The sequence below is a fragment of the Pelomonas parva genome (assembly GCF_043555835.1).
In the GTDB taxonomy this organism is placed as follows: Bacteria; Pseudomonadota; Gammaproteobacteria; order Burkholderiales; family Burkholderiaceae_C; genus Pelomonas; species Pelomonas parva.
Genome location: NZ_JBIGHV010000012.1, coordinates 57,357 through 247,179, shown reverse-complemented (window position 1 = coordinate 247,179; position 189,823 = coordinate 57,357). Strand labels below are relative to the sequence as shown.

Below are 189,823 nucleotides of genomic sequence, written 5' to 3'. Positions count from 1 at the left end.
GCATGTGGCGCCAGTCGATGCGCTTGGGGTGACGGTCGGCCGTGCTGGCATGCAGCCGCTCGCACTCGAAGACCTTCACACCGCCCAGCCAGGCGTCCAGATGGGTGCTGTGCAGCCTCACCTTCAGCCGCTGGCCGGCCAGGCGCGAGGGCACGCTGTAGAGCACGCTCTTGGCACTGAACACGCCGAACTTGCTGACGCGCGCGTCCACCTCCTCGAAGTCGGCTGTGCGCCGCGCTGGCAGCACTTGGAGGCTGGTGCGCTCGGCTTCCCAGGCCCGCGTGCAGCGGGCGTTGAGCCGGCGCACGGTCTCGGCAACGAACTGCTCGTAGGCCGGCAGGTCATTGAACTCGCGGCTGCCGCGCAGCAGCAGGGCCTGGTCCAGCCCACGCTTGAGGCTGCCTTGGCGCGCTTCAATGGCGCCGTTCTCGTGGCTCACGCCGATGTTGTTGCGCGTGGGTCGCATGCCGTAGTGCTGGCACAGGGTCTGGTAACGCTTGGTCAGCTCTTCGCGTTCGGCCAGGTTGTTGAAGGCCGCCGACAGGCTGTCGGTGCGGTGCTCCAGCGGCACGCCGCCGGCCATCCACAGTGCGTCTTGCAGCCCTGCAGCCAGGCTCTGGAAGCTCTCGCCGCCCAGCACGACCCGAGCATGCCGCCAGCCGCTGTGGGCCAGCGCGAACTGGTAGAGCCGGTGCGGGAAGGCCAACCCGCCCAGACTGATGTCCAGTTCGTCGGCCACGGTGAAGTCCGATAGGCCCAGTCGGCCCGGCGGGTGCTCCTGCGCGAAGAACAACTCGCGCTCGTCGCCGTGCTCGGCACGCCACTGGCTCACGCGCCGCTGCAGCGTGCGCAGCACCGCATCGGCGAACCGCTCGGGGTGGCGGCGTTGCAGTTCTTCCAGCACCGTGACGGCCATCAGCGACGGCGCGCCTTCCAGCATGGGCACCACCTCGCTGGCCCAAACCTCCGCCAGCGGATCGGCGCGGGTGCGCCAGTGCCGTGGCGGCCGCTGCGAGGGCAGCGTTACCGCCGATTCCAGCCGCCGCGCGCTGGCCACGCTGATGCCAGTCTTGGCCGCTGCGGCCTCCTGGCCGTACTTCCCTCTGAGTTCCTTGTACTTGCTCACTTGCAGGTCCGATATGCGTTTGCCGGGCACCGTGGCTGCCTCCCTCTGGAAGCCAACCACTGTAGAAACCCACCCGCAAAACGCTCCCGGCGGCCTGCGTCAACCGCTCACGATAGTTGTCGCTGAGCGCTCAAGATAATTGTCGGCGGCCAGCGGCCGCAGCAATCGACATTCTCAACGCGAAACCATTCAGGCGAGGACGGCTATGGACTACACGACAGTGCACCCCTTGTGCGCGAGCCAGGCTCATCACATCGACATTCACCTGTGGCGGGGCCCTCCAGAAAACCAGGACGAGACGCGCCCAATCCAGATCCTGGTGAACCAGGGCTATGTCGTCGGCTTCTGTCCGTCTCGGCTGCAGCCAGCTTGGTCGGCCTATCGCGTAGCCCAGGCTGAGCAGGACGTCGACTACGAGCGCCCAATCCATTACCTGGACGACCTGCGTCTTCCTTCGGAAACGCGCGTGGGACGCACGACGTTCGGCAAGCTTGGCAATGTCGCCCTGAACGTCGGACACATGACACCCAACGAGGTCATCAATCGGCAGTTCGGCCGTCTTGCCCAAATGGAGACGTTCCTGATGTCGAACATGAGCCCCCAGTACGGCTCGCTGAACAGCGGCGTCTGGCTGAAGCTCGAAACGGCTATCCGCGAGATCAAGGACGAACCAAAGAAGGACCACGTGTGGGTGATCGTTGGACCGGTCTTCGAAGAGGAGCCCACATCCATCGGACGCGGAACCGGCAAGAACATGCCAGTGCCATCTGCCTACTTCGCCGTGATCGTGGATCCACAAAGGTATCCATATGACCGACTGTCGAATGTCCAACTCGACTGTTTCATCATTCCACAGGAGGCACCGCCTTCGTCCAGCCCTCAGGACTATCCGGCAACGCTTGCCGAGATCGAGAAGGCCACGGGTTTGAAGTTTTTCACCGCATGGGGGCGGGACGTACCCGTCGCAGCGCAGCTGTCTGTCGAGTCCGCGCCTGAGCGCAGCAGGTTGATGCGGGTCCTCGACGCTCGCGCTTCGAGTCTGCAGACCGATCTGGGCGAGGTCCAATCAGCGCAGCCTGATGCTTCCACGATCGACGGGATGATTGAAGCCCTGCGAACTGAGGCGCAAGCCTTCCAGTCACTGCAGCGGCAGCTCTCGGCCGCCGAGGAGCGCCGGCTGTACGCAATCCAGCACACGATGTCGTGGCTCCTGGCAGCCCGCAATCTCGATGCGCAGCCCGGCACCGGCAACCAACACGGCGCCAACCTGATCACCTACAAGATCGTCCAGGACTTGGACGACCGTCTGAAGGATGCAGCGCGTACGGCGTGCAATTTCTGGAATCGCTACATCGAACCGGCGTTTTCGGTCGTGGTCAGACTCGGAACATTCACCCAGCAGGGCACAACCATAGCGCGCGCCTACAAGCCCTACTCTCAAGGTGGGGTGCGATACGGCGTCATCGAGTTCAATACCAAATACCTTGCGACCTTTTCGGCCGTTGAGATCGCCGGGACCATCGCCCACGAGATTGGCCACACGCTCGGCATCGGATGGGAGCAATGGACCGACCTGTTCGATCAGAGCACAGGTCGTTTTCATTTGGTAGCCACTGATCGCGTTGGCCGGCTGGCCGAGATGCTTGTGGAGCTAAACGGGGGTGGAGGCACCGCGTTATCCCACTGGGACGAGCGGACCTTTGATCGCGAACTCATGACTGGCTACAAGGACTCTGGCGAACACGTTCTGCCAGTCACGATCGATGTCATGGGGCTGTTCGGCCATTCGGTCCTTGAACGGCTGGAGGAGAAGAAGGACCTGGAAGCGCTGCTTCATGAAGCCTCGAACGTCGTCTTCGCCCGCCAGGACGAAGTCCGACAACTGGATCTCGACCACTTTCAGCTCACGGAGATATTTGAGACTATTCCTCATGGCCCGGACTTCGAGCCTTGAAGGGCTCGTTCATCTCGGTCGGCGGCCCTCTCGATCCATTTCGCCCGACCACCGAGACTCCAGCGTCACCAACACCCTGGGCTTCGCCCCAGGGTCTACGCGTGACGCAACCCACTGCCACCGTGGCTTCTCCAGCCCAGCATTGAGTTCGCCAAGCACTCGCGAGGCCTGTGCCAGATCGCCCGCCTCCACCTCGACCCGCACTTGTCCCGTCTCGGCTTGCACGTTCAGCGATAGAAAGCGAACCTCTGGCAGACGAACACGTTCGAGGCTGCGCAGAACTGCGTCGAGGGGCATGCCAGCTATCCCCGCTACCCGACGCGCATCTTCAGCGTAGGGCTCGGTCGCAACCGGTGCGCGGGCCTGACTCCGTTCTTCCTCGGCGACGATGCGTTGCCGCACCTCCGCCACCTTCGCCAGCGTCTGTAGTGCCTGCGTTCTGGCCCGAACCGCAGCCATGGCGATAGCCGCCGCAACGAGCAACAGACCCACCACGAGGAGCAAGCCGGCCCACTGCCGACCTTTGTCGGCTGGCGCGAAATCGGGCCGAAGCGGTCTCATCGCTGCTCCACCCAGGCGCGCAATGCGATGAAGGGTACCTCTGTGGCGTTTGCCGCCCCGGAATCAACAGACAACAGCGTCACGGTGCGAACCGTCGCGGCATCCAGCCCCAACCCAAACAAAGCGCGCTGCCGCAGGCTTTGAGCTTCTGGACCACCGTTGACGGGAGCGGCCGAGACCGCAACATTCAATGCGTCGCGCTCGCCGCCGAAGATGGTCAGCGATTCCAGGTCGTCAATCACCAGCGCCGAGCAGTCGGGCTCCTGGGTATGGACGGCGGCCAGGGCCTCTGACCACCATGGATGTACACCACGCAACTTCATTCGCGGTCGTTGCCGGTCGTGCCAGCTGTAGATTGACTTCAGCACGCCTGCCTCAATGGCGGCCGCCGTTCGCTGCTGAGTGCCTCGGCGAGGTTCGAGCCATACGACACAGTGCGCGGCAAGGCCGGTGCGCCGTGGCGCCTCTGCTTCGACGATGCGCTGAAGGTCGCGTGCCCGGGTGCCCGGCACATGCTCTTGCACAAAGACACGGCACAGCGCCCCGCTGAGCCACAGGCGCACGGACGAGCGCCTGGGTGGGATAGTGAACCACCGCTCCAACGCCTCGAGCCCGGCCTCCACGCCGTCAGTCGACTCTTCATGCAGCAGCTCGTCTCGCCGCGCGACGATGACTCGTCGTGTTCCGAGGAACACGTCCAGCGGCTCAGATCCAACCCACCACACGCTTGATTTCCTCCGGACTGGTGCGCCCCTGTTGAACGGCCTGAGCCCCCTGGCTGGCCAGAAACGACGTGTCCTGCGTATGCAGATGCTCGCGCAATTCGGTCAGCGGCGCGCCACCGGTCACCAGGTCACGCAACCGGTCGGAGACGGCGTGAACCTCCGCCAGCACGAAACGTCCACGGTAGCCGGTGGAGCGGCACTGCGGGCAGCCGACCGCCCGCCGGCAGCGACCAGGCAGACCGTCGGCTTGCACGCCCTCACCAGTGACCGACAGCAGCCAACGCAGCTCCGGCGCCGTCATCGGCGATTCGCTCTTGCAGGCCTCGCACAGCCGGCGCACGAGCCGTTGCACGATGACGCCATTGAGCGCCGACATGAAGCCGAACATGTCCAGCCCGAAGTGCCTGAAGCGCCCGGTGACATCGAAGATGCTGTTGGCATGCACGGTGGTGAACACCTGATGGCCGGTGAGGGCCGACTGGATCGCGATCTCCGCGGTTTCCGCGTCACGGATCTCGCCAACCAGAATCCGGTCGGGGTCGTGACGCAGGATCGAACGCAATCCTTTCGCGAAGGTCAGCCCCTTGCGCTCATTGACCGGGATCTGCAGCACCCCTTGCAGTTCGTACTCCACGGGGTCTTCGATCGTGATGATCTTTTCCAGGCCGGTGTTGACCTCGGAGAGGACCGCGTAGACGGTCGTGGTCTTGCCGCTGCCGGTAGGGCCGGTCACCAGCAGCATGCCGTGCGGCAGACCCGCTAGGTCGCGGATGCGTTGGGCACTGGCTTCGTCGAATCCCAGGCTGTCCAGCGACACATGGTCGCGGTCGGCGCGCAGCTGTGCCTTGTCCAGCAGCCGCAGCACAGCGTCTTCGCCAAACACGCTGGGCATGATCGACACGCGCAGGTCCACCGCCGTACCGTCGAAGGTGAACCGGAAGCGCCCGTCCTGCGGCGTGCGCCGCTCGGTGATGTCCAACTGCGCCAGCACCTTGATGCGAGAGACGACCTCTTCCGCGCGCCGCACATCATCCAGCCTCGAATGGCGGGACATGACGCCGTCCAACCGCAGCTTGACCGTCACGCCGCTGCGGTCACATTCGAAGTGGACGTCGCTGGCGCCGGCAGCGTAGGCGGCACGCAAGGCCGAGTCGACGAACTGCACAACCGGGCCGTCGCCTAGGGGGCCGCTGCTGACTGCCTGGCGCGCTGTCACCGGCGCTCGGACGTCGCCGCCCAGCCACTGATCGAGGACGGCGGCACTCGCAGCCATCGGCTCAGGCATGCCACCCAGGCGTGCGGCTAGCGTGCGCAACGTCTCGTCGTTCCAGGGGTCGGCCAGTGCCACCGGCGAAGAAGCTCCAGGCTCCACTGACAGCGGGACTGCCCTCAGCCGACGAGCCTCTTCCAGTGGCAGCTTGCTGAAATCCACACGATGCGTCCCACCCGCGTCGACCACCCGAATTCCCGCCGCTTCGTGGAGCAGACGCTTCCAGTCCGCCTCAGGCATCGCGCCGCTACGCAAAAGCACATCCCACACGGTGCCCGCCCCCGACCTGTGAGCTTGCCGCGCCGACTGAATGGCAGCACGCAACTGCTGAGGTGTCATTGCGGCATCCGGAGAACGGGGAACGGTATCGGCCATGGATCAGTGCAGGCTGCTGGCAAGGTCGAAGATCGGCATGTACATCATCACCACGATGCCCCCCACGACGAGGGCCACGGTCAGCAACAACAGCGGCTCGACGACTCGCGTCGCACGGTCGATGAAGTTGGCGAAGCGTTCGGAATGTCGCTCGGCGATGGTGGACAGCACGCGGTCGAAGTCGCCGCTGCGCTCCCCGACGGCCATGAGCCGTTGCGACACCACGTCGGTGAGCCCGGCGTGCGTGAACGCGGCAGACACCCGCTCCCCTCTCTCCAGCGTGCTCCTGCACGTGGCGACGGCGCCAGTCAGCCGGGCCCCAAGCCCCAGTTCGGCGCACTGCCGCAGCGCCTCATCCAGCGCGTAGCCGCCGCGGAACAGCAGCGCCAGCGACTGGTAGAGCTTGGCAAGCCTGAAGTCGTCCAGGCGTGACTGCAAAGGACCGATGCGAGCCGCCAGGGCCGAGGCGCCACGGTGCACCAGCCCGGCCCGCCAGGTCGCCACTACGGCGACGATCAGCACCAGCACGGCGAATGCCACCCACTGGCCGTGGTCGCGCATCACGGTGCTCAGGCCGATGAGCACCTCGGTCGCAGGGCTGACCGCGCCGCGCAACCCCGTGTACATGCGCGAGAAGCGCGGGATGACGAAGGTCAACAGGAAGACGCAGATCAGAAAGCCAAGGCCGACCACCACAGCGGGATAGATCGCCGCGCTCACCACCTTCTTGCGCATCTCGTCGAGCATGCCGTGGAAACGAAGGTAGTCGTCGAGAGCTTCAACCAGCGTGCTCGTGCGCTCGCTGGCGCGCACACCGGCCACGAGGATGCCCGGAAAGGCGCCAGTCGCCACCATCGCCTGAGACAGCGGCTGGCCCTGATGCAGACTCGCAACCAACCCGGCGTGAACCTCGCTGCGGGCGGCGTCGCTCGTCTGCGCGTTGAGCGTCTCAATGGCCTCAACCACCGTCATGCCGGCCTGCAGCAGCGTCTTGAGTTCCCGACACCACCACGCCACATCGATGCCTGCGCCCCGACGGACCCGTGCAGGCACGTCGCGCACCTGCCGAATCGCCAGCACGACCGAGCCACCCGCGCTCAACCGCGCCTCCAGCTCTTCGCGTGAGGTGGCGTCCAGCGTCTCTTCGGCCACGGCCTGCTGCTGCGGCTGGTAGTGGCGAACCTGAAAGCGCATTGCTGCTCAGCCTCAGTTGGTGATGTCAGCGTCGTCGCCGGTCCCGCCCGGGGTGCGATCACGGCCCAGGCTGACAAGACCGAAATCCTTGCCCCGTACACCAGGTATCACGTAGCGGTACGGCGTGCCCCAGGGATCCGGTGGAATGGAATCCTTGAGATACGGCCCGCGCCAGCGGGGATCCCCGGCCGGGGCCATCAGCAGAGCCTGCAAACCTTCGCCGGTGCTCGGGTAGCGTCCCATGTCGATCCGGAAGGCTTGCAGCGCCTTGTCGAAGGCATCGATCTGGGCACGCGTCGCCGTTGTCTCGGAGCGGCCGATCTGGCTGATGAAGCGCGGCGCGACGATGCCGGCGAGCAGACCGATGATCAGGATGACCACCAGCAGTTCAAGCAGGGTGAAGCCCCGAACGGGCTGGCGGCCATGAAGGCTCATGCGTGCAGGTTTCATCGCGAGGTGTTGACGAGGGTGAATTTCCAGTCGGCATAGCGCTGGGCCGGAGGCAACTGCAGTGCCCCGATGCGTTGCGGACCTTGCGCCAACGGCGCGTCCTGGCTCTGGCTGTAGACGCCCATGACGCGCCCGTCGGTGTCGAGCACTAGGCCCCACGGGCGCGCCGGGTCGAGGGGGTCGGGGTACAGCTTGCGCAGGTGGCGCATTGTGCTGATGAAGCGTGGGTCGCTGACCAGTTCGTCCAGCGACAAGGGCAACTGCTTGTGGTTTCCCGGCGAGCTGTCGCGGTACTCGGTGATGGCAGCGGCATACAGCGCGCCGATCCGCAGCAGTTCCTGCTCCCGGTCACGTTGCACCGCGTCCGCCCACAACGGACCGGCGGCTGCCATGCCGAGCGCGCAAAGGGTCAGCATGATCAATACCGCAACGAAGGTATAGCCCACCTGGCACCGCCGCGCCGCACCGTTACCACGACGCATAAGCCGTCCCGTCTCGCGCCATGCCCGGGGCGCCGCTGCGAATATCAGCAATGACCGCTGTATCGCCGTTCTTCGGCGCCACCGGCAGCCAGGTGTCGGTGCGCTGCGTCACCGGGTCTTCCGGTATCGCACGCAAGTAGCGCCGCTCCACCAGTTCCTCCAGCGTCTTCGGATAACGGCCCTGGTCCGCGTGAAACTTGTCCAGCGCTTCCCGCATCTGAAACAGGTCCTGCTTGAGCGCCACGATGCGGGCGTTGTCGAGGTAGTCGACATACCGGGGCGCCGCGATGGACAGCAACAGCGCCATCGCCGCCAGGACCACCAGTAGCTCTATGACCGTGAAGCCGCAGCTCCTCATCGCTCGGCACCGCATCACCAATCCCTCAACGGCACGCCGTTCAAGCCCACGCGGTCCGACAGCGAGTACACGTCGTACACGTCGACACCCGGCTGCGGCCGGCCCGCTTCCGACTGGTAGCTGCGCAGCCCCCAGGTGCGCTCGGCCGGCAGGTCTGCCGGCGCGAAGGGATCTCGCGGTACCCGCCGCAAGAACCTGATCGGCTGGCCCAGGCGGTCGGCACGCGCGTCATCGCGCAGTTCGGTCAGCGCAGCAAGTGTCGGGGGATAGTGAGACGGCGACGACTCCACCACCGCGCCGGTGTCGCGCGCCTTCTTGTAGGCATCGATCGCATCGCGTATCTCCCACACCGCGCGCCTGAGCTCGCGTTCGCGCTCGCGCTGCACAGTCATCTCCGCCATCGGCATCGCCAGCGTCGCCAGCAACCCAAGGATGCCCAGCACCACCAACAACTCGATCAGGCTGTAGCCACGCGACACGTTCAGCATCTCCCAGCCGCGGTCAGCGCACCTGCACCTGCAGCGGCGCCGGCAGGGGAGTCGCCGGGAGCGGTCCGTCCAGGCCGATCGGGTTGGTGCTGCCGAGCCGGACCTCCGTCGGGCCGGCAGCGATGGCCTTGAACTTGAGCGTCGCCACCACCCCTTCGCCGCTGGCACCCGTGGCCTCCCGGCGCAGGATGCCGACGGAGATCCGGCCGTCCTTGCTCTCGCCAGTCTTGGCCACGCCGGTCACGCTGCCGTCGCGGCGGAAGTACTCGCCCTCGGCGACGTCGAGCAGCTGCAAGTGGCCGGGCGGGAACAGCACTTCGAACGGCAGGCCGCGCAGCGTGGCCGTCGCCTTCAGGTTCAGCTTGACGTCGAACACATCCCCCACCGCGACCGCGTTCGGGCCGCTCAGGGACAGCGTCACCGGCGGCCCCGCCTGCTCGCCCTTCGACGCGGCGGGATCCGTCGCCGCCGTCGCCGAGGTGGCCGCACCGTCACCCTTGTCGCCCGGCACTGCCGTGAAGCGGCCGCCGCCGACGGGCTTCAGCCGCTGGAACGCCTCGGTGCCGACCCACAGTTCGGTCTCGCTCGCGTCGGCACGCCGGGCGTTGCGCAGCACGCGCGGCGTGATGGCCAGAACCAGCTCGGTGCGTTTGTGGTTGTCCTGCTGGCTGGAGAACAGCCGCCCCAGCACCGGCAGGTCGCCCAGGCCGGGAACGCGGCTGGAACTCGTGCGCTCCTCCCGGCTGATCAAGCCGGCAAGCAGCTGGGTTTCACCGTCTCGCAGGCGCAGCACGGTGTTGGCGTTGCGGGTGCCGATGTTGTAGGCGAGCGTTCCCGAGGCTGTCTTGACGGCGCTGCCCACCGAGCTGACCTCCAGAGCCACCTTGATGGCCACGTCGTCGTTGGCGTAGACGGTGGGCTCGACCTCGAGCTTGATGCCGACGTCCAGGTAGCTGACGCTCTCGGAGACGAAGCCGGTGTTGCTCGATGTGCTGGTGATGATGGGAATCTTGTCGCCAACCAGCACCTTGGCCTTCTCCTTGTTGCGAGCCCGGATCTTCGGGTTGGCCAGCGTCGTGAAATCGCCCACCTCGCGCTTGAGGTTGATGATGAGCCCCGAGATGCCGACACCGACGCGGTTCCAGCCGAGATGGTTGAGGTTGGAAACAGTCAAGCCGCCGCCTGAAGACAAAGGCGCCAGGGGCGTCAGCGACAAGCTGTCGGGGTAGCTGATGCCCAGGTCGGTCAGCCGGCTGGCGCCAACTTCCATGACCTCGACTTCGAGCAGCACTTCCGGCTCGTCGGTGTCGTACAAAGCCACCAGCCGCTCGGCCAGCTCGACGTTCTCCGGCGACTCGCGCAGCGCCAGCATGTTGCTGCGCTCGTCGATGAAGGGCTCGCGCACCTTGAGCATGGCCTTGAGGAAGGCTGCGGCGCCCTTGGCTTCGCTGTTGGCCAGGTAGAACACCCGTACCACCTGCTCCTGGTACTCGCGCTGCTTCTCGGGTGTGTTCGGGTAGACGACGATGGTCTTGGCGTCGAGCACCTTCTTGGCGAGCTGGTTGGTGCCGACGATCAGGTCCAGCGCATCCTCGACACGCGCCTGCTTCATGTAGACGGTGATGCGGGTGTCGGGGCGGATGTCCTTGTCGAGCACGAAGTTCACGCCGCTGTTGCGCGAGACCACGTCCAGCACGGTCCTCAGGCTGGCCTCGCGAAAGTCCAGCGAGATCGGCCGAGTCTCGACGAGCACGGCGGTGGACGCGCGCAACTGCCGCTGCCGCAGGTCGGCCTCCACGCTGCGCTGCAGCGCCACCAAGCCCTCGTGCCGAGGGTTGTCCTTGAGTGCCTGCGCGATGACGCGCAGCGCAGCTTCCGGGCGTTGTGCGTCGATCAGCTTCTGCGCCTCCTGCTGCGCCGCGTCCTGGCGGCGCTCGGCGCGCAGGTCGGCCACCAGCGCGACGAGCCGGTCGTTGCGCGGATCCATGCGTTTGGCGCGCTCCAACGTTGCCTGCGCCTCATCCAGCTGCCCGGCCGCGCGTTCGCGCGCCGCCTGCGACACCAGCCGCGTGAGCACCTCGGCGCGGGACTGGATCAGCTCCTTGCGCAATGCGATGTTGTCGGGGTAGGCGCGCACGCCGCCTTCCAGCGACTGCATCGCCTGTTCGTACTCGCCGGAGCCCAATGCGCGCTGCGAGTCGTTGCGGATGCGCTGCTCGGCGCAGCCGGCGAGCGTCGTCACGGCCGCCACCAGCACGACGACGCGCCGGAAGGCCGCCAAGGCCGGATTGGCTCGCCCGTCCGTCATTGCTCGGCCGCCACTGCGGGGATCTCGATGATCGCGTCGGTCCGGCTGGCCTCGTGGCGAAGCCGGACCGCCCCCGGTTCGACGGCGGTCACGGCGTAGCCGTCGTCCAGCACCGAGCCGACCTTGGCGGCCATTTCCTGCTGGTCCTTGCCGAGGTAGATCCAGCGTTGGCCGGCGGGGTCGGTCATCTGCCCGAGGTATCGATAGCGCATGGGAGGGGCGGCAGGGAGCACGGGAGCGGGCGATGGGGCGATGGCGGCCACCGGGAGAGCAGGAGCCGGGAGCATGACTGCGGTGAAGGGGTCGGCCTCGGCCGGTTCGAGAAGGACGGCGGGCAGTGTGGCGGGAAGCCGGGCTGCAGCGGGGGCGCCGACGGGGCCGGGTGCGGCGGTGGTTTGAGAAGCGGTGGTCAGCGCGGCAGTGGCGTGACCCGCAGCGTCACCCGCGGTGCCGGCCACGACCGCCGGCTTGGGCAGCCAGGAGGAAGCGACCGTCAGCACTACGGTGCCGCCGAGGACCCAGACGAGCGACGGGCGCATCGTCTTCATGGCGCAGTGGAGGGGCGGGTGGCGGCCAGGGGCTTGGACAGGGCCAGCAGTTCGATCTGGCCGTCCAGTTCGCTACCCGTCGCAGGGGCGCGCAGCGAGAGGTTCAGCACCGTCAGGGACGGCAGGCGCCCGAGGAGATCGGCCAGGCACGCCTTGATCGCGGCATAGGGGCCCTTGACGGCGAGCACGATGCGTTGCTTGCCCAGGGTCGAGGCGGTGGCGGACTCGGTCGACACGGAGGAGGCGGTCAGCGTGACGCCGGCTGCGGAGAAAGAACGCTGGATTTGATGGAGCAGGGGCGCACCGTTGTCTTGGGACGCCGGCAGCCGGTCGACGAAGGGAGGCTCGGTCGCAGCGGCAGATGAAGAATTCGCAAGAGTTGCGCTCAACTGCCGCTGGGCGTCCGCCAGATCAGCCACGGCGCTTTGCTGGAGATTCTGAAAGTGCCATTGGATGCCTTGCGAAGCACCGATGAGCACAAAAGCCGAAAGGCTGAGTCCGATGCTCAGCCTGCGTGGCGACAACCGGCTCATACCCCATGACAGGGGGGCAGCAATTGCCAGCTTCATCGGGTCCTTTGCCCAGGGCGCGGGAAGGCCCCATTCATCCGTGGCGCCAGGGCCATCAGCGTGATCAGGGCCGCTTGGCCAATTTGCCCCATTTTTTAACCATCACTTCGGTGTGGGCGCGCAGTGCAGCCGCCAGGTTGGGGTTGCCGTTTTGAAGCGGTTGCGTCAGGACGACGGTGACCATAGGGCCGCCGGAACCTGCCATGCACATGACCATCGACTTGTCCCCCGCTTTTTGTTCATTGCAGGAAACGGGCATCTCGATGGGAATGGCCCCGGTGGTGCTGGTGATAGTTAGCGAACGATCCTGCGCTTTGGAAACCCATGCGCAGGTGAGGACGTGGAGCTGCCCGCCGCCCGGCAGGTCCTGGGCTTGGACGCTGTGCACAGGTTCAATGCCGCTCAATTGCAGCGAGCCTCGCATGCCGTCTTCCAACAGGCTGCACATGGACTCGGAGGGGCCGGCCAGCGTCGCTGTGGAGGTCAGCAGGAGCAGGGTGCCGAGGGCCAGTGGGAGTGATAGAGCTTTGGTGAGTGAGGTGGAGTGCATGCGGGTTTAATACAAAGTTGAATTAGAAAACCGCTCAACGGCAATTTATTGATTCCTGCATTTGAGCAGGCATAGAGTTGTTGGGGTTCGCTCGCTCACCCCAACCTACCGGGCTGCTGGCAGCCGTCACGGGTAGCGGTGGTGATTGCGACTTGGTCCCATCGTGTATGCCTGCTGAAAACTGGTTAAGGCCCAATTTGTACTCCAAGTACCCACGCAATCTCACTATCAGCCAAATCAAAAAAGCAACGAAGCTCCGCCTGGGCGCTGGCAACGTCCCGCGCCGAATCAACGTAAAAAGCTGTAAGGCCTTGTGGGTTGCCGTCGTGCCTCATAACCAGAATTGGCCCTATTGAAATATCGCACCAGACCGCGCCCGTGAATGAATCCAAGTCGTCTCGATCCCTAAAGACGGCTGAGTGCCGTCTCATCGATAGCTCCTCTACCAGAAGACGAGTCGCCATTACCGGCTTGCAGTCTCCGCTGGGCCAATCAACCCTATTCGCGTCCACGTGGTTCGTCACTTCAACATCCAACCTTTACGACAGAGCACTTAATAACAGCTTGCTCATTTCTCTCAATGACTCCTGGACGTGTGGGCATCCAAGTTGGTTGACCAGGCACGTGACCAATGTCAGGGGCGACATTTGTAAAGAACTCAAATCCATTCTTTCCATCCGGCAGAGGGCCGTCATAAGCCTTCACCTTAGGAAATGGCGATGTCATGTAATTTCGGGACGGATTGCCCACAAGCTCGCCGGATGCCTGAATCGATCTGATTGCCTCTGGTGAATCACCAACTCGGTGATAGGGGCCATGAATCATGCCCTTTGGGGCATCAGAAGCCAATTCTGCCACCTTCCCAAGCTTACCAACCTTGCCGAGTGGACCGAGCATCATTAGAGCGACGTCGCCTTTCGACTCCGGGACAACCAGTTGATTCACACCGGTAGCGAGTGCTCCCAGAACCATCGCGACTTCGTGGTACTTCGCAAAGCCGACAAAGGTATCAATCTTCGTTTGAACCCAAGTCTGCGCGCCACCTTGTCCCTCGGGTTTCGGATCAGAGATAGTCACCGAGCCAGTTTGTCTTATCTCTCTGAATCTCATGGTGAACATGTACTGATTCGAGAAGTTGCTCATCTCCATCGCCAACTGCGCCCGCCGAATTTCCATATCCCTTTCGAAGGATTGGGCTTGGCCACGCGCCATACCCTGCGCCCAACCCGCATATGCCGCCAATCGACTTGAGCATTCGTCCGGCGACATGGCCGAGCAATTCGCCAACGTCCAGTTGATGGCGTCGCCCGGATTATTGAAATTGGGAGCCTGGTTGCTGCTCCCTTGCGCCAGTGTCTTGGCTCCCGCGCCGCTCACATCGGCCGCCGTGGCCGCCGCAAACTTCTGTGTAGACGGCAGTACCACCATCATGGAGGCCATCCCCCCACCGCCAGCCGAGGCGCCCCCAGGCCGCACGTACGTCATCCCGGTCGGGTCGGTGCACGTCAGCGGGTTGTTCAGGCAATAGCCATAGCGGTTGAAGTTCTGCAGGTCCCCCGGGTTCTGCACATGCTGGTCAGCCTGCATGAACACGCCCGCCGTCGGGTCGAACAGCCGGCCGTTCATGTGGACGATGCCCACGTCGTCCAGGTGCTCGTGGCCCGTGAAGCCGCGGTCGGTGCCGGCGTTCGTCGGGCTCCAGTCGGCCTGCACGTTGCCGGCGGCGTCGTAGTTGCCATTCGTGTAGCGGCGCTTGCCGAACGGGTCGTAGGCATAGCGGGCGGTCACCGCGCCGCTCTGGTCCGAGATCGCGACCAAACTGCCGAGATGGTCCTTGTGCCAGTACTGCAGTTTGTGCGAGCTAAGGTAGGCCGCATTCAAGTACTGAAGGCCATTCGGCGGCGGCCCCTGTGCCACCAGTACGCCCACGGTCTGGCCGCCCGCATTGAGATAGTGGCGCAGGAAAATACCCGCGTTGCTCATCTCGGACTCAAAACCCAGACCGCCGGCATTGTCCGGATGCAGGTAATAGGTCGAACGACCGCCGGTGCCGACCATTCGGGTTTCAGAAACCCGCGCATGGTTTTCGTCATATTTCCAGGTGTACTTTGGGCTGCCTGCGGGTCCTTGCAGACCGGCGCCCGAATCAGGTAGGTTGAAGCTGGTGTAGCTGACGCTGCGGTACTTGCCGGCCGTGGCGGTGCTGAGGTTGCCGTTGGCGTCGTACTGGAAGCTGTTGGCCGCCGCGCCGGCTATTGCCTGCACGGCGTGGGGCTTGGAGCCGGCACCACCGCCTTGTGGGTTGTAGCTGTAGTTGCCGACGTCGCTCTTGTAGAGCAGCAGGCCCAGCGCGTTGTATTGCAGACTCACCGAGCGGTTCATGCCGGGGATGGCGGGGGCGCTGACGCTGTAGTTGGTCAGGCGGTTGAGCCCGTCGGCGTATGAGAACGTCTCGCTGACAGCCCCGCTGCCGTTGTCGCCCACATGGTCGACGCGAGTGCTCAGGTTGCTCAGGCTGTCCCAGGCGAACTGCTGCGACATGACCCGGCTGCCCGGTGCAGGCATGGCACCGCCCACCAGCACGCCGGCGGTCAGGTCTGTCACACGGCCGGTGCTGGCCTCGAAGGTGGCGCGGCTGGTGACGCCGTTGCCGTAGGCTTGCTGCTCTGCATTGCCCCAGGCCCCGACGCTCTGGCCCTGCCAGAGGACCGAGCCGGCGGGCAGACTGGCACCTGCGGCAGTGAGCAGTTGCAGCTTCTCTTGCCAACCCCGGCCGGTGTAGGTGTAGCCCACCTGCAGCCCGCTCGGATAGGTCTGCGTGGCCACTCGGCCGGTGCTGGCTTCGTAAGTCACCTGGGTGAAGAAAGCCGTCGTGGAGGCCATCCTGCTCAGGGTCGTGCTTGGCCGGCCCATCGCGTCGTAGGTGTACTGTCGGCTCAGGCCGTTGCTGGTGCCGCTCTGGCACAGCTTGCCCTTGCCCAGGCTTGGGTTGCCGTTCATGCAAGAGCTGCCGTCGGCGTTGTTGTCAAAGCGCCAGGTGCTGATGTACTCCGGCTCGCTGCGGCTGGTCATGCGACCCAGCACGTCGTAGGCCATGGTGGTCTGGGTGCCCGCAACGCTCTGGTTGGGGCTTTGCTGCCAGACGAGCTTGCCCAGCGCGTCGTAGTCGTAGTTCCAGGTGCCCGAGTCAGGATCCTGCAACTGCTTCTTGCGGCCGCGCAGGTCGACCACGATGGTGGTCGTGTTGCCCAGCGCGTCGCGGGTCTTGATGAGGTTGCCGAAGGCGTCGCGCTGGTGAGTGAGCGTGGCGCCCGTCGTGTCGGTCACCCGCACAAGTTCGCCGAGAGCGTTCTTCTCCTCGGTGCGCGTCTGGCCCTTGTCGTTGGTTGTGATGACCTTGGGGCCGGCGTAGCTGAAGCTGGTCGCAGACGCCCGGCGAGTGCCGTAGATGCCCATGCTCTGTGTGCCGGCATTGCCATTGGGGTCGGCCACGTACACGACGGTGGGGCGGCCCAGCGTGTCCACCACCGTGCGGCTGACGCCGACGTCGCTTGCACCGGCCAAGGTGGAACTGGCCGAGCTGGCGAAGTAGGGCTGCGTCTGCAACTCCTTGACGCCGTAGCTGTTGTAGACCGTGTCGACGTAGACGGGCACGCCGGCTCGCCCTGCGGGCTGCGCACTGCCATCGAAACTGAGCGTGACGCTGCGAATGTCGCGGCCCAGGCGGTCCTTGTAGACGCGCACGTACGAGGTCATCTCCGCGCTGGCGGTGTTTAGCGACACCATGTGGATGAACATCACCGCATCCGCCGGCGCTTCGCCGCCGGGGGGCGTGGGGCAGCTCAGCGGGTCGCCGTTGGCGGTGCTGCTGTTGGAGCTAAGGTCGTTGCCCGAGATGCTGAGCAGGCAATACGCGGCGACGGTGCTGGTGCCATCGGCCATCAGCGTCTTCGTGGCGCGGCCGAAGTCGTCGTAGCGCCAGTTGGTGGGCAACTGGTTGGGACCGGTCTGCGTGAGCACGGAACCGAAGCGCGGGTCGTGGCTGCGGCTCTCGCTGAAGCCGGCAGCGTTGGAGAGGCTGCTGGGGAAGATGCCGGCGGCCACAGCGACCGTCGCCGTGCCGGTACCGACAGTGATGCTCTGCGAGGCGGCCGCATAGGTGCTGCTGCCACTGCCACTGCCGACGGGAAATACGGCCCGGCCGCTGGCGCCGCCGCAGTTGGCGGTGCTGGTGCTGGTGGTGTTGCCGTAGGCGTCGTAGTCGTAGCTCGTGACGCTGCACAGCTGTGGGTTGTCCGGCTCGACGGTGACGGTCTTGAGACGGCCCTGCTTGGCGCCATCGGCGGCGCCATAAAAGGTGCTGGTGGCGACGCGGCTGTAGTTGTAGGGGTCGGCAGGGACCTGTGCCTGCGCCACGACGGCCGTCAGGGCACCGGCCGCAGCCATGCTTCTTGCCAGCCATGTTGCGGCTCGCGCCGTCTTCTTGCTCATCACCACGTCTCCCTGGGCTCGTACAACTTGCTGCTGTTGTTCTGCGTCGTTCGATAGCCGGCTCCCGGGCCGGTGTGCAAGCGCGCTCATGGGCCCGTGCCTTGGGTCGACGATGCGTTGGCGCTGTTGCCGGCCGAGCGCGGGATGGCATCCAGGCTGTTGGGCACGCTGCGGGTGATGGTGGAACGGTTGAGCCGGCCCGTCACCCAGCCGCACGTGGCAATCGCGCTGCAGTTGGTGTCCACCGCGTCGTACACGTTCACGGTGGTCTGCACAAAGCTCTGGCTCACCCCAGCCACCGATCCGGTGGTGGTCACGTCTTCCCGCGTGAGGTCCCCGGTGTCGTTGAACTGCTTGGCGGCGGTGGTCACCGACAGTGGCGTGCTAGCCAGGTCGTAGGCGACAACGGTGCTTTTGTACTGATATGGCCTGGCCACCTTGGCTGCAACCGTACAGTCGTCATAGCCTGACCCTGGGCCGGCAGTATTCGTGCGATCACAGTAGCCGTTGGCGACAAGGGTTTGCGGCGCCATGTTGGGGGCAGCACCAAGTGTGGTGCTGAAAATCGTCACACCCTTGACCATTCCGGTATACGGGTGGTTCTGCAGGTACGACGTGGTCGTGGTGAGCGCGTCGCCATTGGGCGACACGGTCTCTACCAAAACTTTGCGAAAGCCCAATCCTCCACGACCGGTGAGGCTGGCCTTGAACCCCACATAGCTGTACTCTGTCTTCACCGTTGAATTGCCGACACCGGCGTCCGCCACGCTGGTGACGACGACGTACAACGGCGGCGTGGCATCGATGGCGCCGCTGACCACGGCATCGGGGTTGCCACGCTCGTGGATATATCGACCGCCGACTGCACTGGGACTACTGGGTACCGCATTGCCCAACGGCACGTAGTACAGCGTCGTAGTCGAACCGGTACTCGTACGCATCGTCTGCATCAGATCCGGCGGCATGGCATCGCTTTTGACCAGCAGCAGGTTGCTCGTCGCGTCGCCGCTGGCTGGGGCGCTGGCGGTGCGCAGGAACTCCACCGAGCCGCGGCCGCTGAAGTCGCCAACGAGGTAACCGTAGGTTCGGTCGGACTTGTTCAACTGGACGGGCATGCCTACGCCCAGGTTGAACGTCGTCGAGACGCGAAACGTGCCGTCGCCGTTACTCAGGTGCAGCGTGTTGCCGCTTGGCGTGTCGCTGGTGACGAGCATGTCATCCAGGCCATCCCCGTTGAGGTCCAACACTGTACCCATGGGTACAGTTGGTACCGACATCCACTGGTAGTTTTGAGCATCGCCCCCCAACTGCAGGGTGCCAACAATAGCGAGCTCAGGTTTGCCGTCTCCGTTGACGTCAATCGGCGTCTTGTACGGAGCGCACATGGGACCGCCGCATAGGAACTGAATGCCGCCATCGAATGAGCCATCTCCCCGCGATAACCAGATCTGCGTCTGAACTGACGAACCTTTGTACCGCCAGGCAATCAAGTCAGACAGGCCGTCGCCGTTCAGGTCCGTGAGGATTGGCGACGTGGTCCCGTCATAGTTATAGAGATTGACGTTGTTGACGTTGCTCGTCACTGGCGCGAAGTTGCCCGCTCCATTGCCCAAATAGACATTCGTGCAACCCGTGCAGGCGTCAGAAGACAACGCGGGAGTGGCAGCCGTAATGATGTCTACCTTGCCATCGCCATTCACATCCATCAGGAAGAAGGTGCTGGTACTGACGGTCATGGGACCGTTTGTTTGAGGTGGACCGAGGAAGAGCGTTGGGCCTGTCAATGTGCTCTGCGTGAAGCTGCCATTGCCGTTGTTCATGAACACCAGGTGGTTGGTGTCGGATGACGGGCAAGCGGCCCCAGACCTGTTGGTCGGCGAGCGGTATCTGACAATGTCAGGCAGCCCATCTCCGTTGACGTCGGCGATGTAAGCCCGATAACAACCGTCGCTTCGCATCAGGTTGACGCCAATGTTGAAGGTGGTCGTAGCGCTATTGAAGGTCCCGTCGCCGTTGCTGAACCAGACACCGTTGTTGGCCGGGCTGTCACCCCAGCGCAGCAGGTCGGTTTTGCCGTCGCCGTTAATGTCGAAGGCGATGGTCCCGATCGTGTCGCTGCTGTTGCGCAGAACCGTGAGCGCCAGGGCATCGTTGCGGAAGGCAGGGTTCACGGTATAGGCGTCACCACCACCGGCGGAGTAGGTGAAGGTCTCGGCCGGCAGGCAGCGAGTACTCCCAGGCGCTCCTGCGCATTCACGCAGTGAAATGACCCGGCTTCGACGGCTGACTGGCCCGGTGTCGTACTGCAGCGCCACGGTCTTCACGGCGACGGCATTGGACGCCGGGCCAAGGGCGCCGGTGTTGGCGCTGTTGACGTAGGTTGTGATGGACTCCAAGCGCCGCACGCTGACGATCTTGGTGCTCTGTTGATAAGCTTCGGCGCGGTCGGTTCGGGTGTCGTTGTCGTAGTTGAAGACGACCTTGTTGCCGCTGTACTGGATCTCGCGGATCGCCCATTCGCGGCCCAGGGTCGGCGAACCCGACGTCGGCCCGGTGCCCCATGCGGGGGTGCGTTGCTCGTACTTGAAATCGATGCGGTTGCCTGCGGTGTCGCTGATGCGCGCCAAGGCCCAGACCATCGCGCCATTGGCGGCGCCAGTTCGGGTGATCAGCGCGTTGGCGTTGGGGTCGGCCGTGGGACTGGCGCCGTACTCAAAGATCTGGCCGGACTTCATCCAGATCTTGAGGTACGCGGGGCCGGAAGCGCCAGAGGTGTCCCCGTTGGCGTAGCCGTAGGCACGCACCCTGGCGTACATGTCTTTTTCGGTACGGAACTCGCGGTAGGACGAAGCCGACAAGCCCTGCGCATCATTGGCTTGGCTTGAGACTGGAACGCCGACTGCGTTCATGGTCACTGCCGGATCACCGGACTCGTTGGTCTGGATCAGACGCATGCCGTCAAGGCACAGCTTGTCGGTCGCGCTGTAGGTCACCCCCGCACGCTTGGCGTCGATCGCCTGGATGGGGCCGCAGCGCGTGATCGCCGAGAGGCCTTGCAGGTTCCACCCGTACCCAAGCGGCCCATTGCCTGAGCCGCCCGCGTATGACAGACCGACACTGGGTGCCAGGCCGCCAGCGCCCGGTGGCACCTCGATCCCGCGGCTGTATGTCGCGGTGCCGCCGCCGGAGACGCTGAGCGATCCGGCCATGGAGGCCGTGGACGCGAAGCCCAGAATCGCAATTGCCACGACCGACGCCATGAATGCAAATTCCTTCATTGCCGAAGCGACGGGGCGCCCAAACTGGGCGGAGCTCTGTCTTGGACTGCCGGAGGGGCAACGCAGCGTGGGGGGCGTTTCGGCGTTCAGGTTCGTTTGCACGTTCGATGACTTAAGAATCTGGTGACAACGCGGGGACGGCTGCGAATGCAGCGGCGGCGCGCAACGCGCCAGCCGGCGCAAGGCGCCGGTTGATGATTCGCTCAGGTGCTTCGCGACGCGACGGAAATGGCCCGCCCCACTGGGCAGCCCGGAATGTCCGTCATCGTGCGCCATGCAGAGTCGTCCCATGGCTTCCTCCCTCTCTCTGTTCTTGTGCCGCCAACGCGCCCTGCGCTTCGCATCGACTCTTGTCGCGCGGTCGAAGTCAACGTTGGTCAAACCACTTTATCAAAAAGAGGTTGATTTGGCGTCGAATCATGACGGTTTGTGAATTGTTCACACATTTGGTCAAGCCGCATGCCGCTTGGGGCGAGCCAGTTCGGACCCCCATGGATCAACGGTGAGTTGGGGTACCGCCCAGAAGCGCACCGCTCCGTCCCGCCGCGACTTCCGCGCATTCGTTCTTGATCTGCAGGTCTTGGCGTGATGCCCATGCTGAACAGGTCGCGGATCACGTGGCCGCCGGCTTACTCGCCCATGACCTAAGGCTTCTGTGTCTTGGCATGCACGCGAAGACTGGCGACACGAGCAGCAGCATGCGCCACCCAACGTTCGTACCCGGCCCATGGCAATCAAGTCGGCAATCCGACTACGGGCCAAATGTCGAGAGTTGGCTGTTCGGTTTTTCGTACATTTTTCGTACGCGCATAAAAAAAGCACTTAGCGTCGCCGCTAAGTGCTTGATTTTCCTACCGTATTTGGTAGGCGCGATTGGATTCGAACCAACGACCCCCACCATGTCAAGGTGGCGCACCGCGCCACTGAGCGTCCAGGCAGTTGAGGACCGAACGGCATGGGAATCTCCGCTACAGCATTTTTGCAGTAGCAAACGCAGTAACCGAAGTGACATGCGGTGCAGGCCCCCTTCACCATGCGGCCCTCGGGAGCGTTTTCGATCCTCCTCTGCGTATTCCACTGATCGCGGACACCCATTCCAGGCTGATCGCGGACAGTGTTCCGGGCGATCGCGGACACCCTGAGTGGGGTGCCTGAGTGACGGCCTGGATGGTAGGTCAACTGTCCGCCATCAGTTTGGAACGGTGTCCGCGATCAGCGTGGAACGGCCCATGGGTCAGACCTGGGATGAGCCCCGGCGCAGAGACTCGCCCTTGAGCGCAATGCTGTGCGAGGCGTGCATGAGTCGGTCCATGATGGCGTCGGCGATGGTGGGTTCGCCCAGCCATTGATGCCAGGCGCTGCTGGGCATCTGGCTCGTGATGAGTGTGCTGCGGCTGCCCACCCGGTCGTCCAGCAGCTCGAGCAGATCCTGGCGCTCCTGGGCAGCGATGGGCGCAATGGCCAGGTCGTCCAGGACAAGTAAATCCAGTCGCGCCAGCTGTGCCAGGCGACGACCGAAGCTGCCGTCGCCGTGCGCCACCTGCAGCTCCTGCAGCAGCCGGGTCGAGCGGGTGTAGAGCACGGTGAAGCCCTGACGTGCGGCCTGCTGGGCCAGCGCGCAACCGAGCCACGTCTTGCCGCAACCGGTGGCGCCCGTGATCAGTACATTGCGGCCATGTCGAATCCAGTCGCCCTCGGCCAGCGCAGTGACCAGATGCCGGTCCAGGCCGCGGCCAGCCCGCCAGTCAATGTCCTCGACGCAGGCGCCGCTGACCTTGAGCTTGGCCGCCTTGAGCAGCCGCGCCACGCGCTTGCCATCGCGCCAGTCCAGCTCGCGCTGCACCAGCAGCGCCAGGCGCTGTTCGAAGGGCAGCCCCTCGGCGCTGGCCTGCAGGGCGGTGTCGTTGAGCGCGGCAATCATGCCGTCCAGGCGCAGGCCGCGCAGTTGGTCCAGGGTGTGTTGTTGAAGCATGGTGTATTCGTGATGTTTGAGAGTTAGGCCAAGGGGCTGGTGGTGCGCCAGCCTCAGTGGTGTCCGTAGTAGCTGGGTCCACGCACGTTGTCGTGAGCGGGCATGGATGCCGTGTCGCCGCCCAGCAAGCTGCTGCCTTGCCGGTCCAGGCCGCTGGCCAGGATCGACTTGACGCTGCGGTAGTGCGGCGCACGGATGGACTGCGCTCGGGCGCACGCCGCCTCCAGCCGCTCGTCGCCGTACTCGCGCGCCAAGCGCATCAGGCCCAGGCAAGCGCGGTAGCCCTGCTCGGGGTGCGTGCGGTGTTCCATCTGCCAGCGCACCACGCCAGCCGTGGCGGCACCGATGCGCTCGCCCCAACCGATGAGCTTGGCCGGCGTCCATTGCCGGTGCGCGCGGTGCGACGCCGGCATGTGCTCGGCCACCGTGGTGAAGCCGCCCACGTGGTGGTTGAGCGCGTGCGCCGCGATACGCTGGCGCCGCAGCAGCACCTCCAGCGTGCCGGCCGTGATGCGCAGCTCCACGGCGGTGCCGACGTGCTGGTGCGGCACGGAGTAGTAGTGGCCCTCGAAGGCCACGTGATAGTCGATGTTGACCCTCGCTGGCTTGAACTGCGCGAGCACCATCGGCGTTGCTGGCAACGGCTTCAAGGCCGGTGCGTCCAGTGCTGCGAAGGCCACCGCCCTGCAGCCGGGTAGCTTCTTGAACGGACGCTGGTTGAGGTCAGCCAACAGCTGGGCGATGGCGCGGTTGAGCTCCACCAAGCTGAAGAAGCGCCGATGGCGCATCCGCGCCAGTATCCAGCGCTCGACCACTTGTACCCCCACCTCGACCTTGGCCTTGTCCTGGGGCCGGCCTGGGCGTGCCGGCAGCACCGCCACGCCGTAGTGCTCGCCCAGCTCCTGCATCAGCCGCGCGGTGACGGGCTCGTAGGCATCGGGGTTGGCGATGAGTGCGCGTGGCTGATCGGGCACCAGCAACTTGGGCACGCCGCCGATGAACGTCAGCGTCGCGATGATGGCGCCCACCCAGTCGGCGGCCGTCTGCTGCCAGGTCGCGCAGGCGTAGGTGTAGTTCGATGCCCCAAGCACCGCCACGAACACCTGGGCGCTGCGGATCTCGCCAGTGCCTGCGTCCACGACTGGCACCGTCTGGCCGGCGTAGTCGACGAACAGCCGCTCGCCGCCCGGGTGGATCTGGCGCATCGAGCGCTTGAGGCTCTTGGCCCAGGCGCGGTACTTCTCGCAGAACGCGCTGTAGCGGTAGGCGGCAGCCCCGGCGCCCGCGCGGTATTCCTCCCACAGTAGCTGCAGTGTGACGCCCGGGCGCTTGAGCTCTTGATGCAGCGTCGCGTAGTCGGGCTCGAGCCGGGTGCTGCTGCGTGGCCGCGGTGGCGGGTACAGCCGCGCCTGCAGCTCTTCGTCGCTGAGCGTGGCCGACTGCGGCCACCCGACGCCAGCGTCGCGCGCATACATCGCGATCTCGCTGACGGTGGTCTTGCTGATGCCCAAAGCGGCGGCCACCTGCCGGGTGCTGAGGCTGGCGTCGGCCAGCAGTTGAAGTGCTTGTCTGATCTTGCTCATGAGGACCCTTGGTGTGGGCATCGCCTCTCCCGGCCAAAAAGCCGGGCAGCCTATGCCTCGTTGGGTCACTCAGAACACCCTCCCGGTGTCCGCGATCAGTTTGGAATGCCGTCCGCCATCAGCGTGGAACGGTGTCCGCCATCACGGCGGAATGCTGTCCGCCATCAGAGCGGAACGGTGTCCGCGATCGCGTGGAATACGCACTCCTCCTCGCGATTGATGTGCCGGACGCGCGCAACAAGGTGTACGGCAAGGCCAAGATCGGCGACGGCAAGAAGGTTCGCGTCGGTGTGATCGACATCGGTGTCGGCAAACATGCTGCGCGGACCGTTCTCGGTGGGATGAACACCACGGGCGAAAAAACGACCCGCTACACCGATGAGGAAGGTCACGGAACGCATGTGGCGGGCGTCGAGGCGAGGCGCCAAAGGTCGAGCTGCTCTCCTACCGGATCTTCAAATCCGGCGCTGAATACGCCTCGACTTTCGACATCTCCACAGCGATCAAGCAGGCGGCGGCCGACGGATGTGACCTGATCAACCTCAGCATTGGCGGCGCCGAGGACGGCGCAGTCAAGGATGCCATCGACCTTGCCGGGGAAGCGGGCTGCGTCTGCATCGCGGCCACCGGGAACGACGGGCACGACACCGTCGACTATCCGGCTGGCTACAAACGATGCATGGCCGTGTCGGTCATCGGACTTGAGGCGAGCTGGCCGGCCGGCACCTACGTCGATTGGACCTTGAGCAAGGTGACGGGCAAGCAGATCGCAGGGTCGCAGACATTCTTCGCGAGCTTCTCGAACCGCGGATTCAAGGTGGCAATGACCGCTCCCGGGGTTGCCATCGTGTCAACGATACTTGGAAATCGCTGGGGCGTCATGACCGGCACCTCCATGGCAACCCCGATCGCCACCGGTGTTGTGGCGCGCCGCCTGGCCGGTAGCCCGGTGTTCGATCTCCCGCGGGACGCCGCTCGCTCCCAGGCCATCGTGGATCTCGCTCTAGCGAACACCGAAGACCTCGGATTCACGGCCAGTAGGCAAGGAAAGGGCTTGGCGCGACAATCGAGGCCATGAGCAGGTACGTTTTCTCGTTCCCCGCGCTGCAGCCCGACCCTGCTGTCGTGGCGGAGGCGCAGACGACCGTCAAGGCGTTGGGTGCCACGGTGGTGCGCTGCATCGCTGGCTCGATGCTGCTCGACGCTGCCCCCGCCGTCGCGTCCAAGGTTGCTGCGGCCATGCCTGATTGGCGGCTGAGCGAAGAGAACTGCAGCTACCGAGCCCCGGAACGCACCCCGTTGCAACGCGCGCGACTGGCGGTCAACGGTAGGCGGTAATCCTGGATGGGGTGCAAGGGGTTGCGAGTTCGAATCCCGCCGTCCCGACCAAAAATAAGAAGAGAAATCAAGGACTTAGAAGCGAAAGCCTCTAGGTCCTTTTCCTTACTGACTCCGATTTTTGCGCCAGGGGGATACCGGCGCCGGGCTGTAGCGGCAAGTCTTGATACACAACGGGACAAATGGGGGCTTCGCGTGAGCATGCAGCGCGTCGGCAGCAAGCCTGCGGGGAGGGTGATGCCGATGCACCGCTACGCAGAGCGGAAGCCGCAGAGTCAGAACTTGATCGCCCGCGCCGTCATCGCATCGTTTTTTGAGCGTGAGGATCGGCGTTCCGAAAAGTGCCGGTCTTCTTGCCTAGTCGCGACGCGGCCAACTATCCGACAACGTTGCTCTTGCTCGCTCAGGTAGCGCGCGTCTGATGCAGCGGGGCAGAGATCCGACTGAACAGCGAGTCCGGCCATCAATGCCCGCGCTCATGCGCCAACAGGCGCGGGGATCGTCTAGGCAGCCTTCAAGATGGTTGGCCTGGACGCTCACCCTGCGTCAAACCTGGTCCAGCCTACTAAGACCGCCATGACCCTTGGCCGCCCTCAGGCTCAAGCCAACGCAGCTGACCGGAGGTCGGCTTGAGGCTGGCTCCTGTCCTTCGCTTCGCCGGCGGCGCCGAGGGTCAGCCATGTGCCCTTATGTGTAGATGTACATAAGGGCACGAAGCTGCCAGGTGACTCAAAAACGCGATACGCATCGCCGACACGAGCAGTCGCATCGCAGCGTCGGCCGGCCGGCCTGATGCCCGATTTCAGTGGCGGTAGTCCTCTTCGCGCTGGTGTCGAACAGCACCCACGACCACGTCGTTGCCGACAATTTCGAACAGCACAACGTAGCCCGCGCCGCCAAACGGCACGACCAATTCACGCGAGCGGCCGTTCCCCAGTTCCGCCTTGCGGCAAGTGAAAGGCGACCAGGACAGTAGACGCATCCCCTCGCTGATCGCGTCGAGCGCGCGTTGAGGCGTCGTCCAATCCGGCGTTTCACTTGCGAGCTCACGTTCGATGGCGAAGTCCTCCAGGCGTTGAAGGTCCGCGACTGCCTCTTCGAGCAGCGTGACGCTGTAGACGGGCTTCACCGGCCAGTGCGTTCAACTGCTCGACGTTTCGCATCGTCAAGGCGCCCCTGCAAGCCGGCCATGACCTCGTCGACCGAACGTCCGCCGCCTTCTTGCTTCCAACGCTCGATCGCCGCCTCACCGCGGCTGACGAACTCCGCCTGCACGCGACGCCAAGCTGCGGCCGCAACGACCGCCTGCTCGATGAACTGGGTCAGCGACTCTCCGTCCCGCAAGACGGCTTCGACTTCGGCCCGAACCTCGGGCTCTACGCGGATGGGGGGAAAGGTGGCGGAGCGCATCGCATAAATGTATAGCAAACGTGCTACACCGACAATCCGCATGCAAGCTGCCGACGCGCCACCCCTATCGACCCGGGCGGCCCCGGCGCAAGCTTGCTGGCCCTCAACTCGATGGGAGACCATCATGGAAGCAGCAGCCAACACCCTGTCGCGCGAGCCCTGGAACAAAGGCAAGGGCAACGCTGATTAAGTCCACCCCTTCCGGGTGCGGTCACGACCCGCTGAAAACTACGCCGGCATGCCCTGAGCCCGCAAGGGGTGAGACGCTCGGCCATACGGCGGCTCGACGCGCAGTGCAACAGCCCGGCCCCGCGCAGCGGGGACACGCCAGGACGCTCCACGAACAGACGACACGAACGCCACAACAGTCGCCGGCGTGAATTTGGAGAAGATTTGGCTCGCCTTTGGGACTTCCGGGAGTCGGCTGGGGACACTCAGCGGCAGAACTCAAGATCGATACCAAACCTATGCATTGCCATGTCCTGTCATTAGCCAGCCTGCGGACTCCGCGTGCGGGCGTCAGCCGATGGATGCCCGGTGCGTAGGGCTGCCGGTCGGCCAGCAGCGTCCCGTTCTACTGGGACAGCGCCGCAAGCAGACATGACACCACGATCGAAGACTCTCGCCGAGAGAATGCACTTGGCTGCTGGCATAACGATCAGTCCAGGTGGCACGTGGCGACCGGCACCGAGGCTGCCGGCCTGAACCGTCATTGCGGTACGCGCTGCGAGCTGGTGGAAAACCGACCGCCTCGTCTTACGTGGCTGGGACCGGCGCGCTGTGTCGCCGATGCCTGGGTACGAACTTCGAGCCGAGCAGGGTTTGTCGATGAGGCGGTACTGCCTGCTGCCATGGCGAACCAACAGGATGGGCTGAGTCCCAGGGGAATGACATGTCGAACAAGAAATCCACAGGCCCCAAGTCCAAGACTGTTCGCCAGGTGAGAAAACTCAGTGCGCTCGCCAGCGCCGTGCTGCAGCGCTTGCACGGCGGCAGGCGTGACGTTGCGCCCGTGCCGACTCTGGCCACCGATGCAACGCGAGTACCCGAAGCCGCACCGGCACGCCGACGCCAGCCGGCGCCGCAAGTCTCCAGCTATCAACTCGAAACCCTTGAGCCGCGCCTGCTGCTCTCGGCCGACCCAGTGCTGGCGCTCAGCGACGCAGGGGTCCTGCAAGCCACGCTGACGCAAGAAGCGGAACACGTGGTGGTGCAACGCATGGCCAGTGCCGCCGATGGTGCAGCCATCCTCGACCTCACCATCAACGGCCGAACGCAGCGCTTCGGAGATGCCGCACAAGGGGTACGCGAACTGCAAATCGACGCCGGTGATGGCGACGACCGCATCGACATCGACGCGCCTGGCCTGCTGGCGACAGTCAACGGCGGTCTCGGCGATGACGTGCTGCACGGGCCTCGGGCAGACAGCACCTGGGCCATCGACGGCGTCAATGCCGGGCATGTGGCGAGCGTGCGCTTCGTGGGTGTCGAACACCTGGCCGGTGCGGTCGACAACGAGGACACCTTCGTGCTGCAGGATGGCGGCTCGCTGTCCGGGGGCGTCGACGGTGGCGCGGGGGGCTACGACATCCTGCGGGTGGACACCACCGGCAGTCCCGACCTGGCCTACGAGGCGACCGGGCCGCAGTCCGGCGTGCTGCGGGTGGCCGAGCGCAGCGTGGCGTTTGACGGCCTGGAGCCCGTCAGCGTGCTGGCGGGTGCCAGCGGCGACGTGACCATCTCACTGACTCCCGGTGTCAACGACGCCACGCTCAGCTACGACATCCTCACCGACCAGCTCGTCGTCACCTCGAACATCCTGTCAGGCATCGGCAGCTTCGAGACCTTCCTGTTCCGCGCCCCGACCGATCGCACGCTGACCATCAACTTCGGCTTCGGTGACGACCGCCTGCGCGTGGCCGACCTGACGGGCATCGGCGCGTTCACGCTGTCCATCAACGATGCCGACAACATCAGCCTGGCCACCAGCGTCGTGCTGGACGGCTCGCTGAAAGTCAATGCCGGCGGCGGCATCACGGTGGCTGACAACATCGACATCCGCACCGGCGGCGACGTCACGCTGTTGTCCACCGCCGACTACAGCCTCACGCCAACGGCTTTTTCATCGCTGAACCGGCAGGTCGACGCGACTTCAGCCGTCCACATCGGCGCCGGCACGCGCATCGAAGCGGCCAACATCAGCATCACCGGCATCGCCAGCAACCGGCGGCTCCTGGACTACACGATCAACGACGTCGGCGCGGCCGCGCTGAACCCGCAGCAGACCGGTCTGTTTGTGCCGGCCATGCCGCAGGATGCCATCGTCGGCTTCAACGACAACGGCAGCGCCGACACCATCGTCCGTGCCGACACCAACGGCAATTGGGCGGCCGACGGCTTCACCGCCGGCGCTTGGGTCGAGGTCCGCGGCAGCGTCAGCAACGACGGCTACTACCAGGTGGCCTCGGTGTCACCGACCACGCTGACACTGGCACCGAACCAGGCTCTGACCCACGAGGCCACCGCCAGCGGTGTGGACATCCGCAGCGTCAACCTGATGGCGCCGGGCACCGCGCTGACCTTCACCCACAACAACCAGATCTCGTCGGACACCGTCACCCGCGCCAGCGGCAGCTGGGTGGCCGAAGGTTTCAAGAAGTTCCAGTTGGTGCGCTTTGGCGGCACGGCCGACGGCAACGGTGACGGCAAGGGCGACAACGACGGTGAATTCCTGATCGCCGGAGTCACCGACTCGACGCTCACGCTCTTTTATCCGTCCAGCATCGTCTCGCAGTCCGTCACCGGCGCCACTGCGGCGTCGGACGCTGGCGACCCGGGCGCCGTGCCGGTCGCGCTGGTCGACCCTGACGTGCTGCTTGACGGCCATGCGCCGCTAGTCTTCTCGGGCAGCGGTGCGAAGAACACCGTCACGCGTTCGGATGCGGGAGGCAACTGGATCGCCGAAGGATTTGCGGTGGGCCAGCAGCTCATCGTCGTCAACAGCGCCCGCAACAACGGCGCCTGGCTCATCACCGGCGTCACGGCCAACACGCTCACGCTCGACAACCCGCAGGGCTTCGTGCAGGAAACTGCCATGCGCGCGGACCTGAGCGCCACCGGCGCGGTCAGTGGCGGTACGCCGGCCGGCGGGGGCACGCCGCGCGACGGCTTCGAGGCAACGGCCGGCGCAAGCTTCAACGCCTCGACGATCACACTGGCCTCGGGCAGCTGGGCTGCCGGCTATGCAGCCGGACAGGAGCTGTCGGTCAGCGGCAGCGTCAGCAACGACGGCGCCTACCGCATCGTCTCGGTCTCGGGAGCGGTGCTCACCGTCGAGGGCACGCTCGTCACCGAGGCTTCGTCCGCGGCGCTGAGCTTCTCTCATGCCGACGCGCTGACCTTGACGCTGGGCAACCGCACGATCACGCGCTCTGGCGGCAGCTGGGCGGCCGACGGCTTCGCGGTCGGCCAACAGGTCGAACTCACCAGCGCCCTGGACGCGAACAACGGCGTCTACGTGGTCACCGCCGTCAACGGCGCCACGCTCACACTCGGCGCCCCCGGGTTCACTGGCTTCACCGCTGAAAGCTCGCAGGACATCGAAGTCACCTTCTCGGCCGCCCACGGCAACCCGCTGCTCACCTTCGACGCTGCCGCCAGCACGGTCACGCGCGCCGAAGGTTCGGGCACCTGGCAGGACGACGGCTTCCAGGTCGGCCGCAACCTGCAGGTCGGCGGCACCGAGGGCAACAACGGCACCTACACCGTCGCGGCCATCTCGCCCGACGGCCGCACGCTCACGCTGACCGTGCCCACGGGCTACGCCATGGCCAACGAGGTCGTGCGCTTCGGCACCGTCAAAGGCATCCTGGCAGACGGCACGCAAGACCCACAGCAACCAAACAACCCGCTCACCGCCGGCCTGGTCTTCGAGAGCCTGTACGGCTCGATCCCCAACAGCGTGCTCTTCAGTGCGTTGCAACTACCCGAGGCCTACATCGCGTCGACGTACCGCGGCACCGCCACAAGCTCGGTGTCGATCGGCGCCGACGCCTTCCTGCATGCCCGAGGCGATATCCATATTGCCGCCAAGGCCGACTCGAACGTCTCGTTCACGACCGTGGCGCTGCCGTTCGGTGCGAGCTACACCAGCTCCAAGGGCCAGGCCACCGTCGACATCGCCATGGGCGCCACGCTGGACGCCGACCGCAACGCGGTGCTGTACACCGAGGTCAACAACGGCATGACGAACTACGTCGTGGCCGATGCCAAGAAGGTCCCGACCCTGCCGCGCCTGGGCGTGGCCTTCGGCGTGGGCGAATCGGATTCCCTCGTCAAGGTGGGCAACAACGCCAGCATCACCGGCGACGCGGTGCAGATCCGCGCGGCCAATGTGCAGAACGAATTCGAGGTCGCCGTCGAGGGCAAGGGCAAGCGCACCCAGAGCGCGATCGTCGGCATGGCCGGCCTGGCCGCGAGCGAAAACCGCACCAACGCCACGGTGCAGATCGACGGCCTGGTGCGCAGCCGCGAAGCCGGTCGCTATGCCGATGAAGATGGCGGCGACCACGCCGGCCTCGACATCTCGGCCTTCTCCGAGCTGAAGGAGAACGACACCTTCGTGCTGTCGCTGGTCAAGCGGCCCGGCGGCTTCGGCGCCGGCGCAGCGGTGCATGCCCTCAGTGACAACAGCGCCACCGTCAACGTCGGCGGCACGGGCCGGCTGTGGAGCTCGGGCGACCTGGCGCTCTCGGCCCACGCGGTGGACAACCACCAGGCCTACGGCATCGCCACGCTGAGCGGTGCCGGCGTCGGCGTCGTCGGCACGCTGCTGCACACCGACTACGCCAACACGGCCACCGTGCGGGTGAACGACGGTGCCACGCTCGATGCGGCCGGCGCGCTGAACATCGAAGCCGACGCCGAGATTCCGACGCCCGTGCGCATCGGCTACTACCTCGGCAACCTGCAGTCGGCGCTGGACATCGACAAGCCCACGCTGACCGACCCCGACAACCCGTCCAGCGCCACCGACTCGACGAACCCGACGGCAGGCCTGCAGATCGCCGTCGACAACGGCGCCGTGGCGCTCGACAACGTCGCGGCGTGGGCGGCGGGCGCAGTGCCCGGCGTGGTGCAGGCGGTCATCGACCTGGTGCCCAAGCCCAAGCCCAATTACGTCGTGGCGCAGTTCCTGACGACCACCTACGCCGAAGCGCAGGGGCCGAAGGGCGCGTCCGGCTTGACCGGCACGGTGACCGACACGCAGGTCAGCAACACATCACGGGCGTCGATCGGCCAGAACGTGCGCATCAACCAGGACCCGGCGCTGCTCGCCGCCGCGAGCCAGGCGCTGCTGATCGCCGCGCGCACCAGCGTCGAGGCGATTCACGTCGCTGGCGGCCAAAAGGGCGTAGCGGGCGTGGGCGGGTCGCTGCTCGACCTCGGCTACAACGGCACGGCCGAGGCCTGGATCGAGGACGGCGCGCAGGTCAAGGCCGCCGGCGACATCGCCGTCACCGCGACCCAGTTCGACCAGTCGCTCACCGTGGCGCAGTCCTCCGGCAAGGGCACGACGCTGTCGGCGGCCGACATCACCGCCAGCCTCGACGGTGCACACACCACCCGAGCCTGGATCGAGGACAGCGCCCGCGTGGCCACCGGCGGCGATCTGGCCGTGAGCGCCGACCTGACGCAGCTCACGGTGCAGATCACCGGCGCGGTCCAGCGCGGCAAGACCGCCGGCGTCGGCGCCGCGACGGCCCTGACCGACAGCCACAACACCACCGAAGCCTTCATCGGCGATGCACTGACGCCGGCCGCCCTGCCGGCGCAACCGGGCCGCATCGACGTGGCGGGGGATGCCACCATCTCCGCGCTGGCCGAGCGGCAGGTCATCGGGCTTGCGGTGGCCGGCAGCGCCGGCAAAACCGTCTCCGCCGCCGGCGCCGTGGTCAGGAACACGGCGCAGGACGCGATGCGGGCGTCGGTCTCCGGCACCACCGTCGTCGTCGGCAACCCGGCGTCACCCGAGGGTGACCTCGTCATCGTCGCCTCGGGCAACAGCCAGGACTTCGCGCTGTCCGGCACCTTCGCCATGGGTGCCAAAGCCGTGGCCGGCATCAGCGGCGCCGTCGCGGTGAACAGCAGCCGCACGGTCGTCGACGCCTTCGTCGGCGGCACCGTGCGCGCCGGCACGGTTGGCGTCACGGCCGACTGGCAGGTTGAGCGCTATGCCGTCAGCGCCGGTGCGGGCGGTGGTGGCACCCTGAGCCTGACCGGCTCGGCCACCGGCAACGACGCCCAGACCCGCGTGTCGGCCAGCGTCGCCGACGGCGCCGACATCGTGACCGCCGGCGACCTCGTCGTCACCGCGCAAGGCCACAGCCGCACCGTGTCGGTGGCGGGCGCGGCGGGCTTTGGCATCAAGGCAGCAGCCGGCATCGGCGCGGCGACCGACGTCGAGACCCTCACCAGCGATGTGCAAGCCTGGATCGGTGACGCCACCGTCAACGTGGGCGGCAACCTGACGCTGAGCGCCGAGGCGCTGAACGACCTGACGAGCGTCAGCGCCAGCGCTGCGGTCTCGCGCGTGGCGGGCCTGTCGGGCGCGGTGGCCACGGTTGAGCTCGACACCACGGTCCTGGCCAATGTGCGCACGGGTGCCGACGTGCGCGTGGCCGGCAGCGCGCTGATCGAAGCCGCCGACCAAGCGCCGGCGCTGGTCGTCGCCGGCGGTGCCGCCTTTGGCCGGCAACTCGGCTTCGGTGCCTCGTCGGCGCGCCTGGACGCACGGCGCTCGGTGCTCGCCGGCATCGACGACGACGCCGAGCTGGATGCGTTAGCCCAGGGCACGGCGCCGCTGGACCGGGACGGCAAGCGCAGCCCCGGCGTGGCGGTGCTGGCACGCGCCAGCGACACGCGGGTGGTGGTCGCAGCGGCCGGCGCCCAGTCGCAAATGGCGGCCGTCGCGGCGTCGGCCGCGCTCGGCGGCATGGACAGCCGCGTGGACGCCCGCATCGGCGACGGCGCGAAGGTGAACCAGCGCGCGCAAGCCAGTGCAGCGGCGTCGCAGGGCGTGCTCGTCGATGCGCGGCACGACCTGGACACCACGGGCGCCGGCGGCGGCTTGGCGCTGGGCGGGCGCGTGGGCATCGGCGCGGCGCTGAATGCTGAGAGTTTCACGCTGCACACCGGCGCGGCTGTTGGCAGCGGCGCCGTGGTGACAGCGCGGGACGACATCACCGTCAGCGCCGCGCAGACGCTGGACATGACCAGCCTGAGCATCGCCGGCGCCGTGGCCTACAGCGGCTCGGGCACGGCGGTGGACGGCAGCGTGGGCCTGGTCTCGCTCACCCGCGACACCACTGCCAGCGTGGCCGCCGGCGCGGTACTGGCTGCTGGCGACGACGTGGTCATCGACGCCCGAGCCAAGCTCAACCTGATGCTGCTCGACGTCGGCGTGGCCGGCGGCAGCGGCACGGGCATCGGCGGCTCGGTGGGCGTGTTCAACCAAACCGCCAGCGTGCGCGCCACGGTGGGCGACGGTGCCAGCATCACTGCCGCCGGCGACGTGCTGGTGGCCGCCGACAACCAGCAGCGCCTGCTGGCACTGGCCGGCAGCCTGGCCATCGGCCTGCAGCAGGCCGGCATCGGCCTGTCGGCGATGACCCTGACGCAGGACCAGACTGTCGAAGCGCTGGTGGCGGCCGACGCCCTGATCGTGGCCGGTGGCGCCGGTGCCGCTGCCAGCGTGACTTCGGGCGCGGGCGATGCGCGCGTGACAGATGCGGCCTTCCACGGCTTCAGCCTCACCGCGACGCAGGCGCAGGACATCCTGGCCATCGCGGCCGGCGGCGCGCTCGGTGGCAAGGCCGGCGTGGCCGGTTCCGGCGCCACGCTGGTGCTGAACGAGACGGTCCGCGCCCAGGTCGGCGACGGCACGCGCATCAACCCGGCGGCCGACGGCGCCGCGGGCCAGGGCATCAATGTGTTCGCCGGCCACAGCAGCAAGCTGCTGGCCCTGGGCGGCGCCGTGGGCGTGGGGGGCAAGGCAGGGATCGGTGCGGGTGTCGGCATCGTGCAACTCACCAAGCGCACCGAGGCCACGCTGGGCGGTGACGCGCATGCGCAGGGCCATGTCCGCGTGCAGGCGCTTTCCAGCGAAGACGTGGCCGCTGCGGGCGGTGGCGCCGGAGCTGGCCAGACTGTGGGCATCGCCGGCGGTGCGGCCGTGACGCTGCTGGACCTGGGCACCGCGGCGCGCATCGCGGCCGGCGCCAGCGTGGACGCGGACGGCAGCGTCGTCGTCGCGGCCGACGACCGCAGCACGCTGGACGTGATCGGCGGCAGCCTGTCCGGCAGCGGCAGCGTCAGCATCGGCGGCGGCGCGGCCGTCAGCACGCTGACCAAGACGGTCAGCGCCGACATCGGCGCTGGCGCCAGCGTCGACGCCCGTGGCCAGAGTGCGCTCGACGTGCTGGCCGGCGTGTTCGGCCCCGCCACGGTCACACCCACCACGGCCAGCAATGTGCAGGTGGCGGCACCGGCCGGCACGGCAGGCCACAGCGGGGCCGACGACGCCTCGCTGAACGGCGCGCGAGGTGTCTCCAACCAGTTCACCAGCGGCTTCCGCGGCCTGTCGGTCACGGCGACCAACCGGGACGACATCGGCTCCTTCGGCGTCAGCGTCGGCGGCGCCGGCTCGGTGGCGGTGCAGCTGTCGGCCGCGGTGGCCATCGCGCAGGTCGATACCTCGGCCAGCATTGGCGCTAACGCCACTATCAACCGGCGTGGCAATGCCGCCGCCCATGCGGCGCAGGACGTGAACGTCGCGGCGGCGGCCGATTTCCACCAGCTCGGTGTTTCCGGTGCCGGTGGCATTGCGCGCACCGTGGCGGTGACGCCGTCGGCCGACGTCGTGACGCTAGCCGCCACCACCAGCGCCAGCATCGGCAGCGGTGCCGAGGTGGACGCGTTGCGCCACATCACGCTGCGTTCGAGCGCTGCTGAAGACGTGCTGGCCGTCTCGGTCGCGTTGGCCGGCAGCGGCGGCTTCGCGGGCGTGGCCGCGTCCGTCTCCGTGCTCGATATCCAGACCGCCACGCAGGCCAGGGTCGGCAACCAGGCCCGGCTGCATGCCGGCGGCAATGTGGTGGTGGACGCGCGCGACGACGCCGACCTCGACGTGATCAGCGGCTCGGCGGGCATTGGCGCCCAGGGCGGCGGCATCGGCGGCGGCGTGGGCGTGATGCTGGTGGACAAGCGCACGGAAGCCACCGTTGGCGCCAACGCCAGCGTCGATGCGCTGGCGCAGGCAAGCAGCGTGGCGGGCGTGCTGAACGGCGCGCAGAACGCCGCGACCGGCGAGTTCGGCAGCGACGCCCAGCGTGGGGTCGTGGTGCAGGCGCGGTCGACCGACAACCTGTTCGGCGTGTCCGCCAGCGCAGGCATCGGACAGTACGTGGGACTGGCCGGCGCCGTCACGGTGTCGGTGGTCGACAGCGACACCACGGCAGCGATCGCCGGCGGCGCCCGCATCAATACCGGCAGCAGCGACGAGAACGCCGCCCAGGCGGTGACCGTGGCGGCTGGCAACACGCTGCGGATGCGCACGGCCGACGGCGCGGTGGCCGGCTCCCCGCGCGGCAGCCTGGCCGGCGGCGCCGACGTCGTCATCGTGCGCAACGACACGCATGCCTTCATCGGCGACAGCAGCGCTGCCGCGCGCGGCGACGTGCAGGCACAGGGCGACGTGTCCGTGCATGCCATCGCCTTCAAGGACCTGCAAAGCCTGGTGGTCTCGGCCGGCATCGGCCAGGTCGGCCTGGGCGGGGCGGCCGCCGTCTACACGCTGGGCGGCAACTACAGCGACCGCTACAGCTTCGACGACAACGGCACGACACGCAGCGACAACGCGATGACCGGCAGCGACGGCTCGACGGCCAGCTCCGTCGATGCACAGACGCAACCGACACAACTGGTCGACGCACTCGGCCAGTACGGCGGGGTGGGCAGCTTCGCGGGCGGCAGCGTGGCCGGCGGCGCGATCACGCTGGCCGCCGACCCCGGCCTGCACACCGGCGACGCCGTCGTCTACCGCAAGGGCGCAGCGGGCAACACCGCCCTGCCCGGCCTGCAGGACGGCCGCAGCTACTACGCGATCGTGGATGCAGCCGACCCCACGCGCATCCAGCTCGCAGCCACGCGCGACGACGCGCTGGCAGGCCGGGCGCTGGCCCTTGCCGCAGGCAGCGGCAATGACCACAGCATCGCCACGGCCGCCGCCGACGCCACGCGCCGCGCCACGCTGGCTGCCGCGTCCCGCGTCAGCAGTGGCACCACCGACAGCCGCGTGGCCAGCGCCACCGGCGCGACCAGCCACACCAGTGCCGGGACGCAGGCCTTCATCGGCACCAACAACACGGTCACGGCCGGCGACACGATCACCGTCGAAGCCCGTGAAAGGCTGCAGCTGGAATTGGTCGTCGGTGCCGTCGGCATCGGCTCGGGGGCCTTCAGCGGCGGCATCGGTGCGTCCATCGCCATCGTGCAGAACCAGGCCGACGTGCGCGCCGAAGTGCGCGACGGCTCGCTGCTGTCGGCCGGCGGCGATGTGCTCGTGCGCAGCGACTACGCCAGCACCGTCGAAGGCCTGGTCACTGCGGGCGCCATCGGTGGCAATTTGGGCATCGGTGCGTCGGTGCTGGTCGTCAACGACAGCGCCACGTCGCAGGCCACATTCGCCGATGACACCGGCTTCGGCGGCGTGCGCGTGTCGCACGCCGACACAGTGACCCTCGATGCTCGCTATGACGCCGAAGTGCGCGCATCCACCGGCGCCCTGGCCGCGTCCTATGCCCTGTACAGCGGAGCCCTTGGTGCCTCGGTGACCGTGGTCGGGCTGGAGGGCGGCGCCGCGGCGCGGCTGGGCTCCGGCGCCCAGGTCGGCAGTGGCACAGGCGACGCAGTGAGCGGCCTGCAGGTGCTGGCGACGAGCGACAGCACCGTGGCCGGATATCCCGGCGTCGCCCCCATGGGCATCGCCATCGCTGTCGGCTCCCTGGGCGGCGTGGCGGCCGGCGTGGTGCTGGTCAACAACCACGTGGACACCCTGGCCAGCATCGGCGGCGATGCCGACATCGCGCTGAGCGGCGACCTGAGCGCACGCGCCGATTCGCGCGCCGGCATGGACGTGCAGGCCGATGGCGGCGCGCTGAGCTTGGGCATCGGCTTGGGCGCGGTGATCGCACGGGCGGAGCTCACCGGCGCCACAAGGGCCGAGATCCAGTCGCGCAGCAACGCCAGCAATGCCCGCATCCGCGCGCGCCACGTGACCCTCACGGCTGACGCGCACGACACCGACGCGAGTGTGAGCGCGGTCGGCGCCAGCGGCGGTGTGGCGGTCGCCGGCACCGGCGTCCATACCGCCTTGACGGTGGCGCCGGACGTGGCAGCCACCGTGGGCGAGCTGGTCGTTGTGACGGCGAGCGGCGATGTGGCGCTCAGCGCCGCGCACCGGGCGACGACCATCGAGTCCGAAGCACTGGGTGTCGGCGTCGCCGGTGGCGTGTCGGTGGCGGTGGCGCTGTCCGAAGCCTCGCTGGCATCGACGGTGGGCGCTGGCATCGGCGCTGCGGCGCAGGTCTCGGCGCAAGGTTCCGTTCGGGTGGACGCGGCAGGCAGCAGCGTCGCCCCGGTGCGCGCCGAGGCGCTGCCGTTCGCCGGCGCCGTGCTGGCCGCCGGCAGCGGCGCCAAAGCCACTGCCACGGCCGCGGGCCGTGTCGATGCCGGCATCGGCGCTGGCGCCAGCGTGCGCGGCGAGCAGGGCATCACCATCGAGGCCGATGGCGAGAACAAGGCGCATGCCGAAGGCTTCAGCGTGGCCGTCGGCCTGCTGGCCGGGGTGGGCGTTGTACTGACCGATGCGGTCGTCGACGGCAAGACGCTGGCCCACGTGGACGATGGCGCCGTGCTCGAAGGCGGCAACCTGCGCGTGCATGCGGTGGCGCAGGACAACGCCTTCTCGCTGAGCCGCGCGGCCAGCGGCGGCATCTTTGCCGGCCGGGGCGCCGACGCGACCGCGCAAGCCACCACGCGCATCGCTGCCACGCTGGGCGACGGCGTGCAGGTGAACGCCGGCAACGTCACCGTGCTGGCCGAGTACCTGCCCGAAGCCGACGCCAGCGCCAAGGGTTTTGGCGGTGGCGTGATCTCGGCAGGCGTTTCGGTGGCCGACAGCACCGTGTTCGCCCAGGTCGACGCGCGCATCGGCAAGGGCAGCGTCGTCAACGCCAACGGCGACGTGCGCGTGCAGGCCCTGCGCCAGACGACGGCCGCACAGCCGCCGGACCGGATCATCGCGACGGATGGCGTCGCCGACACGCTCACCTACGGCGACTTCGGCCTCGACGCCGGCGACGTGGTGCAGTACCAAGGCAGCCCGGCCATCGGCGGCCTGCAGAGCGGCCGCGACTACTACGTGCTGCGCGGCACGCCGGGCACCGCCGGTCGCCAGGTGCTGACGCTGGGCCTGTCCATCGACGGCCAGACGCGCACCACCACCTCGGGCAACCAGACCATCACGCACGGCCTGGACGCCGATGCCGATGTGCTGCGCTTCGCCGGCCCGCACCTGCTGCAGACCGGCGACGCGCTTGTCTACGACGGCAGCGACGGCACGGCCCTCTCGTTGCGCAATGCTGACGGCAGCGCCGCAGCCATCGCCACCGGCCAGACGCTGTATGTGCGGGTCATCGACGCGCGCAGCGTCAAGCTCTTCACGAGCCAGGCCGCAGCGGCCACCACGGCCGCCGCCAATGTGGACGGCAAGACCGCCGTCAACGCCGGCACCGACCGCATCACGCTGGCCGGGCATGGTTTCGTCAACGGCCAGGCCGTGACCTACCGCAACGGCGGCACGCAAGGCTTCAGCTCGGGCTTCATCGACCTGGCGCTCGACAGCGGCTTCATGCCAGTCACCCAGCCGGACGGCACGCTCGCGGCCGCCGACACCAACAGCATCTGGTTCGAGCAGGCGCACGGCTATGAGACAGGCCAGGCGGTGCGCTACCACAGTGACGGCGCGCCGCTGGCACTGACCGGCGGCGGCAGCCTGGTCGAAGGCGGCCTGTACTACGTGATCCGCCTGAGCGACCAGGCCCTGAAACTCGCCGCAACGCTGGCCGACGCCACCGCCGGCACGGCCCTGGCCATCGTGCCGGGCGCCGACAAGAACCTGGGCCATAGCCTGGCCGACCCCGGCATCGCCGGCCTTCAGAGCGGCCGCACCTACTACGTCACCGGCGTCGCCGGCAGCAGCTTCCAGCTGGCCGCCACTCCCGGCGGCACGGCCGTCGACATCGGCTGGTCGGCGGACCCGGCCGCCATCGCGCAAAAGCAATTCATCGGCACCGAAGGCCTGGACCTCAACACCTCGCAGGGCCAGCAGCGCCTGCGCATCGACATCGCCAGCGCCACCCTGACCGGCACGCAGCGCCTGCTGGGCGCCGGTGGCGTGCCTTTGGGTGACGTGTCGCCCCCGGCCGGCGACGGCCGCTCCTCCGCAGCCGCCAGCGCTTCGTCCGGCGGCCTGGTCACCGTGGACGTGGGCAGTGCCACCACCGTGGTGTCGCAGATCGTCCACGCCGACGTGGCGGGCACCATCACCGCCGGCGGCGACATGCTGGTGGAGTCCGACGGCGACAGCAACGCCAGCAGCACCATCACCAACAGCAGCGGCGGCGTCGTGGCCGTTAAGGTGTCCAGCGCATCGGTGATCGTCAGCAGTGAATCGAAGGCACTGCTGACCGGCAGCATCAACGCCGGCGGCAACGTCGCCGTGCTCGCCGACAACCACAGCACCCAAAGCAGCAGTGCACGGGCGCAGGGCGGCGGCTTCGTCGACGTGGCAGCGGCGGGTGCGCTGTCCGACTTCGCGCCCACCACGCTGGCCGGGCTGGGCAATGGCACCGTGCTGCGCGCCCAGGGCGGGCTGACGATGCTGGCCACCGTCGGCGCCGCACAGAAGGCGCAATCGGTCGTGATCTCGGGCGGCTTCGTCGCCAGTGCCGACGGCGACAGCCAGGCCACGCTGAACAGCTTTGGCACGCGGGTGCAGATCGGCAACGGCGCCGATGTCGAGGCGGGCACGGTCTCGCTGACGGCGCAGGGCAAGCCCGTGGCGTTGACGGCCACCACCACCACCACGGCCGGTGGCCTGGGCGTGAACAACCATGCCGATGCCACCGCGCAACTGGTGGACACCGCCACCGTGGACATCGCTGCGGGCGCTCGCCTTAGCGGGCTGCGCGGGGTGGACTTGCGTGCGGGCTATGACGCGGCCGACATCCGGGCCGTGGCCGACGCGAGCACCTATGCCTTGGGCGCAGGCACCTACGCCATCGCCAACGCCACGGCAGACAACGACGCCACGGTGAGCGCACACGAAGCCGCCCGCGTGACCGCGTCGCCCCGTGTTCCCGGCTCCGGGCTGCAGACCCCGGGCGGCTACGACGCACTGGCGCTGAACGTCGAGACCTTCGGCACCACCCAGCAACCCAAGGCCGAAGAGCATCGGACCGGCGCGCTGTTCGACGGTGGCACCAGCCAGGCGAACGCCTCCGAAAAAGCCAGCGGGCGCGTCGTTTGGGATGCCGACGTGGCGCTCTACATGGGCATCAGCCCCGACATCGTCATCGATGCCAGCGGCGCGGTAGCCAACCAGCCGGGCGGCCCGACCATAACCACCAGCGGCAACACGGTCAGCATCGGCGACATCGCCAACACGGGCGGCCTGCAAGCGCGCATGGCCGCCGATGAAATCGTCGACTCGCATGCCGGCTCAGTCGTCGGCACGGGGCCGACCTTCAGCGTGCGCGAGAACTTCGAATCGGTGCGCATCACCAACCTATCCGACAAGTCGCTGGCCATCGGCAACATCTCGACGCTCGGCTCGCAGACGCCGCGCATCGACCTGCTCGCCGCCACGGTGACGCTGGACTTCGACATTGCGCGCGAAGCCAATGGCAGCGACATCGTCATCGAGAACCTGGCGACCGCGGGTGCGCCCGACATCATCCTGACCGGCACCATCACCAACCCGCTGGGCAACACCACGCTGCGCAGCGTGGCCGGCGACATCGTGGCCCGCACCGACCGCGGCCAGGTGTTGAACGGCCGCGCGGCGCTGATCCAGACCCGTGGCCTGGTGCTGGAGGCACAGGCTGGCAGCATCGGTTTCGACAAGGACGCCACCGACCACGACCAGGACGGCGCCGCCGGCCGCAACCGCATCAGCGTGCACCTGGTGCGCTCGGACGCCACCCCGACCCGCCTCTCGGCACTGGCCGGTGGGGATGTGCAGCTCGACATCGGTGGACTTCTGCGCGACCCCACCGCCACCACAGCCGCATTCGACATCGACAGCGTGCAGGCCGGCCTGGCTGGCAGCGGCGGCGTCGACATCCTGCTGCAGTCGGCCCTGCGTGAGACGCCCGGCAATGGCCAGGCGGCCGGTCAGGTGATGGTGCGCACACCGCTGGACGCTGCCAACCCTGGCGACGCGGCGGGTGACCTTTATGCCGGCCACTTCCGCCCCGACGTGCCGCTCGGCACGTCGGCCGGCAACCCCTACTACGGCAGCGCCCCGGTCAACATCGCCGGCGCCTACGTGTTCGCAGGCGGCACCGTCGTGGCAGCTCCGCTGGCCATGCGCGGCGCTTTCGCCACGATGGCGGCTGCGGCCGCTGCCGAAGAGATCGGCATCGTGGCAGCGGGCACCGGCTCGGTCCGCATGACGTCAGCCAACGCGGCAAGCACCGACCCGGCACAGCAAGTCAGTGTGGCGGCCACGCTGGACATCACCGGCACGGGCTCGCTGTGGGCCGACGTGAGCGGTGCGCTCGACGTCACCGAGACCACTGGCGACCTTCTCATCGACCGCGTGCGCGTCCGCCATGGCGACGCCCGCCTGGCCAGCCGCGAGGGCTCGATCCGCGACATCCACGACGCCGCGGCCGACCCCGGCAACACGGCCTGGGTCATCGCCAACAACGTGAGGCTCCAAGCGCTGGCCGGCAGCATCGGCAGCGCCGACGACGCCCTCGAGATCGACTCCGCAGCGCAAGGGCCAGGGGCCCTGTGGGCTGCCGCAGACGGCAGCGTCTTCCTGCGCGAAACAGCGGGCGACCTGTCGCTGGACGGCGTGGTCTCACGCAGCGGCGACGTGGCGCTGGTCACGCTGTCGGGCGCCGTCCTCGACGCCTTCGGCGACCTGTCGGCCGACATCCAGGCCGCCCGCATCGACATCAACACCACCGGCGGCGGCGTCGGCGACGCCGACCACACCGTGGACATCGACGGAGCCGGCACCGGCCAGCAGCAAAACCCGCTGCAGCTGGACGACGCGGTCCCGGCCACCGGCCACCTGGTGGTGAACGCCACCGGCAGCATCTACCTGCAAGGCATCGACGGCACGCTGAACCTGCTGCGCGCGGTGGCACAGAGCGGCGAGATCCACATCTCCACCCACGACAGTGCGCGCACGGGCGAGAGCATCGCCTTGCTTGCGGGCGGCCCGACCGTCTACGGCGCCTTGTTGAGCCAGGCCCTGGTACAGGCCCCGGGCACGGTCGAGCTGCGCGCCGGCGACGACATCGACGTGATCGCGGGCAGCCTGCTGGCCAGCGGCACGGCGGTGCAACTGCGCGTGGACCAGGTCGACGGCGCTGACGCCGTGGGCGGCACCATCGATCTGCGTGGCACGGTGAGCGCCCCGGCATTGCTGCTCGAAGGCGGCGCGCAGGTCGACTTCCTGCAGTTGAACGACCCGAACGGCAGCAATGCCGGCGGCACGACCACGGTGCGCGGCAATGGCGGCGACGACCGCGTGTTCGCGCGCGCCGTCGGCGGCACGACCGTGCTCGAAGGCAACGACGGCGCGGACCGCTTCTTCCTGTCCAGCAACGCCAGCAAGTCCTTGTTCATGGGCCAGGGCTTCTATGACGATGGCGCGGGCGATGCGCCGCTGGCGCTGCTGACCGGCACGCTGGACAAGCTGGGCGGCATCACCGTGCGCACCGGGGCCGGCGGCACGGGCGGCACGGTCGACGGCATCTACCTGAGCGCCGATGCGGCCACCGCAGCCCTGAACGGGCAGATCGCGACGGGCGCGATCACCGGCCTGGGCATCGCCGCCGGCAAGAGCATCGGCTTCAATGCGGACATCGGCGCGGCCGTGTATGTCGAGCTTGGCGGTTTCAACGACACGCTGAGGTTGAAGGAGCTCTCGTCCACGCTGTTCGCCAGCGTGCTGGGCGGCGCCGGGGATGACACGCTGAACGTCTATGACGACAGCAACTCCGTCGGCGGCATTGCCGGCATCGTGGCCTTCCAGGGCCAGGCCGGCAGCGACACGCTGAACGTGCGCGGCGACGCCTCCACAGTGGCCGGTCAGCTCAGCGCGATTGCCATCACCGGCATGGGCATGGGCAGCAACCAGCAAGTGGCCGTGCACAACACCAACTTCGGCGCCGGCTACGACCTCACGAACGCCAACTGGCCGGGAGCGATCTACTACGGCAAGCGCACGCTGGATGCGCAGGCGAACTCCACCGTCACCAGCGACGTGGAAGCCGTGAACGTGCAGCTCGGCAACGGCAACGACCGCTTCAACGTGGACAGCAGCTACGCCTACGGCGTGACGACCATCCGGGGTGGCAATGGCGTGGACACGATCACCCTGGGCAGCACCACGACCGGCCTGTTCCCGGCCGCGCTGCACCGCGTGGACTACCTGGCGGGCACCGTGCATGTGGACGGCCAGGCCGGTGCGGACCTGATCGTGTTCGACGACTCCGGCGACGACAACGCGAATGCCGGCGCCTGGACCGGCAACACCGTCAGCGGCCTGGACATGCTCGGCCAGGTGGTGATCGACACCCAGGACGATGTGCAGGTGCGGCTGGGCCAGGGCGCGGACAGCTTCTCGGTGCAGTCGCTCGCCGCAGGCCTGCAGCTCGCGCTCGACACCGGCGGCGGCAAGGACCGCGTGGACGTGGGCAGTGCCGCCGGTCAGGGCGGCGCGGGCAACCTGGCCGGCATCCAGGGCCGGCTGTCGATCGACGGCAGCGGCCCCGAGGCGCAGGACGAGCTCTGGTTCAACGACCAGGCCACCACGACGGGCCAGCAATGGACCGTCAGCAACCAGCTCGACGCGGCCTTGACCGACCTGGGCGGCATCCCCTGGCGCTTCGACACCACCACGGTCCAGCGCAGCGGCGCCGGCACCGTCACCTACCGGCGCATGGAAAACGTCGTGCTCAACGCTGGCAGCGGCGACGACACCATCGACCTGCACGGCACGCAGCGCGAGCAGTCGCCGCTGGGCAGCAATTCGACCTTCGTCGTCAATGCCGGCGGCGGTGACGACCGCGTGAACATCGGCGCACCGGCAGCCGGCGGCGGCTTCTCGCTGTCGGGCTTCCTGATCGACACGAACAGTGCGCACACGGCAGACGGCCCGCGCGGCATCCCGGTCACGGTCAACGGCCAGGCGGGCATCGACCGGGTGCAGTACTTCGACACGGCAACCACCGCCGCCACCAACCTCGCCATCAGCGCCAGCGGCCAGGTCGTGCTGAGCCGCGGTGGCGTAATCGATCCGCTGAACGTGAACACCAGCGCCATCGAGAACGTGGCCGTCTCGCTCGGCAGTGGCGACGATGTCGTGCAACTCTTCAGCGAGGCCTATGGCTTCGACGTCACGGTCTACGGTGGCGCGGGCAAGGAAACCTTCAACATCGCCCATGGCTTCGACAACCGCGGCCATACCGCCACGCTGAACGGCGAGGACGGCGACGACCTGTTCTTTGCGGACTTCGAAAAAGGCGTGCCCAGCGGCACTGCCCACCTCGTGTTCAACGGTGGCAGCCACGGCGCCCAGGGCGACACCTTGCGCGTGGCTGGCGATGGCCTGGCCGCAGGCAGCTACACACCCAGCAGCACCGAGGCCCGTGCCGGCACCGTGCTGGTGGGCGGCAACCGGATCGCGTTCTCGGGCGTCGAGCCGTTGGTGGCGCACGGCCTGTCCAGCTTCAACGTCCTCACGCCGACCGATGCGGCCGCCGATCTGGTGGTCGACAGCCTCAACGTGGCCGACCTCAACCTCAGCAACCTCGTCCTGCACACGCTGACGGTGGACGGTGTGGTCAGCTGGGCGCGCCAGACCGTCATGGGGCAGTACACCGCCGCCGACACCCGCCATGCCGGCAAGGTGGTGGCCCTCAGCAGCGACGGCAACACGATGGCCATCGCCGCCGAGCTGAAAGACGATGTCACGGCTGGCGTGGTCTATGTCTACGGCTGGAACGGCAGCGGATGGGTCGAACAGGCCAAGCTGTACGCACCGGACCTGCGCGACGGCGGCGGCCAGGGCTTCGGCTCGGCGCTGGCCATCGACGACAACACGCTGGTCGTGGGTGCCGCAGCCGACGACAGCGGCGGCAGCGACGCGGGCGCAGCGTATGTGTTCGTACGCAACGGCACGGCCTGGAGCTTGCAGGCCCGCCTGCTGGCCAGCGACGGCACGGCCGGCGCCACCTTTGGCCAGAGCGTGGACGTGAGCGGCGGCAGCATCGTCGTCGGCGCGGCCGGCGGCGCGGCAGCGCGTGACGCAGCCTACGTCTTCACGCGCAGCACCGCCCCCACCGGTGCCGTCGTGTGGACGCAGCAGCAGCGCATCGCCGTCGGCGGCACCGTCAACGCCAACTTCGGCGCGGCCGTGAGCCTGTCCGGCAACGTCCTGGCCATCGGCTCGCCGCAGACCAGCAGCGGCGGCAGCGTCAGCCTCTACACCCGCAGCGGCAGCACCTGGAGCGCCACCGGCACGCTCGCGCCATCGAACGCCAACGCCGGCGAAGCCTATGGCGCGGTGATCGACATGGACGCCACGCGTGTGGTTGTCGGCGCGCCGCTGTGGGACAACCCCGCGACCAGTGGCGTGCGCGTCGATCAGGGCCGTGCCTTCGTCTACCAGCTGACGAACAGCGCCTGGACACTCGCCGCCCGCCTGACCGCCGACGGCGGTCTGAGCGAGGCAGAAGCCGCCGCCAACGGCCGGGCCGGCGACCGGTTCGGCGCCAGCGTGGCCCTGTCGGGCAACTACGTCGCGGTGGGCACGCCCGGCTACGACAGCGGCACGGTGCTGGACGCCGGCGCGGCCTACGTCTTCATGCAACTGCCCGACCAGGGCAGCGGCAACGGCGCGAGCTGGGTTCGCACCACCAGCGACGCCACCGGCGGCCGCCTGGGCGCGGCCACACCGGCCGGCGCCTCGGCCAACATCGCCGCGCCCTACAACCAGGCCGACAGCTTCGGCGGCAGCGTGGCCCTGGCCGGCAGCCGGCTGGTGGTCGGCATGCCGGGCCACAACGACGTCAGCGGCACGACGCTGCTGCGGCCCGACGTGGGCGGTGTTCGCACGTTCTCGACCAATGGCGTCATCCCTGCGGCAACGAACGCGTCGATGTGGGCAGACGGCCTGTCCGCCTCCAGCGCCTCCGCAGCCGCCTCGACTTACGGTGCTGCCACCCACTACGACGCCGCCTCGCGCAGCCTCTTTGTCAGCGACGCCAACGCCCGCACCGTCTACGTCTACATCAACGAGGGCCTGTCCTGGCGCCTGGCGCAGACGATCACCCGCACGACGGCGGACGGGCTGGGTTTTGGCGCCGACATCGACGTCGACGGCGGCTGGATGATCATCGGCGCGCCGCAGAGCGACCGCGTTTTCATGTACCGGCGCGACGCCAACGGCGAGACCTGGACCTTCCATGAAGCCCTCGCACCCAACCAGGGCGGCATCCGCTGGGGCGAATCCGTCGCCATCTCGGGCAACCGCGTGGTGGTCGGCATGCCGGGCGCCAGCGCCAGCTACCAGTCGGCCGGCCAGGCGGATGCGTCCTACTCGCTGCAGCTCGGCGCGGCCGGTGGCGCGTTCACCTACCTGTTCAACGGCAGCACCTGGGCTGCGGACAAGCTGCTGATGCCCAACGATGCGGCACTGCCGGATGACACCTCCTACGAACGTGCCGTGGTCAAGGCCGGCACCGTGACCACCTCGGGCGGCCCCTTCACCACGCACAACAGCAGCGTGACGACCTACACCGGCGCCACCGTCAGAACGTCTGACATCCCCTTCGGCGTCAGCGGGACCATTGGCGCCCGTGTCGTCATGGCCTTCGCAGACGTGTCCGTGCCCGGCGATGGCGACACCGACGGCGGCAAGTACATCGGCAGCGGCCTGGTCTACAACAACGGCGCTGGCGACCTGACGATCAACTACACCCTGAGCACCCGCGGCCAGGACACCACCAGGAACAACGGCACGACGCTCACCACCGCCACGGGCACCCTGAACTACCGGTTGCCCAACCAGTTTCTCAACAACGTCGACAAGGTCTTCGTGGGCACCGACGTGGGGCCTTTCTGGGTCGAGATCATCGACAACGGCAACACGCAGCGATACACGAACCAGATGCAGATCGCGTTCAACACGGACACGGTCGACAAGAACATCACCGCGCTGCGCATCGCTCCGCGCACGGTCGTCATGATCTCTGACACCGAGGACATCGAATGGGTCAACGCGTTCGTCTACACCAATGACACCGACCAGGTCCGGTACGTCACGGTGCCGGGTGACGAGGACGGCAACACCGATTTCGATCGCGTCTACGTGGCCAGCACGCGCCCGATCCCGGGCACCGAGATCGTCCGGCCCACCTATGCGGGCCTGAACAATGCGCAGTGGGGCTCCGCGGTCGACATCGTCGGCGACAAGGCGGTGCTGGGTGCTTCCGGCATCTCCCGCACCGTGGCCTATGACCTGAGCGCGACCGACTACACGCACTGGACCGCCACCGTCGGCGGCATCACCGACAACCCGCTGCGCCCGGTGCAGACCTTCGACGCCAGCGCTGGCCAGGGCACCGAGCTGATCAGCAGTGCCACCCAGATGTTCACCATCGGCGGTGCGGGCAGCACGCTGCTGCCGTACACCCGCGCCAGCACCGGCAGCGCCTGGGCGGCTGGCGCGGCGGTCACGAATCCAGCGGGCGGCACCGCCTTCAACGGCGGCAACGAGGTGCTGGACCTGGCCGGCAACCGCCTGCTCGTCGGTCAGCCCAGTGGGTCGGGATCGATGGCGCTGTACAGCAGCGCGGGTGCCTACCTCGGCCTGAACCTGACCGCCTCCACCTTTGACACGGTCAGCAACACCATGCGGGCCGACACGAACCCGACGCTGAAGTTCGGCGCCGGCGCGCAGATCATCAGCGAAGGCTTCTATGTGGCGGGCACCGCCAACACCGACGGCGCGGTCAACAAGCTGTATGGCTTCCGCCAGCGCGGCACGGGTTGGGCGGCTGTCGGCGCCGAGCTGACGCCGGCCGCCGTGGCCCAGGCCAAGGCGGGCGTCGCGGTGGCCATCGATGGCGATACCGCCGTCGTCGGCGCACGCGACTTTGACAACCGCGGCGCGGTGTTCGTCTACCAGGCCAACGCCAGCGGCCAGTGGTCACCCAGCGCGCTGATCCAGGCCGGCGATGGCGTGACGGGCGACCGTTTCGGCGGGGCGCTGGCCATCTCGGGCGACAGCCTGGTCGTCGGCGCAGCCGACAAAGCCGGCGGCGCGGGCGCGGTGTATTTCTATCAGCGCCTGGGCAGTGGCTGGACGCTGAAGACGCAGGCCACCGGCGCTGCCGGCGCACGCCTGGGCACCGCGGTGGATGTGTTCGGCCCAACGGCCGTGGCGGGTGCTGCGGGCAGCAACCAGGCCGTCGTCTACAACTTCAACGGCCTGACCTGGACGGCGGGCCAGACGCTCACGGGCAGCGGCACGCTGGCTGGCGGCTTCGGCAGTGCCGTCGCCATCGACCAGACCACCCTGCTCGTGGGCGCACCCACGGCCAACGCCAGCCGGGGCGCCGTCGGCGCCTATGCGCTCAGCGGCACCACCTGGGCATTGCAGCAGACGCTGACAGCCGGTGCGGTCGGTGCCGCCGGCGACCGCTTTGGCGCCGCCGTGGACGCCAGCGCTGGCGTGCTGGTGGTGGGCACGCCCGGCGCCAGCGGCGGCCGCGGCGCGATCTACAGCTGGGAGCGCGCATCCAGCGGGGTGTGGCAGAACCAGCGAGCCATCACGCTGCCCAGCGCGGCGGCCGGCGACCAGTTAGGTGCCGCCGTCGCACTGGATGACGGCCTGCTGCTGGCGGGTGCATGGGGCCGCGACATCGGCGGCGTCGTCGACCGCGGCGCCGCCTACAGCTACCGCCTCGCCAGCATCGGCTGGGTGCTCGAGACGCCCGTCGATGCCATCTACCCGACCGACAGCGCCCAGGGCGACATGGTGGGCTATTCGGTGGCGCTGTCCGGCCAGCAGGCGTTCATCGGCGCGCCGCAATTGCAGGGCCGCCCGGGCACGGCCACCGACACCGACGGCGCGGGCTATGCCTTCGAGCGCTCGATGTCGGCGCCGACCACGGTCACCATCATCGAGAACCAGACCGCCCGCATCGCCGGCGCCAAGGCCAACACGCTCAGTGGCAGCGTGGGCGGCCGGGCGCTTGCTGACCTGCGCTTCTTCGACATCGGCAGCGTCGCCATCACCACTGGCGCGCTCGACGACAAGATCACCGTGACGGCCCCCGGCATCACCGCCTACGGCCTGCGCAACCTCAGCTTGTCCACCGGCGCAGGCAACGACAGCGTCACGCTCCTCACCGACCAGCTCACGCCGACGGCGGTCGGCAGCTTCGTGCCCGGGCCGGGCACCCCGACCACCTACACGCAGGTGCAGGGCCGCTTCCTGATCGACGGTGGGGCCGGCACCAACACCCTGGCTGCCAGCTTCGACACCGACTGGACACTGGACAGCGCACTGCTGCTGGCCGGCAACGGTGAACAGGCCGTGCTGTCCGGCTTCACGCAGGCCCAGATCACTGGCGGCGCGGGCGTGAACCAGATCGCCGTGCGGCGCTGGACGGGCCAGGCCGTGCTGAACGGCGGCGCCGGCTCCGACAGCTTCGAGATCGACGCCGCGGCCTTCGACGCCGTGCGCCTGGCCGACGCCGGTGGCACGCTCGACCGGCTCACCGTGAACGGCACCGCCGGTGCCGACGTGTTCACGGTCAACAACGCGGTGCTGCAGATGGGCACCGCCGTTTTGAACTACGCCGGCATGGAGGTGTTGTCGATTGCCGGCCTGGCCGGCACCGACCAGATGACCGTCTACGACAGCAGCGCCCAGCGCGTGCTGCTGGACGGCGGCGCCAACAGCGACATCTACCGCGTGCTGGCTGGCACCGGCGCTGCCCGCGTGGTGCTTCAGGACAGCGGCGCCCTGCCGTTCTACGAGAACAGCATGCGCCAGAACGTCGACACGCTGGAGGTGCCGCCGGGCACGCCAGGCGGCACGCTGTTCTTCACCGTGGGCAGCAAGCGCGTCGACTTCGACGCCAGCATCGAAGTGTTCGCTGCGCCGACAGTGGCCAACCCGGTCGGCGTCTGGAACCTCGGTACGGGCAATGACACCGTGACCATCAACGGCAGCACCTTGAGCATCCGCGTGAACGGCGGCGCAACGCAGAGCACCGACCTGCGCGGCTACACCCAGCTCACGTTCAATGGCGGCGCCGGCAACGACAGCTTCAACCTGGTCGACGTGCCCGACTGGATCACCGCGCTCACGATCCGCGGCGAAGGCGGCACCGACACGCTCAGCGGCGGCGCCCTGTGGCGCTTCACCGGCGCTGGCAGCGGCAGCGTCAGCGCGGCCGACGGCACGACCGACCTGGCCAGCTTCGACGGCATCGAGAACGCCACCGCCAGCGGCGCGAACCAGCAGTTCAGGTTCACGACCGCCACGGCATCGCTGGCCGGCACGGCAACCGGCAGCGCGAACGCCGGTGGGGCGGCAGCGCTGGACTTCAGCGCCCGCAGCGCGGCGGTTGCGGTCACGCTGACCGGCGCCAACGCGGGCACCGTGGCCGGTGTGGTCGGCGCCTTTGCCGGCATCGGCAGCCTGACCGGCTCTGCGGCTGGCGACACGCTCACCGCCGCCAACAGCGCCCATGTGTGGACGATCAACGGCACCAACGCTGGCCAGCTCGACGCCAGCCTGGCCTTCGCAGGCATAGAGACCCTGGTCGGCAACGCCCAGGCCGACACCTTCGCCTTCACAGGCGCGGGCCGCATCACGGGCGCCGTGCAAGGTGGCGCGGGCAGCAACCTGCTGACCTGGACGCTGGGCGACGCGAACGACACGGTGACCTTGACGGCCACCGGCATGGCCAGCGGCAGCTTCACGCCGGTCGCCACCTTCAGCGGCATCGGCGAGTTGCGCGTCGACACCGGCGGCGGCGGCGACACGGTCACCCTGTCCGACGGCGGCGCTGCAGCCCCGGTGCTGGTGCTGAACACGGGCACGGGCGACGACACCGTCCGGGTGCTGAACTTCGGTGCACGCACGCTCGACCTGAGGGCCGCCGCAGGCGGCGAGGCGGACACACTGGTCGTCACGGCCGGCAACTCGGGCAGCCTGCTGGGCGGGGCATCGAACGCCACGGTGCGCACGCAAGACGGCCTGGCCCAGGTGCGCTACGCCGGCGTCGACACGCTGGACCTGCGCGGCGGCGTGCGCGATGAGCTGATCACGATCGACCTGCCGACGCTGGGTGTCAGCCACCTGCGCGCCGATGGCGGCGGCGGCAGCAACACGTTGAACGTCGACCTGAACGACGCCGACAACCAGCTTGCGCTGACCGGCAGCCTGTTGACGGCCGACGGCACGGGCCTCGCCTACGCCGCCTTCGCGCAACTGAACCTGCGCACCCTCGGCGGCGCCGACACCGTGACCGTGCAGGGCACGCACATCGGCGCCACGAGCATCGACACCGGCGCGGCCGACGACAAGGTCCAGGTGCAAGGCAGCAGCGGCACGTTGAACGTGTCCACCGGCGCCGACAACGACAGGCTGCAGGTCAGCGCCATCGGTGCGGCACTGAACCTGCTCGGCGGCGCCGGAGACGATCAGTTCACGTTGGGGAACGTCGACACCGGGCTGTCCGGCCTGTCAGCGGCCGTGACGCTGGGCGGCGATGCCGGTGTCGACACCCTCGACCTGCTGGCCGGCGACATCATCGCCACGGCCCGCACGGGGGCGTTGAGCGCCACGGGCCTGACCGGCCTGGGCCTGGGCGCAACGCTTGGGTTCGCCACGCTGGAACAACTCCATCTGCACCTGGGCGACGGCAGCGACACGCTGGACGTGACCGCGACCCATGCCGGCACCACCCGCATCTGGGCCGGCGCTGGGGCCGACACCGTGCGCGTGCTGGGCAGCGACGGTGCACTGGATGTGCAAGGCGGTGCGGGTGCAGACCGCATTGCGCTGCAGGCCAACAGCGGCGCCGTGGTCATCGCCGGTGGTGAAGGCAACGACCTCATCACGCTGGGCCGGCCGGGCAGCGGCGGTGCCACGCTGGCCGGGCTCGCTGGGCAGATCCGCGTGCAGGGCGACGCCGACGAGGACACGCTGGTGCTGGACAACAGCGCCAGCCTGGGGACCACCGACGGCGTCGTCGGTGCGGGCGCGATCAGCGGTTTCGGCATGGCGCAGGGCGTGGTGGCCTATGGCACCACGGAATCGCTTCAGTTGAAGCTGGGCAGTGGTGCAGACAGCGTCGACATCACGGGCACCCGCGCCGACCAGACGGTCATCGACACCGGCGGCGGCGACGACATCGTCACGCTGCAGGCTGCCAATGCCGCAGCGCTGACGATCGCCGGTGGCGCCGGAAACGACGCCATCCGCGTGCGCGCCTCGCAGGCCGACCTGGTGGTCGACGGCGGGCTCGGCAACGACCTCGTCCAGCTCGGCAGCCTGGCGCCGGCCCTGTCTGGCAGCCTGGCCAGCGGCATCGCCGGCCTGGTCACGGTGCACGGCGGCGCCGAGCGCGACACGCTGCGCGTGGACGACACCGGCAGCGCCGAGCCCCGGCCCGCCACCGTCACCGCCAACACCATCACCGGCCTGGGCATGGCGCGCGGTGTGGTCTACGACGGCGTTGAGCTGGTGATCGCCGCCCCGATCGCACAGAGCCCGAATCGCAGCTGGGAGCTTTCTGCGGGGGACGACACCGTCACGCTGACAGGCAGCTCACTGAGCATCCAGTACGGCGCCACCGGGCTGACAGAGACCGTCGATCTGACCGGCTACACGCAGCTGACCTTCCATGGCGGCGACGGCAACGACCGCTTCACGCTGAACGACCTGCCGGACTGGATCACCGGCATCGAGATCCATGGCGATGCTGGCAACGACAGCATCGTCGGCGGCTCACACTGGGAGTTCGAGGGCATCGGCCTTGGGCAGGTCAGCGATGGCGGTGGTGACGAAGAGGACGGCGCCACCGTTGCCTTCGACGGCATCGAAAACGCCACCGCCACGGGCGCCGATCAGCAGTTCCGCTTCGTCAACGATGCGGCCGCGCTGACCGGCATGGCCAGCGGGGGCGGCCAGGCGACGCTGGACTTCGGAGCGCGCCAGGCTTTTGTGACCATGACGCTGGAGGCCGCCGACGCTGGGACGGTCGCCGGCGTGGTGGGCAGCTTTGCCGGCATCGGCCGGGTCGTCGGCACGGCGGCGGTCGACACGTTGACGGCGTCCAACGCCGACCATGTGTGGACGCTGGCCGGCACCGATGCAGGCGATATCGACGGCCGGCTGCAGTTCAGTGGCTTTGAGCGGCTGGCAGGCGGCAGCCGCAATGACAGCTTCCTGTTCGACGGCAGCGACCGCGTCACCGGGTGGGTGATCGGTGGAGCCGGCGACGACGTGCTGTCGTGGACGCTCGGCGACACGGCGGACGACGTGACACTGGACGCTGCGGCGATGCGCAACGGCGGCTTCGTGCCGGTCGCCTCATTCGGCGGCATCGACACGCTGCGAGTGAACACCGGTGCCGGCAACGACACGGTGACCGTGCGCGGCACGCTGACCGGTCAGACCGAGATCGACACCGGCGCTGGCGCCGACCAGGTGACCGTGACGGGCACGGGCGGTTCCGTGCGCCTGGCCACCGGCAGCGAAGCCGACACCGTCAACGTGAGCGCCACCAGCGGCGCATTGGTGATCCATGCCGGAACCGGAGACGACGTCATCAACCTCGGCACGCCGGCACAGGGCACGTCGGGTCGGCTGAATGCCATCGCCGGCAAGGTGACGGTGGAAGGTGGCTCGGGCAGCGACCTCCTCTACCTCAACGACACCGGGAACACAGCGGCTTCGGCCGGCACGATCAGCAGCGGCAGCGTGACCGGCTTCGGCATGGCCCAGGGCGTCGCCTATGCCGGGCTGGACACCGTCAGCGTGAAGCTCGGCAGAGGCAACGACCTCGCCACGGTCACGGGCACCCACGCCGGTCTGACCTTGCTGGACAGCGGCGATGGCGACGACCGCCTGTCCGTCACCGCCGCGAATGCTGGCGAACTGCGCATCAGCGCCGGCGCAGGCAACGACTGGGTGACCGTGCGTGCCTCCCATGCGCCACTCACGATCAGCGGCGGGCTTGGCAACGACATCATCAGCTTGGGCAGTGCGGCGCCCGGCCTCGGCGGCCGCGCCAGCACGCTGGCGGGGCCCATCACCGTGACCGGCGACGGCGGTATCGACCTGCTGCACGTGGACGATTCGGGCAGCCCGACGCGCACACCGTTCCGTATCGGCAGCAACACGATTACCGGGCTCGGCATGGCACGCGGCATCAGCTTCGGCAGCGTCGAATTGGTGGTCGTGACAACACCGCTGCCAGGCTTCCCGTGGCCCTTCGGCAACTGGGGCTCCGCGCCAGTCGGTGGTCACGACGCCCAGGACGGGCACACCGACAAGATCGGTGGGTCCAGCGCCGGGACCAAAGCCTCAGGTGACTGGCTCGAGAATTTCCTGAACCCGCTCCTGACGTCGTCCAGCACGCAAGCCGGCGGCCAGAAGCCGACCCCCACCGTCCCCACCCGCGTGCCGGCCCAGGCCGACACTACCTGCACTTGAGCCAACGCGAGAAGCCTCATGCCGACCCAGCAACTGATCTATGAAACCGCCGTTCCCGTCTCGGCGGCACGGCACGGCACCTGCGCGGTGCAGGTGGGTGACAGCTATGGCTTTTGTCGCAAGCTCAATTCCGTGCCGTTGGTCGCTGCCGAGTTCTCACCCGCCAGCGTCGACTACGTGGTGGTCTTTGCTGCCACCGGCACGCCTGATGAGCTGGCGCCCGTGGTGCTGCTGGGCGCACGCGCGGCCGAGAACGTCTACCTCGATGGGACCGGCGCGTGGGGAGCGCCCTATGTGCCCGCTTTCGTCAGGCGCTATCCCTTCATCTTCTCGACTGCGGACGACGGCAAGAACTTCACGCTGTGCGTGGACGAGGCCTTCCCAGGCCTGAACTGGCAGGGTCGGGGCGAGGCGCTGTTCGACGCGCAAGGCAAGCCCTCGCCGTATGTCGACGGCGTGCTGCGCTTCCTGCAGGACTATCGACTGGAGTTCACGCGCACCGGCGAGTTCGCGCGACGGCTGCAGGCGCTGGACCTGTTCGAGCCCATGCAGGCCGAGTTCACCTTGGCATCGGGCGAGAAGCTGGCACTCACCGGTTTCCAGGCGGTCAGCCTGACGCGACTGCACGCGCTGGACGACGCCGCGCTGGCCACGCTGGCACGACAAGGTGATCTCGAACTGGTGCACCTGCACCTGCACTCGTTGCGCAACTTCCAGTCGCTCAGCCAGCGGATCAGCCGCGCCAGTGCAGGCACAGCCCCGGCCGACCAGGCCGAGACTGCCTGACAACCGATGGGGGGCGACTTCGAGGTCCATTCGCAGGACGGCGCGGCATCGGCCCGGGGCGCTGAGCGGGCTCACGCGGGTGATTGGGCACGTTTCGCTGCCGCGCGGGACGAGGCCGAGTTTGACAAGACATGGCTGGCGCTGCTGTGCGCGCAGATTGCGCACGTCGAGTCGGCGCTGCTGGTGCGCGGCAGCGCTGGCCAGGGGGGCTTCGCGGCGGCGGCGAGCTGGCCCGGCGACACGCCAGGTGCAACGCCGCTGATGCCGGTCGCCGAGCGGGCGCTCGCCAGCGGGCGCGGCGACATCCGCGGCGCGGTTTCGGGCGCCCTGCCGCCGCGCCCGGGAGAGCCCGTGCAGTTGGCCTACCCCATCACCGTCGACGGCCACCTGCGTGGTGCCGTGGCCCTGCAGCTTCATCCCGCCCCGACGCTCGACCTGCAACGTGCACCCCGGCAACTGCACTGGGCCAGCGCCTGGCTCGTCGAGCGCATCCGCGCCGCGGCCATGCAGCCGCTGCAGGCCGAACTGGCACGCATGCAACTGGCCGGCGAGCTGTTGGCCACGGCCACGCAGCACCGGCGCCTGGGCACGTCCACGCTGGCCCTGGCCAACGAGGTGGCCGCCAGGCTGCGCTGCCACCGCGTCAGCGTGGGCTTTGAGCAAGGCGGCAGCATCGACGTGCAGACGCTGTCACACACAGCCAGCTTCGATGCGCAGAGCAACGAGGTGCGGCTGATCAATCAGGCCATGGAAGAAGCGCTGGACGCCGGCATGGTGTTGCACCATCCGACCCGGGTCGGCACGGCTGACGACGAAGACAGCCCACCCCCGCTGGCGCAACAGGAGCTGGCCGAAGCCAACGGCATGGCCGGGGTGGTCTCGGCCCCGCTGATGGCGCACGGCCGCACCGTCGGCGTGTTGACACTCGAACGTGCCGATGCACCGTTCGACGCCGCCGAGGTGGCCACGCTGCGGGCCCTCGGGTTGATGCTCGGGCCGGTGCTGGCACTCAAGCGCGAGAACGAACGCGGCCTGCCCCGGCGCGCCTTCGACGCGAGCCGCGCCGGCGTCCATGCCCTGACGGGCCCGGGCCACCCAGGGGCCAAGCTGGGCGCGGTGCTGGCGACCGCCCTGCTGTGCGTGCCCATGCTGCTGACCTCACCGTACCGCGTGTCGGCGCGCAGCGTCGTCGAAGGCGAGACCCAGCGATCCAGCGTGGTGCCGTTCCAGGGCGTGCTGGCCGAGAGCCATGTGCGCGCCGGTGACACGGTTCGCGCCGGCCAGTTGCTGGCGCGCATGCAAGACCGTGAGCTGGTGCTGGAGCACGCCCGCTGGGCTGCCGAGGAAGACCTCGCCGACCGCCGCTACCGGCAGGCCGCCGCCGAGCGCAACCGCAGCGAAATGGCGCAGGCGCAGGCCCGCATCGCGCAGGCTGCTGCGCAACGCCAGCTGACGCAGGAGCAACTCGCCCGCGCGCAGGTGCTGGCGCCGTTCGACGGCGTGGTGGTCAGTGGCGACGGGCGCGGGCTGGTCGGCACGCCGCTCGAAGCCGGCAAGCTGCTGTTCGAGATCGCACCCCTGGACCGATACCGGGTGATGCTGGAGGTCGACGAGCGCGACATCGCCGCCGTGCGCAAAGGCCAGCGCGGTGAACTGGCCCTGACGGGCCTCACCGGTGAGCGCGTCGCCTTCGAGGTCGCCCAGGTGACCCCGGTGTCCACCGCGCGCGATGGCCGCAACTTCTACCGGGTCGAAGCCCAGACAGTCGGCGATTCACAAGCCAGCCGTTCGGCACAGGCCGGCGTGCTGCGCCCGGGCATGGAAGGTGTCGGCAAGATCAGCGTGGGCGATGCGCGCCTGTGGTGGATCTGGACCCACGGCCTGACCGACTGGTTGCGCCTGGCGTTCTGGAAGTGGATGCCGTGACGAACCTGATCTGTGGCCGCGCGGGCCATCGCCATGGCCCGTCCAACTACGCACCCGCATGAGCCAGCGCTCCACCCTGTCCGACGACTGGTACCGCGTGGCCTCGCTGCGGCCTGCCGTGCGCGCGCATGCCCGTTTGCACCGCCATGTCTACAGGGGCCAGGTCTGGTATCTGCTGCGCGACACCGTCTCCAACCGCACCCACCGTTTTGCGCGGCCCGCGCACCAGTTCATCGTGGCCATGGACGGCCAGCGCACCGTGCAGCAACTGTGGGAACGCGTCAGCCGTCAGCTCGGCGATGCGGCGCCGACGCAGGGAGAAGTGGTGGGCCTGCTGGGCCAGTTGCACGCTGCTGACCTGCTGCTGTCCGACGTGCCGCCCGACACGCTGGAAGTCTTCGAGCGCGGCGAGAAAGAGGCGCGGGCCAAGCGGCGCAGGTCCTGGACCAACCCGCTGGCCATCCGCATCCCGTTGTGGGACCCGGACGCCTGGCTGGAGCGCCTGGCGCCATTGATCCGCGTGGTCTGGAGCCCGTGGGGCGCGCTGGCCTGGCTGGTGCTGGTCGTGCCCGCCTTGCTGCTGGTCCCGCCGCACTGGGCGGATCTGTCGAACAACTTCTCCGACCGTGTGCTGGGCACCGACAACCTGCTGCTGCTGTGGCTGGTGTTCCCGTTGATCAAGGCATTGCACGAGCTGGGCCACGCCTTCGCCATCAAGCGCGGCGGCGGGCAAGTGCACGACATGGGCGTGCTGCTGCTGGTGCTTGTTCCCGTCCCCTACGTGGAGGCCAGTTCGGCCATCGTGTTCAAGTCGCGCACCGAGCGCGCGCTGGTCGGCGCTGCCGGCATGCTGGTCGAGCTGGCGCTGGCAGCGGCGGCGTTCCTGGCCTGGCTGGTGGTCGAGCCGGGCCTGGTGCGCGCGCTGTTGTTCAACGTGATGCTGGTGGCGGGCGTTTCCACGCTGGTGTTCAACGGCAACCCGCTGCTGCGCTACGACGCGTACTACATCCTCATCGACCTGGTCGGCATCCCGAACCTGGCGCAACGCGCCACGCGCTGGTGGGGCTGGCTGCTGCGGCGCCATGCCTTCGGCATGCGGGATGCCGAGGCACCGCGCGCGAGCCGCAGCGAGCAGGCGTGGTTTGCGTTCTACGGGCTGGCCTCCAGCCTCTACCGGGTGCTGGTGGCGGTGGGCATCGCGTTGTTCGTGGCCGGCCAGTTCTTCTTCATCGGCCTGTTGTTGGCCGCGTGGTCGCTGTTGTCGATGGTGTTGCTGCCGCTGGGCAAGTCGATGGCCTACCTGGCCAGCCCGGCCCTGGCCGGTCACCGCCGGCGCGCCTGGGGCGTCACGGCAGGCGCAGTGGCGGCCGTGTGGCTGCTGCTGTTCGTCGTGCCAGCGCCATCACGCAGCGTCGCCGAGGGCGTGGTCTGGCTGCCCGACGAATCCCGCGTACGTGCAGCCAAGGATGGCCTCGTGGCCCGCGTCGTCGCCGAGCCAGGCAGCATGGTGAGCGCAGGCGACCTGCTGATCGAGATGCGCGACCCCACCTTGCAAGCCCAGCTGCTGCAAACACAGGCGCGTGTCGACGAGTTGCGTGCGGCCTGGGCCGCGCGCTGGCGCGAGCCGGCGGCAGCGTTGGCGCTGCGCGAGCAGCTCGACAGGGAACAGGGCGCCCTCGACCTGCTGGCGCAGCGCGATGCCGAACTGCGCGTGCGTGCCAACGTCGATGGCCGCTTCGTGCTGGCGAATGCGGCCGACTGGCCCGGCCGCTGGGCTCGCACAGGCGAGCAGTTCGGCTATGTGCTGGGCACCCGTGAGCCGGCGGTGCGGGTCGTGCGCGTCGTGGTGCCGCAGGCCTCGGTCGACCAGGTCCGGCGCGCCACCGAGTCGGTGCAGCTGCGGCTGGCCCATCGGCCCGCCGAAGTTGTCGGCAGCCGCATCCTGCGGGAAGTGCCGCAGGCGCAAGCCTACCTGCCCAGCGCCGCGCTCGCCATCGAAGGTGGAGGCCGCCTCGCGACCGATCCGCGCGACCCCCAGGGCAACCGCACGCTGGAGCGCACCTTCCAGTTCGACGTCGCCTTGCCACCCGCTTCGGCATGGTTCGGCGAGCGGGTGCACGTGCGGTTTTCGCATCCCATGGAGCCGCTGGGTTGGCAATGGGCCCGCAGCGCCCGGCGCTTGCTGCTGTCGCAGTTTCAGTGGTGAGCCGCAGCATGCCAACCGGACGTTGCGACTGAATGCGAGCCCTGACCCTGGACCCCAGCGCGCACCTCGCGGAAGACCGCCCGTATCCGGAACGGGCCGAGCCCCAGCCCCACCGGCTGGACCGCGTCGCGCGCTGGCTTCATGACCACAGTGTCGCGTGGCTCGCCCGGCAGCTGCAGTGGCACCGCCGACAGCTGGCGGGCTTCGTGCCACTCGTGGCCGCGCACGACGCCGACCTGCGCACACTCGATGCCGGCGCCCTGCAGGACCGTATTCGCGCTGCCCAGACGGCGCTGCGCGGTGCCGGCGTGCACGATCTGCGTCGCGTGGCGACATGTTTCGCCCTCGTACGCGAGGCCTCGGCCCGCACGCTGGGCATGCGCCACCACCCCTGCCAGCTGATGGCCGGGCTCGGGCTGGTCCAGGGTCGCCTGATCGAGATGGCCACCGGCGAAGGCAAGACCTTTGCAGCCACATTGGCGGCGGCCACCATGGCGCTTGCCGGCCACCCGGTGCACGTGATCACCGTCAACGACTATCTGGCGGAGCGCGACGGGCGGGAGATGGAGCCGCTCTACCGCTTTCTCGGGCTGTCGATGGGCGTGATCACGCATGGCATGGACCGGCCGGCACGACGCGCGAGCTACGCCTGCGACATCGTCTACTGCAGCAACAAGGAACTGGCGTTTGACTACCTGCGCGACCGGGTGGCCCCACGCGGCAGGTCTGGCGCCCTGCACCTGGCCTGGGATCAACTGCGCAAGGGCAGCGATGCCAAACTCGCTGATCGGGCCAGCCCGGCCAATCCAGCCGACACGGTTGTGCTGCGTGGCCTCGTCTTCGCGATCATCGACGAGGCCGACAGTGTGTTCATCGACGAGGCGCGCACGCCGCTCATCCTGTCCACCACGGTCGACGCACCGGACGAGAGCTTGCAGGTGCAGGAGATGCTGGCACTGGCCCGCAGCCTGGCGGCAGGCCTTCACCACGTGGTCGACAAGTTTGCCCGCACGGTCAGGCTGACGGATGCCGGCCGCGACGCCATCGACCTGCACGCGCCAGGCCGCAGCGGTTGGTGGAGTTCGGTGCGGGCGCGAGAGGAAAAGATGGAACAGGCCCTGAGTGCGATCACGCTGTTCGAGCGCGACCGGCACTACATGGTCACCGAGGGCGCGATCGTGATCGTCGACGAAGCGACCGGCCGCGCGATGCCGGACCGCTCTTGGGAACGCGGGCTGCACCAGTTCATCGAGGCCAAGGAAGGCCTGGCGTTGACCCCGCGCCGGGAGACGCTGGCGCGCATCACCTACCAGCGGCTGCTGCGCCGCTACCTGCGGCTGTCGGGCATGAGCGGCACCGCGGCCGAGGTGGCGCCTGAGATACGGCGCGTCTACGGGCTCGACGTGGTGCGCGTGCCGCTGCACCGGCCCTCGCGCCGCGTGCTGCTGGCCCCGACCTGTGTCGCCACGCGTGCGCAAAAGTGGCAGGCCGTGGTGGCGATCGTGCGCCGTGTCGCTGTGGAGCAAGGGCGGCCCGTGCTGATCGGCACGCGCTCGGTCGGCGCGTCGGAAGAGCTCAGCCAGGCGCTGGCTGAACACGGCATCGAGCACGCGCTGCTGAACGCGCGGCAGGACCAGGCCGAGGCTGACCTGATCGCGCAGGCCGGCCACGCGGGCCGCGTGACGGTGGCCACCAACATGGCCGGGCGGGGCACGGACATCCGGCTGGGTCCAGGGGTCGCCGAGCTGGGCGGGCTGCATGTGGTGCTGACCGAGTTTCATGGCTCCGCGCGCATCGACCGCCAGCTGATCGGTCGGTGCGCGCGCCAGCACGATCCGGGCAGCGCGCAGGCCGTCGTGGCGCTGGACGACGAGCTGTTCAGCACCTGCACCCCGCGCCTGGCAGCCTGGCTCGCCCGCGCTGAAGCGGCACCGGGCTGGCTGTATGGCGCGCTGCGCGCATGGGCACAACACACGTCTGAGGCACGCGATGCGCAGGCACGCGCACGCACCTTGGCACAAGACCGCCAGCTGCACCGCACGCTGGCCTTTTCTGGGAGTGGTGAATGAAGAGACGTTCTGCGGCGATGGGCACCGGCATGGTGTGGGCGGCAATGGGGTTCGGGTCGATGCTCACGGCGGCGAACGCGCAGAACCCGGGGCAGCAGGTGCAGCCTGTGCGGAGTAATGCCGAGAGCTTCGAGTGCGTGCTCGATGTCGACCAGACCGTCGAGCTGCGCGGCCCCAGCGAAACCAGGATCGCCAGCGTGCTTGTGCGCCGCGGCGACAAGGTGCGCGCCGGGCAGGCCCTGGTCCAGCTCGATGCCAGCGTCGAACAGTCGGCGCTGGATGCAGCTGCCTTCCGCGCCACCATGCAGGGCCGCATCGAGACCGCCCGCAACCGAGTCGACTATGCCGAGAAGAAGCTGACACGCACCACAGAGTTGCACCGGCAGAACTACGCCCCCCTGAAGGAACAGGAGGAAGCGCAGGCCGAAAGCAAGCTGGCGACGTCGGAACTCCGCGAAGCCGTGGAAGCTCAGGAACTGGCCAAGCGCGAGATGGCGCAAGCGCGCGACATCCTGGCGCGGCGCACCTTGCGCAGCCCGTTCGACGGTGTTGTCGTCGAGCGCCGCGGCCACCCCGGTGAACTGGCCGATGGCGGCCCGGCACGACAGCCCATCCTGAAGCTGGCGCGCATCGACCCCTTGCGCGTGGAAGCGGTGTTGCCGCTGGCGATGTGGGGCCGGCTCAAAGTCGCTGACACCGCCACCGTGTTGCCGGAAGGACTCGGCGGCCGGCATCCCGCGCGCATCACCCAGATCGATGGCCTGTTCGATGCGGCGAGCGGCACCTTCGGCGTGCAGCTCGCCATGATCAACCCCCAGGCGCGCTTGCCCGCAGGGATCCGCTGCAAGCTGGAGTTCGACGCGCGCCCTGCGGCAGGAACACGTCAATGAGCCCCCGTCGGATGCGGCTGGCAACCGGCCTCCTCGCGCACGCCCTGCTGCTTGCCGCCGCGCATGGGCAGGCGCAGGAACACGGGCAACAGCCAGTGCCCCCGCAAGAGCAAGAGTTGGCCCCGGCGCCACTGCAGACGCCGACCGCAGAGGTGGTGGCGGACCCGTGGCGCGTCATGCCTGCGGCCGCTGGGCCCGCCTGCGCCGACCACAACGCCAGCGCCAGCCCCATCCCCGCCGAGCCGCTGACACTGCAGCGCGCGGTGTCGATGGCCCTGTGCGCCAATCCCCGGACGCGATCCGCATGGGCCGCCGTGGCCGGGCAGGCGGCAGTGCAGGGGCAGGCCCGCGCAAGCCTGTTTCCCGTCGTCAACCTGACCGTCTCCCGCACCCGCGATGAGCAGCAGACCGGCCTCGGCGGCAACAACACCGTGCAGGCCAATGGCGGCAACCTCACGCTGAACTGGCTGCTGTTCGACTTCGGTGGGCGGCGCGCTGCGATCACGCAGGCCGACCAGGGCCTGCAGGCCGCGCTGGGCAGCCGTGACGCGGCGCTGCAGGACACGGTGGCCGAGGTTGCGCAGGCCTGGTACGAGGTGCAGGCGGGCGCCGGTGCCGTGGCCGCAGCCGAGGTGGCTGCCGCCAGCGCACGGGACATCCTCAAGTCGGCCGAAGCGCGGCTGGCAGTGGGCAGCGTCGTCCCTTTGGATGTGATGAAGGCTCGCATCGCCCTGTCACAAGCCCAGCTGGCGACAGCGCGGGCGCGCGGGGCTGAACGCATCGCACGGGGTGCGTTGGCCCGGGTGATGGGCGTGGACCTGCGCGTGCCGCTGACGCTGGCTTTCGAGCCGGAGGCCAGCGCAGCCGATGTCGCCTTGGCCGCTCGCTCGCCAGCGCAGGATCTGCAAACGCTGGTCGGCGAAGCCCTGGCGGCGCATCCGGCCCTGCGGGCGGCCCGTGCGCAAGTTCGCGCGGCGCAGGCGCGGCTCGACGGTGCGCGGGCTGAACGGTTGCCCAGCCTGAGCCTGAGCTACGGCAACTACCGCAATGGGCGCCCCAACACGGCGTTGACGAACGCGCAAAGCCGCGAACAGCTGGTGGCGCTGACGCTGTCGATCCCGCTGTTCGATGGCTTCGGGCGCTCCTATCGCATCCACGAGCAAGAGGCCAACCTGCAGGCACGCGTCGCCGATGCGGCGGCTGCAGAGTCGCGCATCGCCTTCGAGGTCTGGCGTGCCTACCAAACGGTCGAGGCCGAGACCGCCGCCGTCTCGGCAAGCAGCGAACTTGCCCAGGGCGCGCAGGAGGCGCTTGCCGCAGCGCGCGCCCGCCACCTCGCCGGCGCTGTCGACATCACGGAATGGTTGGACGCCCAGCGCCAAGACGCCAACGCCCGGCAGGAACACGTGGCCGCGTTGGCAGCCTGGCGCCATGCGCGCGTGCGGCTGTTGTCCAGCCTGGGGCGGTCGGGATTCTGGGAAGCCAAGGACTAGTGCAGTGTTTCGCGCTTGGAGGTGCTTATGGGGCTGCGGATTTGGCTTCCTGGCTAGGCGCAAACCGCAGCGATACCGGGGTATCGCGAGGATTTGCAACAACGCCAGGGGGCCAAAGGCGTGGCCGCATAAGTGCCGGATAGCGTGAAACGCTGCACTAGCAGCGTGGGGCCTGCAAACCGCAGCGCGTGCTTCGGCCGGCCCATGCCGAGCCGGTATGCTGCGTTGCATCACTCCCAAGACAACTCAACATGGATGAGGCGCGCTGGAGTGCCTCACGTCACGACTTGTCCAGGGCCTCCGTTTTGCCGAACACCCAACCTCGCCGGCCCGCCGCAGAACGGTATCTATTCGGCCCATCGCAGCGCTTCGAATTCCAGCCTGACGAACACCGTCTGCTGATCGACGGCCAGGCGGCCCCCCTCGGCCGGCGCGCGCTGGACCTGCTGCGGGTGCTGGCAGAGCGCCCCGACCGCCTGATCAGCAAGACCGATCTGTTGGACCTCGTCTGGCCCGGCCTGGTGGTTGAAGAAGCCAACCTGCAGATGCAGATCAGCAAGCTGCGCAAGGTGCTCGGCGGCGAAGTGATCACCACGGTGCCGGGGCGCGGCTACCGCTTCACGGCAGCGGTGAGCAAGGTCTCGGGAGCACCAGCCGCCCCGCCCTCCCCGCCCGACACTGCACCGGCGCCCGCTTCCGCGACGCCGGCAAGACCTGCTGTCAGGGGATCGCGCCTGATCGGCCGCGACGCCGACCTGGCGCGTGTCGAACGCCTGCTGCAGCCCGGCGGCAGCCTCAGCCTGGTGGGCCCGTCGGGCGTGGGCAAGACCTCGCTGGCACGCGCGGTGGCGGCCGGCTGGCCCGGCCGCTGCGTCTGGGTCGACCTCGCCGCGCTGACAGGCGGCCATCAAGTGGCCGGCGCCATCGCCCGCGCGCTCGGGCTGCAGCTGACCGGCGGTGATGACGAAGCACCGGATCAGTTGCTCGCGGCGCTGCGGCACGAGACCCTGCTGCTGGTGCTGGACAACGCCGAGCATTTGATCCAGGTCTGCGCCGAACTGGCCTCGCTGCTGCGTCCCGTGGCCGGCGTTCAGCTGCTGGTGACGAGCCAGGCGCCGCTGGCCGTGGCGGGCGAGCGTGTGCTGCGGCTTGAGCCTCTGGCATTGCCCGGGCCCGGCCATGATCCGGACCGGCCCGAGGAAGAAGGCGCATTGGCGCTGCTGCTGGAACGTATCAGCGCCGCCGATCACCACTTCACCCCCACGCCTGCAGCACTGCCGGCGCTGCGCGCGCTCTGCGTCCAGCTCGACGGCCTGCCGCTGGCGCTGGAGATGGCGGCCGCGCGGGTGCCGCTGCTTGGCTTGCAAGGTGTGCACGACGCCCTGGCGCAGCGCTTCGCCCTGCTCACCCGCGGCCATCGCGACGCGGCCGCGCGCCATCGCACGCTGCACAACGCGCTCGACTGGAGCTACCGCCTGCTCGGCGCGGCCGATCAGCGATTGTTCCGGTCGCTCGGCGTCTTCACTGGCGGCTTCACCCTCGACCTCGCCGTCGCCCTGATGACCGACGACCCGCAGGCGCGCTGGGATGTCATCGACGGGCTGGCGACGCTGGCTGATCGCTCGCTGATCGTCGTCAGTCATGACGACCCACCGCGCTACCGCTTGCTCGAGACGATGCGGGCCTTCGCGCTGGATCAGCTCGCCCTGGCGCCGGCAGCGCCCGACGAGGCCGATGCCGTCCGGCGCCGCCACGTGGCCGCTGTGCTCGCCCTGTTCTCGCGGGCCACGGCGGACAACCCCGCCTTGCTGGCGCTGTGCATCGCCGAAATGGAAAACGCGCGCGACGCACTCGCCTGGGCTCGCGAGCACGAACTCGCCCTGGCCACGGCGCTGAGCATTCGGGTGGTCACCCTCACCACCTTCACGGTCTGGCGCCATGAGTCGGGCAATTGGTTCCTGGCGCTGGAGCCCCGCATGAACGAGCCCGCCGGCCAGGCCTTGCCGGCTGAACTGCAGGCGAACTGGTGGACGGAGCGCGGGCGAATCGGCGCCATCCGTCGCGAAGCCAATGCCAGTGTCGCCGGGCGGCGTGCGGTCGCCCTGTGGCGGCAGCTCGGGCAGCCGCGCAAGCTGCTGTTCGCCACCCTGGTGTGGGTCCGCAGCGTTGCTGTGGCGGGCCAGGAACTCGACGACGCCTGCGCCGAACTGGAGTCGCAGGTCGCCGCCACAGCCGATCTGGCGCCAACCGAACGCCTGCATGTGGCAGGCGCGCTGTGCCGAGCGGCCGTTACCCGCGGCGACCATCAGGCCGCGCTCATGTTGCATCAGCAGCAGTTCGACCTGGCCCGCGAGCTCGGCAAGCACGACATGCAGGACGCCATCGAGTCTTCCATCGTCAGCACCTTGCACATCCTCGACCGCAACGCCGAGGCTGCCGAGCGCGGCCAATCGCTGCTCGCCAGGGTCGATGCCGACGGGAGCGGCACGAACGGAAACCTGCCCTGGGTGTTGGGCGCGCTGATGGCCGCCTGGGTGGCGCTGGGGCGGCTCGGCGAAGCCCGGGCGCTGCTGCCGCGCCTGTTCACCGCCGCCCGACGCTTCGCCACGCCCACGCTGTCGCTGCAGTTCTGTGCTCTGGCCGTCGCCGAGCGGCGTTTTGGCGCTGCAGCCCTACTGGTGGGCTACGCCCGCCAGGGCTACGAGAGCCGCAGCATGCAGTTCGAGCCTGAGGAGCAGGACCTGATCGAACGGGTGCGCTGCGCGGCCTGCGCCGAACTGGGCGCCGGGCCTGTAGAAGCACTGGAACGGCAAGGCCGATCGCTCGGCGACGCCGACGCAGAATCACTGACCAAGGACGAAACGTCCGGCGAGATCTTGGCCCCGAATCAGCGCACGCGAACCTGACAGGTCCTAGTCTTACTGTGTCACAAGAATAGCGACTGAGCCCGTTGGCACCGCGTGCGTTGAGGACCGAACTGCGGGGAGATTCCCGCTACGATTTTTCTGCAGTAACTTACGCAGTAACCGCCCAAACACACGCGCAGGAACTTAGGAGCTACGCGGCCTGCAAGGCCGTTTTCGATCCTCCTCCTCTCCACCACTCATACACAGGGGTTGCCACCACAAGGTCGCAGCCCCTTGTTCTTGCTGGCCACCGGAAGATAAAAAAAGCCCCGGCGGCTGCCGGGGCTTGAAGGTCTTCGCAGAACGAAGACTCACCAGTAACGATGCAGTAAGCGCAGGGCTTCAGAACCGGTATTCGCCCGTCAGCACATAGGCCCGGCCCAGCACGTCGGCCACGCTGGTCAGGTAGCCGCGGTAGGCGGTGTGGTTGGTCAGCGGCGGTTCCTTGTCGAGCAGGTTGCTGACGCCCAGCGACAGCTTCACGTTCTTGAAGCCGCTGTACTTCACCATCAGGTTGTATTGCGCGTAGGCCTCGACATCGCGCGGCCCGGTCGTGCCGGCGCCGGTGGCGGCAGGCAGGTTCTGGTCCACGATCTTGCTCTGGTAGCGCTGCGAGATCTGCACCATCCACTCCGGGTTCTGCCAGGCCACCTGCGCCGTGTGGCGCCAGCGGTTGTTCAGGCCGCGCGTGGCGTTGGACAGGCCGGCGTTGGGGTTGACCGGCACCACGTCGTTGTAGAAGCCCAGCGCCGAGACCCAGTTGCCGCCATTGACGCCCTCGGAGCGCGCCTCCCACTTCGTCAGGTAGGCGATGTCGATGCCGCCCGACAGCGTGCCCCAGGACTGCTTGGGCGCGATGTACTTCAGGCTGGCGTCGATGCCGGCGCCACGCAGCGAGCCGACGTTGGACGGCGTGTTGATGACGGCGTCGCGCGAGCCTGAGCCGGACAGCACGCCCAGCGTGCCGTCGGGGTTGCGCAGGAACAGGCCAGGATAGGTGGCGGGGTTGGCCAGGATGTAGTCGATGGCGCGGTTGCCGATGACCTCATCGATCTGCGTGCGCCAGTAGTCCAGCGTCAGCGTCAGGTTCTTGATGGGCTCGAAGCCGCCGCCGAAGGTCAGGCTGCGCGAGGTCTCGGGCTTGACGCCGGCGTTGTTGGGCACCTTGGTGATCTGGTTGTAGCCGGTCAGGCTGCAGACCAGTTCGGGCGCGAAGCCCGGCTTGGCCGTCGGCACGCCGTTCACGGTGGGGCAGTTCAGCGGGTCGTTGAACACCGGGATCAGCGTGCGCTCGGTCTCTTTGGTATAGATCTCGGGCAGGCTGGGCGCGCGGTAGCCGGTGTTGGCCGAGGCGCGCAGCACCAGGCTCTTCAGCGGCGTCCAGCGCGCGCTGAGCTTGGGGTTGACCGTGGTCTCGCCGAGGTCGCCGTACTTGTCGCCGCGCACCGAGGCATTCAGCGTCAGGTCGCGGCGGATCGGCGCGTCCAGCTCGGCAAACAGCGAGGTGATGGTGCGGCCGATCTGGGTGCTCGTGGCGGAGGTGGCGCCGCTGGAGAGGTTGTCGCCGCCCAGCAGGTCGATCTGGCCGTTCAGCGCGGTCGACAAGTCATTGCCCGCCTGGCCGATGGCCTTCCAGGTGTCGCGGCGCAGCTCGCCGCCCATGGCCAGCATCATGTCGCCGCCGGCGAGCTTCATGACGCTGCGCGAGAAGGTGGCGTCCAGGCTGGCGTTCTCGGCGCGGTGCAGGCGCAGCGTGCGACCGTCGATCGACGCGCCGGCCAGCAACTCCAGGCCGGCGGCGTCCTGCAGGCCGAAGGGGTTGAGCTTGGGGTCGAGGAACAGCGTGCGCGACGTGGTGCCCTGCACGCTGGCGATGCCACTCACCTTCAGCCAGCCCGAGCCGGCCTTGGTGTTGCGCTCGGAGCGGCCGTAACTCAGGCCGGTGCGGTATTCCCAGCTGCCCAGGGCGCCCTCGGCGGTCAGCACCAGGCGGTCGTTGCTGTGAACGTCGTTGCGGATGCGCGCGCCGGCATCGGCCACCGACCACAGCACGTCGATGGGCCGGCCGCCCAGGTTCAGACCTGGCACCGCCGGCACCTTGCCGTTGCCGGGGTAGTAGGGGTGGGTGCTCGTCAGCCGCACGGTGGGCGCGGCGGGGTTGTTGTACTGGTCGACCTCGAACTCGCTGTGGTTGAACTCGGCCGTAATCTGGTGGTCGCCCGCCAGCAGCAGCTTGCCCTGGGCGTAGAAGTTCAGGATGCCGTTCTTGTTGCCGAAGGTCGTGTACTGCGTGTTGGCGTCCAGGAAGCAAGTCTGCCGCCCGCCCGAGGTGCTGGGCACCGAGTACGGCGGCATGCAGCCGGTCGCGAACATCGGGTTGTGGCGCACGGTGCGCAGCGCCGTCGTCGGGTTGGTGGGGTCGGTGAAGTTGCCCGGCGTTGCGTTCGCGCCCAGGCCCGGCGCGGTGCTGATGCCAAGCGCGGTCAGCGCGGAGCCGTCGGTCAGCTCGGGGCGCGCGGCGCGCGGCAGTTCCTCGCGCTTCTGGATGTCGAAGGCCGCATACACGTTCCAGCGGTCCGCCGCCAGGTCGCCGAAGCCCGCGATCAGCCCCAGCGCGCGCGTGGCGCCGCCGCCGGAGCGCTCGGGCTGCATGGCCTCCAGCTTGATGCCCACACCCTTGTAGGCCGGCAGCGTGTAGAAGGCCTGCACGCCGCCCATGGCGTCAGAGCCGTAGCTGGACGAGGCACCGTCGCGCAGGATGTCGACATGGCTCAGCGCCATGCGCGGCATCACGTTGACGCTGACGTACTGGTTGGTGAGCGGCTCCTTGGCCAGGCGGCGGCCGTTCAGCAGCGTCAGCGTGCGCATGGGGCCGAAGCCGCGCAGGCTGGTCATCGGCCCGGCCGTGCCGGCGTTGGTGCCCAGCGAGTTGGCCTGCGGCAGCTCCAGCATCATGTCCTTCAGCTCGGTGTTGACGCGGGCACTCAGCTCGGTCGCCTTCATCGACGTGACCGGCAGCGCGGCCTCGTCGTTGAGCGAGCGCCGGATGATGGAGCCGGTGATCTCGACGCGCTCGATGACCTGGGTCTCCTGCGCCTGCGCCAGCGGGTGGCTGCCGGCGAGGGCCAAGAGTGCGAGAGTGATCGCGGTCGGGCGGGCGCCCGACGGGCGACGGGGGTGATGCATGGCTTGTCTCCTGGGATGGACTGGATCGGGGTGTGGCCTCTGCGTGCCTGGCCCCGGGGGTGGATCAGCGACTGGCGTTCTTCATGCGTTCACGGCTGTTGTTCAGGTGCATGAACATGGCGGCGCGCGCACCGGCGGCGTCGCCTCGGCGAATGGCCTCCAGCACGGCCCAGTGCTCCTGGGCGGTGAACTCCTTGCCGGGGCGCAGCTCGGGCGACGGCTCGCCGAAGCGGGCCGCCTTCGCGCTGCTGCTGTTGCTGCGCCGGGCAGCGGCTTGGCGCGGGATGGTGGCGCTGCTCAGCGAGCGCAGCACATGCGAGAAGTACTCGTTGCCGGTGGCCTGGGCCAGCAGTTCGTGGAAGCGGAAATCCGCCTCGGCCGTGGCCTCGCCAGTGCTGTGCTGGGTGTCGAAGTCGTCCAGCGCCTGCTCCATGGCGGCAAGCAGCTCCGGCGTGCGGCGCTGCGCGGCCAGCGCGGCGGCCTCGGGCTCCAGGCTCAGGCGCAGCTCCAGCATGGCCAGCTTCTGCTGCAGCTTCAGCACCGCACCCGGCGCGGGCTGCAGCGGAGGCATGTCGACCTTGGGCGACAGCACAAAGCTGCCCACGCCCTGCTGCGTGCGCAGCAACCCGCCGGCCTGCAGCCGCGAGATGGCCTCGCGCACGACGCTGCGGCTGACGCCGAACTCCTGCATCAACACCGGCTCGGTGGGCACGCGGTCGCCCGGCTTCAGTGCGCCGCTGCTGATGCGCTCGGAGAGCCCGTCGACGACGCGCTGCGACAGGCTGGGCGCGCGGGGCGTGGCTGACGAAGGGTGGTGGGTGGTCACGGCACGGATCTGGAAGTTAGCCAAGTCATCTGACGACTGATGTCAGTATAGGCAAGTCATCCGATCTTTTGGCAACCAGGCTCTAGCGGATATCTCATGGTTTTCCCTTTGCACGCTGGCGAAACGCAACACCGTATGTACACTGCCAGTCATCAGACGACTGATGAGATTGCAGACATGATCAAGATTGAAAGCGTGAGCGCCGTCGAGTTCACCCACCCGACGCGGCGCTCGGTCGACGCGGCCGGCCACTCCCACCCCGGCCCACTGGGCACGGGCCACCTGGCACTGCTGACCATCCGCAGCACGGACGGCGTCGAGGGCCATTGCTTCGCGCCGCCGCAGGTCGTGCGCCCGCATGTGCTGAACCAGTTCGTGCGCCGCGTGCTGGTGGGCGGCAACGCGCTGAACCGCGAGAAGCTCTGGGCCGAGCTGGAGCACTGGCAGCGCGGCAGTGCCGGCCAGCTGACCGACCGCGCGCTGGGCGCCGTCGACAGCGCGCTGTACGACCTGATCGGCCGCACGCTCAACACGCCGGTCTACCAACTGCTGGGCGGCTACCGCGACAAGATCCCCGCCTACGGCAGCACCATGTGCGGCGACGAACTGGCCGGCGGGTTGTCCACGCCCGAGGACTACGCCGACTTCGCGCTCAAGCTGGTGGCGCGCGGCTACAAGGCCATCAAGCTGCACACCTGGATGCCGCCCGTGGCCTTCGCGCCCAGCACGACCATGGACATCGCCGCCTGCACCGCCGTGCGCGAGGCCGTGGGGCCGGACATCGCGCTGATGCTGGACGGCTACCACGAGTACAGCCGCACCGACGCGCTGCGCATCGGCCGCGCGCTGGAGGAGCTGGAGTTCACCTGGTTCGAAGAAATGATGAACGAGCAGAGCACGGCCTCGTACACCTGGCTCGCAGGCCAGCTGCGCATTCCCATCCTGGGCCCCGAGAGCCTGTCGGGCAAGCACTACGCGCGCGCCGGCTGGGTCACGGCGGGTGCCAGCGACATCCTGCGCGCCGGCGTCACCGGCTGCGGCGGCATCGGCCCGACGATGAAGGTCGCGGCGCTGGCCGAGTCCTTTGGCATGTTCTGCGAGGTCCACGGCAATGGCGCGCCCAACCTGGCCGTGTGCGGGGCGATCCGCAACTGCCGCTGGTACGAGCGCGGCCTGCTGCATCCCTTCCTCGACTACGAGGAAGTGCCGGCCTACCTGAACGCCATCGTCGACCCGATGGACAACGAAGGCTATGTGTCGCTGCCGCAGGGCCCCGGCCTGGGCGAGGACATCAACTTCGACTACATCGCCAAGCACACCGTCGCGACGTACTGAGCATGCTGCCCGCATCGCACTTGCCGCTGAAGCGGCGTCATCTGCCTGCGCTGTTCGTTGCAGGCTGGGGCGCCGCCCATGCCGACTCGCCCGACGACCAGTTGCTGGTCGGCATGAGCATGAACAACCTGCTCTCGCTGGACCCCGCTGCCGCCACAGGGCTGGACGCCGCAACGGTGGCCTGCAACTTCTACGACAGCCTGCTGGAAGTCGACGCGGCGGACACCACGAAGATGCGCCCCAGCCTTGCGGAAAGTTGGACTGTTAGCGAAGGCGGCCGGCGCTTGACGTTCAAGCTGCGGCAAGACGTGCGCTTCGCCAGCGGCCGGCCGCTGACGGCCGCGCACGCGGCCTGGTCGCTGCAGCGCGTGTTGAAGCTGAACCTGGCGCTGGCCTCGGTCTGGAAGAGCTACGGCTTCACCGCCGCCAACGCCGCCACGGCCATCCGCGCCGAGGACGCCGGGACGCTGGTCATGGACCTGCCCCAGCCCACCGACCCGGTGCTGGTGCTGATGACGCTGGCCACGTCCATGAGCGGCTACGTCGTCGACCGCGACACGGTGCTGGCGCACGAGGTCAAGGGGGACCTCGGCAACGCCTGGCTGACCACACACGCCGCCGGCTCGGGCGCCTTCGAGCTGGAGGAATGGCGGCCCAAGGAGCTGTTGACCATGCGCCGCGCCGCGCGCTACTGGCAGGCACCGGCCAGGCTGCGCCGCGTCGTCGTGCGGCACATGACCGAGTCGCAGACGCTGCGGCTGATGCTGGCGCGTGGCGACCTGGACGTGGCCGGCGGCATGTCCGCGCCCGACGTGCGCGCATTGGCACGGCGGCCCGAGCTGGTCGTCGAGGAGGTGCGCCGCGCCACGATGTACTACGTCGCCGTCAACGCCCGCCACCCACGCTTTGCCGACGAGCGCGTGCGCCGCGCAGTGCTTCGCCACCTGATCGACTTCCAGGGCGTGGCCGGCGGCGTGCTGCCCTTCTACGGCGAGCTGCAGATGCGGCCCGTGCCACCGGGGCTGCCGGCCTCCCTGCCCCAGCCGCCCTATTCGTTCGACCCCACCGCTGCCCGCCGCCTGCTGGCCCAGGCCGGGCTGCCGAACGGCTTCGACACGACCATCCGCGTCGTCGCCGAGGCGCCCTTCACCGGCATCGCCACCAGCCTGCAGGCCACGCTGGCCGAAGGCGGCATCCGCGCCAGCATCCTGCCGGGCACCGGCAACCAGGTCTACGGCGCGATGCGCGAACGCACGTTCGAGATCATCGTCGGCCGCGGCGGCGGCGGCGCCGAGGCGCACCCGCATTCCAGCCTGCGCGCCCTCGTCTACAACCCCGACAACCGCGACAGCGCGCGCCTGAGCAACTTCCAGGGCTGGCGCACCGGCTATGCAGACCCCGAGTTGAACCGCCTCATTGAGCAGGCGCTGCTGACGCTCGATGCGGCCGAGCAGACGGCGCTGTACCGCCAGGCCCAGCAGCGACTCGACAGCCATGTTGCCGCCATCCAGCCCATCGCGCAGATGCTTGACACGCAGGTCCTGCGCCGCGCGGTGCAAGGCTATGTCGGTCATCCCAGCGGCGCCACGCGGCTGCGCGAGGTCTACAAGGTGAGCAAGCGATGAAGGCGAAATGGATACGCGGAACCACCGGCGCGGCAACGGCGCTGCTGGGCCTGCTGCTGCTGACCTTCATGATCGGCCGCGTGATGCCGCTGGACCCGGTGCTGGCCATCGTCGGCCCCGACGCCGACCGCGCCACCTACGAGCAGGTCTACAAGCAGTTGGGCCTGGACCGGCCGCTGTGGGCGCAGTTCGGCCGTTATCTCGGCGACCTGGCCCAGGGCGACCTGGGCCGCTCGCTGCTGACCGGCCTGCCCGTCACGCAAGACCTGGCACGCGTGCTGCCGGCCACGCTGGAGCTGGCCACGCTGGCCATCCTGCTGGGCGCGCTGCTGGGCGTGCCGCTGGGCGTGTGGGCGGCCAGCCACCACAAGCGCTGGCCCGACCATGTCGCCCGTGTCGTCGGCCTGCTGGGCCACTCTACGCCGATCTTCTGGTTCGGCATGATGGGCCTGCTGGTGTTCTACGCTTGGCTGGGCTGGGCCGGCGGCATCGGCCGCATCGGCCTGGGCTTCGAGGGCGCGATACCGCGCGTGACCGGCCTCATGCTGATCGACACGCTGCTGGCCGGCGACACCGCCGCCTTCCGCAGCGCGCTGCGCCACCTGCTGCTGCCGGCCTGTGTGCTGGGCCTGCACTCCATGGCCTACCTGAGCCGCATGACGCGCAGCTTCATGCTCGCCCAGCTCAGCCAGGAATACATCACCACGGCACGCGTCAAGGGCCTGAGCCGGCGCCAGGTGGTGTGGGGCCATGCCTTCCTGAACATCCGCGTGCAGCTGCTGACCATCCTGGCGCTGGCCTACGGCGGCCTGCTGGAGGGCGCCGTGCTCGTGGAGACCGTGTTCGGCTGGCCCGGCTTCGGCAGCTACCTGACCGGCAGCCTGCTGCTGGGCGACATGAACGCGGTGATGGGCTCGGTGCTCGTCATCGGCCTGCTGTTCGTCGCGCTGAACCTGACCGCCGACGCGCTCTACCGCGTGTTTGACCCGAGAGCCCGCTCATGACGACCGCATCCCTTCCCGCCGCCCCCTCGCCGGCCGGTCTCTGGCAAGCCTGGTGGCTCGATGCCAGCGCCACCGCGCGCAAGCTGCTGGCCAACCCGCTGACCGCCGTCGGCGTGGCCGTCATCGCCGTGCTGGTGGCCGTGGCGCTGTTCGCGCCGTGGATCGCCACGCACGACCCGCTGCGGCAGGATCTTTCGGCAGCCCTGCTGCCGCCCAGCGCGGCGCACTGGTTCGGCACCGACGAGTTCGGCCGCGATGTCTTCAGCCGCCTCGTGCACGGCACGCGCATCACCCTCTTCATCGTCACGCTGGTGACCGTCGTCGTCGGGCCGCTGGGCATGGCGGTCGGCGTCGTGTCGGGCTACTTCGGCGGGCGCGTCGACACGCTGTGCATGCGCGTGGCCGATGTCTTCCTGTCCTTCCCCAGCCTGGTGCTGGCGCTGGCCTTCGTCGCCGCTTTGGGCCCGGGGCTGGACCATGCCGTGCTGGCCATCGCGCTGACCGCCTGGCCGCCCATCGCCCGCCTGGCCCGCGCCGAGGCGATGACGCTGCGCAACGCCGACTTCATCGTCGCCGCCCAGCTGCAGGGCGCCTCGCACCTGCGTGTGCTGTGGCGCCACCTGGCGCCGCTGTGCCTGCCGTCGGTGCTGGTGCGGCTGACGATGAACATGGCCTCGGTCGTGCTGACGGCGGCCGGCCTGGGCTTCCTGGGCCTGGGCGCGCAGCCGCCGCTGCCGGAGTGGGGCTCGATGATTTCCGAGGGCCGCCGCTACATGCTGGACAGCTGGTGGACCGTGGCCGCGCCCGGCGCCGCCATCCTGGCCGTCAGCATGGCCTTCAACCTGCTGGGCGACGGCCTCAACGACGCGCTCGACCCGAGGCAATCGTCATGAGTGAACCTCTGCTTCAAGTCCAGGGCCTGCAAGTGGCCTACGGCACGACGCCCATCGTGCGCGGCGTGTCCTTCATGCTGGGCCGCGAGAAGGTGGCCGTGGTCGGCGAGTCCGGCTCCGGCAAGACCACGGTCGGCCGCGCGCTGTTGAAGCTGCTGCCCCGCCAGGCGCGCATCAGCGCCGAGCGTCTGCAGTTCGACGGCGTCGACCTGCTGCGGGCCGGCGAGCGCGACATGGCCGCGCTGCGCGGCCGGCGCCTGTCGATGATCATGCAGGACCCGAAGTACTCGCTGAACCCGGTCATGAGCATCGGCCGGCAGATCGGCGAGGCGGTGCAGCGCGGCGAGCGACTCGCCAAGGCCGAGTGCGCCGAGCGCGTGGAGGCGCTGCTGGCCCGTGTGCACATCCGCGAGCCGCGGCGCGTGGCGGCGCAGTACCCGCACGAGGTGTCCGGCGGCATGGGCCAGCGCGTGATGATCGCGATGATGCTGGCGCAGCGCCCGCAGCTGCTGATCGCCGACGAGCCGACCTCGGCGCTGGACGTGTCGGTGCGCCAGGAGGTACTGATGCTGCTGGACGAACTGGTCGCCGAGCAAGGGCTGGCCCTGCTATTCATCAGCCACGACCTGAACCTGGTGCGGCACTTCTGCGACCGCGTGCTGGTGATGTACGCCGGCCGCATCGTCGAGACGCTGGCCGCCGCCGACCTGGCCCAGGCCCGCCACCCCTACACGCAAGGCCTGATGGCCGCCCTGCCCAGCCTGCGCCACCGCCGCGCCGTGCTGCCGGTGCTGCAGCGGGACGCTGCCTGGAGTGCCGCATGACGGCGATGTTGTCGGTGAAAGACCTGCGCCTGGCCTTCGGCGAGGGCGCCGAGGCGCGCACGGTGCTGCATGGCGTGAGCTTCGACATCGAGCGCGGCCAGGCCTTCGGGCTGGTGGGCGAGTCGGGCTCGGGCAAGACCACGGTGCTGCGCTGCCTGGCCGGGCAGTACCGGCACTGGCAGGGCGAGGTGGCGATGAACGGCGAGGCCTACCGGGGCGAGCGCAGCCCGGCGCATGCGAGCCGCGCGCAGATGGTGTTCCAGGACCCGTATGGCTCCCTGCACCCACGCCACACGGTGCGCACCGCGCTGGCCGAGCCGCTGCGCGTGCAGGGGCTGGACCGCATCGACGAGCGCATCGACGAGGTGTTGCTGCAGGTCGGCCTGCCGGTGGCTTTCCGCTTTCGCTACCCGCACCAGATCTCCGGCGGCCAGCGCCAGCGCGTCGCCATCGCCCGTGCGCTCATCCTCAAGCCGCCGTTGCTGCTGCTGGATGAGCCGACCTCGGCGCTGGACGTCTCGGTGCAGGCCGAGGTGCTGAACCTGCTGGCCGACCTGCGGGCGCGGCATGGCCTGACCTATCTGCTGGTCAGCCACGACCTGGGCGTGGTGGCCCATCTGTGCGACCGGCTTGCCGTCATGCAGCAGGGCCGCATCGTCGAGACGCTGAGCACCGAAGCGCTGTGCCAGGGCGATGCTCAGCACGACTACACGCGGACGCTGGTCGCCGCAGCCGAAGCCTAGTTCAGACTGAGCAGCAGCGCCGCCTGCAGGATGCGGCAGCGCCGCAGGTCCAGCGGCTTGCTGCCTGGCAGCTCGTCGGCCAGCCCGGCCGTCGGATGCTCGGGCGTGGCCAGGCCGGCAAAGATCGGGATGTCCGAGCCCTGCGAGATGCGCCGCACCACCGCCAGCGGCAGGTGCTGGCATTCGACCGCGTCGTAGAGGCGGCCCAGCATGCGGGCGACGGCGTCGATCTGCGCCTCGCTGCTGCCCTCGTCCAGCCCGGGCAGTACCAGCGACACATGGGCGCCCAGCGCCGTCGCGGCCTGCACGAACTCACGGGCGCTGTCGTCGCCCTGGGCGTCCGACAACAGCGCCAGCCGCTTGCCGCGCAGCGGCTGGCGGGCCAGCACCTCCGCGTTCGACAAGCCGCGTGCGCGCACCACCAGCGCGGCGGTGTTCTGCAGCAGGGCGGCATCGGCGTGCGTGGTCGCTTGACGGACGGGTGAAGACATGGCCGGCAGCGTAGCGACGACCATCTGAACGCCACTTGACCGGCGTCAACTCAGCCGAATCCGGTCTGGTGTTCACATCGCATTGGCACTGCGTTCACACAGTGTTACCGAGCGCGACGCAGTGATGTCGCGCATTGCTTCTGCATTGGCGGCCGCTGCCTAGCATGACTGCACCGAACGCCACCTGTGAAAGCCCGTCATGCAAACCACCCTCGCGCCGATTGAAGCTCCCTTCGCCAGGCCGCAGCGCCTGGTCCCGGCCGCGCCCGCCGCAGCCACCGGCCAGCGCATCGCCGACCGGCTGCGCCTGATCGAAACGGTGCTGGCGCCCAAGCGCCGCATCGTCCATGCCGGCGACGTGATCTACCGCTCGGGTGAAGCCTTCTCGCACCTCTATCTGCTGAACTCCGGCCTGTTCAAGCTGCTCAGCGTGTCGGCCGAGGGCCGCGAGCAGGTGGTGGGCCTGAAGTTCCGTGGCGACTGGATGGGCTTTGGCGCCATCGCCAAGGGCGCGTACGCCTGCGACGCCGTGGCCATGGACACGGCCGAGGTCTGGACGGTCCCCTACGACGAGCTGCTGCGCGCCTGCGCGGCGCACCCGGCGCTCATCGAGATCGTGCACGAGGCCATGAGCAGCGAGATCATGCGCGACCGCGACTCCCTCACGGCCATGTCCACGCTGCCGGCCGACGCCCGCGTGGTGGCCTTCCTGCACGACTGGGCGGCCGCGCTGGCCGACCGCGGCCTGCGGGCCGACCAGTTCAGCCTGCGCCTGACGCGCGCCGAGATCGGCAACTACCTGGGCCTCACGCTGGAAACCGTCAGCCGGGTGCTGTCCAAGCTGGTGCGCGAGCAGCTCATCACCTTCAATGCGCCCAGCCGGCGCGATGTCTGCATCCCCGACTTCGACGCGCTGGCGCTGTTCGTGCAACGCCGCGCGGCGAGGGATCTCCATTGAGATCCCGGCACTAGCGCGCCAACGCAGCACCGCCGCAGGGAGATAACACATGAAGAACTCGAACAGCGGTCCTGGCAAGGCCGCCCCCCCGACTGCAGCCCACATCAAGGGCTACAGCGCCAGCCTCAGGCAACAGATCCAGCGTCGAGCGCCGTCCGCACTGGCCCTGGGCTACGGCGGTTTCGGCTTGGCGTGGATCGTCTTCTCGGACCAGCTGCTGCAGCGCGTCGCGCCCGACGCGGCGATCCTGTCGGCGGTGGGCCAGGGCAAGGGCATCGCCTTCGTGCTGGCAACGAGCTGCCTGCTCTACGTCGTCGCCACCCGCCGCAATGCCCCGGTGGCAGACGGCGCCAACGATGCGCCGCCTTCGCCCGAAGCCTCGCAGAGCCCGCTGTTCTGGGTGTTCGCGCTGTTGTCGGCCGCAGTCGTGCTCGTGAGCCTGGTGGGCTACGCCGCGTCGGCGCACAAGGCCCATGAACAGCGGGTGGGACAGTTGCGCCAGGAGGCCGAGTTGAAGGCCGGCGTCGTGCAGGGCTGGATGGAACGGCGTGGCGCCGAGGCGCGCGCACTCGCGGCGGACCCCTTGCTGCGCGACAGCGTGGGGCGCTGGCAGCGCAGCCCCGATGAAGCCGCAACGACGCAGATGCGCAGCCTGCTGCAGATGCTTCTGGCCACCGGGCATTACGCGGACGTGCAACTGCGAGACGAGCGCGCCGGGCTGCTGCTGGCGGCCGGCACGCAGCCGCTCGCCGCCGACGCGGTGATGGCGCGTGCCGTGCAGGCTGCAGTGAGCCGCCGCGAGGTGACGAGCACCGACTTGCGGGCAGAGGACGGCGACGCGTCGGGCGCGCTGGCGTTGGATCTGTTCGTGCCCCTAATCAGCGAGGGACACGACGCCGTGGTCCTACTCCTGCGCACGGCGCCTCGACGCCAGCTGCCACCCCGCCTGCTGGCCCGGCCAGACGGCGAGATGACCGAGACGCTGATCTTCCAGCCGCGCACGACCAGCATCCTGGCGGTCGGCCTTGACGGCGCTGAGACGCTGCGCACCTGGCCCGCCGACCCGTCCGAGCCCTCGTTGGCCTCGCTGTCCGAGCGGCCTTCACTCGCGGGTTCGCTCGTGGCCGGCCTGCGCCGTGGCGACAGCCCGGTGCGGGCCATCGCGGCACCCATCGGCGGATCGGCCTGGTTCGTCGCCGTCCAGGCACCGCAGGCCCAGTTGCGGGGCATGACCTGGCCGGGCGCGCTGGCGCTGGCCCTGGTCGACATCCTGGTGCTGCTGTGCGCCGCCGGCGCCCTCCATGCAGCGCAGCAGCGCCGTGAACTGCGTGAGCTGTCGCGGGCGGCTGCAGCCCGCCAGGAGAACGAGCGCGCATGGAAGATCGCCCAGGCGATCGCCAACTGCTCGACGGACGCGATCTTCGCCAAGGACCGGCAAGGGCGATTTCTGTTCGTGAACCGCGAGCTGTGTCGCGTGCTGGGCCGCAGCCCGGAGCAGTTGATCGGCTTCGACGCGGCCACGGCCGTGGCGGCCGCGCAGGTGTGTCATTTCGCAGCGGACGATGCGGCGGTGCTGCGCTCGGACAAGCCGGTCAGCTTCGAGGCACGGCTGACCACGGCTGACGGCGAGCGCATCTACGCGTGCACCAAGGGCCGGCTCGACGATGACGGGCAGACCCTGGGCATCTACGGCGTCTGCACCGATGTCACCGAGCGGCTGGACCTGCAACAGCGCATGCGCCAGTGGGCCACGGCCTTCGAGGATGTCCGCGACGGCGTCATCATCACGGACGCACTGGGCCGCATCCTCTCGGTCAACCGCTCCTTCACCACCATCACCGGCTACGAGGCGCAGCAGGCCGTTGGCTCGACGATGCAGCTGCTGCGCTCGGGCCGGCACGACGCCCAGTTCTATGCGCAGATGTGGGCCGCCATCAACACCAGCGGCCACTGGCAGGGCGAGATCTGGAACCGCCGCAAGAGCGGCGAAACCTACCCCGAGTGGCTGACCATCAGCGCGGTGCGTGACGACAACGCCACCGTCACCCACTACGTCGGTGTGTTCACCGACATCAGTCGCATCAAGCACAGCGAAGCCCAGGCCGAGTGGCTGACCCACCACGACCCGCTGACCCACCTGCCCAACCGGGCGCGCCTGCAGCGCCGGCTGGAAGAGGCGCTGGACCGCTCGCAGCGCCGCGAGAGTCGGGCGGCGCTGCTGGTCATCGACCTGGACGGCTTCAAGACCGTCAACGACAGCCTGGGCCACCCCGCCGGGGACGAGCTGCTGGTCTGCGTGGCCCGGCGCCTGCAGGCCCGCCTGCGCCAGGAAGACTTCCTCGGCCGCCTGGGCGGCGACGAGTTCCTCGTCATCGTCGAGACGGGCAACGACAGCAGCAGCGTGGCCAAGCTGGCGCGCGACCTGCTCGCCACCGTCTCGCCGCCCATCCCGCTGTCCTGCGGCCAGGATGCCTACCTGACGGCGAGCATCGGCATCAGCATGTTCCCGGAAGAGGGCTCACCGAGCGCGGTCGAGTTGCTGCGCGACGCCGACACGGCGATGTACCGGGCCAAGGAACAGGGCCGCAACCAGTTCTGCTTCTACACGCAGGACATGACGGCCGAGGCCCGCACCAAGCTCGACCTGGAGTCCGCGCTGAGCCGCGCCATCGAGCGCGACGAGCTGCTGCTGCACTACCAGCCGCAGGTGGACGGGAGCAGCGGCACCATCACCGGGGCGGAGGCCCTGCTGCGCTGGCAGCGCAGCGGCAGCGGCCTGGTGGCGCCGGGCCAGTTCATCCCGCTGGCCGAGCGCAGCAGCCTGATCCTGGACATCGGCGCCTGGGTCATCGACGCGGCCTGCCGCCAGCTGCGCGCCTGGATGGACGACGGCCTGCCCATCGTTCGCGTGGCCGTCAACGTCGCGGCCCGGCAGTTCGCCGCCGGCGACCTGGACCAGGTCGTGGCCCGGGCGCTGCAACGCCACCGCATTGACCCGCAGTGGCTGGAGATCGAGATCACCGAGGGCATGCTGATCGTCGAGCCCGGCGCCGCCATCGCCATGCTCAAGCGCATCAAGGCGCTGGGCGTGAAGCTGTCGCTGGACGACTTCGGCACCGGCTACTCCAGCCTGGCCTACCTGCAACAGTTCCCCATCGACTCGCTGAAGATCGACCAGTCCTTCACCCGCCGCATCGGCGAGCAGCCCGACGGCGGTGCGCTGGTGGACGCGGTGATCGCGCTGGCCCACCGCCTGAACCTGCGCGTCGTCGCCGAGGGCGTGGAAACAGCGCAGCAGAGCGACTACCTGCGCGAGCGGGGTTGCGACGAGATGCAGGGTTATCACTTCGGCCGGCCGGCGCCCGCCGAGACGCTGCAACAGAGCCTGGCCGCCCAAGGCGAGCCCCCACAACACGAAGGCCGCGCACTGCCGCGCCGAGGAGATTCCCATGCGTAACAACCAACCCGTCAGCCAGCGCGAGTACGTGCTTCCGACAGACCGCAACCTCGTCTCGACCACCGACCTGAAGGGCCGCATCCTGCATTGCAACGCCGCCTTCGTGGAGGTCAGCGGCTACACGCGCGACGAGCTGCTGGGCCAGCCGCACAACATGATCCGCCACCCCGACATGCCGGCCGAGGCCTTCCGCGACATGTGGGCCACCATCGCCGCCGGCCAGCCCTGGTCGGCGCTGGTGAAGAACCGCCGCAAGGACGGCGACCACTACTGGGTGCGCGCCAACGTGACGCCGCTGGTGGAAGACGGCCGGCCGATCGGCTACCTGTCGGTGCGCTCGCGGGCCACCCGGCAGCAGATCGAGGCCGCTGAGGCGCTCTATGCCCGCATGCGCGACGAACTGGCCTCGGGCCGGCTGGTCCATGTGCTGAACGCCGGCCAGCTGCAGCGCCGCAACTGGCTGGGCCGGCTGGCCGACCTGCCGGCCGCCCTGCCCTGGCTGCGCCATGCGCCGGGCTATGCGCTCGTGGGTGCCCTGGGGCTGGGCCTGGCCGGGCAGAACCTCTGGCTGGGCGCAGCCGCCGTCGTACTGGCCGCCGGTGCGGCGGCCGCCTGGGCGCAGCAGCGGCTGCGCCAGGGGCAGGCCCACGTGGAGCGCTATGCCAACCAGTTGGCCGCCGGCGACCTGGCCCGTGACCTGGCCCCCAGCGGCAGCGCGCAGAGCCGGCCGCTCGAGCAGGCGCTGGCGCAGCTGGCGGTCAACATGCGCGCGCTGGTGTCGGACACGCGGGCCGAGCTGGAGCAGATGAACCGCGTCAGCCGGGAGATCGCCGAGGGCAACCAGGACCTGGCCCAGCGCACCGAATCGCAGGCCGCCAGCCTGGAGGAGGCGGCGGCCAGCATGGAGCAGATCACGGCCACCGTGCGCCAGAGCAGCGACACCACGCACAAGGCTAGCGGCGTGGCCACGGAGCTGAGCGAGGTGTCGCGGCGCAGCGCAGCCGTCGTGCACTCGGTCACCGAGACCATGGGCGGCATCAAGCGCTCGTCGGAGAAGATCGCCGACATCATCCAGGTCATCGACAGCATCGCCTTCCAGACCAACATCCTGGCGCTCAACGCGGCCGTGGAGTCGGCCCGCGCCGGCGAGCATGGCCGCGGCTTCGCGGTGGTGGCCGGCGAGGTGCGCGCGCTGGCTCAACGCAGCTCCGCAGCGGCCCGCGAGATCAAGCAGCTGATCAATGCGTCCACCGAGCAGGTGCAGGCGGCCGAGCGCCAGTCGGACAGCGCGCGGTCCAGCATCGACACGACGCTGAAGTCGGTGGAGAGCTTCGCCACCATGATCGGCGACCTCGACCGCGGCGCGCAGGAGCAGCTGCTCGGCATCTCGCAGATGCACGAAGTCATCCAGCACATGGACGGCTTCACGCAGCAGAACGCCGGCCTGGTGGAGCAGCTGGCCGGCTCGGCGCAGCAGATGCTGGCGCAGTCCGAGGAAGTGACGGCCGCGCTGCGCGTGTTCAAGCTGGAGCGGCAGCCGGCCACGAGCCGACAGCCCGATGCCGTGGGACTGCGGCAGGCGGCGCGGCGGCGCGCCGCGTAGACTTGGCGTTAGTTGTTCAGCACCCGAGCGATCGCCTGCGCCAGCTCGCCACGGCGGTAGGGCTTGGGCAGCAGCTCCCAGCCCGGCGGTGAATCGCGGTCGGCGTCCAGCAGCTCGGCCGAAAAGCCCGACATCAGCAGGATGGCCAGCCTGGGCAGGCGGGCCTGCGCCAGCCGCGCCAGCTCGGTGCCGCGCATGCCGGCGCCCAGCGCGATGTCGGTCAACAGCAGATCGAAGGGCGCGTCGGGCGTCAGCAGCAGCAAGGCCTGCTCGGCCGTGGGGCTGGTGGTGACCTGGCAGCCCAGCGTGTCGAGAAACTGCCGCGCCACGGCGCGCACCTCGGCATCGTCCTCCACCAGCAACACCTTCAGGCCCTGCGGAATGCTGTCGACATCGCGGCCCGGTTCGGCGTCGCGGATCTGCTCGGTCCAGGGGCGCGGCAGGTACAGCGAGATCGTCGTGCCCGCATCCGGCGCCGACGCGATGGCCACCGCGCCACGCGACTGCTTGGCAAAGCCGTAGACCGTGCTCAGGCCCAGCCCGGTGCCGCGGCCGACCTGCTTGGTGGTGAAGAAGGGCTCGAAGGCGCGCTCCTTGACTTCCTCGGGCATGCCCGAGCCGGTGTCGGCGATGGCGATGCGCACGAAGCGCTCGTCCTGCGCGCTCACGTCGTCGATCTCGCGCCGCACCGGCGCCGGCAGCGCGCCGGCCAGGCCGGCCGTGAAGCGCAGCGCGCCGCCGTCGGGCATGGCGTCGCGGGCGTTGATGGCGATGTTGAGCAGCGCCGCCTCCAACTGGCCCGGGTCCGCCAGCACGGCGGGGCAGTCATCGGCGAGCTCGACGCTGATGGCGATGCGCTGGTCCAGCGTGCGGCGCAGCATGTCGGCCAGCGAGTGCAGCATCACGCCCACGTCGACGGCCGTCGGCTGCAAGACCTGGCGCCGCGAGAACGCCAGCAGCTTGGCCGTCAGCTCCGCACCGCGCCGCGCCGCGCGCGTGGCCGCGCTGACGAGCTGCTGGCCAACCTCCGCGCCGGCCAGCGCGGGCAGCTCCTCCAGCACCTGCAGGTTGCCCTGGATGACGGTCAGCAGGTTGTTGAAATCGTGCGCGATGCCGCCCGTCAGCTGACCCACGCTCTCCAGGCGCTGGGCGTGGTTGAGGGCCTCCTCGCTGTGCGCGCGCTGCAGGCAGGTGGCCAGCAGGTTGGCCATGGACTCCAGGAAGCGCGTCTCGTCCTGGCCGAACTGCCGCGCGCTGCGCGACTGCACGCACAGCACGCCCACCATGCGGCCCCGGTCCGTCAGCGGCACGGCCAGCAGGCTGGTGATGCCGGCGTCCAGGTAGATGGCGGGCACCTGGAAGCGCGTCTCCAGCCCGAGGTCGTCGACGCTGACCGGGCGGGCCAGGGACAGCACGTAACCGGCCGGCGTGTCGACCCGGTTGGCCATGCGCGCGCCCACCGGTTCGCCGGCCATCTCGCCGAAGCGGCCGACGACGTTGAACTCCAGCCGGTGCGCCTCCAGCAGCAGCACGCTGGCGAAATCGACCTCCAGTGCCTGCGCCGCAATGGCCGGCACCTGCATCAGCAGCTGCTGCGGGTCGCGCTCATCCACGGCAATGCGGCCCAGCTGCGCGAGGTGCTCGCTGTAGCGGGCACGCAGCAGCGCCTGCTTGACGCGCGGGTAGGCGCCGATGCCGCGGATGGCCGCCACGACGAAGGGCAGGCCGTGGCTCTGCAGCGGGCTGAGCGCAATCTCCACCATGACCTCGCTGCCGTCACGGCGCTTGGCGACCAGCTCCATCTGCGTGCCCATGGGCCGCGCCTTCGGCGCGCCGGCATAGGCCTGTCGGTAGGACGCGTGGCGTGGCCGGATGCTGTCGGGCACCAGTTCGTCCACGCTCAGGCGCAGGAACTCGTCGCTGGCATAACCCAGCAGCGCGGTCGCCGCCGGGTTGGCCAGCACGATGCGGCCATCGCCGTCGACCAGCAGCAGCGCGTCCGGGTAGGCGGCGAACAGCGAGCGGTAGACCGTCAGGTCGTCCACCGCCTGCGGCGTGCCGGCTGGCGTTGCCGGGGCCATCAAGGCAGCGGCCCGGCCGGCGTGACCGGCGGGATGAAGATGTAGCCGGCACCGCGCACCGACTTGATGATCTGCGGGTTCTCGGCGTCCGCCTCCAGCTTCTTGCGCAGCCGGCCGACCTGCACGTCGATCGTGCGGTCGAAGGGCGCCGCCTCGCGGCCGCGCGTGTGCGCCAGCAGGAAGTCGCGCGACAGCACGCGGCCCGCATGCTGGGCCAGCGTGGCCAGCAGCTCGAACTCGCCGGTCGTGAGCCGCACTTCGCTGCCCGCCGGGTCATCGAGGCGGCGGGCCGCCAGGTCCAGCTGCCAGCCCAGGAAGCACAGGCGCTGATCACTCGAAGGCGGCTCGACGGCCGCCGGGGCGACGGGCGCGACCGGCGCGATGCGCCGCAGCACGGCCTTCACGCGCGCCACCAGCTCACGCAAGTCGAAGGGCTTGGTGACGTAGTCGTCGGCGCCCACCTCCAGGCCCACCACCTTGTCGACAGCATCGCCGCGCCCCGTGATGATGACCAGGCCGCAGCGCCAGTGCTCGCGCAGCTGGCGGGCGATGGCAAAGCCGTCCTCGCCGGGCAGGCCCAGGTCGAGCAGCACCAGCTCGGGCGGGTCGCTCGCCATCAGCGGCATCAAGGCGTGGCCCGAGTGGAGCTGCGTGACACGGAAGCCATGTCCGGCGAAGTAGTGGGCGAGCAGTTCGGTGATGGCCGATTCGTCGTCGACGACGGCAATGTGCTGGTGCATGCGGCACAGCTGAAGCGTTATTGAGTCGGGCGATTCTTGCACCGATCACCGGCCCGCCCGGCCGGCATCAGTAGCTGGTCTGGAGCTGGGAGTCGCCAGCGACGCTCATGGGCAGATGGATGCGGAACACCGCGCCGCCACCGGGGCGGTTGGCGGCGACGATGCGGCCGCCGTGGATGTCGATGATCTTGCGGCAGATCGCCAGCCCCAGCCCCGTGCCACCCGAGCCGTCCTTGGTCTGGCTGGACTGCACGAAAGCCTCGAAGACGGCCTCCAGCTCGGCGGGCGGGATGCCGGGGCCCTGGTCGGCGACGCTGATCGCCAGTTCGCCCTGGGGCGTGGCATCGCAGTCGATCTGCAGCTCCCCGCCCTCGGGCGAGAACTTGATCGCGTTGGCCACCACGTTGCGGATGGCCTGGTGGATGCGCGTCGGGTCGAGCTTGCCGACCAGGGGTTCGTCGGGCAGGCCCAGCCTGAGCTGCAGCCGGCGCTGGCCCAGCAGCGGGTCGAGCTCGCGCAGCACCGCCTGCACCAGCGTGCGCACATCGCAGCGCTCGAGGTGGAAGGTGCCCACGGCGCTCTCGATCTTGGAGACGTCGAGCAGGTCGTTGACGAGGGCCAGCATGCGCTGGCCGGAGTGGTGGATGTCGTTGAACATGCCCGCCAGCCGGGGCGCCGCCTGGCCGCGCGCAACGCCCAGCTCCGAGTAGCCCAGGATGGCCTGCAGCGGCGTGCGCAGCTCGTGGCTGATGTTGGCGATGAACTCCGACTTGGAGCGGGAGGCCTCCTCGGCGGCATCGCGCGCCTCGCGCGTGGCGCGCTCGGCGTCGCGGAACTCGCTGACGTCCATCAGCGTGCACAGGATGCCGGCCGGCGCGCCGCCCGCGCCGGGCACCAGCACCTTGGTGATCAACATGTCCCGCCTCGAACCGTCGCTGTGCAGTACCTGGGTCTCGTAGCGCAGCCGGCCGCCGCGCGTCATCAGCTGCTCGTCATAGGCAGCATGCAGGTCCGCGTCCTGATGCGACAGCAAGCGGCCGACGCGGGTACCCACCACCTGCGACCGGCTGCAGCCCATGAAGTCCTCCCAGGCCTGGTTGACCATCACATAGCGGCCCTCGGTGTCGAACATGGACACCGGCAGCGGGCTGATCTCCAGCAGCAGGCTGGTGAAGGCCGACTGGTGCTGCAGCTGCTGCTCGGACGCCAGGCGTTCGCTCACGTCCATCGCGCTGCCGGCGAAGCCGACGATGCGCCCGTCCCCGTGCAGCGGCACGACGGCGACCAGGAAGTGACGCGCACTGCCGTCGGCCGCGGGCACGCAGACCTGGGCCTGGCGCACGCCCGCACGGTCGTCGAGGCGGAACAGCGCCTGCGTGCGCTCGTGATCGGCGGGCACGACGAGGTCGGCCAGGTGCTGGCCCTTCGCCTGCTCCATGCGCTCGCTGCTGATGGCGGCCCAGCGGGCATTGACGAAGGTGATGGCGCCGGCCGCGTCGGTGCGGAAGATCAGCTCCTGCACGCTCTTGAGCAGCACGCTGAGTTCGCGCTCGCGCTGCGCGACCTGCTCGTGCGCGCCGTCGAGCGCATGGCGCACCTGGTCGCGCGCGGCCATCTCGCGCAGCAGCGCCGCCAGGCCGCCGGCAATCGCCAGCAGCGCCAGCAAGCCCATCGCGCCCAGCCAGCGCAGGCGGCTGCGCCAGGTCTGCAGCACGGCCTGCTGCGACAACTCCACCAGCACCACCAGCGGGTGCGAGCGCGACGCGCGGTAGGCCACCAGCTGCGTGCCGGGCAGCAGGCCGGCGCCGACATAGCGGCCATGCTCACGTTCGCGCAGTCGGCTCTCGAACACCGGATGCGCGGCGATGCGCGCGCCGGGCTCCAGCGCCAGCGGGTCGCTGGCGGCGATCAACCGGCCATCCCAGCTGCTCAGCAGCGCCAGGCCGCCCTGCTGCGGCAACGCGTCCTGCTGGAAGTTGGCCAGCGCGCCGGGATTGATGAGCGCCACCAGCAACAGCCGCCGATCGCCGGGGCCGCGCACCATGCGCAGCAGCGGCAGCATGCCGACGCCGGCGGCACGGGGGTCGCGGGCGCCGGTGGCGAGGGCCGCCAGACTGCGCCCGGGGAGCAGCGGCAGCAGCGCCTCCTGGCCGTCACGCGGCAGCTTGCCGAACTCGCGCAGGTCGATGCGCAGGCCTTGCTCGGCGGCGATGGAACTGGCGAGCACCAGGCCCGCCTCGTCCAGCACCGCCGCGCTGCGCAGGAAGGGCAGGCTGCGCAGCAGCGGCTGGGCGAGCAGGGTCTGCAGGCGCTGCGGCTCGACGGCCGCCTGCTGCGCGACGCCGTCGCCCAGCGTCTGCAGGATCAGCGACGCGGACCCGACGGTGCGGGTGACATGGTCCTCCAGCGTGCGCGCGATCAGCTCGGCGCGCTCCTGGGCGTTGGCCAGCGCCTCGCGGCGCTCGAACACGGCCAGCGCTGCAAGCGCCGCCAGCACGGCCAGGCACAGCAGTGCGGCCAGCGCCTGGGCCATCAGGCGGGCCCGGCCCAGCATGCGCGGCGGCGGCGCGGTGTGCTCCCGCATGGGCTAGCGCGTCTCCACGATGTCCGCCAGGCCGTGCCGCCTGGCGGCCGCCAGCAGCCGACCATCGCGTTTGATGGCGGCCACGAACTCGTCCAGGCGCGCCAGCCATCGGCTGTCGCCCTGCTTGACCGCATAGCCATAGGGCAGCACATGGAAGGGCCGGGGCGGCGCGATCAACCGCGCCCAGTCGGCGTTGTCCAGCAGGCGGCGGCTGTAGGGGTAGTCGGTCATGAAGACGTCCACCCGGCCCGCCTCCAGTTCCTGCTCGCGCGTGGCGGGCGGGCTGATGACGACCAGCTTCGCGTGCTTGAGTGCGTCGCGCATGACGGGTTCCATGAAGGTGCCCGCCTGCACCGCCACCATGACGCCGGCCTGGTCGATCTCGCCCCAGTGACGCACGGTGCGGTTGGCCCGCGTCGCCACGCCATAGACATCGCTGCGCAGATAGGGTTCCGTGAATGCCAGCTTCTCCTTGCGGGTGGGCAGCATGGCGACGGCGAACATCGCCACATCGCAGCGCTCGGCGTCCAGGTCGGCGATCAGCTGCGGGAACGAGGTCTCGACATACACAAGACGCAGGCCCAATTCGCGGGCCAGCTCCGCCGACAGGTCGACGTCGATGCCGCCGAGCTGCTGCGTCCGCGGGTTGCGGTAGCTCACGCCGTAGTAGTCGGGCCAGATGCAGACCCGCAGCGTGCCGCTGGCACGCAGGCGCTCCAGCGTCTGCGCCGGCGCCGCGGTGGCCGCCAGCGCCAGCGCGGCGGCCACCGCGGCGGCCCTGATCCATAGCAAGCACAGGTTCATGGCGTTCACTCCAGGTCTGCCAGCGCTTCGAAGCTTGGCGGCTCGTGATTGATGCGATCGCGCAGCGCCACCATGGCGGCGGCGTGGTTCACGAAGGTGTCGACGACCAGCGGGTCGAAGGCCAGACCGCGCTGCTCGCGCAGCATCTGCAGGGCGAGGTCATCGGCGAAGGCCTTGCGGTAGCAGCGATCCATGGTCACTGCGTCGAAGAAGTCCACCACCGCGACGATGCGGCCCGACAGCGGAATGGCCTCGCCACACAGGCTGCGGGGGTAGCCGCTGCCGTCCCAGCGCTCGTGGTGTGTCCAGGCGACTTCGGCGGCCAGCTGGAACAGCGGCACGCGCGAACGGCCCAGGATGTCCGCGCCCATCTTGGGGTGCTCGTTCATCACCAGGCGGTCCTCGGGGGTGTATCTCCCGGGCTTCTTCAGGATGGCGTCCGGGATGCCGACCTTGCCGACATCGTGCATGGGCGCGGCCCGGCGCAGCATCTGGGCGAATGCCCGGGGCTGCCCCAGCGCCAGCGCCAGCGCCTCGGCCAGGTAACCGATGCGCGCCATGTGCACGCCGGTGTCGTCGTCGCGGTACTCGGCCGCCAGCGCCAGCCGCAGCAGGGCTTCGTGATGGGCGCGCGTGACCTCGCGCAGCGCGTCGTTGCGCTCGCGGTACATGCGGCGCAGGTCCACGACGATGCGCTCCATCTGCGCCGCCGCTGCGTCGTCGAAGCTGCGGTCGGCGCAGGCCGTTCCGTCCAGGTTCGTCATGGCGCCGCCCTCACACCACCGCCCAGAGGTCGGCGATGCGGTCGATCAACTGCAACGGGCTGAACGGCTTGACGAAGTAGGCATCGGCGCCTGCGCGCAGGCCGGCCTCGCGGTCGCAGGCCTGGCCACGGGCGCTCAGCATGATGATGCGCGGACGCGCCTGCCCGGCAGCCTCGGCCCGCAGGCAGCGGCAGACCTCGAGCCCGTCGATGTGGCCCGGCATCATCACGTCCAGCAGCACCAGGTCGGGTTGCCATTCCAGGGCCATCAACAGCGCGGTCTCGCCGGTGGCGGCCTCGCGCACGTCGTAGTCCTCGAACTCGAGGCTCATCCGGATCAGGCGGCGGATGTCGGAGTGGTCGTCGACGATCAGGATCTTTTTCATGCTGCGGCTACCGTCTTTTGCGATAGTCAAAGTGTCATTTATATCAATTTAATCGTCTACATCGTCGGTGCCACTTCCCGCCGCAAGCGGTAAAACTGCTCGATTGCCGCGCACCGTCACCCTGGTACGACCCCACCGCGCCCTCCACAACGCGGCAGTCCGGCGGGCAAGTCGCATGACTTGTTCCAATGTGAGCGGGACAAAACCAGGGTAGGCGCGCGCCGATGAGTGCGGCGCTGCGGGCGCATCGCCGCCACCTGCGCGAACTTTCGCACGTTCGGTCCCACGCAAAATCACAAATGTCGTTTGTATCACTTACGATCGTTTGCATGTGACCGGGCTTCAGGATCAACCCATGCAGACTTTCGACCGACGCGCCGCCCAACCCAGGCCGGTGCCGGCAAACAGCGGCTTCTTCGTCCATCACGGCCCCTGGGCCATCGGCGTGCGCCTGTTCCGCAAGCTGCAGTTCGCCGCCAAGGCGGGGCTGATCTCGCTGGCCTTCCTGGTGCCGCTGATCGTGTTGACGGCGGCCTACATCCGCACCAGCCAGGCCACCATCGACTTCGGTCGCCATGAACTGGCCGGCGTGAGCGTGATCGCCAAGCTGGAGCCCTGGCTGATCGAAGCGCAGCGGCAGCGGCGCCTGGTGTTGTCCGGCGACGCGCCGAACGTCGACTGGGATGCGATCGAGCGCCTGCAGCAGGAGTTGCACCGCCTGGTGGACACCCTGCCCGACGGCATGGACCTGCGCGCCGACCTGGCACCCATCGAGAACCGGCAGAAGGCGCTCAAGGCCTTGTCCGCAAGTGACGGCGCCGATGAGCTGGAGGCGCCCATGCAGGCCTACGTCGATTCGCTGCGCCAGTTCCGCACCGTGGTGCTGGACCGCTCCAACCTGACGCTGGACCCCGACCAGGACACCTACTACCTGATGGCCTTGTCCACCGACATCGTCTCCGATGTCATCGAATCGAACTCGCGCAGCCGCGCGCTGGCGGGTGCCGCCGCGCGGCGCGGGTCCAGCAGCCCCGCACAGCAGCGCGAGCTGTACGGCATCTGGCACTTGGGCAACGAGCGCGTCGCGGCGATCACGCTGGCCGCGGGCAGGGCCGCCGAGGCCAACCCCGCGGTGCTGGAGCGCCTGAAGCCAGAACAGGCGGTCGCGGCGGCAAGGGCCTTCTTCGATGCGTCGGCCAAGTCCTGGTTCGCCGATGAATTCCGCCCCGACGTCCAGGCGCTGTCGCAGCCCGGCCAGGCCGCCGTGGACAGCTTGCGCAAGCTGGGCACACAGGCCAACCAGATGCTGGGCGAACTCATCCAGGCCCGCATCGACGCCACGGCCGATGCCCGCAACCTCGTCCTCGCGACCATCGCCGTCTGCCTGCTCGTGGCCGTCTATCTGTTCTACGCCTTCTACCTGGTCATGAACGGCGGGCTGAAGGAAGTCAGCCGCCACCTGGCGGCGATGACCGACGGCGACCTGACGACATCGCCCCAGCCCTGGGGCCGCGACGAGGCGGCGCAGCTGATGCTGATGCTGTCCCACATGCAGCAAAGCCTGCGCCGCATGGTGCAGAAGGTGCGCACGTCGGCGGACGGCATCGTCGACGCCAGCACCGAGATCGCCGACGGCTCCAACGACTTGTCGGCGCGCACCGAGCAGACGGCGGCCAACCTGGAGCAGTCGGCAGCGGCGATGGAGCAGATCAGCGCGACGGTGCGCCAGACCTCCGACCACACGCAGGAGGCCACGCGCATCGCCTCGCGCAATGCCACCGTGGCCGGCCGTGGCGGCGAGGTCATCCAGTCCATGGTGGCGACGATGGAGGACATCCAGGCCTCGTCGCGCAAGATCAGCGACATCATCGGCGTCATCGACAGCATTGCCTTCCAGACCAACATCCTGGCGCTGAACGCCGCCGTCGAGGCGGCCCGCGCGGGCGAGCAGGGGCGCGGCTTCGCGGTGGTTGCCTCCGAGGTGCGGGCGCTGGCGCAGCGCTCGGCGGGCGCTGCCCGGGAGATCAAGGGGCTGATCTCGACCAGCGTCGAGAAGGTCGAGAACGGCACGGAGATCGTCCGCGAGGCCGGCTCGACGATCAGCGACATCGTCACCAGCGCCGATCACATCAACGCGCTGCTGGCGCAGATCGCCACCGGCTCCAACGAGCAGAGCCAGGGCATCGGCCAGGTCGGCAGCGCCGTGCAGGAGCTGGACCGCGCCACGCAGCAGAACGCCGCGATGGTCGAGCAGACCGCCGCAGCGGCGTCCGCCCTGCGCGACCAGGCGCAAGACCTGGCCGCCGAGGTGGCGCGCTTCAAGCTACCCGCACTCGCCTGAGCGGGCGCGGCCGCGAGTCGCGTTCAGCGCGGCACGGCCGCCACCACGTTGCCCGGCTGCGGCAGCACCAGGCGGTTGTCGACGCTGCGCACGCCGTCGGGCGCGGCGGCCAGCATGGTGGCACGGGCCTTGGCGGCCTCATCGGGCGCCGGGCCTTCCAGGCGCACGACGCCGTTTGCCGTCTGCACCTCGATGCGCGACGCGCTCAAGGCCGGGTCCACCGCCAGCGCGGCCTTGACCTTGGCGCTGATGCCGGTGTCGTCGATGGCCGTGGCGACGCCGTCCAGCGCCGTGCGCGAGGCTTCAGCTGCGGCGCTTTGTGAATCGGCGACCGTCTGGCCGGCCTGGTCGCCCATGTTCTTCACGCGGGCCACAGCGTCGTCGACCTGCGTGCCGAGGCTGCGCGAGTCCTGCATCGTCACGATGGCCACCACCGCGATGGCAGCGCCAACGCCGAGCGCCAGCAGCCAGGCCAAGACGCCGGTGCGCCGCTGCGGTCCGGGCGTCACCACGCGGGCGCCGGGTCTGGTTTCGGCGACGCGCAGGCTGCCGTCAGGCGCGATCAGCGAACGGGGTTCGCGTTCTTTGGCGAAGAATCTCATGGGGTCTCCTTGACCAATCCGCGTTCAGGCGCGGCTTGGTGGCTACTTCGGTTCAGCTGTTGCGGGCGACCACGAGCTTGTTGTCGACCGAGCGGACGCCGTCCACCGCCTGGGCCAGCGTCGCGGCACGGGCCTGCGCATCGGCGGTGGGCGCGGTGCCGGTCAGCGTCACGTGGCCGCCCTTGGCGTCGACGTCGATCTTGATGGCCTTGAGCTGGTCGTCCACGGCCAGCGAGGCGTTGATCTTGGTGACGATGGCCGCATCGGTCACGGCGTCGGAGGTGGCCTGCGCCGCCTCCTTCATCTTGGCCTCGGCGTTGTCGGCGGTGCGGCTGGCGTCGGCCTGGGCCTCGGCGCCCGCCTGCTTGGCGTCGGCGATGGCGCCGTCCAGCTTCTGGCCGGCGGTGCGGTCGTCTTCCTGCTTGCTGCAGGCGGTCAGCGCGCCGGCGAGCGCCAGGGCGATCAGGGAAACGCGGGAGAGGGTGCGGGTGGTGTTCATGGGGGCTCCTTGAGACGGCCCCGAGCCATTCAGAGCCTTGAAGAGACTCTCGCTTCCCGCAGCGCCTCTCGGCATCGGCAGCGGCGCTGCGCGGCTGTCGGACAGCGCCTCACACCGCTTCGAGCGCCAGGCCGGCCTGCTGCCACGCGTCGATGCCGCCACGCAGCACGCGCGCCTGATGGCCCCGCGCCTTCAGCCACTGCGCGGCGCGCGCGGCCGAGACATCGTTGGGGCAGGCGCAGTAGGTGATGAACTCGGCCTCCACCGGCCAGCCGGCCAGCGCCGCGTCGCCCAAGGCGCCAAGGTCCAGGTGCCGCGCGCCGGGGATGCGGCTGGCCGGCGGCCCGCCGCGCACGTCGACGAAGACGATCTGGCAGCCCTGCTGCTGCAAGGCCGCCACGTCGGCCGGTTCCAGGCGCTCGAAGCCGTTCAGCTCACGCCGCACGACGGCACGCCGCCACAGCCGCCAGGCCAGATAGGCCGCCACGACGGCCACGCCCAGCGCGATGGCCGCGCTGCCCAGCCGGGCCAGCTCGCGCAGCAGCGCATCGATCTGCGCATGGAAGACCCGGCCGGCCGCCAGCCCCGCAGCGGCCCACAGCGCCGAGCCGAGCAGGTTCCAGGTCAGGAAGCGTCCCGCCGTCATGCCCAGGGCGCCTGCCAGCGGCGGCGCAAGCATGGACAGCCCCGGCACGAACTTGGCGATCAGCAACGTCAGCGCGCCCCGGCGGGCGAAGCTGATCTCGTTCTGGCGCACGCAGCTGTCCGGCGAGATGGAGACGCGGCACAGCGCCGCCAGCACGCGCCGCCCCAGGCGCCGGCCGGCCCAGAACCACAGCAAATTGGCCACCATCGCGGCCCCGGTGATGGCGGCAAAGGCCTGCAGCGCAAAGCCGTCGCGCGAGACCGATTCCGCGCCCAGCAGCAACAGCAGCGGTGTGGACGGCAGCGGCGCGCCGAGCTGATGCAGCAGCACGGCAATGGCCACGGCGATGAGGCCGTGGCGGGAGAAGAGGTCGGTGATCAGGTCCATCGCGGTTTGGCCGTGAGGATAGTCGGCCGCGTTTGCCCACGCCGGCGTCGGCCCATCGCGATGTAGTTGATTACATTACGCCTCCATGCCCGCCGATCTCTGGACCCAGTTCGACGCCGCGCCGCTCACGCTGACCTTGCGCGTGGCCGGCGTGGCGACGGTGCTGGCCCTGCTGTTCGGCGTGGCGCTTGGCTGGGTGTTCGCCCGCACGCGGCTGCCGGGGCGCGGGCTGCTGGAGGCCATCTGCATGCTGCCGCTGGTGCTGCCGCCCACGGTGCTGGGCTACGGCATCCTGGTGCTGATGGGCCGGCGCAGCGCCCTGGGCGGCTGGCTGCGCGAGCACTTGGACTACACGGTCATCTTCAACTGGCATGGCGCCGTCATCGCCTCCACGCTCGTCGCGCTGCCGCTGGTGCTCAAGGGCGCGAGCAGCGCCTTCGCGCAGGTGGACCGCAACCTGGAAGCCGCCGCGCGCACGCTACGCCAGTCGCGCTGGAGCACCTTCGTGCGCGTGACGCTGCCGCTGGCTTGGCCCGGCATCCTGGCCGGCACGCTGCTGGCGTTTGCGCGCGCCATGGGCGAGTTCGGCGCCTCGCTGATGGTGGCCGGGTCGATTCCCGGGCAGACGCAGACGGCGTCCATGGCCATCTACGACGCGGTGCAGGCCGGGCGTGACGACCTGGCGCTGATGCTAGCGCTGGTCGTGTCGGCGGTGTCGGTCGCCATCCTCGTGTTGTCCAATCGCTTCCTGCAACGGGCCGCGCCATGAGCCGCCTGCTGCTCCTGCTCGCCGCCCTGCCCTTGCTGGCCTCGGCGCAGCAGCTGACCGTCTCGGCCGCCGCCAGCCTGACCGATGCCTTCAAGGAGATAGCCCCGCGCTTCGAGGCCAGCAAGCCCGGCGCCACGGTGCGCTTCAACTTCGCCGCCTCGGGCGTGCTGCTGCAGCAGATCGCCCATGGCGCGCCGGTGGACGTGTTCGCCAGCGCCGACCAGGAGACGATGGATCGGGGGGTGGCGCAGAAGCTCATCGCCACCGACACGCGGCGCGACTTTGCGGCCAATGGCCTCGTGCTGGTCACGCCGCCCGGCGGCACCGTCAGGAGCGTGCGTGACCTGACCCTCCCGGCCGTGAAACGCATCGCCATCGGCAAGGCGGCCTCCGTGCCGGCGGGCCGCTACACGCAGCAGGCGCTGGAGAACGCCCGGCTCTGGGCGCCGCTGAGCCCGAAGCTGGTGTTTGCCGACAACGTGCGCCAGGTGCTGGACTACGTGTCGCGCGGCGAGGTCGAGGCCGGCTTTGTCTACCGCACGGATGCGGAGTTAGCCAAAGGCAAGGTCGTCATCGCGATGACGGTGGGCGGGCATGCGCCCATCACCTACCCGGCGGCCGTGGTGGCGGACAGCAGGCATGCGGCGTTGGCGTGCAGCTTCGTGGCCTTCCTCGGCGGCAGCGAGGCGCAGGCCATCCTCGCCAGGTACGGTTTCGAGAAGCCTTGATCGACGTCTCACTACAACTCTCCGTCAGCGACACCCGCCGTCGCTTCGACCTGGACGTCGCCTTCGCCACCAACGCGCCCTTCGTCGCCCTCTACGGCCCGTCGGGCGCCGGCAAGTCGCTGACGCTGCAGGCCATGGCCGGGCTGCTGCCGGTGCGCACGGGCCATGTGAAGCTGAACGGCCGCGCGCTGCTGGACACCGCCGACGGCATCAACTTGGCCACCGAGGCGCGCGGCGTGGGCTATCTGTTCCAGCACTACGCCCTCTTCCCCCACCTCAGCGTGCGGGACAACATCGCCTTTGGCCTGACGAGCTGGCGCCGTCGCTTGAAGGCCGAGGACGCAGCGCGCGTGGACGAGCTGATCGAGTCCTTCGGCCTGACCGCCATGGCTCGCAGCAAGCCCGCCACGCTCTCCGGCGGCCAGCAGCAGCGCGTGGCGCTGGCGAGAGCGCTGGCCTGCAACCCGCAGGTGCTGTTGCTGGACGAGCCCTTCGCCGCGCTGCACAGCGCGCTGAAGCGCGAACTGCGCGCCGAGCTGCAGCGCGTGCTGGCACAGCGGGGCATCCCGGCCGTCATGGTCAGCCACGATGCCGACGACGTGCTGGCGCTGGCGGACGAGGTCGTGCTGGTCGAAGGCGGCCAGGTCAGCCAGCGTCTGCGCGCCGACGACGCCGACCTGCGCGCCCGATTGCTATGAGCACGACCGACCACCCGCTGCTGCAAGGCGATCTACGCCTGGCCGGCCGGCTGGACTGGCGCTTCTTCGACCTGCTCGCGGCGCTGGCCCTGACCGGCTCGCTGCAAAAGGCCGCCAAGGCCGCCGGCTACAGCTACAAGGGCGCCTGGCTGGTGCTGGACGCAGCGACTGCGCTGACGCATGCGCCACTGCTAGCCAAGTCCGCCGGCGGCACCGGCGGCGGCGGCACGACGCTGACGGCCGAGGGTCAGGCCTTGCTCGTCGCCTGGCGCGAGCTGCAGACGCGCCACGCCGCCTTCCTGCATGAACAGGCCGCCTGGCTGGCCACGCAACCGGCGCTCGACGCGCTGCTGAAAAGGATGAGCATGAAGACCACCGCGCGCAACCAGTTCTTCGGCCGCATCGCCGCCGTGACCGCTGGGCCATCGACGACGACGGTGCGTGTTGCGCTGGACGGCGGCCAACAGGTCACTACCTCGCTGACGACCGAGGCCGCGCAGGAACTCAAGGTCAAGAAGGGCCAGGAAGCGCTGGCGCTCGTGAAGTCCAGCGAGGTCGTGCTGGTGACGGACTTCGGCGGCTACAGGCTGTCTGCGCGCAACCAGCTGGCCGGCACGGTGTCGCGCGTGGAGCGGGGTGCGGTGTCGTCGCTGGTGGGCTTGACCTTGCCGGGCGGCACGGTCGTGACGGCCAGCGTGACCAACGATGCGGTCGACGGGCTGGCGCTTGCCGTGGGCCAGCAGGCGACGGCCGTGTTCAAGGCTTACGCGGTGATGCTGGCCGTGCGGGCGTAGGGCGGGTCGCGACCCGCCGTTTTGGGGGTGTGGTGCCGCTCTACCTCGCGACCCGCCGTTTGGTGGTGTGGTGCTGCTCTGCCAAGCGGCGGGTCATGACCCGCCCTACAGGCCCAACTCGCTCAAGCTCGGATGCTCATCCGGCCGCCGACCCAACGGCCAGAAGAACAGGCGCGCCGACTCCGCAATCGGCAAGTCGTTGATGCTGGCAAAGCGCCGCCGCATCAGCCCCTCGTCGGTGAACTCCCAGTTCTCGTTGCCGTAGCTGCGGAACCAGTGGCCGGAGTCGTCATGCCATTCGTAGGCGAAGCGCACCGCGATGCGATTTCCGCCAAACGCCCATAACTCCTTGATCAACCGGTAATCCAGTTCGCGCGCCCACTTGCGCGTCAGCAGCGCATGCACCTGCTCGCGGCCGACGGGGAACTCGGCGCGATTGCGCCAGACCGTGTCGTCCGTGTAGACGCCGACCACACGGTCCGGGTCGCGGCTGTTCCACGCGTCCTCGGCCATGCGAACCTTCTGCACCGCACTCTCGTGCGTGAACGGGGGCAGCGGCGGCTTCATCAGCGGCGCCCGGCCGCCCGAAGGCGCTGATGCGCCCCCTCTGGGGGCAGCGAGTGAAACGAGCGTGGGGGCTTCATGATTTCAATACGTCTTGTAGGGCAGGAACTTGCCGCTCATGACGATGCTGACGCGGTCGCCGGCCGCATTCGGCTCGCGCTGAAGGTCCATCTTGAAGTCGATGGCGCTCATGATGCCGTCGCCGAACTCTTCATGGATCAGCTCCTTGAAGGTGGTGCCGTAGACGCTGATCAGCTCGTAGAAGCGGTAGATCAGCGGGTCGGTCGGCACGCTGGTCGGCAGGCTGCCTTTGTAGGGCACGACCTTGAGCCACTGCGCCTCGGCCTCGGTCAGGTCGAAGTGCTTGGCCAGCTTGGTGGCCTGCTCGTCGTTGAAGGTCATCTGGCCCAGGCAGCCGGCGGTGACCCATTCCTTGCTGAGGCCGATGTCGGCGGCGACGTCGGCCCACTTGATGCCTTTGGCAACCTTGGTGGCGATGATCTTTTCGGTGACTTCGAGGCGGCTCATGCGGTGCTCCTGTGAATGGCGGGGTTGGTATCGAGAGGGATGACTTCGGCGGTCTGCGACAGGCCGGGACGCACCTCGGGCGGGTGCTCCGGCGCGCGGCCGTGCGACAGCGTGGCGCTGCGCTCGACGAGGAAGTCGACGAGGTGGTTGCGGATGCGATAAAACTGCGGGTCGTGGTGCAGCGAGGCGCGCTGGCGGTCGCGACTCATCGTGTTGACGACGATCTCCGCCACGCGCGCCTGCGGGCCGTTGGCCATCAGCAGGATGCGGTCGGCCAGCAGGATGGCTTCGTCCACGTCGTGCGTGATCATGAAGACGGTCTGGCGCGTGGCGGCGCAGATCTTCAGCAGCTCGTCCTGGATGGTGCCGCGCGTCAGCGCGTCCAGCGCGCCGAAGGGCTCGTCCAGCAGCAGCATGCGCGGCTCGATGGCGAAGGCGCGGGCAATGCCGACGCGCTGCTTCATGCCGCCGGAGAGCTGGCTGGGCTTCTTGTCCAGCGCCGGTGTCAGGCCGACGAGAGAGACGTACTTCTCGACCTGTGCATCGACCTCGGCGCGCTTCCAGCCCGGCCACTTGCTGCGCACCGCGAAGGCGATGTTCTGGCGCACGGTGAGCCAGGGCATCAGCGCATGGCCCTGGAAGACGACACCGCGCTCCAGCCCCGGCGCATTCACCTCGCGCTTGGCCATGAAGACGTGGCCCTCGCTTGCTTGCTCCAGCCCGGCCAGCACGTTGAGGATGGTCGTTTTGCCGCAGCCGCTGTGGCCGATGATGCAGACGAACTCGCCCTCGGTCAGCGTGAAGTTGACGTTATCGAAGACGGTCGCGTCGCCATAGCGCTTGGCGAGGCCTTGCACTTGCACGAGTTCAGTCGACATAGGTGATCGCCTTCTGGGCGCGGGCAAACAGCAGGTCCAGCGCCATGCCCACGAGGCCGATGACGAGGATGGCGAAGATGACGTTGGGCAGGCTGAGGTTGTTCCACTCGTTCCAGACGAAGTAGCCGATGCCCGTACCGCCCACCAGCATCTCGGCGGCGACGATGACCAGCCAGGCGATGCCCATGCTGATGCGCATGCCCGTCAGGATGGTGGGCGCTGCGGCCGGCAGGATGACCTCGAAGGCGCGGCGCAGCGGGCTAACTTCTAAAGTGCGCGCCACGTTCAGCCACTCGCGCCGCACGCCGGCCACGCCGAAAGCCGTGTTGATCAGCATGGGCCACAGGCTGCAGATGAAGATGACGAAGATGCCGCTCGCGGCCGAGTCCTTGATCGTGTAGAGCGCCAGCGGCATCCACGCCAGCGGCGAGATGGGCTTGAGCACCTGGATGAACGGGTCGAGCGCCTTGTAGACCAACGGGCTCATGCCGATGACGAAGCCCAGCGGAATGGCGACCAGCGCTGCCAGCAGATAGCCCACACCCACGCGGCCCAGCGAATAGGCCAGTTGCAGGCCGATGCCCTTGTCGTTGGGGCCGCGGTCGTAGAAGGGCTCGGACAGGTGGTGCACCACCGTGCGGCCCATGACCGCCAGCGTCGGAAAGCCACTCTTCGCGGCCACCGGCGTCGCGTCCACCGGCTTGCCCATCAGCTTGGCGTACTCGATCTGCTCGGGCGTCATCGCCGCCGGCGCCGCAGCCTGCATGCCGCCGAGCGTGGCGAGATGCCACAGGCCGAGCAGGCAGCCCAGCAGCAGCAGGGACAGCAGGCCGGCGCGGAAGTTCAGGGATTTCTGCATGGAAATAGGAATTCAGAAATGCAACCACGGAGGCACAGAGGCACAGAGGAACAACAGCCGCAGAGTTTTCTCTGTGTCTCTGTGCCTCTGTGGTTGCCTTTGATTTGGGAGTTCAAGCCCGTTTGATCGCGAAGCTGGACAGATAGGCGTCGGGCTTGGCGGGGTCGAACTCCTTGCCCATGACCTTGAACTTCGGATACCCGCCCGCCTTGTCCTCGGGCGCGGCCTGGCCCAGCGCCTTCATCTGCTTGCGCGCATCCGTCAGCAGGAACACCTTCTCGGCGATCTGCTTGTAGTTCACGTCGCCCTTCAGATAGCCCCAGCGCTTCATCTGCGTCAGCATCCACACGGCCATGCCCTGCCAGGGCATGGGGTCGAAGTCAGCGCGGTCGGGCACGACCTTGACGTTGCCCAGGCCGTCGGCGAACTTGCCCGTCAGCACCTGGGCAATCACCGTCTCCGGCTGGTTCAGGTAGGCCTGCGGGGAGATGACCTTGGCGATCAGCTCGCGGTTCTTGGCTTCACGCGCCATCGCCGCAGCCATCAGCACCGCGCGGTAGAGCGCGATGAAGGTGTTGGGGTTCTTCTGGATGAACTCGCTGCTGGTGCCGAAGGCGCAGCAGGGGTGGCCGTTCCAGAGTTCCTTTGTCAGTACGTGGATGAAGCCCACCTCCTCGTACACCGCGCGCTGGTTGAACGGGTCAGGGCCGAGGAAGCCGTCGATGTTGCCGGCGCGCAGGTTGGCCACCATCTCGGGCGGCGGCACCACGCGGATCTGGATGTCGCGGTCCGGGTCCAGCCCCGCTTCCGCCACGTAGTAGCGCAGCAGGAAGTTGTGCATCGAATACTCGAAGGGCACGGCGAACTTGAAGCCCTTCCATGTCGCCGGGTCGCGCTTGTCCTTGTGCTTCACGCTCAGCGTGATGGCCTGGCCGTTGGTGTTCTGGATGGTCGCCACATTCATCGCCGTGGCCGGCGCGCCCAGGCCCAGGCTGATGGCCAGCGGCATCGGCGACAGGAAGTGCGTGGCGTCGTACTCCTTGTTGATCATCTTGTCGCGGATCAACGCCCAGCCCGCCGTCTTCACGACCTCCACGTTCAGCCCCTGCTTGGCATAGAAGCCCAGCGGGTGCGCCATGATCAACGGCGTGGCGCAGGTGATGGGGATGAAGCCGATCTTCAGGTCCTTCTTCTCCAGCGGGCCGGTCGTGCCCTGCGCCATCGCCTGTAGGCTGGCCAGCGGCAACACGCTGCCGATGGCGGCCATCGCGGTGTTGCGCCCGACGGCCCTCAGGAAGCGGCGGCGCAGCGCGTCCTGCGGGAACAGCGCCTTCACGAGCGTGGCTTCGACGAAGTTCGCGGATTCGGCCTCGAAGTCGGCTGATTCGCTGCGGGTGCGCAGCTCGGCGGCGGCGTGGTCCGCAGCGCTGGCGTGCTGGCCACAGGCGCAACGCATCAGCAGGGGGCGGTCGGCGTCGTAGGGATCGTGGGTCATCGAGTGCTCCTCAGGATGGGAGCGACTCTAGGAATCCACACGCCGTCGCGGAATCGTGGGGGGCGGCGAGTTTTTGTAGGGGTGGAACTACGAGGGAAAACGTGGGGACTCAAGGGTTGGGGCGGCGGGGCGAAGGCCAGCGTCGCTGGCATCATGACCCGTCAACTGCAACTAACGAGAAGACGTCGCCTGACAAGCTAGGCGCCGCCTCACATTCCAGACTGCAGATAACGTGAACTCCGCAGACATCTCATTGCGAACCGCCCTACTCGGGCAAGCGGTCCTGTTCCTTTGCCACATAGTTTTCCTCATGGTGTTTCTCGGGAGACCGCTCCTGTCCCCGTTGCAAAGCTACGCCACCATCGTTCTCGTTGTGGCCTTCTTTTATGTGCTTGCGACGCGCTCGATTCAATCGCGCGTCGCGTCGTCGCGTAAACCTCTAGGCGAACGTGCCTTCAAGCATTGGCGCCCACGCCTTCAGTTCCTAGTCGGAACCTGCGCACTGAGCCTACTCATCGGGGCCGCCATGAGGCGTGGCTAACTGCCGGTCTGGCAAGCTGGGATTAGCCCGGTAGGTTGGGGTGAGCGAAGCGAACCCCAACGCCGTGATACCGACCGCATCAGTTGGGGTTCAGTGCCTTCACCGCAACCTACGCCTGGGGCCATCGCGCCGGACCCTGGCTGGCCCACCACCGGCCTCTCCGCCGCGATCACCTGATCGCAGGCGATGCGGTTGACAGGTATCAAATACGACACTAGCCTGCAGCCAAGCATCGTATTCAATACTTTCAGCCGCCGTGAATGACTTCGAATCTACCGTCCAGGCCATGGGCGCCAAGCTCAAGGAGATGCGCCAGGCGCGCGGCCTGCGTCTGGTCGACGTGGCCGAGCGCGCCGGCATTCCAAGGCTGAAGGTCATCCACGTCGAGGCCGGCCGCCCCGGCGTGGCGGTTGCGTCCTATGCCCGCGTGGCAGCGGCCCTCGGTGCGCAGTTCCAGCTGGTGCCGGCACAGCGGCCGACGCTGGAGGAAGTGAGCGCCTTGCTGGGTGATGAGCATGGCTGAGCAGGCGCCGGCCGTGCTCGTGAACACGCCGCAGGGCCTGGCCGGGCGGCTGCAGCGCGAGGGCGACTACGTCTTCACGTTTGACCCGCAGGCCGGCGACCTGGCCGCACCGGCGCTGGGCATGCCCCGCCGCATCAAGCCCTATGTGCACCCCTCGCTGCACCCGGTCTTCCAGATGAATCTGCCGGAAGGCTATGTGCTGGAGCAGCTGCGCCAGCGCCTGGCCAAGACGACCGGCATGGACCCGCTGCTGCTGCTGACGGTCATCGGCTCACAGGCGCCGATCGGGCGGTTGCGTTTCTCGGCGGAGGGCGCGGCGCGCGTGCCGGATGCGCCGGGCGAGCGCCTGGCGGACCTGCTCGCCAGCCAGGGCTCGAAGGACTTGTTCGCGCGGCTGGTGGACACCTACCTGATGCGCAGCGGCCTGAGCGGCGTGCAGCCCAAGGTGCTCGTACCGGAGGCGCCGGCCGGCCTGCCCTCGCCCGAGTTCAAGGCCGCGCTGGCGACGCCGGAGCTGATCGTGAAGTCCGGCCTCGGCGAGTTCCCCGGCCTTGCCATCAATGAGTTCTTCTGCATGAGCGTGGCCCAGCGGGCCGGCATCCCGGTGCCGGAGTTCTACCTGTCGGAGGACGGCGAACTCTTCGTCATGCGCCGGTTTGACCGCCCTGCCGATGGCCGCGTCCTCGGCTTCGAGGACATGCTGGTGCTCGCCGGGCGGGATGCCGACCAGAAATACGCAGGCAGCTACGCCCTGGTGCTGAAGCTGCTGAGCCTTTACTGCAGCCCCGAACACTGGGCCGCCGCGCGCGCCCAGCTGTTCGACATGGTGGCGCTGTCGTGCATCCTCGGCAACGGCGACGCCCACATGAAGAACTTCGGCGTGCTGTACGAGCAGGTGAGCGGCCAAGTGTGGATGGCGCCGGCCTACGACATCGTCTGCACCCGGCTCTACATCCCCGAGGACTCGCTGGCGCTGGAGCTGGCGGGCAACAAGAGCTTCTTTGCGGCAAGACAGGGCCTGCTGGACTTCGGCCACCGCTGCAGCCTCCCGAAAGCGGCGGTGCACGCCCGCCTGGCTGCGCTCGCCGACATCACGCTGCAGGCCCTGGACGACCTGGCACCGCTGGTCGAGAAGCTGCCCCGGCTGGCCGACGTCGTCGGGCAGGAGGCCAGGCGCTACGTCGAGACGTTTCGCAGGTAGGCGGCTGTCGGGCTTCGCTCACCTCAAGGGCAGCCGACTGAGGGGATGGCGCGGATCTGCGCCGAACGCACCCGGGATAATCCACCCCTTCGCTGGCCCTGACCTTCCGCCCCCCGTGACCACCTCCGCCCCTGACGGCCTCGTCCTGCGCGACGGCCCTGCCCTGCCCCCGCTGTCCCACTTCAAACTCGCCGCCTTCGACATGGACTCGACGCTGATCGGCATCGAGTGCATCGACGAGATCGCCGCGCTGGCCGGCAAAGGTACGGAAGTGGCCGCCATCACCGAGGCCGCCATGCGCGGCGAGATCACCGACTTCAAGGACAGCCTGCGCCGCCGCCTCGCCATCCTGGCCGGCGTGCCCGCCAGCGTGCTGGACCGCGTGCTGGCCGAGCGCCTGACCTTCAACCCCGGCGCGCGCGAGCTGTGCGCCGCACTGAAGGCGGCCGGGCTCAAGCTGGTGCTCGTCTCCGGCGGCTTCACCTTCTTCACGCGCTATGTGGCCGCCGAGCTGGGCATGGACTTCGTGCGCAGCAACGAGTTGGAGATTGCCGACGGCGCCCTCACGGGCCGCGTCGTCATGCAGGACTGGGGCGACATCTGCGACGGCGAACAGAAGCGGCTGATGCTGCTCGCGCGCTGCGCAGAAATCGGCTGTCGCCCGGACCAGGCGATCGCCGTGGGCGACGGCGCCAATGACCTGCCCATGATGGGCGCGGCAGGCCTGTCGGTGGCATTCCATGCCAAGCCCAAGGTGCGCGAGCAGGCGCGCGTGGCGATCAACGCGGGCGGACTGGAGCAGTTGCTGACGCTGCTGCGCTGAGCGCACGGTCGGCCTGGCCCAGCAGCTCCGCAAAGCCCTGGCGCTGCGCCAGCTCCACCGCCTCCAGCAACAGCGGCCGGGCCTCATCCACCGGCAGGCCGCGCGCCTGCAGCAGCAAGCCCTCAGCCAGCGGCTCCAGCAGGCCGGCTTCTCGCGCGATGGCAACCTGGCGCGCAGCCGCCGCCGCATCACCGGTCAGCAGTTCCAGGCGCGCCAGGCGGATGCGCAGCAACGGGTGCTGGCTGCGCTGCGCCATCTCGCGCACGCGTGCCGTCAGCGCCGGGTCCGCCGGCAGCCGACGGGCCTCGCGCAGCAGGCCGCGCAGCCAGGCCAGGTGCGACACGCGCAACGGGTCGCGGCTGCCGGCCAGCAGCGGCTCGGCGGCGTCCAGGTCGGCCTCGGCGAGGTCGATGCGGCCGCTCTGCCAGTACAGCCGCGCCCGCCGCACCAGCGCCTCGGCTTCGAACAGCGCCGAGCCCTGCTCGCGGCCCAGCGTCAGCGCGCGGTCCAGCGCGCCGCGCGCCTCGCCGTAGCGGCCGGCGCTGGTCAGCGTCAGGCCCAGCATCAGCAGCGACAGCGTCTCCGTGTGCGCCACGCCGGCCCAGCTCACCAGGCTGCGCCGCGCCATGGCTTCAGCCCGCTCCAGCTCGCCCAGCGCCTGCAGCATGACGCCCAGGTCGCTCTCTATCGTCAGGCCGCGGCAGTAGTCGGGGTGGCGCTCCAGCAGCAGCTCGAAAGCGTCGCGCGCGGCGCGCACCTGGCCGCCGAACCAGTGGATCTGGCCCTCGTAGCTCAGCAGCGACGGCCGCGCTGGTGCCAGTTGCCGCAGCTGCCCCAGCAGCGCCCAGGCGGCCGGGATGTCGGGCTCGCGCATGGCCAGCTCGATCAGTACCTCGCAGGCATTGCAGCGCTCGGCCAGCGCCAGGCGCGGCAGCAGCGGCCGCAGGCGCGCGGCCAGCGCGGCGGCGGCGGCCAGGTCACCGGAGAACACGGCGTTGTCAACCAGCCCGGCCAGCGCCTGGCCCTCGATCTGCTCGCGCTGCGCCGGGTCGGCCACGGCGCCTGCCAATTCCAGCACCTGCTGCAGCGCCTGGCGGCCGGTGGGCAGGTCATGGAGCAGCGCGCATTCGGCCAGGCTCAGCCGCGCCTGCAGCGCCAGCGCCGGCTCGCGCGATTCGGTGGCGATGCGCTGCCACAGCGCCTGTGCCTCGTCATAGCGGCCACGCAGCTTCTGCTGGGCCGCACCTCGGTGCAGCCAGGCCAGCGCAATCTGCGCCTCGCCGGCCGCCTCCCACAGCGCCGCGACGGCCAGCGGCTCAGCGGCGCCTTCCGCCCGCGCGCCCAGCGCCAGCGCGGCCCGCTGACGCAGCGACTGGGCCTCGAAGGCCGGCAGCAGGCTCAGCACGGCCTCGCGCACCAGGTCGTGCCGGCATTGCAGCGTGCCGTCCGGCTCCTCGCGCAGCAGCGCGGCCTCCAGCGCCTGGCGGGCGGCGGGCAGCAGCTCGGCGTCGGGCACGGCGGCCACATGGCCCAGCACCGCCAACGGCAGCGGCCGGGCCAGCACGGCCGCCGCGCCGATGAGGCCGCGCGCCTCGGGGGTCAGGGCTTGCCAGCGGCGCAGCAGCAGCTCGCGCACGCGCGGCGACACGGCCACGCCGTCGGCCCGGGCGCGCAGCAGCTCGCCCAGCACGAAGGCATTGCCATGGCTGGCCGCCAGCAGCGCGGGCGCGTCGGCGGTGTCCTGACCGGCGCGGCCCAGCAGTTGCTGCACGGCGGCCAGCGCCAGCCCCGGCAACGCCAGGCTGCGCAGGCGCTGGCCGTCCTGCTGCCCGGCCAGCCACTGGCGGTGCTCGGGCGGCAGCTCCTCGCCGCGCGCGGCGCCGCGCCAGCGCAGCCGGCCGCGGTGGCTCAGCAGCGCCAGCAGCTCCAGGCTTGGCAGGTCCACCCACTGCAGGTCGTCCACCAGAAGCAGCGGGCCCAGCGCCTCCAGCACGCGGGCCAGGCCTTCCAGCAGGCGGGCGCGGGCGCTCAGCGCATCCAGCGGCGGCAGGGCTTCGTCGACGGCCAGCTCGGGCAGCAGCCGCGCCAGGTCGAGCCGGTAGGCGGCCAGCCCACGCTCGGGCTGGCGCAGCAGCGCGCGCAGCGTGTCCAGGCGCGGCAGCAGCAGTTCGACGACGGGCCGGTAAGGCATCTGCGCCAGACCCTCGCGGCCCTGCAGCACGGGCGCGCCGGGGAAGGCGGCCTTCAGCAGGCTGGTCTTGCCGACGCCGGCTTCGCCCAGCAGCACCAGCGCCGGCGCGGTCTCGCGGCGGATCTGGCCCAGCCACTCGGTGCGGCCGCACAGCGTGTCGTCGGCATCGGTCGACGGGCTGGTGTCGGGATCGAGCAGCGCACGCAACGGCGCCTGCCAGGGCGCGTTGCCGCCACGTTGCAAGGCGCGCCGCGCGGCCTCGTCCCAGCGGCGCTGCAGCAGCGCGCCATAGTCGTCGGCCCAGCGCCAGAACTCATCGAAGCCGGCAAAGCGGAAGCCTTGCAGCCAGTTGGCCGCCGGCCGGGCCAGCAGTGCGGCGCCGTCGGCCTCGGCGCAGGCCGTCTCCAGCAGGTTCAGGTCATGCGGCAGCTGCAGGCGCACGCGCTGGCGCTCGGCCAGCAGCGCCTCGCCGTGGCCCAGGCCGTCCAGCAGCTGGCGCAGGCGGTGCAGGTTGACGCGCAACTGGTGGCGCGCCTGCTCGCGGTCGGCGTCGGGCCAGTACAGCGCCGCGAGCTGGCCGCGCTCCACCCAGCGGCCCAGGCAGGCCAGGTGGATCAACAGGCAGGCCGGCAGCGTGGTCGGCAGCGGGAGTTCGGCGGCATCGGCCTGCCAGGCCGGCGCGCCCAGCAGCTTGAGCATGGCAGGAGTGTGCTTCAGACGCGGGAGGCAGGACATGGCGCGGACCCAGGCAGCTGAAGACCTGGCGCACTCTGCGCCGCCCGCGTCTCCTGACCGTCTCAGCGGCCGCGACCGGGTGAGCGGCGAGATACTCCAGGCACCACCTGCCCGCCTGGAGCCCGCCCATGAAAGCCTCGGCACTGCTTCTCGCCTGCGCCCTGCCCTGGCAGGCGTGGTCGGCAGAGCCGCCGCTGCGCTTCATTGCGCCGCTCAACCACGCGATGCCGTTCGGCGGGTTCGAGAAGGACAAGCTGGCCACCGGCATCGTCAAGGACCTCAGCGACGCCATCGCTGCGCGGCTGGGCCGGCCTGCCGAGTACATCTCCGTGCCGCCACGGCGGGTGGGGCAGGTGCTGGCCTCAGGCGGGGCGGACGGCGTCTGCTATGTGGCGCCGGACTGGATCGACGGCAACTTCCACTGGAGCCCGCCGGTGCTGGAGCAGCAAGGCGTGGTGGCAGCCCGGCCGCAATCGCCGCCGGTGACCCGCCTGCAGGACCTGGCCGGGCAACCGCTGGGCACGGTGCACTCCTACCGCTACCCGCAGTTCGAGCAGGCGCTGGGGAGCAGGTTTGTGCGCGACGACGCCCCCACCATGTTGATCAACCTGCGCAAGCTGGCCGCCAAGCGCACCAACTACGCACTGACCGAGCAGATCACGCTGGAGTTCCACAACAAGCTGCAGCCGCAGGACGGCTTGAAGGCGGCCTTCCAGACCACCCGCTACCGCACGCACTGCGCGTTCACGCTGGCGCACCCGCTGCCACTGGACCGCCTGGATCAGGCGGTCAGGGACATGGTGCGCGACGGCAGCGTGGAGCGCATCCTGGCGCGCTACCGCTGAAGCTTCAGCCGCGCAGGCGGCGGCGTGCGAGGCCGCCCACGACGGCCAGGCCGGCCAGCATCAGCGCGTAGCTGCCGGGCTCGGGCACCGGTGCGGCCACGATGCTGAAGTTGCCCGCACCCACGCCGGCGGCGGCGCCGGCCGTCAGTTGCTCCTGCACGCTGCCTTCCAGCAGCACCAGGCTGCGCAGGCCCGAGACATTGCTCGGGTCCTTGGACCAGTTGGCCATGTCGGCGATGGCCAGCTTGTACTGGGCCGCCGTGAGGCCCGTCGTCGGGCCGCTGTACCACTCGGTGCGCTGGACGGCGCCATCGCCCGTGCCGCCGTTGGCAGCGGCGTAGTTGATGTTCTGGACGAAGCTCAGGCCCGCCAGATGCGGGTTGTCCGAGCCCGAGGACGGCGGCGCCGTGTAGTTGTTCAGCGCGCCGATGAAGCTGCTGCCCTGGCGCGCATAGAGGACCTCGCCGCTACTGGAGAAGTCGAGGTTGTAGCTGCCGCCCGCCAGCGTCGGTGCAAAGCTGAGCGAGCCGCCGGTGACGTTCTTGGCACCCTGCCCCGAGGAGCCGCCGCTGGTGCTGCCGGCGGTGGCGTTGTAGTTGCCGCCGTAGACGACGATCTGCGTCCCTGCGGCCACGTCGGCGGTGGCGGTCCAGGTCCAGACGTTCTCGTTGTTGGCGCCCGCCTTGAACGTACCGGCTGAGTTCAGCCCCAGGTCGGTGAAGCTGATGGTCGTGCCGGCGGTCATGTCGACGAACGACACGAAGGACCAGCCGCCATAGGACGATTCACGCGCGAAGCCGGTGAACCAGAGGTCGCCGTCGGTCAGCGTGGTGGCGGCAGGGGCCAGGCCGCCGGTGGCGAGCAGCGCGAGTGCGAGGCAGGTGTTGCGGATCTTCATGATGGGGTCTCCTCAGGTGTTGGATGGGCGGCGGCGGGCGGCCGTGCCGAGCAGCGCGAGGCCGCCCAGCAGCAGCAGCGCCGACGCAGGCTCGGGCACGGGCGCGGCGGACAGCACCAGGTTGTCGATGGACACGCCGTAGTGCGGGTCCGCGTGGGTCAGCGAGAAGCCGGCGATGTCGGCCGCGCCGCCGCTGCGGGCGAAGGCGACCTGGCCGTCAGCGCGGCCGCTCAGGTCCACGGCCTCGATGAGGCTGCCGTCCAGGCGGTACAGGCTCAGCGTGATCGCGCCACCGTGGAGGTCGCGCAGCTGCAGGCCCAGCGCCGACACCGGCAACGCAAAGCGGGCCGAGATGGCGCCGAAGCCGTCGCCATTGCCGGGCTGCGGGCCGACACCGAACAGCGCCGCGCCGTCGGCATCGCCGTAGTGGTAGGCGCCGAGGTTGGCGCCGGCCGCGCCGGCCAGCAGCGTCAGGCCCGCGGTGGGGGCGCCGTTGCTGAGGTCGTCGAACCAGTCCTGGGCCACCTCCTCCTCGCCCGGGCGCGGCGCCTTGTGCTCGGCCAGTTCCTGGCCGGCAAAGCGCTCCCCAAACAGCACGCCGCCGCTGCTCAGCAGGCCGTCGAGGGAGGCGACGTCGAAGGGGTTGGCCACCAGCTCGATGAAGCTGACAGTGGGGCCGGCGAGCGCGGTGTAGGCCACCTCGGTGGTCGCGCCGGCCTGGGCCTGCGTGAAGGCTGCGCCGAGCAGCAGCGCTGCCAGGGTGTGGAGTCGGAACTTCATGGGGTGTTCTCCTCGTTCAGCGGCCGCCGCCGACGATGCTGACGTTGTCGAAGTCGGCCGTGACGGCCGTGCTGTTGCTGCCAGACGAGAGCGCCAGGCCGACGTAGAGCGTCGACACGGTGGTGCTGTAGTTGGTCTTCTCGGCCCAGCTCACGCCGTCGGTCGACGCGGCCGAATAGACCGCGTTGCCGCGCCGCTGCACGCGCACCCAGACCGGCGGCGTCGACGCAGCGAAGCCGGTGAGGTTGGAGCGGTTGTTGCCGTTGGTGGCCGCGCGGATCTCGCCGGTGGACGCATAACGCGCCGTCCACGCGTACAGCGGCGTGCCGGTCACCGCCTCGGCCGCGACGACGCCGGCCCGGCCGGAGCTGCCGCTGCCGCCCTGCGTGACGACGCGCGCCGTGAACGTGAAGTCACCCACCAGCGGCGTGTACTTGAAGTTGAAGGCGTAGGACGTGCTGGTGGCCACGGCACCGGCGCCCGACAGCGTGTAGGTGCCGGTCTCCTGCGCGTAAGCGGCCGCCGGCAGCACGGCGGTGATGGCCGCGCTCATGGTCCCCTCGCCGCTGCCGCTGCCACAGGGCAAGGTGACGGTGCAGGCCGTGCCGGGGATCAGCGGCGGCACGGGCGTGGGTGCCGGGCCCGGCGCGGGCGCGGGCGGTGGGGGCGGAGGCGGAGGCGGCGGCGGTGTGGGCGTCGGGGTCGGCGCCGGGCTGGGCGCGGGCGAGCTGGGCAGCGGCGGCGGCAGCGGGCCTTGCACGGCGAACAGGCCCAGCCTGCCGGCACCGGCCGACTGCTGCACGGCGGTGCGGATCACGTCCGCGTTGCGCAGCGTGTAGGCATAGGGCGGCACCCAGTTCTGCGCCACCGGCAGGCCTTCGCAGCCTTGCAGTTGCACGTCGATGACGCCTGCCATCGGCTTGCCGTCGTCACCCTTGTCGCTGATGAAGCGGTGGCCCGAGCTGCGGAAGCTGATGGCCTGCTTGCCGCCGGCCAGCTTGCCGCAGACCTCCTTGGGCTTGAGGCCGGTGAACTCGTAGAAGTTGTTCTCCGACAGCACATCGGACTGGTAGCGCACGTCCAGGCCGGAGGCGAACTTCTTGTCGTCGTCATCGGTCGTCGTGCTGCCGGTGACGAGGTTGTTGTACAGGTGCAGCTGGCCGAAGCGCACCAGCGGCAGGCGGCTGTAGGGGTGGTCCCACCAGTTGCCGGTCATGGTCACGTGCAGGCGGCCGGCGTCGCTCCAGGCGCGGCCGGAGTCGCCATTGCCCACCAGCGTGGTCTTGTGGTGCTTGGTGAAGACGCTGCTCGACACCGTCACGTAGTCGCTGCCGCGGATGATGTCCAGCGCGCCGTCGTGGCGGGTGTCGCTGGCCAGCGAGTCGGGCGTGTCGCCGTCGCTGATGGTCACGTGGTCGACCCAGATCTGCTGGCCGCGCGTGATGGCGATGCCGTCCATGTAGGCATTGCCGCTGTCCTCGGGGTTGACGTCCCAGGGCGTGTCGATGGCAAGGTTGCGCAGGATGATGTTGCGCGTCCAGGTGGGGAAGAGTTCCGGGTCCTTGCCGTCGGCCACCCACTTCTTGAAATCGGCCTCGGCGCCGGCCGACGTGGTGGCGGCCTCGATGCCGATCAGGATCTGCGTGCCGGTGATGCGCGCCGGGCGGCCGTTGCTGTCGTTGATGCCCACCAGCGTCGTGTTGGACGGTATGGAGAAGCTGCCGCCGTTCTTCTGGTCCAGGAAGCCGGTGTACTCCTCGAACACCGTGTTGCCGTCGCGCCAGCGGAAGTCGATGTGGCCGACGATGCGGATGATCTTTGGCTGGTTCTTGGCCTCGCGCAGCGCCGCCAGCAGTTGCTCCTTGTTGAACACCGTGTAGACGCGGTTGGCGGCCGCCGACGAGCCGCCGGTGACGCGCACCTTGCCCTTGCGCGACTGGCCATGCCAGCCGATGTCCGGCGCCGTCTCGCGCTCGAACGTGAGCACGCCGTTGGTCGGGTCCACCGTGGCGAACTGCCAGGCCGGCAGGCGCGGTGCGGCGCGGTAGTTGGCCGGGTTGTGCAGGCCACTGATGGTGGTGGGCGCGGCATAGCTGCGGTTGCCGGTGTCGAACAGCAGTGGCGCGTTCGGGTCGGTCAGGCTCAGCGCGTCGATGACCGGCGCGGGCGGCGGTAGCACGGGCTTGGCCGGCCGGGCGGCCAGCGCCCTGGCGGTGGGTGTTTCCGCCGTGGCCGTGGCCGCATCGAGACGACCGGCCGAGGGCTGGCCGGCAGACTGGGTGGCGGCGAAGTTCGCCGGGTTCTCCTGGCCGCCACCGCAGGCCAGCAGGCCGAGCGAGATGGACGAAGCCAGCAGGCCCCGCTTGGGCATGCTTGAAATCATGGGCTGTCTCCTGGGCGCGCTCGTGGGGCGCGCGGGTCGTTGTGCATGACCGCCAGCCGACCTGCGGCGTCAAAGGCAGGCACAGGCCCACCCGGCACCCGGCCCGTCAGGGGTCGGGCGCGCGAAGCGCACGGCAGTCAGAGGGCGGGGATTCGGCAGCAGGCCGAGAGGGGCTTGGCACCCGCGCGGCACCGGCTCGCGAGGGCGTCAATCAGGGGAGCGGGCACGGCAGGCGCACCGCACTGCGTCGGCCGACGAGCCGCCCGGATGCCCGGCGGCATCTGGGTGAACTCGGATCAGCGAGCAGTTGGAACAGTGTTTCGTTTTCGCTTCCCCGGGTCAACGCCGGGCTATCCCTGAACACCCCCGAATGCGGGAGCGGGTCTGCCCTGAGGCAGCGTGGGGCGTCAGGCGGGCGCGACCACGCGCACCCGCTGGCCGCCGAACTCGACGACCTGGCCGGCACGCATCTTGGCGGTCTTGCGCAGCTCGACCTGGCCGTCCACGCGCACCTCGCCGGCGCTGATCAGCGCGCGCGCCTGGCCGCCGCTGTCGGCCAGGCCGGTGGCCTTCAGCAGCTTGTCCAGCTCGATGTAGTCACCGCGGAGTTCCAAGTCGACGTCTTGCATACGCCGCATTCTGGCAGGGCAGGGGGGCCAGGTGCTCGGGCCAGATCAGCAGGTCGCAGCGCAGCTGCTGCAGCAGCCGGGCCGCGGTGCAGCCCAGCAGCAACTCCAGCCAGGCCGGCCGCCGGCCCTGCCCTGCGACCACCAGCTCGGCCCGGCCGTAGTCCTGCTGCACCAGGATCTGCTGCGCCGGGTCGCCACGGCCCAGCGTGTACATCAGCCGGTTGCGGCGCGCGTCCAGCGTGTCGCTGAGCCGCCGCAGATGGCGGTGGCCGTGGTCGTCCAGCACCTGGCGGTACTCGCGCAACGAGCGCCGCGTGGTCTCGGCGGCCAGCAGATGGGTCTCCTGCCGCGTGTCGATGACGTGGAACAGCTCCAGCTCGGCGTCGGGCGCCAGTTCGGCCGCCGCGCGCAGCAGGCCGGCGGCCGCTGCCGGCGACGGGCCCAGCGCGACCAGCAGCCGGGCATAGGCCCGCGTGGCCGGGGCCCGCACCACCAGCAACGGGCAGGCCAGGCGCCACAGCAGCCGCGCCGCGAGGACGCTGCCTGACCAGGGCCAGCGGCGCGCCGCTGGCGGAGGCCAGCCCATCACCAGCAGGCCGGCCTGGGCCGCGGCCGCCTGGCGCAGGCCGGCCAGGTCGAGCGAGCCCAGCAACCGCACCGGCAGGCGATGGCGGCGCGCCAGCATGGCCGCGTAGCGCGGCAGGCGCTCGGCCACGTCGGGCGGGCCGCTGCCGGCCAGATGTGCGAGCAGCAGTTCGCTGCCGCGCTGGCGGGCCAGCAGCACGGCGCGCTGCGCGGCCGCCTCGGCGGCCTGGGAGAAGTCGGTGACGATGAGGATGGCATTGGGCATGGAGGGCTCCTGGAGGGTGGGCCGCGCAGGGGCGGCTCCAGCCTGTCGCGGCAGGCTGCACACGGGGGATGGCGGGGATCAGCGGGCGAAGTCGCCACTGGCCTCGGGCTGGTAGGGCAGCGCCTGGATCAGCAGGCTGCCGACGGCACCGTGGCCGGCCTGCCAGCTGACCTGCTCGCCGACGGCGCGGCCCAGCAGGCTCAAGCCCACCGGCGACAGCACCGAGATGCGGCCCAGCTCGGGTCGCGCGTCGGCCGGATAGCACAGGGTCAGGCGTTGCCGCTGGCCGGGCCGGGGGCCCAGCACCTCGACCTCGGAGTTCATGGTGACCACATCGGCCGGCAACTGCCGCGACGGCAGCAGCTCGGCGGCATCCAGCAAGTCGTGCAGGGCATGGCCCGGCAAGCGGCTCAGGCGGCGGTGGTCAAGCTCGCTGAGCAGGCGTTCGCCGGCCTGGGCGATGGCGGAGAAGGAAGACATGGCAGACCTAGGTCAGGGCCGTGCCCGCGCTGGCGCAGGGGCGCTGGCGGCACGGCTTCGCGCGGGGTGTGGGCCCGGCGATCGAGGTTGCGCTGAAGAAGGGAAGAACGGGGATCGCCGGGCTCAGGAATCTGCGGCCGGGCACTGGATGGCCACGGCCGCACGCAGGCCTGCCACCGTGTCGGTAGCCGGGGTGCTGCGCTGCTGGCGGGCGGGGTTCTTCATGACGGGCCGCATTGTGCCCCAGGGGCCTCAGCCGCCCTGCCCCAGGCGCTGGCTGGCCGCCTCGCGGATGGCGGTCAACGTGGCGCGCGAGGTGGAGACATCGCTGGACAGGCGCAGGTGCAGCAGCGCCGGCCGGCCCGCCTCGATGGCCGCGTCCAGCGCCGGGCCGATCTGCTCGGTGGTATCCGCCTTGAACGCCGCGAAGCCGAAGGCCTCGGCCAGCTGGGCGAAGTCGGGGTTGAACAAGTCGCTGCCCAACACGCGGCCCGGGTACTCGCGCTCCTGGTGCATGCGGATGGTGCCGTAGGTGCCGTTGTCGACGACGACGACCAGCAGCTTCTTCGCGCCATAGCCGGTGGCCGTGGCCAGCTCCTGGCCGGTCATCAGGAAGTCGCCGTCGCCGGCGATGTTGACGACCCAGCGGTCCTGCAGCAGCGCCGCAGCCACGGCGGCGGGCACGCCGTAGCCCATCGCGCCCGAAGTCGGCGCCAGCTGCGTCTTGCCGAAGCGGTGCAGTGCCGTGTAGCGGTGGAAGCGGTGCAGCCAGCCGCTGTAGTTGCCGGCGCCGTTCGTGAAGATCGTGCCTTCGGGCAGCTTGGCGTCGAGGAGGTGGATGACCTCGGCCATGTCCAGCGGCGCGACCGGCGTGGGAACCAGGTTGACCTGGTAGTCGGCGTTGGCTGCGGCGGTCCAGTCGCGCCAGGGGATGGCGGCGGGCGGCGCCAGCAGCGCGAGTTCGGGCGCGGCCTGGCTCATGCTGGCGTTGATGAGCAGCTCGGCCGTGTAGACGCGGCCCAGCTCCTCCGCGCCGGCATGGATGTGGATGAGCTGCTGCGCGGGTCGCGGCGCCTGCAGCAGCGTGTAGCCGCCGGTCGTCATCTCGCCCAGGCGCGGGCCGATGGCGAGGATGAGGTCGGCCTCCTTCACCCGTGCAGCCAGCTTCGGATTGATGCCGATGCCGACGTCGCCTGCGTAATTGGGGTGGGCGTTGTCGAACAAGTCCTGGAAGCGGAAGGCGCAGCCGACGGGCAGGCACCAGGCCTCGGCAAAGGCCTGCAGCGCGGTCGTCGCCTCGGATGTCCAGCCACCGCCACCGGCGATGACCAGCGGCTTCTTCGCCGCCGCCAGCCGCATGCGCAACTCGGCCAGCGCGGCTGGCGTCGGCGCGGCTTCCGCCGGGCGCGCGGGTGCGACGACAGGCGCCGTGATGGGCTGGGTCAGCATGTCCTCGGGCAGCACCAGCACGACCGGCCCCGGGCGGCCCTGCATGGCGGTGTGGAAGGCACGCGCCACGTACTCGGGCAGGCGCTCGGCGTCATGCACCTCGCCCACCCACTTGGCCATGCCCAGCGTGCCTGGGCCGAACATCTGGCGGTAGTCCACCTCCTGGAAGGCCTCGCGGTCGCGCTGGTCGCTGGCGACCTGGCCGATGAAGAGGATCATCGGCGTGCTGTCCTGGAAGGCGGTGTGCAGGCCGATGCTGGCATTCGTCGCACCGGGCCCGCGCGTGACGAAGCAGATGCCGGGCCGGCCGGTCAGCTTGCCTTGCGCCTCGGCCATGAAGGCGGCGCCGCCCTCCTGGCGGCAGGCGATGAAGCGGATCTGGTCCGCGTACTCGTGGAAGCCGTCGAGCACGGCCAGGAAGGATTCACCAGGCACGCCGAATGCGGTGTCGACGCCCTGGGCCAGCAGCGCCTCGACCAGCTTGTGGCCGGCAAGACGTGGGGAGGTAGCTTGTCTAGTCATGTTGGCACTTTAGCCGTCAGCGCACCCCGTCGATCGCGCGCTCCATCATCTTGTCCTTGAGCGTGGGCTCCTGCTTCACGTCCAGCGCCTGGTGCAGCAAGGGCGCGCTGCTGGCCTCGACCGGCTTGCGCACGGGCGTGGCCGGCAGCACGTTGACGGGTGCCGCCGTCACGGCCTGTTCCTTGTGGCCGGGCGGGCATGGGGCGTTGGTGTACGTCACCTGCTGGCCGTTGACGCATTTGCGCAGCGGCGCCGCAGCCGGTGCGGCCGCCGTCTGCGCCGACCGGGCCCAGGCCTGCAGCGGCTCGCGCTTCTGCCAGGCCAGGATCAGCGCGCCCAGGCAGGCCGCTGCGATGACGACAGCGCGAAGCGACATCGCCCTCAGCCCCCGGTCGGGCCGTCGGCTTCGGGCTGCTCAGGCGCCGCCACGGCCTCTTCCCGCGCCGTGGCAAACAAGTCCCACCCCGCCATGAACATCGCCGCGATGACCGGGCCGATGACGAAGCCGCTGATGCCGAAGACGGACATGCCGCCGATGGTGGAGATCAGCACCAGGTAGTCGGGCATCTGCGTGTCCTTGCCCACGAGGATGGGGCGCAGCACGTTGTCCACGAGACCGATCACGAGCACACCGTAGGCGATCAGCGCCACGCCCTGCCAGATGGCGCCTGTGGCCAGGAAATAGAGGGCCACCGGCAGCCAGATCAGCCCCGCGCCGATGGCCGGCAGCAGCGACAGGAAGCCCATCAGCACCGCCCACAGCAGCGCCCCCTTGATGCCGAAGAACCAGAACGCCAGGCCGCCCAGCGCACCCTGCGTGGCCGCCACCAGCACATTGCCCTTGACCGTCGCGCGGATGACGGTGATGAACTTGCTCGCCAGGTGCTGCCGATGCTCGGGGCCCAACGGCACGGCAACGCGGATGCGACGGCTCAACGCGGCGCCGTCGCGCAGCAGGAAGAACGCCAGGTAGAGCATCACGAAGAAGCCGACGACGATGTCCAGCACGTTCTGACCGGCGCTGTAGACCTGGGTCGCGATCGCCTGGCTGCCGCGGCCGATGGCATCGGTGATGCGGCTCTGCAGTTCCTTGACATCGGTCAGCCCGAAATGCGCCAGCAGGTCGTGCAGCCAGCCCGGCAGCACCGCGACGACCTTCTCGAAGTAGAGGACGAAATTCGTCTCGCCCGACTGCACGCGCTGGTAGAGCGCGGCACCCTCCTTCACGAGCATGCCGGTCAGCAGCGTCATCGGCAGCACCACCATCAGCACCACCAGCAGCAGCGTGGCGAGTGCCGCCAGCGTGCGGCGCTGCTTCCAGCGGCGCAGCAGCCAGACATGGACAGGCATGAAGACCATTGCGATCACCACGCCCCAGAACACAGCGCCGCTGAAGGGCAGCAGTATCCACACGAAGGCCAGGCTGACCGCGATCAGCAGCGTCAGGAAGGCCTTGTGCTCCAGTGCGGGAGAGGTGACGAAAGTCTTGAATTTCATGCGGCGCGGAGATCAGCCCAAGGGTGGGCGGTGTCGCAGATGGTACGGGCGACCCGCAACTCGGGTTCAGTCGCCTGGCGCCTCGATGCCCAGTGACGTGCGCCGCGCGAGCTGGACTTTCATCGTCTGCGACTGCTCGGGCCGGTGGCCTTGCCAATTCATCACTTGGCCTGGCTGCGGCAGGTCATCGAGTGTGGTCGCCACCGGCCGGTCGGCGCGGGTCTCTCGCCGGCTGGCAACTCGGCCTTGCCGCCCCCCCGGCCACCGACGTTCAGCGGCTGCGCGCCACTTAGGGGTGCTCGCTCTTGGGCCGTGCGAGGTGCAGTCGGCACAGGCATCCGGCCACCTCGAGATTGTCGTTGCTGGTGATGTCGAGAAACTTTACGAATGGAGGTTTCACAGTTCCTGGCCTCTACGGCGCAATGCGCCGAGTTGCGCCCCGCTCCCAGGGCGAAGCGCCCGGCGGCCACGCCAGGCACCTGATGGGCCTGGATATTGCGTAGGCACTGCCCACCCACATCCACAGGAGCAAGCGATGAAGTTCAAGCACATGGCCCTGAGCCTGGGCCTCGTACTGACGAGCCCTTTTGCAGCCGCCTCGTTGATCTACACGTTCAGCTATGACGCGGTGGGCAACTACGCGGCGGCATCCATCAACTTCAGCAGCGCGGGGTTTGCACAGAACACAGGCGACGTGCTCACCTACGTCAGCGGGGACATCAACGGCTGTTCGCCGACCTCCATCGCGGTGGACAGCCTCAATGCGTTTGCCACACCGGTTTTCGGGCTGGGCTCGTGCGGCGACGGGACCGGCGTGGATGTGGATGGGCTGTTTTTCCGGCCGGACGTGATGCCACCGATGAGCTTGGGGACGTTCTTTTCCACGCAAACGGCCGGTCGCCAGTTCGAAAGTGGCGGCGGCTCCAACTTCTACGTGTATTCGTCAGGGTTGTTGACGATCCGCGACGCCGGCGACGTTCCCGAGCCAACGTCGTGGGCTCTGGCCGGCCTCGCACTGGCTTTGGCCGCCGGCACGCGCGCCCAGCGTCGCACCAAGTAACCCGGCTGACCCGGGGCGAGTGTTCAGGCCGGCACCGCGGCTGCTGACCGGCGCGACAGCCCCAGCCCCACCAGCCCCGCCGACGCGATGCCCAGCATCAGCGCAGCGGCCGAACCTGCGAACACGCCGCGCGGCATGCCGTGGTCCAGCAGCGCGCCAAACACCGGTGCGGCAAGCGCGAAGCCGATGTCCAGCCCCGAGTACACGGTGCCGTAGACGCGGCCGGTCGCGCCGGGCGGCGAGGCGCGCTTGATCAGCATGTCGCGCGATGGCCCGGCGATGCCAGTGCCGAAGCCGGCCAGCGCGGCGACCGCCGCCGCCAGCCCGCCGGGCAGCCAGCCGCTGGCCACCATCAGCAGCATGGCCGCCGCGAAGGCCATGGCGATGGCGATCGTGCGCTCCAGCCGCTCGGCCCGGGCGACCAGGAAGCCACCCACCACCATGCCCGCCGCGCCCGCCAGCATGTAGCCGGTGACGACATAGGCCGTCAGCGCCAGCGGCAGGCCGTAGATAGCATGCAGTGCCGGGCTGGCGAAGCTCTGGATGGCCGACAGCGCCGCCGTCGTCCAGAAAAAGAACGAGAAGCACAGCCAGACCGACGGCAGCTTCAGGAAGGCCATCGGGTGCTCCGCCTTGGCGCCGACAGCCGCCTTGGCATGACCCCAGGAGCCCTCGCGGTCGTCGATCGCCGAGCGCTGCCAGAACAGCAGCGCCATGACGGCCAACGCCACCAGCGCCGTGCCCAGGTAGGCGTAGCGCCAGTTGCCGGTCGCCTGGGCGATGCCGATGGTGAACACCGGCGCTGCCGCCCAGCCCAGGTTGCCGCTGATGCCATGCACCGAGAAGGCATGGCCCAGGCGCGGCTGCGACACGCGCTTGTTCAGGATGGTGAAGTCGGCCGGGTGGAAAGGTGCGTTGCCGACGCCGGCCAGCGCGGCCGCCAGCATCAACCCGCCAAAGCCCTGGGCCAGGCCTGCAGCCACCGAGGCGAGGAAGAAGCACGCCATCGCCGCGAACAGCACCGGCCGCGCGCCGATGCGGTCGACCAGGAAGCCCGACGCCGCCTGGCCCGTGCCCGAGATGACGAAGAAGACCGTCACCAGCAGGCCCAGCTCCGAGTAGCTGAGCCCGAACGCCTGGATGAAGGCCGGGAACAGCGGCGGCAGCAGCATGTGAAAGAAGTGGGAAGTGCCGTGGGCGACGCCGATGGTCGAGATCGTCGTGATGTCGCTGCGGCGCTGGCGGCCGGCATCAAAGGAAAGTGCGGAGTCCATGGCCGTCACTGTAGGAAGCCATCGACCGGCGCAGTTGCGATGGTTCGTCAATTCCTGTTGAAATCCGGCCATGGCCAGCCGCACCAGCCTCCCCGCCCTGTCGCCCGCGCGTTTTGCGCCAACGCCGCAGCGCCCGCTGCGCGCCAAGGCGCGCCTGCTGGAGCACCTGACCGACATCCAGCCGCACCGCCACGACTGGGCGCAGCTGGTGTTCTCGATGACGGGCGCGGTGCGCGTCAGCACCGAGGGCGCTCACACGGCCACCTACATCGTGCCGCCGTCGCGAGCGGTTTGGATTCCGCCCGGCATCGTCCACGCGGTGACGGCCATCGAGCGCTGCGACCTGCGCACCGTCTACCTGGCCGCTGAGCTGCTGCCCGGCGACGCCTGGCGGGAGGGCCGAGTGCTGGAGGTCTCGCCCTTGCTGCGCGAGCTGGTGGCGGCGCTTCCCGGCGAGCCCGACCCGCAGCCGGCCGAGACGCCGGACGAGGCCGAGCGCCGGCAGGGCATCGAGCGCCTCGTGCTGGCCGAGCTGAAGCGCGCCCGCCCGCTGGCGCTGGGCGTCGCCCTGCCCCAGGACGCACGCCTGCGCAAGCTGTGCGAGGCCATGCTGCGCGAGCCGGGGCGGCATGCCGGGCTGGACGACTGGGCGGCCGAGGCCGGCGCCAGCCCGCGCACGCTGAGCCGGCTGTTCCGGGAGCAGCTAGGCACCAGCTTTGCGCAATGGCGCTCCCAGCTGCTGCTGGCCCACGCGCTGACGCTGGCGGCGCGCGGCCGGCCCATGAGCCTGATCGCCAGCGAGCTGGGCTATGCCAGTGCCAGCGCCTTCAGCGCGATGGTGACGCGCACGGTGGGCATGCCGCCAAGCCGGTTCTTTGCGGAGGCGTGAGGACGGCCGCTCTGCGCGACACTTGCGGTGCACAGCCGCCACACCACGATGTCCCAGACCCTCTTCGACTACACCAAGCAGGACGCCGCCGGCGCCTGCTCCACCGCCTTCGCCTGGGCCAAGGTGCCGGCGCCGCTGACGCCCACCGAGCGCAACGCGCTGGCCGAGCGCGCCGCCGCACTGCTGAAGAAGCACAACGCCGTGCTCGTGGCGCACTACTACGTCGACGGCGCGCTGCAAGACCTGGCCCTGGCGACCGGCGGCATCGTCTCGGACTCGCTGGAGATGGCCCGCTTCGGCCGCGACCATGCCGCGCAGACGCTGGTCGTCGCCGGCGTGCGCTTCATGGGCGAGACGGCCAAGATCCTCAGCCCCGAGAAGCGCGTGCTGATGCCCGACCTGGACGCCACCTGCTCGCTGGACCTGGGCTGCCCGGCCGACGATTTCGCGGCCTTCTGCGACGCCCACCCGGACCGGCAAGTCGTCGTCTACGCCAACACCAGCGCCGCCGTGAAGGCCCGCGCCGACTGGATGGTCACCAGCTCCTGCGCGCTGGAGATCGTGGCCGACCTGCATGCCAAAGGGCAGAAGGTGCTGTGGGCGCCGGACCGGCATCTGGGCCGCTACATCCAGGAAGAGACCGGCGCCGACATGCTGATGTGGAACGGCGCCTGCATCGTCCACGACGAGTTCCGCGGCCTGGAGCTGGAGCTGCTGCGCGAACAGCATCCGGGCGCGCTGGTGCTGGTGCATCCCGAATCGCCGAAGGGCGTCGTCGAGCAGGCGGACGTGGTCGGCTCCACGTCGGCGCTGATCAAGGCCGTCGTCGAGGGCACGGCGCCGGCCTACATCGTTGCGACCGACAACGGCATCCTGCACCGCATGCGGCAGCTGGCGCCGGGGAAGACGCTGATCGAGGCGCCTACGGCCGGCAACAGCGCGACGTGCAAGAGCTGCGCGCACTGCCCGTGGATGGCGATGAACGGCCTGGCCAATCTGGTCGACTGCCTGGAGAGCGGCCAGCCGCAGATCCACGTCGAAGAAGACATTCGCGTGAAGGCCCAGGGCTGCATCAACCGCATGCTGGACTTCGTCGCCGCGAGAAAGAAGTCCGCTGCAGGGATGACTCCCAACATTGGCGCGGCGTGATGGCGCTATAAATCGGCACCCCATTGGAGGCCCGCCATGAATGCCGATTTCAGCTCCCTCTACAACCACCACGAGCGCGAGGTCTTCGGCGCGGTGATGGATGCGTCCAAGGACTTCCCCGACATCGCCGCCAGCAACGACCTGCTGTGCGACGTCTGCTGCGTGGCCCTGAACCGCCTGCCGCCGCGCTACATCCGCCATGAGGTGGACTTCAGCTTCTACCTGACCGAGCACGAGCGCCTGGAGATCGACAACGCCATCAACGAGGCCGTCACCTACGCCTTCAACTTCGTGCAGGCGCGGACGGCGTTGAGGGCGCGCAAGTAGGCCGTTCAGCCGATACGCACGAAGCGTCGGTGGCCGAGGTTGGCAAGCGCCTCGAGCAACTGCGGAACCAGCTCGAGCAACATCGCCAGCTGGTTCGAGTGCGCATCCAGCACGATCACCGGCACAGGCAAAGCTTCGTTCTGCTGGTAGCGCAGGTTCTTGTCGACGGTGATAACACATCGAACTCGCCGGCTGCCAAGGCCAACAACTGGCCGTTCTTCACGCCGGACCAGCCTTGCTGGACGACGGTCGCAACCTGATGGTCGGTCAGCGCCCGCGCCAGCCGGGCCGGTACGCACTCATCAAGCAGCAGCCGCATCGGCGAACAACTGCAATCGTGCAGCCTCCAGCACGGCCACGGCGTGGTCGCGGTCGATGGCAGGGAAGTCTTCCAGGAAGTCTTCCAGCGTCGAACCGTTCTCGAGGTAGTCGAACAGATGCTTCACCGGCACGCGTGTGCCAGCAAAGCACAGCGCACCGCTCATGATTTCCAAATCACGGGACATGATCTGCATGGCTACCTCAGCTGCTGTCGATCAGGCAAGTTTAGGCTGCCTCAGCGCCTGCGCCGCTCGCTGATCAACACCGTCGGGAAGCTCACCGGCAGCGTCTGCGGGTAGTCGCGGCTGTAGTGCAGGCCGCGGCTCTCGTGGCGCAGCAGTGCCGACTTGACGATCAGCTCCGCGCAGTCGACCAGGTTGCGCAGCTCCAGCAGGTCGCGCGTGACGCGAAAGCTGCCGTAGTAGTCGTCGATCTCGCCGCGCAGCAGCTGGATGCGGTGCAGCGCCCGCTCCAGCCGCTTGGTGGTGCGCACGATGCCGACGTAGTTCCACATCAGCAGCCGCAGTTCGTCCCAGTTGTGGGCGATGACGACTTGCTCGTCGGCGTTCTCGACCTGGCTCTCGTCCCAGGCCGGCAGCGGCGCAGGCTCCTGGATGGGCTGCTGCAGGATGTCGACGGCGCAGGTCTGGCCCAGCACCACGCATTCCAGCAGCGAGTTGCTGGCCAACCGGTTGGCACCGTGCAGGCCGGTGTAGCCGGTCTCGCCCACGGCATACAGCCCGGGCAGATCGCAGCGGCCGCTGAGGTCGGTCACCGCGCCGCCGCAGGTGAAGTGCACGGCCGGCACGACGGGGATGGGCTGGCGCGCGATGTCGATGCCCAGCTTCAGGCAGCGCGCGTGGATGGTGGGGAAGTGCTCGATGAGGAAGGCTTCGCCGAGGTGGGTGGCGTCCAGCAGCACGTAGTCCAGGCCGTGCTTCTTCATCTCGAAGTCGATCGCGCGGGCGACGATGTCGCGCGGCGCCAGTTCCATGCGCTCGTCGTGCGACGCCATGAACCGCGTGCCGTCCGGCAACTTCAGGTGCCCGCCCTCGCCGCGCAGCGCCTCGGTGATGAGGAAGCTGCGCTCCTGTGGGTGGTACAGGCAGGTGGGGTGGAACTGGATGAACTCCATGTTCGCCACGCGGCAGCCGGCCCGCCAGGCCATCGCAATGCCGTCGCCGGTGGCCGTGTCGGGGTTGGTCGTGTAGCGGTAGACCTTGCCGGCGCCGCCCGTGGCCAGCACGACGGCGCGGGCGGCCAGCGTCTCGACGCGCTGCGTGTCGATGTCCAGCGCATAGACGCCGTAGACGCGCGGCGGCTCGTCGCGCTGGGCGTGGCGCGACGTGATGAGGTCCAGCGCCATCCAGCGTTCGCACAGCTTGATGTTGGGGTGCTTGCGCGCCACGGCCAGCAGCTGGTCGTGGATGGCCTTGCCGGTGGCGTCGGCCGCATGGGCGATGCGGCGCACCGCGTGGCCGCCCTCGCGCGTCAGGTGCAGGCCCATGGGGCCGGTGTCGTCGGTCGTGAAGGGCACGCCCTGCTCCACCAGCCAGCCCACGGCGGCGGCGCTGCGCTCGGCGATGAAGCGGGCCGTGGCCTCGTCGACCAGGCCGGCACCGGCGTCCTGCGTGTCGCGCACATGGCTGTCGATGGAGTCGTCGCTGCCCAGCACGCCGACGATGCCGCCCTGGGCCCAGGCGGTGGCCGCCTCGGTCAGCTCGCGCTTGGCCAGCACGACGACGGGCACGGTGTCGGCCAGGTGCAGGGCCACGGTGAGGCCGGCAAGGCCGGCGCCGATGATGACGACGGGGGCGTCGTCGGGGGGGGCAGCAGTCATGGCGGGGCATTGTCCAGCAGCGCCGGCAACGGCTCGCGATGGTGAGGATTGCCGATTCGACGACCCTGCCTACACCCGGCCTGTCCTATGCTGCGCGCCGCTGCCAGAGAAGCAGCGGGAGGACACAGGGAATGCACAGAGGGATTTGGGCCGGCCTCATCGCCGCCGGCTTGCTGGCCGCGCTCACCGCGCTGGCCGCGCCGCCACCGGCCGAGGTGTTTTTTAAGCAGGCCGACGTTGCGGACGTGCAGCTGTCGCCGTCCGGGCGCCAGCTGGCCATCACGACGGTGCGCGGTCACAAGCGCGCGGGGCTGGTGGTGTTCGACCTGGGCAGCGGCAAGATGTCGCGCGCCGCGCACTTCGACGACGGCGACGTCACCCGGGTGCGCTGGGTCAACGACAACCGGCTGCTGTTCAGCCTGGAGGACTTGTCCGAAGGCAGCGGCAAGTACCCGGGCCTGCTGGCCGTCAACCCGGATGGCAGCGACATGCGCCGGCTCGTCAGCCGCTCGGGCGGCGGGATCGCCAAGGACCGCTTCAGCCGGCTCGAACGGCTGCTGAGCTGGAACCACCTGCTGCTGCGCGTGCCCCTGCCTCGCAGCGGCGAATCCGCCGACGAGGTGCTGATCGCGCGCATCAGCCTCGACGAGGATCGCATCGCCACACCGCTGTGGCTGGACACCCGCACCGGCATCACGCGCAAGACCTACGCCGACGCGCCGGCCCACACCATCGGCTGGCTGACCGACAGCCGCGGCGAGCTGCGCGCGGCCATCACGGAACACGCGGGCCGCCGCGCCGCCTACTGGCGTGGCCCCGGCCAGAAGGACTGGCGGCAGCTGTACGAGAGCGGCCTGTTCGACGCGCCCTTCCAGCCGCACTCGGTGGACGCCGCCGGCCAGCTCTACGTGACCGCAGCACTGGCCAAGGACAAGGAGGCCGTGCTGACGCGCTACGACTTCGAGCGCGGTGCGCCCGACACCCAGGCCCTCGTCGAGACGCCCGGCTTCAGCTTTGCGGGCCAGCTGCTGGACGAGGGCGGCGGGCCCGCTTTAGGCGTGCGTCTGCTCATCGACTCCGAGACCACCGTGTGGTTCAACCCCGCGCTGCAGGCCTTCCAGCAGCAGGTGGACGAGCACCTGCCCGGCCGCGTCAACCGCATCCAGTGCCGGCGCTGCGGCGAGCCCGACATGACCGCGCTGGTGCTCAGCTACAGCGACCGCGACCCCGGCCAGTTTTGGGTCTACCAGGCCCAGCCCCCGGCGGGCGAGCAGCGCTGGCTCGCTGTGGGCCGGGTGCGCAACGACATCCAGACGGCGGACACGGCGCAGATGGACTTCCACCGCATCCGCGCCCGCGACGGCCGCGACCTGCCGGTGTGGGTCACCAGGCCCGCCGACGCCAAGGGCCTGCTGCCGGCCGTCGTGCTGGTGCATGGCGGGCCCTGGGTGCGCGGCAATGTGTGGGGCTGGCAGGCCTGGGGCCAGTTCCTCGCGTCGCGCGGCTACGCGGTCATCGAGCCCGAGTTCCGTGGCAGCACCGCCTATGGCGACGCGCACTTCCGCGCCGGCTTCAGGCAATGGGGCCAGGCCATGCAGGACGACGTGGCCGACGCGCTGAAATGGGCGCAGGCGCAAGGCCTGGCCAGTGACAAGGCCTGCATCGCCGGTGGCAGCTATGGCGGCTACAGCACGCTGATGGGGCTGGTCAAAGACCCCGACCTCTACCGCTGCGGCGTGGCCTGGATGGCGGTGACCGACCTGGATCTCTACCTCAGCGGCTCCTTCTGGGTGCGCGACAACATCTCCGAGACGGGCCGGCAGTACAACCTCCCCGACCTGGTGGGTGACCCGGTGAAGGACGCCGCCATGATCGCCGCCCATTCGCCCGTCAAGCAGGCCGCGCGCATCAAGGCGCCTGTGCTGCTGGCCTTCGGCGAGAGCGACCTGCGCGTGCCCCTGGCCCACGGCCAGCGCATGCGCGACGCGCTGAAGGAGGCCGGCAACGAACCGGCCTGGGTCACCTACCCCGGCGAGGGCCACGGCTTCAGCATGCTGAAGAACCGCGTCGACTTCGCCGAACGCATGGCCGCCTTCCTGGCCAGGCACCTGCAACCCTGACGAGACCGAGGCCCGCCATGGCTGGATTTCTGCAACGCGCCGCGCTGGCGCTGACCTTGCTCGCTGCGGCCGCACAAGCCGCGCCGCCGCCGGCCGAGCTGTTCTACAAGGATGCCGAGTTGCTGGACGTGGTGCTGTCGCCCTCGGGTCGCAAGCTCGCGTTCACGACATCGCGCGGCACGGACCGCGTGGCGCTGGTGGTCATGGACCTGGACCAAGGCGGCAAGCTGAACGCGGTGGCGCGCTTCAAGGATGGCGACGTGCACGACGTCCGCTGGGTGGACGACGAGCGGCTGGTCTACGGCGTTGTGGACTTGTTCGACGGCAGCGCCCGCTACAGCGGCGCGCCGGGGCTGTTCGCCGTCAACGCCGACGGCAGCAAATTCCGTCAGCTCGTGCGTCGCCAGTGGAAGCCGGTCATCAGCGACGGCAGCGGCGACAAACGGCTGCTGGACTGGCACCACCGGGTGATCAAGGTGCCGCGCATGAACGCCGGCGGCAGCAACGACGAGGTGCTGGTGGCCGAGTTCTCGCCCGGCGCCGACGACGACACCGAGGTCCCCAAGTGGCTCAACACCCGCACCGGCCTGACCCGCAACGTGGACTTCACCGAACCCCAGGGCGCGGTGGGCTGGATGGCCGACAGCCGCGGCGACATGCGCGTGGTGTTCACGCGCAGGGAAGGCCGGCAGGCTGCGCTGTGGCGGGCGCCGGGCAGCAAGACCTGGACCCCGCTGTACGAGAGCGACCTGCTGTCGTCGCCCTTCAACATCGAGGCCGTGGACGACGCCGGCGGCCTGTACGTCAGCGAGCATGAAGGCGCCGCCGGCCAGGCGACGCTCAAGCGCTACGACTTCGAGCGCAAGCGCCCGCAGGAGAAGGCGCTGGTGGCCACGCCGGGCTTCGACTTCGACGGCGGCCTCGTCATCGACGAGACCAACGGCCGCGTGCTGGGCGTGCACCTGCTGGTGGATGCGCCCACGATCGCCTGGTTCGACCCGGCGATGAAGGTCTTCCAGGACCGCGTGGACAAGCTGTTCCCGGGCAACGCCAACCTCGTCAGCTGCCGCCGCTGCGGCACGCCGGACATGGTGGCGATGGTGCGCAGCTTCAGCGACCGCGACCCCGGCCGCTTCTACCTCTTCCAGGGCAAGCCCGCCGCCGGCGAGAAGGCCTGGACGGACATGGGCGCCAGGCGCGAGGGCGTGAAGCCGCAGGAGATGGCCAGCGTCGACCTGCAGCGCATCAAGGCCCGCGACGGGCTGGAAGTGCCGGTGTGGATCACGCGGCCCGCCAACACGACGGGCGCACTGCCGGCAGTGGTGCTGGTGCACGGCGGCCCCTGGGTGCGTGGCGGCACCTGGGGCTGGGATGCCGACGCGCAGTTCCTCGCCTCGCGCGGCTACGTCGTCATCGAGCCCGAGTTCCGCGGCAGCACCGGCTATGGCGACGCGCACTTCCGCGCCAGCTTCAAGCAATGGGGCCTGGCCATGCAGGACGACGTGACCGACGCGCTGCGCTGGGCGCAAAAGCAAGGCATCGCCAGCGACAAGGCCTGCATCGCCGGCGCCAGCTACGGCGGCTACAGCACGCTGATGGGCCTGGTGCGCGACCCCGACCTGTACCGCTGTGGCGTGGCCTGGCTGGCCGTCACCGACCTGGACCTGTACGCCGCCGGCTCCTGGTGGGTGCGCGACGACATCGGCGCCACCGGCCGCCGCTACACCATTCCCGAGGCCGTGGGCGACCCGGTCAAGGACGCCGCGCTGCTGGCCGCCAACTCGCCAGTCAAGCAGGCCGCGCGCATCAAGGCGCCGGTGCTGCTGGCCTTCAACGAGGGCGACCGCCGCGTGCCCATGGCGCATGGCGACCGCATGCGCAAGGCGCTGCGCGAGGCCGGCAACGAGCCGGTCTGGGTGACCTACGCCGGCGAGGGCCACGGCTTCGGCAACGTGAAGAACCGCGTGGACTTCGCGCAGCGCATGGCGGCCTTCCTGGCCAAGCACCTCGGAGAAAATCCTTGACCCTGTTCAACCGCTGTGCCGGCCTCGTTGCCGGCCTCCTGCTCTGCGCCGCTGGTGCGCAGGCCGCGCCCCCGCCCGCCGAGGCGTTCTACCGCGACGCCGACACCCAAGCGGTGCAGTTGTCGCCGTCCGGCCGCTGGCTGGCCATGACCGGTGCGCTGGGCACCAAACACCCCTCGTTGCTGGTGTTCGACGTGCTGGCCGGTGGCCAGCCGCAACGGGTGGCGCAGTTCAAGGACGGCGACGTCACCCAGGTGCGCTGGGTCAACGACACGCGATTGGTGTTCGGCGTGCAGGGCCGCGAAAGCGGCAGCGACCGCCCCCGTGGGGCCCTGGGCCTGTACGCCGTCAATGCCGACGGCAGCCAGCGCGTGCAGCTCGTGCGCAACTTCGGCAGCCGGGTGGTGAATGACGCGGCCCGCCCCGGGCTGCTGTCGTGGAACCACCGCCTGCTGCACGTGCCGATACCGCGCGAAGGCAAGGACAACAACGAGGTGTTGATCGGCCGCATCACCCTCAACGAACAGCGCACCGTGACGCCGCTGTGGCTGGACACGCTGACCGGGCGCACGCGCCCGGCGGTGTCGCAGCCGCCTGCGGACGTGGTGCACTGGGTGGCAGACCCCTTCGGCGAGCCGCGTGCGGCCATCGCCGTGCAGGGCACGCGCCAGACCACCTACTGGCGCCCGCCCGGCAGCGACGACTGGCAGGAGCTGCAGGAAAGCCTCATCGACGAAGCCCCTTTCGACGTGCATGCCGTGGACGCCAACGGCACGCTGTTTGTGACGCAACAGCGCGGCGACGCGGGCCATGCGGTGCTGACGCGCTACGACTTCGAGCAGCGCGCGCCGGCCGAGCAGGCGCTCGTCGTCACGCCGGGCTTCGACTTCCGCGGCGGCCTGCGGCTGGGCGACGACGGCCGGCTGCGCGGCGTGCGCGTGCTGGCCGAGGGCGAGTCCACCGCCTGGCTGACCGAGCGCATGCAGGCCATCCAGGCCGATGTGGACGGCACGCTGCCCGGGCGCATCAACGACATCACCTGCCGCCGCTGCGGCCAGCCCGACATGGTGCTGCTGGTGCACTCCTACAGCGACCGCGAGCCGGGCGAATGGTGGGTGCACCGCAGCAGCCCTGCGGGCGGCAAGGCCTGGCAACACGTGGGCCGCGCGCGCGCCGAGCTGAAGCCCGAGGACATGGCCACACTGTCGCTGCAACGCATCCCGGCCCGCGACGGGCTGGCGCTGCCGGTGTGGATCACGCGGCCGGCCAACGCCAAGGGGCCGCTGCCCGCCGTCGTACTGGTACACGGCGGCCCCTGGCTGCGCGGCAACCTCTGGCGCTGGAACGCGGAGGCGCAATTTCTCGCCTCGCGCGGCTACGTCGTCATCGAGCCCGAGTTCCGCGGCAGCACAGGCTATGGCGAGGCCCACCACCGCGCGGGCTTCAAGCAATGGGGCCAGGCCATGCAGAACGACGTGGCTGACGCGCTGAAGTGGGCACAGCGGCAAGGCGTGGCCAGCGACAAGGCCTGCATCGTCGGCAACAGCTATGGCGGCTACAGCGCGCTGATGGGCCTGGCCAACGACCCGGCGCTGTACCGCTGCGGCGTCGCCGGCCTGGCCGTGACGGACCTGGAGTTGCTGGTGCGCGGCTCCTGGTGGGTGTCCGACGATGCCTCCGAGCTGACCCGCTCCTACGTCATACCCAAGATGATCGGCGACCCGCAGAAGGACGCCGCGATGATCGCCGCCCACTCGCCCGTGAACCTGGCGGAGAAGATCAAGGCGCCCGTCATGCTGGTGTTCGGCGAGGAAGACCAGCGCGTGCCGCTGGCCCACGGCGAGCGCATGCGCCGCGCGCTGCGGGATGCCGGCAACGATCCCGTCTGGGTGACCTATGCCCAGGAGGGCCACGGCTTCGGCCTGTGGCAGAACCGGGTCGACTATGCGCAGCGCATGGAGGCCTTCCTGGCCCGACACCTGAAGCCGTGAGGCCCGCTACTCGCTGAAGCCGTTGGAATGCCGCCGCCACTCCGGCGGCTTCCACAGGTGGGCCAGACGCAGGCCCCACGTCTTCTCGTGCGCCATGTCGCGGAACATCGAGCGCCACTCGTGGGCGTTCAGCCAGAACAGGTTGTGCGTGGGAAACGGGTGCTCCAGGCCGTAGTCCACCGGCTCGCGCTCCGGCTCGAACGTGCCGAACAGCCGGTCGAAGACGATCAGCGTGCCGCCGAAGTTCTTGTCGATGTACTGCGGGTTGCGGCCGTGGTGGGCGCGGTGGTGGGAGGGCGTGTTGAAGATGAACTCGAACCAGGCCGGCATCCTGCCCACCCAGGTCGTGTGCACGAAGAACTGGTAGCCCAGGTTCAGCGACAGCGCGAACAGCACCCAGCGCGGCTCGAAGCCCAGCCACACGGCCGGCAGGTAGAACAGCCAGTTGCCAGCGACCGGGTAGAACCAGCTCTGCCGCAGCGCCGTGCCGAAGTTCATCTTCTCGGACCCGTGGTGCACGACGTGCGCGCACCAGAACCAGCGGATGCGGTGGCTGCCGCGGTGGAAGCCGTAGTAGAGAAACTCGACGAGCAGGAACAGGCCGAGGAAGCGCCACACCGTCACGTCGATGGTGAAGAGCCGGTGGTCGTAGACCCAGCCCATCGCCGGCAGCACCAGCATGGCCAGCAACACCAGGTCGGCCACCAGATAGCTGCCGCCGCTGTTCATGCTGTCGAACGTGTCGCGGAAGTCGAACACGCCGGTCTTGCGAAAGCGCCAGGCTTCCAGTGCGAGGAAGATGCCGAAGACGGGCGACAGGATGACGAGGGTCAGGTCTCGCCAGTCGAAGTGGCGTTGATAGAGGTCGAGCAACACGTCCATGGTGAGATATTGGCGCCAAACCGGCACCGCCTCCCGGCGGCAAAACCCGCATGTCTCCCGATCTGAAACCCGCGCCCGACACCGTCGTTCTCGACGGCCGGCCCGCGCATGGCCGCTACGCCGGGCGCATCGCGCGCATGGACTGGTCGGCGCTGGACCCGCGCCCCGGCTGGCTGTGGCGGCGGCTGCACCACAAGCGCTGGCACTACGTCGGCCTGGGCAACGCTGCCGTCTTCATCGGCGTGGCCATCGTCGATGTCGGCTGGGCCAGCAGCGCCTTCGCCTATCTCTTCGACCGCGAGAGCCGCAGGCTGCTGGCCGACTGGCGCCAGGACGGACTGCCGGGCCTGCAGGCTCACGTGGGCGATGCACCGCTGGCCGGCGCGCACGCGTGGTTCCGCGGCCCCGGCGCGCGGCTGTCGCTGCGACATGAGGCCGGCGACCGCCTGCACCTGAACGTCACCACGAGCGCGCTGCGCGTCAAGGCCGAGCTGGACCTGGCCGCCATGGCGCCGCCGCTGCTGGCCATCGGCCCCATCGCCGGCGGCCTGGCCCACGCGACGCAGAAGACCAGCGCCCTGCCCGTGCGCGGCTGGGCCGAGGCGGGCGGCCGAAGCTTCGATCTCGACACCGCCTGGGCTGCCGTCGACGCCTCCAACGGCCTGCTGGCCCGCGACACCGCCTGGCGCTGGGCCAGTGCCCACCGTCCCGGCATCGGCTTCAACCTGCAGCAGGGCTATTTCGGTGGCCAGGAGAACGTGCTGTGGCTGGACGGCCAGCCCATTGCGCTGGGCGCCGCGCAGTTCGATTTCGACGCCACCCGCCCCCTGTCGCCATGGCGGGTCGCCACCGACGATGGCCTGCTCGACCTCGTCTTCACACCCGAGGGCGCGCGGGACGCCGACAAGCACCTCGGCTTCGCCGCCAGCCGCTACGTGCAGCCCATCGGCTGCTTCAACGGCATGGTGAACGGCAAGGCCGTCACCGACTTGCTGGGCGTGACCGAGGACCACCGCTCCCGGTGGTGAGGCCGTCGCGGCGACGCCTGCCGTGACAGATGCCCATGACACCGCCACTCGTCAAGCTTAAAGTGCCCGGCACAACGAAAGAGGCCAGCCGCGTGCGCTACGAACTCAGCAACCCCAAGCTGCTCATCGCCGGCATCGCGCTCACGCTGGCGGCCGTGGCGAGCGTCGAGTTCCTGCCCGCCCGAACGCTGGAGCTGACCGCGCCGGGCCTTGCCAACGGCCCTTACCTGAACACCTCCGACGGCAACCAGGCCAATGCGGCCGTGAAATGGGTGAATGTCAAAGACAAGCACCTGCGCTGCCACTACGCCACGGCGGCAGCGAACTACCTGGGCTGTGGTCTCACCTACGTGCTCAACGGCGCCGACCCCAGCCTCGGCCGGGACCTGAGCGGTTTCGACACCATGGAACTGGACCTGGCCTACAAGGGGCCCTCGGCGTTCGTGCGGGTGGCGCTGCGCAATTTCGATCCGCGCTTTTCCAAGGCGGAGGACAACAACAGCTCGCGCTTTCACTCCATCAACCTGAGGCCGCGCGACATCCAGCGGCCCGTGGAGCTGGAGTTGAGCGAGCTGACCGTGCCGGAATGGTGGGTCGGCCAGTACAACCTCGCCCGCGAATACAACCGGCCGGGTTTCGAGAACGTGACCGCCCTGTCCATTGACCTGCCCGTGGTACAGGCCGGCGAGGAACACGAGCTCCAGCTGCGGCGCGTCACGTTGAAGGGCCACTGGGTCAAACGGGACAAGGTCTACCTCGGCATCCTGTGCGCATGGATGTTCGGCGCGCTGTTGATGGTGCTGAACGGCTGGGCCCAGCTGCGGCGCAGCCACCTGCGCCAGCAGCGCGAGATCGATGCGCTGACGGCACGCACCCGCCAGCTGCGCGTGGAGCAGGAAAAGCTGCGCCGCCTGGCCACGATCGACGAACTGACCGGCGTGCTGAACCGCCGCGGCCTGGAGCAGTCGCTGGAGGACTTCGAGGACTCGGCCCGGGGCATGACGCTGGTCACGCTGGACATCGACCACTTCAAGCACATCAACGACCGCCATGGCCACGACTGCGGCGACGAGGTGCTGCGCCGGGTTGCGGCGGTGGTCGCCGCGAACCTGCGGGCCAGCGATGTCTTCGGTCGCTGGGGTGGTGAGGAATTCCTGATCGCCGGCCAGGGCACGCGCCTGCGCGAGGCCACGCGGCTGGCCCAGAAGCTGTGTGACCGCATCGAGGAGAGCGAGATCACCGTCTCGGGCCATCGCATCGCCGTGACGGCCAGCTTCGGCGTCGCACTTGCCCCGCCGGGCGGCTCGACGGCAGACGCCCTCAAGCGTGCCGACGAAGCCCTCTACCGCGCCAAGGAAGCTGGCCGCAACCGGGTCGAGATGGACAAGACCCTCGAGGGCACGCCGACCACAATATGACCCCTCGTCCAGCCTCGCTTCGCTGCACGCGAGCGAGTCTGGCCGGTCTTGCAGACCGCGCAGCCGACGGAGCGGCTGCTCTTCGGCAGGCACGACAAGTCCTCAGGACTTGCCGTGTCCGGCCTCAGCCCCCGAGGGGACGGCGATGCTCGCGGGGCGTGCCCCGCTCGCACATCGCCACACGGGCCGGCTTGGGAGCGGCCCGGCGCGCGGCCCAAATACCCACGTTTCACGGGTGGCGGGTGCGTCGTCAGTGCACGACCCGCCCGAACGAGAACTCGCCACCCTCCACGTCCACCGGGATCACATCCTTCGGGCCGAACTTGCCCTCCAGGATCAGCTTGGACAGCGGGTTCTCCACCCGCTGCTGAATGGCCCGCTTCAGAGGCCGTGCGCCGAACACCGGGTCGAAGCCGACCTTGGCCAACTCGTCCAGCGCCGCCTCGCTGATGTCCAGCTTCATCTCCAGCTTCTCCAGGCGCGTCCCAAGCAGGCACAGCTGGATGCGGGCGATGGACTTGATGTGGTCGGCGCCGAGCGCGTGGAAGATGACGGTCTCGTCGATGCGGTTCAGGAACTCGGGCCGGAAGTGCGCCTTGACCTCGCCCCACACGGCCTCGCGGATGACCTCGTCGCTCTCACCCGACAGCGCCATGATGTGCTGCGAGCCGAGGTTGGAAGTCATGACGATGACGGTGTTCTTGAAGTCCACCGTGCGGCCCTGGCCGTCGGTCAGGCGGCCATCGTCCAGCACCTGCAGCAGCACGTTGAACACGTCCGGGTGGGCCTTCTCGACCTCGTCGAGCAACAGCACGGAATAGGGCTTGCGGCGCACGGCTTCGGTCAGCGTGCCGCCTTCCTCGTAGCCGACATAGCCGGGCGGCGCGCCGATCAGGCGGCTGACCGAATGCTTCTCCATGAACTCGCTCATGTCGATGCGCACCATGTGGTCTTCGCTGTCGAACAGGAAGCCGGCGAGCGCCTTGCACAGCTCCGTCTTGCCCACGCCCGTGGGGCCGAGGAACAGGAAGCTGCCCAGCGGCCGGTTCGGGTCGGACAGCCCGGCACGTGAGCGGCGGATCGCGTCGGAAACGGCCTGGATGGCCTCGGCCTGGCCCACCACGCGCTCGTGCAGCTTGCCCTCCATCTGCAACAGCTTCTCGCGCTCACCCTGCATCAGCTTGGAGACCGGGATGCCGGTGGACCGTGCGACGACTTCGGCGATTTCTTCGGCACCGACCTGGGTGCGCAGCAGGCGCGGCCGGGCCGAGCCCTTGCCCTTGCTGCTGGCTTCCTTGTCCTGCGCCTCGTTGAGCTGCTTTTCCAGCTTGGGCAGGCGGTCGTACTGCAGCTCGGCAAGCTTGTTGAAGTCGCCCTTGCGCTTGAGTTCCTCGATCTGCTGCTTGATGCGGTCGATCTCTTCCTTGACATGCGCCGAGCCCTGGGCCTGGGCCTTCTCGGCCGTCCAGATTTCTTCGAGGTCCTCGTACTCGCGCTGCAGCTTCAGCAGCTCGTCCTCGATCAGGCCGAAGCGCTTCACCGAGCCCTCGTCCTTCTCCTTGCGCACCGCCTCGCGCTCGATCTTGAGCTGGATCATGCGGCGGTCCAGCCGGTCCATCGCCTCGGGCTTGGAGTCGATCTCGATCTTGATCTTGGCCGCCGCCTCGTCGATGAGGTCGATGGCCTTGTCGGGCAGGAAGCGGTCGGTGATGTAGCGGTGGCTCAGCTCGGCCGCAGCAATGATGGCGGGGTCGGTGATCTCCACGCCATGATGCACCTCGTACTTCTCCTGCAGGCCGCGCAGGATGGCGATGGTGGCCTCCACGCTGGGCTCGTCCACCAGCACCTTCTGGAAGCGCCGCTCCAGCGCCGCGTCCTTCTCGACGTACTTGCGGTACTCGTTCAGCGTCGTCGCGCCGATGCAGTGCAGCTCGCCCCGTGCCAGGGCCGGCTTGAGCATGTTGCCGGCGTCGATGGAGCCTTCGGACTTGCCGGCGCCCACCATCGTGTGGATCTCGTCGATGAAGAGGATGGTCTGGCCCGCATCCTGGCTGACCTCCTTCAGCACGCCCTTGAGGCGCTCCTCGAAGTCGCCGCGGTACTTGGCGCCGGCCAGCAGCAGCGCCATGTCCAGCACCAGCACGCGCTTGCCCTTGAGGCTGTCCGGCACCTCGTCGTTGATGATGCGCTGCGCCAGGCCCTCGACGATGGCCGTCTTGCCCACGCCCGGCTCGCCGATCAGCACCGGGTTGTTCTTGCTGCGCCGCTGCAGCACCTGGATGGTCCGGCGGATCTCTTCATCGCGGCCGATGACCGGGTCCAGCTTGCCCAGGCGGGCGCGCTCGGTCAGGTCCAGCGTGTATTTCTTGAGTGCCTCGCGCTGGCCCTCGGCCTCGGCGGAGTCCACGCTCTGCCCGCCGCGCACCGCCAGGATGGCCGCCTCCAGCGCCTTGCGCGTGAGGCCATGGCCGCGCACGACGCCGGCCAGGTCGGTCTTGGCGTCGGCCAGCGCCAGCAGGAACATCTCGCTGGCGATGAACTGGTCGCCGCGCTTGCCGGCCTCCTTCTCGGCCGCCTGCAGCAGCGAGACGAGATCGCGCCCCGCCTGCACCGTCTGGCCCGAACCGCTGACCTGGGGCAGGCCGGCGATCAAGCCGTCCAGCGCCGTCTTCAGCGCCGGCGCCTTGACGCCGGCACGCTCCAGCAGCGCCCGCGGGCCGTCGTCCTGGGCCAGCATGGCCGCCAGCACGTGGGCGGGCTCGATGTAGGGGTTGTCACGGGCGATGGCCAGACTCTGGGCGTCAGCCAGCGCCTCCTGGAAACGGGTGGTGAACTTGTCGGCACGCATGAGCAGTACTCCTTGGATGGAGCCGCACGTGGGATGCTTCCGGCCGAATTCAAGTTGCGCCAGATCAAACGATGAACCTGTGGACTCCCGCCCTCCTGTCGCTGCTGACCGTGCTGGCCAGCCCCGCCGCCGCCCAGCCCACCACACTCGCCGCGCTGTGCCCGCCGGCGCTGGAGCCCATGCCGGCCGGCCTGGACCCGGCAGCGGCTCAGGCCCGGCTGCTCGACCTGCAAGACCGCGCCGACCCCGCCAGCTTGGCACTGGCCTGCCAGCTCCGCGACCGTGCGGCGGCGGAGCACGGCCCCGGGTCCCGGGTGGCCCAGCAAGCCCAGGCCGGCGTGCTGGCCAGCCTGCTGGCGCTGCGCCAGCCGGCGCCGGTGCTGGCGCTGGGCCCCGACCTCTACCGCCAGCTGCTGGCGCAGACGCCGCCCCTGTTCGCCCCCGCAGGGCAAGTGGCCGGCCTGCTGGCCACGGTTCACAACCAGCGCGACGAGTTCGATGCCGCGCTGGCCTGGTCCGACAAGGCGCTGGCCGCCCAGCAGGCCGACCCCGCCGCCAGCGACGCGATCGACCCGCGCATGCGCTGGACCGAGCGGATCAACCACGGCATCTACTTGAATCAGTTGCGCCGCTACGACGCCGCCGAGCAGGAGCTGCGCGCCCTGCACCAGGCCCTGCAAGGCCGGGACGACCTGGCCGCCCAGCAAGCGTTCGTGCTGCGCGGCCTGACCGTCAATGCCCAGGCACTGGGCCGCCGCGACGAGGTGCTGAGCCTGGCGGAGCAGGAGGTGGCCCTGCGCCGCGCCCGCCTGCCCGACGACCGGCTGCGCCTGGCCGGCGCGCTGCAGGGCGTGGCCGCGATGCTGACCTTCAAGGCCCGCTTCGAAGAGGCCGACGCGATCTACCAGCAGGCCCTGAGCCTGCCGCGCGCCGACGACCCCGACCCCTTCCACCAGATGGCCGGCATCTACGAGAACTACGCCTCCCTCTGCCTGGCACGCGGCAAGCCCGCCGAGGCGCTGCAGGCCGCCCAGGCCGCCGCCACCCGCATCGCCCAAAGCCCCGAGGCAGGCAGCCCCCGTGCGGCGCGCTCACTGCGGCGCATGGCGTCTGCCCAGCAAGCCCTGGGCGACTGGGGCGCGTCCGTGCAGACCTCGCGGCGTGCCCTGGCCCTGCTGAAGCAGAGCGGCCAGAGTGCCGACCAGCAGACCAGCCTGGCCCTCCACCTCGGCTACGGCCGCGCGCTGGTGGTGCTGGGCGACGCGCAAGCGGCACAGGCCGAGCTGGAGCTGGCCCGCCTGGAGCTGGCGCGCGCCGGCAACCCCGCCGGGCAGCGCCTGCACTGGCTGCTGCTGCAGGCCAGCGTGCTGGCCGCCACGCAAGACCTGGCCGGCAGCGAGCAGGCCCTGGCCGACGCCGCCGAGCTGATGAGCAAGATCTACCCGCCCGAGCACGACCTGCGCCTGGGCACCCAGGCCAAGCGCTGCCAACTCAACCCGGCGCAGTGCGCGGCCCTGGCCCCGTGGCTGGGCCTGTCGCCCGCACAGCCGCCGCTGTCACCCGACACCGAGGCCGACGTCGCCCTGGCGCTGGCGCGCGACGCCCGCCTGGCCGGCCAGGCGCCGCTGGCCCGCAGCCGCGCCACCCGGGCACTGGCGGCCGCCTACGCCAGCACCTTGCCCAACCTGCAATGGCAGGCGCTGGACGAACTGGCCCAGGGCGAAGCCACCCAGGGCCGCCGGGCCGACGCCATCGTCTACGCCAAGCAGGCCGTGCTGACGCTGCAGCAGATGCGCGCCGGCCTGGCGCCGCTGGGCAGCGGCGCAGCCGCCGCCGACAGCGGCTTCATGCAGAACAAGCAGGAGCTGTACCGACGCCTGGCCGCCTGGCTGCTGCACGAACAGCGCCTGGCCGAGGGCCTGCAGGTGCTGCAACTGCTGAAGCTGGGCGAGCAGGACGACTTTCTGGAACGGGCCGGCACCGCCTCGCTCGGTGAACTGAGCCTGACGCCGGGCGAGCAAGCACGGCTGGCCGACCTGACGCGCTTTGTGCAGGCGCAAGCCAGCGCGGCCACGCCCGAACAGGCGCGCCTGCGCCGCCTGCAATCGGCCGACCGCCTCAGCGCCAGCGAGAAGGCCGAACTGGCGGCCTGGCGGCAAAGCGAAGCCACCCGCCTTGCGGCCCTGCAACAGGCGCTGGCGCAGTTGCTCACGGCGACCCCGCCCACCACCACCGCGCGCGCCGCCCCAATGGCCCTGCCCCGCCCCACCCAAGCCCACGTCATGCACGCCCACCTGGTGCTGGGCGAGCAGCAGTTGAGCGTGCTGACACTGGGCCCGCACAGCCAGCGCCTGGATCGCCTGCCGCTCAGCCGCGCCGCCGTGCACCAGGCGATTGCCGCGTTTCTCGACGCCATCCAGCGCCGCGCCGAGGTGCGGCCCCAGGCCCAGGCGCTCTACGCCCAGCTGGGCGCCGCGCTCGACGCCGCCGCCCGCCGCCAGGGGGCGACGCGCATCCAGCTCTGGCTGGACGGCGGCCTGCGCTACCTGCCCTTTGGCGCCCTGCATGACGGCCAGCGCTACCTGGCGCAGAAATACCAGCTCGCGCTGGTTGCCCCGGTTGGGCCCCGCTTGGCCAGCGCGCCCGCCGGCGCGCCGACCCGCCTGCTCGCGCTGGGCCTGAGCCAGGCGGCCGCCGGCATGCCCGCCCTGCCCGGCGTGGGCGAGGAGCTGTGCGGCATCGTCAGCGGCCCGGTGCGTGGCCTGAGCGAGCCGGCGCCGGGCTGCCTCCCATCAGCCGCAGCCATGCAGGGCAGCGGCCCCATCGGCGGCCAGGCCGACCTGAACCAGTTCTTCACCGAGAAGAGCCTCAGCGACATCAGCCCGGCGGGCGGCAACCTGCTGCACATCGGCACGCACTTCATCCTGCGCCCCGGCAACGTCACGCGCTCGGCGCTGCTGCTGGGCGACGGGCAGGCACTCAGCCTGGCCCGCCTGCGCACGCTGCCCGCCATGGCGCCGCAGCGCCTGGTCGTGCTGTCGGCCTGCCAGAGTGGCGTGCCGGTGCTGGGGGCGGACGGGGTCGAGCTGGACGGCCTGGCGGCCAGCTGGATGGCGCGCGGTGCCGAGCGCGTGCTGGCCAGCCTCTGGCGCGTGGACGACCGCACCACCGCGCCCTTCATGCGCCGCTTCTACCAGGCCCTGGCCGCGCGCCCAGGCGACTACGGCGCGGCGCTGCGTGCGGCACAGGGCCAGCAGACGGACAGCCACCCCTACTTCTGGGCCGCCTTCAACCTGATCGAGCGCAGCCCTTGAAGGTGATGCGGCGCGCCAGCCATCAAGTTTGGCGACCCGTACTGACGTTTTTGCAGGGCCGCCGTCTTGGAGGGAACACCGACCGTTCCCCAGCCAAGCCGTGCCCACCCCCACCGCACCCGCCCAACAGCCCCAGTTGCTGCCCGAGCTGCCGGGACTGCCGCCGGTCGCCAAGCTCCGGCTGGACGCCGACCAACAGGTGCTGGCCTATACCGCATCGGCCTGCCGCATCATCCACGCCAATCCGTGCAGCCTGACGCTGAGCTGCGGCCGGCTGCGCCAGCATCCCGACCCCAAGCCACTGCGGGACGCCCTGCGCTGGGTCTGCGAACCCGGTAGCGCCGGCCGCCGCGAGCGCGCACTGAGCATGCAGCGGGTCGGCGCCGCGCCGCTGACGCTGCGCCTGTCACGCCATCACGAACCCGGCACCGGCGCCATGCATGCCGTCGTCTGGCTGGCAGATCCCGACCAGTTCCACCTCGACGAAGCCGGGCTGCAACAAGCCTTCGAGTTCACCGCCACCGAGGCCCGCGTGGCCGTGGGCTTGGCCGCCGGCGCCAGCGCCGCCGAGCTGGCGCAAGCCTGGGGCCTGCGCGCCAACACCGTGCAGATGCACGTCAAGCACCTGCTCGCCAAGACCCACACATCCCGCCAGGCCCAGCTCGTGGGCCTGCTGTGGCGCAGTGCCGTGCTGCGCCTGCCGACACCGCCTGCGGAGGCAGCGGGGGCCAGGGTTTGCCCAAGTCACGCCTCTACCCAAACGGGTAGCGACGGCGAGGGCGGCGCCTCTCAAACTCTCACGCAAACGGTTCAACCCCACTGACCACACGCCAACCACAGAGGAACCCACATGACCAAGACTGCCGGTATTTCTCGTCTCCATCGCGGCTTTCGAAAGGCGGGCCTTGCGCGGCTGCGCCCGGTACCTCTGGCCCTGCTGCTGGCCGGCGGACTGGCCACGCCGGCCAGCGCGCTGGACTACACGTGGCTGGGCGGCACGGGCAATTGGCATGACAGTGCCAAATGGTCCTTGCTGGGGGTGCCGGGCGCTGGCGACAGCGCCACCATCAACGGCAGCAACCATGTGCTCGTACTCAGCGGCACCCGCAGCCTGGCCAGCTTGTTCATGACCAACGGCTATCTGGGCGGCAGCGGGGTGCTCAACACCGGCAGCGCCAGCTTCGGCAGCGCAGTGCTGGGCTTGGCCGACACCACGGACGGGGTCATCAACGTCAGCGGCAACGCCAGCTTCAACGGTGCCAACAACCAAAACCTGCGCTACGGCCAGATCGTCAATCTGAACGGCAACACCACCTGGAGCGCCGGCAATGGCCGCATCGAGGTGGATCAGGCCTATGCCGGCAACAGCAGCACCAACCCCTACGGCGTCAGCCAGCTCAACATCGCCGCCGGCACCACCTTCACGGACGCCGGTGCGGCTGCGGCCGGCGGCACCAAGCACATCGGCTACAACGGCGGCCAGGTCAACAACGCCGGCACCTATGTGCGCAACGGCCTGGGCACCACGCTGGCCAGCTACGGCTTCAACAACACGGGCACGGTGCAGATCAACAGCGGCACTTTCGGCCTGACCGGCAACAGCAGCCTGCGCGGCCAGTCCAGCGGCTTGATCAACGTGGCCGCCGGCGCCGTCTTCAACCTCGGCGATGCCGACATCACCGACGGCAGCATCAGCAATGCCGGCCTCGTGAAGATGACCAGCAGCAGCGTGGCCACCATCGCAGCGGCCGCCAGCATCAACGGTGCCTGGGAACTCAACCACTCCAGCGCCGTGCTTCAGCACAGCGGCACCCACAGCGTCAGCTCGCTCGCGCTGACCAGCGGCTATTTCGGTGGCAGCGGCGTGCTCAACACCGGCAGCGCCAGCTTCGGCAGCACGGTGTTGGGCCTGGCCGACACCACGGACGGAGTGATCAACGTCAGCGGCAGCGCCAGCTTCAACGGCGCCAACAACCAAAACCTGCGCTACGGCCAGATCGTCAATCTGAACGGCAACACCACCTGGAGCGCCGGCAATGGCCGCATCGAGGTGGATCAGGTCTATGCCGGCAACAGCAGCACCAACCCCTACGGCGTCAGCCAGCTCAACATCGCCGCCGGCACCACCTTCACGGACGCCGGCGCGGCTGCGGCCGGCGGCACCAAGCACATCGGCTACAACGGCGGCCAGGTCAACAACGCCGGCACCTATGTGCGCAACGGCCTGGGCACCACGCTGGCCAGCTACGGCTTCAACAACACGGGCACGGTGCAGATCAACAGCGGCACTTTCGGCCTGACCGGCAACAGCGGCCTTCGCGGCCAGTCCAGCGGCTTGATCAACGTGGCCGCCGGCGCTGTCTTCAACCTCGGCGATGCCGACATCACCGACGGCAGCATCAACAATGCCGGTCGTGTGGCGATGACCAGCAGCAGCGTGGCCACCATCGCTGCCGCCGCCAGCATCAACGGTGCCTGGGAACTCAACCACTCCAGCGCTGTGCTTCAGCACAGCGGCACCCACAGCGTCAGCTCGCTCGCGCTGACCAGCGGCTATTTCGGTGGCACCGGCGTGCTCAACATCGGCAGCGCCAGCTTCGGCAGCGCGGTGCTGGGCTTGGCCGACACCACGGACGGAGTGATCAACGTCAGCGGCAACGCCAGCTTCAACGGTGCGAACAACCAGACGCTGCGCTACGGCCAGATCGTCAACCTGAACGGCAACACCACCTGGAGCGCCGGCAATGGCCGCATCGAGGTGGATCAGGCCTATGCCGGCAACAGCAGCACCAACCCCTACGGCGTCAGCCAGCTCAACATCGCCGCCGGCACCACCTTCACGGACGCCGGCGCGGCTGCGGCCGGCGGCACCAAGCACATCGGCTACAACGGCGGCCAGGTCAACAACGCCGGCACCTATGTGCGCAACGGCCTAGGCACCACGCTGGCCAGCTATGGCTTCAACAACACGGGCACGGTGCAGATCAACAGCGGCACTTTCGGCCTGACCGGCAACAGCAGCTTTCGCGGCCAGTCCAGCGGCTTGATCAACGTGGCCGCCGGCGCCGTCTTCAACCTCGGCGATGCCGACATCACCGGCGGCAGCATCAACAATGCCGGCCGTGTGGCGATGACCAGCAGCAGCGTGGCCACCATCGCCGCCGCCGCCAGCATCAACGGGGCCTGGGAACTCAACCACTCCAGCGCCGTGCTTCAGCACAGCGGCACCCACAGCGTCAGCTCGCTCGCGCTGACCAGCGGCTATTTCGGTGGCACCGGCGTGCTCAACGCGGGCAGCGCCAGCTTCGGCAGCGCGGTGCTGGGCCTGGCCGGCACCACGGACGGAGTGATCAACGTCAGCGGCAACGCCAGCTTCAACGGCGCCAACAACCAAAACCTGCGCTATGGCCAGATCGTCAACCTGAACGGCAACACCACCTGGAGCGCCGGCAATGGCCGCATCGAGGTGGATCAGGCCTATGCCGGCAACAGCAGCACCAACCCCTACGGCGTCAGCCAGCTCAACATCGCCGCCGGCACCACCTTCACGGACGCCGGCGCGGCTGCGGCCGGCGGCACCAAGCACATCGGCTACCACGGTGGCGAGGTCAACAACGCCGGCACCTATGTGCGCAACGGCCTGGGCACCACGCTGGCCAGCTATGGCTTCAACAACACGGGCACGGTGCAAGTACACGCCGGGACGTTCGCTGTCGACGCCCACTTCAACAATGTCGGCGAGGTTCGCATCGACGCCGGCGCCAAACTGCAAGCCCAGAGCGATAGCTTCAGCAACGACGGGCTGATGGGTGGTGAGGGCACCATCCAGACCCGCAACCTGAACCAGGCTCTCGTCAACGCCGGCACGCTGACCCCCGGCGGGCTGGGCACCGCCGGCAACCTGCTGCTGAACGGCGACCTGAGCATGGCCAGCGGCGGTGCCCTGCGTTTCGACCTCACGGCCGATGCCCATGACCTGCTGACCATCACCAGCGATGTGACCTTTGGTGGCACGCTGCAGCTCTGGGCAGACTCAGCGCTGGGCCTGCACCTGGGCGACAGCTTTGTTGTGGCCACCTACGGCCAGCGTCTGGCAGGGTCGGCCTTCAGCAACGTGCAGTGGCTGGGCAGCGGGGCCAACCCGTTCAGCGTCGAGTACGGCGACAGCGCACTCACGCTGCGAGTGACCACCGCCGTGCCCGAGCCCGAAACCTGGGCGCTGTGGCTGCTGGGCGTCTCAGCCCTTGCCGCCTGGCGCACCCGGCGCACGACCCGCGCAGCGGCGTAGTCGCCTCTCCACCACGAGCGCCACCCGCAGGCAGCCGCAGACCAGCTGCCTGACGGGTCACCCCACCCAGCGCTGCACCACCAACATCCCCAGCGCAGCCGCAGCCAGGCTCCCCACCACGTGGGCCAGCGTGTGCGCCAGCGCCAGGCCGAAGTCGCCACGCTGCAGCAGCGCCAGCGACTCGCCCGAGAACGCCGAGAAGGTCGTCAGCCCGCCCAGGAAGCCGGTCACCAACAGCAGCTTCAGCAGCTCGTTGGGCTGGCGGCCGAACCACGCCAGCGCCATGCCGATCAGCAGCCCACCGACGACGTTGACCAGCAGCGTGCCGAGCGGGAAGCCGGCCCAGCGCGCGTTGAACAACAAGCCCGCTTGCCAGCGGGTCAGTGCGCCCAGAGCCGCGCCCAACGACACCGCCAGCGCGTTCACGCCGCGTTCTCCGCCGTGATGCCCCAGCGCGCCAGTGCCGCGTCATCCGCCACGCGGGCGTCCACCCAATGCGCGCCGTCCGGCGTGTGCTCCTTCTTCCAGAACGGTGCCTGGGTCTTCAGGTAGTCCATCAGGAACTCGCAGGCCTGAAAGGCCTGCCCTCGGTGCGCGCTGGTCACCAGCACCAGCACGATCTGCTCGCGCGCCTGCAGCGTGCCGACGCGGTGGATGACCTTGGCGGCGCGGATATCAAAGCGCGCGAACGCCGCATCCACCATGGCCTCGATGGCCGCCTCGGTCATGCCGGGGTAGTGCTCCAGCTCCATGCGGCTGACCGCCTGACCGCTGCTGTGCTCGCGCACGGTGCCGACAAAGGCGACCACTGCGCCGACGCCGCCGTCCTCAGCGCGCAGGGTGTCTGTTTCGGTGCCGACGTCGAAGTCTTCGGTCTGGATGCAAACTCGGGCCATGGCGCAGATTCTCGCCGCCGGCTGGGTGAGATTCACCTCATTGGGGCAGGAAGCCCCCGGTTGGCGGCCGATACTCGCTGCCGAACATCACTCACCGCACGCAGGAACCGACATGGCCCTGATGGATTTCATCAAGAAGCAGTTCATAGACGTCATCCAGTGGACCGAGGATGCCGACGGCACCTTGGCTTGGCGCTTCCCGATGTCCGGCATGGAAATCCAGAACGGCGGCCAGCTCGTCGTGCGCGAATCGCAGGTCGCCGTCTTCGTCAACGAAGGCCAGGTGGCCGACGTCTTCGGCCCTGGCACGCACCGCCTCACCACGCAGACGCTGCCCGTGCTGACCTACCTGAAGAACTGGGACAAGCTGTTCGAGTCGCCCTTCAAAAGCGATGTCTACTTCTTCAGCACGCGCCAGCAGATCGACCAGCGCTGGGGCACCAGCCAGCCGGTGTCCATCCGCGACAAGGACTTCGGCGCCGTGCGCATCCGCGCCTTCGGCAACTACGCCTACCGCATCCAGGACGCCAAGGTCTTCCACAGCCAGATCTCCGGCACGCGCGAGCGCTACACGGTGCAGGAGCTGGACGGCCAGCTGCGCGGCGTGATGTTGCAGCACATCAGCGACGCCGTGGCCAGCAGCGGCACGCCCTTCCTGGACCTCGCCGCCAACCAGATCGAGTTCGCCGCCGCGCTCAAGGAAGCCACCGCGCCCGCCTTCGCCGGCCTGGGGCTGGAGCTGCTGTCGGTGACGATGCAGAACGTGTCCCTGCCCGAGGAGCTGCAGAAGATCCTCGACCAACGCATCGGCATGGGCATCATCGGCCAGAACATGGGCCAGTTCATGCAATACCAGGCGGCGCAGGCCCTGCCGGAGATGGCCAAGGGTGGCGCGGGTGGCGGCAGCGGCATCGCCGGCGAGGCCATCGGCCTGGGCGCCGGCGTGGCGCTGGGCCAGACGCTGGCGCAGACGCTGAGCCAGGGACTGGCCGGCGTCGGCACTGCGGCACCCGCACCGGCCGCCAGCAAGCCCGAGGACATCGTCTCGCTGCTGGAGAAGCTCGGCGACCTCAAGGCCAAGGGCATCCTGACCGACGAGGAATTCGCCGCCAAAAAAGCGGACCTCCTGAAGAAGCTTGGCTGAGCAGACGCCAGCCACCCAACGCCGCTGGCGCGCGAGCTGCCCCAACTGCGGCGCGCCGGTCGAGTTCGCCAGCGCGGCCTCAAGCAGCGCCGTCTGCGGTTTCTGCCGCAGCACGCTGCTGCGTGATGGCGAGACGCTGAGCCAGATCGGCCAGAGCGCCGAGATCTTCGAGGACTACTCGCCGCTGCAGCTCGGCGCCACCGGCCGCTGGATGGGCGCCGGCTTCGCCGTCGTCGGCCGCGTGCAGCGCGGCTCGGAGCTGGGCAACTGGAACGAATGGCATCTGCTCTTCGACGCCAGCGGCGACACCCCGCGCGTGGCCTGGCTCAGCGAGGACAACGGCCAGTTTGTCCTCAGCCTGGAAGCGCCGCTCAACGAGACACTGCCGACAGAACCCCAGGTCGGCCTGCCGCTGACGCTCGCCGGCCAGCGTTGGCAGGTGGCCGCCGTCGTCGACGCCGCCTTGCGCGCGGCCGAGGGCGAGTTGCCGCGCCCGCCCAAGGCCGGCCGCGTCATCGAGCTGCGCAATGACCAGGACGAGGTGGGCAGCCTGGAACTGCGCGCGGACGGCAGCCCGGTCTGGTCCGTCGGCCGCGCGGTGCAACTGGCCGACCTGGCCCTGCAAGGCCTGCGCACGACGGCCGAGGGCGAGTCCATTGCCGAGGCCAAGTTCAAAGGTCGCAGCATCGCCTGCCCCAGCTGCGGCTCGCCGCTGGAACCCAAGCTCTCGCAGAGCAAGAGCATGGTCTGCGCGCAGTGCCAGGCGCTGGTGGACCTGCCCGAAGGCGATGCCAAGGCGCTGGGCTTCACCGCGCAGTCGCCCGAGAACCCGCCGCTGATCCCGCTAGGCCGCACCGGCACGCTCGCCGTGAATGGCGAAAAGGCCCAGGCCTGGCAGGTCGTCGGCTACCTGGAGCGCTGCGACATCCCGGAAGACGCCGAGGACGAGCAGAGCTTCTGGCGCGAGTACCTGCTCTTCAACCGGCTAGCCGGCTTCGCCTTCCTCGTCGACACCAACGAAGGCTGGAGCCTGGTGCGCACACTGACCGGCGCGCCCAGCTCGTCGCGCGACAGCTTCAACTGGAAAGGCCGGGCCTACGAGAAGCGCTGGACCTACCAGGCCAAGACCACGCATGTGCTGGGCGAGTTCTATTGGCCGGTGCGGCTGCATGACCTCGTGCGCGTCACCGACTACGCCAGCGCCGATGGCCAGCACCTGCTGAGCCGCGAAGAGCAAGGCCCGGAAGTCACCTGGAGCGGCGGCCAGACGCTGACTGCCGACGCCGTGCGCAAGGCCTTCGGCCTGACGGCGCCGGCCGCGCAGTTCGGCCGCGACGCCTCAGCCTTCAAGAACACCAGCGGCACGCTGCTGCGCAATATCGTCATCGGCCTGTTCCTCATCGTGCTGCTGTTCTCGATGCTGCGCAGTTGCCGCAGCGACGACTGCCAGCAGTACAAGAACAGCTTCGGCGAGAACAGCAACGAATACCGACAATGCCGCGCCAACACGCGCGGCAGCGGCGTCTACATCCCCAGTGGCGGCAGCTATGGCGGCTACAGCAGCGGTGGCGGCAGCCACAAATAGAACGCACAAGGAGCGCTCATCATGACCCTCGACTGGCTCAAACCCGAAGTCATCCTCGGCACGACGATGTATGCCGTCATCGGTGTCGTCATCTTCTGGCTGTGCTTCGTCATCGTCGACAAGATCACCCCCTACAAGCTGTGGGAAGAGATCGTCGAGCACAAGAACCTGGCCCTGGCCATCGTCGTCGGCGCGATGTGCATCTCCATCGGCAACATCGTCGCTGCGGCGATTCATGGCTGAACGGGGCCCGGTCGAAACCGCCCCGTCATCGGCCGGTGCCGCGCTAGGCGAGGCACCCGCATCCAGGCACGGCCCCAGCCTGGCCGAGCTGCTGCTGCTCGCCAGCGTCTTCGTCATCGCCGCCTGCGGCCTGGTCTACGAGCTGGCGGCCGGCGCGCTCGCCAGCTATCTGCTCGGCGACTCGGTGCTGCAGTTCTCCACGGTCATCGGCGTCTACCTGTTCGCGATGGGCCTGGGCTCCTGGCTGTCGCGTTTCGTCGAGCGGCAGCTGATCGGCGTCTTCCTGCAGGTGGAGCTGCTGGTCGGCGTCATCGGCGGGCTGATGCCGGCGGCACTGTTCATCGTGCACAGCCTGCTGCCGCCGGGCGAGGCGACCGGCTTTCGCGTGCTGCTCTACGCACTGGTGCTGCTGGTCGGCACGCTGGTGGGGCTGGAGATCCCGCTGGTCATGCGCATCCTGAAGCGCCACTTCAGCGCGCGCTACGGCTTGAAAGACCTGGTCTCGCAGGTGCTGACCTTCGACTACCTCGGCGCGTTGCTCGTCGCGCTGGCCTTCCCGCTCGTGCTTGTGCCGCATCTGGGCCTGGTGCGCACCGGCGTCGCCTTCGGGCTGCTGAACATCGCCGTGGCGATCTGGGCGCTGTGGCTGTTCCGCGCCGAGCTGCGCGCCTTTGGCGCGATGGCGGTGGCCTGCGCGCTGTCGGCCGTGCTGCTGCTGGGCGCCCTGTTCAGCGCCGAGCAGGTGACGACCTGGGCCGAGGACCGCTTCTACGGCGAGCACATCGTCTTCAAGCAGAGCAGCGACTACCAGCGCATCGTCGTCACCGACGGCGGCGCAGGCACGCGGCTGTTCCTGAACGGCAACCTGCAGTTCCATTCCAAGGACGAGTACCGCTATCACGAGTCCCTCGTGCAGCCGGCGATGGCGGCCCACGGTGCCCCCAAACGCGTGCTGGTGCTGGGCGGCGGCGACGGCATGGCCGTGCGCGAGGTGTTGCGCCACGCCAGCGTGGAGCAGGTGACGCTGGTCGAACTGGACCCGCAGATGACGGCGCTGTTCCGCGACTCGCCGAAGCTCGCCGCGCTGAACGGCCATGCGCTGCGCTCACCCAAGCTGCGCATCGTCAACGCCGATGCCTTCGGCTGGCTGGAGCAGCAGACGGAAGTCTTCGACGTCATCGTCATCGACTTCCCCGACCCCTCCAACTTCGCGCTGGGCAAGCTCTACACGGCCAGCTTCTACGAGTCGGTCGACCAGCACCTGAGCGCCGGCGGCTATGCCGTCGTGCAGACCACATCGCCGCTGATCGCGCGGCGCAGCTTCTGGACCGTCGTTACGACCATCGAGTCCACCGGGCTGACCGCCACGCCCTACCACGCGCATGTGCCGAGCTTCGGCGAATGGGGCTTCGTCCTGGCATCTCGCCGGCCGTTCCGGCTGCCAACGCAATTGCCGCCCGGGCTGCGCTTCCTGACCCCCGAGGGCATGCCGGGCATGCTGCAGTTCCCGCCCGACATGGCGCGGGTGCCGGCTGAGGTGAACCGCCTGTCCAACCAGGTGCTGGTGCAGACCTTTGAAGAGGAATGGGGAGCGGCACATTGAGGCGGCGCGAGCTGCTGCTGGCTGGCCTGGCCGCCACCGGCTGCACCCCGGACGCGCCAGCCTTGCAAGGCGGCTGGGTCGGCACACACCCCGAGCGCGGGCACCGGCTACGCGGTGAGCTGCCCAAGGCCGATGGGCCATTGCGACAGACCGGCCTCCTCATCGTCGGCGCCGGCATCGCCGGGCTGGCCTGCGCGCGGGCACTGACTCGGCGCGGCGTCGACGACATCGCGCTGCTCGACCTGGAAGATCAGGCCGGCGGCAACAGCCGCAGCCATGTGCTGGCCGGCTCGCCCTGCCCGCTCGGCGCCCACTACCTGCCGGTGCCCGGTGCGGAGGCCCGCGAGGTCTCGCAACTGCTCGCCGAATTGGGCCTGTCCCGCCAGGTACTGGGCCGCACCGAGTGGGATGAGCGCCATCTCTGCCACAGCCCCCAGGAGCGCCTGTTCATCGATGGCGAATGGCATGAGGGCCTGCTGCCGCCCGCCGAATCGCCCGCCGCGAGCGACGAGTACCGGCGCTTTTCGGCGCTGGTCGCCCAGGCCCAGCGCGATTTGGGCTTCGCCATGCCCACGCGCCGCGCCCGCTGGACGGCCGGCCACGCCGTGCTGGACGCCCAGACGTTTGCCAATTGGCTGGACGCGAATGCGCTGACCAACACCCGCCTGCGCTGGTACCTCGACTACTGCTGCCGCGACGACTTCGGCGCCAGCGCCAACGGCGTGTCTGCCTGGGCCGGCCTGCACTATTTCGCCAGCCGCCATGGCTTCCACGCGCCGGGCGACGAGACCGCCGAGCGCGAGCCCGTGCTGACCTGGGCCGAGGGCAACGGCTGGCTGTCAGACCGCATTGCCGCGCCGCTGCGCGAGCGCATCCACCTGGGCCGCAGCGTGCTGCGCGTGACGGAGGGCAAGCACGGCGTCGAGTTGCTGGCCTGGAACGAAGCCACAGGCGCCCCCGAGCGCTGGCGAGCCCGCGCCGTCGTGCTGGCCACGCCGCTGTTCGTCAGTGCCCGCCTGCTGGCCACGCCGCCCGACGCCTTGCAAAGCGCCGCCAGACAGCTGAGTTATGCCCCCTGGCTGACCGCCAACCTGGCGCTGCGCGAGCCCCTGCTCATCCGCCCTGGCGCGCCACCGGCCTGGGACAACGTGCGCTACGGCACCACGGCGCTGGGCTATGTCGATGCCCGCCACCAGTCGCTGGACCCGCTGCCCCGGCCACCGCTGCTGACGGCCTACTTCGCGCTGCCCGCCGCCCAGCGCGGGGAGTTGCTGAAGCAGCCCTGGGGGCACTGGGCGCGCCTGGTCACCGACGAGCTGGCGCAGACCCACCCCGACCTGCCGGGCAAGCTGGAGCGCATCGACCTGTGTCGCTTCGGCCATGCGATGAGCATCCCGACGCCGGGGCTGCGCGGCTCGGCGGCGCTGGCGGCGCTGAACGAAGCGCGCGGCCGCGTGGTCTTTGCGCACTCGGACCTGGCGGGGTACTCGGTGTTCGAGGAGGCCTACACGGCCGGGGTCGAGGCAGCGGCGCGGCTGAGGCTCTGACGGTTCACTGCGGCCGGCGCGAAGGCGGCGATCAACGCGGCCATCAGCGTCTCGGCCTTGGCGCTGTTGTCCGCGCCGTAGTTGCAGACGTAGACATCCAGCGTCACGCCACCCAGCTCGGGCCAGGTGTGGATGGCCAGGTGGGATTCGGCAAGCAGCACGACGCCGGTGATGCCGTTCTGCTCGTCGGCGGCGCCGAAGCGATGGAAGAGTTCGGCCACGCCGCTGAGGCCCGACAGCCGCACCGCCTCGCGGCACCGGGCCGCCAGGGCCTCGGCATCGCGCATCAGCGGCAGCGCCGGGTCCACGCCGCGCAGGTCGGCCGTGATGTGCAGGCCTTGCACTCAGCCGCCTGTGACGGGAGGGAAGAAGGCCAGTTCGTCGCCGTCCGACAGCAGCGCCGATTCGGCGCACATCTTCTGGTTCAGCGCCGCGCGCACGGTGCGGCTGGAGGCCAAGGCCTCGGCATGCAAGCCACCGCGCGCCAGCAAGGCCTCACGCGCCGAGGCCACGCTGCTGCCTTCGGGCAAGGCCAGCGATTCGCCGTCGCCCAGTTTTTCCCGCAACGATGCAAAGAATCGGAGCTTGACCGTGATCACGCCAGCAGCTCCGCGAACGGGATGAAGCGCACCGTGTCTCCCGCCTTGAAGGCCTGACCCGACGGGTTGTCGAGCAGGCCGTCGGCCCAGAAGGCCGAGGTCAGCACGCCGCTGCTCTGGTTGGAGAACATGGCCAAGCCGCCCTCGTCGTCCAGCCGCACACGCAGGAACTCGCGGCGCTTGTCGGGCTTGGGCCAGTCGAAGCCGGCCACCAGCCGGTAGCCGCGTGGCGTGAGGCGCGCGGCGCCTTGCAGCTTCAGCAGCGCAGGCCGCACGAGGACGAGGAAAGTGACGAGGCTGGACACGGGGTTGCCGGGCAGGCCAATGAAGTGCGCGTCGCCAACACGGCCATACGCGAAGGGCTTGCCGGGCTTGATGGCGATGGCCCACAGGTCCAGCTTGCCCTCGGCCTGCACGGCGGGGCGCAGGTGGTCTTCCTCGCCGACGGACACGCCGCCCGAGGTCAGGATGACGTCGGCCTTTGATGCTGCCTCGCGCAGCGCGGCGCGGGTGGCTTCGAGGTTGTCCGGCACGATGCCCAGGTCGACGACCTCACAGCCCAGGCCGTCGAGCAGCGCACGCAGCGTGAAGCGGTTGGAGTTGTAGATGGCGCCGGGCGGCAGCGGCTCGCCGGGCATGACGAGCTCGTCGCCGGTCGAGAACACGGCCACGCGTGGTCGGCGGGTGACCGTCAGCTGAGCAGCGCCCGCCGTGGCGGCGAGGCCCAGCGACACGGCGTCCAGCCGCGCGCCGGCGGGCAGCACGACCGAACCGGCGCGCACGTCCTCGCCGCGCAGGCGCACGTTGGCGCCGGCGGTCACCGGCTGCGTGACGCGCAGCCGGCCGTCCACCAGCTCGGTGTACTCCTGCATGACGACCGTGTCCGCGCCCGGCGGCACATGCGCGCCGGTGAAGATGCGCGCGGCCTCGCCCTGCGCCAAGGGCATGGGCACGCTGCCGGCGGGGATGCGCTGCGTCACGGGCAGCAACGAGGTCATGTCGACAGCACGCAATGCGTAGCCATCCATCGCCGAGTTGTCCGCCGGCGGCACGTCCACCGGCGACACAAGGTCCGCAGCCAGTACCCGACCACGCGCGTCAGCGGTGGCCAGCGTCTCGACTCCACCCAGCGGCTCGATCTCCGCCAGCAGTGCCGCCAGCGCGTCGTCGAGCGGGATCAGGCCAGGCTTCTTGCCATCAGACATGGCTGCGGATGTAGGCCTTCACCTGGTCCACGTCGACGGGCATGACTTGCACGCGCTTGGGCAGGTCCTCGATGCCTTCCAGGCCTGCAGGCCGCGGCGGCTCTATGCCCAGGGCCTCGTGGATGGTCGCCGCGAACTTGGCCGGCAGTGCCGTCTCCAGCACCAGCATCGTCACGGCCGGGTCGCGCTGCTCCAGCGCCACCTTGAGGCCGTCGGCCGTGTGCGGGTCGATGACGATGCCGTGCTCGGCATGGCAGCGGCGGATGGTGGCGATGCGATCGGCATGCGTGCTGCGGCCGGAGCTGAAGCCGAAGCTGGCGATCTCGGCGTGCTCGCCGGCCGTCAGCGCGAACTGGCTGCCGCTGAAGTGCTGCTTCACACGCGCGCCGTCGCGGCCCAACAGGTCGAACACGAAGCGCTCGAAGTTGCTGGCCTTGGAGATGTCCATCGACGGGCTGGAGGTCTCGTGCGTGTCGGCGCTGCCGCGCACGCGGTAGGTGCCGGTGCGGAAGAACTCGTCCAGCACGTCGTTCTCGTTCGTCGCGACGACCAGCCTGGCGATGGGCAGGCCCATCTGGCGCGCGACATGGCCGGCGCAGACGTTGCCGAAGTTGCCCGACGGCACCGTGAAGCTGACCTTCTCGGCGTTGCTCTTGGTCGCCTGGAAGTAGCCGGCGAAGTAGTAGACGACCTGGGCCAGCAGGCGCGCCCAGTTGATGGAGTTGACCGTGCCAATGCGGTGCTCGCGCTTGAAGGCCAGGTCGTTGGACACGGCCTTGACGATGTCCTGCGCGTCGTCGAACACGCCTTCGATGGCAATGTTGTGGATGTTGGCGTCCTGCAGGCTGAACATCTGCGCCTGCTGGAAGGGGCTCATGCGGCCGTGCGGGCTGAGCATGAAGACGTTGACGCCCTTCTTGCCGCGCATCGCGTACTCGGCGGCGCTGCCGGTGTCGCCCGAGGTCGCGCCCAGGATGTTCAGTGTCTCGCCACGACGGGCCAGTTCGTACTCGAACAGGGCGCCGAGCAGTTGCATCGCCATGTCCTTGAAGGCCAGCGTCGGGCCGTTGGACAGGCCTTCCAGCGCGATGTGGTCGCCCAGCCAGGTCAGCGGCGTGATGGCGTCCGTGCCGAAGACTTCGGCCGTGTAGACCTTGCGCGTGATGGCATGCAGGTCGTCGGCCGGGATGTCGTCAATGTAGAGCGTCAGGATCTCGAAGGCCAGGTCCGCATAGGCAAGGCCACGCCAGCGCGTCAGCGTCGCCGCATCGACGCGCGGGTAGGTCTTGGGCAGGTAGAGGCCGCCGTCCGGCGCCAGGCCTTCGAGCAGGATGTCCGAGAAGCCGCGCTCGGTCTGATCGCCGCGGGTGCTGATGTACTTCACGCGAGTTCTTCCTTGCGGATGCGGACGATGGGCGCCAGCACGGTCGGCAGGCTCTGCATCTTGGCCAGCGCCTCGTTCATGCGGCCTTCGGCGGTGTCGTGCGTCAGGATGATGAGGTCGGTCTGACGCTCGCCCTCGGCGGACTCGCGTTGCAGCACGGCGTCGATGGAAATGTCGTGCTCGGCCAGGATGGTGGTGATGCGCGACAGCACGCCAGCCTGGTCGGCCACGACCAGGCGCAGGTAGAAGGCGGTCTGCACATCGGCCATGGTCAGCACCGGCGTGTCGCTCATCGCATCGGGCTGGAAGGCCAGGTGGGGCACGCGGTGATCGGGGTCGGCGGTGTGCAGGCGGGTCACGTCCACCAGGTCGGCGACAACGGCCGAGGCGGTCGGCTCGGCGCCGGCGCCCTTGCCGTAGTACAGCGTCGTGCCGACGGCATCGGCCTGCACGACGACGGCGTTCATCGCGCCTTCGACGTTGGCGATCAGCCGGGTCGCCGGGATCAGCGTCGGGTGCACGCGCAACTCGATGCCGTTGTCACGACGACGCGTGATACCCAGCAGCTTGATGCGGTAGCCCAGTTGCTCGGCGTACTTGATGTCCGTCGCCTGCAGGCTGCTGATGCCTTCCACATGGGCCTTGTCGAACTGCACCGGAACGCCGAAGGCGATGGCGCTCATGATGGTCAGCTTGTGGGCGGCGTCCACGCCTTCGATGTCGAAGGTCGGGTCGCTCTCGGCATAGCCCAGGCGCTGGGCCTCCTTCAGCACGGTGGCGAAGTCCAGGCCCTTGCTGCGCATCTCCGACAGGATGAAGTTGGTCGTGCCGTTGATGATGCCGGCGATCCACTCGATGCGATTGGCCGTCAGGCCTTCGCGCAGCGCTTTGATGATGGGAATGCCGCCGGCCACGGCCGCTTCAAACGCAACGACGACGCCCTTCTCGCGCGCCGCTTCGAAGATCTCCGTGCCGTGCAGCGCCAGCAGCGCCTTGTTCGCGGTCACGACATGCTTGCCGTTGGCAATCGCCTGCAGCACCAGCGTGCGCGCCGGCTCAATGCCGCCGATCAGCTCGACGACGATGTCGATGGCCGGGTTGTTCACCAGCTCCTGCGCATCGCCCGTGCAGGGCACGCCGTCACCGACGACGGCCTGGTAGGCCTTGGCGCGCTCGGCATTGCGGGCAGCGACCATCGCGATCTCGATGCCTCGCCCGGCGCGGCCGCGAATCTCGGCCTGGTTGCGCTGCAGCACGTTGAAGGTGCCGGCACCGACGGTGCCGAGGCCGATGAGGCCAACTTGGATCGCTTTCATTGCAGGGCTCTCAGGAATAACGCCGGCGATAGCCAGCCAGAAATCGTTCGATGCGGCCGATGGCCTCGCGCAGGTCATCCACGTTGGGAAGGAAGACGAGGCGGAAATGGTCGTGCGCGGGCCAGTTGAAGCCAGTGCCCTGAACGATCAGCACCTTCTCCTCGGCCAGCAACTGGTAGGCGAAGTCCTGATCGTCGGCGACCGGATAGATCTTGGGGTCCAGGCGCGGGAACATGTAGAGCGCGGCTTTGGGCTTGACGACGCTGACGCCCGGAATCTGCGTCAGCAGCTCATAGGCTAGGTCGCGCTGGCGGCACAGTCGACCGGTGGGCGCCACCAGGTCGTCAATGCTCTGGTAGCCACCCAATGCCGTCTGGATGGCGAGCTGGCCCGGCGTGTTGGAGCACAGGCGCAGGGACGCCAGCATGTTCAGCCCCTCGATGTAGTCGCGGGCATGGCGCTTCTCGCCGCTGACCACCATCCAGCCGGCGCGATAGCCGCAGGCTCGGTAGTTCTTGGATAGGCCGTTGAACGTGATGAACAGCACGTCGTCGGCCAGCGACGCCATGCTGGTGTGCGTGTGGCCGTCGTACAGCGTCTTGTCATAGATCTCGTCGGCGAAGACGACCAACTGGTGGCGGCGGGCAAGTTCGATGATGCCCAGCAGCAGGTCCGTCGGGTACAGCGCGCCGGTCGGGTTGTTCGGGTTGCAGACCATGATGCCGCGCGTGCGCGGGCTGATCTTGGACTCGATGTCGGCCAGGTCGGGCAGCCAACCGGCGCCCTCGTCGCACAGGTAGTGCACCGGGCGGCCGCCGGACAGGCCGACGACGGCCGTGTAGAGCGGGAAGTCCGGCGCAGGGATCAGGATCTCGTCGCCGTCGTTGACCAGCGCATTGATCGACATCTGGATCAGCTCGGACGCGCCGTTGCCCAGGTAGACGTCATCCACCGTCACGCCCTTGACGCCCTTTTGCTGCGTGTAGTGCACCACCGCCTTGCGCGGTGCGAACAGGCCCTTGCTGTCGGTGTAGCCGCCGGCGTCGCCAAGGTTGCGGATCATGTCCTGCACGATCTCGTCCGGCGGCGTCAGCCCGAATACCGCCGTGTTGCCGATGTTCAGCTTGATGATCTTGTGGCCGTCCTCCTCCATCTGCCGCGCCTTGTCCAGCACGGGGCCGCGGATGTCATAGCTGACGCTGGCGAGCTTGCTGGACTTGGCGATGGGCTTCAAAAGGGGCTCCGGAAGCAGCATTCGCTGCGGTACAGGGGAACCCCGAAGTTTAAAGGGCCGAGCATGCCCAACGCGTTCTGGGCGACACTCGCGCCCCGATGAAGTTCCAGCTCGACGAGCCGCAAGGCGGCAACAGCATTTCACGCCACGACGCCAGTGGCGTCTGGGTCAACGGCCGGCCCCACACGGCCAGCGTGCTCGTGCCCTGGAGGGGCGACGTGGCCGCCTGGGCGCCTTCGCGCTTCGAAGAACTTCAAGCCTCGCATTTCGAAGCGATCAAGGCACTGAACCCGGAGCTGGTCGTCTTCGGCAGCGGTGCGAAGCTACGCTTTCCGAGCCCGGCCTTGTGGCGCGGGCTGGTGGAAGCGCGCATCGGTTTCGAGGTCATGGACCTGGCGGCGGCATGCCGCACTTACAACGTGCTGGCCAGCGAAGGCCGCAATGTGCTGGCGGCGCTGCTGATCGAGGGATAAGCTGCCCGACCCCTGGGTAGGACAAGGCCCTATAATTGCTGGCTATTGCATGCGGGCGCCCGCGTGAATTGCTGCACACGCAGCAGTCACGACCCGGAGACCCCGCAAGCCCAACTTGCCGCACCCCCCAATGACGCCTGCGCTCAACAAACCCCTGCCGGAAATTGAGGCTCAAGCCACCGGCGGCGTGAAGTTCACCGCCAACGCCTTCCTGGGCAAGTCGGTCGTGCTGTATTTCTACCCGAAAGACAACACACCCGGTTGTACCACCGAGGCGATGCAATTCCGTGATCGCCACAAGGACTTCGTGAAGGCCGGCGCCATCGTGTTCGGCGTCTCGCGCGACAACATGGCCTCGCATGACAAGTTCAAGCAGGCGCTGGAACTGCCGTTCGAACTGATCGCCGACACCGAAGAAAAGCTCTGCCATATGTTCGGCGTGGTCAAGAACAAGATCATGTACGGCAAGAAGGTCAAGGGCATCGAGCGCTCGACCTTCCTGATCGCGCCAAACGGCATCCTGGTGGGCGAATGGCGCGGCATCAAGGTCGCCGGCCATGTCGATGAGGTGCTGAAGGCGGTCAAGGGCCTGAAGAAGGAAGCTGCCTGACCAGCGTTGTTCTCTGACACGGCGGGTGCCCGCAGGATGTGCATAATCAGCGCATGCCCCGGGCCGAAACCTTGTCTCAGACTGCAAAGCCGCACTCATCCTGTGCGGCTTTTTGCTTTCTGGAGCCTGGATCGCAGGGGGTCCACCTGTCGTCACTCCGCCGTACATGCCACTGCCTAAGCCTCCTGCACAACGCGCCAGCCGCCTCGATGCCACTGCTTACTCGGCCGATCTGACCCCCAGCAAACCGCGCGCCGACCGGCCGCACATCGCGCCCGTCGTTGCGCCGGCCTCCGCGCCGGCTGCGGCGCCGACAGCCGAAGTGCTGCGCCTCCCCACCCCCGCCTCCAGCCCCGCCGCCAAATCGGCGCTGCCGACCAAGTCGGCGAGCAAGGCGCCTGCCAAGACCGCCGCGCCCAAACGCACACGCAAGCCGGCCGAGGCGGCCAAGCTCTTCGTGCTGGACACGAACGTGCTGATGCACGACCCGATGTCGCTGTTCCGCTTCGAGGAGCACGACGTCTTCCTGCCCATGATCACGCTGGAAGAGCTGGACGGGCACAAGAAGGGCATGACCGAGGTCGCCCGCAACGTGCGTCAGGTCAGCCGTGAACTGGACCAGCTCGCGGCCAGCCTGAAGACCAGCGGCATCGAGGAAATGTCCAAGGGCTTGTCGCTGGCCGGCACCGGCCACCGCGAGGCCGAGGGCAAGCTGTTCTTCCAGACCGAGCTGATCGACACGCCGCTGCCCCAGGGCCTGCCGCAGGGCAAGGCGGACAACCAGATCCTCGGCGTCGTCCAGGCACTGAAGAACCGCCACCCGGGCCGCGAAGTGGTGCTGGTGTCCAAGGACATCAACATGCGCATCAAGGCCCGCGCGTTGGGTCTGCCGGCCGAGGACTACCGCAACGACAAGACGCTGGAAGATTCGGACCTGCTCTACACCGGCGTGCAGGCGTTGCCGTCGGACTTCTGGGAGCGCCATGGCAAGACCATGGAGAGCTGGCAGCAAGGCGGCACGACCTTCTACCGCATCAGCGGCCCGCTGGTACCCACGCTGCTGATCAACGAGCTGGTCTACCTGGAGGCGCCGGGCGCGACGCCGCTGTATGCCAAGGTCACCGAGATCACCGGCAAGACGGCGGTGCTGCGCACGCTGAAGGACTACGGCAACCAGAAGCATTCCGTCTGGGGCGTGACCTCACGCAACCGCGAGCAGAACTTCGCGCTCAACCTGCTGATGGACCCGGAGTGCGACTTCATCACGCTGACCGGCACCGCAGGCACCGGCAAGACGCTGATGACGCTGGCCGCCGCGCTGGCGCAGGTGTTCGATGACCGCCGCTACAGCGAGATCATCGTCACCCGCGTGACGGTGCCGGTGGGCGAGGACATTGGCTTCCTGCCGGGCACCGAGGAAGAAAAGATGGGCCCCTGGATGGGCGCCCTGGACGACAACCTCGAAGTGCTGGCCAAGGGCGGCTCGTCCGCCGGCGAGTGGGGCCGCGCGGCCACCCAGGACCTGGTGCGCAGCAAGATCAAGATCAAGAGCCTGAACTTCATGCGCGGGCGGACCTTCCTGAACAAGTTCGTCATCATCGACGAGGCCCAGAACCTGACGCCCAAGCAGATGAAGACGTTGATCACGCGCGCCGGCCCGGGCACCAAGATCGTCTGCCTGGGCAACCTGGCGCAGATCGACACGCCCTACCTCACCGAGGGCAGTTCGGGCCTGACCTTCGCCGTCGACCGCTTCAAGGGCTGGGCGCACAGCGGCCATGTGACGCTGGCACGCGGCGAGCGCTCGCGGCTGGCGGATTTCGCTTCGGAAGTCCTCTAGGCCCCAGGCCCGCAAGGGCCTGTTGTTCGCGCTAACATTTAAAGACCGCACGCCCTGCCGGCGCGCGGTTTTCTTTTTGGGACCGCACATGATCTATCGCCCCCTCGGCCGCACCGGCCTGAACATCTCCTCGATCGGCTTCGGCGCCTGGGCCATTGGCGGCACCTGGGGCGACACCGACGACACGGCAGCGATGGCCGCGCTGCACCACGCGCTGGACCGTGGCGTGAACTTCTTCGACACGGCCGACGTCTACGGCGACGGCCACAGCGAGCGCCTGCTCGCCCGCCTGAAGCGCGAGCGCCCGAGCGACGCCTTCCATGTCGCCACCAAGGCCGGCCGGCGCCTGAACCCGCATGTGGCCGAGGGCTACCTGAACCTGCGCCCCTTCATCGAGCGCAGCCTGCAGAACCTCGACACCGACGCCATCGAGCTGCTGCAACTGCATTGCCCGCCCAGCGCCGTCTACACGATGCCCGAAGTCTTCGGCGCGCTGGACGACCTGGTGAAGGAAGGCAAGCTGCGCCACTACGGCGTCAGCGTCGAGCGCATCGACGAAGCCCTGGCAGCGCTGAAGTTCCCCGGCGTGCAGTCCGTGCAGATCATCTTCAACCTGTTCCGCCAGCGGCCGGCCGAAGTCTTCCTGCCGGCGGCGCAAGCGGCCCAGGTGGGCGTGCTGGCGCGGCTGCCGCTGTCCAGCGGCATGCTCAGTGGCAAGTTCACGCGCGACAGCAAGTTCGCCGCCGACGACCACCGCGGCTTCAACCGCCAGGGCGAGGCCTTCGACAAGGGCGAGACCTTCTCGGGCGTGGACTTCGAGCAAGGCCTGGCCGCCGTCGAGGAACTGCGCAAGCTGCTGCCCGAGGGCGTCAGCATGGCCCGCCTCGCGCTGCGCTGGATCTTGATGCACGAAGCCGTCACGACCGCCATCCCCGGTGGCCGCACGCCGGCTCAGGTGGACGAGAACGTCAGCGCCGCCGACATCGCCGCCCTGCCCGCGCCGTTGATGGACGCGCTGGCCGACCTCTACCAGCGCCGCATCGCGCCGCAGGTGCACGGCCTGTGGTGAGGGCAGGCCCTACTCGCCGCGCTGCACCTTCGCCGCAAAACGCCTGACCACCGCATCCGCCGCCACCGCGCGACGCGCGGCGGCGACGAGCTGGTCGATCTGTTCGGCCGGCAGCTTGAGCCGGGTCGGGATGGCGTTGAGTGCTGCCTCTTCCGCTTCGGGCAGGTCGGCGAAGCTGATCTGCGTCACGTCGAAATGGATGTCTTCGCAGCGCCAGTCCGGGTTCAGCGCCACCAGCGCCGCCTTGCGGTCGTCCGGCAGCGAGCAGCGGTAGGTGACGATGTCGCGCTCCCAGTTGCGCACCATGGGCACGAAGTAGGCGTAGCTCATGCGCATCGTGCTTTCGATGGCCGTGTCGACCGCAGCGGTGGCGATGTCCAGGCCGGAAGGCCCTGCCACCTCGCGGCCCCAGTCGCCGCTGGGGCCCTGGCCGGCGTCGACGACGATGAACAGCGTGCGCCGCATCGACACAGCGTCCCGCTCACTGATCGGGCCATAGGGCGTGTTCAGCAACACGCGGCTTTGCAGGATGCTGACGAGGCCAAGGTTGTCCGTCACGCCGCCATCCACCAGCTTCAGGTAGCGGCCGGCCTTGGGGTCGCGAAAGTCCCTGAGCGCGCGCTGCAGGGCCAGGCGCAGGCGGTACTGGTCATCGCGGACCATGTCCCGTGGCGGCGCGGCCGCCGGCAGCGGAGTGGGGCAGGCCTCGGGGAACTTCTCCAGCACGACGGGCGCGAAGAACAGCGGCACGGCCATGGACGCCGCCACCGCCTCGGACACCGGGAAGCTCGCCAGGTCGCTGCAGATCGCATCGAAGGCGCGCTCGTGGAAGGCAAAGGCCAGCCGGTACTGGGTGTTGCTGGCGTTGATCCAGACGACCGGGCGCTGGCGGCGGAACAGATCGGCAAAGGTCGCGCCACGGAAGACATCGCGGTCCAGCCAGTCGTTCAGGTTGCTGCGGTCGTTGAGCCCGCCAGCAAACAGCCGCATCAGGTTGGTCGGGTTGAGCAGGCTGAAGCGCAGGCCGGCTTCACCGTCGCGCTGCAGCACCTTGTTGCGGAACTCGCCCATGCCAGCGGGCCCATGCAGGCCGAAATAGGCCGCCGTCAGCGAGCCGCCGGACACGCTGGTGATGAAGCTCACCTCGTCCAGCAAGCTGCGGTCGCGCGCGGACGGCTGATCCTTCAAGCCCTCCAGCACACCTTGCGCGAAGGCAGCCGCCCGCAGGCCGCCACCGGAAAAGCTCAGCGCGACGAAGGTGTCGCTGTCCAGCGCACCGGGCACGCGCCGTACGGGCTCGGCCACGGCGGGCTTGTTGCGCGGCGGGTTCAGCGGCGAGCCGGCGCAGGCGGCGAGCAGCAGCGCCGCCAGCGCGAGCAACAGGCGGCGACCCAAGGTCGCATGGGAGGGCAAGGTCGCTTCGGGCATGGCCGTCGATTGTGCCGAGTCGCCATCACGCGCCCATGAAAAAGCGGCCCGCAGGCCGCTCGTTGTTTGCGCACGCAGCGTCAACTGCGGCGGCGGCGCGCCAGGCCCAGGCCGGCCAACGCGACGCCGACAAGCGCCATCGACGCCGGCTCGGGCACGTGGACCGTGATGTCGGTAGAAGCCAGCGTCGCACCGGTGGCGCTGGTCACGAACAGGCGGAAGTCCGTCGAACTGGGCATGTAGGGGTTGAAGTTGAAGCCCGGCGTCGTCAGGAAGGACATCTCCAGGTTCCACGACTCCGCCAGCATCGTCGGCAGGCCGAAGGAGAGCAGGTCGATGTCGGTGTAGCTGACGCCGGCGCTGCTGTCGGTGTCGATGCCCAGCCAGACCTTGCAGCCCTGGCAGCTGCGGATGTCGTAGACGAAGTCGAAACTCCAGTTCGCGTAGTTCTTGCCGTCGGGCGCGTAGACGCCGTTCTGCGCGTAGAAATTGCGCTCGCCGTCGTTCGGCAGGTAGGCGCTGTTCTTGTAGGCGTGGGCGCCCATGGCGACCTTGACGCCGTTGTCTTCCACCGCATTGAACAGCACGGCGCCCAGGCCGGAACTGCCGACGGGAGGCCAGCCGTCCGCCACCGTCAGCGTCGTCAGCGCAGCATTCGCCGTGAACGGCGCCATGGCCGCGAACGCCGCTAGCGCAAACATCTTCTTGATCATTTATGTCTCCTGTTGTGGCTTTGGTTGCCGGTGCCTATGGGCCTCGCCATCAGCTGCTGGGCACCGAGCAATCGACTGGTGCATAAGCCGTGCCACAACGCAGACAGGTTGGCGTCAGCTCCAGTAAGACAGACCGTCCCCGATTTCCGCGACACACCTCCCACGTTTGAAGGTGGCAACTACCCCGACACCATGGAAACCCTTGCCACCACGGGCTGGCCGGCCAATCGCCGGCACGTTTCGATCATTTATGACCGTTGATCCTGAGCAGCCTGCTGCCCCTCCGTGTCAGCACCCCCGCCGACAATCTCGACCCCATGCAGCAGCCACCCCGCTGGATCGCCCACCTCGACATGGATGCCTTCTACGCATCCGTCGAGCTGCTGCGTTATCCGCAGCTCAAGGGCGAGGCGGTCGTCATTGGCGGGCGGCGGGCGGATGCGCCACGGCAGCTGGACGACGGCAGCTGGCAGTACGCGCGGCTGCGCCACTACACCGGGCGCGGCGTCGTCACGACCAGCACCTATGCCGCCCGCGACCTCGGCGTGTTCTCGGCCATGGGCTTGATGAAAGCCGCCCTGCGCGCGCCGGACGCCATCTTGCTGCCGGCCGACTTCGAGGCCTACCGAAAGTATTCGCGGCTCTTCAAGGCGGCCGTGGCCGAGGTCGCGCCGGTCATCGAGGACCGCGGCATCGACGAGATCTACATCGACCTGAGCGACGTGCCCGGCGTGCGTGACGCGGTCGGCCACGACCCGCTGGGCGGCGCCAAGGCGGTGGCGCGCGAGATCAAGAACTCGGTCGGCCGCGCGACCGGCCTGACCTGCTCCATCGGCGTCACGCCCAACAAGCTGCTGTCAAAGATCGCCAGCGAGCTGGACAAGCCCGACGGCATCAGCGTGCTGACGCTGGAGGACATCCCGGCCCGCATCTGGCCACTGGCCGTGCGCAAGATCAACGGCATCGGGCCCAAGGCCAGCGACAAGCTCGTCAAGCTGGGGCTGGAGACGGTGGGCGACATCGCCGCCGCCGACCCCGCCTGGCTCGTCGCGCAGTTCGGCGAGAGCTACGGCCAGTGGCTGCACGCCGCCTCGCACGGGCGCGACAGCCGCCCCGTCGTCACGCACAGCGAGCCCGTGTCCATCAGCCGCGAGACCACCTTCGAGCGCGACCTGCACGCCGTGCATGACCGTGCCCTGCTCGGCGGCATCATGGACGAGCTGTGCGAGAGCTTGTCGCGCGACCTCGCCCGCAAGCGCTACGCCGGCAAGACGGTGGGCATCAAGCTGCGCTTCGAGGGCTTTGTGACCGTCACGCGCGACCAGACGCTGAAGGCCCCCATCACCAGCGCCGCCGACATCCGCCACGCCGTGGGCCTGTGCCTCAAGCGCGTCAAGTTCGACAAGCGGCTGCGGCTGATGGGCGTGCGCATCGGCAACCTCGTGCATGCCAGCGAGGCGCTGGCGGCACCGGCAGCGGCCCGCGCCGAGACAATGCCTGCGCCCGACAACCTGAGCTTGTTTTGAGCGCCTGGACCTACACCGTCTCGGTCCGCAGCCTGTGCGAGTTCACCGCCAAGCGCGGCAGCCTGGACCGCCGCTTCACGCCCTCGGCCACCGCGCTGGAGGGCCAGGCCGTCCAGCTGGCCGTGCTGGCGCGCCGCTCGCCGGGTTACGAGATCGAGTTGCCTCTGGAAGCCGTGCACGGCAACCTGCGCGTGCGCGGCCGGGCCGATGGCTATGAGGCGGACGTGAACCGGCTGGAGGAGATCAAGACCATCCGCGGCCCGGTCGAGCTGATCCCCGAGAACCGCCGCGCGCTGCACTGGGCCCAGCTGGAAACCTATGGCGCGCTGATCGCCGCCGACCGCGGCCTGGCCGAGCTGGAGCTGGCCCTGGTCTACGTGGACGCCGACACGCAGCACGAGACGGTGATACGCGAGAAGGTCAACGCCGCCGCGCTGCAGGCCGCGTTCGAGGCGCGCTGTGCGCAGTTCGAGGCCTGGGCCGCGCAAGAGGCCGCTCACCGCAGCGCGCGCAATACGGACTTGAGCACGCTGCCCTTCCCCTTGCGCGAGCTGCGCCCGGGCCAGCGCCTGCTGGCCGAAGCCGTCTACCGCGTCGCCGCCCACGGCCGCCACCTGCTGGCGCAAGCGCCCACCGGCATCGGCAAGACGCTGGGCACGCTCTACCCGCTGCTGCGCGCCATGCCCGGGCAGCGGCTAGACAAGATCGGCTACATGACCTGCAAGGGCACCGGCCGCCTCACTGCGCTGGAGGCCTTGCACTCACTGCGCGAGGCCGCACCGACGAAGGCGCTGCGCGTGCTGACGCTGGTGGCCAAGGAGCAGGCCTGCGAGCACCCCACCAAGGCCTGCCACGGCGACGCCTGCCCGCTGGCGCACGACTTCTACGACCGGCTGCCTGCTGCCCGCGCCGAGGCCGTGCAGGCAGGCTGGCTGGACGCGCCGACCCAGCGCCGCGTTGCGCTCAGACACGACGTTTGCCCCTACTACCTCGGCCAGGAACTGCTGCGCTGGGCGGACGTGGTGGTGGGCGACGTGCACCACGCCTTCGACCCCCACGGCCAGCTCTACGGCCTGGCCCAAGCCCAGGGCTGGAAGCTGGCACTGCTGGTGGACGAGGCGCACAACCTCATCGACCGCGCCCGCGACATGTACAGCACCAGCCTGAGCCTGGAGCGCGTGCGCGCGGCCATTGCCGAAGCGCCGGTCAGCCTGCGCGCGCCGCTGCGGGGCCTGGCCAAAGAGCTGGCCACGCTGGGCCAGGCCCAGGCCGCCGACTACCAGCCGCTGCCGGCCGTGCCCGAGGCGCTGGGCGAGGCGCTGCAGCGCGTCAACGTCGCCTTGGGCGAGTATGTGCAGAACCACCCGCTCGAAGTGGGGCCGATGCTGGAGTTCTATTTCGAGTCCTTCAACCTGCAGCGCCTGCTGGACCGGCTGGACACGCACTCGCTGTGCGACCTGCAGCGCAGCGCGGCCACGCGGCCAGCGATGGATGCGCCAGCCAACCTCTCGCTGCTGGAGGACGAAGACGAGGGCAGCACCGACGTGCGGCTCTCCGTGCGCAACATCGTGCCCGGCCACTTCCTGAAGGAACGCTTCGAGGGCTGTCACAGCGTCACACTGTTCTCCGCGACGCTGGGCCCGCCGGACTACCCGCGCCACCTGCTGGGCCTGCCCGACGACACCGCCTGGATCGACGTGCCCGCACCCTTCCCGCCCGAGCACCTGACCGTGCAGGTGGCCAATCTGTCGACGCGTTGGGAACACCGCGAGGCCTCGCTCGATGCGCTGGTGGACGTGCTCGCCACGCAGTACGGGCAGCACCCCGGCAACTACCTCGCCTTTTTCAGCAGCTTCGACTACCTCGACAAGGCCGCCGCGCGGCTGGCGCTGCGCCACCCGGACGTGCCGCAATGGAGCCAGGCCCGCGCGATGGGCGACGCGGCGCGGCGCGGCTTCCTCGATCGCTTCGTGGAGGGCGGCCGCGGCATCGGCTTCGCTGTGCTGGGTGGCGCGTTCGCCGAGGGCGTGGACCTGCCCGGCACGCGCCTCATCGGCGCCTTCATCGCCACGCTGGGCCTGCCGCCGGTGTCGCCGCTGCAGGAGCAGGTGCGCGAGCGGCTGGACACGATGTTCGGCGCCGACCACGGCTACGCCGACCTCGTGCCTGGCCTGCAGAAAGTCGTGCAGGCTGCGGGCCGCGTGCTGCGCTCCGTCGACGACAAGGGTTATGTCTGGCTGTTGGACCAGCGCTACCGGCGGCCGGAAGTGCGGGCGCTGCTGCCGGCGTGGTGGCAGGTCTGATCGGAGGTCATGACCTAACGGGGTATTTGCTAGTCAGACAACGTTGTCAGCCTGGCTAGCATCAAGACCTGGCCCTCAGGCACTCCCGTGATGCAGCCCAATTCCATCCCCTGGCTTCGCGCGCTGATGCGCGCTTGTGCGGCGTGCCTGTTCGCTGCGCTCGCAGCCTGCGGCGGCGGTGGCGGCGGAACCAGCGCCGAGACCGTGACCCCGGTGGCCACCCCTGCGGCCCCGGCGGCTTCCGCAGCGCAGCCCCCCACGTCTGCGGCTTCCGCCGCCACGGCCAGCCTGAAGGTGGATTGGCCGCCCATCCCGTACGACGTGACGGCCGGCTGGCCTTTCGACATCGGCCTCTACGTCGTCGGGGGGGACGGCAAGGAGACGTGGACCGTCAAATGCAGCGCCCACATCACCTGCGCCATCACCGGAGGCAGCAGGCTGGTGGTCACCTCACTCGCCGAGGACCAGCCCGTTGAGACCACCATTGCGCTGTCGGCGACCAACAGTCAGGGCCACAAGGGCAGCCTGACGGTGCCCATGATTGCCTGGCCCAAGTCGCTGAAGCTGACCTCCCTGCTCGGCGCCCGGGACAGCCCCGGCATCCACCTGCTCATCTTGAACGACGGCTTCCTGCCGGCGGACATGGGTCTCTACCGCGACGCTGCCACCGGCGTGCTGAACGAGCTTTTCAGCCGCCCCGAGATCGCCGCCCATCGCGACGCCTGGAACGTGCACGTGGCCGAGCTCGTCGTGCTCGACGACGCCACCGGCCAGGCCAAAGCCTCGCCCCTGGGCGCCCGGCTCGGTTGCTCCGGCGTCGCCCGTGCCATCTGCTTCGAGGACGGCCTGGTCAAGCGTGCCGCGCTGGCCCACCTTCCCCACTACAGCTCGATCGTGCTCATCCTCAACAGCACCGCATTCGGTGGCAGCGGTGGCTCCGGCGTCGCAGCCGTCACACGCCAGCCGAAGTCTGCGGAAGTCGCCGTGCATGAACTCGGGCACGCCTTTGCCGGCCTGGCGGACGAATACACGCAGGCCCCTGACACCACCCCTTTCCGTCAATTCAATTCACCCAACCTCACCCTCAAGACCGACAGGAACGAGATCCCCTGGCGGCACTGGATCGCTGCGGACACGCCCCTGCCGTCGCCGGTGAACGCCTTGACGATGCAGCCGGATGTCGTCGGCCTGTTCGAAGGCGGTGGCTACGTCTCGAACGGCATCTACCGCCCCACCTTCGACAGCTTCATGCGCTCCGACACCAAGCTGCTGGGCCCGGTCAATGCCGAGGCCTGGGCGCTCAGCGTCTATGCCAAGGGCGGCGCCTGGCGCCGCATCGCCCCGGCCGTCGGCGCCACCCTGACCCGCAACGCACAGCCCGCCGAAGGCTGGCTCTTCGAGGCCCAGCCGCTGCTGGGCCGATCCATTGCCGAGACCCGCTGGTACGTCGACGGCGTCGAACGCACCGACCAGCGCGGCGCGGGCCAGTTGCAGGTGAGCACGCCCGGCGCCCTGCAGGTGCGCGTGGACCTCGTGGACCTGACCGGCCGCGTGCGGCTGGACCAGGGTGTCGTGAACTCCTTGACCTGGACCGTGCCATGAAGCCTTCGCCCCTGCACGTCACACTGGCCCTGGCGTTGTCCTGCGCCGCCTGCGCCGCAACGGCCGGCGAGTTCGTGACCCTGCGGATGCGCGTCACGCCCGACGGGCACGAACTGCTCGGCGCTCGGCGCTTCCAGGCACCACAGGCCACAGCAGCTGCGTGGAACGTGTCCACTGGCAGCCCGCTCGGCTGGCAGATGCTGGACAGCCAGGGCCAGGTGCTGTGGCAAGGCAGCGTCGACGATCCGCGCATCCTGCGCGGCCCGCTGGAGCCCGGCGGCGGCCATGCCATCGTGGTGCGCCCCTCTGCGGAATACATCCTGCGCGTACCGGCGGATGCGCGCGCGACGGACCTGCAGCTGCAACGCCTCGCGCCCGCGCGTGCGGCGCCGGGCAGCCAGCCCAAGGCGCTGCACGCGCAGGGCGAGACGACCGGCGTGCCGGCCCAGCGGCTCGACCTGCGGGGTGTGACGCGCAGGGAAGGCGACGGCGGCCGCTGAACCCAGGATCTGGGCAAACCCCTCCGCGCGCGGTCGGCCAGACAGGGCGTGCCCCATTGGATGCCATGGGTCATGCCGGGCAGCGTCAGGGCGCTCCGGGCAGGCGGGGGAGCAGGCATGGCCCCTGCTTCTTGCCGTAGCCCCCCGCATTCAGGGCCCGTTGCCGCAAAGCGCGGCGGGAGCCTGGCCGAGAATCTAGGGATACGCCTTGCCCACGCGCGCCATCGACCTGCCCGCCGGATGAACACCCCGACCACCCCCGCACTCACCGCGCCGCCTGTCAACCCGCTGGAGCACGGGCTGGCCCTGTTCCACAAAACGCCGCCCGACTACGAGCGCGCGGCAGGCTGGTTCCGTGCCGCGGCCGACAGCGGCGACGGCGAGGGCATCGCCATGCTGGGCCTGTGCCTGCTGGAAGGCCTGGGGGTCGCGGCCGATGCCGTGCAGGCGCGTGCCCTGCTGCAGAAGGCCGCCGCGCGGCGCAGCGCCCTCGGGCGCTTCCAGCTCGGCCGTGTGCTGATGACCGGCCGTGGCGGTCCGGCCGACGAGACGGCCGGCCTGACCGCCTATGTCGCGGCCGCCTCCATGGGCCATGCCGAAGCCACATACAACCTCGCCAACTGCCTGTTCGCCGGTGTCGGCTGCCTGCCGGACCGCCTGGCCGCCAAGGCGCTCTACCTGCGCGCCCGCACGCTGGGTTGCACGCTGCGCCCCCAGGGCGTGCGGGTGCGCAGGCGCGAGCTGAAGGCCGTGCGCGTGCTGGCAGAACGCTTCGCCGACCCCAACCGCCTGTTCTTCCTCGTGCAGGAGCGCCAGCATGAGCTGGCCCTGATGCAGGCCGTCGTGCAGCCGCGCCAGATGCAGGCCCAGTCCAGGGCGAACGCCCAGACGCGCTCGCTCCGCCATGCCGGCCGCCTGGCCGCCGGCGTCGTGGCCGCCATGGCGGGCACCCTGGGCGAGTACCTCAGGCCCACGTCGCGCGACGCCGGACCGACGACGCTCAGCTTCTGAGCGCCCCGCCCACCCGAGCCTCGCGCGCGCACCGAGACAAAAGTCGCACGATCGCCGGTGGCCTGGGGCCAGTTGTGTGGGGATGTTGCCGCCCGTCTGGCGTGGCAGCACGCGGTAACCGGCACCGAGCCCGGCTGTGCCACGCTGGTGCCCTATGAGTTCCTTGCGCCGCACCACCCCCGCACCTTCCCACACCCCGACGGCTCGACTTGCCTGCAGCACCCCGCGCGCCGCGCCGACCGCAGCACTCGCCCTTGCCCTCGCATTGGCTGGCTGCGGTGGCGGCGGTAGCGAAAGCAGCAGCGCCGCGCCGAACAGCCCGGTCGTCGCCGCGCCGTCTCCCACGACGCCAGCGCCCGCGAACGCTGGCACGCGCATCACCTGCAACCTGCCCGACTTCCAGGCCGACATGCTGGCGGCCGTCAACGCGCATCGCCGCGCCGGCGCCACCTGTGGCGCGCGGGGCGCGTTCCCTGCGGCCGCCGAGCTGACCTGGAACGCCCAGCTGACCCAGGCCGCCGTGGTGCACAGCGACGACATGGCTGCGGGCAACTTCTTCAGCCACACGGGCAGCAACGGCAGCAGCGCCGGCGACCGCGTCACCGCGGCCGGCTACGCCTGGCGCGGCGTGGGCGAGAACATCGCCGCCGGGCAGACCAGCGTGGCGCAGGTCGTGGACGGCTGGATGAAGAGCGACGGCCATCGCGCCAACCTGATGAACCCGGCCTTCCGCGACATCGGCGTGGCCTGCATCGCGGGCAGCGCCAGCAACACCTATCGCACCTATTGGTCTCAGGAGTTCGGCACGCCGAGGTAGGTGGCCGCGCGCCGGTCAGCGACGCGGCTTGAACAGCAGTGGTTTCAGCAGTACAGCGGCGAATACGGCAATGAGCGCAGCCGACGCAAAGCCGCCGAGCGCGGCCATCGGCCCCTGATTGCGCGGCGGGATGGCGGCGAGCAGCTGATTGCTCAGCACGCAGAAGAACTGGCGGCTGCCGCTGCATTGGGCGGGCTTGAGTTCGCCGACCTGCAGCAGCCCCAAGGCTTGCATGAAGGTGAAGCAGGCCATCAACGCAAGAAGCGCGGCGCCGAGCACGCGAAAGACCGGGCGGACGCTGTAATCAGGCGGTGCAGGCTTCAACCAGGGTTGGTTTTGCATAGCGGTGCATTGTGCACGCCTGGCCAGGCCGCAAGCACCGCCTGCGCGGTGTCGCGCGCGCTGGCGACGGCGATCCCCTCGCCGCTCTTCATCGACCCGCTGCCCATGCAGAGCGGGTACCAGCGGCGCGAAGGAACGCACCACCACTGAGGGCGTTCTGCCCCAATCTGAGGCAACACGCCCCGCGGCGCTGCCGCTGGAAGCGCCGCAGGGCAGGCACCGCAGCCGGACAGACGCCGCGCGCCATAGGCAGCGCGGGGAGCCCACGCCGGCGCATCACAACTGGCACGCTTGATGCTGGAATCCCGATTGGTATACCAGTCCGTGCACCTGATGCGAGCAGCCAGCCAACCGGCCTGCCGTATCGGCACGTCCCCACCCATCCAGGAGTTGAAGATGCCCCATTCGCCGTTGCTGAAGACCCAGCGCCGCACCCTGCTGGGCGCGGCCGCCGCCGTGGCCACGCTGGGCGCGCCCGCCCTCGTGCGCGCCCAGACGCCCAAGATCCGCATCGGCTACTGGCCGGTGGCGGCCGGGCTGCCCTTTTACGCCGCCATGGAGAAGGGCTACTTCAAGGAAGCCGGCCTCGACGTGGAGGCGCTCAAGTTCGCCGGCGCGCAGCAGGTGATGGAGGCCATGCTGGCCGGCCGTTGCGACGGCAGCTCCAACGGCACGGGCTCGGGCAACCTGGGAGTGGGCGAGATCGCATCGCCCGGGCTTTTCAAGATCATCGCCACCAACCCGAGCAATCAGAAGTACGTGCTCGACCAGTTCCTCGTGCCCAAGGACAGCCCCATCAAGACGCTGGCGGAGCTGAAGGGCAAGCGCGTGGCCAGCGGCCCCGGCATCCAGAACAAGGTGCTGGCGATGGCCGTGCTGGAGCGCGCGGGCGCGGCCGGCACATCGGTGACCGAGCTGCCCATCGGCCAGCACGTGGCCGCACTCGCCGCAGGCCAGGTGGACGCCGTCTACACGCTGGAGCCCACCGGCACCGTGGGCCGGCTCAATGGCACGACACGGGTGCTGGAAGCGGGCGTCATCGCCAAGTACATCCTCGGCGACCCGCTGGCACCGTGGCACGGCGGCTCGGCCACGCTGACGACCGAGTTCATCAAGAAGCACCCCGTCGAGACGAAGAAGTACATCGCCGCCTATGCGCGCGGCATCGACCTCGTGCGCAAGGACCCGGCCCAGGCGCGCGCCTTCCTGAAGGGCTACACCGCCATCGAAGGCCCGCTGACTGGCGAGGTGCCGCTGGCCTCCTACATGCTCTACAACGAGTTCACGCCCAGCGACGTGGCGCACTTCCAGAAGTTCTTCGACCTGTTCACCGAGAAGGGTGTGTTCGGGAAGAAGCTGGACGTGACCTCACTCCTCTACAAGGCCTGAGCCATGGAACAAGCTCCCGCCGCCACACCGCCCTGGCAGAAAGCCGACAGCCAGCCTGCCGTGCGCGCGCCGCGCTTCAACGTCGCCAGGCTGCTGCCCTTCATCGGCCCGCTGATCCTCTTCGTCATCTGGGACCTGGTGGTGCGCTTCGGCCTCATCCGCCCCATCCTGCTGCCGCCACCGCTGGACACGCTCGGCACCCTGGTCACCGGCCTGGCCGGCGGGCCGCTGCTGCTGGACTTCGCCGTCACCGTGTGGCGCACGGTGCAGGCCTTCCTGATCGCCGCCGTCATCGGCATGCCGCTGGGCGTGCTGCTGGGCAGCAACGAGCGCGCCTACCGCAGCGTCGAGTTCCTGATCGACTTCTTTCGCTCCACGCCGTCGTCGGCGCTGATCCCGCTGTTCCTGCTGATCTTCGGCGTGTCGGACATCAACAAGGTCGCCATCGCGGCCTTCGGCGCCTTCCTGATCGTCGTCTTCAACAGCGCCTACGGTGTCATCAACGCGCGCAAGCAGCGGGTCATGGCGGCCAAGGTGATGGGTGCCTCGCGCTGGCAGATCTTCAAGGACGTGCTGGTGTGGGAGAGCCTGCAGCCCAGCTTCGTGGGCCTGCGCTCGGCGGTGTCGATGGCGCTGGTCATCGTCGTCGTGGCCGAGATGTTCATCGGTTCGGACAACGGCCTGGGCCACCGCATCATCGACGCCCAGCAGGTGCTGAACGTGAAGACCATGTACGCCGCCATCCTGGCCGCCGGCATCCTGGGCTATGTGCTCAACATCCTGTTCCTGGTCATGGAACGCAAGATCGTCCATTGGAGTGGAAGATGAACGCAGTCCTGAACGCCCCCGTCGTGGCCGATGTGCCGGTGCGCCCCTTCCAGCCCGGCCCGGCCGGCACCCACATCACCATCCGCGGCCTGACGAAATACTTCGCCGGCTGGCCGCTGTATGAAGACTTCAATCTCGACATCCCGAAGAACAGAATAGTCTCCGTCTTCGGCCCCAACGGCTGCGGCAAGAGCACGCTGATCAACATGATCGCGGGGCTGATTCCCATCGACTCGGGCCAGATCCTGTTCGACGGCAAGAGCCTCAAGGACACCAAGATCGGCTACGTGTTCCAGAACTACCGCGAGGCGATGTTCCCGTGGATGCGCACCATCGACAACATCGCCTACCCGCTGAAGCTGGAAGGCCGCAGCAAGGCCGAGGTGGACCGCCGCATGGCCGAGCTGGTGGAGAGCTTCGACGTCAAGTTCGACCTGAACCGCTACCCGTATGAACTCTCCGGCGGGCAGCAGCAGACGGCATCCATCATGCGCGCGCTGGCGCCCGAGCCCGAGGTGCTGTTCCTGGACGAGCCCTTCTCGGCACTCGACTTCGAGATGACCCTGTTCATCCGCGAGAAGCTGCAGGAGGTCTTCATGCAGACGGGCACCACCATGATGCTGGTCTCGCACGACCTGGAGGAGGCCGTGTATCTGGCGGACGAGGTGCTGCTGCTGACCAAGAGGCCCACCAAGGTGGCCGAGATCCTGAAATACGAGGACCCGCGGCCGCGCACGGTGGCGACCTTGTCGGAGCCCAGCTTCGTCAGCGCCAAGAAGCGCAGCCTGGAGATCTTCCAGCGCGAGGTGCGGCGTTGACCCTGCGCATGGGGGCGCCGCTCTCGGCTCGCTAACATCGGCGCCATGCGGGTTCCCCTTGATCCTTCCTCCGCGCCCGCCACCGGCGCCGTGCGCGCCAACCTGGCCGAGCAGGTCTACGCCCGGCTCAAGGCCGAGCTGAACGACTTCCAGCTGGTGCCGGGCGATCGCTTCTCCGAGGCCGAGCTGGGCCAGCGCCTGGGCGTCAGCCGCACGCCGGTGCGCGAGGCGCTGTTCAAGCTGCGCAACGAGGGCTTCCTCGACGTGGAGGCCAAGACCGGCTGGTCGGTCCGGCCGATCGACTTCGGCCGGCTGGAGCAGCTCTACGACCTGCGCGTGATCCTGGAGCTGGCGGCCGTGGCCAAGCTGTGCGCGCACACCGGCGCGCCGTCACCGGAGCTGGAGTCGCTGAAGGCCATCTGGCTCGTCCCGGCTGCCGAGCGGCTGAGCGACGCGCGCGAGGTGGGGCAACTGGACGAGGCCTTCCACGCCACGCTGGTGCGCGCCGCCGGCAACGCCGAGATGGCGCGCGTGCACTGGGACGTGACCGAGCAGATCCGCATCATCCGGCACCTGGACTTCACGCGCGGCCACCGCATCGAGGCCACCTACGCCGAGCACGCCAAGATCCTGCGCGCGGTCATGCAGCGCAAGGTGGACCAAGCCCAGCTGCTGCTGCGCAGCCATGTCGAGCAGAGCAAGGCGGAGGTGCGCAAGATCACGCTGGCGACGCTGCACGAGGCGCGGGAGCGGTCGGCGGCCGGCCGCTGAGCAAGCCCTGTCACCATTGCGGTCAGTGGGTCAGTGGTATCGCGAAGCATGGTCTTCCCTAGCTAGCCAATTTCCGGTTGCAGCGGCGAGCCCCCGTGGCTAGGATCGCCCGCAACAAAGGGAGGGTTACATGAACAAGCTTCTGTGCACGATCCAGCTGAGCGGCTCGCTGCTCATTGCGGGGCTCGCAACGGCCGCCACCCATGACGGACCAGCAAATGATGTGCCGGCGGTGCCTGGCCAGGCCTTGACCGCCGCGGCCGGACAGGCCGTCATCCAAGTGAAGCGCTCATCGGGCGTCGCAGGCGGCGCTTGCGACGTGTCCATCTTCGTGGACGGTTCGCCCGTGGCGACGCTCGCAAGAGGCGAGTTCACGCAGTTCACCGTACCCGCGGGCGAGCGGGAAGTGAAGGCGCGATTTGCGCTGAGTGACTTCTGCCCTGTCAGCGTCCGCAGCCTCAAGGTCACGGCAACGGAAGGCAGCACCACCCAGCTTGTCTACAACGTGGCTCACTTCGACCGGACCACCTTTCACGAGGTCCGGTAGGCAGGCCTCATCGAGCGCGTCGCAACGGCGCGCTGGTGACCCCGTCGGCGCCCCACTTGATGTCCTGCGTCGCGCCAGGCAGGGTCATGGCGAAGTCGGCCAAGGCTTTGACGCTCATCGTCGTGGTGCGCCACGTTCGGTGGCACATTCCTGCCTGCGATGACCGCCGCCCGTCTTCCCTCACTTGACGCATTGCTGGCCTTCGAAGCCTGCGCCCGCCTGGGCAGCTTCGAAGCGGCCGGCGGCGAACTCGCGCTGACCGCCAGCGCCATCGCCAAGCGACTGGCCGGGCTGGAAGAGCGCCTGGGCCAGGAACTGCTGAGCCGCAGCACCAAGGGTCTGAGCCTGACGCCCACCGGCCACGAATACCTGCCCCAGGTCCGCCAGGCACTGGCGCTGCTGCAGGCCATCCCGCTGCACCAGCGCGCCAGCCAGCAGCGCGAGCGGCTGCGCGTCAGCTCCACACCCACCTTCGCGCGCCAGGTGCTCGTGCCCGCCCTGCCCGGCTTCACGGCGGCGCATCCGCACATCGAGCTGGAGCTGACGCTGTCCGTGCCGCTGCTGGCCGAGGGGGATGCAGGCGCCGACGCCGAGATCCGCCACGGCGCGGTGCCCGGCGATATCGCGCCAGCCCAGGTGCTGCTGCACGACCGCCTGACGCCGCTGGCGTCACCCACGCTGCTGGCCAAGCACGCGCCACTGCAGACGCGCGCCGACCTACTCGCGCTGCCGCTGCTGCGCACGCCGCTGCAGCCCTGGGCGCCCTGGCTGCAGGCCGCCGGCCTGGCCGATGCCGCCGAGCCCGACGAAGGCCCGCGTTTCGTCGACCTGGGCCTGACGCTGGCCGCCGCGCTGGCCGGCCAGGGCGTCGCGCTGGCGCGGCTGAGCCTGGCGCGGCACGAGCTTGCCGATGGACGCCTCGTGCAGCCCTATGCACTGACGGTGCCGGCCGAGCGGCAATACGGCCTCATCTGTCACCGCGCCAGCGCCGCCACCGAAGCCTTCGCCGCCTGGCTGCACGCCCACTGCGCCACGCTGGCGGAAAACTCTTCCGCCACCGCCTGACGCTTTTTCCGGGACAGGCGCCAAGCGCCGGCCTAGCATCGCGGCCTTCTCCAAACAGGCCCACGCCATGCCCGTCATCACCTGCGTCGAAGACCTGCGCCAACTGGCCGAGAAGCGCGTGCCGCGTATGTTCTACGACTACGCCGACTCCGGCTCCTGGACCGAGACCACCTACCGCGCCAACGAGAGCGACTTCCAGGCCATCAAGCTGCGCCAGCGGGTGGCCGTCAACATGGAAGGCCGCAGCACGGCGGTGAAGATGATCGGCATTGACGCCAAGATGCCCGTGGCCATCGCGCCCGTGGGCCTGACCGGCATGCAGCACGCCGACGGCGAGATCCACGCCGCGCGCGCGGCCGAGAAGTTCGGCATCCCGTTCACGCTGTCGACGATGAGCATCTGCTCCATCGAGGACATCGCCGAGAACACCTCGTCGCCGTTCTGGTTCCAGCTCTACATGATGCGCGACCGCGAGGCCATGGCGCGCATGATCGACCGCTGCAAGGCCGCGAAGTGCTCGGCGCTGGTGCTGACGCTGGACCTGCAAGTCATCGGCCAGCGCCACAAGGACCTGAAGAACGGCCTTACCGCGCCGCCGCGGCCCACGCTTGCCAACATCCTCAACCTGGCCACCAAGCCACGCTGGGTGCTGGGCATGGCGGGCACGAAGCGCCACACCTTCCGCAACCTCGTGGGCCATGTGAAGGGCGTCAGCGACATGCGCTCGCTGTCCGCCTGGACGAACGAGCAGTTCGACCCGCGCCTGTCCTGGGCCGACATCGCCTGGGTCAAGGAGAAGTGGGGCGGCAAGCTGATCCTGAAGGGGATCATGGAAGTCGAGGATGCCAAGCTCGCCGCGCAGGCGGGGGCCGACGCCATCGTCGTCAGCAACCACGGCGGCCGGCAGCTGGACGGCGCGCCCAGCAGCATCCATGCGCTGCCGGCCATCGTGGCCGAGGTGGGCCAGCAGATCGAGGTCTGGATGGACGGCGGCATCCGCTCCGGCCAGGACGTGTTGAAGGCATGGGCGCTGGGCGCGCGCGGCACGATGGTGGGCCGCGCGATGGTCTACGGGCTGGGTGCCATGGGCGAGGCCGGCGTCACCAAGATGCTGCAGATGCTGCACAAGGAGCTGGATGTGACGATGGCCTTCTGCGGCCACACGCAGCTGCAGAACGTGACGCGCGAGATCCTGCGCTCAGGCACCTACCCGACCGTTTGAGCGGAGGCCCGGCTCAACGCGGCTTGAGCGTGACCTCAAGCTTTTCAAGCAGCGTCCGGTTGCCTGCCGAAGGTGTGCCCGTGAACTGCACACCGAAGCCCCCCACGGTGCTGGTCACTCGGGGCAGCGTCGCGCTGAAGTGAACTTCGTGGGGCAGCTTGTAGCCGGCCTGTGTGCCGGTCTGCGGCGACCGGGTAGTCACGTCCGCCGACAGCACGTTGCCCACCAGCTTGAACAGCACTTTCGCGCCCGGCATGAACACCGAGCTTTCGACGTAGGCGCCGGGCAGGAGCGTGCGGTTGCCATTGACGACCTCCCACATCGAGACCCGCACCGAGTTGCCCGAGGACGGGATGGGCTGGTTGCCGTTCAGTGGGTCGCTGGACAGCCGCTGAAAGCGCAGCGCATAGCCGGTGCGGGTGACCGGGTCCCACTTGATGTAGACCTCCAGGTACTGGCCCGTCGCGCTGCCGAAGCCCTGTCCGGCCACCTTCTCGGGCGTCAGTTCCAGCGCCAGTGCCATGTCTGAGTACGCCCCCTGAGGCTGGTAGAGCAGGCGCGCGCCCTGGGTGGAGGTCACCAGCCCCGGCACGCCCACGGCGCCGTCCCGGTCACCCACGGCGTAGGCCCACGGTGCTGCGGTGGAAGGCTGCCAGCCCGCAGCCACGTCGGCGGGCTTGATCGTGTCGGCATACCAGACATCGGGCTGGTTCAGCGCGTGGCCCGCCCAGGTGATGCTGGCGAAGTCGGTGGCGACAACGTGGGGCTGCGGCACGTCGGCGGCGGCGATGGCGCGCGGGCTTGCCACCTCGATGACACCGGCCGCCGCGCTGAACTCGTAGCGAGGCAGCACGACGGCGGTCAGCCAGTGGCCCACATCGCCGCCCGACAAGGCGTAGTGGCGCGTCTTCACAGCCACTTGCACCGCCTTGTCGCCCGGCCCCTTGCCGCGATACCAGGTGATGGTGGACGCGTCGGTGAATGCCGGCTGGTCGTAGGCAAGCTGCAACCTGGCGACGCCTGAACTCAGCGCGATGGCCGGCGTGCCCATGACCACGGGCGGCCTGACTGAGGCGGGCAGCACGCGCAGCGTCACCTGCGCCACCAGGCCGTTGGGCGCCGTGGCGCTGACGACCGTGTCGATGATGCGGCCGGTGGCATTCAGCTTCGCGCGCAGGTGCAGCTTGCCGTCGCCGCTGTCGAGCAGCCGCGTGAACAGCAACCGGTCGATGTCGAAGCGGATTGCGTCGAACGCGAACGCATTCGCGGGCGTGAAGGCGGGCGTGATGGCGACCTCGTTGGCCGGGTCGTCCGAAGGCAGGCTGGCGGCGCTTGCGGTCAGCGTCAGCTTGAACGCACCGTCATGCCTGGCCTGCTGGCCCGAGGGGTTCCAGCCGTCGCTGCCCTTGAGCAGGTTGTGCACGTTGTACGTCGCGCCGATCTTGAAGCTCTTCAACGCCTCGGCGCTCAGCGGCTGCGTCACCTGCGGGTGTTGCGGGTCGAAGACGACCGGCGTGCCGTCCGCGTAGCGGTTGTTGTGGACGTAGTGCTTCACGTCGCGGCGCTGGACGTTCTCCCAGCGGATCTCCTCCTTCGGGCCCACGAAGCGGTTGTCGATCAGCGCCCAGCTGCCGCCGCTCTTGGCGAACCAGAAGACCGGGTTGTCGTTCAGGAAGTTGAAGGTCGAGTTCAGGAACACCGCCATCGTCGACGAGCCGCCCCAGGACGGGTGGCTGCCGTGGAAGTCGAACGTGCAGTTCTCGAACACATTCAGCGTGCCGCCGGCAATGGCGTCGTCGGTCAGCTGGAAGTACGAGTCTTTGAAGTAGGCGCGCTGGGGGCCCACGGCGATCAGGTTCAGGAAGCTGACGAAGCGCACGTTCTCGAAGTGCAGCCGGTCCAGCGGGCCACCGGCCGAGGTGATCGTCTGCGCCTGCACGCGCGCGTCGCTGCGACGACGGAGGTTCTGCGACGGGTCACGCGGGAAGACCAGGTCGACCGAGGCGTAGTTGCCAAACGTCAGGTGGTAGGCCGAGAAGCGGGTGCCGATGGCGATGACGTTCCAGTTGCCGTTGGAGCCCACGGTCTGGCCGCGGTTGCCGGCGATGCGCACGTCGTCTGCATTCGACGTCAGGCCCTTGAATGTCAGGCCGGCCTGCGGGAAGGCGATGCCCACCAGCCCCGGGTGCTCGGGTGTGTTGGCGTTGTGCGGGTCCTTGTAGTCGTCGGTCCAGTAGACGCCCGGCGTGAAGTTCACGGTCGTGCCATCGGCAATGTTGGCGGCCTTCAGCTCCTGCAGCGTCCTGAAGGTGAAGGCGTTGCGCCGGGCTTCGTCCAGGTAGGCATCGACGACGACATTGCCCGCCGACAGCGGCACGAACTTGGGCCTCAGCGCGACGCCTGCCTTGACCCGGTCGCGCGCGAAGTCCCACATCTGGCCCTCGCCTGCGTCGGCCAGGAACCAGCCGACGAAGTAGTTAGCAGGCCCGCGCTCGGGCCGGGCGGGGGCCGGCAGCAAGGCCTGGTCGGCCACCCTCACCTGGGTGAGGCGGCCATCGATATCGAAGGTGACCAGGTGCGGCGCGGTCGTGACCGGCGGCACGGTGCCGCAGGCCGCCAGCAGCGTAAGGCAGGCGAGGATCAGCCCGGCAATCAGGGCGGTGACGGTGTGCTGCGTCATGGGCGTCTCCACGGCAAAAAGGGCCGTGCGGCCGGGACTGTAGTTCTTGCCCACGCGCCGAACTTGCCTCACGGCCCCAGCCATGCGCTACTGCGGCGCATGAAGCCCCTCGCCGCCCTGCTGCTCTTCTCGTCCCTGGCCGCCACGGCCCAGACCTGCGCGCCGCCCACCGGCCTCAAGACCGAGGCCGACGCCGCGCGCATCCAGCAGCAGGCCATGGCGCTGCTGCCCTGCCTGGCGCACCCCGACCCCAGGCTGCGCGACGACATCGCCTTCGAGCAGCTCTCGGCTTGGTCGCGCGCTGGCAAGCTTGACGCGGCCACGCTGCTGCGCCTGCGCGCCGAGCTGGTGGCCGTGCTGGACGCCAAGCCCGATGCGGCCGGCGTGCACCAGCCCTTCGCCGTGCTGGCGCTGGCCGAGGTGGCGCGGGCCGACCGGCTCAAGCCCTTCATGACTGCCGAGCAGCGCGCCGACCTCGTCGACCATGCCGTGCGCTATCTCAGCGGCGTGAGCGACTACCGCGGGCTCATTGCCGGCGAGGGCTGGCGCCACGGCGTGGCCCACGGCGCCGACCTGGCCCTGCAGCTGGGCATGAACGACGCACTGAGCGCGCCCCAGCGCCAGGCGCTGCTGGACGCCGTCACCGCGCAGGTGCTGGCCGACCACCGCCACGCCTACCGCTTCGGCGAAGGCCAGCGGCTGGCGCGCGCGGCGCTGCAGCTGCAGCTCAAGCTCAACCCCGATGCCGCAGCGTGGCAGGCCTGGCTGGACGGCCTGCTGGCACCGCTGCAAAAGGCCAAGGCCTGGGACGAGGCCACCTTCACGGACCTGCACAACCTGCGCGGCTTCCTGTGGCCGCTGCTGGCCGGCGTGCTGGACGTGGCCGACGCCGAGCAGCGCGACAAGCTGCAAGCGCCCCTGCAGAAAACCATGCGCCGCCTGCCATGAAGCAACGCGCCGCCGCCCTCCTCGCCGCCCTGCCGCTGTTCGCCGCTGCGGCGCCCATCCCCGACCACGCCGCCATCGACACCGAAGTCGCGCGGCTGATGGCCGCCTCGCAGGCGCAAGGCCTGGCCCTGGCCGTCATCGACGACGGCCGCGTCACCCACGTCGGCGCCTACGGCAAGCGCAACGCGGCGGGCGAGCCGCTGCAGCCCGACACCGTCATGTACGGCGCCTCGCTGACCAAGGCCGTGTTCGCCTACTGGGTCATGCAGTTGGTGGAAGACGGCAAGCTCGACCTGGACCGGCCGCTGGCCGCCTATCTCGGCAAGCCGCTGCCGGACTACCCCAACGACCCCAAGTCCGGCCCCTGGCGCCACCTGGCGGACGAGCCGCGCTGGCGCCAGCTCACCGCACGCATGCTGCTGACGCACAGCAGCGGCTTCGCCAACTTCGCCTTCCTGGAGACCGACCGCCGGCTGCGCATGCACTTCGACCCCGGCACGCGCTACGCCTACTCGGGCGAGGGGCTGATCCTGCTGCAGTTCGTGCTGGAGCACGGCCTCAAGCTGGACGTGGGCGCCGAAGTGCAGCACCGTGTATTCACGCCGTTAGGCATGACGCGCACCAGCCTGATGTGGCGGGCCGACTTCCGCCCCAACCTGGCCGACGGCTGGAAGGAAGACGGCAGCGTCGAACCGCACGACGAACGCAGCAAGGTGCGCGTGGCGGGGTCGATGGACACGACCATCGCCGACATGGCGAAGATGGCCGCCGGCTACGTCAACAGCGCCAACCTGGCCACGCTCACCGCGCCGCATCTGCCCATCACGACGGCCACGCAGTTCCCGACGCTGCAAGCGGAACTGCCGCCCGAGAAGCGCCGCGCGGACCTCGCCGCAGGCCTGGGCGTCATCGCCTTCACCGGGCCGCACGGCGCGGGCTTCTACAAGGGCGGGCACAACGACAGCACGGGCAACACCTGGGTCTGCGTGAAGCAGGGCAAGCGCTGCGTCGTCATCCTGGCCAACGACGTGCGGGCGGAGCGGGCCTTCCCACGCCTCGTCGAGTTCATCCTTGGCGAGACGGGTGTGCCGTGGCGGTGGGAGTACGGGGAGATGGTGTTCGTGCGCTGATCACGCGGCCGCACGCGGCCCGAGCATGATGACGGCCATGCCCGCAAGGCACAACGCCACGCCGACCCAGTCGGTCATCGTCGGCTTGACCTTGTCCACCACCATCAGCCAGACGATGGCCACGCCGATGTAGACGCCACCATAGGCCGCATAGACCCGCCCCGCCGCTGTCGGGTGCAGCGACAGCAGCCACGCGAACAGCGCCAGGCTGGCCGCGCCCGGCAGCAGCAGCCAGACCGAGCCGCCCTGCTTCAACCACAACCAGGGCAGGTAGCAACCGGCGATCTCGGCCACGGCAGTGACGACGAAGAGGGCGAAGGTCTTGAGCAGGTCCATGGGGCCCATCCCCTCAAGGCGCCAGCGCGGGCACCAGCCGCACCAGCCGCTTCTCGCGCTTGGGGCTGTCGCGCACCGCGCCGCCAGGCTGCTCCACCATCCAGCCCGTCTGCGGAGACAGCCGGTCGACCTGCCGCTCCGTCGTGCCCCGCTGCACGTTGCCGTAGCTGTACTTGTTCACCGCTTCGCTTTCGATGCGGACGGTACTGCTCCAGTACCAGCCGCTGGGCGCATCGGGCAGCAGCGCGGCGGCCTGCCGCGCGTTGCCGAGGTGTTCGGGCAGCCGCTTCAACTCCTGCGCACGCGGCACACGCCAGAGGCGGCCGTCGGCCTCGCTGCGCGCACGCGCCAGGGCCAGTGCTTCGGCGTGCGTGGCCAGCTTGATCTCGCCGGCGCAGCGCAGGCCATCCCAGGTCATGCCCTCCACGCAGCGCGACCAGACCAGCCCGGTACCGGCGTCGATCAGCTCCCGGCCATCGGCGCTGACGGCGGGCTTGGCGGCAGCGTCCTGCGCCATCACGGCGCCAGGCGTGGCCAGGGCAAGGGCCAGGGCGGCCATCAGGCAGGTTCGCATGAGGTCTCCTTCAACGTGCGGCGGCGAGCACGAGCGCGCTCGCCTCGGCGGGCGTCACCGGGCCCTCGCCCGGCAGCTCCACGACGATCAGATAGCCCGCCAGGTCTTCACGCGCGCTGGCCGCCGCGTAGGCCTGGGCCAGCGTCAGTTGCCGGCTGGCCAGCAGCCGCCCGGTGGCGGGGTCCCAGCTCTCGCTGGACACCATGCAGCCCTGCTGCGGCGTGCCGGGGAAGTAGCTCGTGCCGGCGTAGTAGGCCGGGTTGACCGTGGTGCCGTGGATGATGATGTCGTCGCGGCCGGCGCGGCCGGCGAGCCAGGCTTCGTGGATGGGCAGCCAGCGGCGCCAGCTCTCGGGCAGGAAGCTGCCGTAGACGGCCTCGCTCCAAGCCGCCGCAGGCGCCGCGTCGGCATGCTCGAACTCCGCCACCGTCGCCTCGACGGGCAGCTTGCTGTGCAGGTAGGGCGTGGGGCCGATGCTGGGGTTGGTGGCCGTGCCGGCGCCGACGATGGTGAACAAGCCCTGCGGCGTGTTGCCATTGGTGATGGTGCCGGGCAGACTAGTGCGCGCCAGCGCGAGCTGGGGCGACGTGAAGAGCTGGCCGGATGCGTCACGCACGAAGCGGCCATCGGCCCCGCGCACCAGCGCCAGGCCCATCTGCAGGCGGCCGGGGCGCTGCAGGCTGTAGACGACGGCGAAGCCCGGCCGCAGCGGCGCAGCGAGCAGGTCGGGCAGCGGCGGCTGCGCGGCGGCCGAGGGACGCAGGCGCAGCATCAAGGCAGTCAGCCGCGCATCGTCGGCCCAGCCGGGGAACTGGCGCTGCACGAGGTCGAGCAGCCGCGGCACGGCACCGGGGTCGGCCTGCAACAGCGTGTAGGCCGCGATGGCGAAGGGCTTGCTGGCCGTGAGCTGCGGCAGCAGCGGCCAGAGCAGCGGCGCGGACTCGGCGGGGTACAGCGTGTGCGCGGCGGTCAGCAGCGCGCGCTGATATTCGGCGTCACGCTGGCCCAGCGTGGGCAACGCCTCCAGCAGCAACGTGCGCGCGGCTGAGACCTCGGCGTTGTGGTGAGCAACACGCCCGAAGAGTTGCGGCAACGCGGCGTCGCGCTCCGGGCCGGGCGGCAGTGAGAGCACCGCGCGGATGTCGGCCAGCGCCTGCCCGCGCAGCGCGCGCTCGCCTTCCTGCGACGTGGCCGGCCAGGCGAAGTCGGCCGGCTGCAGCGCCAGCAACTCGGCGGCGGTGTAGCGCTTCTCGGGTGGCTTCTGCGGCGGTTGCAGCGGCGCGCAGGCGGCGAGCGCGAGCGTCAACAAGGCGAGCAGTGGGCGAAGGTTCATGGCGCGATGATGGCTCCTGTCGAAATCGTGCGGCCTGCTTCGTCATAGTGTCAGGCATCCCTTTCCCCTCTCAAGAAGCCCAGATGAAACACCTGCTGTTGCTCGCGGCACTCGCCACCTCGCTCGCCCAGGCCGCGCCGGTCACCTACGACATCGATCCCACGCACACCTACCCCAGTTTCGAAGCCGACCACATGGGCTTGTCGGTCTGGCGCGGCAAGCTCAACAAGAGCAGCGGCAGCATCGTCTACGACAAGGCTAACGGCAGTGGCAGCGTGGACGTGCAGATGGAGCTGGCCAGCATCGACTTCGGGCTGGACGCAATGAACGCCTGGGCGCGTGGCAAGGACTTCTTCAATACCGAGAAGAACCCGAGCGCGACGTTCGAGGGCCGCTTCGACGGCGCCAGCGGCGGCGTGCCGAACAAGCTGGTCGGCGAGCTGACGCTGAACGGCCGCAGCAAGCCGATGACGCTGGTCATCCACCAGCTCAAGTGCATCCCCCACCCGCTGCACAAGCGCGACCTGTGCGGCGCGGACGCGTCGGGCAGCTTCAACCGCGAGGACTTCGGGCTCGCGGCCGGCAAGGACTGGGGCTTCAAGATGGATGTGCAGTTGCGCATCCAGGTGGAGGCCGTGGCCAAGGAGTAAGCACCCCTTGGCCCGGGGCGGCTTACTTGACACCCATCTCGTCGAGCAGCCGCGTCGTCTTGTCCACCACGCTCATCTGCCACAGCATGTAGCGCGAGTCGACGCTGATGCTGCGGACCATCTTGGGGTTGAAGTCCCAGTCGGAGATGACGGCGTCCAACGTGCCGTCGAACAGCAGGCCCACGACCTCCGCGCGCTTGTTCAGCACCGGGCTGCCGGAGTTGCCACCCGTGCTGTCCAGCGTCGACAGGAAGTTGACGGGCACCGAGTCCAGCGCCTTCACGCCGTAGGGACCGAAGTTGCGCGCCTTGATGGCGGCCAGCTGCTCGGCCGGCGCGTTGAACTCGCCACCGGCCTCCACCGGGCCCTTGTGCTTGGCGACGATGCCGCGCAGCGTCGTGAACGCCGTCCAGTTGCTGCCGTCAGTGCCGGGGCTGCGCGCCTGCACCTTGCCGAAGCTGATGCGCAGCGTGCTGTTGGCATCGGGGTAGACGGCTTCGCCACGGCTGGCGTGGTAGTCGATCAGCGCCTGCTGCGTACCGGCATAGGCCTTCTGCAGCTTGCCGCCCAGCTCCTTGTCGCGGTTCTCCAGCCGGCGGTCGTCGTCGTACAGCGCGACGGCGGCCTTGATGAAGGCGTCGTCGCTGGCCTTGAAGGCGGCCACGTCCTTGTCCAGCCAGGACAGGCGGAAGGCCGTGTCGGCCAGCTTGCTGCCGGCATAGACCTTGTCCAGCTGGGCGCGGATGGCCGCCTCGTCCTGGCCGGCCTTCAGCCCGTAGGCCTGGACCCAAGCGGGGTTCAGCGAGCCGGCCGGCTGGGCCAGGTACTGCGCCAGGAAGTGGGCCGCCACGCGCTTGTCAGACGGCTCGTCATAGCGGCGCTCCAGCGACTGCTGGCCGGCGCGGATGCGCGGCAGGT

At 69.2% G+C, this 189,823-nt stretch carries 132 protein-coding genes and 1 pseudogene (1 of these 133 running past the window's edge); 66 read left to right on the top strand and 67 right to left on the bottom strand.

The annotated features are described in order from the left end of the window. Nucleotides 1-1,156 (bottom strand): IS21 family transposase (gene istA, locus ACG00Y_RS26405; RefSeq protein WP_394484211.1); only part of this gene is annotated, 1,156 nt, incomplete at its 3' end. Between the two features lie 175 nt (nucleotides 1,157-1,331). On the opposite strand from istA (ACG00Y_RS26405), the gene ACG00Y_RS26400 reads away from it, so the two are divergent. Next, complete coding sequence (locus ACG00Y_RS26400) at nucleotides 1,332-3,080, top strand: DNA/RNA non-specific endonuclease (protein ID WP_394484210.1); 1,749 nt, start codon at nucleotides 1,332-1,334, stop codon at nucleotides 3,078-3,080. 557 nt (nucleotides 3,081-3,637) lie between these two features. On the opposite strand, the gene ACG00Y_RS26395 is transcribed toward ACG00Y_RS26400, so the two are convergent. The 16 genes from ACG00Y_RS26395 to ACG00Y_RS26320 all read right to left on the bottom strand — a co-directional run bounded on the left by ACG00Y_RS26395 (nucleotide 3,638) and on the right by ACG00Y_RS26320 (nucleotide 24,674). After that, complete coding sequence (locus ACG00Y_RS26395) at nucleotides 3,638-4,336, bottom strand: hypothetical protein (RefSeq protein WP_394484208.1); 699 nt, start codon at nucleotides 4,334-4,336, stop codon at nucleotides 3,638-3,640. Nucleotides 4,337-4,346: 10 nt separating this feature from the next. Next, a complete protein-coding gene (locus ACG00Y_RS26390; RefSeq protein WP_394484206.1) occupies nucleotides 4,347-6,011 on the bottom strand; it encodes a GspE/PulE family protein in 1,665 nt (554 codons plus the stop codon). Between the two features lie 3 nt (nucleotides 6,012-6,014). Beyond that, nucleotides 6,015-7,205 carry a type II secretion system F family protein gene (locus ACG00Y_RS26385; RefSeq protein WP_394484203.1) on the bottom strand — a complete coding sequence of 397 codons (1,191 nt, stop codon included), beginning with the start codon at nucleotides 7,203-7,205 and terminating at the stop codon, nucleotides 6,015-6,017. 12 nt (nucleotides 7,206-7,217) lie between these two features. After that, nucleotides 7,218-7,655 (bottom strand): type II secretion system major pseudopilin GspG, encoded by a 438-nt coding sequence (gene gspG / locus ACG00Y_RS26380; RefSeq protein ID WP_394484201.1) that lies wholly within the window; start codon nucleotides 7,653-7,655, stop codon nucleotides 7,218-7,220. Further along, the gene (locus ACG00Y_RS26375) at nucleotides 7,652-8,101 is read right to left on the bottom strand and encodes a type II secretion system protein (protein WP_394484199.1); all 450 of its coding nucleotides are present in this window, start codon (nucleotides 8,099-8,101) and stop codon (nucleotides 7,652-7,654) included. Before ACG00Y_RS26375 ends, gspG begins: the two co-directional genes overlap by 4 nt. 22 nt (nucleotides 8,102-8,123) lie before the next feature. Continuing rightward, entirely contained in the window at nucleotides 8,124-8,495 is a 372-nt protein-coding gene (locus ACG00Y_RS26370) for a type II secretion system protein (RefSeq protein WP_394484197.1), read from the bottom strand. 14 nt (nucleotides 8,496-8,509) lie between these two features. Then, nucleotides 8,510-8,983, bottom strand: a complete 474-nt coding sequence (locus ACG00Y_RS26365) for a prepilin-type N-terminal cleavage/methylation domain-containing protein (RefSeq protein ID WP_394484195.1) — start codon at nucleotides 8,981-8,983, stop codon at nucleotides 8,510-8,512. 13 nt (nucleotides 8,984-8,996) lie between these two features. Next, the gene (locus tag ACG00Y_RS26360) at nucleotides 8,997-11,291 is read right to left on the bottom strand and encodes a cohesin domain-containing protein (protein ID WP_394484193.1); all 2,295 of its coding nucleotides are present in this window, start codon (nucleotides 11,289-11,291) and stop codon (nucleotides 8,997-8,999) included. Further along, nucleotides 11,288-11,839, bottom strand: a complete 552-nt coding sequence (locus tag ACG00Y_RS26355) for a hypothetical protein (protein ID WP_394484191.1) — start codon at nucleotides 11,837-11,839, stop codon at nucleotides 11,288-11,290. Before ACG00Y_RS26355 ends, ACG00Y_RS26360 begins: the two co-directional genes overlap by 4 nt. Then, the gene (locus ACG00Y_RS26350; protein ID WP_394484189.1) at nucleotides 11,836-12,408 is read right to left on the bottom strand and encodes a GspMb/PilO family protein; all 573 of its coding nucleotides are present in this window, start codon (nucleotides 12,406-12,408) and stop codon (nucleotides 11,836-11,838) included. Before ACG00Y_RS26350 ends, ACG00Y_RS26355 begins: the two co-directional genes overlap by 4 nt. Nucleotides 12,409-12,472: 64 nt before the next feature. Next, a complete protein-coding gene (locus tag ACG00Y_RS26345) occupies nucleotides 12,473-12,958 on the bottom strand; it encodes a hypothetical protein (RefSeq protein ID WP_394484187.1) in 486 nt (161 codons plus the stop codon). Nucleotides 12,959-13,483: 525 nt separating this feature from the next. Then, entirely contained in the window at nucleotides 13,484-17,449 is a 3,966-nt protein-coding gene (locus ACG00Y_RS26340) for an RHS repeat domain-containing protein (protein WP_394484185.1), read from the bottom strand. An 86-nt stretch (nucleotides 17,450-17,535) separates the two neighbouring features. Beyond that, a complete protein-coding gene (locus ACG00Y_RS26335) occupies nucleotides 17,536-21,018 on the bottom strand; it encodes an FG-GAP-like repeat-containing protein (RefSeq protein ID WP_394484183.1) in 3,483 nt (1,160 codons plus the stop codon). Between the two features lie 943 nt (nucleotides 21,019-21,961). Continuing rightward, entirely contained in the window at nucleotides 21,962-22,699 is a 738-nt protein-coding gene (istB, locus tag ACG00Y_RS26330) for an IS21-like element helper ATPase IstB (RefSeq protein WP_394484181.1), read from the bottom strand. A gap of 53 nt (nucleotides 22,700-22,752) precedes the next feature. Beyond that, entirely contained in the window at nucleotides 22,753-24,303 is a 1,551-nt protein-coding gene (gene istA / locus ACG00Y_RS26325) for an IS21 family transposase (RefSeq protein WP_394484179.1), read from the bottom strand. A gap of 143 nt (nucleotides 24,304-24,446) precedes the next feature. Next, nucleotides 24,447-24,674 carry a hypothetical protein gene (locus ACG00Y_RS26320; RefSeq protein WP_394484177.1) on the bottom strand — a complete coding sequence of 76 codons (228 nt, stop codon included), beginning with the start codon at nucleotides 24,672-24,674 and terminating at the stop codon, nucleotides 24,447-24,449. A 44-nt stretch (nucleotides 24,675-24,718) separates the two neighbouring features. On the opposite strand from ACG00Y_RS26320, the gene ACG00Y_RS26315 reads away from it, so the two are divergent. Together ACG00Y_RS26315 and ACG00Y_RS26310 are read left to right on the top strand one after the other, a co-directional pair. After that, nucleotides 24,719-25,360 (top strand): S8 family peptidase, encoded by a 642-nt coding sequence (locus tag ACG00Y_RS26315; protein ID WP_394484221.1) that lies wholly within the window; start codon nucleotides 24,719-24,721, stop codon nucleotides 25,358-25,360. Beyond that, complete coding sequence (locus ACG00Y_RS26310) at nucleotides 25,357-25,620, top strand: hypothetical protein (RefSeq protein WP_394484175.1); 264 nt, start codon at nucleotides 25,357-25,359, stop codon at nucleotides 25,618-25,620. The genes ACG00Y_RS26315 and ACG00Y_RS26310 overlap by 4 nt, the downstream gene beginning before the upstream one ends. 802 nt (nucleotides 25,621-26,422) lie before the next feature. Here the strand turns inward: ACG00Y_RS26310 and ACG00Y_RS26305 are convergent. Further along, entirely contained in the window at nucleotides 26,423-26,749 is a 327-nt protein-coding gene (locus ACG00Y_RS26305; RefSeq protein ID WP_394484173.1) for a type II toxin-antitoxin system RelE/ParE family toxin, read from the bottom strand. Then, the gene (locus ACG00Y_RS26300; RefSeq protein ID WP_394484171.1) at nucleotides 26,746-27,030 is read right to left on the bottom strand and encodes a YlcI/YnfO family protein; all 285 of its coding nucleotides are present in this window, start codon (nucleotides 27,028-27,030) and stop codon (nucleotides 26,746-26,748) included. Before ACG00Y_RS26300 ends, ACG00Y_RS26305 begins: the two co-directional genes overlap by 4 nt. Nucleotides 27,031-27,922: 892 nt before the next feature. On the opposite strand from ACG00Y_RS26300, the gene ACG00Y_RS26295 reads away from it, so the two are divergent. From ACG00Y_RS26295 to ACG00Y_RS26260, 8 genes are all read left to right on the top strand, one after another. After that, the gene (locus ACG00Y_RS26295) at nucleotides 27,923-56,137 is read left to right on the top strand and encodes an LEPR-XLL domain-containing protein (RefSeq protein ID WP_394484169.1); all 28,215 of its coding nucleotides are present in this window, start codon (nucleotides 27,923-27,925) and stop codon (nucleotides 56,135-56,137) included. A gap of 18 nt (nucleotides 56,138-56,155) precedes the next feature. Further along, nucleotides 56,156-56,923, top strand: a complete 768-nt coding sequence (locus ACG00Y_RS26290; RefSeq protein WP_394484167.1) for a SapC family protein — start codon at nucleotides 56,156-56,158, stop codon at nucleotides 56,921-56,923. A 6-nt stretch (nucleotides 56,924-56,929) separates the two neighbouring features. After that, complete coding sequence (locus tag ACG00Y_RS26285) at nucleotides 56,930-58,849, top strand: GAF domain-containing protein (protein ID WP_394484165.1); 1,920 nt, start codon at nucleotides 56,930-56,932, stop codon at nucleotides 58,847-58,849. Between the two features lie 58 nt (nucleotides 58,850-58,907). Further along, the gene (locus tag ACG00Y_RS26280) at nucleotides 58,908-61,055 is read left to right on the top strand and encodes an HlyD family secretion protein (protein ID WP_394484163.1); all 2,148 of its coding nucleotides are present in this window, start codon (nucleotides 58,908-58,910) and stop codon (nucleotides 61,053-61,055) included. 32 nt (nucleotides 61,056-61,087) lie between these two features. After that, on the top strand, nucleotides 61,088-63,124 hold the full coding sequence (locus tag ACG00Y_RS26275; RefSeq protein WP_394484162.1) for a preprotein translocase subunit SecA: 2,037 nt from the start codon (nucleotides 61,088-61,090) through the stop codon (nucleotides 63,122-63,124). After that, the gene (locus ACG00Y_RS26270) at nucleotides 63,121-64,014 is read left to right on the top strand and encodes an efflux RND transporter periplasmic adaptor subunit (RefSeq protein ID WP_394484160.1); all 894 of its coding nucleotides are present in this window, start codon (nucleotides 63,121-63,123) and stop codon (nucleotides 64,012-64,014) included. The genes ACG00Y_RS26275 and ACG00Y_RS26270 overlap by 4 nt, the downstream gene beginning before the upstream one ends. A gap of 116 nt (nucleotides 64,015-64,130) precedes the next feature. Then, a complete protein-coding gene (locus ACG00Y_RS26265; protein WP_394484158.1) occupies nucleotides 64,131-65,507 on the top strand; it encodes a TolC family protein in 1,377 nt (458 codons plus the stop codon). A gap of 251 nt (nucleotides 65,508-65,758) precedes the next feature. Continuing rightward, the gene (locus ACG00Y_RS26260; RefSeq protein WP_394484156.1) at nucleotides 65,759-68,413 is read left to right on the top strand and encodes an ATP-binding protein; all 2,655 of its coding nucleotides are present in this window, start codon (nucleotides 65,759-65,761) and stop codon (nucleotides 68,411-68,413) included. Nucleotides 68,414-68,755: 342 nt separating this feature from the next. Here ACG00Y_RS26260 and ACG00Y_RS26255 read toward each other — a convergent pair whose 3' ends face one another. Together ACG00Y_RS26255 and ACG00Y_RS26250 are read right to left on the bottom strand one after the other, a co-directional pair. Further along, the gene (locus tag ACG00Y_RS26255) at nucleotides 68,756-71,599 is read right to left on the bottom strand and encodes a TonB-dependent receptor domain-containing protein (protein ID WP_394484154.1); all 2,844 of its coding nucleotides are present in this window, start codon (nucleotides 71,597-71,599) and stop codon (nucleotides 68,756-68,758) included. Between the two features lie 64 nt (nucleotides 71,600-71,663). After that, nucleotides 71,664-72,425, bottom strand: coding sequence for a FadR/GntR family transcriptional regulator (locus tag ACG00Y_RS26250; protein ID WP_394484152.1), 762 nt, complete (start codon nucleotides 72,423-72,425; stop codon nucleotides 71,664-71,666). A 177-nt stretch (nucleotides 72,426-72,602) separates the two neighbouring features. Here ACG00Y_RS26250 and ACG00Y_RS26245 point away from each other — a divergent pair, with 177 nt between their 5' ends. The 6 genes from ACG00Y_RS26245 to ACG00Y_RS26220 are packed head-to-tail and all read left to right on the top strand — an operon-like array spanning nucleotide 72,603 to nucleotide 78,849. Next, nucleotides 72,603-73,760: a mandelate racemase family protein gene (locus ACG00Y_RS26245; protein WP_394484150.1), complete on the top strand. Its 1,158-nt coding sequence runs from the start codon at nucleotides 72,603-72,605 to the stop codon at nucleotides 73,758-73,760. A 2-nt stretch (nucleotides 73,761-73,762) separates the two neighbouring features. Continuing rightward, nucleotides 73,763-75,385 carry an ABC transporter substrate-binding protein gene (locus ACG00Y_RS26240; protein WP_394484148.1) on the top strand — a complete coding sequence of 541 codons (1,623 nt, stop codon included), beginning with the start codon at nucleotides 73,763-73,765 and terminating at the stop codon, nucleotides 75,383-75,385. Beyond that, nucleotides 75,382-76,389: an ABC transporter permease gene (locus ACG00Y_RS26235; RefSeq protein WP_394484146.1), complete on the top strand. Its 1,008-nt coding sequence runs from the start codon at nucleotides 75,382-75,384 to the stop codon at nucleotides 76,387-76,389. Before ACG00Y_RS26240 ends, ACG00Y_RS26235 begins: the two co-directional genes overlap by 4 nt. Beyond that, nucleotides 76,386-77,282 (top strand): ABC transporter permease, encoded by an 897-nt coding sequence (locus tag ACG00Y_RS26230; protein ID WP_394484144.1) that lies wholly within the window; start codon nucleotides 76,386-76,388, stop codon nucleotides 77,280-77,282. The genes ACG00Y_RS26235 and ACG00Y_RS26230 overlap by 4 nt, the downstream gene beginning before the upstream one ends. Beyond that, nucleotides 77,279-78,106, top strand: a complete 828-nt coding sequence (locus ACG00Y_RS26225) for an ABC transporter ATP-binding protein (RefSeq protein WP_394484142.1) — start codon at nucleotides 77,279-77,281, stop codon at nucleotides 78,104-78,106. Before ACG00Y_RS26230 ends, ACG00Y_RS26225 begins: the two co-directional genes overlap by 4 nt. Beyond that, a complete protein-coding gene (locus ACG00Y_RS26220) occupies nucleotides 78,103-78,849 on the top strand; it encodes an ABC transporter ATP-binding protein (protein ID WP_394484140.1) in 747 nt (248 codons plus the stop codon). Before ACG00Y_RS26225 ends, ACG00Y_RS26220 begins: the two co-directional genes overlap by 4 nt. Here the strand turns inward: ACG00Y_RS26220 and ACG00Y_RS26215 are convergent. Continuing rightward, on the bottom strand, nucleotides 78,846-79,340 hold the full coding sequence (locus ACG00Y_RS26215) for a Rossmann-fold NAD(P)-binding domain-containing protein (RefSeq protein WP_394484138.1): 495 nt from the start codon (nucleotides 79,338-79,340) through the stop codon (nucleotides 78,846-78,848). The two genes, ACG00Y_RS26220 and ACG00Y_RS26215, sit on opposite strands and share 4 nt — an antisense overlap. Before the next feature lie 199 nt (nucleotides 79,341-79,539). Between ACG00Y_RS26215 and ACG00Y_RS26210 the strand changes: the two genes are divergently transcribed. The 3 genes from ACG00Y_RS26210 to ACG00Y_RS26200 are packed head-to-tail and all read left to right on the top strand — an operon-like array spanning nucleotide 79,540 to nucleotide 85,358. Further along, nucleotides 79,540-80,298, top strand: a complete 759-nt coding sequence (locus ACG00Y_RS26210; protein ID WP_394484136.1) for a Crp/Fnr family transcriptional regulator — start codon at nucleotides 79,540-79,542, stop codon at nucleotides 80,296-80,298. Nucleotides 80,299-80,347: 49 nt separating this feature from the next. Next, the gene (locus tag ACG00Y_RS26205; RefSeq protein WP_394484134.1) at nucleotides 80,348-83,755 is read left to right on the top strand and encodes an EAL domain-containing protein; all 3,408 of its coding nucleotides are present in this window, start codon (nucleotides 80,348-80,350) and stop codon (nucleotides 83,753-83,755) included. Further along, nucleotides 83,748-85,358: a methyl-accepting chemotaxis protein gene (locus ACG00Y_RS26200; protein ID WP_394484132.1), complete on the top strand. Its 1,611-nt coding sequence runs from the start codon at nucleotides 83,748-83,750 to the stop codon at nucleotides 85,356-85,358. Before ACG00Y_RS26205 ends, ACG00Y_RS26200 begins: the two co-directional genes overlap by 8 nt. A gap of 8 nt (nucleotides 85,359-85,366) precedes the next feature. Here the strand turns inward: ACG00Y_RS26200 and ACG00Y_RS26195 are convergent, their stop codons facing one another. The 6 genes from ACG00Y_RS26195 to ACG00Y_RS26170 all read right to left on the bottom strand — a co-directional run bounded on the left by ACG00Y_RS26195 (nucleotide 85,367) and on the right by ACG00Y_RS26170 (nucleotide 92,716). Next, nucleotides 85,367-87,439, bottom strand: coding sequence for a GAF domain-containing protein (locus tag ACG00Y_RS26195; protein ID WP_394484130.1), 2,073 nt, complete (start codon nucleotides 87,437-87,439; stop codon nucleotides 85,367-85,369). After that, the gene (locus ACG00Y_RS26190) at nucleotides 87,439-88,179 is read right to left on the bottom strand and encodes a winged helix-turn-helix domain-containing protein (protein WP_394484128.1); all 741 of its coding nucleotides are present in this window, start codon (nucleotides 88,177-88,179) and stop codon (nucleotides 87,439-87,441) included. Before ACG00Y_RS26190 ends, ACG00Y_RS26195 begins: the two co-directional genes overlap by 1 nt. A 67-nt stretch (nucleotides 88,180-88,246) precedes the next feature. Beyond that, nucleotides 88,247-90,763, bottom strand: coding sequence for a sensor histidine kinase (locus ACG00Y_RS26185; protein WP_394484126.1), 2,517 nt, complete (start codon nucleotides 90,761-90,763; stop codon nucleotides 88,247-88,249). A 3-nt stretch (nucleotides 90,764-90,766) separates the two neighbouring features. Continuing rightward, entirely contained in the window at nucleotides 90,767-91,567 is an 801-nt protein-coding gene (locus ACG00Y_RS26180) for an ABC transporter substrate-binding protein (protein WP_394484124.1), read from the bottom strand. Nucleotides 91,568-91,572: 5 nt separating this feature from the next. Then, nucleotides 91,573-92,331, bottom strand: coding sequence for an HD-GYP domain-containing protein (locus tag ACG00Y_RS26175; protein ID WP_394484122.1), 759 nt, complete (start codon nucleotides 92,329-92,331; stop codon nucleotides 91,573-91,575). 10 nt (nucleotides 92,332-92,341) lie between these two features. Continuing rightward, a complete protein-coding gene (locus ACG00Y_RS26170) occupies nucleotides 92,342-92,716 on the bottom strand; it encodes a response regulator transcription factor (protein ID WP_394484120.1) in 375 nt (124 codons plus the stop codon). A 355-nt stretch (nucleotides 92,717-93,071) separates the two neighbouring features. Between ACG00Y_RS26170 and ACG00Y_RS26165 the strand changes: the two genes are divergently transcribed. Next, entirely contained in the window at nucleotides 93,072-95,057 is a 1,986-nt protein-coding gene (locus ACG00Y_RS26165) for a methyl-accepting chemotaxis protein (protein ID WP_394484118.1), read from the top strand. A 23-nt stretch (nucleotides 95,058-95,080) separates the two neighbouring features. On the opposite strand, the gene ACG00Y_RS26160 is transcribed toward ACG00Y_RS26165, so the two are convergent. The 3 genes from ACG00Y_RS26160 to ACG00Y_RS26150 all read right to left on the bottom strand — a co-directional run bounded on the left by ACG00Y_RS26160 (nucleotide 95,081) and on the right by ACG00Y_RS26150 (nucleotide 97,191). Continuing rightward, complete coding sequence (locus tag ACG00Y_RS26160) at nucleotides 95,081-95,659, bottom strand: BON domain-containing protein (RefSeq protein ID WP_394484116.1); 579 nt, start codon at nucleotides 95,657-95,659, stop codon at nucleotides 95,081-95,083. A gap of 52 nt (nucleotides 95,660-95,711) precedes the next feature. After that, nucleotides 95,712-96,158: a BON domain-containing protein gene (locus tag ACG00Y_RS26155; protein WP_394484114.1), complete on the bottom strand. Its 447-nt coding sequence runs from the start codon at nucleotides 96,156-96,158 to the stop codon at nucleotides 95,712-95,714. A gap of 109 nt (nucleotides 96,159-96,267) precedes the next feature. Further along, on the bottom strand, nucleotides 96,268-97,191 hold the full coding sequence (locus ACG00Y_RS26150; RefSeq protein WP_394484109.1) for a VTT domain-containing protein: 924 nt from the start codon (nucleotides 97,189-97,191) through the stop codon (nucleotides 96,268-96,270). 85 nt (nucleotides 97,192-97,276) lie between these two features. On the opposite strand from ACG00Y_RS26150, the gene modB reads away from it, so the two are divergent. From modB to ACG00Y_RS26130, 4 genes are read left to right on the top strand one after another with little or no spacing between them, the layout of a single operon-like run. Beyond that, complete coding sequence (gene modB / locus ACG00Y_RS26145) at nucleotides 97,277-97,960, top strand: molybdate ABC transporter permease subunit (protein ID WP_394484107.1); 684 nt, start codon at nucleotides 97,277-97,279, stop codon at nucleotides 97,958-97,960. After that, entirely contained in the window at nucleotides 97,957-98,688 is a 732-nt protein-coding gene (modA, locus tag ACG00Y_RS26140) for a molybdate ABC transporter substrate-binding protein (protein WP_394484104.1), read from the top strand. The genes modB and modA overlap by 4 nt, the downstream gene beginning before the upstream one ends. Continuing rightward, entirely contained in the window at nucleotides 98,685-99,386 is a 702-nt protein-coding gene (locus tag ACG00Y_RS26135; protein ID WP_394484102.1) for a sulfate/molybdate ABC transporter ATP-binding protein, read from the top strand. The genes modA and ACG00Y_RS26135 overlap by 4 nt, the downstream gene beginning before the upstream one ends. Further along, on the top strand, nucleotides 99,383-100,180 hold the full coding sequence (locus tag ACG00Y_RS26130; RefSeq protein WP_394484100.1) for a TOBE domain-containing protein: 798 nt from the start codon (nucleotides 99,383-99,385) through the stop codon (nucleotides 100,178-100,180). Before ACG00Y_RS26135 ends, ACG00Y_RS26130 begins: the two co-directional genes overlap by 4 nt. A 105-nt stretch (nucleotides 100,181-100,285) precedes the next feature. Here the strand turns inward: ACG00Y_RS26130 and ACG00Y_RS26125 are convergent, their stop codons facing one another. From ACG00Y_RS26125 to ACG00Y_RS26105, 5 genes are all read right to left on the bottom strand, one after another. Then, nucleotides 100,286-100,747 (bottom strand): nuclear transport factor 2 family protein, encoded by a 462-nt coding sequence (locus ACG00Y_RS26125; RefSeq protein WP_394484098.1) that lies wholly within the window; start codon nucleotides 100,745-100,747, stop codon nucleotides 100,286-100,288. A gap of 81 nt (nucleotides 100,748-100,828) precedes the next feature. Next, complete coding sequence (gene cynS, locus ACG00Y_RS26120) at nucleotides 100,829-101,272, bottom strand: cyanase (RefSeq protein WP_394484096.1); 444 nt, start codon at nucleotides 101,270-101,272, stop codon at nucleotides 100,829-100,831. Beyond that, nucleotides 101,269-102,150 (bottom strand): ABC transporter ATP-binding protein, encoded by an 882-nt coding sequence (locus ACG00Y_RS26115; protein WP_394484094.1) that lies wholly within the window; start codon nucleotides 102,148-102,150, stop codon nucleotides 101,269-101,271. Before ACG00Y_RS26115 ends, cynS begins: the two co-directional genes overlap by 4 nt. Then, entirely contained in the window at nucleotides 102,140-103,009 is an 870-nt protein-coding gene (ntrB, locus tag ACG00Y_RS26110; RefSeq protein ID WP_394484092.1) for a nitrate ABC transporter permease, read from the bottom strand. The genes ACG00Y_RS26115 and ntrB overlap by 11 nt, the downstream gene beginning before the upstream one ends. A gap of 112 nt (nucleotides 103,010-103,121) precedes the next feature. Continuing rightward, complete coding sequence (locus ACG00Y_RS26105; RefSeq protein ID WP_394484090.1) at nucleotides 103,122-104,504, bottom strand: CmpA/NrtA family ABC transporter substrate-binding protein; 1,383 nt, start codon at nucleotides 104,502-104,504, stop codon at nucleotides 103,122-103,124. Between the two features lie 797 nt (nucleotides 104,505-105,301). Between ACG00Y_RS26105 and ACG00Y_RS26100 the strand changes: the two genes are divergently transcribed. The 3 genes from ACG00Y_RS26100 to serB all read left to right on the top strand — a co-directional run bounded on the left by ACG00Y_RS26100 (nucleotide 105,302) and on the right by serB (nucleotide 107,592). Continuing rightward, a complete protein-coding gene (locus ACG00Y_RS26100) occupies nucleotides 105,302-105,568 on the top strand; it encodes a helix-turn-helix domain-containing protein (protein ID WP_394484088.1) in 267 nt (88 codons plus the stop codon). Then, on the top strand, nucleotides 105,555-106,769 hold the full coding sequence (locus ACG00Y_RS26095; RefSeq protein ID WP_394484086.1) for a type II toxin-antitoxin system HipA family toxin: 1,215 nt from the start codon (nucleotides 105,555-105,557) through the stop codon (nucleotides 106,767-106,769). The genes ACG00Y_RS26100 and ACG00Y_RS26095 overlap by 14 nt, the downstream gene beginning before the upstream one ends. A gap of 115 nt (nucleotides 106,770-106,884) precedes the next feature. Next, nucleotides 106,885-107,592 (top strand): phosphoserine phosphatase SerB, encoded by a 708-nt coding sequence (serB, locus tag ACG00Y_RS26090; protein WP_394484084.1) that lies wholly within the window; start codon nucleotides 106,885-106,887, stop codon nucleotides 107,590-107,592. On the opposite strand, the gene ACG00Y_RS26085 is transcribed toward serB, so the two are convergent. After that, nucleotides 107,549-110,482: an ATP-binding protein gene (locus ACG00Y_RS26085; RefSeq protein ID WP_394484082.1), complete on the bottom strand. Its 2,934-nt coding sequence runs from the start codon at nucleotides 110,480-110,482 to the stop codon at nucleotides 107,549-107,551. The two genes, serB and ACG00Y_RS26085, sit on opposite strands and share 44 nt — an antisense overlap. Nucleotides 110,483-110,646: 164 nt before the next feature. On the opposite strand from ACG00Y_RS26085, the gene ACG00Y_RS26080 reads away from it, so the two are divergent. Then, on the top strand, nucleotides 110,647-111,363 hold the full coding sequence (locus tag ACG00Y_RS26080) for a substrate-binding periplasmic protein (RefSeq protein ID WP_394484081.1): 717 nt from the start codon (nucleotides 110,647-110,649) through the stop codon (nucleotides 111,361-111,363). A 4-nt stretch (nucleotides 111,364-111,367) separates the two neighbouring features. Here ACG00Y_RS26080 and ACG00Y_RS26075 read toward each other — a convergent pair. The 9 genes and pseudogenes from ACG00Y_RS26075 to ACG00Y_RS26035 all read right to left on the bottom strand — a co-directional run. Further along, nucleotides 111,368-111,451, bottom strand: a pseudogene (locus ACG00Y_RS26075) (PEPxxWA-CTERM sorting domain-containing protein); the annotation flags it as partial. Nucleotides 111,452-112,273: 822 nt separating this feature from the next. Beyond that, entirely contained in the window at nucleotides 112,274-113,041 is a 768-nt protein-coding gene (locus ACG00Y_RS26070) for a PEP-CTERM sorting domain-containing protein (RefSeq protein ID WP_394484079.1), read from the bottom strand. Between the two features lie 16 nt (nucleotides 113,042-113,057). After that, nucleotides 113,058-115,424 (bottom strand): pectate lyase family protein, encoded by a 2,367-nt coding sequence (locus tag ACG00Y_RS26065; protein WP_394484077.1) that lies wholly within the window; start codon nucleotides 115,422-115,424, stop codon nucleotides 113,058-113,060. Between the two features lie 407 nt (nucleotides 115,425-115,831). After that, nucleotides 115,832-116,053: an RNA-binding S4 domain-containing protein gene (locus ACG00Y_RS26060; RefSeq protein WP_394484075.1), complete on the bottom strand. Its 222-nt coding sequence runs from the start codon at nucleotides 116,051-116,053 to the stop codon at nucleotides 115,832-115,834. Continuing rightward, entirely contained in the window at nucleotides 116,022-116,903 is an 882-nt protein-coding gene (locus ACG00Y_RS26055) for a universal stress protein (protein ID WP_394484073.1), read from the bottom strand. Before ACG00Y_RS26055 ends, ACG00Y_RS26060 begins: the two co-directional genes overlap by 32 nt. Before the next feature lie 78 nt (nucleotides 116,904-116,981). Continuing rightward, entirely contained in the window at nucleotides 116,982-117,383 is a 402-nt protein-coding gene (locus tag ACG00Y_RS26050) for a GreA/GreB family elongation factor (RefSeq protein ID WP_394484071.1), read from the bottom strand. A gap of 252 nt (nucleotides 117,384-117,635) precedes the next feature. Continuing rightward, nucleotides 117,636-119,354, bottom strand: a complete 1,719-nt coding sequence (locus tag ACG00Y_RS26045; RefSeq protein ID WP_394484069.1) for a thiamine pyrophosphate-binding protein — start codon at nucleotides 119,352-119,354, stop codon at nucleotides 117,636-117,638. Between the two features lie 16 nt (nucleotides 119,355-119,370). Further along, a complete protein-coding gene (locus ACG00Y_RS26040) occupies nucleotides 119,371-119,730 on the bottom strand; it encodes a hypothetical protein (RefSeq protein WP_394484067.1) in 360 nt (119 codons plus the stop codon). A 5-nt stretch (nucleotides 119,731-119,735) separates the two neighbouring features. After that, entirely contained in the window at nucleotides 119,736-120,851 is a 1,116-nt protein-coding gene (locus ACG00Y_RS26035) for an AI-2E family transporter (RefSeq protein WP_394484065.1), read from the bottom strand. A gap of 535 nt (nucleotides 120,852-121,386) precedes the next feature. On the opposite strand from ACG00Y_RS26035, the gene ACG00Y_RS26030 reads away from it, so the two are divergent. After that, a complete protein-coding gene (locus tag ACG00Y_RS26030; protein WP_394484063.1) occupies nucleotides 121,387-121,911 on the top strand; it encodes a PEP-CTERM sorting domain-containing protein in 525 nt (174 codons plus the stop codon). A 23-nt stretch (nucleotides 121,912-121,934) separates the two neighbouring features. Here ACG00Y_RS26030 and ACG00Y_RS26025 read toward each other — a convergent pair whose 3' ends face one another. Further along, on the bottom strand, nucleotides 121,935-123,185 hold the full coding sequence (locus tag ACG00Y_RS26025; protein WP_394484061.1) for an MFS transporter: 1,251 nt from the start codon (nucleotides 123,183-123,185) through the stop codon (nucleotides 121,935-121,937). A gap of 70 nt (nucleotides 123,186-123,255) precedes the next feature. On the opposite strand from ACG00Y_RS26025, the gene ACG00Y_RS26020 reads away from it, so the two are divergent. The 3 genes from ACG00Y_RS26020 to ACG00Y_RS26010 are packed head-to-tail and all read left to right on the top strand — an operon-like array spanning nucleotide 123,256 to nucleotide 125,550. Then, nucleotides 123,256-124,074 (top strand): AraC family transcriptional regulator, encoded by an 819-nt coding sequence (locus tag ACG00Y_RS26020; protein WP_394484059.1) that lies wholly within the window; start codon nucleotides 123,256-123,258, stop codon nucleotides 124,072-124,074. Between the two features lie 48 nt (nucleotides 124,075-124,122). Further along, the gene (gene nadA / locus ACG00Y_RS26015; protein WP_394484057.1) at nucleotides 124,123-125,223 is read left to right on the top strand and encodes a quinolinate synthase NadA; all 1,101 of its coding nucleotides are present in this window, start codon (nucleotides 124,123-124,125) and stop codon (nucleotides 125,221-125,223) included. Nucleotides 125,224-125,259: 36 nt separating this feature from the next. Further along, entirely contained in the window at nucleotides 125,260-125,550 is a 291-nt protein-coding gene (locus ACG00Y_RS26010) for a late competence development ComFB family protein (protein WP_394484055.1), read from the top strand. Nucleotides 125,551-125,852: 302 nt separating this feature from the next. On the opposite strand, the gene ACG00Y_RS26005 is transcribed toward ACG00Y_RS26010, so the two are convergent. Further along, a complete protein-coding gene (locus ACG00Y_RS26005) occupies nucleotides 125,853-126,065 on the bottom strand; it encodes a DUF433 domain-containing protein (RefSeq protein ID WP_394484053.1) in 213 nt (70 codons plus the stop codon). Nucleotides 126,066-126,106: 41 nt separating this feature from the next. Then, entirely contained in the window at nucleotides 126,107-127,711 is a 1,605-nt protein-coding gene (nadB, locus tag ACG00Y_RS26000) for an L-aspartate oxidase (RefSeq protein ID WP_394484051.1), read from the bottom strand. A 131-nt stretch (nucleotides 127,712-127,842) separates the two neighbouring features. Between nadB and ACG00Y_RS25995 the strand changes: the two genes are divergently transcribed. The 3 genes from ACG00Y_RS25995 to ACG00Y_RS25985 are packed head-to-tail and all read left to right on the top strand — an operon-like array spanning nucleotide 127,843 to nucleotide 133,846. After that, on the top strand, nucleotides 127,843-129,831 hold the full coding sequence (locus tag ACG00Y_RS25995) for an alpha/beta hydrolase family protein (protein WP_394484049.1): 1,989 nt from the start codon (nucleotides 127,843-127,845) through the stop codon (nucleotides 129,829-129,831). 17 nt (nucleotides 129,832-129,848) lie between these two features. Next, nucleotides 129,849-131,855, top strand: coding sequence for a S9 family peptidase (locus ACG00Y_RS25990; RefSeq protein WP_394484047.1), 2,007 nt, complete (start codon nucleotides 129,849-129,851; stop codon nucleotides 131,853-131,855). Then, nucleotides 131,852-133,846 carry an alpha/beta hydrolase family protein gene (locus ACG00Y_RS25985; RefSeq protein WP_394484045.1) on the top strand — a complete coding sequence of 665 codons (1,995 nt, stop codon included), beginning with the start codon at nucleotides 131,852-131,854 and terminating at the stop codon, nucleotides 133,844-133,846. Before ACG00Y_RS25990 ends, ACG00Y_RS25985 begins: the two co-directional genes overlap by 4 nt. Nucleotides 133,847-133,852: 6 nt before the next feature. On the opposite strand, the gene ACG00Y_RS25980 is transcribed toward ACG00Y_RS25985, so the two are convergent. Next, nucleotides 133,853-134,728, bottom strand: coding sequence for a sterol desaturase family protein (locus tag ACG00Y_RS25980; RefSeq protein ID WP_394484043.1), 876 nt, complete (start codon nucleotides 134,726-134,728; stop codon nucleotides 133,853-133,855). Between the two features lie 50 nt (nucleotides 134,729-134,778). Here ACG00Y_RS25980 and ACG00Y_RS25975 point away from each other — a divergent pair, with 50 nt between their 5' ends. Together ACG00Y_RS25975 and ACG00Y_RS25970 are read left to right on the top strand one after the other, a co-directional pair. After that, complete coding sequence (locus tag ACG00Y_RS25975) at nucleotides 134,779-135,756, top strand: DUF2804 domain-containing protein (protein ID WP_394484041.1); 978 nt, start codon at nucleotides 134,779-134,781, stop codon at nucleotides 135,754-135,756. Nucleotides 135,757-135,791: 35 nt separating this feature from the next. Further along, entirely contained in the window at nucleotides 135,792-137,174 is a 1,383-nt protein-coding gene (locus ACG00Y_RS25970; RefSeq protein ID WP_394484039.1) for a GGDEF domain-containing protein, read from the top strand. A gap of 250 nt (nucleotides 137,175-137,424) precedes the next feature. Here ACG00Y_RS25970 and clpB read toward each other — a convergent pair whose 3' ends face one another. Further along, entirely contained in the window at nucleotides 137,425-140,022 is a 2,598-nt protein-coding gene (gene clpB / locus ACG00Y_RS25965) for an ATP-dependent chaperone ClpB (protein ID WP_394484037.1), read from the bottom strand. A gap of 71 nt (nucleotides 140,023-140,093) precedes the next feature. Between clpB and ACG00Y_RS25960 the strand changes: the two genes are divergently transcribed. The 3 genes from ACG00Y_RS25960 to ACG00Y_RS25950 all read left to right on the top strand — a co-directional run bounded on the left by ACG00Y_RS25960 (nucleotide 140,094) and on the right by ACG00Y_RS25950 (nucleotide 147,624). Beyond that, on the top strand, nucleotides 140,094-143,336 hold the full coding sequence (locus ACG00Y_RS25960) for a CHAT domain-containing tetratricopeptide repeat protein (protein ID WP_394484035.1): 3,243 nt from the start codon (nucleotides 140,094-140,096) through the stop codon (nucleotides 143,334-143,336). Nucleotides 143,337-143,436: 100 nt separating this feature from the next. Beyond that, nucleotides 143,437-144,159, top strand: a complete 723-nt coding sequence (locus ACG00Y_RS25955) for a helix-turn-helix transcriptional regulator (protein ID WP_394484033.1) — start codon at nucleotides 143,437-143,439, stop codon at nucleotides 144,157-144,159. Between the two features lie 27 nt (nucleotides 144,160-144,186). Further along, complete coding sequence (locus ACG00Y_RS25950; RefSeq protein WP_394484031.1) at nucleotides 144,187-147,624, top strand: beta strand repeat-containing protein; 3,438 nt, start codon at nucleotides 144,187-144,189, stop codon at nucleotides 147,622-147,624. 57 nt (nucleotides 147,625-147,681) lie between these two features. Here ACG00Y_RS25950 and crcB read toward each other — a convergent pair whose 3' ends face one another. Then, nucleotides 147,682-148,050, bottom strand: coding sequence for a fluoride efflux transporter CrcB (crcB, locus tag ACG00Y_RS25945; protein ID WP_394484029.1), 369 nt, complete (start codon nucleotides 148,048-148,050; stop codon nucleotides 147,682-147,684). Continuing rightward, on the bottom strand, nucleotides 148,047-148,520 hold the full coding sequence (locus ACG00Y_RS25940; RefSeq protein ID WP_394484027.1) for a molybdenum cofactor biosynthesis protein MoaE: 474 nt from the start codon (nucleotides 148,518-148,520) through the stop codon (nucleotides 148,047-148,049). The genes crcB and ACG00Y_RS25940 overlap by 4 nt, the downstream gene beginning before the upstream one ends. A 112-nt stretch (nucleotides 148,521-148,632) precedes the next feature. Between ACG00Y_RS25940 and ACG00Y_RS25935 the strand changes: the two genes are divergently transcribed. Genes ACG00Y_RS25935 through ACG00Y_RS25915 form a run of 5 tightly spaced genes read left to right on the top strand, consistent with a single transcriptional unit; the run spans nucleotide 148,633 to nucleotide 154,642 of the window. Further along, the gene (locus ACG00Y_RS25935; protein WP_394484025.1) at nucleotides 148,633-149,664 is read left to right on the top strand and encodes an SPFH domain-containing protein; all 1,032 of its coding nucleotides are present in this window, start codon (nucleotides 148,633-148,635) and stop codon (nucleotides 149,662-149,664) included. After that, the gene (locus ACG00Y_RS25930) at nucleotides 149,657-151,249 is read left to right on the top strand and encodes a DUF4178 domain-containing protein (protein WP_394484023.1); all 1,593 of its coding nucleotides are present in this window, start codon (nucleotides 149,657-149,659) and stop codon (nucleotides 151,247-151,249) included. The genes ACG00Y_RS25935 and ACG00Y_RS25930 overlap by 8 nt, the downstream gene beginning before the upstream one ends. Nucleotides 151,250-151,270: 21 nt before the next feature. Continuing rightward, complete coding sequence (locus tag ACG00Y_RS25925) at nucleotides 151,271-151,492, top strand: DUF350 domain-containing protein (RefSeq protein WP_394484022.1); 222 nt, start codon at nucleotides 151,271-151,273, stop codon at nucleotides 151,490-151,492. Further along, nucleotides 151,485-153,095, top strand: a complete 1,611-nt coding sequence (locus ACG00Y_RS25920; RefSeq protein ID WP_394484020.1) for a polyamine aminopropyltransferase — start codon at nucleotides 151,485-151,487, stop codon at nucleotides 153,093-153,095. The genes ACG00Y_RS25925 and ACG00Y_RS25920 overlap by 8 nt, the downstream gene beginning before the upstream one ends. Then, nucleotides 153,077-154,642: a flavin monoamine oxidase family protein gene (locus ACG00Y_RS25915; RefSeq protein WP_394484018.1), complete on the top strand. Its 1,566-nt coding sequence runs from the start codon at nucleotides 153,077-153,079 to the stop codon at nucleotides 154,640-154,642. Before ACG00Y_RS25920 ends, ACG00Y_RS25915 begins: the two co-directional genes overlap by 19 nt. Here ACG00Y_RS25915 and speD read toward each other — a convergent pair. Genes speD through ACG00Y_RS25885 form a run of 6 tightly spaced genes read right to left on the bottom strand, consistent with a single transcriptional unit; the run spans nucleotide 154,600 to nucleotide 160,380 of the window. Then, on the bottom strand, nucleotides 154,600-154,986 hold the full coding sequence (speD, locus tag ACG00Y_RS25910; protein WP_394484016.1) for an adenosylmethionine decarboxylase: 387 nt from the start codon (nucleotides 154,984-154,986) through the stop codon (nucleotides 154,600-154,602). The two genes, ACG00Y_RS25915 and speD, sit on opposite strands and share 43 nt — an antisense overlap. Continuing rightward, a complete protein-coding gene (gene moaD / locus ACG00Y_RS25905) occupies nucleotides 154,987-155,238 on the bottom strand; it encodes a molybdopterin converting factor subunit 1 (protein ID WP_394484219.1) in 252 nt (83 codons plus the stop codon). Continuing rightward, nucleotides 155,238-156,446, bottom strand: coding sequence for a molybdopterin molybdotransferase MoeA (locus ACG00Y_RS25900; RefSeq protein WP_394484014.1), 1,209 nt, complete (start codon nucleotides 156,444-156,446; stop codon nucleotides 155,238-155,240). The genes moaD and ACG00Y_RS25900 overlap by 1 nt, the downstream gene beginning before the upstream one ends. Beyond that, nucleotides 156,439-157,830 (bottom strand): threonine synthase, encoded by a 1,392-nt coding sequence (gene thrC, locus ACG00Y_RS25895; protein WP_394484012.1) that lies wholly within the window; start codon nucleotides 157,828-157,830, stop codon nucleotides 156,439-156,441. The genes ACG00Y_RS25900 and thrC overlap by 8 nt, the downstream gene beginning before the upstream one ends. Further along, nucleotides 157,827-159,146 carry a homoserine dehydrogenase gene (locus ACG00Y_RS25890; protein WP_394484010.1) on the bottom strand — a complete coding sequence of 440 codons (1,320 nt, stop codon included), beginning with the start codon at nucleotides 159,144-159,146 and terminating at the stop codon, nucleotides 157,827-157,829. The genes thrC and ACG00Y_RS25890 overlap by 4 nt, the downstream gene beginning before the upstream one ends. A 10-nt stretch (nucleotides 159,147-159,156) precedes the next feature. Further along, on the bottom strand, nucleotides 159,157-160,380 hold the full coding sequence (locus ACG00Y_RS25885) for a pyridoxal phosphate-dependent aminotransferase (RefSeq protein WP_394484008.1): 1,224 nt from the start codon (nucleotides 160,378-160,380) through the stop codon (nucleotides 159,157-159,159). Between the two features lie 98 nt (nucleotides 160,381-160,478). On the opposite strand from ACG00Y_RS25885, the gene ACG00Y_RS25880 reads away from it, so the two are divergent. From ACG00Y_RS25880 to ACG00Y_RS25865, 4 genes are all read left to right on the top strand, one after another. Then, a complete protein-coding gene (locus ACG00Y_RS25880; RefSeq protein ID WP_394484006.1) occupies nucleotides 160,479-160,853 on the top strand; it encodes an Mth938-like domain-containing protein in 375 nt (124 codons plus the stop codon). Between the two features lie 130 nt (nucleotides 160,854-160,983). Next, entirely contained in the window at nucleotides 160,984-161,463 is a 480-nt protein-coding gene (locus tag ACG00Y_RS25875; protein WP_394484004.1) for a peroxiredoxin, read from the top strand. Nucleotides 161,464-161,629: 166 nt separating this feature from the next. Further along, on the top strand, nucleotides 161,630-163,303 hold the full coding sequence (locus ACG00Y_RS25870) for a PhoH family protein (RefSeq protein ID WP_394484002.1): 1,674 nt from the start codon (nucleotides 161,630-161,632) through the stop codon (nucleotides 163,301-163,303). Nucleotides 163,304-163,391: 88 nt separating this feature from the next. Then, nucleotides 163,392-164,372 carry an aldo/keto reductase gene (locus ACG00Y_RS25865; protein WP_394484000.1) on the top strand — a complete coding sequence of 327 codons (981 nt, stop codon included), beginning with the start codon at nucleotides 163,392-163,394 and terminating at the stop codon, nucleotides 164,370-164,372. Nucleotides 164,373-164,381: 9 nt separating this feature from the next. On the opposite strand, the gene ACG00Y_RS25860 is transcribed toward ACG00Y_RS25865, so the two are convergent. Both ACG00Y_RS25860 and ACG00Y_RS25855 read right to left on the bottom strand, forming a co-directional pair. Then, on the bottom strand, nucleotides 164,382-165,800 hold the full coding sequence (locus ACG00Y_RS25860) for a patatin-like phospholipase family protein (RefSeq protein ID WP_394483998.1): 1,419 nt from the start codon (nucleotides 165,798-165,800) through the stop codon (nucleotides 164,382-164,384). An 80-nt stretch (nucleotides 165,801-165,880) separates the two neighbouring features. Continuing rightward, the gene (locus ACG00Y_RS25855) at nucleotides 165,881-166,513 is read right to left on the bottom strand and encodes a PEP-CTERM sorting domain-containing protein (RefSeq protein ID WP_394483996.1); all 633 of its coding nucleotides are present in this window, start codon (nucleotides 166,511-166,513) and stop codon (nucleotides 165,881-165,883) included. A 317-nt stretch (nucleotides 166,514-166,830) separates the two neighbouring features. Here ACG00Y_RS25855 and dinB point away from each other — a divergent pair, with 317 nt between their 5' ends. From dinB to ACG00Y_RS25825, 6 genes are all read left to right on the top strand, one after another. Then, nucleotides 166,831-168,039, top strand: coding sequence for a DNA polymerase IV (gene dinB / locus ACG00Y_RS25850; protein WP_394483995.1), 1,209 nt, complete (start codon nucleotides 166,831-166,833; stop codon nucleotides 168,037-168,039). Continuing rightward, nucleotides 168,036-170,342 carry an ATP-dependent DNA helicase gene (locus ACG00Y_RS25845; RefSeq protein ID WP_394483993.1) on the top strand — a complete coding sequence of 769 codons (2,307 nt, stop codon included), beginning with the start codon at nucleotides 168,036-168,038 and terminating at the stop codon, nucleotides 170,340-170,342. Before dinB ends, ACG00Y_RS25845 begins: the two co-directional genes overlap by 4 nt. Nucleotides 170,343-170,432: 90 nt before the next feature. Next, entirely contained in the window at nucleotides 170,433-171,944 is a 1,512-nt protein-coding gene (locus tag ACG00Y_RS25840; protein WP_394483991.1) for a M64 family metallopeptidase, read from the top strand. Next, a complete protein-coding gene (locus ACG00Y_RS25835; RefSeq protein ID WP_394483989.1) occupies nucleotides 171,941-172,444 on the top strand; it encodes a hypothetical protein in 504 nt (167 codons plus the stop codon). The genes ACG00Y_RS25840 and ACG00Y_RS25835 overlap by 4 nt, the downstream gene beginning before the upstream one ends. A 240-nt stretch (nucleotides 172,445-172,684) precedes the next feature. Continuing rightward, complete coding sequence (locus ACG00Y_RS25830) at nucleotides 172,685-173,455, top strand: tetratricopeptide repeat protein (protein WP_394483987.1); 771 nt, start codon at nucleotides 172,685-172,687, stop codon at nucleotides 173,453-173,455. Nucleotides 173,456-173,609: 154 nt separating this feature from the next. Then, nucleotides 173,610-174,272 (top strand): CAP domain-containing protein, encoded by a 663-nt coding sequence (locus tag ACG00Y_RS25825; protein WP_394483985.1) that lies wholly within the window; start codon nucleotides 173,610-173,612, stop codon nucleotides 174,270-174,272. A gap of 15 nt (nucleotides 174,273-174,287) precedes the next feature. Here the strand turns inward: ACG00Y_RS25825 and ACG00Y_RS25820 are convergent, their stop codons facing one another. Then, complete coding sequence (locus tag ACG00Y_RS25820; RefSeq protein WP_394483983.1) at nucleotides 174,288-174,614, bottom strand: hypothetical protein; 327 nt, start codon at nucleotides 174,612-174,614, stop codon at nucleotides 174,288-174,290. Nucleotides 174,615-175,010: 396 nt separating this feature from the next. Between ACG00Y_RS25820 and ACG00Y_RS25815 the strand changes: the two genes are divergently transcribed. From ACG00Y_RS25815 to ACG00Y_RS25785, 7 genes are all read left to right on the top strand, one after another. Beyond that, a complete protein-coding gene (locus tag ACG00Y_RS25815) occupies nucleotides 175,011-176,003 on the top strand; it encodes an ABC transporter substrate-binding protein (protein ID WP_394483981.1) in 993 nt (330 codons plus the stop codon). Between the two features lie 3 nt (nucleotides 176,004-176,006). Further along, nucleotides 176,007-176,831 (top strand): ABC transporter permease, encoded by an 825-nt coding sequence (locus ACG00Y_RS25810; RefSeq protein ID WP_394483979.1) that lies wholly within the window; start codon nucleotides 176,007-176,009, stop codon nucleotides 176,829-176,831. Then, nucleotides 176,828-177,649: an ABC transporter ATP-binding protein gene (locus tag ACG00Y_RS25805; protein ID WP_394483977.1), complete on the top strand. Its 822-nt coding sequence runs from the start codon at nucleotides 176,828-176,830 to the stop codon at nucleotides 177,647-177,649. Before ACG00Y_RS25810 ends, ACG00Y_RS25805 begins: the two co-directional genes overlap by 4 nt. Before the next feature lie 45 nt (nucleotides 177,650-177,694). Beyond that, nucleotides 177,695-178,420 carry a GntR family transcriptional regulator gene (locus tag ACG00Y_RS25800; protein WP_394483975.1) on the top strand — a complete coding sequence of 242 codons (726 nt, stop codon included), beginning with the start codon at nucleotides 177,695-177,697 and terminating at the stop codon, nucleotides 178,418-178,420. Nucleotides 178,421-178,550: 130 nt separating this feature from the next. Then, nucleotides 178,551-178,967, top strand: a complete 417-nt coding sequence (locus ACG00Y_RS25795; protein WP_394483973.1) for a hypothetical protein — start codon at nucleotides 178,551-178,553, stop codon at nucleotides 178,965-178,967. 159 nt (nucleotides 178,968-179,126) lie between these two features. After that, complete coding sequence (locus tag ACG00Y_RS25790) at nucleotides 179,127-180,032, top strand: LysR substrate-binding domain-containing protein (RefSeq protein ID WP_394483971.1); 906 nt, start codon at nucleotides 179,127-179,129, stop codon at nucleotides 180,030-180,032. A gap of 67 nt (nucleotides 180,033-180,099) precedes the next feature. Further along, nucleotides 180,100-181,254: an alpha-hydroxy acid oxidase gene (locus tag ACG00Y_RS25785; protein ID WP_394483969.1), complete on the top strand. Its 1,155-nt coding sequence runs from the start codon at nucleotides 180,100-180,102 to the stop codon at nucleotides 181,252-181,254. A gap of 13 nt (nucleotides 181,255-181,267) precedes the next feature. On the opposite strand, the gene ACG00Y_RS25780 is transcribed toward ACG00Y_RS25785, so the two are convergent. Beyond that, entirely contained in the window at nucleotides 181,268-183,934 is a 2,667-nt protein-coding gene (locus ACG00Y_RS25780; protein ID WP_394483968.1) for a hypothetical protein, read from the bottom strand. 99 nt (nucleotides 183,935-184,033) lie between these two features. Between ACG00Y_RS25780 and ACG00Y_RS25775 the strand changes: the two genes are divergently transcribed. Both ACG00Y_RS25775 and ACG00Y_RS25770 read left to right on the top strand, forming a co-directional pair. Continuing rightward, nucleotides 184,034-184,882: a DUF2785 domain-containing protein gene (locus ACG00Y_RS25775; protein ID WP_394483967.1), complete on the top strand. Its 849-nt coding sequence runs from the start codon at nucleotides 184,034-184,036 to the stop codon at nucleotides 184,880-184,882. Then, the gene (locus ACG00Y_RS25770) at nucleotides 184,879-186,012 is read left to right on the top strand and encodes a serine hydrolase domain-containing protein (protein ID WP_394483965.1); all 1,134 of its coding nucleotides are present in this window, start codon (nucleotides 184,879-184,881) and stop codon (nucleotides 186,010-186,012) included. The genes ACG00Y_RS25775 and ACG00Y_RS25770 overlap by 4 nt, the downstream gene beginning before the upstream one ends. Here the strand turns inward: ACG00Y_RS25770 and ACG00Y_RS25765 are convergent, their stop codons facing one another. From ACG00Y_RS25765 to ACG00Y_RS25755, 3 genes are read right to left on the bottom strand one after another with little or no spacing between them, the layout of a single operon-like run. Then, a complete protein-coding gene (locus ACG00Y_RS25765) occupies nucleotides 186,013-186,348 on the bottom strand; it encodes a YnfA family protein (RefSeq protein WP_394483963.1) in 336 nt (111 codons plus the stop codon). A 13-nt stretch (nucleotides 186,349-186,361) separates the two neighbouring features. After that, nucleotides 186,362-186,922 (bottom strand): Lcl domain-containing protein, encoded by a 561-nt coding sequence (locus tag ACG00Y_RS25760; RefSeq protein WP_394483961.1) that lies wholly within the window; start codon nucleotides 186,920-186,922, stop codon nucleotides 186,362-186,364. Between the two features lie 10 nt (nucleotides 186,923-186,932). Then, nucleotides 186,933-188,255, bottom strand: a complete 1,323-nt coding sequence (locus tag ACG00Y_RS25755) for a hypothetical protein (protein WP_394483959.1) — start codon at nucleotides 188,253-188,255, stop codon at nucleotides 186,933-186,935. An 83-nt stretch (nucleotides 188,256-188,338) separates the two neighbouring features. Here ACG00Y_RS25755 and ACG00Y_RS25750 point away from each other — a divergent pair, with 83 nt between their 5' ends. Next, complete coding sequence (locus ACG00Y_RS25750; RefSeq protein WP_394483957.1) at nucleotides 188,339-188,905, top strand: YceI family protein; 567 nt, start codon at nucleotides 188,339-188,341, stop codon at nucleotides 188,903-188,905. Between the two features lie 22 nt (nucleotides 188,906-188,927). On the opposite strand, the gene ACG00Y_RS25745 is transcribed toward ACG00Y_RS25750, so the two are convergent. Then, nucleotides 188,928-189,823 carry the end of a S46 family peptidase gene (locus tag ACG00Y_RS25745; protein WP_394483955.1) on the bottom strand. The gene runs 1,291 nt beyond the window's last position, so 896 of the gene's 2,187 nt are visible here — the last part of the coding sequence; the start codon falls outside the window, past its right edge — the gene reads right to left on this strand; the stop codon is at nucleotides 188,928-188,930.

Excerpts from the sequence above, each read along its gene's own strand:
- dinB (WP_394483995.1), top strand. The coding sequence starts at position 166,831 with ATGCAGCAGCCACCCCGCTGGATCGCCCACCTCGACATGGATGCCTTC.
- ACG00Y_RS25940 (WP_394484027.1), bottom strand. The coding sequence starts at position 148,520 with ATGGCCCGAGTTTGCATCCAGACCGAAGACTTCGACGTCGGCACCGAA.
- ACG00Y_RS26210 (WP_394484136.1), top strand. The coding sequence starts at position 79,540 with ATGCAAACCACCCTCGCGCCGATTGAAGCTCCCTTCGCCAGGCCGCAG.
- ACG00Y_RS26235 (WP_394484146.1), top strand. The coding sequence starts at position 75,382 with ATGAAGGCGAAATGGATACGCGGAACCACCGGCGCGGCAACGGCGCTG.
- ACG00Y_RS25825 (WP_394483985.1), top strand. The coding sequence starts at position 173,610 with ATGAGTTCCTTGCGCCGCACCACCCCCGCACCTTCCCACACCCCGACG.
- ACG00Y_RS26005 (WP_394484053.1), bottom strand. The coding sequence starts at position 126,065 with ATGCAGATCATGTCCCGTGATTTGGAAATCATGAGCGGTGCGCTGTGC.
- ACG00Y_RS25810 (WP_394483979.1), top strand. The coding sequence starts at position 176,007 with ATGGAACAAGCTCCCGCCGCCACACCGCCCTGGCAGAAAGCCGACAGC.
- ACG00Y_RS26190 (WP_394484128.1), bottom strand. The coding sequence starts at position 88,179 with ATGCACCAGCACATTGCCGTCGTCGACGACGAATCGGCCATCACCGAA.
- ACG00Y_RS25775 (WP_394483967.1), top strand. The coding sequence starts at position 184,034 with ATGAAGCCCCTCGCCGCCCTGCTGCTCTTCTCGTCCCTGGCCGCCACG.
- ACG00Y_RS26065 (WP_394484077.1), bottom strand. The coding sequence starts at position 115,424 with ATGATTTCAAGCATGCCCAAGCGGGGCCTGCTGGCTTCGTCCATCTCG.
- ACG00Y_RS26355 (WP_394484191.1), bottom strand. The coding sequence starts at position 11,839 with ATGAAGACGATGCGCCCGTCGCTCGTCTGGGTCCTCGGCGGCACCGTA.
- clpB (WP_394484037.1), bottom strand. The coding sequence starts at position 140,022 with ATGCGTGCCGACAAGTTCACCACCCGTTTCCAGGAGGCGCTGGCTGAC.
- ACG00Y_RS26105 (WP_394484090.1), bottom strand. The coding sequence starts at position 104,504 with ATGACCCACGATCCCTACGACGCCGACCGCCCCCTGCTGATGCGTTGC.
- ACG00Y_RS26240 (WP_394484148.1), top strand. The coding sequence starts at position 73,763 with ATGCTGCCCGCATCGCACTTGCCGCTGAAGCGGCGTCATCTGCCTGCG.
- ACG00Y_RS26165 (WP_394484118.1), top strand. The coding sequence starts at position 93,072 with ATGCAGACTTTCGACCGACGCGCCGCCCAACCCAGGCCGGTGCCGGCA.
- ACG00Y_RS26205 (WP_394484134.1), top strand. The coding sequence starts at position 80,348 with ATGAAGAACTCGAACAGCGGTCCTGGCAAGGCCGCCCCCCCGACTGCA.
- ACG00Y_RS25805 (WP_394483977.1), top strand. The coding sequence starts at position 176,828 with ATGAACGCAGTCCTGAACGCCCCCGTCGTGGCCGATGTGCCGGTGCGC.
- ACG00Y_RS26400 (WP_394484210.1), top strand. The coding sequence starts at position 1,332 with ATGGACTACACGACAGTGCACCCCTTGTGCGCGAGCCAGGCTCATCAC.
- ACG00Y_RS26275 (WP_394484162.1), top strand. The coding sequence starts at position 61,088 with ATGCGAGCCCTGACCCTGGACCCCAGCGCGCACCTCGCGGAAGACCGC.
- istB (WP_394484181.1), bottom strand. The coding sequence starts at position 22,699 with ATGCTTCAACAACACACCCTGGACCAACTGCGCGGCCTGCGCCTGGAC.
- ACG00Y_RS26045 (WP_394484069.1), bottom strand. The coding sequence starts at position 119,354 with ATGACTAGACAAGCTACCTCCCCACGTCTTGCCGGCCACAAGCTGGTC.
- ACG00Y_RS25785 (WP_394483969.1), top strand. The coding sequence starts at position 180,100 with ATGCCCGTCATCACCTGCGTCGAAGACCTGCGCCAACTGGCCGAGAAG.
- ACG00Y_RS26270 (WP_394484160.1), top strand. The coding sequence starts at position 63,121 with ATGAAGAGACGTTCTGCGGCGATGGGCACCGGCATGGTGTGGGCGGCA.
- ACG00Y_RS25790 (WP_394483971.1), top strand. The coding sequence starts at position 179,127 with ATGACCGCCGCCCGTCTTCCCTCACTTGACGCATTGCTGGCCTTCGAA.
- gspG (WP_394484201.1), bottom strand. The coding sequence starts at position 7,655 with ATGAAACCTGCACGCATGAGCCTTCATGGCCGCCAGCCCGTTCGGGGC.
- ACG00Y_RS26195 (WP_394484130.1), bottom strand. The coding sequence starts at position 87,439 with ATGGCCCCGGCAACGCCAGCCGGCACGCCGCAGGCGGTGGACGACCTG.
- ACG00Y_RS26160 (WP_394484116.1), bottom strand. The coding sequence starts at position 95,659 with ATGAGATTCTTCGCCAAAGAACGCGAACCCCGTTCGCTGATCGCGCCT.
- ACG00Y_RS26340 (WP_394484185.1), bottom strand. The coding sequence starts at position 17,449 with ATGAGCAAGAAGACGGCGCGAGCCGCAACATGGCTGGCAAGAAGCATG.
- ACG00Y_RS25835 (WP_394483989.1), top strand. The coding sequence starts at position 171,941 with ATGAAGCCTTCGCCCCTGCACGTCACACTGGCCCTGGCGTTGTCCTGC.
- ACG00Y_RS25995 (WP_394484049.1), top strand. The coding sequence starts at position 127,843 with ATGCACAGAGGGATTTGGGCCGGCCTCATCGCCGCCGGCTTGCTGGCC.
- ACG00Y_RS26255 (WP_394484154.1), bottom strand. The coding sequence starts at position 71,599 with ATGCATCACCCCCGTCGCCCGTCGGGCGCCCGCCCGACCGCGATCACT.
- ACG00Y_RS25780 (WP_394483968.1), bottom strand. The coding sequence starts at position 183,934 with ATGACGCAGCACACCGTCACCGCCCTGATTGCCGGGCTGATCCTCGCC.
- ACG00Y_RS25840 (WP_394483991.1), top strand. The coding sequence starts at position 170,433 with ATGCAGCCCAATTCCATCCCCTGGCTTCGCGCGCTGATGCGCGCTTGT.
- ACG00Y_RS25900 (WP_394484014.1), bottom strand. The coding sequence starts at position 156,446 with ATGTCTGATGGCAAGAAGCCTGGCCTGATCCCGCTCGACGACGCGCTG.
- ACG00Y_RS26180 (WP_394484124.1), bottom strand. The coding sequence starts at position 91,567 with ATGAACCTGTGCTTGCTATGGATCAGGGCCGCCGCGGTGGCCGCCGCG.
- ACG00Y_RS26060 (WP_394484075.1), bottom strand. The coding sequence starts at position 116,053 with ATGCAAGACGTCGACTTGGAACTCCGCGGTGACTACATCGAGCTGGAC.
- ACG00Y_RS25830 (WP_394483987.1), top strand. The coding sequence starts at position 172,685 with ATGAACACCCCGACCACCCCCGCACTCACCGCGCCGCCTGTCAACCCG.
- ACG00Y_RS26220 (WP_394484140.1), top strand. The coding sequence starts at position 78,103 with ATGACGGCGATGTTGTCGGTGAAAGACCTGCGCCTGGCCTTCGGCGAG.
- istA (WP_394484179.1), bottom strand. The coding sequence starts at position 24,303 with ATGCCCACACCAAGGGTCCTCATGAGCAAGATCAGACAAGCACTTCAA.
- ACG00Y_RS26125 (WP_394484098.1), bottom strand. The coding sequence starts at position 100,747 with ATGAAGCCGCCGCTGCCCCCGTTCACGCACGAGAGTGCGGTGCAGAAG.
- ACG00Y_RS25815 (WP_394483981.1), top strand. The coding sequence starts at position 175,011 with ATGCCCCATTCGCCGTTGCTGAAGACCCAGCGCCGCACCCTGCTGGGC.
- ACG00Y_RS26295 (WP_394484169.1), top strand. The coding sequence starts at position 27,923 with ATGTCGAACAAGAAATCCACAGGCCCCAAGTCCAAGACTGTTCGCCAG.
- ACG00Y_RS25820 (WP_394483983.1), bottom strand. The coding sequence starts at position 174,614 with ATGCAAAACCAACCCTGGTTGAAGCCTGCACCGCCTGATTACAGCGTC.
- ACG00Y_RS26285 (WP_394484165.1), top strand. The coding sequence starts at position 56,930 with ATGGGGGGCGACTTCGAGGTCCATTCGCAGGACGGCGCGGCATCGGCC.
- nadA (WP_394484057.1), top strand. The coding sequence starts at position 124,123 with ATGTCCCAGACCCTCTTCGACTACACCAAGCAGGACGCCGCCGGCGCC.
- ACG00Y_RS26385 (WP_394484203.1), bottom strand. The coding sequence starts at position 7,205 with ATGCGCTTTCAGGTTCGCCACTACCAGCCGCAGCAGCAGGCCGTGGCC.
- ACG00Y_RS26225 (WP_394484142.1), top strand. The coding sequence starts at position 77,279 with ATGAGTGAACCTCTGCTTCAAGTCCAGGGCCTGCAAGTGGCCTACGGC.
- ACG00Y_RS26150 (WP_394484109.1), bottom strand. The coding sequence starts at position 97,191 with ATGGACCTGATCACCGACCTCTTCTCCCGCCACGGCCTCATCGCCGTG.
- modA (WP_394484104.1), top strand. The coding sequence starts at position 97,957 with ATGAGCCGCCTGCTGCTCCTGCTCGCCGCCCTGCCCTTGCTGGCCTCG.
- ACG00Y_RS26345 (WP_394484187.1), bottom strand. The coding sequence starts at position 12,958 with ATGCACTCCACCTCACTCACCAAAGCTCTATCACTCCCACTGGCCCTC.
- ACG00Y_RS26035 (WP_394484065.1), bottom strand. The coding sequence starts at position 120,851 with ATGAAATTCAAGACTTTCGTCACCTCTCCCGCACTGGAGCACAAGGCC.
- ACG00Y_RS26085 (WP_394484082.1), bottom strand. The coding sequence starts at position 110,482 with ATGCTCAAGCTGCTGGGCGCGCCGGCCTGGCAGGCCGATGCCGCCGAA.
- ACG00Y_RS26230 (WP_394484144.1), top strand. The coding sequence starts at position 76,386 with ATGACGACCGCATCCCTTCCCGCCGCCCCCTCGCCGGCCGGTCTCTGG.
- ACG00Y_RS26020 (WP_394484059.1), top strand. The coding sequence starts at position 123,256 with ATGGCCAGCCGCACCAGCCTCCCCGCCCTGTCGCCCGCGCGTTTTGCG.
- ACG00Y_RS25990 (WP_394484047.1), top strand. The coding sequence starts at position 129,849 with ATGGCTGGATTTCTGCAACGCGCCGCGCTGGCGCTGACCTTGCTCGCT.
- ACG00Y_RS25770 (WP_394483965.1), top strand. The coding sequence starts at position 184,879 with ATGAAGCAACGCGCCGCCGCCCTCCTCGCCGCCCTGCCGCTGTTCGCC.
- ACG00Y_RS25880 (WP_394484006.1), top strand. The coding sequence starts at position 160,479 with ATGAAGTTCCAGCTCGACGAGCCGCAAGGCGGCAACAGCATTTCACGC.
- ACG00Y_RS26025 (WP_394484061.1), bottom strand. The coding sequence starts at position 123,185 with ATGGACTCCGCACTTTCCTTTGATGCCGGCCGCCAGCGCCGCAGCGAC.
- ACG00Y_RS26030 (WP_394484063.1), top strand. The coding sequence starts at position 121,387 with ATGAAGTTCAAGCACATGGCCCTGAGCCTGGGCCTCGTACTGACGAGC.
- ACG00Y_RS25970 (WP_394484039.1), top strand. The coding sequence starts at position 135,792 with ATGACACCGCCACTCGTCAAGCTTAAAGTGCCCGGCACAACGAAAGAG.
- ACG00Y_RS26300 (WP_394484171.1), bottom strand. The coding sequence starts at position 27,030 with ATGCGCTCCGCCACCTTTCCCCCCATCCGCGTAGAGCCCGAGGTTCGG.
- ACG00Y_RS26185 (WP_394484126.1), bottom strand. The coding sequence starts at position 90,763 with ATGCGGGAGCACACCGCGCCGCCGCCGCGCATGCTGGGCCGGGCCCGC.
- ACG00Y_RS25865 (WP_394484000.1), top strand. The coding sequence starts at position 163,392 with ATGATCTATCGCCCCCTCGGCCGCACCGGCCTGAACATCTCCTCGATC.
- ACG00Y_RS25975 (WP_394484041.1), top strand. The coding sequence starts at position 134,779 with ATGTCTCCCGATCTGAAACCCGCGCCCGACACCGTCGTTCTCGACGGC.
- ACG00Y_RS26390 (WP_394484206.1), bottom strand. The coding sequence starts at position 6,011 with ATGGCCGATACCGTTCCCCGTTCTCCGGATGCCGCAATGACACCTCAG.
- ACG00Y_RS25890 (WP_394484010.1), bottom strand. The coding sequence starts at position 159,146 with ATGAAAGCGATCCAAGTTGGCCTCATCGGCCTCGGCACCGTCGGTGCC.
- ntrB (WP_394484092.1), bottom strand. The coding sequence starts at position 103,009 with ATGCAGAAATCCCTGAACTTCCGCGCCGGCCTGCTGTCCCTGCTGCTG.
- ACG00Y_RS26070 (WP_394484079.1), bottom strand. The coding sequence starts at position 113,041 with ATGAAGTTCCGACTCCACACCCTGGCAGCGCTGCTGCTCGGCGCAGCC.
- ACG00Y_RS26215 (WP_394484138.1), bottom strand. The coding sequence starts at position 79,340 with ATGTCTTCACCCGTCCGTCAAGCGACCACGCACGCCGATGCCGCCCTG.
- ACG00Y_RS26175 (WP_394484122.1), bottom strand. The coding sequence starts at position 92,331 with ATGACGAACCTGGACGGAACGGCCTGCGCCGACCGCAGCTTCGACGAC.
- ACG00Y_RS25950 (WP_394484031.1), top strand. The coding sequence starts at position 144,187 with ATGACCAAGACTGCCGGTATTTCTCGTCTCCATCGCGGCTTTCGAAAG.
- ACG00Y_RS26335 (WP_394484183.1), bottom strand. The coding sequence starts at position 21,018 with ATGGGACGACTCTGCATGGCGCACGATGACGGACATTCCGGGCTGCCC.
- ACG00Y_RS26280 (WP_394484163.1), top strand. The coding sequence starts at position 58,908 with ATGAGCCAGCGCTCCACCCTGTCCGACGACTGGTACCGCGTGGCCTCG.
- ACG00Y_RS26115 (WP_394484094.1), bottom strand. The coding sequence starts at position 102,150 with ATGTCGACTGAACTCGTGCAAGTGCAAGGCCTCGCCAAGCGCTATGGC.
- ACG00Y_RS26010 (WP_394484055.1), top strand. The coding sequence starts at position 125,260 with ATGAATGCCGATTTCAGCTCCCTCTACAACCACCACGAGCGCGAGGTC.
- ACG00Y_RS26050 (WP_394484071.1), bottom strand. The coding sequence starts at position 117,383 with ATGTCTTCCTTCTCCGCCATCGCCCAGGCCGGCGAACGCCTGCTCAGC.
- ACG00Y_RS26350 (WP_394484189.1), bottom strand. The coding sequence starts at position 12,408 with ATGAAGCTGGCAATTGCTGCCCCCCTGTCATGGGGTATGAGCCGGTTG.
- ACG00Y_RS25765 (WP_394483963.1), bottom strand. The coding sequence starts at position 186,348 with ATGGACCTGCTCAAGACCTTCGCCCTCTTCGTCGTCACTGCCGTGGCC.
- ACG00Y_RS25875 (WP_394484004.1), top strand. The coding sequence starts at position 160,984 with ATGACGCCTGCGCTCAACAAACCCCTGCCGGAAATTGAGGCTCAAGCC.
- ACG00Y_RS25800 (WP_394483975.1), top strand. The coding sequence starts at position 177,695 with ATGCGGGTTCCCCTTGATCCTTCCTCCGCGCCCGCCACCGGCGCCGTG.
- ACG00Y_RS25860 (WP_394483998.1), bottom strand. The coding sequence starts at position 165,800 with ATGCCCGAAGCGACCTTGCCCTCCCATGCGACCTTGGGTCGCCGCCTG.
- ACG00Y_RS26170 (WP_394484120.1), bottom strand. The coding sequence starts at position 92,716 with ATGAAAAAGATCCTGATCGTCGACGACCACTCCGACATCCGCCGCCTG.
- ACG00Y_RS26290 (WP_394484167.1), top strand. The coding sequence starts at position 56,156 with ATGCCGACCCAGCAACTGATCTATGAAACCGCCGTTCCCGTCTCGGCG.
- ACG00Y_RS26080 (WP_394484081.1), top strand. The coding sequence starts at position 110,647 with ATGAAAGCCTCGGCACTGCTTCTCGCCTGCGCCCTGCCCTGGCAGGCG.
- ACG00Y_RS26130 (WP_394484100.1), top strand. The coding sequence starts at position 99,383 with ATGAGCACGACCGACCACCCGCTGCTGCAAGGCGATCTACGCCTGGCC.
- ACG00Y_RS25920 (WP_394484020.1), top strand. The coding sequence starts at position 151,485 with ATGGCTGAACGGGGCCCGGTCGAAACCGCCCCGTCATCGGCCGGTGCC.
- ACG00Y_RS25855 (WP_394483996.1), bottom strand. The coding sequence starts at position 166,513 with ATGATCAAGAAGATGTTTGCGCTAGCGGCGTTCGCGGCCATGGCGCCG.
- ACG00Y_RS26095 (WP_394484086.1), top strand. The coding sequence starts at position 105,555 with ATGAGCATGGCTGAGCAGGCGCCGGCCGTGCTCGTGAACACGCCGCAG.
- ACG00Y_RS26365 (WP_394484195.1), bottom strand. The coding sequence starts at position 8,983 with ATGCTGAACGTGTCGCGTGGCTACAGCCTGATCGAGTTGTTGGTGGTG.
- ACG00Y_RS25755 (WP_394483959.1), bottom strand. The coding sequence starts at position 188,255 with ATGAACCTTCGCCCACTGCTCGCCTTGTTGACGCTCGCGCTCGCCGCC.
- modB (WP_394484107.1), top strand. The coding sequence starts at position 97,277 with ATGCCCGCCGATCTCTGGACCCAGTTCGACGCCGCGCCGCTCACGCTG.
- ACG00Y_RS26310 (WP_394484175.1), top strand. The coding sequence starts at position 25,357 with ATGAGCAGGTACGTTTTCTCGTTCCCCGCGCTGCAGCCCGACCCTGCT.
- ACG00Y_RS26360 (WP_394484193.1), bottom strand. The coding sequence starts at position 11,291 with ATGACGGACGGGCGAGCCAATCCGGCCTTGGCGGCCTTCCGGCGCGTC.
- ACG00Y_RS25935 (WP_394484025.1), top strand. The coding sequence starts at position 148,633 with ATGGCCCTGATGGATTTCATCAAGAAGCAGTTCATAGACGTCATCCAG.
- cynS (WP_394484096.1), bottom strand. The coding sequence starts at position 101,272 with ATGAGCCGCCTCGAAGTCACCGAAAAGATCATCGCCACCAAGGTTGCC.
- ACG00Y_RS26370 (WP_394484197.1), bottom strand. The coding sequence starts at position 8,495 with ATGAGGAGCTGCGGCTTCACGGTCATAGAGCTACTGGTGGTCCTGGCG.
- ACG00Y_RS25915 (WP_394484018.1), top strand. The coding sequence starts at position 153,077 with ATGGGGAGCGGCACATTGAGGCGGCGCGAGCTGCTGCTGGCTGGCCTG.
- ACG00Y_RS25960 (WP_394484035.1), top strand. The coding sequence starts at position 140,094 with ATGAACCTGTGGACTCCCGCCCTCCTGTCGCTGCTGACCGTGCTGGCC.
- ACG00Y_RS25980 (WP_394484043.1), bottom strand. The coding sequence starts at position 134,728 with ATGGACGTGTTGCTCGACCTCTATCAACGCCACTTCGACTGGCGAGAC.
- ACG00Y_RS25760 (WP_394483961.1), bottom strand. The coding sequence starts at position 186,922 with ATGCGAACCTGCCTGATGGCCGCCCTGGCCCTTGCCCTGGCCACGCCT.
- ACG00Y_RS26155 (WP_394484114.1), bottom strand. The coding sequence starts at position 96,158 with ATGAACACCACCCGCACCCTCTCCCGCGTTTCCCTGATCGCCCTGGCG.
- ACG00Y_RS26040 (WP_394484067.1), bottom strand. The coding sequence starts at position 119,730 with ATGTCGCTTCGCGCTGTCGTCATCGCAGCGGCCTGCCTGGGCGCGCTG.
- ACG00Y_RS25870 (WP_394484002.1), top strand. The coding sequence starts at position 161,630 with ATGCCACTGCCTAAGCCTCCTGCACAACGCGCCAGCCGCCTCGATGCC.
- ACG00Y_RS26260 (WP_394484156.1), top strand. The coding sequence starts at position 65,759 with ATGGATGAGGCGCGCTGGAGTGCCTCACGTCACGACTTGTCCAGGGCC.
- ACG00Y_RS25750 (WP_394483957.1), top strand. The coding sequence starts at position 188,339 with ATGAAACACCTGCTGTTGCTCGCGGCACTCGCCACCTCGCTCGCCCAG.
- ACG00Y_RS26245 (WP_394484150.1), top strand. The coding sequence starts at position 72,603 with ATGATCAAGATTGAAAGCGTGAGCGCCGTCGAGTTCACCCACCCGACG.
- ACG00Y_RS25795 (WP_394483973.1), top strand. The coding sequence starts at position 178,551 with ATGAACAAGCTTCTGTGCACGATCCAGCTGAGCGGCTCGCTGCTCATT.
- ACG00Y_RS26200 (WP_394484132.1), top strand. The coding sequence starts at position 83,748 with ATGCGTAACAACCAACCCGTCAGCCAGCGCGAGTACGTGCTTCCGACA.
- ACG00Y_RS26055 (WP_394484073.1), bottom strand. The coding sequence starts at position 116,903 with ATGCCCAATGCCATCCTCATCGTCACCGACTTCTCCCAGGCCGCCGAG.
- nadB (WP_394484051.1), bottom strand. The coding sequence starts at position 127,711 with ATGACTGCTGCCCCCCCCGACGACGCCCCCGTCGTCATCATCGGCGCC.
- ACG00Y_RS25925 (WP_394484022.1), top strand. The coding sequence starts at position 151,271 with ATGACCCTCGACTGGCTCAAACCCGAAGTCATCCTCGGCACGACGATG.